We start from the raw sequence: 224948 nt of genomic DNA on the forward strand, positions 1-224948 counted from the left end.
ATAGCTGCCTGCAGGCTGTCGGCCTCGGCAGCGCTGAGTTGAGGGATCTCGACCTCGGCACGCAAGGGCTCGCCCAGAGCCGACTGCACCGTGATGCGACCCAGCGCCAATGCCCATGCATCGGTGGCCGGGAGGCTTGACAGTGCGAGGGTGGCTGCGGCGAGCGCAGATAGTTTCCAGCGTTGCATAGGGCTCAGACTTGATTCGTGCAGCCTACAGCCCTCTTGTTCTTGATCGGGTTTGTGGCTGCGGTGCACATAAAAATTGGAAATTCCAGCAGGCGGCAAAGGTCTCTCGGCCCGGCGGACACAGTTTGCATTGTCAACGACGCTATTGCAATGTGAGCAAAAGCATGGCTGGCAAGGCTCTCAATTGTTGTCGATTGGCAACGAGATGAAACCTAATGTAGGTTTGCTGACGGTTTGCATTCGCCCGAATAAGCGGGCAATTGTCGCCCAAGCCTGGAGCTTGGACATGAAAAAAGCGCCGGCCATCACGAGGATGACTGGCGCTTTGCTGTGCTGGATCAAGCCATTCGCAGGCTTGATGGTGGACGGGATCAGGCTGCCAGCAGGATGCGCAGCATGCGACGCAGCGGCTCGGCAGCACCCCACAGCAACTGGTCGCCGATCACGAAGGCCGAAACGTACTCGGGGCCCATGTTGAGCTTGCGCACACGACCGACGGCCACTTCCAGACCGCCGGTGGTGGCAGCAGGAGTCAGCTCCTTGACGGTCAGTGCGCGGTCGTTGGCCACGAACTTGACCCAGGGATTGCCGCCCTTGATCAGGGCCTCGATCTCTTCCAGGGGCAGGTCCTTCTTGAGCTTCAGGGTCAGGGCCAGAGAGTGGCAGCGCATGGCGCCGATGCGCACGCACAGGCCGTCGACGGGGATCGTGGCTTCGGTGCCGAGAATCTTGTTGACCTCGGCCTGGCCCTTCCATTCTTCCTTAGACTGGCCGTTGGGCAGCTGCACATCGATCCAGGGGATCAGGCCGCCAGCCAGAGGCGCGCCGAAGAATTCGGTGGGCACATCTTCGCGGATGGTCTGGGCCACCTTGCGGTCGATTTCGAGAATCGCCGAAGCAGGAGTCGCCAGCTCGTCGGCGACGGCGGCGTGCACCACGCCCATGCCCTTGAGCAGCTCGCGCATGTGGTTGGCGCCACCGCCCGATGCGGCCTGGTAGGTCATGGAAGAGACCCATTCCACCAGACCGGCCTTGAACAGACCGCCCAGACCCATCAGCAGGATGGAGTTGGTGCAGTTGCCGCCAATCCAGTTCTTGCCGCCGGCGGCCAGCTTTTGCTGGATCAGGTCGTCGTTGACGGGGTCGAGCACGATGACGGCGTCGTTCTCCATGCGCAGCGAGGAGGCGGCGTCAATCCAGTGGCCGTTCCAGCCGGCGGCGCGGATCTTGGGGAAGACTTCCTTGGTGTAGTCGCCGCCCTGGCAGGTGATGATGATGTCGCACTTGGACAGCTCGGCGATGTCGTTGGCGTCCTTCAGCTCGGTGTGCACCGTGGCCATGGCCGGGGCCTTGCCACCTGCATTGGAGGTGGAGAAGAACACGGGCTCGATCAGCGCGAAGTCGCCTTCGGCCTGCATACGATCCATCAGCACGGAGCCGACCATGCCGCGCCAGCCCACCAAACCTACCAATTGCTTGCTCATTTGAAACGCCCTTTCAGTTTTGAAAACAGTAGCTTGAGACTGATTCGTCCGGCTCGTCAGGGCCGGAAGGGGCGCGCGACGAACCGGGCTGGGTCAGCCTGTAATCGTCTTAATGGTGATTGCGCGCGCATTCACACCGGCAAGCTTTGCGGGTGTGAGGGTCTCGGGAGCGAAGGTGCGTGCGGCAAACATAAGAGTTGTCATTCTAGCGACTAGAGCCCAAGCTTGAAGAATTAAAAGTGCTTGAAACTCTAGTCATAACGTCGAAATAAATGATTTATTTTTGACGTTTTGTTTTGTTTGATGCCGAAAATTGCGTCAAACCCAAAGCCACCGCTTTGCGGCGGTGGCCTGGCATCAGCGGTTTCCGGACCTCAGACTCCTGCCAGTGCCTTGACCACGGCATCACCCATTTCACGGGTGCTGACCTTGGTCGTGCCTTCGCTGTAGATGTCGGCGGTGCGCAGGCCGTCGGCCAGCACTTTTTGCACGGCAGCTTCGATCTTCTGGGCGGCGGCTTCCTGGCCCAGGCTGAAGCGCAGCATCATGGCGGCCGAGAGAATGGTGGCCAGGGGGTTGGCAATGCCCTTGCCGGCGATGTCGGGAGCCGAGCCGTGGCTGGGTTCGTACAGGCCTTGTTTCTTGTCGTTAAGGCTGGCGCTGGGCAGCATGCCGATGGAGCCGGTCAGCATCGAGGCTTCGTCGGAGAGGATGTCGCCGAACATATTGCCGGTCACCACCACGTCGAAGCGCTTGGGTTCCTTGACCAGTTGCATGGCGGCGTTGTCCACATACATATGGTCCAGGGCCACGTCGGGGTACTGCTTGGCGACTTCGCTGACCACATCCTTCCAGAGCTGGAAGGTTTCCAGCACATTGGCCTTGTCCACGCTGGTCACGCGCTTGCTGCGCTTTTGCGCGGCCTGGAAGGCGACATGGGCGATGCGCTCGATCTCGGGGCGCGAATAACGCATGGTGTCGAAGGCTTCCTCGGCACCGGGGAAGTGGCCGTCGGGTGCCACACGGCGGCCGCGCGGCTGGCCGAAGTAGATATCGCCGGTCAGCTCGCGGATGATGAGGATGTCCAGGCCGGCGACCAGCTCGGGCTTGAGGCTGGAGGCGTGGGTCAGCTCCTTGTAGCAGATGGCGGGGCGGAAGTTGGCGAACAGGCCCAGGGCCTTGCGCAGGCCGAGGATGGCCTGCTCGGGACGCAGGGGGCGGTCCAGCGTGTCGTACTTCCAGTCGCCCACGGCACCGAACAGGATCGCATCGGCTTCCTGCGCCAGCTTCAGCGTGGCAGGAGGCAGGGGGTGGCCGGCAGCTTCATAGCCGGCGCCGCCCACGGGAGCGGTTTCCATCTCCAGACCCAGATTCAGGGCCTCGAGCACCTTGACGGCTTCCGCGACGATTTCGGGACCGATGCCATCACCGGGCAAAACTGCAATCTTCATGATGTTCCTTTGATTAATTTGATAGCTGCTAGCGCTTGATATTCATAGATTTCAGATTGAATTAATGCTGATGTTCATGAATAGAAGGCGCAAGCAGCTCATTTATGGGTAGCAACCTAAAAACAAGCACGCCCCAAACAAGGGGCATCAAGCAAGGGCCGCCCCGCAGCGAAGATGCCGTCCCCCTTCCGATGCAACGCATCGAGAAAGGGGGAAGCCGCGCAGCGGCTCCGGGGGTTACTTCTGAATCAATGTATGCGCCAGCCAGGGCTTTTGCGCCAGACGCTCGGCTTCGAAGGCCTTGATCTTGTCGGCATGGCGCATGGTCAGGCCGATATCGTCGAAGCCGTTGAGCAGGCAGTACTTGCGAAAGGCGATGACGTCGAAGGCGATCTCTTCGCCTTGGGGCCTCAGGATCACCTGGCGCTCCAGGTCAATGGTCAGCTCGTAGCCGGGGAAGGCTGCCACGTCGTTGAACAGCTGGTCGATCGTGGCCTCGGGCAGCACGATGGGCAGCAGGCCGTTCTTGAAGCTGTTGTTGAAGAAGATGTCGGCAAAGCTGGGGGCCAGGATGGCGCGGAAACCGTACTGGTCCAGGGCCCAGGGCGCGTGCTCGCGGCTGGAGCCGCAGCCGAAGTTCTTGCGGGCGATCAGGATGCTGGCGCCCTTGAAGCGGGGCTGGTTGAGCACGAAGTCGGGATTGGGCTTGCGGTCGGCTTCGGGCACGCCGGGCTGGCCGGGCTGGTCCAGATAGCGCCACTCGTCGAACAGATTGGGGCCGAAGCCGGTCTTCTTGATGGACTTGAGGAACTGCTTGGGGATGATGGCGTCGGTGTCGACGTTCTCGCGGTCCATGGGGGCGACGAGGCCCTTGTGCACGGTGAATTTTTGCATGGTGTGATTCCAGAATCTTTAGTCTTGGCGACGTTCGCGTCTTGCATCAGAGACGGCCAGCAAGGGCCGCCCCGCAGCAAAGGCCGTCGTCCCCCTTGGGGGAAGACGCGCAGCGACTCAGGGGGGTTACGCAAATTTACGGATATCGACGAAGTGGCCGTGGATGGCTGCCGCAGCGGCCATGGCGGGGCTGACGAGGTGGGTGCGGCCACCGGCGCCCTGACGGCCTTCGAAGTTGCGGTTCGAGGTCGATGCGCAGCGCTCGCCGGGCTCCAGGCGGTCGGCGTTCATGGCCAGGCACATGGAGCAGCCGGGTTCGCGCCATTCAAAGCCGGCGGCCTTGAAGATCTGGTCCAGGCCTTCGCGCTCGGCCTGTTCCTTGACCAGGCCGGAGCCGGGCACGACCATTGCCAGCTTGATGTTCTTGGCGACCTTCTGGCCCAGCTTCTTGACCACGGCGGCGGCTTCGCGCATGTCCTCGATGCGGCTGTTGGTGCAGGAGCCGATGAACACCTTGTCGACAAAGATGTCGTTGATGGGCTTGCCGGGTTCCAGTGCCATATAGGTCAGCGCACGTTCGATGGCGCCGCGCTTGTTCGAGTCCTTTTCCTTGTCGGGATCGGGGACGGCGGCATCGATGCCCAGCACCATCTCTGGGCTGGTGCCCCAGGTCACCTGCGGCACGATGTCGGCGGCGTTCAGCTCCACCACACGGTCGAACTTCGCGTCGGCGTCGGAATGCAGTGTCTTCCAGTAAGTGACGGCAGCATCCCATTCGCCACCCGTGGGCGCCAGGGGGCGGCCCTTGATGTAGTTGATGGTCTTGTCGTCCACGGCGACGAGACCTGCGCGGGCGCCGCCTTCGATGGCCATGTTGCAGACCGTCATGCGGCCTTCCACGCTGAGGTCGCGGATGGCTTCGCCGGCAAACTCTATGGTGTAGCCCGTGCCGCCGGCGGTGCCGATCTTGCCGATGATGGCCAGCACGATGTCCTTGGCGGTGATGCCGGGCGCGACCTTGCCGTTGACCTGCACCAGCATGTTCTTGGCCTTCTTGGCCAGCAGAGTCTGGGTGGCCATCACATGCTCGACCTCGGAGGTGCCGATGCCGTGGGCCAGCGCGCCGAAAGCGCCGTGGGTGGAGGTGTGGCTGTCGCCGCAGACCACGGTCATGCCGGGCAAGGTCGCGCCTTGCTCGGGGCCCATGACGTGAACAATGCCCTGGCCCTTGTCCATGAAGGGGAAGAAGGCGGCCGAGCCGAACTCGGCGATATTGCTGTTCAGCGTGGTGATCTGTTCCTTGCTGATGGGGTCGGCAATGCCGTCATAGCCGCGCTCCCAGCCGTCGGTGGGGGTGTTGTGGTCGGCCGTGGCCACGACCGAGCTGACGCGCCACAGCTTGCGGCCGGCCATGCGCAGGCCTTCGAAGGCCTGGGGGCTGGTGACTTCGTGCACCAGATGGCGGTCGATATAGAGGACGGAGGTGCCGTCTTCCTCGGTGTGAACGACGTGCTCGTCAAAAATCTTGTCGTAGAGGGTGCGTCCCATGGTGGTCTCGTGAGGTTGGTTTGTTGGGAGGATTCTGTGTTCTGTGGCGGACCTGAGCAGTGCTTCAAGCCTTGGCGCTGGCGGGGCAGAGGTGATCGACCAGCAGGCGGGTGGTCACCGGCAGCGCTTCGAAGTCGCGCGCCACCACGCAGAGTTCGCGGTGCGCCCAGTCGTCGGTGAGCTGCACGGCGCGCAGATGGCCCACGCCATGCATCAGCTCGAATGCGCGGTCGGGCAGCAGGCCCAGTCCCAGGCCGTTGTCGATCATGCGGCACATGGCGTCCAGGCTGGTGACCTGAATGCGCTGGTGCAGCGGGTGGCCAGCCTGGGCTGCAGCAGCGCGCATGGCTAGGCTGATCGAGGAGCCCGCATGCAGGCTGACGATGTCCCATTCCAGCACTTCCGTGAAGGCGACGCTTTCGCGGTCGGCCAGGGCGTGGCGCTCGGGCACGACGACGACCAATCGGTCTTTGCGATAGCTGCGGTACTGCAGCGGCACATTGCCCTGGGTCAGTTGCACGGTGGCCTGATTGCCTTCGCTGCTCCTGATATTGCCCAGCGTGCAGATGCCGATATCGGCCGTGCCCTCGGCCACGGCGCTCAGCACGTCGGGGCTCAGGTGCTCCTGCAGATCGATCTTGATCTGGCTGTGTTCGCGCGCAAAGGCTCCCAGGTCTTCGGGCAGAAACTGCACAATGGCCGACATATTGGCGTGCATGCGCACATGGCCGCGCACGCCGTCGGCGTATTCGGAGAGCTCGCCCTGCATGCGCTCCAGCCCGTAGAGCACATTGCGCGCATGGTGCAGCAGGCTCTCGCCGGCCGGCGTCAGCGTCACGCCGCGGCTGTGGCGATAGAGCAGGGCGGTGTCCACCGTCGCTTCCAGGTCGGACAGCCGCTTGCTGACGGCCGAGGCTGCAATGAACTCGCGTTCAGCGGCGCGGCCAATGCTGCCCAGTTCGCACACGGCGACGAACAGCTGAAGCGAGGTGAGATCGATGCGGCGCGCAAAACTGCGCTCTGAATTCTTCATGGGGTAGGCTCAAGTCTTCTCGTTTCGAGAAGTTTTCAGCATTTTTACCGATTAATCTAGCGGTATCCATCTTTGAATGAGATGTCTGGCTTGGCGATGGGTAAATTTTGGAGATGGGTGATTTCTTGCTTTGCGATGACTGGGCAAGACCTGGGAAAGCGATGTTGCATTTGTCAGTCTTGTGTACTTGCATTTTCATAGCGAAGACTCTAGATGCCAGAATCGTTCAAGCATGATCCGGCCTGAGGTGCGGAAGTCTTCCAGCTGCCTGAGTTCCGGTATTTTTTTACAAAGTAAATCGTCAGTAAAGCAGCCTGGAATCGACGCTATTCGCTGCAAAAATGTGAGTCATGAGAGTTCCCAACCATCCGATGTCCGACAGTGAGCCTTCCGAGTTGCCAGCTATGGCTTCGGGGTCGCCCCACTTGCGCCGCAGCCGTTGCTGGGGTCAGCTCTGCCTGCTGACAGCTGCGCTGGCGCTGGGAGGCACTGCCTTGCCAGCTGTGGCCAAAGGCAAGACCCCGGCCAAATCCAGTGCGGCCGCGCCAGCCAAATCGTCCAAGTCCACCAAGAGCACGACTGCAGGTGCTGCCAAATCTTCATCGGCCAAGTCCGCCGGCAAGGCCGGTAAAAAAGGGCGCACCGGCCGCAATGCAGCGATCGCTGGTGCTGCGGCAGCAGGTGCGGCAGCGGCAGCTCCGCTGGGTCGTGAGCATTGGACGCCGGAGGCCAGGAACAATCAGGCCGAAGATGCCAAGGAGCTGGCCGCCATGCGTGCAGCAGCACAGACGGGCGACGCCAAGGCCCAGTATCTGCTGGGCTCGCGCTACCGCTTTGGCAAGGGTGTGAATCAGGACCTGGCACAGGCCGTGCACTGGTATCGCCAGTCGGCCGACCAAGGCTATGCGCCTGCGCAATCCGACCTGGGAGTGCTCTACGCCAACGGGCGGGGTGTGACTCTGGACGAAGTGCAGGCCGTGAACTGGTACCGCAAGGCGGCAGAGCAGGGCGACGGCATTGCGCAGAACAATCTGGGTCTGATGTATGCCGAGGGGCGCGGCGTGGCGGCCGATGATGCGCAGGCCGTGCAATGGTTCGAGCGTTCGGCCAAAAGTGGCGAGGCTGCAGGCCAGTACAGCCTGGGAGTGATGCTCTCCAGCGGCCGGGGCGTCAAGGAGGATGGCCGGGCCGCCCTGCAGTGGTTTGAACAGGCGGCCGAGAAAGGCCATGCCGACGCCCAGTACAACACCGGCATGATCTATGCCGTAGGCGCGCTGGTGCCGCAGGATCTGACGCGCGCGGCGCGGTGGCTGGAGAAGTCCGCCGGTCAGGGCAATGCGGCGGCTCAGTCGTCTCTGGGTTTTCTCTATGCCAACGGCCAGGGCGTGCCGCAGGATGCAGGCCAGGCGGCGCGCTGGTTCGATCGTGCCGCCAAGCAGGGCTACACCCTGGCACAGTCGAATCTGGCAGCCATGTATGTCAGCGGTCAGGGCGTGCAGAAAGACATGGGCAAGGCCTATTTCTGGCTGGCTATCGCTCATGCCAAGGATCCCTCGCTGCAAAGCCGCATGCAGACGGCCGAGCAGGCATTGGGCCCCGCAGAACGGCTGAAGGTGCAGCGCGAGGTGCGCAACTGGAAGCCCGCCAAGGAGTGATTGGCGCGCCATGAAAAAAGCCCATCAGGCATTGCCGATGGGCTTTTTGTGGGGTGCAGGGGCCTAGCTGAAGAAACTCTTCAGGCGGTCCGTCCAGCTTTCGCCGCTGGGCGAATGCTTGGAGCCACCCTTCTTGAGCGATTCGTCCAGGTCCTTGAGCAGCTTGCGCTGGTACTCGGTGAGCTTGACCGGAGTCTCCACCACGATGTGGCAGTACAGATCACCGGGGTAGCTGGAGCGAATGCCCTTGATGCCCTTGCCGCGCAGGCGGAACTGCTTGCCGGCTTGCGTGCCTTCAGGGATGTCGATCGCCGCCTTGCCTTGCAGCGTGGGCACTTCGATCTCGCCGCCCAGAGCGGCGGTGATGAAGCTCACGGGCACATTGCAGTGCAGATCGTCACCGTCGCGCTCGAAGATGTCGTGGTCCTTGACGCGAATCTCGATATAGAGGTCGCCTGCCGGGCCGCCATTGGTGCCGGGCTCTCCGTTGCCGGCCGAGCGGATGCGCATGCCGTCGTCGATGCCGGCGGGAATCTTCACTTCCAGCGTCTTCTGGCGCTTGACCTTGCCCTGGCCGCCGCAGGACGTGCAGGGCTCGGGGATGATCTTGCCTGTGCCGCGGCAGTGCGGGCAGGTCTGCTGCACGCTGAAAAAGCCCTGGCGCATCTGTACCGTGCCCATGCCGTTGCAGGTGGTGCAGGTCTTGGTGCTGGTGCCGGGCTTGGCGCCGCTGCCGCTGCAGGTGTCGCAGCTGTCCCAGCTTGGAATGCGGATCTGGGCATCCTTGCCCTTGGCAGCCTCTTCCAGGGTAATTTCCATGGAATAGCTGAGGTCGTTGCCGCGGTAGACCTGACGGCCGCCGCGACCGCCGCGGCCGCCACCGTTGAACATATCGCCAAAGATGTCGCCAAAGGCCTCGGCAAAGCCGCCAAAGCCCTCGCCGCCGCCCATGCCGCGATTGGGATCCACGCCGGCATGGCCGTACTGGTCGTAGGCCGCGCGCTTCTGGCTGTCGGAAAGCATCTCGTAGGCCTCTTTGACCTCCTTGAACTTTTCCTCGGCTTCCTTGGCCTTCTCGCCCTGATTGCGGTCAGGGTGGAACTTCATCGCCAGCTTGCGATAGGCCTTCTTGATGTCATCGTCCGAGGCGCTTTTGGCAACGCCCAGAACTTCATAGTAGTCACGTTTGGACATGTGAGTTTTCGGTCGGATGGAACAGGAACGCCGCGCCAGCTCCAGGGAGCTCGGCGCGGCGGCAAGCGGTCAATGGTTTGAGGCCAGGACCTGCCCGCGCTTAGTCCTTCTTGACTTCCTTGACTTCGGCGTCAACCACGTTGTCGTCAGCGGCAGCCGAGGCGCCGGCACCGGCGGAGGCACCTGCTGCGGCAGCAGCGGCTTCGGCACCGCCAGCGGCCTGTGCGTCGGCGTACATCTTCTCGCCCAGCTTCTGGCTGGCCGTCATCAGGGCCGTTGTCTTGGCGTCGATGGCGTCCTTGTCCTCGCCCTTGAGCGCTTCTTCCAGCTCCTTGACGGCAGTTTCGATGGCGCTCTTTTCGGCGGCATCCAGCTTGTCGCCATGCTCGGCCAGGCTCTTGTTGACGCTGTGAACAGCGGCTTCGCCCTGGTTCTTTGCAGTCACCAGCTCCAGCTTCTTCTTGTCGTCGGCTGCGTTCAGCTCAGCATCCTTGACCATGTTCTGGATTTCTTCTTCCGACAGGCCAGAGTTCGCCTTGATGGTGATCTTGTTTTCCTTGCCGGAAGCCTTGTCCTTGGCGGACACGTTCAGGATGCCGTTGGCGTCGATGTCGAAGGTCACTTCGATCTGGGGCACGCCACGACCTGCGGGCGGAATGCCTTCCAGGTTGAACTCGCCCAGCATCTTGTTGGCGCTGGCAATCTCGCGCTCGCCCTGGAACACCTTGATGGTCACGGCAGGCTGGTTGTCTTCAGCCGTGGAGAAGGTCTGCGCGAACTTGGTGGGAATGGTCGTGTTCTTGCTGATCATCTTGGTCATGACGCCGCCCAGGGTTTCGATACCCAGAGACAGGGGAGTCACGTCCAGCAGCAGCACGTCGGAGCGCTCGCCACCCAGCACCTGGCCCTGCACGGCAGCGCCCACGGCCACGGCTTCGTCGGGGTTCACATCCTTGCGGGGATCCTTGCCGAAGAATTCCTTGACCTTTTCCTGCACTTTGGGCATGCGGCTCATGCCGCCGACCAGGATCACGTCGTGGATGTCGGAGACCGAGATGCCTGCATCCTTGATGGCGGTGCGGCAAGGTGCAATCGTGCGCTCGATCAGATCGTCCACCAGCGACTCCAGCTTGGCGCGGGTCAGCTTGATGTTCAGGTGCTTGGGGCCTGTGGCATCGGCGGTGATGTAGGGCAGGTTGATGTCGGTCTGTGCGGAGTTCGACAGCTCGATCTTGGCCTTTTCGGCAGCTTCCTTCAGGCGCTGCAGGGCCAGCACGTCCTTGGACAGGTCGACGCCTTGTTCCTTCTTGAACTCGTCGATGATGTAGTTGATGATGCGCTGGTCGAAATCTTCGCCGCCCAGGAAGGTGTCGCCATTGGTAGACAGCACTTCGAACTGCTTTTCGCCGTCCACGTCGGCGATTTCGATGATGGAGACGTCGAACGTGCCGCCGCCCAGGTCATACACGGCCACCTTGCGGTCGCCCTTGCCCACCTTGTCCAGGCCGAAGGCCAGGGCAGCAGCGGTAGGTTCGTTGATGATGCGCTTGACTTCCAGACCCGCGATGCGGCCGGCGTCCTTGGTGGCCTGGCGCTGTGCGTCGTTGAAGTAGGCGGGCACAGTGATGACGGCCTCGGTCACGGCTTCGCCCAGGAAGTCCTCGGCGGTCTTCTTCATCTTGCGCAGCACTTCGGCGCTGATCTGGGGAGGAGCCAGCTTCTGGTCGCGCACTTGCACCCAGGCGTCGCCGTTGTCGGCCTTGACGATCTGGAAGGGCATCAGGTCGATGTCCTTTTGCACCTCGGCTTCGGCGAACTTGCGGCCGATCAGGCGCTTGGCAGCGTAGATGGTGTTCTTGGGGTTGGTGACGGCCTGGCGCTTGGCGGATGCACCGACCAGGATTTCGCCGTCTTCTTGATAGGCAACGATGGAGGGGGTGGTGCGGGCACCTTCGCTGTTCTCGATCACGCGGGTGTTGTTACCCTCCATGATGGCGACGCAGCTGTTGGTGGTACCCAGGTCAATACCGATGATTTTTCCCATAATTCTCTCCGTAATCTGTTGAATGTTTGCTTGATTCGTCACTTGTGGGCGTAGTGGCCGGCTTCAAGAGCCGTCACTTACTATTTTTTGCCCTGACGGTTGTTTTTTTGGGGTACCTAGCCAGCTCAGCCCTGGGCCACGGTCACCAGCGCGGGGCGCAGGATGCGGTCGGCGATCACATAGCCCTTTTGCAGCACGGCAACCACGGTGTTGGCGGGCTGGTCGGCGGGAACCATGGAGATGGCCTGGTGGTGGTGAGGGTCGAACTTCTCGCCCGCAGCGGGATTGATGGCGAGCACCTTGTTGCGCTCCAGGGCCGAATTCAGCTGGCGCAGCGTGGCGTCCGAGCCTTCGCGCAGCTGTTCGGGCGTGGCGTTCTGGATGGCCAGGGCCGCGTCCAGGCTGTCGATCACGGGCAGCAGGCTTTCTGCAAAGCTCTCGATGCCGAACTTGCGTGCCTTGGCAACCTCTTCTTCGGCGCGACGGCGCATGTTTTCGGCGTCGGCCTTGGCACGCAGGTATTGGTCGGCCAGATCGGCACTCTTGGCCTTGAGTTCTTCCAGCTCGGCCTGCAGACGTCCCAGTTCGTCCGACGCATTGGCTGCCAGGGCCGCTTCCAGTTCCTCGGGGCTGGCGTCGTTGATGGTGTTGGGGTTGTGGTTCTCGGTCATAGTTGGTGAAGGTTTCTCAAAACTTAAGACAATCTGTCTGCCAGATGCGCTCCGCCAGGTCTATTTCAAGACCCGTGCCGCCCAACAAAGGGCAGCGGGCGCAGCGGCTGGGGTGAGCCTGCGGGATTTGCGGGGCATTCCAGGAGAGTGAGTACTTGTGATTTCAAGACATCTCGCCTTGATTGACCAATGGTAATCGCAGGTTTATAGGCCCCAGAGTGTACAGATAGTCTGCTACTCGGCTAGAATCTCACGTTTTGCCTTGCCGCACCGCTACAGACGCAGTGGGCGGCGTTTACCCAAAAGGAGTCGTTATGCGTCATTACGAAATCATTTTGTTGATCCATCCGGATCAAAGCGAACAAGTTCCCGCGATGCTGGAGCGCTACAAGGGCATGATTGCCGCTGGTGGCGGCAAGGTGCATCGCGAAGAAGATTGGGGCCGTCGTCAGCTGGCTTACATGATCAACAAGCTCGCTAAGGCTCACTACCTGTGCCTGAACATCGAAGCCGACCAGGCTGTGATGGCTGAACTGGAACACGCCTTCAAGTTCAACGATGCCGTGCTGCGTCACCTGACTGTGCAGAAGAAGAAGGCTGAAACAGCTGCTTCCGCCATGATGAAGAGCGTTGAGCGCGAAGAAGCCCGCAAGGCCAACCAGGCTGAGCACGCTTAATAGCATCAGACACTGAAGGAGTGGAAAACCGCGTTGTATTGACGGGCCTTCTCGTAGAGCAAGCTGCTTTGCGCTACACGCCCGCCGGATTGCCGGCCCTGGATTTGCGAATTGAACACAGTTCGCAGCAACAAGAGCTGGGCAGTGCGCGCAACGTGAATGCATCTGTCAAGGCTGTTGCCTTTGGCGCCCTGGCTGAAAAGCTGGCCCGCCAAGCACCCGGTAGCCAATGGACCTTTCAAGGTTTTCTGGCCACGCCGCGTAATAGCAAGATGCTGGTTTTGCACATTCAGGATATTCAACAAAATTAATTTTCAAGAGGTCCAGCAATGGCCACGTTCAAGAAATTCAACAAGGACAAGCGTCCTAAGCGCAACACCCAGTCGCTGCTGTTCAAGCGCAAGCGTTTCTGCCGCTTCACAGTCGCCGGCGTCGAAGAAATCGACTACAAGGATGTCGACACCCTGCGTGACTTCATCGCCGAAAACGGCAAGATTGTGCCCGCACGCCTGACCGGCACGCGCGCCATCTACCAGCGTCAGCTGAACACAGCCATCAAGCGCGCTCGCTTCCTGGCTATGCTGCCCTACTCTGACCAGCACAAGATCTAAGGAGCACGACTATGCAAATCATTCTGCTCGAAAAGGTTGTGAACCTGGGTAACCTGGGCGATATCGTCAAGGTCAAGGACGGTTACGCTCGTAACTTCCTGATCCCCTCCGGCGCTGCACGTCGTGCAACAGCTGCTGCCAAGGCTGAATTCGAAGCCAAGCGCGCTGAGCTGGAAAAGGCTGCCGCCGAGAAGCTGGCTGCCGCTCAAGAACTGAGCGAAAAGCTCAACGGCGTGAACGTGAAGATCACTCAGAAGGCTGGCGTTGACGGTCGTCTGTTTGGTTCCATCACCAACGCCGACATCGCTGAAGAACTGGTCAAGGCCGGTTTCGCAGTGAACAAGTCGCAAGTGCGCATGCCCAACGGCCCCATCAAGACCGTTGGCGACGCCACTGTGGTGGTGGCTCTGCACACCGACGTGGCTGCAGAAGTGGCCGTCTCCGTGTACGGCGACCACTCCTAATTCAGGCTCTGTTCTGAATTGGCAAAAAGCCGCCTTCGGGCGGTTTTTTGTTTTCTGGTAATTGTTTGTCTCGCCAGCGTTTTTATCGTCACCCGCCGTGACGTCGCCACCGCCTCCCGCTACGATGGAGGACTTGTCTCTAGGAGTCTCATGTCGTCAGTAATGCCCCCGCTTGATCTGCAAGATGATGCATTCGCCCCGGTTCCCACTGCCGATCAGCAGGTGGCGCAACTGCGTGTGCCGCCGCACTCCATGGAGTCGGAATCTTCGGTGCTCGGCGGTCTGCTGCTGGACAACAATGCCTGGGAGCGCGTTGGTGATCTGCTTGGCGACGGCGACTTCTACCGACACGAGCACAAGCTGATCTACGAAGCCATCGGCAAGCTGATCAACGCCAGCAAGCCGGCCGACGTGATCACGGTTTATGAGCATCTGCAGGGCATGGGCAAAGCCGAGGAAATCGGCGGCCTGATGTACCTGAACCAGCTGGCGCAGTATGTGCCCAGTGCCAGCAATATCCGCCGCTATGCGGAAATCGTGCGCGAGCGCGCCATCTTGCGCAAACTGGTCACGGCCAGCGACGACATCGCGACCAATGCCTTCAATCCGCAGGGCAAGACCGTGGAGCGCATTCTCGACGAAGCCGAGCAGAAGATCATGGCGATCGGCGAGGAGGGGGCGCGCAACAAGCAGGGTTTCCAGTCGCTGGATTCGCTGGTGGTGGATCTGCTGGACCGGGTCCAGGAGATGGCCGACAACCCCATGGATGTGACCGGCGTGCCCACGGGCTTTGTCGATCTGGATCGCATGACATCGGGCCTGCAGGCCGGCGACATGGTGGTACTGGCGGCGCGTCCCTCCATGGGCAAGACCTCGTTTGCCGTGAATATTGCCGAGCATGTGGCGCTCAATGAGGGCTTGCCGGTCGCCATCTTCTCTATGGAAATGGGCGCGGCCCAGCTGGCGGTCCGTATCGTCGGCTCCATCGGCCGCGTCAACCAGGGCAATCTGCGTACCGGCAAGCTCAGCGACGACGAGTGGCCGCGTCTGACCGAGGCCATCGAGCGCCTGCGCACCGTGTCGCTGCATATCGACGAAACCCCGGGCTTGTCCCCGACCGAGCTGCGTGCCAATGCGCGTCGTCTGGCGCGCCAGTGCGGCAAGCTGGGCCTGATCGTGGTCGACTACCTGCAGCTGATGAGCGGATCGGGATCGGCCGCCAGTTCCGACAACCGAGCCACCGAACTGGGCGAAATCTCGCGGGGCTTGAAGATGCTGGCCAAGGAGCTGCAATGCCCGGTGATTGCGCTGTCCCAGCTCAACCGCTCGGTGGAGCAGCGTACCGACAAGCGCCCCATGATGTCCGACCTGCGTGAATCGGGCGCCATCGAGCAGGACGCGGACATCATCATGTTCATCTACCGTGACGACTACTACAACAAAGAGAGCAAGGAGCCCAATATTGCCGAGGTCATCATCGGCAAGCAGCGTAACGGGCCGACGGGGACGGTGAAGCTCTTCTTCCAGAAGAACCAGACGCGTTTCGAGAATCTGGCGCAGGGTTACGGCACGGACGAATACTAAAAATCATAGCTGTTAGCGCTTGTTGGGTATGGATTTCATAACTCTATGAATATGAAAGCTATGAATATCAAGCGCTACCAGCTATCAAATTGAAGGACATAAGAAAAGCCCGCAAGGCACAGACCTTGCGGGCTTTGTTTTTTGAGCAGCTGCGGGGTTAGCGGCTGAACAGGTAGACGCCAAGACCGATCACGCACAGTCCCAGCACTCCGCAGGCCCAGGCCAGGCGCTGTGCGCCTATGCGCAGCGCGCCCACGGTTGCGACGATCTGGGCATTTTGCTGGGCCAGCTTCTCGATGATCTCCAGCGACTGGCGCTGCGATTGCTCGAGCTGGGCGATGCGCTCCTCCTGCTGCTGGATCAGCAGCAGCGCCTGCTCGCCGGCGGAGGCCGGTGGCGAGATGCGCTGCGCAGCGCTTTGCGCGCTGGCGTCCTGCTCGCGCGCCTCGGCCTGGGCTTCTTTCTTCTTGAGCATGCCCTGGGCGGCCTTCACCACCTGAGGCGTGGCCTTGATGACCTCGCCCCAGGGCACGAGCTTGAGTGCCGCGATCCAGCTCGCCACTTACAGCACCTCGCTGGCGAAGTCCGCCAGGCGCGAGCGTTCTCCGCGCGCCAGGGTGATGTGGCCGCTATGGGGCCAACCCTTGAAGCGGTCCACCACATAGGTCAGGCCCGAGCTGCCTTCTGTCAGGTAGGGCGTGTCGATCTGGGCCAGATTGCCCATGCAGATGATCTTGGTGCCGGGGCCGGCACGGGTGATCAGGGTCTTCATCTGCTTGGGCGTCAGGTTCTGGGCCTCGTCGATGATGACGTATTTGTTCAGAAAGGTGCGACCGCGCATGAAGTTCATGCTCTTGATCTTGATGCGGCTGCGGATCAGCTCGTTGGTGGCGGCGCGCCCCCACTCGCCGGCATTGCCGCCGTCGCCCTTGGCCAGGAACTCCAGGTTGTCATCCAGGGCGCCCATCCAGGGGCCCATTTTTTCCTCTTCCGTGCCGGGCAGGAAGCCGATGTCCTCGCCCACGCTCACCGTGGCGCGGGTCATGATGATCTCGGTGTAGCGGCGCTCGTCCAGCACCTGGGCCAGGCCGGCGGCCAGGGCCAGCAGGGTCTTGCCGGTACCTGCCGTGCCCGTCAGCGTGACAAAGTCGACTTCGGGGTTGACCAGCAGGTTCATGGCGAAGTTCTGCTCGCGATTGCGTGTGGACACGCCCCAGACAGCATTCTTGGGGTTGCCGAAGTCGCGCAGCGTCTTGAGCACGGCCGTCTTGTCGCGGATCTCGGTCACGCGCATATAGAGGCTGGGCTCGCCCGGTGCTTCGTAGTAGACGAACTGGTTGATCATCAACTGGTCGACGATGGCGCCGCTGACGCGGTAGTAGGTGATGGCGCCTTCCTGCCAGCTCTCCACATTCTTGCCGGCCTTGGCCCAGAAGTCGTGGGGCAGGGCCAGGGCGCCCGAGTACAGCAGATCGCCGTCTTCCAGCACCTTGTCGTTCTGGTAGTCCTCGGCGGCCAGGCCCAGGGCGCGCGCCTTGACGCGCATATTGATGTCCTTGGACACCAGCACCACTTCACGGTCCTTGTGCTGCTCGCGCAAGGCTGCGACCACACCCAGAATCTGGTTGTCGGCCTTGCCCTGGGGCAGGCTTTCGGGCAGGGAGGCATCCAGAGGGTTGGTCTGGAAGTACAGCGTGCCGGTGGCGCTGCGCTGGCCTGTGGCATTGAGCGGCAGACCTTTTTCCAGACCGTCGGCGGGCTGGGAGGCAACCAGGGAGTCCAGCGTGCGGCTGACCTGGCGGCCGTTGCGCGCCACTTCGGTCATGCCCTTTTTGTGGTTGTCCAGTTCTTCCAGTACCACCATGGGCAGGAAGATGTCGTGCTCTTCAAAGCGGAACAGGCTGCTGGGGTCGTGCAGCAGCACATTGGTGTCCAGCACGAACAGCGTGGTCGGGCCGGTGCGCGTATTGCGGGCGCGGCGGGCAGGCTTGGCAGCTGCGTCCGCGGGTTTTGCAGGTACTGCAGCAGTGGATGCTGCTGTCGTCGGCGCTGCGCCAGCCGTTGTGGCGGTCTTGCGCGGCTTGGCGGTTGCGTTGGGCTTGCTGGTGCTGCGGCGCGGCTTGGTGACCGCGGGCGCGGTCTCTGGAGCCGCATTCAGGGCGGCGCCGTTGGGGGGGTTCAGATCCTCGTCAAGTTCTGCAGTCTGCTTGGCAGTCTTGCGGATGGACGAAAAGGCTTCTGCGGAAAGCTTTGCGGCGCGGTGGCCGGGTGCGGGGGGCAGGGGCATAGTGGACGAACCGTTCTCAACAAGATTCAAAAAGCACAAAGCCGCCTGGAAACCGAGGCGGCTTTGGTGGGGTGAACAGAGAATACTGCGTAGCACTGAGGCATGCCCCATTATGCATAGGCTCCGAGGGCCTGAAGCAGTATTTCCTGTTTTGCCTTGTTTAAAGACTTTGAAATACTTTGCGTGTAGATGATTGCAAGGTTTTCAGTCCCGGGCGGGGCTCAGGCCACCTTCTTGTCTTGAGTCTTCAGGCTTTTGACGGCCTTGAGAACTTCGTCCACATGGCCGGGAACCTTCAGGCCGCGCCATTCCTGCATCAGGATGCCGTCGGCGCCGATCAGGAAGGTGGAGCGCTCGATGCCCTTGACCTTCTTGCCGTACATGATCTTGTTCTTGACCACGCCAAACATGTGGCACATCTTTTCTTCGGTGTCGGCAATCAGCTCGAACGGCAGTTCCAGCTTTTCCTTGAAGTCGTTGTGCGAGTTCATGTTGTCGCGCGACACACCGAACACGGTGGCGCCAGCCTTCACGAAATCCTTGTACTTATCGCGGAATTGCATTGCTTCCGTGGTACAACCCGGCGTGTTGTCCTTGGGGTAGAAATACAGGATCAGAATCTGGCCGTTGTGCGAGGTGTTGGACACCTTGACGCCGCCGGTGGCGTTGGCTTCAAATTCTGGGAGTGGTTTGTTGACAACGATCGCCATGCGCTTGTATCTCTCGGGTGTGTTCGTTGAAATGCCGAGGGCGTCGGTGGTATTTTTGTTTTTATCAATCGATCGCCCCCAACCGCAACCTGCGATTTTACCCTGAAATACGTATTTCTCTCAATGTAAGCTCAGAAGTCTATGCTAGCAGCAGGGCTGCGACCACGTTGCGGCCTTCGCTGGCCAGAACGTTATAGGTACGGCAGGCCGAGGCGGTGTCCATGCTCTCCAGGCCAATGCGTTTGGCGATCAGCGGCTTGAGCCAAGCCACGGGTGGAAAGCGGTTCTTGCTGCCGCTGCCAAAGAGGACGACTTCCGCATCCAGCTTGGCGAGCTCCTCGAAATGCTCGGCCGTCAGGTCTTCGAAACGGGCGCAGTTCCACTCGGTCAGCAGGCCGCGGGCTCCGACCAGCAGACTGGTTTCGTGGTTTTGCTTGTCAACCGCGATCCAGCCCGGGCCATAGCCGGTGATGGTTTGCGCATCGGATTTGTCTGCCTGAAATTTCATGATGGAGAGTGTGCGCAATCGGCGCGCTGGACGGAGGCGATGGCTGCTGTCTCCATACAGAGAGGGTGGGGACATTGCTGCAGCGCGGAACTGTGCTTAAATTATAGGTTTCACCATGGCGTTTAATGCGCCCTGGCGTGCCTGAAATCCTTTTGCATTGATTCGCATGAAAACCGTTCAAAAATCCGCCAAATTAGCAAACGTCTGTTACGACATCCGCGGGCCGATCATGGACGCGGCGAAGAAGATGGAGGACGACGGCCAGAAGATCATCAAGCTCAATATCGGCAATCTGGCCGTGTTCGGCTTCGATGCTCCCGAGGAAGTGCAGCAGGACATGATCCGCAATCTGCCCAACTCGGCCGGCTATTCCGACAGCAAGGGCATCTTCGCGGCGCGCAAGGCCGTGATGCACGAAACCCAGCGCCAGGGCATCAAGGGCGTGACGCTGGACGACATCTATCTGGGCAACGGTGCTTCGGAGCTGATCAGCTTGGCCACCAACGCGCTGCTGGACAACGGCGACGAGATGCTGCTGCCTGCGCCCGACTACCCGCTGTGGACGGCAGCCACCAGCCTGTCCGGCGGCACGCCCGTGCATTACATGTGCGACGAGTCCAATGGCTGGATGCCCAATATGGACGACATCCGCGCCAAGATCACGCCGCGCACCAAGGGCATCGTCGTCATCAACCCCAACAACCCAACGGGTGCGCTGTACTCCAGGGAGCTGCTGCTGCAGATCGTGGAGCTGGCGCGCGAGCATGGCCTGGTCATCTTCGCGGACGAGGTCTACGACAAGGTGCTGTACGAGGATGCCAAGCACACGCCGCTGGGCAGCCTGTCCATCGATGTGCTGACCATCACCTTCAATTCCCTCTCCAAGGCCTACCGCTCCTGCGGCTACCGTGCTGGCTGGATGGTGATTTCGGGCGACAAAAAGCCCGCCAAGGATTACATCGAGGGCCTGAACATGCTCTCCAACATGCGCTTGTGCGCCAATGTGCCCGGCCAGTGGGCCGTGCAGACGGCGCTTGGCGGCCACCAGAGCATCGACGCCCTGGTGCAGGAGGGCGGTCGCCTGCGTGTGCAGCGCGATCTGGCCTGGGAGCTGATCAACGCCATTCCCGGCGTGAGCTGCGTCAAGCCCCAAGGCGCGCTGTACATGTTTCCGCGCCTCGATCCCGCCGTCTACCCCATCCAGGACGACCAGGAATTCTTCCTCGAAGTGCTGCAGGAAACCAAGGTCATGCTGGTGCAGGGCACGGGCTTCAACTGGCCCGAGCCTGATCACTTCCGCATCGTGTTCCTGCCGCATGAGGCAGATCTGCGCGAGGCCATCAACCGCTTGGCAGCCTTCCTCGAGAAGTATCGCAAGCGCCATGGCACGGACAAGCCCAAGGCAGTGCCGGCAGAAAAGGCACTCAAGCCTGCCAAGGCTGAGAAAGCCGCGTAACTCATCTTTTTGATAGCTGGTGGCGCTTGATTTTCAAGCGCTTCAGCGCTTTTTTGACCTTAGAACTTATGAAACCCATCCAAGTAGGCCTGTTGGGCATTGGCACCGTAGGCAGCGGTACTTTCAATGTGCTGGAACGCAACCAAGACGAGATTCGCCGTCGTGCGGGTCGTGGCATTGAAATTACCATGGTCGCCGACTTGGATACCGAACGCGCCAAGAGCGTGGTGGGTGACAAGGTCAAGGTGGTCGGCGATGCACGTGAAGTCATCGCCAACCCCGATATCGATGTGGTGGTCGAGCTGATCGGCGGCTACGGCATTGCCAAGGCCCTGGTGCTGGAAGCCATCGCGGCCGGCAAGCATGTGGTGACCGCCAACAAAGCCCTGCTGGCCGTGCACGGCACGGAAATCTTCAAGGCCGCAGCCGAGAAGGGCGTGATGGTGGCCTATGAAGCTGCCGTGGCCGGTGGCATTCCCATCATCAAGGCCTTGCGCGAAGGCCTGACCGCCAACTCCATCCAGTGGGTGGCCGGCATTATCAATGGCACGACCAACTTCATCCTGTCCGAAATGCGCGACAAGGGCCTGGACTTCGACGTGGTGCTCAAGGAAGCGCAGCGTCTGGGCTATGCCGAAGCCGATCCCACCTTCGACATCGAGGGTGTGGATGCGGCCCACAAGGCCACGCTGATGAGCGCGATTGCCTTCGGCATTCCCGTGCAGTTCGACAAGGCCTATGTGGAAGGCATCACCAAGCTGGCCGGTGCCGATATCCGCTACGCCGAGCAACTGGGCTATCGCATCAAGCTGCTGGGCATCACCAAGCGCACGGACAAGGGCATCGAGCTGCGCGTGCACCCCTCGCTGGTGCCTTCCAAGCGTCTGATCGCCAATGTGGAAGGCGCGATGAACGCCGTGGTGGTGAACGGCGATGCCGTGGGCACCACGCTGTACTACGGCAAGGGTGCCGGGTCCGAGCCCACCGCTTCCGCCGTGGTGGCCGACCTGGTGGATATCGCCCGCATGGACGGCTCCGATCCTGCCCACCGCGTGCCAGCCCTGGCCTTCCAGAGCAGCAGCCTGGCTGCCGCTGGCAGCGAGCTGCCCGTGCTGCCCATGGCCGAGGTCGTGACCAGCTACTACCTGCGCATCCGCGTGGCTGACGAAGCCGGAGTGCTGGCCAAGATCACCGGCCTGCTGGCGGGTGCCGGCATCAGCATCGACGCCGTGCTGCAGCGCGAAGCCGATGAAGTGGGCGGCGAAGGCTCGACTCAGACCGACCTGATCATTCTCACGCACGATACCCGCGAAGGGGATATGGACAAGGCCCTGGCCGAAATCCAGGGGCTGCCCACGGTGCTGGCTCCCATCACCCGCATCCGCAAGGAAGAGCTGAACTAAGGACTTGAGCATGTACCGTCGCACTCAAACCGGTTTATTCCCTGTTCAGTGCGGTGTCGGTATTGCAAACTCCTTCAAAGGCTGGCGCCCTATGGCGTCAGCCTTTTTGCTTTGGGTGGCGGCGGGTGCGCAAGCGGCGCCCGTCGATGTCTATCGTGGCACGCTGGGCGGCTCGGCGGTGGTGATGGAGCTGGGCAAGCCGGGTGAGGATGGTGAACGCCAGGGGCGCTATTTCTATCTGCGGCATGGAGTGGATATTCCACTCCGGGGCTCGCTGAATGCGCTGTCTGAGGCACGTCCTTTGAATAACGACTGGGCGCGTGAAAGCGGTGGCGAGCCTCCCGTGTTGACCGACTCCCAACAGCGCCGCATCGTTTGGCAACTGCGCCAGCAAGGCAGTGCTTTGGCAGGTGAATGGGTGGATGATATTCACGGCAAAAAACTGCCGCTAGCCCTTACCCATATTGCGCAGTATGACCCTGAAAAGATAGCGCCACTCGGTGTGGAGGCCGTGACGTTGGCGATTGTGCAAGGTGCGGGCAGCGGTATTGCATCGGGCGTTGCCATCTCGGCACAGGCCACGCCCTACGACTACCTGAAAGTGGCCGAGCAAAAGCTGGAGCAGGGCAAGGAAGTGGTGGTCAGCCCCACGCTGGCCTGGAGGCCGGTGCGCGATGCGCGTACCCAGTTCTGGTATCCGCGCCTCACGCGTCACCCGGATAGCAAAATTCTGGCGCAGACCAATACCGTTCTGGAGCAGCGCCACTGGGGCATGAGTCTGGAGGCGCTGGCCTGTGTGGGCTCGATCTACCAGAACGCTGGCCCGGCGGCAGGCTCACTGGGGGACTTCAATAACGAATCGATCAAGGTGACCTACCTCTCAAGTGCCTTGATGAGTGTGGTGGAGTCCGGTTCAACCGGTTGCGGTGGCGCGCACCCCAACAATCATTACGACCCCTTTGTGCTGGATTTGCTGCGGGGCGGTTATATGGACTTCACCCGCCTGCTCAAGGACGTGAAATATGGCGAGTACAAGCTGGAGTTTGGTGATCGGCTGTCGCGTTTTCTGAGCAAGGCCGTGAACCGGCATTCCGAGGATGACAAGGAGTGCACCGAGCTGCTGCCCCAGTACATGGCGCTGATGCTCGACAAGCCCGACAAGATGAGCTTTGTGATTTCAGGCATAGGCCATGCCATGGGGGTGTGCCTTGGCAGCGGCGTCAGTGTTCCGTTCCAGGAGCTGAAGCCCTATATCAAGCCGGGGGCGCAACGCTATTTCCAGCCCTGAGCCCCGTCCGGCGCGATATGAGGCAATGGCGTTGGCCGGTCTCTGCATTCGCGCACAGTCAAATCGGGCTTGCTGACCGATAATGGTCGGCTTGGCGGCATGACTTCTGTCCGTTTGGCTGTCCGTTCCGAATTTTAGTTTTTGGCGAGTTTGAGATGCTGTATCTGTCCACCCGCGGCCATGCTGACCGCAAGCGTTTTTGCGACATTTTGCTCGAAGGCCTGGCTCCCGATGGCGGCCTGTACCTGCCCGTCGAGTATCCCCGGATCGACGATGCCAAGCTGAGCCAGCTGCGCGAGACGCTGGCCAACAAGGGCTATGCGGCCCTGGCCTTCGAGATTCTGTCGCTCTATATCGACGACATTCCTGCCGAGGATCTGCGCGCCCTGTGTGCCAAGACCTATACCAGGGAAGTCTTTGGCAGCGACGCCATCGTGCCCGTGCGTCAACTCGACGGCGTGCTGCACATCGAAGCCCTGTCCAACGGCCCCACGTTGGCCTTCAAGGACATGGCCATGCAGCTGCTGGGCAATCTGTTCGAGTACGAACTGGCCCGCCGCAACGAGGAACTGAATATCCTTGGCGCCACTAGCGGGGACACCGGCAGCGCGGCCGAATACGCCATGCGCGGCAAAAAGGGCGTGCGCGTCTTCATGACCAGCCCACACGGCCGCATGAGCCCTTTCCAGCAGGCGCAGATGTTCAGCCTGCAGGACGAGAACATCCACAACATCGCCATCGAAGGCGTGTTCGACGACTGCCAGGACATCGTCAAGGCCGTCTCTAACGACCACGCCTTCAAGGCCCAGTACAAGATCGGCACCGTCAACTCCATCAACTGGGCACGTCTGCTGGCCCAGGTGGTCTATTACTTTGCCGGCTATCTGCAGGCCACCCGCTCCAATGAGCAGAAGGTGAGCTTCACCGTGCCTTCCGGCAACTTCGGCAATATCTGCGCAGGCCATGTGGCGCGCCAGATGGGTCTGCCCATTGCCAAGCTGGTGGTGGCCACCAACGAAAACGATGTGCTGGACGAGTTCTTCCGCACCGGCGTCTACCAGGTGCGAGGCTCGGCCAATACCTACGAGACATCGAGCCCCTCGATGGACATCTCCAAGGCCAGCAATTTCGAGCGCTTTGTGTTCGACCTGGTGGGGCGCGACGGCGTGCGCACCAGGCAGCTGTTCGCCGAAGGCGTGGCCAAGGCCGGCAAGTTCGATCTGAGCACAGATCCCGCCTTCAAGGATGCGGCCGGCAAGTACGGTTTTGTGAGCGGCAAGAGCACGCACGCCGACCGTCTGGCCACCATCAAGGACACTTTCGAGCGCTTTGATCAGATGATCGACACCCATACCGCCGACGGCGTGAAGGTGGCGCGAGAGCATCTGGGCGCCGAGCCCATGCTGGTGCTGGAAACCGCTCTGCCCATCAAGTTTGCCGCGACGATCGAAGAAGCGTTGGGCCGCCAGCCCGACCGTCCCGCCAAGTTCAACGGCATTGAAGACCTGCCCAAGCGTGTGGTCGTCATGGCCTCCGACGTGGACCAGGTCAAGGCCTTTATCGCCGAAAACTGCAGATAAAGTCCTGCGGCGTTAAGCTTGAAAAGCATCTGTGGCTTGGCGACAGGTGCTTTTTTTCTTTGGATGAAATTGGTATTTTGCGCTTGCCCATAGAGCGCTGGTAGCTATCAAAAACATATTGAAATCAAGATGAAGGTCATAGGCTTTGCCGGATATTCGGGCGCGGGCAAGACCGCCTTGGTCGAGGCGCTGGTGATGCTGATGAAGCAGCGCGGACTCAGGGTCTCGGTCATCAAGCATGCCCACCATGACTTTGATGTGGATCGCGAGGGCAAGGATAGCTGGCGTCACCGCAAGGCTGGCGCTTATGAAGTGCTGCTCGCATCCGATAGACGCATGGCGCTGATGCGCGAATACGAGCAGCCTGCTCAGCTGAGCGTGCACCATATGCTGGCGCAGCTGGACCCCAGCGTGGACTGGGTGCTGGTCGAAGGCTTCAAGCATGGCGAGCTGCCCAAGATAGAGGTCTGGCGGCAGCAGCAGGACAGGCTGGACAAGGGCAAGAGCCTGGAGCCGCTGTTTGCGCATGACCCTAGGGTGCTGGCAGTTGCCACCGACGCTGCCCATGACCTGCCTCAAGTGCCTGTCCAGCCCGTGCTGGATCTCAACCAGCCCCAGCTTGTGCTGCAATGGCTGCTGGCTCATTCGGACTCTCTGCAATACAAGAACTAAGGAAAGACACAGCAATGCAAGCACCACAGACGCCTCGCAAGCCGCTCAAGCCTCTGGATGAAGCCCTGCAGGAGCTGCTGGCCCATGCCCAGCCCCAGGCCGGCGCACAGATGGTGGACACCTTTGATGCCGATGGCCGCGTGCTGCTGCAGGCCGCCGTTTCGCCGCTACAGGTGCCGCCTCAGGACAACTCGGCCATGGATGGCTATGCGGTGCGCATCGCCGAATGTGCCGACGGCGCTGCAGTGCTGCCGGTGTCGCAGCGCATCCCTGCCGGCACCTCGCCCGATGCGCTGGCTGCCGGCTCCGTCGCCCGCATCTTCACGGGGGCGCCCGTGCCGGCCGGGGCCGATGCCATCGTCATGCAGGAGGACTGCGAATTGCTCGAGGACGGCCGCGTGCGCATCAAGGCCCAGCCCAGGGCTGGGCAGTGGATTCGCCGCGCGGGCGAAGACATCACGCAAGGAGCGACCGTGATCGAGGCAGGTACCCGCCTCACGCCGGCCCATCTGGGCCTTGCAGCCAGCATGGGCTTTGCCAGCCTGCAGGTGGCACGCAAGCCGCGTGTGGCCCTGTTCTCCACCGGCGACGAACTGGTCATGCCCGGTACCGTGGCACCGCAGGACATGCCAGCGGGCAGCATCTACAACAGCAACCGCTTCTTCCTGCGTGCATTGCTGCTGCGCATGGGCTGCGAGGTGACGGATCTGGGCATTGTTCCCGATGACCGCGAGGCCACGATCGCCGCGCTGGCCGATGCCGCCATGGACCACGACGTGATCGTCACCAGCGGCGGCGTCTCCGTGGGCGAGGAAGACCATATCAAGCCCGCAGTGCAGGAGCTGGGTCAGCTGGACCTCTGGCAGATCAACATCAAGCCTGGCAAGCCTTTTGCCTATGGCCGCGTCAATCGCGAGTCCGGCACGGGCTTTGCGCATTTCATCGGTCTGCCGGGCAACCCGGTCTCCAGCTTTGTCACCTTCCAGGTGCTGGTGCGCCCGTTCCTGCTGCGTCTGCAGGGCGTGCAGCATGTGCTGCCGCGAGCCATCGAAGCGCGCGCCGATTTCGTTTGGCCAAAGGGCGACAAGCGCAGAGAGTTTTTGCGGGTGCGCTACAACGAGCGTGGCGGGCTGGAGTTGTTCAGAAACCAGAGCTCGGGCGTGCTGACTTCCACGGCTTGGGGCGACGGCGTGGTGGACAACCCTGCCGGCACCACGGTTGCCATGGGCGACAGTGTGCGCTTTATCCCGTTTACCGAGCTCATGGCCTGATGGAGTTGGAGATGAAGACCGTTACGATTCGATATTTCGCCTCGATTCGGGAGGCTCTGGGCACGGGCAGCGAAAGCCTGCAGACTCCGGCAGCCACAGTGGGAGCATTGCGCGAGCAACTGATGAGCCGCAGCGATGCGGCTGCCCAGGCGCTGGCTGCCGGCAAGGCTGTGCGCATGGCGCTGAACCAGGATATCTGCGATGCCGATGCCGTGCTCAGCAATGGCGACGAAGTGGCATTTTTTCCGCCAGTGACGGGGGGCTGATGAGTCTCTGAGTGCTTGTGAGCCTCTAAAAACGGTTTCTGAAGAAGCCTGAAGTCCACAGAAGGCCTGTGCAAACCGATTGCACAGGCCTTTTTGCTGTTTGTCGGTTTCCAGGTGCCAGCCTTGATCGTGAGATTGCTTACTAGGGTTTTCCTGGGCGTATTTTCGTGAATCTGACGAGATTCATTTTGGAGAATCCGCGCTTTCTACAAGAAAGACAGAAAGCACTTACTCATGACAACTCACGTCAATATGGAGGAGACCCGCTCTGCGCGCTTTGCCATGCGCTGCGCCAGCTGGGCGGAGAAGTGGTTCCCAGATTCCTGGGTGTTTGCCGTGGTCGGCATCTTCATCGTGGTGCTGGCAGCGTTTGCCATTGGTGCGCCGGTGCAGGAAACCAGCAAGGCCTTCGGCAAGGGCTTCTGGAGTCTGATCCCCTTCACCATGCAAATGGCTTTTGTGGTGATTGGCGGTTATGTGGTGGCCAGCTCCAAGCCCGCATCTGCACTCATCAAGGCGCTGGCCCGCGTGCCCAAGACCGGTCGTGGCGCCGTGGCCTGGGTGGCGTTTGTGGCGCTGAGCGCCTCGCTGCTGAACTGGGGGCTGAGCCTGGTGTTCGGCGGTCTGCTGGTCAAGGAACTGGCACGCCGCACCGACATCAAGATGGACTACCGCGCCGCCGGTGCCGCCGTCTATCTGGGTCTGGGTGCCGTGTGGGCGCTGGGCATTTCGTCTTCGGCAGCGCAGCTGCAGGCCAACCCTGCCAGCCTGCCTCCCGGCATTCTGGCCATTACCGGCGTGATTCCGTTCACGCAGACTATTTTCCTCTGGCAGTCCGGCGTGATGCTGGGCGTGCTGATGGTGATCTCCATCGTCGTGGCTTACATGACTGCACCCGGTGAGAAGACCGCGCGTGATGCGGCCCAATGCCAGGTCGACCTGGGCACAGAAGTCGTGCAGGAAGTCAAAAAGCCCAGCCGCCCCGGTGAATGGCTGGAATACAGCCCCATTCTCATCATCTTGCTGGTGGCGCTGACCGTGGGCTGGATGGTGGAGGAGTTCTCGAGCAAGCCTTTCATTCAGGCAATCTCTGGGCTGAACACCTACAACCTGCTGTTTCTCATGGCCGGTGCGCTGTTGCACTGGCGCCCCCGCAGCTTTCTCGATGCCGTGGCACGTGCCGTGCCCACTACGACCGGCGTGCTGATCCAGTTCCCTCTGTACGGCGCGATTGCGGCCATCATGACGGACGTCAAGGGTGACGGCGGTGCCAGCATTGCCCACCATATCTCCACCTTCTTCACCAGCTTTGCCACGCATGACACCTATGCACTGCTGATGGGCACCTACTCGGCCGTGCTGGGCTTCTTCCTGCCCTCGGGCGGTGGCAAGTGGATTGTGGAGGCCCCCTATGTGATGCAGGTGGCCAATGATCTGCGGTACCACCTGGGCTGGGCCGTGCAGATCTACAACGCTGCTGAGGCTCTACCTAATCTGATCAACCCCTTCTACATGCTGCCGCTGTTGGGTGTGCTGGGCCTCAAGGCGCGTGATCTGATCGGCTTCAACTTTGTGCAGTTGCTGGTTCATGCGCCCGTGGTGCTGTTCCTGTTATGGTTCCTGGGTCAGACCCTGAGCTATATCCCCCCTGTAATGCCATGACCGAAACCGCCGATTTGCCATCTACCGAAGTGAACCCAGAGATCAGCGCCCGTACCCGCAAGGCTCTGGCTGAAGCGCGTGAGCGCGGAGTCAAGCTGGGCACGGCCGGCGCGGCCAATATCCGCGCCACGGTGGAAAAACGTAAATCGGCGGCCGATGCCTTTGCCAGGCAGCACGAAGCGCTGTTCGCCGAATTGCTGCAACAAGGTCTGACCCACCGCGCCATGGCGGCTGAACTCAATGCACGGGGCATTGCGGCCGCCAAGGGCGGTGAGTGGACCCATGGGCAAGTGCAGCGCATACTGAACCGCTACGCGGACTGGAAGGCTGCCGAGTCGATCCAGGCCTGAGGCCGTCATGCCGATCAAAAAGCCGTGCTGCGTTTGCTGCACGGCTTTTTTGATGGAGGTCGGGGACGAATGAGTCAGGCAATGTAGAGCAAGACCGCAACGCACAGCTTATGCACCATGCCGGGTGACCGCTTTCTGCCTTGTGGCAGCCAGTGCCAGCAAGCCCAGTACTATCAGCGTCAGACCATAGCCATAGGTGGTGGGCACCAGCCCCAGGCTCTGGGTCAGCAGGCCTGCGGCGATGGCAGGCAGGCTGAAGGCCAGATAGCTCAGCACATAGATGGTGGACAGCAGGCCGCCGCGTTCATGTGGCTCGGCCAGCGGCAGCACGCTGCGCAGCGCCCCTTGGAAGCTCACGCCAAAGCCCGCACCGGCAATGATGGAGGCGGCCACCATCAGCATCAGGCTGTGGCTGGCCACGCCCAGCAGCAGTATCACGATGCCCAGCGGCAGAACCGAGCCACCGAAGCGCAGCATGCGCTGGGCCGTCCAGTGGCGCAGCAGCCAGATGGCCGCCGCGGCACTCAGGGTGTTGATGCACACGGCCAGGCCTGCCATCAGGGTGGAGCCGGTGATCACACGCAGCAGGGTGGGGCCTAGCGACAGATAAAAGCCCGCCAGCGCCCAGGCGGCGATATCCAGCGGTGCCATGCGCAGGAAGGCCGGGCGGATATGCGCGGGAAGGCGGATGCGAGGGCGCATGGAGGCCAGGGCTCCGCTGCGGCGGCTGACGGTTTCAGGCATCACGGCAATGGCCCAGGCCGATGCCGCAAAGACCAGCAGCAGCCACCAGTAGATCTGGTGCAAGCCGTCATGGCCGTGGCTGGCCAGCTGGTTGGCGCCGAACACGCCGGCTGCCATACCCAGCATGGGAGACAGCGTATTGATCAACGCACCGCGTTCACGGTCCAGATCGAGCAGGGCCGCGCCCAGGGCTGCGCTCGCCATGCCGGTGGCAAAACCCTGCACCACACGCGACCAGAGCAGAGCCTGCGCATCCTGTGCATGGGCGAACATCAGCATGGAGACCGCCTCCAGTCCCAGGGCGGCAAGAATGACGGGGCGCCGGCCCAAGTAATCGGACAGTGCGCCCATGGTGAGCAGGGCGACGAGCAGACTGAAAGCATAGACCGCGAAGATCAGGGTCAGCATGCCCGAGGAAAAGCCCCAGGCCTGCTGGTAGAGCCTATACAAGGGCGTGGGAGCGCTGGATGCCGCCAGAAAGCTGGCCAGGGTCAGGGCGACAGCAGCCATATTGCGGGTGCTGGATACCGCAGTCAGGGATACAGAGGATGTGGACATGGAAAAGCTGGCTCCGCTACCATAAAAGCAAATTTTTTGCGTTTGCGTATTCTGCGTTAATTCATCATTAACGCAAATATTTAGCTTTAATGACCATGATTGCAAAAGACCCAGTCCAATCCCGGCCGGGCGGGCGCAGCTCCCGTGTACAGGCCAGCGTGCATCAGGCGGTGAGGAAACTGCTGGAGCACATGCCGCGCGAGGAGCTGACCTTTCCCCTGATAGCCACCGAGGCCGGCGTGACGCCTTCCACGCTGTATCGCCGCTGGGGCGATCTGCCGCAGTTGCTGGCCGATGTGGCGCTGGAGCGCATCCGTCCCATTGCCGAACCTGCGGACACGGGCAGTCTGCATGGCGATCTGCAGGCCTGGACCGAGCAATACATCGAGGAAATGGGCTCGCCTCTGGGGCGCACCTTGCTGCGCGATACCTTGGTGGCAACCCAGGAAGACCAGGTGACCTGCGCCTGCGTGGACATCATTCGCGACCAGCTTGGCATCGTGCTGGGCCGGGCCCGCGCGCGTGGCGAAGAGGCTCCCGATGTGGAAGCTATGCTGGATCAGCTGGTGGCACCCATCGTCTATCGCATTCTTTATGGTCTGCAGCCCGATGTGGCGTTTGGACGCAAGCTGGTCGAACAACTGGTGCCTGAGCAGGTCTGAGGCGCTTGCCCTAGAATCGCGGCTCACAGGTGCCAAGGGGCGCCTGCCCGCACAAGAGGCTCTCACCCTTGCTTTCGACAGCGTGTTCACGCTCGATTTCGATGTTCTGTCAGACCATGGTTGTTCTAGGGGCCCAGCGCGGGAGGCTCCGATGCAACCTGGAGCACTGTCATGACTTCATCTCTCCATCCCCAGGCGCGGCGCGCGCTGACGCGGGACTACAAACAGGCTTTTCCCGCCATGGGCATCTACGCGGTGCGCTGCGATGCCGCTGACTTGTTGCGCCTGGGGGCCAGCCGTAACGTGGACGCAATACTCAACCGCCTGAGGTTCGAGCTGAGCAATGGCTCCCGGCGCGATGCGGCACTGGCCCAGGCCTGGGCTTGCCATGGCGCACAGGCATTTCGTTTTGAGGTACTGGACCGCGTGAAGGAGCGCGACGACCCCTTGTTCGACTATGACGCCGAACTTCAGGCCCTGCTTTCCCTGTGGCAGCAAGAGCTGCAAGGGGTACAGCCATGAGCAGTGAAACCGTGAATGCCATGTGTTCAGGCCAAGCGCTGCACGGTGGTGCTGCAGCCATTGATCCGTCGGTTTCGGCCATGGGGGCCGGTTCTGTTTCCGGATTCGTTTCGCCGCAGGCCCTGGTCGACGAACTCAAGGTGCGCGCCCGCGTGCGCCTGAACCGCGCGCGGCGCGAGGGTGCTGCGGGCTCGGCCTCATTGCGCGACCATTTGCATCAGGCGGCGCGCGAGGTCGGCTTTGCCGGCTGGGAGCAGGCGCGTCGGGTGCTGGGAGTGCTGGCAGCACCGGGTGATGACATGGGCAGCTTCTGGCATGTGCCGCGTAGCGGCATTCTTCTGCACATCTGGTTCAGCGAGTACGCACAGGCGCGCAGTGTGCTCGCACAGCAGGCGGATGGCTTTTTGCTGCCTTATCGGCGCCAGTGCTTCATCGTGCAAGCGCCATTCATCGAGGCTTTGGGCTTGAACCCGGCCGATCCGGCCTGGGTCGCCATCGGGCGAGATCTGGTCGCTGCCTATGGAACGCCTGCCTGGCGGGCCTTGGCCTGGCAGCGTCTGCATGCGCCTGTCGGAGCCTTCTGATCTAGCTCCGGAGTTTGAAGCGAAAAATGCGGGTCTGAAAGTGCTGAGAACCGGTTCCGTCCGGGATTTCAGGCAGGGTCTTCGGGAGTGGAGAACTGCGGTGTACGCCATTCCAGCAGCTCGGCCAGGCGCTGCACGATCCAGCCCGCCTCAGGCGCAGTGACGACCGAGCCCTCCGCGGCCAAGCCCGCATGCATGCCCAGCAGCACCTGTTCTTCGGAGGAGTTGCCCGAGTGATAGAGCGTCTGTGCCTGCTCGGTCAGATGGCTTGCCAGGTCTTCGCATAGCTCATAGCGTGCGACGACCTCGGCAATCGGTGCGGACAGCTTGCCGCTGCGCGTGCGAAACAGCTCTGCAAAGCTGGTCGGCGGCTGAATTTGGCTGGTGTCGTCCATGGCTTAGCTTGGTTCGAACAGGCGCTCGAAACGCTCTATGTCCACGGCCAGCTCGCAGGTAATGAGCTGGCCCGATTTGTTGTCGCGCTTGCGGTGGGCAGCAAACAGCGTGGCCTTGCCCTTGAAGTTGTAGTCGGGCAGGTGGATCAGCTCATAGGGATAGGGCACAAAGAGCTGGAACTCGAAAATCATCCGGTGCTCGTTGCGCGGAGAGGGGTACAGCGTGTACTCCGGCAGATTGATGGTTTGTGTGGCCATGGCCCAATGCTAATGCGCCAGACATGCCCATGCTGGCCTGCGACAATGCAGGCATGACCGAAGCACGTGTATCCATTCAGACCCGGGACTTTGACCTCTCTGCCGAGATTGCCGCCCTGCGCACCGGCGATGCGCGCGTGGGCGCGGTCTGCAGCTTTGTCGGCACGGTGCGCGACCGCAACGAGGGCGATGCCGTCTCCAGCATGGAGCTCGAGCATTACCCCGGCATGACCGAGAAGTCGATCGAGGCCATCATCGACAAGGCTGTGGCGCGCTTTGGCATCTATGGCGCGCGCGTGATTCACCGCATCGGCCTGCTGCAGCCCATGGACCAGATTGTGCTGGTGGCGGTGAGCAGCGCCCACCGCAGCAAATCCTTCGAGGCCTGCGAGTACATCATGGACTATCTGAAGTCCGAAGCGCCGTTCTGGAAGAAAGAGCAGACCGAGCAAGGCGCACGCTGGGTGGATGCGCGTGTCAGTGATGAACAGGCTCTGGCGAGATGGGCTACACCCTGAGTCGCTGACGCGCCTTCCCCCAAGGGAGACGACACCTGCGCGGCGGGTCGGTCCTTGCTTGGTGTCTCTGGCTCGTAGCCTGCTTGTTCCGGGTGCAAGGGTCTTGTCGCGCTGTAGAGTCAAAAAGCGCTATTGCGCTGATCTGTCAAGCGCAAACCGCTATGTCTTTTGTAGCTTCACGCCTTGCAGCCAGCGTGGCGGCCTGAAGACCAGCACATTGCCGGCCATCACCAGGGCCAAGCCCAGCAGTCCCACACCAGTCCATTCATAGCCTTCCACCACAGCCGAGATATTGAGCGCCACTATGGGAAACAGCACCGTGGCATAGGCGGCTTTCTCGGGGCCCAGTCGACCCACCAGTGTGAGGTAGGCAGTAAAGGCAATCACCGAGCCGGGAATGGCCAGATACAGCAGCGCGCCTGTGTATTGCGGGCTGGTGTCAAAGTGCCAGGGCAGACCGGCGATCAGCGCATACGCCACCAGCAGCAGCGTGCCGGCCAGCATGCCCCAGGCATTGGTGTGCAGCGGCTTGTAGCCCAGGCCCTGCAGCGATGCAGAAAGCATGTTCCCGCAGGAAAAACACAGCGTTCCACCCAGCGCCCACAACAGACCTTGCCAGCTGGCGTGCTGACCTTGTTGCAGCTCCGGCCAGAACAGAATCACCAGACCCGTCAGGCCCAGAGCACTGCCTGCGAGCACATTGGGCGCAAGCCTGCGGCCATAGATGACTCGCGCCAGAAATGCATTCCAGATGCTGGCACTGGAAAACACCACGGCAGCCAGACCGCTGGTCAGGGTCTCGCTGGCGTGCATGAAGCAGACAAAGTTCATGCTGAAAAGGCATAGCCCCTGGCCCAGCACGCGTGGAATGGCTGCGCCGCGGGGGACGCGCCACTGGCGGGTCAGCAGCAGCCAGGCAAAAAGCACCAGGGCGGCAAGACCAAAGCGATAGGCGATGGACAGCTCTACGGGTACGCTGCCCAGCTGCATCTTGAGAGCGATCCAGGTGGAGCCCCAGATCAGCACGACCAGGGCATAAAGAGGTAAAAGCATGGCAAGTCTTGGTGCTTGGAAGAACCAGATCTTGCGCGCCTGGATTGGCTCTGCATTGCACATTCCTGCGGTTTTGTGGCGCTGCAGCAAGCGCGGCCAGATGACTGGCGCCACAATGCAGGCATGCCCGCCAGCGTTGTATCCGCCCCTTCGCATCTGAGTCATGTACTGGCTCGGTCACGTGCCCAGATCAGGCGCAGAGCGGGTTTGAGCCAGTCGCTGGAATTGGCAATCTGGGCCAATCACGATGATGAGGTGCACTACCGCCAGCAAGGCCATCACACGCTGTCTGTCTATCTGACCGGAGGTCAGGGATCGCAACTCAAGGACGATGCACTGGCCCGAGGCGAAGCAGGGCGCTTTTGCGTTCTCCCGGCCGAGCATGAATCGCGCTGGCTGGTGCGTGAGCCTGTGCAGTTTCTGCACCTGTATGTTTCGGATATTGCCTGGGCCGGCCGTGTGGTGCGCCTGCTGGATGCCGAGCCGCGAAGCATTACGCTGACACCGCAGATTTATTCCCTAGACCCAATCTATGCGCAATGGGCCCAGTCGCTGTGGCGACTGGACTGGAGTGGGGCTCATGACATATGGCAGGCGGACTGCCTGAGCCAGCAAGTGCTGGACCGGCTGGTACTGCAGTCGGCGGCGCCCTGGCAGCGGCACAAGCTGCTGAAGCCGTTGGGTGGCCTGTCATCCACGGCCCGGCGCAAGGTGCTTGACTATGTGGAGGCTCATCTGGCCGACAGCAGAGCCCTGAGCTTGCCCGCGCTGGCGCAGGTCGTTGCCTTGTCCGAATATCACTTTGCCCGCATGTTCCATCAAAGCATGGGTTGCACCGTGCATGACTGGGTCATGCAGCGACGTCTGCAGCAGGTCTGCGCCCGCCTGCAGGGCAGCGCAGGCAGTGCAAGAAGACGCACGCCGCAGCTTGCATGGCTGGCCGCCGAAACGGGGTTTGCCAATGCCAGTCATTTGCTGCGCAGCTTTCGCAAGCACTATGGGCTTACTCCTACGCAACTGGCTCGGTGCTGGCGCGATGCTTGAACTTGATATACCGCAAGCAGGGCGGTTGCGGATCTGCTTTTTGCTGTTTTTTGCGCATTCGGGTCTTGAAACCCCCTGTTTGACTATCAGATAAATGGCAATGAATCTGATTGGAGCGAAAGCGACAAACCATGCGAATTGACAAACTGACGACCAAATTCCAAGAAGCCTTGGCCGACGCGCAGTCCCTGGCGCTCGGTGCTGATCAATCCACCATCGACCCTCTGCACCTGTTGGTGGCCATGCTGCGCCAGGACGACGGCCCGCGTGCGCTGCTGCAGCGCGCCGGCGGCAATGTGCAACAACTCAAAAACCTGGCAGAACAGGCCATGGCTGATCTGCCGCGCGTGCAGCAGCAAGGCGATGTGCAGGTCGGCTCCGAGCTGGCTCGGCTGCTGCAGGCCAGCGAAAAAGAAGCCCTCAAGCGCGGTGACCAGTTCATCGCCAGCGAGCTGTTTCTGCTGGCGCTGGCCGATGCCGCAGGCTCGGCCACGCGTGCCGGAGCCTTGCTCAAGCAAAGCGGCGTGAGCAAATCCAGCCTGGAAGCGGCCATCAATGCCGTGCGAGGAGGTCAGAACGTGGACAGTGCAGAAGCCGAAGGCCAGCGCGAAGCGCTCAAGAAATACACGCTGGATCTGACCGAGCGCGCCCGCAGCGGCAAGCTCGATCCCGTGATCGGCCGCGACGATGAAATCCGCCGCGCTATCCAGGTGCTGCAGCGCCGCAGTAAGAACAACCCCGTGCTCATCGGCGAGCCCGGCGTGGGCAAGACCGCCATTGTCGAAGGCCTGGCCCAGCGCATCGTGGCCGGCGAAGTGCCCGAGAGCCTGCAGAACAAGCGAGTTCTGTCGCTGGACATGGCGGGCCTGCTGGCCGGTGCCAAGTACCGCGGCGACTTCGAGGAGCGCCTCAAATCCGTGCTCAAGGAAATCGCACAGGACGAAGGCCGCATCATTCTTTTCATCGACGAAATCCACACCATGGTGGGCGCCGGCAAGGCCGATGGCGCCATGGACGCCGGCAATATGCTCAAGCCCGCGCTGGCGCGTGGCGAGCTGCATTGCGTGGGCGCGACCACGCTCGATGAGTACCGCAAGTACATCGAAAAGGATGCCGCTCTGGAGCGCCGCTTCCAGAAGGTCATCGTGGACGAGCCTTCGGTGGAGGACACGATTGCCATTCTGCGCGGTTTGCAGGTGAAGTACGAGGCGCATCACAACGTCGATATCACCGACCCCGCCATCGTTGCCGCTGCGGAGCTGAGCCATCGCTACATCACCGACCGCTTCCTGCCCGACAAGGCCATTGACCTGATCGACGAGGCCGCGGCCAAGATCAAGATCGAGATGGACTCCAAGCCCGAGGTGATGGACAAGCTCGAGCGCCGCATGATCCAGCTCAAGATCGAGCGCGAGGCCATGAAGCGCGAGAAGGACGAGGCTTCACAAAAGCGTCTGCAGCTGATCGAGGAAGAGCTCGAAAGCCTGGAGCGCGAGTACGCCGACCTTGAGGAAATCTGGAAGGCCGAGAAGGCCAGCGCCCTGGGGTCGGAGCAGATCCGCAAGGAAGTGGACCAGCTGCGCATACAGATCGAGGAGTTCAAGCGCAAGGGCGACTTCAACAAGGTGGCCGAGCTGCAGTACGGTAAGCTGCCGGCACTCGAAAAGCAGCTGCACGAAGCCCAGGCCAAGGAAGAGGGTCAGGACGGCGCGACGGCCAACAAGCTGCTGCGCACCCAGGTCGGAGCCGAGGAGATCGCCGAGGTGGTGAGTCGTGCCACTGGCATCCCCGTGGCCAAGATGATGCAGGGCGAAAAAGACAAGCTGCTGCACATGGAGGACAAGCTGCACGAGCGCGTGGTGGGCCAGGAGGAGGCGATCAGCGCCGTGGCCAATGCCATTCGCCGCTCGCGCTCGGGTCTGTCCGATCCCAATCGCCCCACTGGCTCCTTCCTGTTCCTGGGCCCTACGGGCGTGGGCAAGACCGAGCTGTGCAAGGCGCTGGCAGGCTTCCTGTTCGACAGCGAGGACCATCTGGTGCGTATTGACATGAGTGAGTTCATGGAAAAGCACTCTGTGGCACGCTTGATCGGTGCGCCTCCCGGCTATGTGGGTTACGAAGAGGGCGGCTACCTGACGGAAGCCGTGCGCCGCAAGCCCTATAGCGTGCTGCTGCTGGACGAGGTGGAAAAAGCTCACCCTGATGTCTTCAATGTATTGCTGCAGGTTCTGGACGATGGCCGGTTGACCGATGGCCAGGGCCGCACGGTGGACTTCAAGAACACCGTGATCGTGATGACCAGCAATATCGGCTCGCATCTGATACAGGCCATGGTTGGCGAGGATGCCGATGATGTGAAGGAAGCGGTCTGGGGGGAACTTAAAAACCATTTCCGACCCGAATTCTTGAACCGTATCGATGAAACCGTGGTCTTCCATGCACTGGATGCCAAGAACATCGAGGCGATTGCCAGGATTCAGCTGAAGTTGCTGGAAAGCCGTCTGCAGAAGATGGAACTGAGCATGCAGGTGTCCGAGCAGGCCCTGGCCGAACTGGCCAAGGTGGGCTTCGATCCCGTGTTCGGTGCCCGTCCGCTCAAGCGCGCAATCCAGCAGCGTATTGAAAACCCGCTGTCCAAGTTGTTACTTGAGGGGAAATTCCCGCCCAAGAGTACGATAGCTGTGACAGTCGACCCGGTGAATGATCCCGGGGTGTTCCGGTTCGAGTCCGCAGGCGCTGCCTGAGGACCTGAACCCTAGAAAGAGGTATTGCTTTGAACGATTTCGCCGCCACTGCAACCCGCTGGGCCGTCCGCATCATGCTGATGCTGGTGGGCCTGGTGTTTTTCCTGTGCCTGATGGCCGTGGCCTGCCTCATCGCCCTGGCCTGGGGTGCGCGCGCCCTGTGGGCCAGGCTCACGGGCCAGCCCGTGGTGCCCATGAGCATGGGTGCCATGAGCCCCTTTGCCGGCTGGCAGACGGTGTACCGCTCGGGGGCCGAGTGGATGGCGCAATCGTCGGGCAATGCTGATGCCAAGAAGGATGAGCGTGAAGCCCGCGGACGCCGCGGCGTTCTGCCCGGTGCCGGCGATGTGACCGATGTGCAGCCGCGCGAGGTGCACGAGTCGTAATGACAAGCGCTTACACAGGCTTCATACTTTGGAGCAGGTGAGGCAATAAAGGGCCGCAGGCTTGTTTCGCGGTCAACACACAAGAGCCTGTGCAGTGTTGCATCAGGCTCTTTTTTTACGCTGTGTTTACGCAGTCTCGCGGTATGGTCGGGACTGTGATCTTGGGATTTTCAGACAGGCATGAACTACATGGACTTGCACCGCATTTTTGACTTGCAGTACCAAGCCAGCCGTACGCAGGTCGATGTACCTTTGCTGGTGCGCCGGGAGAGACTGCTGCGTCTGCAGAAGATGCTGGACGAGAACGGCCCGGCTTTGTGCGCGGCGGTGGAGCAGGACTTTGGCGTGCGCTCCGAGCGCTGGACCGAGATGCTGGATCTGATGCTGGTGCGCAATATGCTCAGGCACACGCTCAAGCATCTGCCCAAGTGGAGCAAGCGTCAGCGCGTGCGCACGCCGCTGATGCTGCAGCCAGGCAAGGCTTGGGTGGAGCGCCAGCCTTTGGGCGTGGTGGGCATCATCTCGCCCTGGAACTATCCGCTGCAACTATCGCTGGCGCCGGCCATCACGGCTCTGGCGGCGGGCAATCGCGTGATGCTCAAGCCCAGCGAGCTGACGCCGCATACCTCGGCAAAAATGGGCGAGCTGGTCGCCCAGTTCTTTGCACCCGAAGAGTTCTGCGTGATCGAGGGGGACGTGGCCGTGGCCACGCAGTTCTCGGGTCTGCAATTCGATCATCTGCTGTTCACCGGCTCCACGGCCGTGGGGCGGCGTGTGGCGCAGGCGGCAGCCGTGCACCTGACGCCCACCACACTGGAGCTCGGGGGCAAATCGCCCTGCATCATTGCGCAGGACTGCGATATGCAGGCCGCTGCGCTCAAGGTGGCCTATGGCAAGCTGGTCAATGCCGGGCAGACCTGCATCGCTCCCGACTATGTGCTGCTGCCGCGCGGCAAGGAGCAGGAGTTTGCCGAGGCCTATCAGGCGGCGGTGCAGCAGCTGTACCCGCGCATCTCGGGCAACCCGGACTACACGGCCATCATCAGCAAGCGCCATCTGGCACGACTCAAGCAGATGCTGCGCCAGGCGCAAAGCCTGGGAGCGCAGGTGCACTGGATGCATGAAGCGGCTGCCCCGGCTGCGGACGGTGACACCACGGCCTGGGGCGAGGCCGTGGAGAGGCAGTTCGCTCCGGCGCTGGTGTTCGGCGCCACCGGCGAGATGCAGCTGATGCAGGAAGAGATCTTCGGCCCCATCCTGCCTGTGATCTCCTACGAGCATATCGAAGACGTGATCAATGCCATCAACGCCAGCCCGCGCCCGCTGGCGCTGTACTGGTTTGGCAACGACGAGGCCGAGCGCAATGCGGTGTTGATGCGCACCGTCAGCGGAGGCGTCTGTGTGAACGACACCTTGCTGCATGTGGCGCATGAGAACTTGCCATTCGGCGGTGTCGGCGACAGCGGCTGGGGGGCCTATCACGCAGAGCAGGGCTTTTTGCGCTTTGTGCACCAGAAGGCGGTTTTCGTGCAGTCGCGCTGGGCGGCGACTTCCCTGCTGTACCCGCCGTTCGGGGAAAAATTCGACCGGGTGATGGACTTCATGCGACGCTGGCTCTGAAGTTTCTTGGCCGTCGAACAGGGATTGAGCGCTTCGATGCTGTCGTGAGCGCTTGCCAGATTGTCATCAAATGTGACGCAAACCATTGATGGTTGCGGGCTTGCTGCTCTGCTTAGTGGAGCGCATAGCACATAGATTGCGCCATAGCAAGAAATTGCGAACAGCCGCAGTTGAGCAAATGGCTAACCACTGCACCGCGTGCCAAAACTCTGAATCTGTAGACAATTACGCCCTTCTATTCTTACATGTTTCCGCCCCGGTTTTTCCATGTCTAGTATCCAGGTCCGTCCCGCTACTCTTCGCGATGCAAAAGCGATTGCCCAGATCCATACTGCTTCCGCACTGGAGGCTTATCGAGGTCTGGTTCCCGATGATCAACTGAAGGCCATGTCCTCGGTTGAAAAGCGCCAGGCTTACTGGCGCGAAGCTATTGAATACTGTGAGCCACAGGTCCAGGTCGCCATTGACGGCGACAAGATCGTTGGCTTTGTCGGCTTTGACCGTTCCCGTGATGAAAAGTCCCGCCAGACCACCGGCGAGATCTGGGCTATCTATGCAGCTCCCTCGCACTGGAATCAAGGTGTTGGCGTTGCCCTGTGGGATGCCGCCCGAGATGGTTTGCTGGAAGAAGGCTGCACCAATGTGACAGCCTGGATTCCGCTGCGCAACGAGCGTGCCTTGCGTTTCCATGAAATGGCAGGCTTCAAGCGTGAAATGTCCACGGCCAAGACGGCTGTGATTGGCAGCATCAAGATTGAAGAAGTGCGCGTCAAGCGTCCTCTGAACGGCTGATCACAGCGTTCAGCACTCACTGAAAGACAGGCCGTGACGTCTCCCAACAGCAAGCTCGCGGCCTCAGTCTGCGCTCCCGCATCTGCTTTCGACCTGCTGCAATGGCAGGAGCAAGCCCAGGCCCATACGGCTTTGTGGCGCAGCGAAAGCAGCCTGCCCAAGCCCCGCCGCATCGAAGTTGCCGATGACACCATGCCCGCTGATACGGCGTTTCGCCATATCAGCGAAGGTGCGTCGCTGCTGTGGCGCGGTGATTTTCAGAATGCGCGTCAGTTGTTGCTGGCACTGGGCCGCCGGCTGGACAAGAAGTCGCGACGCAAGAGCCCGGCAAAGAGCCCTGCTGCAGCAGGCTTTCCCCATGCTTTTCATCTGTACCGCCAGTCCCAGGCCCAGCGTGCACGCATGTTGGCCAGCATTCTGATCGAGCTGGATTTGCAATGGCATTGCGCCTTGCGCCGGGCTCCTGACTGGAGTCAGGCCTGCTCCGAGGCCTGGGGCACAGTTCCGGCCGAAGTGCAAGCGCAGTCCGTGCTGGTGCCGCTGCGCGATCTGCTGGGGGTGGTCGGCGCCCATGAGTGGCGCAAGAAGGGGGTGGAGATTCCTGCCCTGGATGGCGCCCGCATTCATGCGCACTACGGTGTTTTCTCGCCCGTGCGCGGCGAGTATCTCGATCTGGTGGCGCGTGCGAGCATTCCCGCAGCCGGTATTCAACAGGCCTGGGATATTGGTGTCGGCACGGGCGTGCTCTCGGCATTGCTGCTCAAGCGCGGCGTGAAGTCGGTGGTCGCCACCGATACCAGCGAGCGTGCGCTGGCCTGCGCCTGCGAGAATCTGCAGCGCCTGGGTCATGCTTCCCGGGTGGAGCTGCAGCATGCCGATCTGTTTGCGCAAGGGCAGGCCGGTCTGATTGTCTGCAACCCGCCCTGGCTGCCGGGCAAGGCAGCATCGGTGCTCGATCAGGCCATTTATGACGAAGACAGCCGCATGCTGCGCGGCTTTCTGCAAGGGCTGGCGGCACACCTGCTGCCAGGTGGCGAAGGCTGGCTCATCATCTCCGACCTGGCCGAGCATCTGAAGCTGCGCACGCGTGACGAGCTGCTGGGCTGGATTGAAGCCGCCGGACTCAAGGTGCTGGGGCGTGAAGATGTTCGCCCGCATCATGGCAAGGTACAGGACCGAGAGGACCCTCTGCACATTGCGCGCTCTGCCGAAGTGACCTCGCTCTGGCGTCTGGCCAAGGCGGGCTGACAGCCAGGCTGCTAGGCCGCTGCGCCTTGCAGTTCCTGGCAGGATGGATCAGCGGCTTCCCCGTGCGCCAGCAGGGCGGCCAGCCTCTCGCGCAGCGAATGTGCGCGCTCTTCGCCTGCATATTCCTCTACCGCAGTCAGCAGGCTGATACCGGCGCTGCGCAAGCTGGTCAGGTCTCTGGCCTCGCGCAGCTGGGTGCGCAATGTCTGGGCCAGGGCCTCATGGCGGTTGGCAAACAGGCGCTCGCACATATCGAATAAATACATGCGCGTGCCCGCCATATTGATGGCTGGTGTCGAATCAGTGGCTTCTTCGGCTGGCGCCAGGGCTGGTGTGGCCGGGCTGTCTCCAACTTTGGCGAGAGGCGGTGCTCGATGAGTGGCCAGGCTGCGCTCTTTGGAGGCGCTGGTTGGCATCAGTTGAAGATATCCCTGTTCCACCAATTGCTGGGCCAGTGCGGCATGATCGCTGCCCAGCATGGCAGCAAGTTCTTCCATGCTCTTGCCGCCGGCCAGCAACAGCAGGGAGCGCGCGCGCTGCGGCAGCTGGCGCGATCCGGGCTGAAGTTCCTCCTGGGCCTTGGCGGTTTTCTGCAAAATCATGGCTGCTTCTGTCTGGCGCATTACAAGTGCGGATGCGCTATTGCATGGGCTGACGATGACACTGGTGTGAATCTGCGCCAATTCGCAGTGGATCGGCCAGTCATTACTGCCCAAGCTTGCCAATTGCTTCTGAATTAATAGCTGCTGGCGTTTTCTGAATAAGCGCCACAGGTCAATCTGATTTGAATCTGAAATGAGACTGCTGCTCGCGCCCATGGAAGGGCTGCTGGATTTTGTGCTGCGCGATGTGCTGACCCGGGTGGGCGGCGCGGATCGCTGCGTGTCCGAGTTCATTCGCATCAGCGGCTCGCTGCTGCCGGACAAGGTCTATCTGCGCACGATGCCCGAGCTGCGCAACGGCAGCCGGACGCTGGCCGGCGTGCCGGTGCGGGCGCAACTGCTGGGCTCAGACCCCGTCAGCATGGCCGAGAACGCTGCCAATCTGGCGCGCCTGGGGCCAGAGGGCATCGATCTGAATTTCGGCTGCCCGGCCAAGGTGGTCAACCGCCATGGTGGCGGTGCATCGCTGCTGCAGGATCCCGAGCAGATCGTGCGCGTGGTGGACGCCGTGCGCCGTGCCGTGCCCGCGCAGATGCCGGTGTCGGCCAAGATGCGGTTGGGTTTCAACGACCGTGCGCTGATGACCGAATGCGCCCAGGCCATGGAGCAGGGCGGTGCCTGTGAGATCGTCGTCCATGCGCGTACCAAGCTGGACGGCTATCGTCCGCCGGCCTATTGGGAAGAGATTCCACGCATCCGCGAGGCGGTGGGCGTGAATGTGGTGGCTAATGGCGAGATCTGGACTGTGGAAGATGCCTTGCGCTGCCGCGAAGTTTCGGGCTGTGACGATCTGATGCTGGGGCGCGGCATTGTGGCCGACCCGGGTCTGGCCCTGGCCGTGCGCCGCGCCGTGGAGCACGGCAGCGTCAGTGCGGTCGCTGGCATTGACTGGCTGGCGCTGGTACCCCAGGTGCAGCGTTTTTGGCATATGGTCTGCGAGGATCTGGAGCCGCGCCAGCGTGCGGGTCGCCTCAAACAGTGGCTCAACCTCATGCGCAGACGTTTTCCCGAGGCCGAGCTGGCTTATCAGGAAGTGCGCACCCAGACCGACCAACGCGCCATCAGCGACTGGGTGCAGGCGCTGCCGCAGCGTGATCTGCAGCAGGAATGGGCCTGGCCGCAAACCATGCCTAAAGCAGACTGTCTGGAGCCAGAGGCCCGAGCAGCTGCAGCATAAGGCGCAGACCCAGGCTGGCATCGGGTTCGGAATACGAATCACTGAGCCCGCTGTCCTGCGGCGCACGCCAGACCAGTTGCCCCTTGGTGTTCAGATCCACACGCCAGCTGTTTTCGGGCAGACTTTCATCGATGCTGTCGCCGGCCAGCTGGCTGAAGCGGCGGCTGGCGATCAGTACGGCGATCTCGGTGTTCTGCAGGCGTGAGCGCATGTCCAGATTCATGGAGCCCACTGCGACCAGCCGCCCGTCTATGACCAGCAGCTTGGTGTGCAGCATGGCCCGCGAAGCACCGGAACTGCCCCCGCTGGAGCCCGTGCCGCCTGCGCGCAGGGCGGAGCTGACATTGGCCGCTTCGCTGCGCATTTCGTGCAATTCGATGCCCATCTCCAGTAATGCCTTGCGGTGGCGGGCATAGCCGGCATGTGCCAGTGGAGCATCGTTGGAGGCCAGGGAGTTGGTCAGTACCCGGATGCGTACGCCTTTGCTGCGTGCGGTTCGAAAGGCATCCATGATCTCCGGCCCCGGTACAAAGTAGGGCGAAACGACCAGCAAGTCCCGCCTGGCAGAGCGAATCAGAGCCAGCAGACCATCGACCACCGACTCGGCATTCAGCGCCGGCGCGGCCAAGGGGGGGAGGCTGTTGGCGTCGTCGGCCTTGAGCACCGCTGCTTCGAATGACTCATCGGCGGCAGTCCGCTCCGCTCCTTCAGCAGGAATCTTGGTGGGGCTGTCGGCCAATACCATGGCCTGGGCCCAGATCCATGGGATCTGGTTCAGATTCAAAGGGCTGTCTTCGGGTTCCGGTTTGGGGACGGTGGTGTTACGGGCATGCTCGGCTTCGCTCCTGGCGTCTTCCTGGTCAAACTGCTTTTTGAGTTTGAGCAAGTCAGGCTCGCTGATCAGCGACTGCACGGGGTAGGCGCGAACATTGTTCCAGTAGCGGTCGAAGCTGCGCGACAAATCCTTGACGACCGGGCCGCCGGTCAAGACATCGAGATCGACAAAATTGCCTTCATTGGAGGCGTCAAAGTAGGCATCGCCCAGATTGCGCCCGCCAATCACGGCCAGGGTGTTGTCGGCCACAAACAGCTTGTTGTGCATGCGCTGCTGCGCGCGCTGAAAGTCGGTCAGCAGGGTCCAGGCTCGGCCGATGGTGGAGGCGCGCGAGCCGGCCAGCGGGTTGAACATGCGCATCTCCACATTGGGCACAAAAGCCAGGCGCATGACCTGCGCGTCCGGCCCCGTGCTGTGGAAGTCGTCCAGTAGCACGCGTACGCGCACGCCGCGCTTGGCCGCCTGCAAGACGGCGCGCAGCAGTCGCCCGGTACTTTGGTCTGCATGGATGGCGTAGTACTGCAGATCCAGCGTTTTCTGTGCGTTTTCCACCAGTGCCATGCGGCTGCTGAGGGCATGCTTGGGGCCGGAGAGCAAGGCAAAAGCCGAGGCGTCTGGCTTTGCCTTGGCCGGGCGAGCCTGAGAGATGAACAGGCCCAGCTCGGTGCCTTGGGGCTGGCTCAATGCGGTGCTGACGGGGCGCTCCACATCCTTGGGCAGCGATGCCGCGCAGCCTGTGAGCAGCATCGCGGCTATGACGCCGGCAAGCAGCGCCAGATGCTTTTGCTGCCTCGATGGTTGCAGCCGTGACGATGTGGAGATAGAAGCCGTCATTGCTGCTTTGTAACCCATGATGACCGAGTTCACATGTCGGACACAGACTGCGCTAGAACTGCTCTCGGCCCTGGACTCTGGCAACAATGCGCAGGTCCGGTCCCAGGCGGGCGACATCATGGAACACCAGTGGCAGACCTTGGTCCAGGCTGTCGAGCGGGCCGAAGTTGGCAATACCCATGGCACCCGTGCCCAGCAGTTTCGGGGCTTGATAGAAGAGAAGCTCATCGACCAGACCTTCGCGAATCAGTGAGCCGTTGAGCTTGAAGCCAGCTTCCACATGCAGCTCATTCGTGCCGCGCTGGGCCAGATCCCGCAGCATGGCCGCAAGATCCACCTTGCCTGCAGCATTGGGCATATCAATAACCGTAGCGCCTAGCGCTTGCAGTTCTTCAATTCTGGATTGCTTTGTGCTGCAGGTATAGATGAGGCAACCGCTAGATGCTTTCAAAACATGAGCGTCCAGCGGGATGTCCAGCTTGCTGTCCACCACGGCAATGCGTGGCTGGCGTGGCGTGTCTACGTCCCGCACATTCATGCGCGGATTGTCTTCAAGCACCGTGCCTATGCCGGTCAAAATCGTGCAGGCACGGGCACGCCAGGCATGTCCGTCGGCCCGGGCGGCCGCCGAGGTAATCCACTGGCTTTGGCCGTTGTGCAAGGCCGTGACGCCGTCCAGCGAGCTGGCTGCCTTCATGCGCACCCAGGGTGTGCCGCGAATCATGCGGCTGAAAAAGCCGATATTGAGCTCGCGTGATTCAGCTCCGCCGGGGCCGATCTCCACATCAACACCCGCAGCGCGCAGCCGCTCGAAACCCTGGCCGGCCACTTGCGGATTGGGATCCGTCAGGGCTCCCACCACCTTGCCGATGCCGGCTGCGATCAAGGCGTCGCAGCAGGGGCCGGTGCGGCCATGGTGCGAGCAGGGCTCCAGCGTCACATAGGCCGTGGCGCCATGCACATCGTTGCCCTTGGCCGCCGCATCGCGCAGCGCCATGATCTCGGCGTGGGGGCCGCCTGCCTGTTGGGTGGCACCTTGCCCCAATAGTGCGCCGCTGGCTGAGACGATGACACAGCCGACACGAGGATTGGGCGATGTGCGGAACATGGAAGTGGCGGCTTGCTCCAGCGCAAAGTCCATCAAGGACGATTGAGAGGGTTGGGCTGGGAGGGAGTTCGGATGAGTGCTCATAAGACGCGGGGAGGAGTCGGTAGCATTATCAGGATTCCGACGAGCGGAGGGCATACGCGGATGGGTGGACTTGCCAGGAAGGAGGTGAGCGGCGAAGCTACGCCTATTCTGGAAGGCAATGTATCTCTTGAAACAAATCAATTCTCCTCGCCAAAGGCGCGTGAGTGGTCTGACACTCATCGAGTTGATGGTCACTATCGCCATTTTGGCTGTTCTGATGGGTTTGGCTGCGCCATCCATGACTCGCTTTGTCGGACAGTGGCGTGTATCCAATGCCGTCAACGCTTTGACAGGGTCGCTGCGCATGGCACGTACCGAGGCCATTGCCAGGGGAGGGGTCGTTGTCATATGCAGCGTTCCTTCGAATTCATCGACAAGCTGCAAGAGCAGTACGGGAACAGATGCTTATGCCAGCGGCTGGATTGTGTTCGCCAACAACGACGGCAACAGCGGGCTGACTTTTTCGGAGAACGATGGCGACGAATTGCTGCTTCGCCAGGAGACGCTTGCAGGCATCGCCGACATCACGCTCAAGAATGGGGGGAAGTTCGTCTTCTATCCCAACGGCTTGACGAATCTGTCATCGGCCAATGGAGTCAATGTTGATGCCTCTGGCTATGTCTCCACCAGCAAGACCCCTTGGGCACGCAAGGCTCTATGTATTTCCAAAGCCGGTCGCATTCGCTACGTGGCGGACAACAGCGATTGCGACTAACGGCCACTTCTCATGCATATTCGACGTTCTCATCGCGGCGCCACCCTTATTGAGGTGCTCATCTCCATGGTCGTGCTAGCTGTTGCCTTGTTGGGCATGGCGGGGCTGACTTCATCTGCCATCAAGTACAACCAGTTTTCCCGCATGCGCGCCACGGGCCTGAGCCTTGTCAATGACTATGCGGAGCGTGCGCGCTCCAATCTGGCGGGATTTGCCGACTACGCATATACCTCGGGGTACGACCCCAGCACGCGTTCCGTAGCCACTTCCGACCCCACTTCGGCTCCTGCCACCTGTACTGTGGACACGTCTGTGCCTGAAACGCCTATCAATTCCTGCGGCAGCGCCATTGCGGCCTACGACCAATCGCAGTGGTTGACGAATGTGGCCAATCGCCTGCCTGGTGGGACCGCCTATGTGACCACCGAACTGACCGATGTGCCTGCAGGAGTCAGCGGCGTGTCGGCCGGTCGTGTTCTCAACATCTGGCTCATGTGGACGGGGATCCTAGAAAGCGCGGGTTTTGCGCTGGCACAGACTTGTCCCAGCGGTGCCAACATTCCTGCAGATGCATCCGTCAACTGCATGTATTTTCGGATCACGTTATGAAACGGATGAAGTTTTCTCGCAGATTGGCCTCCGTTCAATTGAACCGAGGCTTTACGCTGATCGAGTTGATGATCGCGCTGGTATTGGGCTTGGTCATCCTCGCTGCAGGTATGGCGGTATATGTCAGCTCCAGCCGGGGCAGCCAGGTTTCCCAGATGGAGACGCAGCTGAATGAGGATGGGATCCTTGCGTTGAACCTGATTCAGCAGCAGATCAAGCAGGCCGGTTACTCCAGTCAGGTCATCCCAAGCAATGGGGCGACCGTGATGGGAAATTATGCAGGCTTGGCTGTGCGCGGTTGCGACAATGGCTTTGCCGATGCAAGCCTTGCCTTTGACAGCCTGAGCTGCAACAGCAGTGGTGGCAATGGTTCGGCAATTGCCATCCGCTACCAGGCAACAGCCGATAACACCGTTCCTACCAGCGCCGGTTTGCCCACCAACTGCATAGGCAATGGCATCAATGCTGTTACAGCTTCACAGGCGGCTCCGGCTCCCACGCCACCTCCTGGCAATTACGCACTGGCTGATAACCGATATCTGGTGTCGATTTCCAGTAATCAGCCAACGCTTTCCTGCCGAGGAGCAGAGAGTGACGGTGCTGTAGGTGGCCTGGAGCCCCTGTTGGCGAACGTGGAGCGCATGCAGATTCTCTATGGTGTTGCCAGCAGACCCAGCCGCGAACTGGCTGCTACCTACGATGCAATGCGCCATCAGATCATCAGCTATCTGGATGCTGCATCCATTGATGCATTGACCGCGACTGGAACCTTCCCCGATGAAACCCAGGATCGCTGGGGTCGGGTACTCAGCGTACGAGTGTGCCTGGTGATGCGTAGTGAACAGCCTGTGCGCGATGCCCCCGATGGAGGCTTTACCTACAAGGACTGCAACAATGCCGATGCCACTGCCGCCGACGGTTATTTGCGCAAAACCTACACCACAACGGTGCTTCTGAGAAATCGGTTGATTGTTCAATGACTTCCAATCTCCTCATTATTTCCATATGGCGAAACGGCCGAGTCCGGGGTGAGCGTGGCGTGGTGCTGGTTGTCAGTCTGATATTAATTGTCATCCTGTCTCTGCTGGGGACTTTTGCCATTCGCAATGCCACACAGAGCGAGCGCAGCATCAACGGAGTGCGATCCGCCGAGGCGGCTCGAGAGGCGGCCGAGACCGCCTTGCGCTTTTGTGAGCAGATAGCCATGTTCGATGGGGATGGCAAAGACTACAGCGAGTTCGGCACCAGTGGCTTGCGAACCAAGATCATTGCTACGCCGACCGTTGCCTCCGAGCTCGATGCCAGTGCCGCCTGGCGTTCGGCCGATAGTTGGACGGGCGACAGCGCGATTGCCGTTCCAGCCGCTTATTCCACCAAAAATTCAGGTGGGACCGTCGATGACGATGCGGCGGCATTGACAACAGCACCTCTGTGTCTGATTCAGAAGATAGACAACACATCGACCAAGCTGCAGGGCTATTTGATTACTGCGCGCGGATTTGCGAACAACGCCAGCTTCAGCACCAGCACGGGCAAGACCAGCCGGGGGGCGGAAGCCTGGCTGCAATCCGTATTGACGCGCTGAACCCGCCATCCATTTGAGAACCCCCATGAAACTCCGACCCGCCATCCGTCCAAATCTTATTTCGGGCTTCACCCTGATTGAACTCATGATCGTGGTGGCCATCATCGGCATTCTTGCAGCCGTGGCTTTGCCAAGCTATCAGGAGCATGTCCGCCGCTCCAAGAGGGCCGAAGCCGAAGCGCTGATGATGCAGGCTGTTCAATACATGCAGCGCTATTACTCGGCCAACGACAGGTATACCCTGACCGCCGGAAGCGTAAGCACTGAAGCCGAACAGAAGGATGGCAACAACGGCATGCTGCCTGCCGGATTGAGCCAATCCCCGACCTCCGGGACGCAGAACTACACTCTCGCCGTCTTCGCCCGCGATAACCCCCCGACCTACACCATCAAGGCAACGCGTACCGGCTCCATGGCGGGGGATAAATGCGGGACCCTGGTGGTCAACAGCATTGGAGAGAAGAAGGTGGAAAGCGCCGCATCCGGGGTGAGTGCCGCGGATTGCTGGAAATAAGAAGAGAAGGCATAAGCATGAAAATATCGCACATCTTATTCGCCGCTATTCTGGTTCAGGGTGGTGTCAATATGGGGTCAGCTTGGGCTGCTACGGAACCCAGTCAAGCGCCTTTATATAGCGCCGTGCCGGGAGCCAAGCCCAATTTGATGCTGGTTTTGGATAATTCTGGATCCATGGCTTATGAATATCCAGATGGATATGGCCTTACCGATAGTTGTAAAGGTAATAGTGGTGAGGTTTTGGTTCGTGTGGGGAGAAATGATGTTTTCCGGGATTGCAAAGACTACAATAGTAGTAATCAATACTACGGCTGGTATGCGATGCGATCCAGTGATTTTAACCCACAGTACTATAATCCAAGTATTACGTATTTGCCAAGATTGAATGCGAATGGAGTGGCGCAATCTAATCCGTTGGTCTTTGTTGATAATCAGTCTTCTGGGCAATTTAAATATTCTGTATCAAGCGCTAATTACAATATAAACTCCGGCAATAATCGTGTTCCGCTTTATAATGAGTATACGAGTGCTGCCAGTTCAAAGGGTATCTTCACATATGTCCAATGTAAAAATGGGGACTGCTCGATAGCGGCAAATAGAGTGCAATATGATATTGCATACCCTGTTAGTGGATCAGTGAGTTTGCCGCTAGGACATGGGCGAACTGATTGTGGGAAAAATGCGACTACATGCGCAAAAAATGTAGAGCTTCAAAATATTCTCAATTGGTATCTTTGGTACCGAAATCGCTCCATAGCCGTTAGTACTGCCATTGGTCAAGCGCTGCAGAGCTATGAGAATAAATTTCGTGTGGGCTACCTGCAATACAATATTATTGCTAATGGCAAATACTTAACTGCATCTTCTATACAGCGTGGTGTGCGATATTTAAGAGATGACGCTGGGAGTGGTAAGGACTGGAAAACTCAGTTATATACTTGGCTCTATGGTGTGATTCCTGCTGGTGGCACTCCTTCGCATCAGGCGCTTTCACTGGCTGCGGATTATTATTCGGGCACCAATAGTTATGCGAATAGTTCAAATGTTCGGTCAAATTACGGAAATCCGTGGAAGAATGATCCAGCTAATACGAGTGCTGAAAGCAGTGCGCAGGATTTGACCTGTCGACGTTCTTTTGCGATTGTTTTGTCGGATGGTGCATGGAATGCTGGCACCAGCATTAATGCGAATTCACAGTACGCGAGCACTGATGGTACTCAATCTTTTAGTGGCAAGCCGGGAGGAAATTCGGCGACGCTGAAATACAGTCCCAATGGTGCATTTGGCTATAACAGCAGCGTCCTGGCTACAAAGCTTAAAGCACGGAATCTGTATATTCCTTATGGTGATGGAAATATCAGCTCCAAGGGGTTTGCTGATTTGACGGCGGATTTTTTCTGGAATAGAGATTTTTCCAAGCTGGATAACAATGTGCTGCCATTGGATGGGCAGTATAATCCGACATTTTGGCAAAATCTAACCACTTATACTATTGGCTGGGGGCTGACGCCCTCGGGTGATGATGGGGTGGTAGGTGGGTTGACTTGGGCTCAAATCAATAAATACAACAGCGATTGGCTTTCTGGGGTGGCTTCGCCTGTCAAGCCGGCATGGGCCAATGGGAAATCCAGTGTTGATCTGAATAGTTCGAATACGGATGATTCTTTGCGCGTGAATGATTTTATCCGCGCGGGCTATACGGGGGGAGGGCGAGCCTATAGCGTGTATTCAGGCGAAGATGTGCGCAAGGCTATCTCCAGTGCGCTGAGCAGCATGGTGGGATCGGGCAACGATGCCGGTGTGGCTGTGTCGGGTAACAGTAGTGAATTTCAGACGCTGCAGAATCAATACAAATACACCACCGAATACCAGACTGCCGACAATAGCGGTGATGTCAAGGCGTTTGCACTGAAAGCCGATGGTAGCTACGCTTCGGTGGATCCGTCGGGCAAGCCGGTGCCCGCATGGTCGGCGAATGCCCGTATGCCCGTGGTGGCAAATCGTAAGATTTTTGCGCTTTCCAATTACGACCCGAATCTGGTGAGTTCAGGTACACGTTTGGCAATGACCTCCAGCACGGCGCTGAGTAGCTTGCCAGCCGACCTCGTGGCCTTGCTGAATGCCAACAGCCTGCAAAAGACCGACGCCAGCTTTGTTCGCTATATGCTGGGCGAGGATCCGCAGATGGATGTGAACAACACCATCTACCGCTCTCGTGTGGCGCAGATCGGAGCTTCGGTGAATTCGCCTCCGGTATTTGTGGGGGGGCGCACTGACATGGGCTACGACACTTATGGCACGGTTGACGGCAAGAGCATTTATGCGAGCTACCGGGGCAGCAAAAAGGCGTTGCCTCCCACCATTTTCACGGCCACGAACGATGGCAAGGTGCATGTGCTGAATGCCGCAAAGGATGACACGACGCTTGCAGGGATTCCTGCGGGCACCGAACTGGCGGCATTCATGCCCAAGGGCTCCATGGCAGCGCAGATCGACTTGGCGAGTTCGGCATTCCGCTTCCGTTACGTGCTGGATGGCCCTTTGGCTGAGCATGATATTTATGACAAGGTACAGACGAATAAATGGCGCCAGTTGGTGTTTGGCTCTGGCGGGCGTGCCGGCAGCTTTCTGTATGGTCTGGAGTCTCCTCTGAATGCCGGCAATCGCACTCCGACGAAGGACAGCTTTCTGTGGGAGGTGAATGCGCAGACAACGGGCTATGGCGATTTGACGAGTGTGACTAATAACCCGACTGCAGGTCAGCTGGATGACGGCACATGGGTGGTGGTCACGGGCAGCGGCCAGTATCCGGCAGCCGGCAAGAAGGTGGGGCTGTATGTGGTGAATGCGCTGACAGGCAAGCTGGTGAAATTCATTCCTTTGCCGGCAGGATGGGGAAGCGATGCTTCAGGGGGGAATCGTGGTCTGGGCGGCGTGGTCGCCGTGCGCGATACCAGCCGCAAGATCGTGGCGGCTTTTGCTGGTGATGCCAACGGCAATCTATGGCGTTTCGATCTGCGTACTTCCCGGTTCGCTGTGTCTTACGGGCGGCCATTGTTCACCACGCCTGGCGGCAAGAGCCAGCCCATCTATGCTGCGCCGGCTTGGCAGGCGCATCCTGGAGATGGCGGTACATGCGCCCGCAGCGAGACCGTGCAGTGCGGGGCCATGGTGACGATTGGTACGGGCATCCTGTTGGATGAAGATGATCTTGCTCAGCCGGCAGCGCGCCAGGCGATCTACGGTATCTGGGACAAGACGCCGATTGGCGGGGACGATGCTGCGGGTACGGCCAATGTTGCCGTTGCCGACCTGGTGGAGCAGACCATCGACCTGGCTTCGGCCAAGGCTGGCTCGGCAACTGAATCTGGCAAGACCTTCTACCAGGTCAGTTCGCACAAGGTGGACTGGAAGAACCAGCGTGGCTGGATGCTAAAGCTAGGAGTCATTCCCTACAGCGGCGTCATGCCCAATGGTGAGCGTGTGGTCGGTGATCCCTCGAATCTGGGTAGTAGCGTGGTTGTGGCCTCGTTTATGCCCGAAGATAAAAATCTCACCATTGAGTCGTGCACGGCAACGGGTAGCCTGCCTAATGTCATTTATGTGGTGGATGCCTTGACCGGAGGGAATAAATACTCGTATGACATCGACTCCAACGGTGTCTTCGATGCCTACTCGACCGTATTCAATCCCGATGGTGGTTATACGCGTGGCAATATGAATTCGCGCAACTGGCTTGGGCTGCCAAATGAAGGCACGGTGGATCTGAAACCGCAGACGGACTGCACCAATGACACGGGCTTTCTGACTGGCGTGGGCGGCACCCAGAAAATAGGCGACGGCTGCCCTGCTCCCAAGGTGTGGAGGCGCAGCTGGCGTCCCTTGGTCAAGGCGCCGTTTTGATGGTTGACTAAGGCTTGGCGTATCCGAGGCAGGCTCCGCCATTGGGTCTGCCCCGGCATTCCCGGGACAGGCGTTTGTCGCGCTCTGCTGACGTTTCCTCGGAGTTGCTGCGTGTGTTCTGGATTTTGATGCGGTTGCTCTGGCGTTTGGACGTGCTCTTGCCTTCGCCATTTTTTGCGGCCAGTACTGGAGAGGATGCGAAAGCGCAGGTTAGCACCAGTAGCGCTGCTCCAAGCAGAGTTCGGGATGTGACTGACAAGAGGGCGAGCTGCGGCATAGCTGGCTCCTGAGCATATTGGTGCTGATGGAGTTGCCATTGTTCATCTCTGTCTGATCTCTTGCCCTAGGGTTTGCCTGGGCGAAGATTCACTTTTTGCGGGAAAGCTGGCGCTATGGCAGGGGTGGATGGCTGCTTGCTATAATCGGTAGGTTTTGCATGGTGCAAGACGCACGCTGAGGCCTTTCCAGCCTTGGCGCAAGTAACCAAGGTGCTCCCCGCTGAGTGCCAAATCCTAAGGAAAACAAAATGATCGCTGCCGATAAGAAGGCTGAAGTTGTCAAAGCCAATGCTCGTTCCGAAAACGACACTGGTAGCCCCGAAGTGCAAGTGGCTCTGCTGACAGCTCGCATCAACGAACTGACTCCCCACTTCAAGGCTAACGCCAAGGACCACCACGGTCGTCGCGGTCTGCTGCGCATGGTGAGCCGTCGCCGCAAGCTGCTGGACTACCTGAAGTCCAAGGACGCTGACCGCTACACAGCACTGATCGCCAAGCTGGGCCTGCGCAAGTAAGCACGGTGAAAGATCGAAACGCCTGAGTTAGATTGCCTAGCTCAGGCGTTTTTTACTTCGGAGTTCGCAAAACAGAGCGAAGCTGTGTCATTCCAATGCTGTACTATTGATAGCGCTCAGCGCAGCACTGGAATGGCATCGTGTTCTGTTTGCACTCCAAATCAAGACTGGATAAGTGCATCCAGCTATTCATAAAGGAGTCAATATGACCATGTTCAACAAAGTTACCAAGACCTTCCAGTGGGGCCAGCATACGGTCACCATGGAAACCGGCGAAATCGCGCGCCAGGCCTCCGGCGCCGTGCTGGTCAACATCGACGACACCGTGGTGCTGGCCACTGTCGTGGGTTCCAAGATCGCCAAGGCCGGCCAGGACTTCTTCCCCCTGACCGTCGACTACATCGAGAAGACTTATGCCGCCGGCAAGATCCCCGGCAGCTTCTTCAAGCGCGAAGCCAAGCCTTCCGAGCTGGAGACTCTGACCTCGCGTCTGATCGACCGTCCCATCCGTCCCCTGTTCCCCGAAGGCTTCTACAACGACGTGCATGTGGTCATCCACACCATTTCGCTGAACCCCGAAGTCGACGCCGACATCGCTGCCATGATCGCCACTTCGGCGGCCCTGGCTGTGTCCGGCATTCCCTTCAGCGGCCCCATCGGTGCTGCTCGCGTGGGCTACATCAACGGCGAATATGTGCTGAACCCCGGTCAGACCCAGCGCAAGGATTCTCAGATGGATCTGGTCGTTGCCGGCACCGAATCCGCCGTGCTGATGGTGGAATCCGAAGCCCTGCAACTGCCTGAAGAAGTGATGCTGGGCGCCGTGGTGTTCGGTCACGAGCAAGGCAAGATCGCCATCGACGCCATCCATGACCTGGTGCGTGAAGGCGGCAAGCCCGCATGGGACTGGACTGCTCCCGCCAAGGACGAGGCGCTGATCGCCAAGGTGGCCGAGCTGGGCGAAGCCAAGCTGCGCGCCGCTTACCAGGAGCGCAACAAGCAGGTGCGTACCCTGGCTTGCCGCACTGCATACGCCGATGTCAAGGCCGCCTTGACCGAGCAAGGCGTGGCGTTCGACGGCGTCAAGGTTGAAGGCATGTTGTTCGACATCGAAGCCGGCATCGTGCGTTCGCAGATCCTGGCGGGCGAGCCCCGTATCGACGGCCGCGACACCCGTACCGTGCGCCCCATCGAGATCCGTTCCTCCGTGCTGCCCCGCACTCACGGCTCCGCGCTGTTCACGCGTGGTGAGACCCAGGCCTTGGTAATCTCCACGCTGGGTACCGAGCGCGATGCTCAGAAGATCGACGCGCTGGCTGGCGAGTTCGAAGACCGCTTCCTGTTTCACTACAACATGCCTCCCTTTGCCACCGGCGAAGTGGGCCGCATGGGCTCGACCAAGCGCCGTGAAATCGGCCACGGCCGTCTGGCCAAGCGCGCTCTGGCCGCTTGCCTGCCGACCAAGGAAGAGTTCCCCTACACCATCCGCGTGGTGTCGGAAATCACCGAGTCCAACGGTTCCTCGTCCATGGCTTCGGTCTGCGGCGGCTGCCTGTCCATGATGGACGCCGGCGTGCCCATGAAGGCGCATGTGGCCGGTATCGCCATGGGTCTGATCAAGGAAGACAACAAGTTTGCCGTGCTGACCGACATCCTGGGTGACGAAGATCACCTGGGTGACATGGACTTCAAGGTGGCCGGTACCACCAACGGCATCACTGCCCTGCAGATGGACATCAAGATCCAGGGCATCACCAAGGAAATCATGCAGGTCGCCCTGGCTCAGGCCAAGGAAGCGCGCATGCACATTCTGGGCAAGATGCAGGAAGCCATGGGTGAAGCCAAGACCGAAGTCTCCAGCTTCGCGCCCAAGCTCTACACCATGAAGATCAACCCCGAGAAGATCCGTGACGTGATCGGCAAGGGCGGCGCCACCATCCGTGCGCTGACCGAAGAGACCGGCACCCAGATCAACATCGAGGAAGACGGCACCATCACCATTGCCGCCACTGACGGCGCCAAGGCTGAAGCTGCCAAGCTGCGCATCGAGCAGATCACGGCCGAAGTCGAGATCGGCAAGATCTACGAAGGCCCCATCGTCAAGATCCTGGAATTCGGTGCCCTGGTCAACCTGCTGCCCGGCAAGGACGGTCTGCTGCACATCAGCCAGATCGCCCACGAGCGCGTGGAAAAGGTCACCGACTACCTGCAAGAAGGTCAAGTGGTCAAGGTCAAGGTTCTGGAAACCGACGACAAGGGTCGCGTCAAGCTGTCCATGAAGGCACTGACCGAGCGTCCTGCCGGCATGCCCGAGCGCGAGCCGCGTGAACCCCGTGGCGATCGCGAGTACCGCGAACGTGCTCCTCGCCAGAATCGCGAACCCCGCGAGAATCGCGAGCCACGTGAAAACCGCGCAGCCGCTGACGAGCAGCAGCAACAGCAGCAGTAATGGCTGAGCAGGAGTCCGCCGCGAGGCGGTCTCCTGTTTTGTCGTTTGCTGGTTGATTCTGATTTTGTAGCTGCTGGCGCTTTCTGCATAAGCGTTTGAGCCTGATTTCTTTGATAAAGCAAAGCCTGACTATGGAAGCCAACACAATGCGAGCGGTGGAGATCACCAGCTATGGTGCGCCAGACGTGCTGCGCATGGGTGTACGTCCCATGCCGGTGGCGGCTGAGGGGGAGGTGCTGATTCGCGTTGCCGCGAGCGGCATCAATCGCCCCGATGTGCTGCAGCGCAAAGGTCATTACGCGCCACCTCCCGGTGCCTCCGATCTTCCGGGGCTTGAGGTGGCGGGTGTGATCGTGGCGGGCGACGAGGCAGCCATGCGCAAGGCGGGCTTCAAGCTTGGCGACCGTGTCTGTGCGCTGGTGGCCGGTGGTGGCTATGCAAGTTTCTGCGCTGCGCCCGTGGACCAGTGTCTGCCGGTGCCAGAGGGCTTCAGCGACGTGCAGGCGGCGGCCTTGCCCGAGACCTTTTTCACGGTCTGGAGCAATGTGTTTGACCGGGGGGCTCTGCAACCCGGCGAAACCTTGCTGGTGCAGGGCGGCAGCAGCGGCATTGGCGTGACGGCGATTCAGCTGGCCAAGGCCTGGGGCGCGACGGTCATTGTTACGGCTGGCAGTGATGCCAAGTGCGATGACTGTCTCAAGCTCGGTGCCGACCACGCCATCAACTACAAGACACAGGATTTTGCGGCAGAGGTGCAGCGCATCACGTCGGGCGAAGGCGTTAACGTCATCCTCGACATGGTCGCCGGCAGCTATGTGGCGCGCGAAGTCCAATGCCTGGCTCCCGATGGTCGCCTGGTAATCATTGCGGTGCAGGGTGGCGTCAAGGCTGAGTTCGATGCCGGCCTGGTGCTGCGCAAGCGGCTGACCGTGACCGGCTCCACGTTGCGCCCGCGCTCCGTGGCCTTCAAGGCGGCGATCGCCGAGGCGCTCAAGCGCAATGTCTGGCCCCTGCTGGAGTCCGGCAAGGTGCGCCCAGCCATCTATCGTGAATTCGATGCTGCTGATGCGGCGCAGGCTCATGCGCTGATGGAATCCAGCCAGCACACCGGAAAAATCGTTTTGACTTGGGAAACATGAAGCAAAAACTCATTGTTGGCAACTGGAAGATGAACGGCAGTCTGGCTGCCAATGCTGCTTTGCTGCAGGCCATCAAGCAGGGCTTGCCTGCTGGCAACAAGGCGGGCGTGGCCGTGGCTGCTCCTGGGCCCTATCTGGCTCAAGTCCAGGCGGAACTTGCGGGTACTTCCATTGGTGTGGGCGCACAGGATGTGTCCCAGCACGAGCAGGGCGCATTTACGGGCGAAACTTCTGCTGTCATGCTCAAGGAGTTCGGCGTGCGCTATGCGCTGGTCGGTCACTCCGAGCGTCGTCAGTATCATGGCGAGACCGATGCCGTGGTTGCTGCCAAGGCCCAGGCCGCGCTGGCCAAGGGCATCACGCCCATCGTCTGCGTGGGCGAGACCCTGGCGGAGCGTGAAGCGGGTCAGACCGAGGCCGTGGTCAAGCGTCAGCTGGCAGCCGTGATTCATCAGGTCGGCCACTGCGTGAGCGAGCTGGTTGTGGCCTATGAGCCTGTCTGGGCCATAGGCACCGGCAAGACTGCCACTCCCGAGCAGGCCCAACAGGTGCATGCCGTGCTGCGGGCGCAACTGGCGGCGGCCAGCGACAAGGCTGACCGCGTGCCCCTGCTTTATGGCGGCAGCATGAATGCAGGCAATGCGGCGCAGTTGCTGGCTCAGGCCGATATTGACGGTGGCCTGATCGGTGGTGCGGCGCTCAAGGCCCCGGATTTCCTCACCATTATTGCGGCAGCGCAATAATTCGTCTGCGCCGCACTCCGGTGTGGTGCGCAATGATTCAGACTTTTAGGTTTTGATATGAACGTCTTTTCCAGCGTCATTCTCGCGGTCCAGATGCTGGCCGCTCTGGGCATGATCGGCCTCATCCTCATGCAGCACGGCAAGGGTGCCGATATGGGGGCTTCCTTTGGCAGTGGTTCGTCGGGCAGCCTGTTTGGCGCCTCGGGCAGTGCCAACTTCCTGTCGCGCTCCACGGCGGCTCTGGCCACCGTGTTCTTCGTGGCTACATTGGCACTGGCTTATCTGGGCAACGCTCGCCCAGTGAGCTCGGGCAGTGTGCTGGAAGGCGCTGCTCCTGTTTCGGCTCCTGCGCCTGCTGCCAATGTGCCGCCCGCAACTGCCGGCGATGCAGCCGTGCCTCCTGCTGCTCCAGCGGCTGGTGCCGAAGGTGCAGCCCAGATCCCAACGAAATAATTTGGAGAAAATCCTGAAGAACCCCAAAGAGTGGGGTTTTTCAGGCTAGAATCTAGGGATTGTCTGGGGATCAGAATCTTTGCAACGAAGGTTCCAGAGATTGCCGGACTTTGAGACGAAGCCGTCGTGGTGGAATTGGTAGACACGCTATCTTGAGGGGGTAGTGGCGAAAGCTGTGCGAGTTCGAGTCTCGCCGACGGCACCAACACATAACTAAAAACCTGCCCTGCTGATCAGGCAGTGATCGGTGAGGCATGTTTTCATAACAAGGCCCACTCGATGAACATCGATCAGTACCTTCCCGTTCTTCTGTTCATTCTTATTGGCATGGCTGTGGGTGTTGTACCCCTGGTGCTCGGCTACGTGCTGGGTCCCAACCGCCCTGATGCTGCCAAGAACTCCCCCTACGAATGCGGTTTCGAGGCGTTTGAAGACGCTCGAATGAAGTTTGATGTGCGCTACTACCTGGTCGCCATCCTGTTCATTCTGTTCGACTTGGAAATCGCATTTCTGCTGCCCTGGGCTGTCGCACTCAAAGATGTCGGCGGCGTGGGTTTTGTTGCTGTCCTGATTTTCCTGGCCATTCTGGTCGTGGGCTTTGCCTACGAGTGGAAAAAAGGCGCCCTGGATTGGGAATAAGCAGCTTTTCTGAGGAAACACGATGATCGAAGGCGTGATGAAGGAAGGCTTCGTCACCACCAGTTATGACACGGTGGTGAACTGGGCCAAGACAGGGTCGATCTGGCCCATGACATTTGGCCTGGCCTGCTGTGCGGTGGAGATGATGCACGCAGCAGCTGCTCGCTATGACATCGGTCGCTTCGGCTCCGAAGTGTTCCGTGCCAGCCCCCGCCACTCTGACCTGATGATTGTTGCCGGTACGCTGTGCAACAAGATGGCTCCCGCGATGCGCAAGGTGTACGACCAGATGTCCGAGCCGCGCTGGGTAATTTCCATGGGCTCCTGCGCCAATGGTGGCGGTTACTACCACTACAGCTACTCGGTGGTGCGTGGTTGCGACCGCATTGTTCCCGTCGACGTCTATGTGCCTGGTTGCCCCCCGACAGCGGAAGCGCTGATCTACGGCATCATCCAGCTGCAGCAGAAGATTCGTCGTACCCACACCATCGCTCGCGTTTAAAGGGCTGAGATGACTGCAATTGCAATTCACCCCGAGAAGCTTCGGGATGTGGTTACTGCTGCCTTGGGTGACAGGGTGCGCTCCGTCACTCTGGCCTATGGCGAAGTGACGGTGGAAGTATCCGCTGACAAGTATCTGGACGTGATGCAGATTCTGCGCAATGCCCCGGACTGCCAGTTCGAGATGCTGCTGGATCTGTGCGGCGTGGACTATTCCACTTATGCGGAAGTCGGCAAGGACGGTCCGCGTTTTGCCGTTGTATCCCACCTGATGTCTCTGACGTTGAACCAGCGCCTGCGTGTGCGTGTGTACTGCGCCGACGACGACTTCCCCGTGGTGGCCTCGATCAACCCCATCTGGAACTCGGCCAACTGGTTCGAGCGCGAAGCCTTCGATCTGTTCGGCATCGTGTTCGAAGGTCACGAAGACCTGCGTCGTATCCTGACAGACTATGGCTTCATCGGCCATCCATTCCGCAAGGATTTCCCCCTGTCCGGTCACGTGGAAATGCGCTACGACGCCGAACAGCAACGTGTGGTGTACCAGCCCGTCACGATCGAGCCTCGCGAAATCACGCCGCGCATCATTCGTGAAGAAAACTACGGCGGAGGCCTGCACTAAAGGCGCACGTCGCCTTTTGACGGAAGACCATGGCTGAAATCAAGAACTATTCCCTGAACTTTGGTCCGCAGCACCCGGCAGCGCACGGTGTGCTGCGTCTGGTGTTGGAGCTCGATGGCGAAGTGGTGCAGCGCGCCGACCCGCACATCGGTCTGCTGCACCGCGCGACCGAAAAGCTGGCCGAAAGCAAGACCTATATCCAGTCGCTGCCCTATATGGACCGCCTGGATTACTGCTCGATGATGAGCAACGAGCACGCTTACTGCCTGGCCATTGAAAAACTGATGGGCATCGAAGTGCCCATCCGTGCCCAGTACATCCGTGTGATGTTCTCGGAAATCACCCGCATCATGAATCACCTGATGTGGCTGGGTTCCTCGGGCAACGATGCCGGCAGCTCGACCATCCTGATCTACAGCTTCCGCGAGCGCGAAGCGCTGATGGACATGTACGAAGCAGTGTCGGGTGCGCGTATGCACGCGGCTTACTTCCGTCCCGGTGGCGTGTATCGCGACCTGCCGGACAGCATGCCCCAGTACAAGGCCAGCAAGGTGCGCAATGTGCGCTCCATGGAGGCCATGAACGAAGACCGCAAGGGCTCGCTGCTGGACTTCATCGATGCTTTCACGCAGCGCTTCCCCAAGTGTGCGGACGAGTACGAAACCCTGCTCACCGACAACCGCATCTGGAAGCAGCGTAACGTCGGCATCGGTGTGGTGTCTGCTGAGCGCGCCATCAATCTGGGTCTGACCGGTCCCATGCTGCGTGCCTCGGGCCTGCCCTGGGACATGCGCAAGACCCAGCCCTACGAGGTCTACGACAAGCTGGACTTCGATATTCCTGTGGGTGCCACGGGCGACTGCTACGACCGCTACCTGGTTCGCATGGCCGAGATGCGCGAGTCCAACAAGATCATCAAGCAATGCGTGGACTGGCTGCGTGTCAATCCCGGCCCGGTGATCACGGACAATCACAAGGTTGCGCCCGCAAGCCGTGAAGCCATGAAGTCCAACATGGAAGAGCTGATTCACCACTTCAAGCTCTTTACCGAAGGCTTCAAGGTTCCCGAAGGCGAGGCTTACGCTTCCGTCGAGCATCCCAAGGGTGAGTTCGGCATTTATTTGATCAGCGATGGTGCCAACAAGCCCTATCGACTGAAGATTCGTCCACCAGGATTTGCGCACATGGCTGCTCTCGATGAACTGAGCCGTGGCCATATGCTGGCTGACGCCGTGATGGTGCTCAGTACCCTGGACATCGTGTTTGGAGACGTTGACCGATGATTACCGAAGCGACCAGAGAACGCTTTGCGCGTGAGGTGGCAAAGTATCCGGCTGACCAGAAACAGTCTGCCGTCATGGCTTGCCTGTCTATCGTGCAGCAGGAGCAGGGCTGGGTCAGCCAGGAAAGCGAGGCAGTGATTGCCGAAGTCCTGGGCATGGCCGAGATTGCGGTGCACGAAGTCACCACTTTCTACAATATGTACAACCAGCAACCCGTTGGCAAGTACAAGCTCAATGTCTGCACCAATCTGCCATGCCAGCTGCGTGACGGCTACAAGGCCTTGCACCACCTGGAGCACAAGCTGGGCATCAAGATGGGCGAGACCACCAAGGATGGCCTGTTCACGCTGCAGCAGTCCGAGTGCCTGGGCGCCTGCGCCGATTCGCCCGTGATGCTGGTCAACGACCGTTGCATGTGCAGCTTCATGAGCAATGAAAAGCTCGACGAGCTGGTCGACGGCCTGCGCGCAGCGGAGGGCAAGGCATGAGCACGATTCTGAACAATCCTGCCGCCAATGCCGTGCTGGCCAAGTTCGCATCGACCGGCAATGAAACCTGCTTCCACGACCGTCACATCAACCCCCAGATCTATGCGGATCTGAACGGCAGCAACTGGTCCATCAAGGACTACGAAGCACGCGGCGGCTATCAGGCCCTGCGCAAGCTGCTGGGCAAGGATGGCGGCGAAGGCCTGACGCAAGATCAGGTTATCGCGACGCTCAAGGAATCCGGTCTGCGCGGCCGTGGCGGTGCGGGCTTTCCCACGGGTCTGAAGTGGAGCTTCATGCCCCGCCAGTTCCCCGGTCAGAAGCATCTGGTCTGCAACTCGGATGAGGGCGAACCCGGTACCTGCAAGGACCGCGACATTCTGATGTTCAACCCGCACATCGTGATCGAAGGCATGATCATTGCCGCTTTCGCGATGGGTATCAGCATCGGCTACAACTACATCCACGGCGAAATCTTCGAAGTCTATGAGCGCTTCGAGGCGGCCCTGGAAGAAGCCCGTGCGGCCGGCTACTTGGGTGACAACATCCTGGGCAGCAGCTTCAGCTTCCAGCTGCATGCCCACCATGGCTTTGGCGCCTACATCTGCGGCGAAGAAACCGCGCTGCTGGAATCGCTGGAAGGCAAGAAGGGTCAGCCCCGCTTCAAGCCGCCATTCCCCGCCAGCTTCGGTCTCTACGGCAAGCCCACGACCATCAACAACACCGAGACCTTTGCGGCCGTTCCCTGGATCATCCGCAACGGTGGCCAGGCCTATCTGGAATGTGGCAAGCCCAACAACGGCGGCACCAAGATCTTCTCGGTCAGCGGCGACGTGAACCTGCCCGGCAACTACGAAGTTCCCATGGGCACGCCTTTCAGCAAGCTGCTGGAGCTGGCCGGCGGTGTGCGCACCGGACGCAAGCTCAAGGCCGTGATCCCCGGCGGCTCTTCGTCGCCCGTGCTGCCTGCCGACATCATCATGGACTGCACGATGGACTATGACTCCATCTCCAAGGCCGGCTCCATGCTGGGTTCGGGCGCCGTGATCGTGATGGATGATTCGCGCGACATGGTCGAGTGCCTGCTGCGTCTGTCGTACTTCTATTCGCACGAGTCCTGCGGCCAGTGCACGCCCTGCCGTGAAGGTACGGGCTGGCTGTGGCGCGTGGTGAACCGTATTCAGCACGGCGAAGGCCGTCCGGAAGATATCGAGCTGTTGGACTCGGTATCCGTGAACATCATGGGTCGCACCATCTGTGCGCTCGGCGACGCGGCAGCCATGCCGGTTCGCGCCATGATCAAGCACTTCCGCCACGAGTTCGAAGCGAAGATCCAGAACGCTTCCAAACAGGCTGCATGAGCGCCTGATCGCGAGACAAGCATATGGTTGAAATTGAACTGGACGGAAAAAAGGTCGAGGTGACGGAAGGCAGCATGGTCATGCATGCAGCCGAGAAGGCCGGCACCTACATTCCTCACTTCTGCTACCACAAGAAGCTATCCATTGCGGCCAACTGCCGCATGTGCCTTGTGGATGTGGAAAAGGCTCCCAAGCCCATGCCCGCCTGCGCCACGCCAGTGACGCAGGGCATGATCGTGCGCACCAAGAGCGAGAAGGCCATCAAGGCACAACAGTCGGTGATGGAGTTCCTGCTCATCAATCACCCGCTGGACTGCCCCATCTGCGACCAGGGCGGCGAATGCCAGCTCCAGGATCTGGCAGTGGGTTATGGCAGCAGCTCTTCGCGTTACGAAGAAGAAAAGCGCGTGGTGTTCCACAAGAACGTGGGGCCGCTGATTTCCATGGAGGAAATGAGCCGCTGCATTCACTGCACACGTTGCGTGCGCTTTGGCCAGGAAGTGGCCGGCGTCATGGAACTGGGCATGATTCACCGCGGCGAGCACTCCGAGATCACCACCGTGGTGGGCGATAGCGTGGACTCCGAGCTGTCGGGCAATATGATCGACATCTGCCCCGTGGGCGCGTTGACCAGCAAGCCCTTCCGCTACAGCGCCCGTACCTGGGAACTGTCGCGCCGCAAGTCGGTGGCTCCGCACGACTCCACAGGCTCCAACCTGATCGTTCAGGTCAAGAACCACAAAGTCATGCGCGTTGTGCCCTTCGAGAACGAAGAAGTCAACGAATGCTGGATTGCCGACCGCGACCGCTTCTCCTATGAAGCGCTGAACAGCGACGAACGCCTCACCAAGCCCATGCTCAAGCAGGGCGGCGAGTGGAAGGAAGTCGACTGGCAGACCGCCCTCGAATATGTGGCCAACGGTCTGCAGCAGATCAAGAGCAACCATGGCGCCAGCGCCATCGGCGCTCTGGTCAGCCCTCACAGCACAGTGGAAGAGCTGTTCCTGGCCGGCAAGCTGGTGCGCGGCATCGGTAGCGAGAACATCGACTACCGTCTGCGCAATGCCGAGTTCGCTGCCACGCAAGGCGTGCAGTGGCTGGGTCTGCCCATCGCTGCATTGAGCAATCTGCAGTCGGCTCTGATCGTGGGCTCCAACCTGCGCAAGGACCATCCGCTGTTCGCGCAGCGCATTCGCCAGGCTGCCAAGAAGGGCTGCAAGGTCTTCGCCATCAACGATCGCATCCATGACTGGGCCTTGCCCGTCAACGCCTGGGTGGTTGCTGCCGGCGACTGGGCTCAGGCTCTGGCCGATGTGGCCGCTGCCGTGGCTGAAGCCAAGGGTGTCTCGGCACCCGTGGCCGGTCAGGCCCATGACGAAGCCAAGGCGATTGCCGCTGCATTGCTGGCCGGCGAGCAAAAGGCCGTGCTGCTGGGCAATGCCGCAGCGCACCATGCTCAGGCTTCTGCACTGCTGGCTCTGGCCAGCTGGGTTGCCGAACAGACCGGTGCTGCCGTGGGCTATCTGACCGAAGCCGCCAACACCGTGGGCGCGCAATGGGTCAAGGCCATGCCTGCTGGCAACGGTCTGAATGCGGCTCAGATGATTGACGGTGGCCTGAAGGCTGCCATCTTGCTGAACAACGAGCCCGAGTTCGACAGCGCTGCCGGCAAGGCCGCCATTGCTGGTCTGAACAAGGCCGAGATGGTGGTGACTCTGAGCCCCTTCAAGGCCAATCTGGAATTCAGCGATGTGCTGCTGCCCATTGCTCCGTTCACGGAAACCTCGGGCAGCTTTGTCAACGCCGAAGGCCGTCTGCAGAGCTTCCACGCCGTGGTCAAGCCTCTGGCCGACACGCGTCCCGCATGGAAGGTGCTGCGCGTGCTGGCCAACCTGATGGGTGTGCCGGGCGTTGACTATGAGACGTCGCAGGACGTGCTGGCTGAGGCCACCGGCGGCGCTGCACAAGTGCCTGCCAATGTGCTGAGCAACGCGGCCCAGGCCGTGAGCGCAGTGCCTGCCGGCACAGTGACTGCGCCTGCAGTCGCCAGCATTTACCAGCTCGACAGCATCGTGCGCCGCGCTACGTCGCTGCAATTGACGGCTGACGCTCGTCAGGTTCGTGAGGGAGGCGCCGCATGATCGACGCATTGAAAGCCTGGGGCGCGGGCCTGTCCGCCGCTCCTTTCTGGACCGATGTGGCCTGGCCCGTCATCTGGATTCTGCTCGGCATCGTGGCCATCGTGGCTCCCCTGATGGGTGCCGTGGCCTACCTCACATTGTGGGAACGCAAGCTGCTGGGTTTCATGCAAATCCGTCTGGGCCCCAACCGCGTTGGTCCCTCGGGTCTGCTGCAGCCTCTGGCTGACGGCCTGAAGCTGCTGACCAAGGAACTGATTCAGCCCACGGCAGCTGCCAAGGGCCTGTTCTATGTGGGCCCCGTCATGGCCATCATGCCGGCCCTGGCGGCCTGGGTGGTGATTCCCTTTGCCCCCGATGTGGCCCTGGCCAACGTGAATGCAGGTCTGCTGCTGCTCATGGCCATCACTTCCATCGAAGTCTATGGCGTGATCATTGCGGGCTGGGCTTCCAACTCCAAGTACGCCTTCCTGGGCGCGCTGCGTGCCTCGGCCCAGATGGTGAGCTACGAAATCGCGCTGGGCTTCTGTTTCCTGGTGGTCATCATGGTCACGGGCAGCATGAACCTCTCGGCCATCGTGATGAGCCAGGGTCAAGGTCAGTTCGCATCCATGGGCATGAGCATCCTGTCCTGGAACTGGCTGCCCCTGCTGCCCATCTTCATCGTCTACCTGATCTCGGTCGTTGCCGAAACCAACCGTCACCCGTTTGACGTGGTCGAAGGCGAAGCCGAAATCGTGGCTGGTCACATGGTCGAGTACTCGGGCATGGGCTTTGCGGTCTTCTTCCTGGCCGAATACGCGAGCATGTGGCTGGTCTCCATCCTGGCCGTGATCATGTTCCTGGGCGGCTGGCTGCCTCCGTTCGACTTCCTGGGCTTCATCCCCGGTTGGATCTGGCTGGCGATCAAGACCTTCCTGGTGGTGTCGTGCTTCATCTGGATTCGCGCTACCTTCCCGCGCTTCCGTTATGACCAGATCATGCGTCTGGGTTGGAAGATCTTCATTCCCGTCACCCTGGTGTGGCTGGTGGTTGTGGGTGCTTGGCTGTACTCGCCCTGGAACATCTGGAAATAAGCGGAGTACGTATGTCTGCAGTAGCTGCAACACCTTTCTCCTTCAAGGATTTCCTCAAGAGCTTCATGCTCTGGGAACTGGCCAAGGGCATGGCCCTGACTGGCCGCTACACCTTCCGTCGCAAGATCACGGTGCAGTTCCCTGAGGAAAAAACACCTCAGTCGCCACGCTTCCGTGGTCTGCACGCCCTGCGCCGTTACGAAAACGGCGAAGAGCGCTGCATTGCCTGCAAGCTTTGCGAAGCCGTGTGCCCTGCCATGGCCATCACCATCGAGTCCGATGTGCGTGACGACGGCTCGCGCCGTACCACGCGCTACGACATCGATTTGACCAAGTGCATCTTCTGTGGCTTCTGCGAAGAAAGCTGCCCGGTGGACTCCATCGTGGAGACGCACATCTTCGAATACCACGGCGAAAAGCGCGGTGATCTCTACTTCACCAAGGACATGCTCCTGGCAGTGGGTGACCGTTATGAAGCCGAGATCGCTGCCAACAAGGCGGCAGATGCCAAGTACCGCTGAAGCGGCTCCTTGATCACTTGAAAAGATTCGATCCATGGACGCCAAAACTGGTTTTTTCTATCTGTTCTCGGTCGTGCTGCTGTTTGCAGCCTTCCGGGTTGTCACGGCTCGCAACCCTGTGCACGCCGTGCTCAATCTGATTCTGGCCTTCTCGCAAGCTGCCGCCATCTGGCTGCTGCTCAAGGCTGAATTCCTCGGCATCGCTCTGGTGCTGGTCTATCTGGGCGCTGTGATGGTGCTGTTCCTGTTCGTGGTGATGATGCTCGATATCCGTATCGACTCCATGCGCCGCGGCTTCTGGAAGCATTTCCCGTTCGCCGCCCTGATCGGTGTGCTGATCGCCTTTGAAATGGGCATGGTGCTGATGGGCGGTTTCGGTGATGTCGAAGACGCCAAGGCTGTTGGTGCGACCATGGTCAATGCCGCCGGCCAGACCGTTCCTTACTCGAACACACAGGCTCTGGGCAAGCTGCTGTACACGGAATACCTGTATCCCGTGGAAATTGCGGCCGTGATCCTGCTGGTGGCCATGATTGCCGCAATTGCCCTGACGCTGCGCAAGCGCAAGGACAGCAAGGCCATGAACCCTGCAGATCAAATTCGTGTACGCGCCTCTGACCGCATCAAGCTGGTCAAGGTCGACAGCACCAAGCCTGCACAAAAACCTGACGCTGAAGCCGCGGCTGCAGCGCCTGCTGTGGAGACAAAAGCATGACGCTGACTTTGGGCCACTTCCTGACGCTGGGTGCCATGCTGTTTGCACTCTCCGTGGTTGGCATCTTTCTGAACCGCAAGAACCTGATCGTCTTGCTCATGGCCATCGAGCTGATGCTGCTGGCCGTGAACATGAACTTTGTCGCGTTTTCCAGCTATCTGGGCGACATGCACGGCCAGGTGTTCGTGTTTTTCATCCTGACAGTGGCTGCTGCTGAATCGGCCATCGGTCTGGCGATCTTGGTGCTGCTGTTCCGTAACAAGACAAGCATCGATGCGGAAGATCTCAACGCCCTCAAGGGTTGAGTCCGCCGTAACTTGCAAGGTTCTCAAGAAATGAGTCAAACCCTTTCTGCATCCATGCTGCTTGCGGTGCCGTTGGCACCGCTGGTCGGCTCCGCACTCGCGGGTATCTGGGGCACGGCCTTTGGCGGCAACAAGATTGGTCGCACCGGCAGCAGTTCCCTGACGATTCTGAGCGTGCTCCTGGCCTTCGTTCTGTCGGCCCTCACGTTCAAGGCTGTCGTGTTCGACGGCGCAAAGTTCAACGAAACCATCTACACCTGGATGGTTGTCGGTGGCCTGAAGATGGAAGTCGGTTTCCTGATCGACTCCATCACGGCCATGATGATGTGCGTGGTGACCTTTGTGTCGCTGATGGTTCACATCTACACCATGGGCTACATGGAAGAGGATGACGGCTACAACCGTTTCTTCTCCTATATCTCGTTGTTCACCTTCTCCATGTTGATGCTCGTGATGAGCAACAACCTGCTGCAGCTGTTCTTCGGTTGGGAAGCCGTGGGTCTGGTGTCCTATCTGCTGATCGGCTTCTACTACAAGAAGCCTACGGCCATCTTCGCGAACCTGAAGGCCTTCCTGGTCAACCGCGTGGGTGACTTCGGCTTCATTCTGGGTATCGGCCTGATTGCGGCCTACACCGGCACGCTGAACTACTCTGAAATCTTTGCCAAGCTGCCAGAGATCCAGAACACCCAGCTGCCCGGTACGGGCTGGCTGCTGGTGACCGTGACTGCCATCTGCCTGTTCATCGGCGCGATGGGCAAGTCGGCCCAGTTTCCGCTGCACGCCTGGCTGCCGGACTCCATGGAAGGCCCCACGCCTATCTCCGCGCTGATTCACGCGGCGACCATGGTGACGGCTGGCATCTTCATGGTGTCGCGCATGTCTCCTCTGTATGAGCTGTCGGATGTTGCGCTGAACTTCATCCTGGTGATCGGCTCCATCACAGCGCTGTTCATGGGTATCCTGGGCATCATCCAGAACGACATCAAGCGCGTGATTGCGTACTCCACGCTGTCCCAGCTGGGCTATATGACCATCGCTCTGGGTGTGTCGGCCTACTCGGTGTCCGTGTTCCACCTGATGACCCACGCCTTCTTCAAGGCGCTGCTGTTCCTCGGTGCCGGCTCCGTCATCATGGGCATGCACCACAATCAGGACATCCGCTGGATGGGCGGCGTGCGCAAGTACATGCCCATCACCTGGATCACCTTCCTGCTGGGTAACCTCGCGCTGATCGGCACGCCGTTCTTCTCGGGCTTCTACTCCAAGGATGCCATCATCGAGGCGGTTCACGCTTCCAACCTGCCTGCTGCCGGCTTTGCCAATTTTGCAGTGCTGGCCGGTGTGTTCATCACGGCTTTCTACTCCTTCCGTCTGTACTTCATCGTCTTCCACGGCAAGGAGCGCTACGACCAGAACCCCGATGCCCACCATGATGACCACCACGGTCATGACGACCACGGCCATGGCCATGATGCCAAGCCCCACGAGTCGCCTCTGGTGGTGACCGGTCCTCTGGTGCTGCTGGCCATTCCTTCGGTGGTGATCGGTGCGATTGCGCTGATGCCCATGCTGTTTGGCGACTTCTTCAAGGGCGTGATCCACGTCGATGGCTCCAAGCATGGCGCCATGGCCGAACTGGCCGAGAAGATCCACGGCTGGGTGCCCATGGCACTGCACGGCTTCACGGCTGCACCGTTCTGGCTGGCTCTGGCCGGTGTGGTGATGTCCTATGTGTTCTACATGGTCAAGCCCGAGATTCCTGCCGCCATCATGGCTTTCTCCAAGAAGATTGGTCTCTACCAGGTTCTGGAAGGCAAGTACGGTGTGGACTGGGTGTACGAGAACATCTTCGCCCGCGGCTCCCGTGCCTTCGGTACCTTCTTCTGGAAGGCCGGCGATCAGGCCATCATCGATGGCGCCATCGTGAACGGCTCCTGGAAGCTCATGGCCAAGTTCGGTCAGTGGGTGCGCGGCCTGCAAACAGGCTATCTCTATCACTACGCGTTGGTCATGCTGCTGGGTATCGTTGCCCTCATGACGTACTTCGTGTGGCTCAACAAGTAGTAGGGGAAGAACAAAAATGGGTTTGTTGAGTCTTTCTATCTGGGTGCCGATTGCTTTTGGCGCCCTCCTGCTGGCCTTCAGCAAAGAAGGGCAGGCCAACGCGGTGCGCTGGCTGGCACTGATCGGTGCGCTGATCGGTTTTGCGGTGACCATTCCTCTGGTCACCGGCTTCGACACCACGACTGCCAATATGCAGTTTGTGGAGAACGCGCTCTGGATCGAGCGCTTCAACATCCACTACCACCTGGGCGTGGATGGCATCTCCATGTGGTTTGTGCCGCTGACGGCCTTCATCACCGTCATCGTGGTGATCGCCTCCTGGACCAACATCACCGAGCGCGTCAACCAGTACATGGCCGCTTTCCTGATCCTGTCGGGTCTGATGATCGGTGTGTTCGCGTCTCTGGATGGCATGCTGTTCTATGTGTTCTTCGAAGCGACTCTGATCCCGATGTATCTGATCATCGGTATCTGGGGTGGTCCGAACAAGATCTACGCAGCCTTCAAGTTCTTCCTGTACACCTTGATGGGCTCGCTGCTCACGCTGGTCGCTCTGATCTATCTGTACACCCAGTCGGGCGGCAGCTTCGAGATCCTGGACTGGCACAAGCTGCCCCTGTCCGGTACCGCACAGACGCTGATCTTCTTCGCCTTCTTCGCCGCTTTTGCGGTGAAGGTGCCCATGTTCCCGGTCCACACCTGGCTGCCCGACGTTCACGTTGAAGCCCCTACCGGCGGCTCCGCCGTGCTGGCCGCCATCATGCTGAAGCTGGGTGCCTATGGTTTCCTGCGCTTCTCTCTGCCCATTGCTCCCGATGCGGCGCATGAGTGGTCGGGCCTGATGATCACGCTGTCGCTGATTGCCGTGATCTATGTGGGTGTGGTGGCTCTGGTGCAAAAGGACATGAAGAAGCTGGTGGCTTATTCGTCCGTGGCTCACATGGGCTTTGTGACCCTGGGCTTCTTCATGTTCAACAACCTGGGCATCTCCGGTGGCCTGGTGCAGATGATTGCCCACGGTTTCGTGTCCGGCGCCATGTTCCTGTGCATCGGCGTGCTGTACGACCGCGTTCACTCGCGTGAAATCGCCGCTTACGGCGGTGTGGTCAACACCATGCCCAAGTTCGCTGCCTTTGCCCTGCTGTTTGCCATGGCCAACTGTGGTCTGCCTGCAACCGCCGGTTTTGTCGGCGAGTGGATGGTGATCCTGGGTGCCGTGCAATACAACTTCTGGATTGGTCTGGGCGCTGCAACCGCTCTGATCTTCGGCGCTGCCTACACCCTGTGGATGTACAAGCGCGTGTACCTGGGTGCCGTGGCCAACGACCATGTGGCTGAACTCAAGGACATCAACTGCCGCGAATTCCTGGTGCTGGGCCTGCTGGCCGCGGCCGTGCTGGTCATGGGTCTGTATCCCAAGCCCTTCACCGATGTGATGGATGTGTCTGTGGCAGAGCTCATCAAGCATGTGGCTGTGAGCAAGCTCAACTGACCAGACTGAAACGAGAGACACGAGATGATTGACAACATCAGCTGGCTGGCGATCTACCCGGAGATCACTCTCCTGGTCATGGCCTGCGTCATTGCCTTGGTGGACCTGGGCGTTAAGAGCGCCCGTCGCACCGGCACCTATGTTCTGACCATGCTCACCCTGCTTGTCGTGGCGGTGATGCAAGGCATGTACGCCGCGAGCGGCAATACCTTCTACGGCTGGGGCAACATGGTTGTCTCGGACGCCATGGGCAACTGGCTCAAGTGCTTTGCCACTATCGCCGTGATGATCACCATGGTCTACGGCCGCCCTTATGCGGCCGAGCGCGACATGCTGCGCGGCGGTGAGTTCTTCACACTGTCCATGCTGGCCCTGCTGGGCATGTTCATCATGATCAGCGGCAACAACTTCCTGGTCCTGTATCTGGGCCTGGAGCTGCTGACACTGTCCAGCTATGCGCTGGTGGCTCTGCGCCGTGATCACACCGTGTCCGTCGAAGCCGCCATGAAGTACTTCGTTCTGGGTGCCATGGCTTCCGGTTTCCTGCTGTACGGCATGTCCATGCTCTACGGCGCCACCGGTTCGCTGGATATCGGACAGGTCTTCAAGGCCATCAATTCCGGTGAAATCAAGCACCAGGTGCTGGTCTTCGGTCTGGTCTTCGTGGTCGCCGGTCTGGCCTTCAAGCTGGGTGTGGTTCCCTTCCACATGTGGGTGCCCGACGTTTACCAGGGTGCGCCTACCGCCATCACCGCCTTGATCGGCGGCGCGCCCAAGCTGGCTGCCTTTGCCATGACCATCCGCCTGCTGGTGGACGGCCTGCTGCCGCTGGCCATCGATTGGCAGCAGATGCTGATGGTGCTGGCCGTCTGCTCGCTGCTCATCGGCAACCTGGCCGGTCTGCAGCAGACCAGCCTCAAGCGCATGCTGGCTTACTCGACGATTTCCCAGATGGGCTTCGTGCTGCTGGGTCTGATGTCGGGTGTGGTGGACGGCAAGGTCGATCCTGCCACCGTCGAAAACGCCTACAGCTCGGCGATGTTCTACATCGTGACCTATGTGCTGACCGCCCTGGCTTCCTTCGGCGTGATCCTGCTGCTGGCCCGCGAAGGCTTTGAAAGCGAAGAGATCGCCGATCTGGCCGGCCTGAACCAGCGCAGCCCGCTGTACGCCGGCGTGATGGCGATCTGCCTGTTCTCCATGGCCGGTATTCCTCCGCTGGTCGGCTTCTACGCCAAGCTGTCCGTGCTGCAGGCACTGGTCGCTTCGGGCAGCAGCCTGTACATCGGTCTGGCCGTGTTCGCCGTGATCATGTCGCTGATCGGCGCCTTCTATTACCTGCGCGTGGTCAAGGTCATGTACTTTGATGCTCCAATCACTGCTACCAGCGTGTCTGCCCCTCTGGATGTGCGCGTTGTGCTGACTATCAACGGTGCGCTGGTTCTGCTGCTGGGTATCCTGCCCGGCGGTCTGATGGCCTTGTGCGCTGACGCCGTTGTGCGTGCCCTGGCTTCCTGATAAGACGAATGTGATGAGGGCTTGATGCCCTCATCGCTTTTTCTAGGAATGGCTTTGTGTCTATAACCGCCTCTATCTGGCTCATCATCTTGGCTGCCCTTGTGGCAGCCAATTTGCCTTTTATCAACCAGCGTCTGGGCATCATCGGCCCCGTCATGGCCGGTCGCAAGCCGCTGTGGGTGCGCCTGCTGGAAATGATTGCCCTGTACCTGCTGGTGGGCGGCCTGGGCTTGCTGCTGGAACGTCGTGCCGGTCAGATATCTCCCCAAGGCTGGGAGTTCTATGCCATTACTGCTACGCTGTTTTTGACGCTGGCATTTCCCGGCTTCGTTTATCGCTATCTGGTTCACCGCAAGGGTTGAGTGGCGCCATGAAAGTGCTTGATCTTCACTGCCCTGCAGGCCATGTCTTTGAAGGCTGGTTTGCTTCGGAAGATGATTTTCAGAATCAGCTGCAGCGCAAGCTGGTGGAATGTCCTGTTTGCGGCGACAGTGATGTGACCAAGCGCTTGAGTGCTCCCCGTCTCAATCTCGGTGCACAGCCGCCCAAAGCTGCCCAGACTGCAAAACCGGCTCCTGCCGCAGCGCCGGAGCTTTCCGTCGCCGTACCCGAGATCAGCGCCGAGGCGCGGGCACATCTGCAGTCCATGCAGGCGGCCTGGATGCAGTGGTCGCGCCAGGTCGCGCAGAATACCGAGGACGTCGGCAAAAAATTCGCCGAAGAGGCGCGTCGCATTCACTACGGTGAAACCGAGGAACGCGCCATTCGCGGCCAGACCAGCGCCCAGGAGGCCATGGAGCTGCTGGAAGAGGGCATTGGCGTTCTGCCTCTGGCCTTACCCGAGTCGGCCAGTGGCGAAGGCGGCAGCGGCAGCCTGCAATAAGACAACCCCGCTTCCGGTCAGCGCCCTGCGGCTTCAGCTCAGTTGCTGATAGATCGCGTCGGCCAGAGTCTGCAGGCGCTCGCGTGGCAGGGAGGCACTCAAGGCATAGCCTTGCCGGCCATCGATCCAGTAAAAGCCATGGCTTGCACCGTCGCTGCTCCATTGAAAGGAGGCAGGGGCGGAGGTGGCTGCCGTCCCGGGCTTGAGCACCGAGACATACAAGGTGACGCGCTGGCCGGCCTGATCCTCGTACATGAACTGGGCTCGGGCCTGGCCGGTCTCCCCGGGCAGCAGCCGCCCGCCCATGAGATGAAAGCCCTGGGCTTCCAGCACCGGCGGCTTGAGCGCAACTCCCAGCCGCTTGGACAGCCACTGCACCAGATGCGCCTGCTGCTGTGCCGCGACCTCGACGGGGTGGCGCTGCTCGGGCACATAGACGGCATGGGCAGCAGCTGCCTCGCGGACAAAGCCTGGCAACTGCACGGCCGTGTCGGTCGGCGGCGAGCCGAATTTTTGCTGGCCTGCACCATAGCCAAGTCCCAGGCCCACGCTGAGCATGATGCCTGCGGCCAGCGCATGTTGCCAGCGCCACTGCAGCGCCGGCTTTTGCAGGGATAGTATGAACTGGGGCGGGACCGGCTCTTCGAGCAATTGCGCATGCAGAGCCTGAAGGCCCGCGTTCTGGGCCTGAATGGCGGCCATGCGCGCTGCTTCTTCGGGGTGTTCGGCCAGCCATTGCGCCACGGTCGCAGCGGCATCGGGCTGCAACTCTCCATCCACCCAGGCATGCAGCGTGGTTTCATCGGGGCGCTGGGGTGTCATTGCACTTTCCTTCATTTGACAGCCCTCAACACGGTCGTCGCGGGTCTTTCTCCTTCCATGAGGCGCCTGAGCTGCTCGCGGGCGCGCGAGAGACGCGACATCACCGTTCCCACGGGAACGCCCAGCATCTGCGCGGCTTCGCCATAGCTGAACTGCTCCATGCCGATCAGCAGCAGCACCTCGCGTGCCTGCGGCGTGAGATGGGACAGGGCCCGCTCCAGATCCAGCTGCAGCGTCAGTCTGGGCATGGGGTCGTGAGGCGTGTCCTGCGCCTCGTCAAGTGCCACCATGCGATGCCGCGACGACTGCTGCCACTGATTGGCATAGAGGTTGTGCATCAAGGTCAGCAGCCAGCTGAGCAAGGCTTTTTGCACCTGCTCGGCCGAGGCGGCTGCCGGCGGCTGCCACAGGGCCCACTTCTGGCAGGCGCGCTCCAGGGTGTCCTGCACCAGATCGTCTGCCAGCGCGGCATCGCCCGCCAGCGCACGCGCATAGCGGCGCAGGCGGGGAATATGGACCAGGGCGGCGTCGACCTTCACTCAGGGCTTGGCGACATGCCAGCTATTGTTGAGGAACCCGTCACCCGTCATGTCGCCGGGCTTGGCATCCTTGACCCAGTGATAGAGGGGGCGGCCCTTGTAAGCCCATTGCTTGCTGCCGTCGTCGCGCATCACCACGCTCCAGTCGCCGATCGGCGCCGCACTCGCGGGGGCCATCAGAGGCGGCCAGTTGGTGGCGCAGCCGCCGTTGCAGACGCTTTTGCCGGAGCCTGCGGCATCCTTGTCAAAGACGTAGAGCGTCATCTGGGTCGGTCCGACCAGCACGCCGTTGAGGGTGGTGGCAGGGGATTTTGCCGAAGTGACCGAGCCGGTCGAGCAGGCCGCCAGCAGGGCGGCGGAAGCTAGCGTCAGAGAAGCGATGCGAAACATGAGGTCTCTCCTTGTGGTTGACCTGCAGTAAACAGTTCTGCAAGGGGTTTTATTCCATGCGTTTTCACGCAGGAACTCAAGAGCAGCGCGACAGGTCTTGCAGACATGGCCTCAGACGTCGATTGCTGAATAATTTGATAGCTGCTATCGCCGATTGAGTATTTATTTCATGGATAAAAGAACATGAAATTCATATGAGGCAATCGGAAGCAGCTTTTAGATTTATAGCGATATGGCTGTTCTTTGTCGCCCTTGGTTTTTGAGGGCGACAAATGGCAAGCATATTTGCGAGCATTGGGCTAGTAACCTGGTTACTCCAGTGGGAATTGAGCGACTCAGGGTTTACGGCATCAGGGCCAATCTGGGGAGTGCTGTGCTATGAGGGCACATTTCGCCCAGTCTTATTAATATTGATAGCGCAATATGTATAAGGCATAAGCTTTTTTAGAGATTCCGAAGTGGATGCTGATATTCCTGGGGATGCCGCTGTCTCTGGCGTGACTTGCAGTTGCGATGAGTTTGAAGTTTGCAGTTACTTCTGTTGTTGCTATTTGTTTTATGGAGGGTTAGGGAAAGCATAAGTCCGATGGCTCTTCATTCCTAGGAGTTTCCCGCTGCGGCACTGCAGCATGAAAGACCAAGATGCCGCTCAGGCAGAGGAAGTACATCAAGTTGCTCCCCTCTTTGTTTTGCAGCATTCAGGACTGACGGCCAGCGCATGAGCGACCTTATTCTCGAAACCAGGCAACTCACCAAAGAGTTCAAAGGCTTTACCGCCGTCAGCAAGGTGGATCTGGCCGTGCAGCGTGGCTCCATTCACGCGCTGATCGGGCCCAATGGAGCGGGCAAGACTACTTGCTTCAATCTGCTGACCAAGTTTCTGGAGCCCACTTCCGGGAGCATCCAGTTCAACGGGCTGGACATTACCCGCGAGGCGCCGGCACAGATTGCGCGACGTGGCGTGATTCGCTCGTTTCAGATTTCCGCCGTGTTTCCGCACTGCACCTTGCTGGAGAACGTGCGCATCGGCCTGCAGCGCAAGCTGGGCACGGCCTATCAGTTCTGGACCAGCGAGAAGACGCTCAATCAGCTCAATGACCGCGCCATGGAGCTGCTGACCGAAGTCGGGCTGCAGGACCTGGCCGATGAAGTGACCGTGAACCTGCCCTATGGGCGCAAGCGCGCCCTGGAAATTGCGACCACGCTGGCCATGGAGCCCGAGCTGATGCTGCTGGACGAACCCACACAGGGCATGGGCCATGAAGACGTGGACCGCGTGACCCAGCTCATCAAGAAGGTTTCTGCCGGCCGCACCATCCTGATGGTGGAGCACAACATGAAGGTGATTGCCACCATCGCCGATCGCATCACCGTGCTGCAGCGCGGCGCCGTTCTGGCCGAAGGGCGCTACGAAGAGGTTTCGCGCAATCCGCAGGTGATGGAAGCCTATATGGGGACTACGGACGGACAGCTTCAGGGAGGGCATTGAATGCTCCCCCTGTGCCGCTCACGCGGCTTCCCCCTGAGGGGGACGGCAGCCTCGGTGCGGGGCGGCCCTTCCTCGCTGGCTCTTTGATGGTTTCGTGCGTGATTTGAGTGAGACGAATGAATAAGACAAGTACTCCGGCGCTGGAAATTTCGGGACTCAATGCCTGGTATGGCGAGTCCCATGTGCTGCATGGCATGGATCTGGTAGTCAATCCCGGCGAGGTGGTGACCCTGCTGGGCCGCAATGGCGCAGGGCGCACTTCCACGCTGCGCGCCATCATGGGGTTGACCGGCTCGCGCAAGGGCTCGATCAGGATCAACGGCGTGGAAACCATTCACATGCCCACGCACAAGATCGCCCACCTGGGCGTGGGCTACTGCCCCGAGGAGCGCGGCATTTTCTCCAGCCTGTCCTGCGAAGAGAACCTGATGCTGCCGCCGCCGCTCAAGACCGGCCAGCCGGGGATGAGCATCGACGAGATCTACCAGATGTTCCCCAACCTCTATGAGCGCAGGAACAGCCAGGGCACGCGTCTGTCGGGCGGCGAGCAGCAGATGCTGGCCGTGGCGCGGATCCTGCGAACGGGCGCGCGCCTGCTGCTGCTTGATGAAATTTCCGAAGGCCTGGCCCCCGTCATCGTCCAGACCCTGGCTCGCATGATCACCACGCTGCGCGAAAAGGGCTACACCGTGGTGATGGTGGAGCAGAACTTCCGCTTTGCCGCGCCGCTGGCCGACCGCTTCTATGTGGTCGAGCACGGTCATGTCGCCTTGCGCTTCGGAGCCAGCGAACTGGACGAGAAGATGTCCGTACTCAACGAGCTGCTGGGTGTCTGAGCCTGCAAGCAATTCCCATTCGTTCATAACAAAGAACCAACCCGTGGAGATAAAGATGAAAGCAAAACTGAGCGTTCTCTCGTGCATGCTGGCCGTGGCCGGTCTGTCCAGCCCCCTGGCCCAGGCCCAGGCCCAGGAAAAGGTGAAGATCGGTTTCGTCACCGATATGTCCAGCCTGTACGCCGACGTGGAGGGCAAGAACGGTGCGGTCGCCATGCAGATGGCGATTGACGACTTCGGCGGCAAGGCCCTGGGCCAGCCTATCGAGCTGGTCAGTGCAGACCATCAGAACAAGGCTGACATCGCTGCCTCCAAGGTGCGCGAATGGATTGATACGCAGGGCATCTCCATGGTCTTCAGCGGCACCAATTCCGGCACGGCACTGGCGGTTTCCCAGATCGCCAACGAGAAAAAGCGCGTTCACTTCAACAGCGGCGCGGGTTCCTCCGCGCTGACCAACGAGCAGTGCAACCCCTATACCGTGCACTATGCCTACGACACCGTGGCCCTGGCCAAGGGCACGGGCGGTGCGGTGGTGGATCGCGGCGGCAAGGACTGGTTCTTCCTGACGGCCGACTATGCATTCGGCCAGGCGCTGGAAGCCGACACCACCAAGGTCATCAACGCCAAGGGCGGCAAGGTTCTGGGCTCGGTCAAGCACCCGCTCAATGCCTCGGACTTCTCGTCCTTCCTGCTGCAGGCGCAAAGCTCCAAGGCCCATATCCTGGGTCTGGCCAATGCGGGCGGCGACACCATCAATGCCATCAAGGCCGCCAAGGAGTTCGGCATCAACAAGACCATGAAGACCGCCGGTCTGCTGGTCTTTCTGACCGACATCCACAGCCTGGGTCTGAAGAACACCGAAGGCCTGCTGCACACCACCAGCTGGTACTGGGACATGAACGACGAATCGCGCAAGTTCGCCAACAAGTTCTTTGCCAAGACCAAGCGCATGCCTACCGATGTGCAGGCCGCCGACTACTCGGCCGTGATGAACTATCTGAAGGCTGTCGAAGCGGTGAAGACCACCAATGCCGACAAGGTGATGGCCCACCTCAAGAGCACGCCCATCAACGACTTCTACGGCAAGGGCGTGATCCGTCCCGACGGCACTTTCGCCCACGATATGTATCTGGTCGAAGCCAAGAAGCCCAGCGAATCCACCAAGCCCTGGGACTACCTCAAGGTGCTGACCAAGTTGCCTGCCGATACGGTCTGGACCACCAAGGCCGAAACCAAGTGCGCGCTCTGGAAGTAATGGCGCTACCGGTTTGATGCACACCTCACCCTCACCAGCGTATCTCTCATGGAAATCTTCGGCGTTTCATTGCCCGGCCTGATGAGCCAGCTCCTTCTGGGGCTGGTCAACGGTTCGTTCTACGCAATTCTGAGTCTGGGCCTGGCCGTGATCTTCGGCCTGCTCAATGTCATCAACTTTGCGCATGGCGCCCTGTTCATGCTGGGGGCCATGTGCACCTGGATGGCCATGAGCTATTTCGGCATCAACTACTGGGTGATGCTGATCCTGTCGCCGGTGCTGGTGGGGATTCTGGGAGTGTTGATCGAGCGCTTCTTGCTGCGCTGGATCTACAAGCTCGATCATCTCTACGGCCTGCTGCTGACGCTGGGGCTGTCGCTGCTGATCGAGGGGGTGTTCCGCTCCGTCTATGGCGTCTCGGGCCTGGGCTATGACACGCCCGAGCTGCTCGAAGGTGCGACCAATCTGGGCTTCATGATCCTGCCCAATTACCGTGCCTGGGTGGTCGCGGCCTCCATCGTGGTGTGTGTGGCCACCTGGTTTGTGATCGAGAAGACGCGCATCGGCGCCTATCTGCGTGCCGGTACGGAAAATCCGCGCCTGGTCGAGGCTTTCGGCGTCAACGTGCCCGTGATGATCACGCTGACCTATGCCTTCGGTGCCGCGCTGGCGGCTTTTGCCGGCGTGCTGGCCGCTCCCGTCTACCAGGTCACGCCGCTGATGGGGCAGAACCTCATCATCGTGGTGTTTGCCGTGGTGGTGATCGGCGGCATGGGCTCCATCATGGGATCGATTCTCACAGGTCTGGCGCTGGGCGTCATCGAAGGTCTGACCAAGGTTTTCTGGCCTGAAGCATCGTCCACCGTCGTGTTTTTCATCATGGTCATTGTTTTGCTGATTCGCCCCGCTGGCTTGTTCGGTAAAGAAAAATAAGAGGGGCACGACATGAAATCCAAGACGCTTGTTCAACGCATTGCCCCCGTGGGCTACGGCCTGCTGCTGCTGGGCCTGATCGTCGCGCCCTTCCTCGGTGCCTATCCGGTTTTTGTCATGAAGCTGATGTGCTTTGCACTGTTTGCTTCGGCCTTCAATCTCTTGCTGGGCTATACGGGTCTGCTGTCCTTCGGCCACGCCGCGTTTCTGGGCGGTGCGGCCTATGTGGCGGGCTACACCATCAAGGCCTGGGGCTTTACGCCCGAAGTCGGCATGTTGCTGGGTACGGCGGTCGGCGGTCTGCTGGGCCTGATCTTTGGCTGGCTGGCCATCCGTCGCCAGGGCATTTATTTCTCCATGATCACGCTGGCGCTGGCGCAGATGCTGTTCTTTGTCGCGCTGCAGGCCAAGTTCACAGGCGGCGAAGACGGCCTGCAGGGCGTGCCGCGCGGCAAGCTGTTCGGTGTGATCGATCTGAGCAGCGATATGGTCATGTACTACGTGGCGCTGATCATTGTGGCAGCGGCTTTTCTACTCATCGTGCGCACCATCCACTCGCCGTTTGGGCAGGTGCTCAAGGCCATCAAGGAGAACGAGCCGCGTGCCATCTCGCTGGGCTATGACGTCAACCGCTTCAAGCTGCTGGCCTTTGTCATCTCTGCGGCCCTGACGGGTCTGGCCGGTTCCCTCAAGACCCTGGTGCTGGGCTTTGCCACCTTGTCCGATGTGCACTGGACCACCTCCGGTCATGTGATTCTGATGACGCTGATGGGGGGGCTGGGCACGCTGTCGGGTCCGCTGCTGGGTTCGGCGGTCGTCGTGGCGCTGGAAAACAAGATTGGTGAGTTCGGCAGCTTCCTGGCCCATGCAACCGGCGTGGAATGGTTCAGCACGCTGGGCGAGTCGGTCACCATCGTCACCGGCCTGATCTTTGTGCTCTGTGTGCTGCTGTTCCGCAAGGGCATCATGGGCGAGCTGATCGCCTGGCTGCAACGTCGCAAATAGGGCGCTTCACTCTCGCTACCAAGGCCGCATCTGCGGCCTTTTTTATTTCACCATGACTCCAGCACCGAAATTCGCTGGACTACGCTACAGCCCGATACAGCAGGTTTATCAATGACTTAAGCGAGTTCAACATATGCCGGTGCTTTCCGAAACCTGACCTGACTTCCGACCGCCTGACTCCTATCCGGCCCTTGGAATCCAGGTCTTTCCAAGGAGTCATCATGGCTAAGATCAAACTCACTAAGTCCGCTGTCGATGCGGCGCAACCCCAGGCAGAGGCCGTCGAACTCCGGGACACGCTGGTCCCCGGCTTCCTGTGCAAGATTACCCCGGCGGGTCGCAAGGTGTTCATGCTCCAGTACCGGACGAACGCTGGCGAGCGCCGCAAGCCCTCGCTAGGACTGTACGGGGAGCTGACCGTCGAACAGGCGCGGTCGCTGGCGCAGGAATGGCTGGCCCAAGTCCGCCGAGGCGGAGATCCCGCCGCAGAGAAGGCGGAGGCGCGCCAGGCACCTACGGTCAAGGAGCTATGCACGAAGTTCATGGAGGACTACTCCAAGAAGCGCAACAAGCTCAGCACCCAAGCCGGCTATCAGGCTGTCATCAATCGCAACATTATTCCGCTGCTGGGACGCAAGAAAGTTCAGGACGTGAAGCGTCCTGAAATCGCCGGACTGATGGAAAAGCTTTCGTACAAGCAGACCGAGGCGAACAAGGTATTCAGCGTCTTGCGCAAGATGTTCAACATGGCCGAGGTATGGGGCTATCGGCCCGACGGTACCAACCCTTGCCGTCACGTCCCGATGTTCCCTGCCGGCAAATCGACTCACCTCATCAGCGACGAAGAAATGGGCAACCTGTTCCGACAGCTCGACAAGATCGAGTCGGAGGGGCTGGAGAACTACGTCATCCCTTTGGGAATCCGCCTGCAGTTCGAGTTCGCCGGCCGCCGCTCGGAAATCATCGCGCTGGAATGGAACTGGGTTGACTTGCAGAACCGGCGCGTCGTCTGGCCTGACAGCAAGACAGGCGGCATGTCTAAGCCCATGAGCGAGGAAGCCTATCGGCTACTCTCGACGGCACCCCGGCAGGAGGGTAGCCGCTATGTGCTGCCTTCTCCTAGCCACGCTGGCAAGCATCTAACCACGGGCGAGTATTACGGTGGCTGGAGCCGTGCGCTCAAGGCGGCTGGCGCTACGCACGTGGGCACGCACGGCATCCGCCACCGTTCGGCGACCGACATTGCCAATTCGGGCATCCCGGTCAAGGTCGGCATGGCGCTAACGGCGCACAAGACCGTCGTCATGTTCATGCGCTACGTCCACACCGAGGATAAGCCGGTGCGAGAGGCGGCCGAACTGGTGGCGAATCGGCGTAAGACGATCACCGGGATGCAGGGAGCCAAGGAGGTGGCCGCATGACCCGGCGCAAGGCATCCGTCTCAGCGCCAGCAGCGCCGCCCGCGCTGCTGGGCGACATCCGGGCACTGATCGAAGCGTCGCGCCAGCGCGTCGCCTCGGCGGTCAATGCCGAGCTGACATTGCTGTTCTGGCGCATTGGCCAGCGCATCCATACGGAAGTGCTTGCCGGGCAGCGGGCCGGGTACGGCGACGAAATCCTGCCGACCCTGGCGGCGCAGCTTGTCCGCGACTACGGACGTAGCTTCGCGGACAAGAACCTGCGCCGGATGGTGCAGTTCGCCGCCACCTTCTCGGACGAGCCAATTGTCGTGACGCTGTCACGACAATTGAGCTGGTCGCATTTCGTGGCGCTGCTGCCGCTAAAAGACCCGCTCCAGCGGGACTACTACGTGCAAATGGCCAGCGCCGAACGCTGGAGCGTGCGGACGCTACGCGAGCGCATCGACTCGATGCTATACGAGCGCACGGCGCTGTCCAAGAAGCCGGACGAGACGATCACGCAAGAGCTGGCGGCGATGCGCGATGCGCAGCGCATGTCGCCGGCGCTGGTCATGCGCGACCCGTACATCCTCGACTTCCTGGGCCTGCGCGATACCTGGCAGGAAGGCGACCTGGAAGCCGCGATCATCCGCGAAATGGAGTCTTTTTTGCTGGAGTTGGGCGCGGGCTTCTCTTTCCTAGCCCGGCAGAAACGCATCCAGATCGACGACGAGGATTTCCACCTGGACCTGCTGTTCTATAACCGCAAGCTGCGGCGGCTGGTGGCGGTGGAGTTGAAGATCGGCGAGTTCAAGGCAGCATACAAGGGGCAGATGGAGCTTTATTTGCGTTGGCTCGACAAGCACGAACGCGAACCGGAGGAAGCCTCGCCGCTGGGCATCATTCTTTGTACCGGCAAGAAGTCAGAGCAGATCGAGTTGCTGGAGCTGGACAAGTCGGGCATCCACGTAGCCGAATACCTGACGACCCTGCCGCCGCGTGCGGTGCTGGGGGAGCGGTTGCAGCAGGCGACCGAACGGGCGCGGTTGCAGATCGAGCAGCGGCAGCCTGGCGAGAAGTCCTGACAGCAGCATCTGTCCAACCGTACACCCAAACCACAGCACGAGCATGTGGCAACGGATCTCTTGCTCTATCGAGGCTCCATGCTAGTGTGGAATCGCCATAGGCCGATAAGGAACTGGCCTGCGGCTCAAGGATGCGCTGGGGCTAGTGGGCGCGAGCGCCCAATCACATGATTATCGCGGGCAGCAGCGCCATGTTCTATGCCGATCGCTGTTTTAATTAAATATCTCAAACTATAAAGTCAGTTAATTTTTTCAAAATATTCACGAATCAAGTCATCATTTTTTAAATACGAATCGAGAACCTGAAACAGAAAAAGATCCCCGCTAATATTTATATCAAACGGGATCATTGAGTTATCTATTTTGAATGTCTTTATTTTTCTATGCCCCTTGATGTTGGCATTGCTCAATCTTTCTTGATAGCTATCCAACGTATATACGATAAATTCGTGATCCAAGTGAGTTATAAAAAAATCATCGCCTTTTGAACTGTATTCAAGATGGATGACTTGCGTTACGACGTCGTCGCCTGCCACCTCAAAGTCCTCCATCAATTCTTCAAAAGTCAAACTTAGCTTCTCTGCGTCATGGTGAATCCATAGATTGTTCTCATATTTATCGGTGGAGTAGAACTTTGACAATCTAGGAAGGGAAGATATTTTCAATCGCAACGGAGCGCCAAACTCCATCTCCTCCATTGCAGGGACATAATCGGAGACGTAATCAATCCTGAATGCTATTTCGGACAGCATTCCTTTTTCAATGAGTTCCTCGATAGAGGTAAGCAGCTTCCTCGGAACTTTTATCCAGAAGTGTCGCCCTATGCGTTCATCGCGTATTGTCTGACTATCCTTGTCGTTGAATATCTGAATATTCTCGTTCAGGCTGACAAGACTATATTTAGAGAACTGAGCATCTTCCTTTCTTATGTCAATTCCAATTTTCTCGTACTCACGTTCAACTACCTTGGAATATTTTAGCTCCAGCATCTCAGCCCTCCCCATGATTGATTGGTGCTTGGAATAAAAAATGCAGCCAATGCGATAATTTGCGTAATTTTCTTTTATGTACGAAACACCATCTTCGTCATGGATATGCTTGTAGGAATTGTTGAGAATTTCTAGCGATCCCGGATACTCGTTGAGATAATTATTTAAGTAGTCCATTAAATGCTGGATTGTCTTTATAGCCAATCGCTTGTCCACTAGATCAAGCTGTGGCCCATAAAACTTGGCTGCGTTTGGATGGTCGCGTTTGGCTTCAAATTCTTTCAGAATGGCCGCCTTTTCATTCATGCAGCCCTCCGTATAAGCACGCATTACGTCTGCCTGAAAGCTCTCATTTGCCAGAGAGGTTTGGATGAGGGGAAGCAATTTCTTGACAAAGATCGGGTCTTTATTAAGAAAGACGTAGCAAAATTTCCCAAAGCTGAATAACGCGATTTTTTCCGAAGAAAATTCATTGATTTCTTCAAAGATATTTTTCATATTTTTTACTCAACTCGCCGTAGTCCAAATAGTAAGCGACGGAACCTTGAGCGTCTCCACTTTGTGGATCGCGCTGCTCCACGTTCGCTATTCGCTCATCCCTGACGGGACTGGCATTCGCCAGCCCTCCACGGCCCGACACTGTGATCCGGGCCTGCGCGCTCCGCTTGCATGTTGAGCTGGCGACAGCAGGGCATGCAGAGCGAGCCGCGCGCAGATGATTCAGCCAAACGCTAAACAAAGCTGTAGGGCATCCCATAGAGAGCGCGGTTGCGCTACTCGTGATTTCTATGGAATTTGATCGTATCCAAAACTGCATGAGGCAAGCTTGCGAGTTACTTGATACTCTTCGCCAGAATACTGGCGAACTCGACCTCGTTCCGAAACAAGGTGCAGGTTCTTCCTTGCCCGCGAACCAATGACATACAGCAATTTCATCGCGCTTTCTTGACCGTTCGGATCATTGAAATGCGGCACCATATCTTCTAATAATGCATAAGCGATCACTGCATCGAACTCGGCTCCCTTGACGCCGTGTATCGTCGAGATGGTGATTCCAGTCCTATGCTGAAATACCTTCCTGAATGTCTCAATATCGCCTATAAATTCGCTACCTTCACTCTTCAATCGATTTACCCGGGCTTGCGAACTATCGAAGAAGGCAACGTGATGCTCTTGAAGCAGCGTGAAAAGGCGAAAGTCGATTGCTAAGTTTGCAAACAGACGCTCGAAAAATGCGCTCAAGTAGGTAAGACCATCTGTTTCATCGATCTTAATTGCATTGCACTCCCTCAACAAGGACCTCCGCGTGAGCTTCGACACGCTAGCCCCGGCCGCCTCTAGGTCATTCAGAATCTCCCCGGCCCACCGCAGTCTGCGCACATACATTCCCGGCGATGCCTGAGTAAGTGCAATCTTAGAAAGCCTGTACCAGAAATTCTCTGTGTCCCGTGCAAAGGGAACCATACCGGGGCCATCGAATGAGTACTCCGGCATGCTGGCGACCAAACGACGTGTCATGCTTGCAAGATGCGTCCACTGTGGCGCGAGAATGCACACCTCGTGAGGTGAGATGCCCATAGTCTCAATGTTGAAACGGATGAGCCGGATGAGCTCAGCGTCCAGATCATTTTTGCTCACTGTGTCGTCGAATGAAATAAGGCTTGGGTACGCCTTGTCCTCGGATGCGGCTTCGATGCGTGTGTTGTGAACGTTGTAGTTTCCGAAGTACTCAATGATGCGCTCAGAAGAACGGTAGTTCCGCGACAGTTCGAGTTCGTCCAAATCGATATTGGCCATCGCCTTGAAATCCTCGAAGGCAATCGGATATCCGCCAAGCGATTGATAAATCGCCTGGTTAGGATCTCCGACAATAAAGGCCTTGGTCGCACCTTGACCAGCTTTCAGAATGGCGGTGATGATCGAATACTGAATTCGTTTGGTGTCCTGATACTCGTCGATCAGCACGAAAGAGAACAACTGTGCCAGAAGAGTGCTGATCGCAGGATGACGTGCGATCAGTTGGTACGCATAGTAAAGAATGAGCTCAAAGTCTAGCTGCCGACTTTCGTGCAGAATCTCAAAATACTTGCCCAATATGACGTGAAGACCCGAATGCTTCCAATCTTGTGGGCAGGAGAGCACATATCCAGTTTCGGTGTAATAAAACTCACAATCCCAGAATGTTATTTTTGGCTTCTGGTAAGGCTTGCACAATGCCTCCAGGATTTTCTCGCGCTCATGCTGATCGATCACACGGAAGCCTCGATCCAACGCTTCGTGATAGATGCCGTACGGTTTCAATATCCATTCAAGACAGAACGAATGTATCGTTCCTATCCATAATCGGGATGTATCCACCCCAAGGCTCTCAATGCGCTCGTGGATTTCGTCGGCGGCACGGTGCGTATAAGTGATGGCAACGACAAACTGCTTGTTCGATTTCAGCCTGGACAACTCATAGGCGATTTTGTAGGTGAGCGTGCGCGTTTTCCCGCTGCCCGGGCAAGCGATGAGAAAGACGCTCCCTGGCTTCAGAATGGCTGCTTCCTGCTCGGGATTCAGATCATCTTTGTTCCACATGAACATGATCAGAACACCGCGAGTACATCGTTGATGCGATCATCTGGGAACGTGGCAAGCATCTCGTTTCGGATGCCGACGAAGTCGATGTCTCCATTTCGGAAGGCCAGCAGCTTGGCCCTAAAGTCGTCGAATACGGCAGACGCAGTGAAGATATCTTCTGCATCGATGTAGTTCACGCGGTAGCTCAGCACGTTAAACCAGACTTCCTTAGTGACCACCGGATGCGCAAAAGCGATGGCGTCCAAGATGTACTTCGGAATGGCGGTCTGCGGATCGATCTTCTTTCCCAGCAAGATGGCAAACCATCCCTTGCCGTAGTTGTCCGCCATGGTCAATGCGCGCTGACCGAACAACGCGATGTCCGCTGATTCGAGCTCCGCCTTGGCCGTCGCGATGGTTGGTGCATCCTTGTAGACATCAGGAAGGATGCCGACCACCTTACGCGCATTGCCGGCGGCAATGAAGTCGACCTCGAAGGTATGGGGGGCAAAGAATGGAGAAACCCACCCGTTATCTTTGAAGGTGTCTTCCAATAACGCTTTCCTGGCGACCCCTTTTTCCTGGGATGCCTGATACTTGCCCTTGCGCCGGAGCAGCCCTTCGGAGTCTCCCGCCGCCGGCGTTGTGTCAATGATGGACTTGTCAAGGTCGGTGACGATGCTGCACCGCTTCCGGATTCGGGCATCATCGAAAAGAACCGCGACGTTCTGAAATCCAGTGCTGCGGATATTAATTAAACTGATGCCGAGTTCATCAAGGCTGACGCCTAGCACGTTCTTGATCAGGATCGGAACGAGAATTTCTTCTGCATCGCCCTCCACTAAGAGGACGCTCTTGGCAAACAACAAGTTGCTACGGACAGCATCCAGGTAGCGTTGAATGTTGCCGATCTCTTCTGGGTTTAGGCCAATTGCAGGCTGGTATGCCTCGCAACGATCACCTTCTCTGCCGAGGATGTTCACGTTCTGAACATTGCTGACCTCAGAGATGTGCGTCGAATGGGTCGAATAAATGATCTGTGTGTCGTCGTATTTGAGCTTGTCGAACAGTGTTTTCTGGATATGTGTGTGAATGTGAGCTTCCGGCTCTTCGATAAGCAGAAAGTTGGCGATCGACTGTTTAGCCTTTTGATACTTGAATTCAAGCAGTTTCAACGTGAGGAATATCAGGTTTGCTCCACCAAGGCTCAGCTCGTGGATCGGTCCTTCGTGGCTCTCCCCCGATTCGCCAACGAACAGCTTGAGCGACTGGAACAACTTGTCAGCTTCGTCTGGCAGATCCGACTTGATAGAAAGAGAAGACGGCGAATACGCCTCACCCGCCGCATCCTTGATGGTGTCTCTGATATCCGTCCGGACGACCTGCACGTCTGGCAACGCTTCGATGGAGTCATTCAATGCCTTTACCCCGTCGGTGATAGCCTGGAACGCCACGGGGTCGATATCGCCGCTCTTGCCCTTCAGAAGCGAAAAGAGCGGATTTGTCCGGTTGTTGTGAAATTCGGAGACGACGTCCCGTAGCGCCTGGACGAAAGTGAACGAAATTTCTTTGGAGACGGACAGCACGTTCGGAATCTTCGCGCCGATAACACGAAATTCAACCTCTTCATTGAATCGAACATTCGCGAAGTCGCCGACCACATCCTTATAGAAGGCCTCGTCGTTGAAGTCGGCTTCACTCCGACCTGTGAAAATCGTTTCATAGTCGTCGATGGTGACCGGGTTCAGGATAGCGTCGAGGCCTGCCTGATCACCATCGTTCAATTGAGAAAGTCGCAGCCTGATTTCCTTCTTCGGACGAAAGATCAGGTTGTAAGTGGCCTTGCCGTTCGCCTCTTCCTCAATTACGCCCGTCCCATGTCGGAAGAGCGCCTGCACTGATTCATCCGCAGAGATTTCCTCAAACTCAAGACTGATGATGATCCAATGTCCCTGCCAGCGCCCTAGGCCGCGATGAAAGTCGGTATGCTCCAGCCGGTAGGCAGAGCGAATCATGTTGTCATCAAGCAGCAATCTGATTGCGCGAAAGAGATTGGTTTTGCCAGATCCATTTTCGCCGATGACAGTGTTGATACCCTTCTGGAACAGCAGCTTCGTGTTGGGAAAGTTCCGGTAGTTGACCAGGCTGAGCTTGGATATATGCATTTGATTCAATCTTGTTGTTGAAATCCACATGCCGATCGGCCGATGGATTGGTTGAACACTGCAGCCATTGATCCCAACTACGGAATGGCCAACTGTCAGTTGGTTTTAGAACGGCACCGTGTCTAAGGTAGGAATCGGTTGGAGCGCATTTTTAATCTCGGTTAGCCTTGCAAGTAGTTCATCGAAAGTCACGATCACGATCTCTGCGAACGCATTTCGAACGAGCTCGAATGACTTTCTTTGCTGATGCTCTTGTGGCGTCATGCCAGCGACAACTATGCAGCGAACCGCATAGCTGTGGAGGTCGTATCGGTTCATGTTATTTTTTATGACGGGTAGTTCACTCTGCAATTTGAAACGCTGATCTAGAATTTGAGCAATCGCTCCACCCAATTCTGTCGATGGGCCAAAAACATCATCTCCACGATAGGGAGATTTTCCTAGCAGTTCGGTTTGCGGCTTTTTTATCTCAATGAGGCCAAGATTGCCCGTGGAAGCGGATGCGTATAGAAAATCTGAAAATTTTCCGCCGGACCCGTTAAGTCGCTTGCCACCTGCATAAGCTTGCCCCTGAACCAGCATGGCTGGAACGGCAAATGCAAGACTAAGTATGAAAGGATTTTCCAGAAAGAAGCTTTGCCACTTGCTTTCCGTCAGTCCTTTTCCAAGCATTTCCTGGTATCGCTCAATCAGTTGATTCAGTGTGATGAGCTCAATATCATTCTTTAATGCCAGCAGCGAGCGCGGCTCAGATTCCGCCAGTGCTTCTATATTGTCTTGAACCATGCGAACAGCGGCGCGCCGATCACGCTTGGAAAGCGTCACATGCTGCCGCCCACCATCGGTCATTTCCGTTAGTGCATCAGGTCTTACGCTCTTCTTTAGAGCGGGAAATTGTGCTGAATCGGCAGCATGTAATAAGGTCTGGTAGACATGAAATTGCTTGTCCTTGCGCGCGTCTCTCTGGTGGCGAGAGGCTATGCGATTTAATTCTTTTCTTAATTCATGAAATCTTCTTATTCCGAGAATAAAGAATGGCGAATCAATTTTCGCGTCATTTCCTTTGTGGACAATGAGTATGCTTACGTTTTCTAAGCTGGCGGCTGTTTCGCAAATTTGCCGATATTCCCACAGAAGCCCCAAACCGAATCGAAAATCTTTGGCAAACCCATCCGGCAACTGCTCAAGAAGCCCAACGACATCGTCAGTAGTCTCTGGCAGTATGTAGGGCTCGATAACAGGCCGAGCGACGACGATGCGTTCAAGGGTGCCGTATTTAGGTTGCAGGTAATCGTCGCGATCTTCTCGAATATTAAGAGGCCAAATGGTCAATCTGTCTGGACACACATTGAGCAGTCTCGCTATTGGCGAATCCGGCTTGCGCTCCGCTGCGGGAATATCAGTGAAGAAAACGTTAATGCCTTCCTCTTCCGGTTCGGCTGCTTCAATGACAAGGAAGGGGCCGCCGTCCAAACGCTCACGTTGATTGAATGCTGAAGGTCTGATAGATGCCATGAACTATTCTTGATCCCTACTGTTCAGAGAAACGATTTGCGGGCCTTGCCTCAGCGCAACCTTATGGTGCCTTCCGATCAGAATCGGACGACACACGATTGATGTCAAAGGGGAGTGCCTTATCTGCCGCGATTCGGGTCAGCAGCATCCGAATCGCATCCGAAATTGATAACCCCATTTCAGCCAGAACAACAGTTGCGGCTTCTTTAATCTGCCCGTCAATCCGGGCACGAACGACGTCGTTACTTGCCATTGTTGCGCTCACAATAGATGTAGCTACATTGTGGCTCATAAGTACTATTGCGTCACTTACATTTTGTTGTGAACAGTAGAGCATCCCGGCGTGCCGCCGTCGGGCTCGCGGGCGTTGCCCCGCGCCTCGTGCCGAGTCGCGGCCATGCGGCTTTGATCCCTGATGCCTCCGGCCGTCTCTTCGCTCCTGGCCTGCGCGCGGCGCTTGCCCTCCAGGGGATCGGCTGGACAGCCCATCCCCGCCGCGCCTTGCTTGGCGCCCCTCGCATGCACCGAACAGGTTGCACCTGATCGACCAACAGCCATCCAGCTAGGCGTGCCGCTGGCACGCAGGGGCGCTCGCCGCGCGGCGTTGGTTTCAGCGCACCCCCTGGCCCATTGGCCGCTGTTCGTCTTTCCCCAAGTTCATCGCTTTTTCCCGCGACCGTAGCCCGCGGTGCCTGGCCGTCAAGGCGCGCAGGGCCGAGTCCTCGCTGCGCTGCGGGCCGCACCAACCCTGCGCTTCTCCCTTGACGGCCAGTCCCTCGCTGGCCCGGTTTTTCGCGGGCGATGAACTCAGGAAAGACGGCGGCAAACAGGACCGGCCCAGGTCTCTGCGCCGAACCAACCGAAGCCACAACGGGCTCCGAATCTTGGAATCCGGTCAGCTTTGAAACCACAGCAACTCATTGGAGAAAACCATGCAACTCGCATCTCGATTCGCTTCCCATTCCCCGACGCTGCGCAGTGACTACCCGCTGTCCGACGACCAAATCCGCCGCGTAGCCCCGTCCATCTTCGCGGAGGCCCCGCACGATAGCCGCTCCGAACGGTACGCCTACATTCCCACCGCCGCCGTGCTGGCGGAACTGCGCAAGGAAGGGTTTGAACCCTTCATGGCAGCGCAAACCCGCGTGCGGCACGACGACCGCCGCGACTACACCAAACACATGATTCGCCTGCGCCATGCCAGTCAGATCAACGGCGCGGAAGCCAATGAAATCGTGCTGCTGAACTCGCACGACGGCACCAGCAGCTATCAGATGCTGGCCGGAATGTTCCGGTTCGTTTGCAGCAATGGCCTTGTGTGCGGCGATACCGTGGCCGATGTGCGCGTGCCGCACAAGGGCGACGTGGCCGGTTCTGTCATCGAAGGCGCTTTCGAGGTGTTGAGCGGCTTCGAACGCGTGAAGGAATCCCGCGACCTGATGCGCGCTATCACGCTGGACGAAGGCGAAGCCGAAGTGTTCGCCCGTTCCGCGCTGGCCCTCAAGTACGACCCCACCGATAACAAGCCCGCGCCCATCACGGAAAGCCAAATCCTGATGCCGCGCCGGTTCGACGACCGCCGCCCGGACTTGTGGAGCGTGTTCAACCGCACCCAAGAAAACCTGACCAAAGGCGGATTGCATGGCCGCAGCGCCAACGGACGCCGCCAGCAGACCCGCCCCGTGCAGGGCATTGATTCCGATGTGCGCCTCAATCGCGCCCTCTGGATGTTGGCCGATGGCCTGCGCCAGTTGAAGGCCTGATTCCCCACGCGGCAGGGGCAGGCAGCAGCCCTTGCCGCTTTCTTCGCTGCTGCATCCCTGAACCGATAGGAGTTATCACCATGAACGCCATTACCCAAACCGAAGCCCGCGCCCTCAACACCGCCGCCGCTATCCCGCTGGAAGCCGCCGACCCGACCAAGAACCTGATTTTGGTTCCGCTGTCGCGGCTGGTGTCGCGTCCTGCTGGCCGCAACGTGCGCAAGACCCCGCGCATGTCCATTCCCGAACTCGCCGCGAGCATTCAGCGTGTCGGCCTGCTGCAAAACCTCATCGTCATTGCCGCCGCCGATGGCGAGCATTACGAAGTCGTGGCCGGTGGCCGCAGGCTGGCCGCGTTGAAGCTGCTGGCGAAGAAGCGCCGCATCAGCAAGGAATGGGAAGTGCCTTGCCTGTTGGTGGCCGATGGCACCGCCCGCACGGCCAGCCTCACCGAGAACGTGCAGCGCGAAGCCATGCACCCCGCCGACCAGTTCGAGGCATTCGCCGCGCTGGTGGCCGAAGGCCGACCCATCGAGGACATAGCCGCCGATTTCAGCGTCACGCCGCTGGTGGTGCAGCGCCGCTTGAAGCTGGCGAACGTCTCGCCCCGGCTGCTGGCCGACTACCGCGCCGAAGCCGTGACGCTCGATCAGTTGATGGCCCTTGCCATCACCGACGACCACGCCGCGCAGGAAACCGCGTTCTACGACGCGCCGACGTGGCAGCGCAACCCTTCCCAATTGCGCGACCGCCTCACCGAGCGCGAGATTGACGCATACCGGCATCCGCTGGTGCGTTTCGTGGGGCTGGATACCTACGGAGCCGCAGGCGGTGGTGTGCGCCGTGACCTGTTCGCGGAAGGTGACGCGGGCGTGTATCTGACCGATGCCGCGCTGCTGGAACGGCTGGCGCAAGACAAGCTGGCAGGTATCGCCGCCGAGGTGAAGGACGAAGGCTGGGCGTGGGTGGATGCCACCCCCGCCGTGACCCATGCCGACCTGCACGCCTTCCAGCGTGCGCCGAGGGAGCGCCGCGAACCGAACAAGCGCGAAGCGCAGCGCATCGAGAAGCTGCAAACCAAGATGCACGAACTGGCCGCCGCCGTGGATGACGCGCTTGATACCGAGGACGAGGAAAAGGCCGATGCCTTGCAGGAAGAAGGCGAAGCCGTGGGCGAGCAGTTGCAGGCGCTGGAAGATGGCTTGCAGGACTACGGCACGACCGTGAAGGCCGCAGCCGGTGCCATCGTCACCATCGACCGCAACGGGCAGGCAGTGATTCATCGCGGGTTGATGCGCGAGGCCGAGGCCAAGGCGCTGCGCACACTGGAACGCCTGCGCCAAGGTTTCGGCAGCGAAAGCGAAGCCGGGAACGACGACGAAGGCGAGGACGACGAGCAGCCCAAGACCGCCGCCATGTCCGACAAGCTGGCGCAGCGGTTGAGCGCCCACCGCACCGCCGCGCTGCAAATCGAAGTCGCCCGGCATCCGCAAGTGGCGCTGGCCGCGCTGGTGCATGGCATGGTGCAGACCGTCTTGCAGGGCAGCCACTACGGCCACGACTTGCCGCTGGGCGTGAGCCTGAAAGCGCAAGACCGGCTGGAAGGCATCGCCCCGGATATACCGGATTCGCCCGCCGCCGTGGCGCTGCGCGAGTTGCAGCAGGTAGCAGGCGAAGGCTTGCCGGAGGACAGCGCCGAACTGTTCGCCGTGCTGCTAGCGAAGTCGCAAGATGAACTGGTGCGGCTGCTGGCGATATCCGTGGCCGTCACGGTGGACGTGGTGACACCCCGCGCCACGCCGCAGCAACCGGGCGCGGAACTGGCGCAGGCTGTCGGCTTGGACATGGCCGCATGGTGGAAGCCCACCAATGAGGGTTATTTCCGGCATGTGCCGAAGGCCGCGATTCTGGAAGCCGTGGAGCAGTACGCCCCGGCGCACGTCACCCGGCTGGCGAAGTTGAAGAAGGCCGACATTGCCAGCGAAGCCGAGCGGCTGGCCGATGGCACCGGCTGGATGCCTGCCATCTTCAAGGCCGAAGGCACCGACGACACCACGGCGCAGGATGCGCCGCAGGCGGTGACGAACGACGAGCCGGAAGCCATCGACAACGACGACGAGCAGCAGGCCCACGCACTCGCCGCCTGACCTTCACCACCACCGAGCGCCCCGGTTTCGGCCGGGGCGCTTCGCTGTTCCATCAGCATCGGCCCCAGGCCGTTCCGCCCTGGTGCCGATGGTCAAAAATCCGGGCGCGGCGGTGGCCGCGCCCGGTTTCCAAGCCCAAAGCCAGAACGCCCCTTCGCCGCCTTCGGGCGGACGGCGAAGGGGCGGCGCACAAGTGACCTTGTGCGCGGGAAACCCTCGAAGCCCATAAGTGCGTCGGCGCACAGCGCCGACGACATTCCGAACGCGCCCCACCGCAATGGACGGGCGTGTGGGGCTACGCCCCGGCTTGCTGCCGCAGGTTGCACGAAAGCGTGCCGTCCTCGACGCTGGCGGTTCGTCGCCTGTACGTCACGAAGGACGGTTCACCGACACGCCGCCCGGCCTTGCAATGGAGCTTCCACGCCACGCCTCACGCAAAGGGCCGCAAGCAGCGGTAGGAACGCTTTCACCTTGTCGCTGGGCATTGTCCTTGCCCGTGTCAGGGCGCAGGCCGGTGAAGCCGTCGCGCGGGGATGCCGAGTCGGCCATGCCTCCATTCGGGAGCGGGCGGCCAGTACGTCCTTGTGTTGTTGTGAATCCTGGCGGTGGCTGGGCTTCATGGCCGCAACCTTCCAGCGAAAACAATTCCCCCTGCGCTGCGCGCATTCCTCGCGGGACAAATTCTTTTCGCTTCCAGGTTCTCCACGGTGTTGCGACCGCTGCGCGGTGCGGCCAGCCCATCCCCCGCCGGACGGATCACAACAAGGACGCACTGGCGCGACCTTGTTCAACCCGAAAGGAGAAATCATCATGGCTAACATCGGCACCTTCACCGCAGAGAAAGACGGCTTCACCGGCCAGCTCCGCACCCTGACCCTCAACTTCAAGGTCAAGCTGGTTCCCAACGACAAGGGCGAGAACGAAAGCGCCCCGGACTTCCGCCTGCAAGCGGCCGGCCACGACTTCGGCGCGGCGTGGAAGAAAACCAGCGAGGCCGGGCGGGATTACCTGTCGGTGGCCATCGACGATCCTTCATTCCCGGCGACGGTCTATGCCCGCCTGATCGAAGGCGAGAATGACACGCACGACCTCATCTGGTCGCGCAGCAAGCCCAAGGCGGCCTGACGGCCGCCCACCGCGCCCCGCCCATTGCGGCGGGGCGCGGTGCTGCTGATCGCAGCATCGCACGCACAGGGTTTCGGCAGTTGCCCCATGTCCCGCATGTCCAAGGCCAGCATTGCATTGGTGATGGTCGAATGGCTCGAAGCCCGTGGCAGTAGGAACAGCATGGCGTGTCGGCGCATTGCGCCGCCGGGCTTTCGGGCTGCGCCCCATGCCGCCAATGGCGTCATGTCCATTCGGCTTCAATCCCTCACGCCTTCGCGCCTGGCGGCGCTGCGCGCTCCGCTTGCGGGCATTCAGACGCGCTAGGGCGCGTCGCGCTCTTTCAGCACGGCCTCGAACTCCTGGCGCACCCGCGCCAGCAGTTCGTCGGCCTTGTGCGTGTCGTCGCCGGCGTAGGCCAGCGTCAACAGCGTCAGCGGATGCACTTCCATGACCTCGCACAGCTCGGTCAGCTTGTGCAGGGTCGGACTTTTCAAGTCGCGCTCCAGCGTACTCATATAGGTGCGGCTGGACACGTCGGAGAACGCTTCCTGGCTCAAGCCTCGCGCCTTCCTGACTGTCCGTATTGCCGTTGCCAATGAGTGTTTCGCTGTCACTAACTTGGTTTCCCCATAAAAACCAAGATGACAGCCCATTGCGCCCTATAGGGCTACAATCTATAGTGTTCATTCATGGCTGAAAGGCCCGCTTTCGTGCTTTTACGGAAATCCGCAGATGCGGATTCCGACAGAACCGGGGAATCGCATCCGTGTCTTTCCGGCTTCCGACAATTCCGCTTCGGCGCTTCTGTTCTTCTACGGATGCGATGGCTTGCACATCGGTGCTTCCACACGAATGCACGGATGCGTTTCGGCAGTTCTGCGCTTCGGCACCAAAGCGCATTCGCGCATCGTCGGTTTCGTGGAGAAGCTGCCCATGACCCTGCCGCTTGTCACCGCTGATGAACGCGCCCGGCTGCTGGCCCACGGCGCGGCGCTCGCCGCTGGTCAGCGGCTCGACCCGCTGCCCGTGGTGCGCTTGTTCACCCCGGACGCGCATGTGACCTGGCTGCTGGTGTCGCTCGACCCGGCGGATGGCGACACGGCCTACGGCCTGATCGACCTCGGTATCGGTATGCCTGAGCTCGGGATGGTCAAGCTGTCCGACCTGGCGGGCATCGTCGGGCCGCGCAAGCTGCCGGTGCGGCGGGATCGGTATTTCCAGGCGGTGCGCCCGTTATCGGAGTACGTCCGGCTGGCGCAGGAGAACGGCGCGATCACGGACTGATGAAAACCAGCGCGGCCTAGCCAGCCGGGGCGCATCGTGACTATTTCAATCTTGATCAAGACCGTGCAGGTCTGAATCCGCATTCTTGCACCGAAGTGGTGCGATCCTGTTGAAAACAGTCCTGATCTTGGGCGCGGGCTGCGGCACGGTGTTCGGTGCTGCGCGTCATTTTCCTGAAGGCGTAGCCGTCGCATTCAGACGATTTCCGCAACACGCAGAGCCAAATGGTCTTGACACCGACAGTTACAGCCTAACCAATTTTGATGACGACCTGATGGCATTTCGATAGTTCCCGCATCGCGGAAATCGTGGCGACGCATCCCAAACAGAGGGAGGTTTCGCCATGACTGATCGCAGCGCCGAACACTGGTATCCGACAGCGGCCTATCTCTACGTTCTGCACCTTGACGGCCCTGCGCTGGCGTGGGAATACCTGCGCCGAAATCCCGACTACCGCCGCGACTGGCTGCGCCGCCGCCGCCGGCCGGACACGGCGCAGGCGTGGGGCCTGCGCCTGCTGGAAGACCCAGCCCTGGATGCGCGCGACGCGCATCCGGCCTGGTTTCCCGATCACGATGCCGTCGTGCAGGTTTACCCGGACGATGACCCGCCACCCGAAGCCCATGCCTTCGAGTTCTGGCGCGTCCCTGGCCGCAAGCAACTGATCCACGACGGCAAGCGCCTGGTGCTGGTGTCGCATTGGCCCGGCTGCTGCCTGCGGCTCGCGCTCGCGCCGGGCCTGGAAGACGGCATGGCCTACCTCTACGCCACCCGCGCCTGCGCCACGCCCTGCGCGCGCTATCGCACGCTCGCGTCCGAGCTGGACGCATTGGCCGTGGCCACGGTTGCCACGCCTGCGGCGGCGGCCCGTTCCAGGCCCACGACGGCCGCGGTGCTGGAACTGCACACCTTGCAGACGCTCGACGCGACCCTGGCGGGCGCGTCATTGCGCGAAGTGGCCGAAGGGCTGTTCGGCGCCGATGCCGTCGCCGCCGACTGGCACAAGGACAGCGCCTTACGTGCCCGCGTGCGGCGGCTGGTACGTCGTGGCGATGCGCTGATGCGTGGCGGCTATCGCCGCCTGGCACAGCTTCCGCCGCCGTTGCAGTAGGGGGGGACGTTTCGCGTCCCCCGTAGATCGTCCCTTAGCAAGCAGCCTCGCTTTCTTGAAAGTGCCTCTAACCGGCCGCGTGGTGTGGCCGGGCTTGATGGAGGTACATCCCATGCGACCCGCTCCCTTGCGGCCTGCCGCCGCTGCTGTCGCTGCGCCTGCGCAGCCCCAACGCTACCTGACCAACGACGAAGCCGCCGAGTACCTGCGCCTGTCGCCACGCACGCTGGAGAAACAGCGCGTGATCGGCGGCGGCCCGAAGTTCCGCAAGTTCGGCCGCCGCGTCATGTACGCGGTGTCCGACCTCGATGCCTGGGCCGACCAGCGCAGCTACGAGGCGACTTCCGACCCGGAATATGCCGAACGCCACGCGGGCGATTACCGTGATGGCCGCTGATCGCTGGCGCGTGGGTGGCCGTCGCCATGTCCAGCCCGCCAGGGCAAGCCTTGCAGCGCGAACAGCTCGACCTGTTCCGCGCGCTGCCGGGCGACATGGCACCCCGCGACAGCCAGGACTTGATGGCCTTTCCGTTCTTCTCGCTGGCGAAGTCGCGGCGTACCGCGCCGATCGACTTCCGCGCCGGCGGCATCACCATCCGCGTGGAGGGTACGCAGGAGCACGGCATCGCAACGATATGGGATGCCGACCTGCTGATTTGGGCCGCCTCGCAGATCGTGGAGGCGCGCGACGCGGGCTTGCGCCCGTCGCGCTGGATACGCGCCACTCCCTACGAGATCCTGCGCTTCATCGGGCGCGGCACGTCTCTCAACGACTACCTGCGCCTGAAAGCCGCGCTCGACCGGCTGCAATCGACCACGGTGGCCACGTCCATCCGCGAAACCACGGGAAGGCGATTGCATCGCTTCTCGTGGATCAACGAGTGGAAGGAACTGGCCGATGCCAGCGGCGTGCCGCTGGGCATCGAACTGATCCTGCCGGACTGGTTCTATGCGGGCGTGCTCGATGCCGCCTTGGTGCTGACCATCGACCCAGCCTATTTCCGCTTGAAGGGCGGGATCGAGCGCTGGCTGTACCGCCTGGTGCGCAAGCACGGCGGCAAGCAGCCGGGCGGCTGGCAATTCGACTTCCGGCACCTGCACCGCAAGTCGGGCAGCGCTGCGCGCTTCTCCGACTTCGCTTACGACCTGCGCGTCCTGGTGGCGCGGCAGTCGCTGCCCGGCTACGTCCTGGGCATCGAGCGAATGCCGGACGACGGACAAGAACTGCTGACCTTCCGGCCCGTGCTGCACACGGCACGGGGATAACTCGTGGAAAAGGTGTGGACGGCCTCGTGCTATCAGGAGTACCGGGTATCGTGCTATCGGGAGTACGCCTATCGTGCTATCAGGAGTACGAAAACGCCGGAAAGCCAATAACGGCGCGGGTTTGCGGCCCCTCTAACTTCCCTAACAAGAAATACATAACTTTTAGTAGAAGCGCGCCGTTTCGGTGGACAACCGAGAAACGGCACGGCGAACAGCGTTTTGCACGGCAGGTAAAGCCCGGCTTTCCAGCAGGGAGGGCCGCGCCATGATCCTCGCTCTGCTCAACCAGAAAGGCGGTGTCGGCAAGACCACGCTCGCCACGCACATCGCGGGCGAACTGGCGATGCGCGGCCAGCATGTCGTCCTGCTCGATGCCGACCCGCAGGGTTCATCCCTGGACTGGACGCAGCGCAGAAGCCAGCAAGGCTTGCCACGGCTGTTCAGCGCCGTGGGCCTCGCACGCGAAACGCTGCATCAGGAAGCGCCAGAACTCGCCAGGCGGGCCGATCACGTCATCATCGACGGGCCGCCGCGCATCGCCGCCTTGGCGCGCTCCGCGCTGCTGGCGGCCGAGCGCGTGCTGATCCCGGTGCAGCCCAGCCCCTACGACCTCTGGGCCAGCTCGGAAATGGTTTCGCTGATCCGCGAGGCGCAGGTGTTCCGGCCGCTGCTCCGCGCGGCCTTCGTCATCAACCGGCGCGTCAGCACCACCATCATCGGGCGCGAGGCGCGGCAATCGCTCGCCGAACAGCCGCTGCCCGCGCTGCGCTCGGAGGTGCATCAGCGCATCGTCTTCGCCGACAGCGTGGCCGCTGGCCGGCTCGCACGCGAGACAGCGCCCGACAGTGCCGCCGCCCGCGAAATCACCGCCCTGGTGGACGAACTGCTGCGGTGGCCGACATGACAGCGCAGCAGCCACCCAACAGCAAACGCACGGGCAAGCGCGTCGGCATCGGCGCACGTCCGCCCGCGAATCCGCACGCCGAGGCGTGGATTCGTCAGGGCGATGCCGACGCGCTGGGCAAAGGCGACCTCTACACGGCCCGCCTCACGCTCGACATCACGCCCGCCATGCGGGCGCGCATCAAGGTGTCGGCCTTCACGCAAGGCGTGACCGTGGCCGACCTGCTGCGCGGCCTGCTGGAGCGGGAGTTTCCGCCGGAGAACACACCATGAACGCATTCGCTTGGCCTGCCGCGAACGCGGCACCGGCTGCGCCGCTGCCTGCGCTTTCGGCACTCGCCGGACAGGCCGGCAATGTGCCGCTGACGCGCGTTTCGCTGGCCTACCTCGAACATCGCTTCAAGCTCTACCTGCGCTTCGGCGAACCGGCGCGCACGCTTCAGCTCGACCGCTGGCGGCGCTGCGCGGTGTTCCTGCCGGGCGCGATGCTCTGCCGCATCCGCTGGCAGGCCAACGACTACGGCACGATCCGCTGGCAACTCATGGTGATGCAGGCTTGCACACCGCTGGACGCGGCGCAGCGCATCCCCGGTGTTCAGCCGGGCGCGCGCTTGCTCCTACACACCGAAGGCGATGCCAACGTGCGCGCCGTGCTGGAGCGCATCGACGGCATCGAGGCGCTGGGCATCGCTGCCATCGACGTGTCGCCGGCGTACTGGCGCACGCTGGGCAACCGTCTTGCGGCTCGCCTTGCGCTGCCCGAATACACCACCGAGCGGCATACCGCCTGGCTGGCCGGGAAGGTGCTGCCATGACCGCCCCGACCACCACACCCAACGCGCCCGACGTGGCGCCGCGTCCTCGCTCACGCCTGCGCGCTCGCATCGTGCTGGCGACACTGGCCGCCATCGGCTTCGCTGCGCTGGCCTGGGCGGCTTTCGTGTCGCCGCTGCCGCGTCTGACCTACAACCCGTCCGACAGCGTGGCGGTCGGCTGGTATCGCATTGACCCGTTCGACCCGCGCACCGCCTCGCTGCCACGTCCGTTGTCCGTGGACAGCATCGTGCTGGTGCCGCTTCCGGCCACGGCTGCCGCGCTCGCTGCGCAGCGCGGCTACCTGCCGACGCGCGTTCCGCTGCTCAAACGTGTGGGCGCGGTCGCGCCGCAACACGTCTGCATCGTCGCCGGTCAGGTACGCATCGACGGCGTGCCTTCGGCCGCCGTACTGCCCGCCGACCGGCTGGGCCGGGCGCTGCCGTCCTTGCAGCTTTGCCGCCGCCTTGAACCGGGCGAACTGCTCCTGTTGAGCGTGACGAATCCAGCATCGTTCGACAGCCGCTATTTCGGCCCGGTCAGCGCATCCGCCGTGATCGGCGTTGCGCATCCGGTGTGGCCGGAGATACGCCCATGATGGCCGCCGATTCGCTGCGCTCTGACGTGCCATCGGGCATGTCGTTCTGCTGGCTGCTTCAGTGTCGCTGCGCCTGTCGTGCCGGTGCATTCGCACCGCACGTCGCGCAGCATCCGGCGCAGCCGTCCAACGTTCAGGCGTCTTGCCTCGAACGCGCCCGGCCTGCGGCCATTGGCGCTTTCGCCGGCGCGCTGTCTGTTCACGCAGCAGCGCCGCCGGGCCGCCGTTGCCTGGAGCGACAGCGAAGGGCAAAGGCGGAAGGCAAGACAAAAGGACGCGGCACCTGGCCGCGTCGAAAGCCAGTCAGCACATGGGGGGAACGCGGCACGGAGCGGCTTCGCCACCGTGCCGCGTTTGGCGCGAGGGTCGCGCCAATGCTGGCATGTCCGCGTGCTTCGCACGACAGGACACGCCCAAGCTTGCGGGGAGCGCAGCCATGACCGACAGCCGCGACGACGACTTTCGCGTGCGCCCCAGCGCCCCGAAGAACCGGGGCAAGGGCCAGGGGCAGAGCTTCGTTTCCAAGGTGCTCAAGCAGGCCGGCAAAGCCAGCAGCGGCAAGTCGGCAGTACGCCGTCCTGGCGCGGCTGGCACCGGCCAGCGGCCCGGCTCTCGGCTCGGACGTGGCCACACGGCGGCGCGCTTCGCCGGGGCGAAGCTAATGCCCATGTCGCGGCGCGTGACCATCAAGACCTTGCTGGTCAATCACCAGCGGGCCAGCCCGCAATCGCTCGCCAAGCACCTGCGCTACATCGAGCGCGACGGCGCGGGTCGCGATGGCGAACCGGGCCGGGGCTACGGGCCACAGGCCGACGAAGCCGATCTGGACGCCTTCAAGGAACGCTGCGCCGACGACCGGCACCATTTCCGCTTCATCGTCTCGCCCGAGGACGGGGCCGAGCTGGACGACCTGCGCACCTACACCCGGCATCTGGTGAGCCGCATGGAAGCCGACCTGGGCACGCGGCTGGATTGGGTGGCGGTGGATCACTGGAACACCGACAACCCGCACACCCACCTGATCGTGCGCGGGCGCGACGACACCGGCAAAGACCTCATCATCGCGGGTGACTACATCGCCCACGGCTTCCGCCATCGCGCCGCCGAGCTGGCGACCGAGTGGCTGGGGCCGCGCACCGAACTGGAGATTCAGCAGACCTTGAGGCGCGAGGTGGAACAGGAGCGGTGGACGAGCCTGGATCGCACCTTGCAGCGCGAGACCGGCGAGGATGGCCGGGTGCATGTCGAACGGCTCAACGAGCCGAGGTTGCAACGCCAGCGCCTGCTGCTGATCGGCCGCCTGCAACGCTTGCAGCGCCTGGGCCTAGCCGACGAGGTGCAGCCCGGCACCTGGGCCATTCATGCCGATGCCGAGAAGACCTTGCGTGCCCTGGGTGAGCGTGGCGACATCATCCGAACGATGCAGCGGGCCATGAGCGGCCAGCCGCGTGAGCTGGCGGTGTTCGAGCCGGGCGACGATGGTCGCAGCCTCATCGGCCGCGTGGCCGCGAAGGGGCTTGCCGATGAGTTGCACGACCGAGGCTATCTGATCATCGACGGCACGGACGGTAAGGCCCACTACGTTGCACTGAACGCCCGCGACGAACTGGCGAACTATCCCACGGGCGCTGTGGTAGAGGTGAAGGGTTCGACTGAGGTGCGCACGGCCGACAAGAACATCGCCTCGCTGGCGAGCGATGGCCTGTACCGCACCGATCATCACCTGGTAATCGAGCAGGGCCGGGCTACGCCCGGACGCGACCCGCAGGAAGTCGTCGCCGCTCATGTCCGGCGGCTGGAAGCCCTGCGCCGGGCTTGCATCGTGGAGCGCGTGGCCGAAGGGCTATGGAAGGTACCGGACGACCTGGCCGAGCGTGGCCGCCAATACGACGCGCAACGGCTGGGCGATGTAGCCGTAGAGCTGAAATCACACCTTCCTATTGAACGGCAGGCCCGCGTCATCGGCGCGACTTGGCTTGACCAGCAACTGATCGGCGGTGGCCGTGGGCTGGGCAACTTGGGCTTTGGCGGTGATACCAAGCAGGCCATACAGCAGCGAGCCGATTTCCTCGAAGAACAGGGGCTGGCACAGCGCCGCGGGCAGCGCGTCATCCTCGCGCGCAACCTGCTGGGCACGCTACGCAATCGGGAACTAGTGCAGGCCGCGAAAGACATTGCGGCGGAAACCGGCCTAGAGCATCGCCCGGTGGCCGACGGGCAGCGCGTAGCCGGTATCTACCGGCGTTCCATTATGCTCGCCAGCGGGCGCTACGCGATGCTCGATGACGGCATGGGGTTCAGCCTTGTGCCGTGGCGGCCGGTAATTGAGCCGCGACTGGGACAACAGCTTGCCGCAAAGGTTATCGGCGGAAGTGCCTCTTGGGAACTTGGACGAAAGCCCAGTATCGGTATCAGTTAGATATCAAGGGAAGCTGAGTACCAGGCGCAGTCTGCTTGGCTGCTGTGATTCTTCTTAGAGATTCAATCAATGCCATAAACTCCTTGGATTGCCTCAGTGCTTCGCCTCCCGCAGTTTGCAGGTCCAAGACATCCGTAGCCTCGATCGTGAAGGCTGTGGGCACGCGCAGCAGCGAATGCCGGATCTTGTCGTCCGGCACGTCGTTCAGACTTACGCTTACTACGTAGATTTCTGCGTCGGCCGCAAAGGGGCTGTCCGCTTGGCCACGGGTGCGGACAATCTCGGAACGCCAGTGTTGCAGGTCGTCGTTAAGCATGGCCAGCGTCACCTGGGTCTCGCGAGCGCCGGCACCGAAGATCAGCGACTCAAGTACTTGCGTCGTGCTGGGAACTCGGTCGCTACTGTCCACTCTCTCGCTCAGTCCTCGTTCGGAGTTCACCGTCACCAACACGAGTCGGCGCAAGCTTCCGGGCTTGACCTCCGAGAAATTGGCGCTCATTGAGCCCGAAGCTACTAGCCGGTCTAGCATCAGACGTACGCCGAGGTTGTCGGAGACACCACCGTCCACGAGGTGGATATAGGGCCGATCGTGCGCATTGAGGTAGCTGTCTATGCCGCTTTGCAGGATGCGTGATCTGTAATTTTGCCCTCTGACAGGCAAAGATCGGAGAGGCGGCGGACAGGTATTGGCGTTGTTTCGCACCGTTACGGGCGACAGCACCAGCGGTACTGCCGACGAGGCCGCCACCGCGAAAGACAGCGGCGTTGCATCGAGGTCGGAACAGATTAGCCGGAATTGCTCGGTGGTGAAATCGAAAGGGGCACCGGTCGTGAGGTCGGTTGCCGTGATCATCAGTTCGGGCGCGCCCGGTCGTCGGCGCACGTCACCAAAGGTGCGGCCTTCAAAAAGTTCGTCCAAGCGTTGAGCCAGGATCTGGCTGCGCCCAAACCAAGGTGAAGTTAGTCTATAAAGACGCTCAGGCCACAGAGCTTCACGTATGAGTCGCCCCTCAAAAGGCACAAGCAGAAAATCCGGCTCGAAACGAGTCAGCGTGGCATCGCCGAAGGCCGCGAAGTGCGCGGCAAGGATGCTGCCCCCCGACACTCCGCTGACCAGGAACACCTGATCCAACAGAGTGGTCTCCTGGCCCTCTAGCGCGAAGCGTGTGGCCTTGAGTTCGCGCAGCACGCCCAGGCCGAAGGCCGCCGCCCGAGCGCCCCCGCCTGACAGTGTCACCGCTACAACCACCGGTTGGTTGACCTCCGACGGCCTGATGCGTTGGTCGTTCTCGGCGAGAGACATTAAGGCGGCGTCGGAAAGTGTCGGGTTGATCCAAGGACGGTAAGTGGAACACCCTGTCAGAACTACCGTTGCCAGCACACCGGCCAAACTCCATCGTGTGAATTTACACACCTCCAGGCGCTTTACCTCTGCAAGCAGCACCACGCAGCGTTTCGAATAGACAAGAACGAGAAACGCCGGCAATTTTGCGACGAAGCAGAGCCACTCCAGAATGCTGCAGACGTTACAAGAACGGCACCCTACGAATCCCCTTGATGAGGCTCCTCGCGATCCGCGCGAAGTTATGGAATAGCAGCTATTCACGAGCCAGCACTTCTCCAAGCGCTATTGATCCGTTCAAGGCAGGTGGTGATTGCAGACTTTGCATGCCCGAGCAGTGTGTAGGAGCCTTTGAAATCCGCGAGAGCGTTGCCGTGCTCGAAGCAGCTAGCAGCAGCCACCCGACGATCTGTTTGTTCATCTACTGCCTCAAACTCCAAACTAGCTCCCCCAGTTGTCACTGGTCCAACAAGCAACGTCGTTAGGGTGTTGACTGCTCTATTGGGCGTCTCAATGGTCGTAATTGCCACACGCACACGTATGCGGCCTGACGATGCGGGAGCTTCGGACTTAGTTTGGAGATGTCGCAGTTCACTGTTGACGTGATCGAGAAGCTCTCGCACTTGCTCAGCTTCAAGCCCACCTATGCGTCCAGTTGCCGTCACTACCTGAGCATCCTCGACTAATATTTCCCGGTAACGACTGGGTTCAAAGCCTGGCGCCTTGAAGAGCAGAACATTTTCGTACTTCGTTTTTCCCAATACATCGTAATCACCAAGAAACCCTGATCGAGTCATTCCGTTTGAAGCACAGCCAGATAAGGTTGCCGTGAGGCCTGCCAGCAGCACAAAATGGATTAATGAAATAGGGCGTTTCATATATATTTTCATTTATCCCATTTTCAGACAGACGATGCCAGCAACAACCAGCGCAATTCCAACCCAACGTATCAAGGAGGCGGTATCGCCGAACACATACACGCCCACGAAAAACGCGCCCAGCGAACCGATGCCGGTCCAGACCGCATAAGCTGTTCCTATGGGGATCTGTTTAAGAGATAACCATAGGAAAAAGCCGCTGGCTGCCATACAGGCAACTGCAATCGCCGGCCCCACGTAGCGCATCGCTGCATTGGCCGCACCCATCTTGAGGCCTAGTGGCCAACCGATTTCGAACAGGCCGGCAATCAGTAGAACCAACCATGGATTCCATGACAACGGGTTCATATATTTCTCCAAATCTATTCAGTGAAAATTGATTATCAAAGCATCAAAGCATCAAAGAATAGGCAGTAGGCGGTCAATTCGCTCTGCTTCTGATTTCTTCTTAAACTCTCTGATGGCGAGAATCTGTCTCCCCGATCTCTCCGGCCACGAGAGAGATCGGGGGAAGCGTGTGGACAGTTACGCTGAGGGATCAGACCGGTTGCACTGGTTGTTGTACCGCCTCGTGACTCCGTTTGCTGCCCGGCCACTTCATTCCGAACAGCACCTCGTAGAGCAACGGAATCAGGCCAAGCGTCACGAGCGTGCCAAGTGCGAGACCACCGATCATGCCGATGGCCATGCCCTTCCACAGCGGCCCCGCAAACAACATCAGGGGCACGAGACCCGCGATACAGGTCACCTTGGTCATCACGATTGGACGCAGCCGCTGCATCGCAGCTCCCACCAGGGCTTCATGTCGGGCGAGACCTTCCGAGAGGCCGTGTTCAATTTGTTCGAGCAGAAGAACGGCGTTGTTGACGATGATTCCGAACAGCGCAAGCACCCCGAATGTCGCCATGAAGCTGAAAGGAGTGCCTGTTGCCTTCAGTGCAATCACGACCCCAATCAACGTGAAGGGAATCGTTGCGAGAATCACGATCAGCTTGCGGAAGGAGTTGAACTGCCAGATGAATAGCAGCAACATCGCCAGAAGAGCGAACGGCATGTAGTGCGTGAGCGATGCATTCGATTCAGCCGATTCCTCAATTTCTCCACCAAGCTCTATGGCATAGCCTGCAGGTAGTTCAATTGCGGCGATCCGAGGTGCGAGGTGATCCACGATCTCTTGCGCGGTGTATGCGGTGTTCTGCCCCTGAACTGTGACTGTACGAATGAGATTGCGGCGCTGGATCACAGACGGCTCGCTAGCGAGCGTGACATCGGCCACTTGCGCCAGGGAAACCGGCTGGCCACCCGACGCTGGATAGATGGTCGTCGAACCAACGTCCGCAGTGCTGCGCCGATCATTGGACGTCCCGCGCATCACGATTGGCACGCTGGTATCGCCATCTCGGATCACAGAGATCGACTGGCCGATGTAGCGGGTGCCAAGCCAGGCAGCTATGTCGTCGGTGGTGACGCCAGCACGTCGCGCACGATCTTGATCGACCCGAACATCGAGACGGCCGACACGGGTATCCCAGTTGTTCTTGATGTTGGCCGTACCTGGCAGCTCCCGTAGCGCGGACTCAATTTTCGCCGCCGCATTCATCAGCACCTCATGATCCGGCCCACTGACCCGGTAGACGGCTGTGCCGGCTTCGGTAGTGCCTAGCGAGAACCGCTGAGGCTCTGCGCGTACATCTCCATGATGCTGCGCGAAGTAAGCCCGAGTTCGGGCAATCACGACGTCAATGTTGGTGCCTGCCTTGACCGTCACGACAAAGTACGCGATGTTCGATGCTGGCAATGGGGGATTGAGCCCAAGGATGAAGCGCGGCCCACCGTCAGCGACGTAGCCAATGTGATCCGTGATTTCGGGGTTGATTTCTTGATCACCGAGCCAGCCGCTCACTTCCTTCACTTTGGCAAGAGTGAGCCGTGAATCCGTTCCAGGGGCGAGCTGCACCGGTATTTGGAATTGAACTCGGTCGGACTTCGGCAAGAAGTCGTATGGCAGTGTCGTGAATCCGTACAGAGCTACGGCCAATGCACCCGTCATCACACCAACGTAGATCGCCTTGTGGTCAAGCACCCACTCAAGCAACTTGCGATAGCCGCGATAGAAGCGTGTGTTGTAGGTTTGCGCGTCATTCGCCGGTTGATGATGCACTTTGGTGAAGTGGTAGCACAGCAGTGGAGTGACGGTCAGACACAACAGCCAAGATCCGAGTAACGTGAGCGCGAGGACAATGACGAGAGAGCGCAGATACTCACTCGTCGCACTCTGGCCGAAGAAGAACGGGGAGAAGGCGATGACGATAACCAATGAGGACGTCAGCAGCGGCAGTGCGAGGGTACGACCCGCTTCGAGACAAGCCTGTTTGCGGTCTTCACCGGCTGCCAAGCGCCGTTCAATGTCTTCGGCAATCACGATGCCGTTGTCTACCAAGAGCCCCAAAGCGATGATGATGGCTGCCATCGAAACACTTTGCAGCTCGATGTTCAGCGCGCGCATCACGATCAGTGCCCCCAGAATGGTAAGCGGCACGATCATCCCGACGATGAATCCTGTGCGCCATCCCAGGAAAAGGACGACGACGCCGAGCACGATGACAATCGTTTCGATCATCACCTGGTTCATCTTGCCCATTTCACGTTTGACGACGTCTGCCTGGAATGTCACATAGGAGAGCTCGAAACCTGCGGGCAGAAGTTTCTCAAGCTCGGCCACACGGGATTTGAGGGCTACGCCGAATTGCTCCACGTTCTGGCCCGAGGTCATGGACACTGCCATCACTACGGCAGGCTGGCCCTTATAGACTGCAGCAGACTCGGGAGGATCTGCAGGTTGTACCTGCACGCGCGCAAGCTCTCCCAGTGAGATTGAAGGAGCAGGCGAAGCACCGCGCGCACCCTGAGCTTGCGCCATCATGATCGGCAACGCGCGCAGCGAGGCGGCGTCGCGAACCTCTCCACTAACAGCCAGCGAAGCGTTGATGCCACCGATGGCGATTTGCCCGCCTGAAAGCACGACGTTTTGTTTAACGAGTTGATCGATCACCCCTTGTGGGGTCAATCCAAGCTGGGCTAGTTTTGGTCGATCAAATTCGAGATAGACGCGCTCTTCCTGCAAGCCGTAGAAGCTGATGCGATCAACGCCGGGAAGCGCGTATAGGCGATCGCGCATCTCTTTCAACGACACACGCATTTCGCCCATGGAGTAGCCCGGCGCGGTCACCGCAATGGAGGCCACGGCAACACGGCCGAAGTCGTCGTTGACAAATGGCCCCAACGTACCCTGTGGAAGCAGAGGCTGAGCATCGGCAACCTTCGCGCGAACGCGCTGCCATATGGGGGCTAGGTCGGTGTACCGCTCCCAGATCGTGACCTGTATGACGGCCCCGCCCGCGCGAACGGTTGTGGTTACACGCTTGACCTCGGCCAGCTCCCGCAAACGCTCCTCGATCGGACGCGCGATCAACTGCTCAACACGTTCGGCTGGCATGCCAGGGTTCAGAACGGCAACAACCGCATCTCGAATCGTGACCGATGGCTCTTCCTGCGAAGGGAAATTGAGAAACGTGGCAATGCCGGCAACAAGAATGATGACCGCGGCAAGGTAGGTGAGTCTGCTGGCGCGCAGCGCCATTTCTGTGATCTTCATAGCGAAGTCTTCCTGTAGCGGGTCAGCGTCCGGCCAATTGGGTCGTGGCCTTGAGTGGGGTGACTTGTTGCTCGTTCGTCAGCCAACTCGCGCCAGCCGCGACTACCATCTCGCCGCGCTTCAGGCCGCCCACAACGCGAACGTTGTCGCCGCCTGGCTCGCTCTGGAATTGCACTTCCCGGCGGTGCACCTTCTTTCCGGTCACGTCATATACAAACACTGCGGCTTGTCCTGCTTTCTCACTGAGCACCAGTGCCGAATAGGGAAGCATCAGACGATCTGGTGAGGCATCCTTCGCTTCCGGTGCCTTCAGCAATACTTGAACGGCAGACCCGGGTCGAAGACTGCGCGCAAGAGTAGCATCTTGAGGAACGAGCACGACAGGTAAAAGTGAGCCATTTTCAGCACGCAAGCCGATGCGTTGTACCGAAGCACGAACGGGACTTGCTGACTCGCTCAGGCGCAGTTCGGCGACCTGCCCAATTTTGATATTTGCCGCCTGGGTCGTCGATGCAGTCGCAAGGACTTCTACGCCGCTGCGTAGTCCATCCACTTGAAGCACCGGCGCTCCGGCTGCAATATCTGTGAACGGCAGAGCGAGTTTCTCCGCGACGACGCCGTCGAATGGCGCATGAATGGCGGCCCCCCTTCGCGCACGCTCGGCAAGGCCGAATGCGGCCTTTGCATTGCGCACCTGGCCTTCAGCTGCAACCAACTGTGCTTTCACACTCTCGAATGCAGCCGGGGAGATTACGTTGCCCTCAAGCAGCCCCCTTTGCTGCGTTGTCTGCACGATTCTGTCTGCCAATGCGGCTTCCGCAGCAGCGAGTGTCGCCCGAGCCTGTTCTAGGCGGAGTTGCTCGGGCTGAACATCCAACTCAGCCAGAAGCTGTCCGCGAGAGAAGCGATCTCCCACGTCCACATGAAGCTTGCTGATACGCCCGCCAGTCTCGAACCCCAAGGTACTCCGCTCACTGGAGCGAGCTAGACCACTCAATTCAATGCGATTGGCCACAGAACCTACATCCCCCACCGTGAGCAGCTTGACCGCTCGCGGTGGATCGGAAGCAGGCTCCTTCTGACTACCACAGCCGGCAAGCGATGCGAGCAGAACAAACGCGAGGCCGACTTTCTGCATTTGCCAGGACTGGGATTTAAAGGGAGTGCAAGACACGGGAAGGCCTTTCATCAGCGTTTATCAATAGGGGTGAGTTCCAGTTCGCCGCGGGCGAGCGCCTGGAGGGTGTGCATGAGTCGAGAAAGGTCTTCGGCAGCAAACGTCGGAAAACCCATCATTTCGGCGAGGAAGACTCCGTCCAAGGCAAATAGAACGATTCCGGCGATATCGGTGCCGCGTGGAGATTTGCTCGCGTTCTCGTACTGCCTGCGGTACCAGCCGCGCACAGGCTCAAGCAGCGTGGGGTCTTCAGCCACGGCCGCCAGCAATGCAGCGCTCATCTTTTGCATCCCGCCGTCAGGCATAGCCGAGACCTGGCTGGATAGCCAAGGGTCTGGATCGCCGACGAATGGCAGCTCTCGCTCTTCCTGCCCGCCATCAAACGCCGAGACCTGGTCATCAATCATCGTGAGGAGCAGATCGCGCTTGGTCTCGAAGTGGTACAGGAACGCACCTTTGCTCATTCCTGCCCGTGCAACGACCGCGTCAAGCGTTAGGTGCCCGGCACCTCCCTCCATGACTACGTCACGCGCAGCTTGAAGGATGCGCTCCCGTGTTTGTTGCGCTTTCTTAGAGATGGAGGGGGCTTCAGCGCCGTTGTCCGCCGAATGCGACTCCTCTGGGCTTGATTTCATACGAGTTGCCATGGTGAAACTCCAAAGATGCTTGATTTTTGAACCGTCTGGACGGTATAGTACACGCCATGAACTATGCCCGTCAAGACGGCCTCCTCAATTCACAACCTAGTGGCTCAACATGTCCGATCCCTACGCCCGCCGCGGCCTTACTGCTGTTGCATTCCTATCGATCACGCTTCTCGCCGCGTGCAGCCACTCGCCTCACAGGGTGGAGACATCACGCGTTGAGGTTCCGGCCAAATTCATGAACGAAGCGGGTCTGGCTGTGCAGCAGGTGCCAGCACAAGCACTCCCGGCCGAGTGGTGGACGGCGTACGGTGATCCGCTGATTGACGCGCTGGTGCGCAACGCGCTGGAGCACAACACCGATCTCGCTATTGCAAGAGCGCGGATTGATGAAGCTGTGGCGATCACCCGACGTACACGCGCTTCAATGTTCCCTAGCTTGGCGCTCACGCCCCAAGCAACGCGCGCGCGCGACTTTTCTTTGGCACCGACCATCAGCAGCGATGCCAGGCTTCCGCTGTCGGCTTCATGGGAAGTTGATCTAGCGGGCCGCCTCTCGCATGCCGCTGATGGCGCACGGATGGACGCAGTTGCTGTCGAACAGAACTGGTTCGCGACACGTTGGCAGATCGCCTTTGAGACAGTGTCCGCTGCACTGCAGCAGCGGCAGGCGGCAGAGCTGGAAGATCTGGCAAAAGAGCGACTTCAAGTCGCCGAGCGCCTTGAGCGTCTGACAGAGCAGAAGTTCAAGGCAGGTCAAGCTACGGGCTTTGACATTGAACGCACGCGTTCCGAGGTCATCGCCCTCCGGGTGGAGCAAGAGCAGTTGCGACGCGTACGCGGCGAAGCAACGCATGCCTTGGATGTGCTCGTTGGCCGGATTCCGGGGGCGCTTGGCAGCGGTCCTGCGCTTGCCTCTCTCACCATGCCCGATTGGACTCCCAGAAGCGTGCCAGGCGAATTGCTGCAGCAGCGCCCCGACGTCAGAGCCGCGCAGGCGCGTCTTGCAGCGGCGACGGCGCGATGGAACGCAGCAGAAGGCGAGCGGTTCCCCAAACTTGTGCTCGATTTGAGTGGTGGGCGCCAACGCTTCGAGAACAACGGAACACGTGTGGCAGGGAACATTTTCTCTCTGGGCTTGGGTGTGACGCTTCCGATCTTTGACGGTGGAGCAATACAAGCGGGAATCGACGAGGGCTCAGCACGCAGTCGCGGCGCACAGGCTGACCTGGAACGCACGGTTTTGCTTGCGCTTCAGGATGTGGAGAACGCTTATCTGGGCTGGCAGACCCAGCGGACTTCTCTGCAGCATCAGGTCGATGGTCTTGTCGTCGCTGATCGACTCCTTGACCGCAGTCGACGCCTCTTTGAGGCGGGACAGGTGGATGCGACCGTTGTTGCAGAAGCGGAGCGTGGCACCTTGTCCCAGCGAGCGGCTCTGGTCCGTGCTCGCGCCGACGCAGCCGTGCAATGGGGTGTTCTCGCTAAAGCGCTTTCTGGTTCGCCAGAGCATGTGAATCTGCAATCTTCACCCTGAGTCCTTGAGTTGGAAGAACGCAGCATGGCAGCGAGTTTTAAATACTGAATAGATCGACGATTAGTAGGGGACGCATGGAAATTCGACATCTACGTTGTTTTATGGCGCTCGCCGAGGAACTTCACTTCGCTCGCGCCGCTGCGAAACTGCATATTGAGCAGTCCCCACTGTCTCGCACGATCAAAGAACTCGAAGAGGAGTTAGGAGCACAGCTCTTTATTCGGAACACGAGAAGCACGCGTTTGACACGAGCTGGGTTGATGCTCATGGAGCACGCACCTCGGGTGTTCGCATCCTTGCAACAGGCGCGGGACTGCGTGAAGGCAGCAAAAAATGGCTTTCATGGACAACTCCGCGTCGCCTTGTCAGACGGCGCAACACTACTGTGCTTACCAGCCCTATTGGCGTTGTGTCGCGAGGAGGAGCCCGAGGTTGAGATTCGCTTTTTTGAGGTGCCACTATCCCAACAAATCAAAGGATTGCACGACGACCTGTATGACGTCGGCTTTGCACAGTCCGACGACGTAGGTGATGGAATCGTCGCACTTCCCGCGTGGACTGACACGCTTATGGTGGCGCTGCCAGCTCGGCATCCGTTGCTGGCTCTTAAGCGAATTCCATTGGATGAACTGCTGCGCTACCCGCTAGTGCTATCTGATCCTCAAGTGTGCGAGGGCCACGCCAAGCACATTGAGCGAGTACTTAGCCGGGCTGAAATGCAGCCTCTAGTTGCCGAGCGGGTTACCACTTTCGACCTGATGATGGCGTTGGTATCTGCCGGTTTTGCACTCGGACTTACAGGGGCTGCACACATTGCAGCCTCCCGAGAGCCAGGAGTCGTGGCGAGGCCGCTTTCGACACGCGTACCACCTTTGACGACCTATCTACTCAGACTTGAAGGCGATCCGTTTGACGAGCTTGCGCGCTTCATTCAGCGAGTACAGGCCATCGAATTGCCAGAGTTTCTCAGGTCAACAAAAAGCCGAAATCCCGATCTTCCGGAGGAATTGATGCCATGAGACTCGCCATCACGCTCGTCGCTGCAATGCTAGTCGCATGCGGTCAATCTGATAAACCGCACAAAGCCACTAGTGCAGAAAAGAAAACCCCGACAGTAGAAGAGCTGGTGGCAGACCCGGAACAGCTCAAGAAGTTGCGCCAGCAATGCAAGACGGATCGGCCTACTTTGGGCGAACTGCTTTGCAACCGGGTAGCGGAGGCAACACGTAAGCGGTTCTACGGTGACGGAAAAACGCCATACACACCGCCCAAAGAATCCCCCAAATTCTGAAATTCAGCAATTCAGCAATTCAGCAATTCAGCAATTCAGCAATTCAGCAATTCGCTAGTCTGCCTGAATCTTCTGTTCGGCACGCTGATATTCGCCGGCGCTTACGGAGTCACTCCCTGGCTAGACACAGCGCGAATTCATTCTTTCTTATCGACCTTTCTGCCCCAAACGGTCTTTGACCGGCACTAAGCCAGCACCGATCCTGACGCCTGCGGCACATTTCTAAGCCGCGTTTCCCAAGGGAATCAGCGTAGGAGAGATTGGAGGCGGGGCTATGCAAGGTACGAATGTGCTGTTCGGTCAGATAGCCGTGGTATTCGGCATCGTGATCGCGGGTGTGTGGGGCGCCACACAATGGACGGCAGCAGCCCTTGGCTATCAGGTACGCCTTGGCTCCCCCTGGTTTGATTTCCTCGGCACACCGATCTACCTCCCGTGGAAGCTGTTTGAGTGGTGGTTCTTCTTCGATGCCTACGCGCCACGCGTTTTCGACACGGGCGGTGCCATAGCGGGTGGCAGTGGCTTGCTGGCGGTGGTGGTCGCAGTCTGCATGTCGATCTGGCGCTCTCGTCAATCACGCCTAGTCACGACCTATGGCTCGGCACGCTGGGCAAGTACGGAGGACATTCGCAAAGCCGGCCTTACGCAGCCGATCGGCGTGTTCCTCGGTCAGCACGATGGCAAGTACCTTCGGCATGAAGGCCCGGAACACATCCTCACTTTCGCGCCCACGCGCTCAGGCAAAGGCGTCGGCCTTGTGGTGCCGACGCTGCTTTCTTGGCCTGCATCCGCCGTAGTCCACGACATCAAGGGCGAGAATTGGCAGATCACCGCAGGTTGGCGCTCACGCTACTCACACTGCCTGCTGTTCAATCCGACCGATGCGAAGTCGGCGGCCTACAACCCGCTGCTAGAAGTTCGGCGCGGCGCACATGAAGTGCGTGACGTACAGAACATAGCCGACATTCTGGTCGATCCAGAAGGCGCGCTTGAGAAGCGCAACCATTGGGAGAAGACTTCGCACGCGCTGCTGGTCGGGGCCATCCTGCATGTGCTCTACGCGGGCGAGGACAAGACGCTGCGCGGCGTCGCCAATTTCCTCTCCGATCCGGCCAGCCCCTTCGAGCTGACCTTGCACCGGATGATGACCACACAGCACCTCGTGAACGTGGAAGGTGGTGGCCCGCATCCAGTCGTCGCTTCGGCGGCGCGCGAAGTGCTCAACAAGTCGGACAACGAGCGTTCCGGCGTGTTGAGCACCGCCATGTCGTTCCTGGGCCTCTACCGCGACCCCACGGTGGCCGAAGTCACCTCGCGCTGCGACTGGCGTATCGCCGACCTGATCGCGTCCGAGCATCCGGTGTCGCTTTATCTGGTAGTGCCACCTTCGGATATTTCGCGGACGAAACCGCTCATTCGCCTGATCCTCAACCAGATCGGCCGACGGCTCACCGAATCGCTCGACGGCAGCGACGGCATCGAACGCCGCCACAAGCTGCTGCTGATGCTCGATGAGTTCCCGGCGCTGGGCCGCCTGGACTTCTTCGAGACGGCGCTTGCCTTCATGGCGGGCTACGGAATCCGCAGTTTTCTTATCGCCCAATCGCTCAACCAGATCGACAAAGCCTACGGCCAGAACCATTCGATTCTGGATAACTGCCATGTCCGCGTGACGTTCGCCACCAACGATGAACGCACTGCGAAACGGATCTCCGAAACGCTTGGCACCGCTACCGAACTGCGCGCGCAGCGCAACTATGCCGGGCACAGATTGGCACCGTGGCTGGGGCACCTCATGGTGTCGCGGCAGGAGACGGCCCGCCCGCTACTGACGCCCGGTGAAGTGATGCAGCTTCCGACTGAGGAAGCTGTGGTGATGGTGTCCAGCGTGGCACCGATCAAGGCCAAGAAGCTGCGCTACTACGCCGACGCGAATTTCAAGAACCGCGTTTTACCGCCGCCTGTGCTCGCGGCCGGGCAATACGCGGACGCGCCACCGGCCCGGCCCGACGACTGGAGCGGCCTATCGATCCCAGCCGTGTCAACGGTCCGGGCTGCGGGCCTGTCCGGCGATGGCACAGGCACCGCCGATGACGGCGGCCCACGCCGACAGCCGGAGCTATCCGAAGTCAGCGAATACAGCCCCGAACCGCTGCTCGCCGGCCATGACCTGACTCTGCTCGATGACGACGACGACCTGCCGCTGCCGCTTCCCGGCCAGCTCGACCCGGCCATGCAGCGCACGGCCCGGCTGGCTTCCCTCGACCCCAACGACGGAATCGACTTATGAGCCAATACCGCCTCAATCTGTTCATTCAGCCCGAGCACGCCAAGCGTCTCGAAGAACTGGCCGCCAAGAAAGGCGTGTCCAAGTCGTCCATTGTCGCGGCGGCGCTCGCGTCGTGGCTATCGCCCGATGCTGGCGACCAGCGCGAGGCGGCCATCGCCAAGCGGCTCGATCGCCTGTCGCGGCAGGCCGAGCGCATGGAGCGCGACCAGAACATCCAGATCGAAACACTGGCGCTGTTCATCCGCTACTTCCTGACCGTCAGCACCCCGATTCCCGAAGCCCATCAGGACGCAGCTCGCGCCCAAGGCAAAGCGCGTTTCGAGCAATTCGTGGAGCGGCTCGGCCGCCACCTGCTGCGTGGCCGCAGCCTGGTGCGCGACGTTGTGGAAGAACTGCACCCAGACCCGGCGCGAATGGATGACGCGGAGGCACTGGCTGAAGCGCAGGAGCGTGCCTCATGAGCGCCATTCCGCAAACCCCGCCCGAACTCTCATCCGCCGCAACCTCTCTGGATCGCCGTATCCAGATGCTGCGCACGGCAATGGGGCCAGTCATCGCCGCTGCGCTGGCCGACCCCGACGTGGTGGAAATCATGCTCAACCCCGACCGCACCCTATGGGTGGATCGGTTGTCATCGGGCCGCATGCCGCTGGGCGTGGAGCTGTCCCAAGACGATGGCGAACGCATCATCCGGCTGGTGGCTGCGCACGTCGGCGCAGAGGTGCATCGCGGGCGGCCGCTGCTGACCGCCGAGCTGCCCGAAACCGGCGAGCGGTTCGAGGGCATCTTGCCGCCCGCAGCGCCCGGCCCAGCCTTCGCGCTGCGCAAGCGCGCCGTGAGCATCATCGGGCTGGATCGCTATGTGGCCGACGGCATCTTGACCACAGGCCAGGCCGAGTTCCTGCGCCGCGCCGTGCGTGAGCGCCAGAACATCCTGATCGCCGGGGCGACGAGCAGCGGCAAAACCACACTCGCCAATGCCTTGCTTGCGGAGATCGCCGCCACGGGCGACCGCGTGCTTGTGCTCGAAGACACCATCGAGCTGCAATGCGCAGCCCGCGACCATGTGCCGCTGCGCACCCGCGCTGGCGTCGTGTCTATGACCGAGCTGGTGCGGGCCACGATGCGCCTGCGCCCCGACCGCGTGATCGTCGGCGAGGTACGCGGCGGCGAAGCCCTGGACTTGGTTAAGGTGTGGGGCACCGGCCACCCCGGCGGCATCGCCACCATCCACGCCGGTTCCGCGCTGGGCGCGCTGCTGCGCCTCGAACAGTTGATTCTTGAAGTGGCGGTGAACCCACCGCGTGCGCTGATCGCCGAGGCGGTCAACGTCGTGATCCACATCGCCGGGCGTGGCCGCAAGCGCCGCGTCGAAAGCATCGCCCGTGTCGTCGGTTTCGACGGCACCGGCTATCGCCTGGCGGACGCGCTGGAAACACCGTTTCCCGAGCTGATGCCGGTTCCTCTCGCAGCCGATGCCGCTGCGCCTTCCTCGTCCCTTGACCTACCTGGAGAACTGCCATGACGCAGATGCACGTTCACGCTTTCCGTAATTCCGTAAATCCGGTTTCAACCATCGCACGCCTGCGGCGGCTGGCCGGCCCCGCGCACCACGGCCTGCTGCTGGCCGCAGTCATGCTGATGACGGCGGGCACGGCGAAGGCATCCGGCTCCTCGATGCCATGGGAAGGCCCGCTGCAATCCATTCTGGAGTCGATTCAGGGGCCGGTGGCACGCATCGTCGCGGTCATCATCATCATCGCCACGGGCCTCGCGCTCGCCTTCGGCGACACGTCGGGCGGCTTTCGCAAGCTGATCCAGATCGTGTTCGGTTTGAGCATCGCGTTCGCCGCGTCCTCGTTCTTCCTGTCGTTCTTCAGCTTCTCCGGCGGGGCTGTCGTATGAGTGGCCCGGATAGCTTCGCGGCCGGCTTCGAGGTGCCGCTACATCGCTCGCTGACCGAGCCGCTCTTGATGGGCGGCGCACCGCGCACGGTGGCGATTGCCAACGGCACGCTAGCCGCTGCCGTCGGGCTGGGCCTGCAACTCTGGATTCCTGGCGTAGTGCTCTGGATCGTCGGTCACTCGCTGGCCGTGTGGGGCGCGAGGGTCGATCCGCAGTTCATGCAGGTCTTCGCCCGGCACATCAAGCACAAGCCGCTGCTGGACGTGTAGGAGACGCCGCCATGCTTAACCTTGCCGAATACCGCCAGCGGCCCGCCTTGCTGGCCGACTGGCTTCCCTGGGCTGGGCTGATCGCGCCGGGCGTGGTGCTGAACAAGGATGGCTCGTTTCAGCGCACGGCGCGCTTTCGCGGGCCTGATCTGGACAGCGCCACGCAGGGCGAATTGATCGCCACGACGGCACGGCTAAACAACGCGTTGCGCCGGCTGGGTTCGGGCTGGGCGCTGTTCGTGGAAGCCGAGCGCCAGTCGGCCGCGGACTATCCGCATTCCGACTTTCCCGAACCGCTGTCCTGGCTGGTGGACGAAGAACGCCGCGCTGCCTTTGAGGAATCGGGGAACCACTACGAAAGCAGCTATCACCTGACGCTAGCCTATCTGCCGCCGGAGGAATCCCGCGCTCGTGCAGCCAAGCTGCTCTACGAGCACGCGCCGGGCGATGGTGTGGACTGGCGCGGTCGGCTTGACGCCTTCCTGGCAGAAACGGATCGGGTTTTCGACCTGCTCGATGGCGTGATGCCAGAAATCGTCTGGTTGGACGATGCCGCGACGCTGACTTATCTTCACGCCACGGTGTCCACGCGGCGCTACCGGCTGGCCGTGCCCGAGGTGCCTTTCCACCTCGACGCACTGCTGGCCGATTCCGCCCTAGTCGGCGGCCTTGCGCCCATGCTGGGTGACCAGCATCTGCGCGTGGTGTCGGTGCGGGGCTTTCCGACCTCGACCTGGCCGGGCCTGCTGGACGACCTCAATCGCCTGGGCTTTGCCTATCGCTGGAGTACCCGGTTTCTCTGCCTCGATAAAGCCGAGGCGGAAAAGGAGCTGGGCCGCCTGCGTCGCCAGTGGTTTGCGAAACGGAAGAATGTCATTGCGCTACTGCGCGAAACCATCTTCCAGCAGGAATCGCCGCTGGTGGACACGGATGCCAGCAACAAGGCGGCCGACGCGGATGCCGCCTTGCAAGAGCTTGGCAGCGATCAAGTCGCCTTCGGCTACCTCACCGCCACGGTGACGGTGTTCGATGACGACCCTGCCGTAGCCGACGAAAAGCTGCGCATGGTGGAACGTGTCATCCAAGGACGTGGCTTCGTCACCATCCCCGAAACCTTAAATGCAGTCGATGCGTGGCTGTCGTCCATACCAGGCAATGCCTATGCCAACGTGCGCCAGCCCATCGTCTCGACGCTGAATCTGGCGCACATGATGCCGGTGTCCGCCGTGTGGGCTGGGCCGGAGAAAAACGCCCATCTCGACGGCCCGCCGCTGATCGTCACGCGCACGGATGGCGCGACGCCGTTCCGGCTGGTGACGCACATCGGCGACGTGGGGCATACGCTGGTCGCGGGGCCGACGGGCATGGGAAAATCTGTCCTGCTGGCGATGCTCGCCTTGCAGTTCCGCCGCTATGGCGGCTCGCGCATCTTCGCCTTCGACATGGGGCGATCCATGCGGGCGACGGTGCTGGGCCTGGGCGGCGAACACTACGACCTCGGCGCGGACGGCGCCATTGCCTTTCAGCCCTTGGCCCGTATCGACAGCGAAGGCTATCGCACCTGGGCCGCCGAGTGGATCGAAGGCCGCCTGCTGCATGAAGGCGTGACCGTCGGCCCCGACGAGAAAGCCGCCATTTGGTCGGCGCTCGGCAGCCTCGCTGGTGCGCCGGTGGAGCAGCGCACGATGACCGGGCTTTCGGTGCTGCTGCAATCGAACGCGCTGCGGCAGGCATTGTCGCCGTATGTGCTGGGCGGCGCGCACGGCAAGCTACTGGATGCCGACCGCGACCGGCTCGGCAGCGGCGACGTGCAGGGCTTTGAGATGGAAGAGCTAATGCACAGCCCCGCCGCCGTGCAAGCGGTGCTGCGCTACTTGTTCGCCCGCTTCGATGCACGTTTCGACGGTGCTCCCACGCTGCTGATTCTCGATGAAGCCTGGCTATTCCTTGATGAACCGTCCTTCGCGGCACGCATCCGGCAATGGTTGAAAACTCTGCGCAAGAAAAACGTGTCGGTGATCTTCGCCACGCAGTCGCTTGCCGACATCAAGGATTCGACCATCGCGCCCGCGATCATCGAAAGCTGCGCGAGCCGGATTTTCTTGCCCAACCCGCAGGCGACCGAGCCGCAGATTCGCACGGTCTACGAGGGCTTTGGCCTCAACAGTCGGCAAATCGAAATCGTCGCCACCGCGCAGCCCAAGCGCGACTACTACTACCAATCGCGCCTGGGCAATCGTCTGTTCGACCTCGACCTGGGGCCAGCCGCGCTCGCCTTCTCGGGCGCATCCACACCGCAAGACCAACGCGACATTGACCGAGTGCTGACGCAGGCCGGCGCTCCCGGCTTCGCCGGTGCGTGGCTACGCCATCGCGGCCTCGATTGGGCCGCCGACCTGCTGCCGTCCTCGCCGTCGGCGGCTTCTTTCCTCGCTACTCAACCCCTGGAGATTTCGCCATGAAGACCCGTGTACTTTCCGTTTCGCTCGCCGCCGCGCTGGCCGGCTCGCTGATGCTCGCTCAGCCAGCGGCGGCGCTCACTTTCGTTGATCCCGTCAACTTGGTGCAGAACACGCTGACTGCCATCCGCACGCTGGAGCAGATCAACAACCAGATCAACCAGCTCCAGAACGAAGCGCAGATGTTGATGAACCAGGCGCGCAACCTGGCGAATCTCGACTTCAACATCGTCAACCGGCTGCGCTCGACGCTCGCCACGACTGAACGCCTGATTGCCGAGGCGCAAGGGCTGGCCTACGACGTGCAGAGCATGGATGCCACGTTCTCGCGCCTGTACCCGGAGCAGTACGCCGCCACCATCAGCGGCGACCGCATGGCACAGGACGCACGCGAACGCTGGAAGAACACGCTCGACGGCCTGCACACCGCGATGCGGATGCAGGCGCAGGTGTCGCAGAACCTGACGCAAGACGAAAGCGCGCTGGCCGACCTCGTGAGCCAAAGCCAATCGGCCACGGGTGCGCTGCAAGCGATGCAGGCAACGAACCAGCTTCTCGCCTTGCAGGCCAAGCAGTCCATCCAGGCCCAGCAGCTCCAGATCACACAAGACAGGGCGGCCTCGCTGGAGCTGGCGCGGCAGGCAGCGGCCACCGAGCGCGCCCGCGAAGTGCGGCGGCGCTTCCTGGGCACCGGCACGCCGTACACACCGCAGTCCGTCAACTTCTACAACAACTGACGGGAGGCGGCCATGCGATGCGTTCCTGTCCTGCTGGCCGTGCTGCTGACCGCATGCGGCCAGCAGCCGGCTGAAGACCTGACCGCCACCTTGGCCGCCGATCCCGTGCGGCTCAAGGCGCTGCGCGCCCAATGCGCAGCCGACCGGCAAACCGCAGGCGAAGACACCTGTCGCGCCGCTGCCGAAGCCTTCCGGCGGCGCTTCTTCACCGGCCAGACTGGGCCGGACGAATACCGGACGCTGGCAGAACTGCCGCCGATTCCGGCGAGTTTCGACACGCCAACCGACGACGCGCCGGAAGGTGATGCGTCGCTCGCCGCTGCGGAGGACACGCCATGAACGACGTAACGATCATCGACAGATTCCTCGATACCTTCTCGCGCTACATCGACTCCGGTTTCGGTCTGCTGCAAGGCGAAGTCGCGTTCCTGACGGCCACTCTCATTGTCATCGACATGACCATTGCCGGTCTGTATTGGGCCATGAGCCATGCGACCGGCCAGGGCGAGGACGTGATCGCCAAGCTGCTGCGCAAGGTGCTTTACGTCGGTGCCTTCGCCTACATCATCGGTAACTTCAATTGGCTGTCGAGCATCGTGTTCCGCTCGTTCGCCGGGCTAGGCATCACCGCCACTGGCTCGGCCATAACGATGGAGAACTTCTTGCAGCCGGGTCGGCTTGCCAAGACCGGCATCGACGCCGCTGCGCCGATCCTCGACCAGATCGGTGACATGGCCGGCTTCCCCGAAGTGTTCGTGAACCTCGACCCCATCGTGGTGCTGTTCATCGCTTGGCTGGTGGTGATCCTCTGTTTCTTCGTGCTCGCGGTTCAGCTTTTCATCACGTTGATCGAGTTCAAGCTGACCACGCTTGCCGGCTTCGTCTTGATCCCGTTTGCGCTCTGGAACAAAACCTCGTTCCTCGCGGAAAAGGTGCTCGGCAATGTGGTTTCGTCAGGCATCAAGGTCTTGGTGCTGGCGGTAATCGTCGGCATCGGCTCGGGCCTGTTCGCGGAGTTCCAGGTTCATCCCGACGAGCCTTCCATCGACCATGCGCTTGTCGTGATGCTGGCTTCGCTTGCCTTGCTGGCGCTGGGCATCTTCGGCCCCGGCATCGCCACGGGCCTTGTGTCCGGTGCGCCGCAGCTCGGCGCGGGTGCGATGGCGGGCGCTGCCGTCGGCGCGGTAGGCACGGGTGTTGCCATCGGTGCCGCCGCGACCGGCGTGGGCGGTGCCGTCATGGCGGGCGCACGCATGGCCCCGGCCGCCGCAAAGCTGGCCGGGAGCGGCGCACGCGCCGCCACGTCGGCGGCCAGCAGCGCCAAGTCCGCATTCCAGGCCGGTTCCGCCGCTGCGGGCGGCGGGGCTAAAGGCGCGGCTGCGGGCCTCGGCAATGTCGCCAAGACCGGCGCGCAAGCGGCAGGCCGCCGAGCTGCATCGGGCGCTTCCGCTGCCGGTCAGAAGGTGGCCGACTCCTTCCGGGCAGGATGGAACGGTGCGGATGTCGGCGCTGCCGGTTCCGGCCAGGCCGCCGCAGGCGAAGGCGCAGCCAGCGCGCCGAAGCAAGAGCAACCCGCCTGGGCAAAGCGGATGCACCGCCGCCAGCAGATCACCCATGCCGCAACCACCGCAGCCCACACGCTGCGCAGTGGCGACGGCGGCGGCTCAGGGCAAGGCCCAAGCCTGCGCCCCGATGCGTGACCCGATACCTGACCACCAAGGAGAACCCTATGCGATTCAAACGCCCGCAGGTGCGCTATGCCGACACGCCGCAGCCTGCCACCCCGTACCAATCCGCCGCGCAGGTGTGGGACGAGCGCATCGGCTCGGCCCGCGTCCAGGCCAAGAACTGGCGTTTTATGGCCTTCGGCTGCCTCACGCTTGCGCTGCTGATGGCCGGTGGCCTGGTGTGGCGCTCGGCGCAGTCCATCGTCACCCCTTACGTCATCGAGGTCGATCAGTCGGGGCAGGTGCGCGCCGTCGGCGAAGCCGCCACGCCGTACCGGCCCGCCGATGCGCAGATCGCGCACCACCTGGCGCGCTTCGTGACGCTGGTGCGCTCGCTGTCTATCGATCCCATCGTGGTGCGGCAAAACTGGCTGGACGCCTACGACTACACCACCGACAAAGGCGCGGCGGTGCTCAACGACTACGCCAGCAAGAACGATCCTTTCGCCCGTGTTGGCCGCGAGTCGGTGACGGTGCAGATCACCAGCGTGGTACGCGCCAGCGATGCCTCGTTCAACGTCCGTTGGACGGAGCAACGGTTCATCAACGGTGCCCCCGCCGGGACCGAGCGATGGAACGCGGTGCTTTCCACCGTCCTGCAAACCCCGCGCACCGAACAGCGCCTGCGCAAGAACCCGCTGGGTATCTACGTCAACGGCCTGTCGTGGAGCCGCGAACTGGATTCTTCTGAAGGAGCCAAGCCATGAACCTGTCTTTCCGCTTATACGCTTTCGCGCTGACCGTGGTGGCCCTGTCGGGCTGCGCTTCGCAGGGCAAGCCGCCTCCGTCCATTTCGCTCGATGAGCCGGTGCAGGCACAGCCGCTGCCGGAGCCGCCTGCTCCAGTGGAAGTCGTCGCCATGCCCGAGCCGCTGGCGCTGCCAGCGCAGTTGAAGCCGCTGCACGAGTTGGACGCGGCCCCGGCTAAGCCGGAGCCGGCCGATGAGAAGGTGCGCGTTTCCCGTGCCAATGCCGAGGCGCGCATCGCGCCCACGCGCGAGGGCTACGTCAATGCGATTCAGGTGTGGCCCTTCACCGATGGTGCGCTCTACCAAGTCTATGCCGCGCCGGGACGCGTGACCGTGGTTTCCTTGCAGCCGGGCGAGGAACTAGTGACGGTCGCAGCCGGCGATACCGTGCGCTGGATCGTCGGTGACACGTCCAGCGGCAGCGGCGACGCGATGCGCATCAATGTGCTGGTCAAGCCCATCCGCTCAGGCCTCAAGACGAATTTGGTCATCACCACCAGTCGCAGAACATACCTGCTGGAACTGACCTCGACGGAAAAGGCATGGATGGCGTCGGTGTCCTGGGACTACCCAAAAGACCGGATGTTGGCCTTGCAGCGCCAGTCGCAGGCGGCTAGCGCCGCCGCACCGGTCGATACCGGACTGTCGCTGGAGAAGATCCGCTTCCGATATTCCGTCTCAGGCAGCAATCCGCCGTGGAAGCCGCTGCGCGCCTTCGACGATGGCGAGAAGGTCTATATCCAGTTCCCGCCGGGAATCGCCCAAGGCGAGCTGCCACCGCTGTTCGTCATCGGCGCGCAGGGCGACGGACAACTGGTGAATTACCGTTTTCGCTCGCCTTACTACATCGTGGATCGGCTGTTCGGCGCGGCCGAACTGCGCCTGGGCGGCGACAAGGGTGACGTGGTGCGTATCGAACGCACGGATGGCTTGGCGCGGAGGAACTGACCATGAGCCAGGACGACACTCCCGACCTCGCCACGCCGCATGCGGGCAAGGTGGCACCCGAGGCAGTTGCGCTGCGCGCCCAACCGCGCCCGGTCACGCGCCTGAACCGGCGCACGCTGGCCATCCTCGTCGGCGGTCTCTCGGTCGCTGTGCTCGGCGCGCTGATGTGGTCGCTGCAACCGCAGCGGCGCGGTGCAGGCGAGCAGACCGAGCTTTACAACGTCGATCGCGTCTCGAAGTCCGAAGGGTTGGACGCGCTGCCGGCGGACTACTCGAAGCTGCCGCCCCCCTTGGCGGCATCCGTGCCGGAGTTGGGGCCGCCGCTGCCAGGCGATCTTGGCCCGGCCATTGTGAAGTCGCAGCAGCCGGTGACGGCCGCCTACGCGGCCCCCGGCAACGACCCCAACGACGCGTTGCGCAAGGAAGCCGAAGCAGCAGCGGCATCGGCGGTGTTCTTCCGCTCTGGTTCGCAGAAGGCCGCGCCGGTGGCGCAGACACAGGTAGCCGCTGCGCCGGGCTTCACCGCCAATGCGGCCTTCGACCCGCTGGCGGCCGGGCCTGCGTCGACGGCGGCCCAGCCCGCCGACCCGACCGCCGTGCAGAACCGGCAAGACCAGAAAGAGGCATTCCAGAAAGCCGGAACCACGGAAGCCCGTGATTCCGGCAACCTGACGCTGCCGGCGTCGCCGTATCAGGTCATGGCCGGAACGGTGGTCGCCGGGGCGCTGGTGACGGGCATCAAGTCGGACTTGCCGGGCGATGTGATCGCCACAGTGACGGAGCCGGTCTATGACACGGCTACCGGCAAGTTCCTGCTGATCCCGCAGGGGTCACGCATCCTGGGCAAATACAACAGCCAGGTCAGCTACGGGCAGAGCCGCGTGCAAGTGGTGTGGAACCGGATCATCCTGCCCGACACGTCTTCGCTCAAGCTCGACAACTTGGCCGGCACCGATCCGGCCGGCTACGCCGGCTTGGAAGATGATGTGGATTGGCATTGGGATCGCGTCTTTGCCGGTGCGGCACTGACGACGCTACTGGGCATCGGTGCCGAACTGGCTGCGCCGGAGAACCGGCAGGACGGTGATCGCGTCATCATCGCCGGCCGCGATAGCGCCCAGGACAGCATCAATCAGGTCGGTCAGGAGATGACCCGGCGCAACCTCAACATCCAGCCCACCTTGACGGAGCGCCCCGGCTTGCCGGTTCGCATCATCGTCAACCGCGATCTGGTGCTGCGGCCGTACCAGCCACTTTTCTTCAACAGGGGGACTTCGCGATGACGACGCGCAAGCTACGGCTCGGGCCGCTGCCGAAAACGGAATCCACGAAGCTGACTTTTGCTTGCCCGGCCAGCCTGAAAGCCGACCTCGACCGCTACGCTACGCTGCACGCGCAGACCTACGGCGAGGCGGTCGATGCCACGGTGCTAATTCCGCACATGCTAGAAGCCTTCATGGTCGGAGATCGGGGATTCAGGAAGGGAGGCGCGGGCAAGGCCGCGCCGCCGAAGCCAAGCTGATGATGCCGGTTTCCGCTGGCGGCCATCCCTCAAACGCGCAGCCCAAGGCTGCGCGTTCTTCATTCTGGAGGACGGCGACCGATTGGGCTATGAAGACCAAACGCGGCTACCGCCTGCAGGCAACCGCCCCCGATGCAGCACGCTCGGGCTTTCTACCGCGAAGCTCCTATGTGGCTCCCAGCCCACAACGCCACAGCCCCGCAAGGCGGCCCGAAGTAGAGCCAAACCCGCACCCCATATAGACTTCCGGCCATCAGGCTGATTTCAACAATCGCTTGACTGCGGACATTTTTTATTGCCATGACTCAGATCAGGAGAGGGTAATTTTCAGAGATTTCTGAAATTGCTGGTACACGTTTGCAAGCGATGGACTTTATTTCTCACAACAATGGACTTTTTTTCTCATTTCAAAAATGCCTGAGTGCAGCCGGATGCCGGTGCGCGTGCAGGCGCATACAGTTCGAGGTTCGATATGACACATCGGGAGCAGGCGCAGCCCTTGGCCGCGCGCATCTGGCTCTGGGTTCTGGGGGCGGCGCTGGCGCTTGCCGGCCTGTTCTTCTTGATAGGCGGTGGCAAGCTCATCAGCCTGGGCGGCAGCTGGTACTTTTTGCTCGCTGGCCTGGGGCTGCTGCTGTCCGGCGTGCAATTGGTTCGCCGCCGCGTGAGCGGTGCATGGTTCTACCTGGGCACTTTCGGCGCGACCGTGTTGTGGGCGCTGGCCGAAGTGGGTCTGGATTACTGGAGCCTGATTTCGCGTCTGCTGGCCTTGACCTTTGCTGCCGTGGTGGTGCTGGCCAGCATGCCCCTGCTGCGTAAGGCTGGTGAGCCGGGCAAGGCGTCGTCCAGCAAGCTGCCATTTGCTGCAGCGGCGGTCATGCTGGTGGCTGGCATGGCGGCCTTTGTGTCCATGTTCCAGATTCACCCCGAGGTGCAGACCCAGTCTGCCGTGGCACGCAAGCCCGTGGATGCTGCCGGCGAGCAGAAGGACTGGAGCCATTACGGCAACAGCAGCAACAACGACCGCTTTGCCGCGCTGGATCAGATCAACGTGGACAACGTGAGCCAGTTGCAGGTGGCCTGGACTTTTCGCACCGGCGACATACCCAAGTCCACAGGCGCCGGCGCTGAAGACCAGACCACACCGCTGCAGGTGGGCGACAAGGTGTTTGTCTGCACGCCCAGCAACAACGTGATTGCGCTCGACGCCGACACCGGCAAGCAGCTGTGGCGTCATGACACCAACTCCCATGTGGGCGGTGTGTGGGAGCGCTGCCGCGGACTGGCCTACTTCGATGCGGATGCCGCACTGGCTCAGCCCAGCGTGCCGGGATCGACTCCCGTGCAGGCGGTGAGCCTGCCTGCTGGCGCCGCCTGCAAGCGCCGCATTCTGATGAACACCATCGATGCACGTCTGTTTGCCATCAACGCAGACAACGGCGAGTTGTGCGGCGAGTTCGGCGATCACGGCGTGGTCGACCTCAAGCAGGGCGTCGGCACTATTTCAAATCCCGCCTTCTACACCCTGACATCGGCGCCCACGGTGGCCGGCACCACGGTGGTGATCGGCGGCCGCGTGGCCGACAACGTACAGGTGGACATGCCTGGTGGCGTGATTCGCGGCTTCGATGTAATGACCGGCGCACAGCGCTGGGCGTTCGACTCCGGCTCGGCCACGCCTAATGAAGTGCTCAAGCCCGGCGAGACCTACACCCGCTCATCGGCCAATGTCTGGGCGGGAACGACCTACGACCCGAGCTCCAATACCGTGTACCTGCCCATGGGATCGGCTTCGGTGGACCTGTATGGCGCCACGCGCTCTGCAGCGGACCTGAAGTACGGTGCGTCCATCCTCGCGCTGGATGCTGCCACGGGCAAGGAAAAATGGGTGTACCAAACCGTGCACAACGACTTGTGGGACTTCGACCTTCCCATGGCTCCCACATTGATCGATTTTCCTCAGCAGGACGGCAAGACGACGCCAGCGCTGGTGGTCGGTACCAAGGCCGGTCAGATCTTTGTGCTGGACCGCCACAGCGGCAAGCCGCTGACCAAGGTGGAAGACATTGCCGTCAAGCCCGGCCATATTCCCGGCGAAAAGTATGCCCCGACCCAGCCTCTGTCCGTGGGCATGCCGCAGATCGGCACCAAGACCCTGACCGAAGCCGATATGTGGGGCGCGACGCCGGTGGATCAGCTGATCTGCCGGATCAAGTTCAAGTCCATGCGCTATGAAGGCCTGTTCACCGCGCCTGGCACCGATGTGTCGCTGAGCTTCCCGGGTTCGCTGGGCGGCATGAACTGGGGCGGCCTGTCTGCGGATCCCGGCAACAATCTGATCTTTGTGAACGACATGCGTCTGGGCCTGTGGGTGCAGATGATGCCCCAGCAGAAAAAGGACAAGCTGTCCGACGGCGGCGAGGCGCCCAACACCGGCATGAGCCAGGTGCCGCTGGGAGGCACTCCCTATGCGGTGATCAAGGACCGCTTCATGTCGCCTCTGGGCATTCCTTGCCAGAAGCCTCCGTTCGGCACGCTGACCGCCATCGATATGAAGACCCAGCAAGTGGTCTGGCAGGTGCCCGTGGGCACGGTGCAGGATCAGGGTCCCATGGGCATCAAGATGCGCATGCCCATGCCTGTGGGCCTGCCAACACTGGGCGGCACGCTGGCGACCCAGGGCGGTCTGGTGTTCTTTGCCGGCACGCAGGATTACTACCTGCGCGCCTGGGATAGCGCCACCGGCAAGGAAATCTGGAAGGGCCGACTGCCAGTTGGCAGCCAGGGCGGCCCCATGACTTACAAGTCGCCCAGAACCGGCAAGCAATATGTGGTCATCTCGGCCGGCGGCGCCCGCCAGTCGCCCGACCGCGGTGACTACGTGATTGCCTACGCATTGCCCGATAGCGGCAAATAAGCGACGCAGGCATTGAACCGAACAGCCATGGCTCGTTAGAGCCATGGCTTTTTTCATCGCCGGGCAACGCCCCTCCCGGAGGGGCAGCGACCACACGCAGTGGGAAGCGTGGGGGGGCTTTTTTCATGCCTGAGCTGCGTGTTACGCTCGCGCGCTTGAGTCAATGGAGATGTGGTCGTGAGCGAGCAGCAAGGTCCTGAAAATTCACTGAGCCAGCAGCCTTCGGCAGACGAGGCATCGGCCGATATGCGCCGAGCCCTGCTGGACGCGGGCAAGACCGAGTTTGCCAATTACGGCTATGACGGAGCGCGGCTGGAACGCATTGCCGCCAAGGCGGGCTGCGCCAAGCGCATGCTCTACTACTACTTCGGCAATAAGAAAGACGTGTACCTCGCGGTCATCGAGCAGAGCTACTCGGATATTCGCGAGTCGGAGGAGCAGCTCAATCTCGATGCGCTGGAGCCCTTGCAGGCGTTGCATGCGCTGGCACAAAGGAGCTTCGAGTATCACGAGCAGAACCAGGAGTTCACGCGTCTGGTGCTGCAGGAGAATTTCCAGGGCGGCGAGATGCTGGGCCAGATCTCCAAGACCGAGCTGTTGCGCAAGGCGGCGCTGGAGCCGATCGAGCGCATTCTGCAGCGCGGCGTGGCGCAGGGCCTGTTCAAGGATCAACTGAGCGCGGTCGATGTCCACTATCTGATTTCGGCCCTGTCCGGCTTCCGCGTGGATCATGCCGCGACCTGGCAGAGCCTGCTGCAGGTCGATCTCTTGGGCGAGAGCTTGCGCGAGCGCCATCTGCAGCTTCTGCTCGATCAGCTCCGCGCTTTGGTGTGCAAGCCCCAGGCCCTAAAGCCTTAGTGCATTCGCATAGCCGGTCATTTCCAGGTAACCGCTGCCTACGCGGACGCTTTTGCCATCGGCGCCGATGCTGCGCAGCTCGCACAGACCCTCCCAGTAAATGGCGCCGGTGCTGGCGCGACTGTCGAGTTCCTGGTCGTCCACCAGGGCGTGAACCTCGAAACGGCCCGCGGGCGTCTGCACGCTCCAGGCTACGGGATAGCTGGCCTTGCTGTGCGGGCTGCTCCAGTGGCGCAGCGGTTTGAACCGCACCTGATCGGCGGCAAAGATTTGCGCGCTCTGGTTCGGCGCGCGGAATGAGCCACCGGCCCAGAGCGCCGATCCATTGCGTCGGCGCAGATGAAAGGCCGTGAGGGCGCTGCCGTCATCGAGATTCATGCCTATCCAGTCCCAGCCCTGGGCTTCCGGGTCCATGATGGCCGCGCTGCATTCATGGTCCAGCCAGGCGCGGTTGTGTGCGCTGGCTTGCACAGGCAGTTGCTGCCCGCCCACGGTGATGGAGCCGCCGACCTTGAGCTGAGGCTGGCTGTAGTAGTAGCTGGCCTGTTCCTCACGCGGGCCTTTGCGTGACAGACCGTCCCGGCCCTGCAGCAGCAGTGGCTGCGTGGTATCAAATTCAAGATCCAGCGTGAAGTCCTGGCTGCTCAGCAGAGCTCTGTAGCGACTGGCTTCGCTGGCGCTTCGTCCCGGTACGGGTCGACGCTGAAGATACCAGTCGTTGATATGCACATCGGTATCGTTTTCGCTGGCTCCGGCCAGACCCAGGCCCGCGCGCGCCATACGCTGATCGTGGCGCAGCTTTTGGCCTTCGACATCGCACAGGGCCGCATGGGCGAAGATCAGCTGCTTGGCCGCGAGCGCCGATTGCAGGCTTTGCGCGGCTTCGATGCGCGAGCGAAAGAAAGTCAGCTGAAAGCCCCAGGGCTTGCCGCCGGCCTGCAAGTGCCCGGTGATGTACCACCACTCGGTCTGCAGATCCGGGTGGCTGCCAAAGTCGCGCGGAAACTGCAGGGTCTTGAGCGGCAAAGCCGAGGCTGGCAGAGGCAGGCCCAGAGCCGCCCAGCCCAGGCCGGCAGCAGCCAGCCTCTGCAGGGACTGCCTGCGTGACAGGGCCAGCGGTGCCGGTTGTTGAGGCAGGGAGGGCGTGGGCTGATAAGGCATGACCCATTGTCGCCGAGCCGATCAGCGCAATGCCGTCACCCCGAGGTGCTGCTTTGCGCTGCCTCAGCCTATATCGACCAGGGGAACGATCACCATCCAGCTGACCCCGAAGCGGTCGGTAACCACGCCAAAACGACGCGCAAAAAACGTGGTGTCCAGCGCCATCTGTACCTTGCCGCCCTGACCGATGGCGGCAAAGATGCGGTCGGCCTCATTCTCGCTGGGCGCGGTGATGGACAGAGAAAAGCCTTTGAAGTCGGGCTTGCCGCCGTTCATGCCGTCGGATGCCATGATCTGCGTCTCGCCAATCTGGACATTGGCGTGCATGATTTTTTCGGGATCCATCTGGCCCGGGCCGCAGCCTTGCTGGCTCGATGACTCGGGCTGCGGCGGAGCATCCTTGTAGCGCATCAGCATGGTGATCTCGGCCCCCAGAGCGGCCTGGTAGAAATCCAGGGCCTCTTCGCAGCGGCCATCGAAAAACAGATAGGGCTGGATTTGCATACGAACTCCTCGCAGCGATTAAGGTTTCATTGTGCGCCGCGCCATGGCGCAATCGTGTGAAAAACGCTGACAGGGGTGCAGGTATAGCTACCAGTCCTCCTTAACGGCCAGCACCGCGTCGGCACTGGCGGCCCGGCGCCCGGCCAGCCACGCGGTGATGACGCCTGCCAGCACCACGGCGGTGCCCAGCATCAGCAGGCGCAGCAGGGGCAGGCGTAACTCCATGGTCCAGTGAAAGCTCTGCGGGTTGACCACATGCACCAGAATCACGGCCACGCCCAGCCCCAGCAGCGTGCCCGCGATGGTGCCCAGCATGGTCCAGGCCAGACCCTCGGCGGCGACCACGCTCAGCACATTGCGGCGCGTCAGGCCCAGATGGGCCAGCAGCCCGAACTCCTTGCGCCTGGCCAGCACCTGGGCGCTGAAGCTGGCGGCAATGCCGAACAGGCCTATGCCTATGGCCACGGCCTGCAGCCAGTAAGTGACGGCAAAGCTTCGATCGAAAATGCGCAAGGAACGCTCGCGCAGAGCCTGGCTGCTGACAAATTCCAGCGCCGCAGGGGGCGATTGCCCCGGCGTGCCGAGGGCCTGCTCTATCGCCGCTTGCAGATCGGTGCCAGACAGCTGGCTTTGGGACTCCGGCCAGACGGCGATCTCGCTGATCTGCGCGGCATTGCCTGCCTGACCCACCAGTGCCAGGTAGTCCTTCCAGTCCAGGGCCACGGCACCGAACTGACGCACATAGTCGCGCCACACGGATGCAATGTAAAAAGAAGCTTTCGGCGCTTGGTGGTCCTGGGTTTGAAGGCTGAAAGCCTTGGAAAGCAGCGGCCACGCATCACCGGGCTTCAGGCCATAGAGCTGGGCCACGGCTTCGCTGATGTGCACGGCAATGCCTGGGCGTGTCTCATGAATTGGACCCTCCACCCAGGGAAGCTGCATGGCCTGCTGCCCTTGAAGAGGTCGAATCAGCAGACTGATGGCCGGGCGTTCGGGGCTCAGTACCAGCTGGCTGCTGCGCATGGCCTGGGCTCGTTCTATGCCAGGTAGCTGTTCCAGGCGCTGCGCCGCATCGGCCGGCAGCAGGGCTGCATCGACACGGCTGGAGCCGCCGGCGGCGCGCACATACATGGGGGCGGGCAATACGGCGTCCAGCCACTCCATCATGCTGCCGCGAAAGCTGGTGACCATCACCGTCAGGGCCACGGCCAGGCTCAGGCTGGCCACCACACCACCCACGGCCACGGTGGTGGCGTGGCGCATGCGCCGCGCGCGCTCCAGCGCCAGCATGGCCAGCGGCTGGCGCGAGAAGGCCTTGGGTACCAGTCCCAGCACCGAACCCAGCAGCCAGGGCAGAGCTGACATGCCGCCCAGCAACAGCAGGCCCACTGCCATATAGGCCGCCAGCGGGATACCTGCCACCGGTGGCATAAAGGCCAGCACCAGGCTGGCTGCAAGCAGCGTCACTGCGGGCCACAGGCGCGGGGCTCTCTCATGCGTGCTGCCCAGTCCCTTGAGTGTGGCCGCAGGCGGCAGATCCATGGCGGCGCGTGCCGGCCACCAGGCCCCGGCCAGCGTGGCGGCAATGCCCAGCAGACCAAAGACCAGCGCCGCAGCAGGACTCCAGTGCAGGGCTGGCTGCACGCCGGCAAAGAATCCGCCGCCCAGATCGCCACCCAGCACCTGCAGTGCCAGCCAGGCCAGCGCCGTACCCAGCGCAATGCCAGCCAGGCTGCCCAGAGTCCCCAGAGCCAGTGCTTCCAGCAGCACCAGCGCCATGCGCTGGCGTGGCGTGGCCCCAAGCACGGCCAGCAGCGCAAACTGCGGCGCGCGCTGGGCCACGCTGAGCGCCAGCACCGAGAACACCAGAAACGCTCCCGTGAACAAGGCCACCAGCGCCAGCACCGTGAGGTTGACGCGGTAGGCGCGCGACATCTCGCCCACGCGCTGCTGATCGTCGCTGGGCTGCTGGATCAATACCTGGTCTTGCCAGGCCGGCAGGGCGTGCAGGGCGGTGGCCACCTGGCTGCGGCTGGCGCTGTCGGTCAGCAAAAGGTCCAGCCTGTCGATACGGTCAAACAGGCCGAGCTTCTGCTGCAGTGCGCCAATGTCCATGACTGCGACCGGTGCGCCGCTGGCGGCGACCGTGCCCGCAATGCGAAGTTGCTGGGCCTGGCCGTTGAGCAGCCATTGCATGGGGGCGTTGGCGGCTTGCTCAGGACTCAGACGCAGGGCCTGCAAGGCGGCGGCATTGAGAAATACGGCGTCGGGTGCAAACAGATCGAGCCGGTTGCCGCCTTCAAACAGGCGCGGCATCAGGGCCGGGGCGACAGGTGCCAGTTTGAGGGCATCGCTGCCGAGCACGCGCAAGCTCACGCCTTGCGCTGCTCCTAGCGTGCTGCGCGTCTGCAAATCTGCAGTGCTGTCCGGCAGCAACACCGTGGTCTCGACCCAGGGAACGGCGGTGGCGACGCCCCGGGTCTGCGCCACTTGCGGATAGAGTGCCAGCGGCAGACCGCCCTGCATGGCGTGCAGTTGCAGGTCGGGCTGGCCGTTGACGCTGCGTACAGCCCTGGAAAATTCGTCCAGTGCCGACTGGTTGATCACATGGACGGCAAAGCCCAGCGCCACGCCAAGCATGATGGCAATCAGCGCCGTGGCCGTGCGCCAGGGATGCTGGCGCAGCTCCTGCCAGGAGAAGCTGCTCAGCAGCATAAGAAGCGGAGGGCGTGAAGTCACAGGCCTAGCGATGTTTGCTGCGACATCGAGAGTTCGGCCTGCATGCCATCGGCCGTCAGCCGCAGCACGCGGTCGGCGCGTCTGGCCGCTTCTGCGGAATGGGTGACCAGTACCAGCGCCGTGCCGTTGTCGCGGGTTTGCTGCAGCAGCAAATCCATGATCTGCTGGGCTGTGGATGGGTCCAGATTGCCCGTGGGCTCATCGGCCAGCAGCAGAGGCGGTGAATGCACCAGGGCTCGCGCTATGGCCACGCGCTGCAGCTGGCCGCCGCTGAGCTGCTGGGGCAGGCGCTGGCCCAGACCCGCGAGTCCCACGGCTTGCAGCACCTGCTGCACGCGCTGCTGACCCCGCACGTCCATGCGGCCCAGCAGCATCAGCGGCAGGGCAACGTTCTGCGCCACATCGAGATGGGGCAGGACATGAAAGGCCTGGAACACAAAGCCCAGATGCGCGCGCCGCCAGATGGCACGCCGGGCTTCATCGAGCGAGGAAAGATCCGTGCCGTGATGCAGAACCCGGCCTTGCTGCCAGCTGTCCAGCCCGGCCAGGCAGTTGAGAAAGGTGGACTTGCCCACGCCGGAGTTGCCGACGATGGCGACAAACTCGCCGGCGGCGATCTCGCAGCTCACCTGTGCGAAGACCGTGGTCTGGGCCTCGCCCTCGCCATAGCGTTTGGCAAGGTTGCTGACCTGCAGCAGCGGAAGGGCGTGGGGTGAGTCGGTGGCAGCCATGCAGCGATCTTAACGATGGGCGGCTGCGGTCGTGGTTCTTAGCTGGCGTCTTGCTGCGCCGCGTCAATGGCAGCCATGGCGGCATCCAGCAATTGCTGCTGGGCGCCGGGTGCATCGCAGGCAATGGCATGGCGCTGGGGCATGGAGCGCAGCCAGGTGATCTGGCGCTTGGCCAGCTGGCGTGTGGCGGCGATGCCGCGCTCGCGCAGGCCTGCCATGTCCAGCGGCTTGCCGGGATCGGCCTCCAGCGCTTCCCAGGCCTGGCGATAGCCCACGCAGCGCATCGAGGGCAGATCCAGATGCAGGTCTTCGCGCGCGCGCAGGCTGCGCACTTCGTCGAGGAAGCCCTGCTCCAGCATGAGATCAAAGCGCAGCGCAATGCGCTGGTGCAGCCAGGCTCGCTCTGCAGGCTCCAGCGAGAAAAGCGTTGCAAGTCCCATCTGTTCTGCAGGGCCCGTTTTGTTCCTGGTTGTGTGAAAGCTCGAAAGCGGTTTGCCCGAGACCTGCCAGACCTCAAGCGCGCGCTGGATGCGCTGGCTGTCGCCGGGGGCCAGGCGTGCTGCGGTGACGGGGTCCACCTGGGCCAGTCTGGCATGCATGGCGGGCCAGCCCAGTTCGGCGGCCTGAGCGTCCAGCATGGCGCGCACTTCGGGGTTGGCTGCGGGCATATCGTCCAGCCCGTCCATCAGCGCCTTGAAGTACAGCATGGTGCCGCCCACCAGCAGAGGTATGGCCTGGCGGGCGCGGATTTCGGCAACCAGGGTCTGCGTGTCGCGCACGAACTCGGCCGCGCTATAAGCCTGCAGCGGATCGATGATGTCGATGAGGTGATGCGGCACGGCAGCCAGCTCGTCCCTTGTGGGCTTGGCTGTGCCTATGTCCATGCCTTTGTAGACCAGGGCCGAATCCACGCTGATGATCTCGGCCTTCTGCCCGCGTTGTGCCAGGCGCTCGGCCAGTGCCAGCGCTGCCGCAGTCTTGCCCGAGGCAGTGGGGCCGGCAATGGCGATACAGGGCAGGGTGTGGGCAGCAGTCATGGGCGAAATCCGTACAGGTCAAAGCACAAGAACCAATGACCGCCGGTCATTGGTTCTTGCTGGTTGTGAAGGATAACGCAGCCTGCCGCCTGGCGGCAGCGGTGGGGCTTAGTGCCCTGCCTAGCCCCGGCTCAGGCGTGCCGGCACATAGCGATCGGCCTGAATGTCGGGCGAGAGGCCGTGGCTGTAGATTTCGGCCGTGATGGGCAGCAATTGCTCGTTCCATTCCTCCCACTGCCTGCGCAGCCCGGCAAAGATTGCTGGCTGATGCTCCTTGAGATTGGCGCGTTCGCGGGCGTCCTCCTCCACATTGAACAAAAACTCGTTGTCGTTGATCTTGAGGTATTTCCAGGGTCCCTGGCGCACGGCACGCTGGGTCTGTGATTTGTAGCGCCAGAACAGGCTGCGCTCGGTATTGGCTGCATGGCCCTCCAGAATGGGCAGGATGTTCTGGCCGTCGCTGGGGAAGTCCGGGTGAGGTCTGGCACCTGCGGCGGCCAGCAGCGTGGGCAGCCAGTCGAAGCTGACTGTGACCTGCTCCTGGACCTGTGGCTGGATGCGGGCGCTCCAGCGCAGCAGTGTGGGTACGCGGATGCCGCCTTCGAGCAGCTCGGTTTTCTGACCGGTGAAAGGCCAGGTCTTGGAAAAGCGTTCGCCGCCGTTGTCGCTGGTGAAGATGACGATGGTGTTGTCGGCCTGGCCGGTGTCATCGAGCGCCTGCAGCACCTGGCCCACGGCCTTGTCCAGCGCCTCGACGATTTCGCCATATTTCTTGAGACTGCCGCCGTCGTAGTGGAACAGGTCCTTGATGCTGTGCGCGACATGCTCGTCGTCAGGCCCTTCCCAGGGCCAGTGCGGTGCCGTGAAGTGCAGCGACAGGAAAAAAGGCTTGTCCTGGCCCTTGCGCTCATGGACATAGCGTGTGGCTTCATCACCCAGGATATAGGTGTAGTAGCCCGTGCGCTCCACGGGCTCGCTGCCTTGCCACAGGTCGGGGCTGAACTGCTCGCCGACGCCGGGCTTGTGCGTGAAGTAATCGATGGCACCGCTGTGGTTGCCGAAGAAATAGTCGTAGCCGCTGCGCTGCGGGCCGTAGGAGGGCGGCTTGCCCAGATGCCATTTGCCTATCAGCGCCGTGTCGTAGCCCGCTTGCTTGAGCAGCGATGGCAGCGTGGGGTGATCGGCAGGCAGGCCGAGTTGCGCGCCATGGCGTGCCAGCGGCTCTTCAAGCCCGGCCTGGAACCGATACTGATAGCGCCCGGTGATCAGCGCAATGCGGGTGGCCGAGCAGACGGCCGAGTTGGCATAGGCCTGATTGAAGCGCACGCCCTGGGCGGCGAGGCGGTCCAGATGCGGGGTCTTGAAATCGGTGGCGCCATAGACGCCCAGGTCGGCCCAGCCCAGATCGTCGGCCAGGATGAAAACGATATTCGGTGCGGTCATGAGTAGGTCGTTCTGCTTATTCGATGGCAAAGCCGGAATTGGAAATCACGGGACGCCATTTGGCGACTTCGGCCACGCGCAACTGCTCCAGCGCCTGCGGCGTGCGCGGGTCAGGCTGCAGGGACAGCTCGGCCCATCTGGGCTGCAGCTTGGGGTCCAGCAACGCGTGGTTGACGGCGCGGTTGACGGCGGCAATGGCTTCGGGCGAAGTTCCTTTGCGTGCCCACAGGCTGTACCAGCCGCTGCCTGTGGCCTTGGGGTAGCCAGCTTCGGCAAAGGTCGGCACATCGGGCAGCTCGCGGCTGCGCTGGTTGCCGAAAGTGCCCAGAATGCGCACCTTGCCTTCCTTGTGCAGCGGAGCGAGCTCGCTGGTGGTCTGGATGGCGGAGGCCAGCTGGCCGCTGATCAGATCCGTCATCATGGCCGGACCGCCCTTGTAAGGCACATGCACGATGTTGACGCCGGCTGCTTCGCCCAGCAGCAGGCCGAAGAAATGCGGCAGGCTGCCCACGGCGGGACTGCCGAAGTTGGCTCTCTCGGGATTGGCCTTGAGCCAGGCCACATATTCCTGAATATTGCGCGCCGGGTGCCTGGCGGGGACGGCCAGGCCGAACTGGAAATGCGCGAGCAGACCCACCGGAGAGAAGTCGCGAGCAGGATCGTAGCCGGGCTTTTTGTAGACGATCTGCGAGAGCACCGGGGTGATCAGCGGTGCGATCAGATAGGTGCTGCCGTCGCTGGGGGCGTTGAGCAGAGTCTGTGCGGCAATCTGGCCGTTGGCGCCGGGCTTGTTGTCCACCACCACATAGTGGCTCCTGCCCAGCTGTGCGGCGATGTTTTCGGCCAGCACGCGTGCCAGCAGATCGATGCCGCCGCCTGCGCCAAAGCCCACCAGAATGCGGCTGGATTGAGGAACGGCGGAGATCTCGGCGGCCTTGGCCAGAGAGTTCAAGGAGAAGCCGGCGGAGCTGGCGGCGAGCAGCGATTGCTGAAGAAAGAGGCGGCGGGAATGCATGGCTGGAGATCACAAAAGTGCGGCGCGTTGGCCAGTCCAGTCATTCTCAAAAAATCTCTATAAAAAGAAAAATAATAAAAATTGGTTTTTAAATAACCAATACATCTTATTTCAAATCATGATTTGCTGATGCCGAAACGTTGTACCAGCGTCCATGCCGTGACCGCCGTGCAAGCCGACCAGAACCAGATGCCGAAAGCCAGCGGCATGGTGGAATCCGCATCCAGATTCAGTCCCAGCCAATGTCCCATGGCAAACGCCATCAGCATCATCACCAGACCGTTGATGGCCGAGGCCGTGCCCGCTGCCTGGGGGAAGGGTGCGATGGCATTGCTTTGTCCGCAGGGCATGTGAATGCCGTGGGCGATCTGGTAGAGACAGAAGGGCAGGGCATAGGCCCAGATGCTGCGCAGATCGGCCAGGGCCGCCAGGCCCATGAGGGAGCCTGCCGTCAGCGACAACACCCCCGCCACGGCCACGGTGCGCTGCACGCTCATGCTGCGCAGCAGACGGCGGCAGGCGAAGGTGCCGGCGATATAGCACAGCGCGTTGCCGCCCAGCATCAGCCCGTATTGCGTGCGCTCCATATGCAGCACGTTGATGTAGGTGAACGAAGAGGCCGCCAGATTGGTGAACAGGCCTGCATAGCTGAAGCAGGTCAGCAGGTTGTAGGCCTGGAACATGGGGTTGCGCACAATGCGCGACCAGGTGCGCAGCAGATTGCCCGCTTGCAGCGCCTGCGGGTTGCGCTGGGGAATCGACTCCCTGAAGCGCAGCACCACCAGCAGCCAGGCCAGGCAGCCCATGAAGGCCTGGGCCAGCATGGTGGAACGCCAGCCCAGCCAGCCCACGAGCAAGCTGCCACTGATGGGGGCCAGAAAGGCCAGCACGCCCAGGCCTGTCAGCGCCTTGGACATGACTTGCGCGCCCATATGCGGTGCGTAGAGATCGCGGACCACGGCACGCGCGCACATCACGCCGGCGCCCAGGGCGGCGCCTTGCAGGCTGCGCCAGGCAATCAAGGCCTCCATGCTCTGGGCACTGGCGCAGCCCAGAGCGGCGATCACATAGCCGCTGATGCCCAGCAGCAAGACCGGGCGGCGGCCCAGCCGGTCCGACAGAGGGCCCCAGAAAATCTGCGAGCAGCCAAAGGCCAGCAAAAAGCCGGTCAGTGTCAGCTGGGCCTGCGAGACATGGGCGCCGAAACCTTGCTGCAGCTGAGGCAGGGCGGGCAGATAGAGATCGGTTGCCAGCGGTTGCAGACCCAGCAGCAGCCCCAGTGTGAGAATCACAAAGACTGCAGATTCAGGAGCACTCTTCGCTTTCTCATCAAGGGATTGAGCGGGATTTGGCTTTGATTTCAGGGCAGGCGGCGCAGACATAGCCAGACAGACTATCAGAACCTGTCCATTGGTACGTATGCTGACGAGACAGTATGTGGCGATGTCGCTCAGCGCGGACTCAGGCCGAACAGCTCATGCAGCGCCTGGCGGTATTGCGCCAGCGCCTTGGACTGGGTGTTGTGGTGGCTGGCGCCCTCGACCAGGATCAGCCGTTTGGGCTCGCGCGCCGCGTCGAACAGTTGCTGGCCCAGCCGGGCCGGAATCAGCGGGTCGGCCGTGCCATGCACGACCAGCAGCGGCGAGCCGATGTCCGCCACGGTGTCGACCGAGTTGAAGCGCTGCGTGATCAACCAGTTCACGGGCAGCCAGCCCCAGCGCATGGAGTCGAACACATCGGGAATGCTGGTGAAGGTGGACTCGACCAGCACCCCGCTTTCATCCTTGACGGAGCTGGCCAGATCAATAGCAACGGCGCCGCCCAGCGAGTGGCCGAAGATATAGCGCGGCCTGCCTGCGGCCTGTCGGCCCAGCCAGTCCCAGGCGGCACGGGCATCCTCGGCGGCCGAGGCCTGCGAGGGCAGGGCCGGGCTGCTCTTGCCAAAGCCGCGGTAGTCCACGGCCAGCACCGAAAAGCCCATGGCCTGCAGGCGCCGTATGCGTGGCGAGGAGCCCGTCACATTCCAGCGCGCTCCATGCAGAAACAGCAGCAGGGGAGCGCGTGCATCGCTGGATGGCATCCAGAGGGCATGCAGCCTGGCGGCGCTGCCGTCGCGGCTGCGAAAGTCTATCCATCGCTCCTGCATGCTGGCCGTGTTGGCTCCGGGCCAGCTGCGGTCGCTGGGCTGAAAAATCCAGACCCGCTGCCTGGCATCGAGCTCGCGCATGCCCCAGCTCGCGAGCACCAGCAGCAAGGCCAGACCGAGTGCTGCCGCGATGCGGCGCGGGCTCCAGAAGCGTGAGGTCTTGGGCATGGAAGAAGAGCGACGGAAGAGGGCGGCTGTCAAGTGCTGTGCAAGTATGGCTGTCTGACCTGCCCCCAGTCATCTGGAGTGCATGAATTGGCGATATTCTTGCGGGTGTTTCAAGCCGCAAATGCATAGCTGGTTACGCAGAGTTTGCGAGCGTTTGAAGCCTGTTTGAAGGATTAGTTCACTATGTCGATCTGCCTGGGCCTTGCCGCCAACAAACTCCACCACCAAACCGAGGATGCCGCGCTGTTTGCCCTGCTGCGCGCCTGCGAGGCCGGAATTCGCGAGCTCAAGCTGGGCTTCCATACCGTGGGCCGCACCTATGACGCCATCACGGCGGCCAGCATGCTCCAGGGCTACAAAGGCCTGGTGCGCTATCCCTATGGCCGCGAGGGCGGGCTCATGAGGCTGGTGGCCGAGGTGGTGGGCATGGAGGGTGACGAGCGCACTCTCGACGGCGCCATCTATCTGATGGACCCGGTGGACCCTTCGTCCATCTTTCCCGAAGCCCTGGCCTTGAAGCGCCAGTGCGTGATCCACGGCAAGCCTTTTCTTTCCACGGTTGCCTCCACGCGCGACTGGATCGAGATGGAGCGCATTCACGCCGGCCTGGCGCGCGACCGCAATGCCGACCGCTTTCACGACTATGAGAACCAGACGCTGGCGCTGATTGCCCACGATGCCATGAAGCCCACCATGCTGGACTTTGCAGCACACAACTTCGAGTTGCTCAGCCGCTATCGCCGCCGCGTGGGTACGGGCACCACGGGTCAGAAACTCAACGAAATGGCCTGGAGCAAGGGCTGGCCAGCTGACAAGCCCTGGGTGGACCGCTACAACAGCGGCCCGCTGGGCGGTGATGCGCAGATTGCCGATCTGGTTCTGGAAAAGCGCTGCCACCGCGCCATCTTCTTTGAAGACCCGCATGTGGCACGTCAGCACGAAGCCGATATCCAGCTGCTGGAGCGCGCCGTGACCACGGTTACGCACGATGCGGTCTGCAGCACCTCGCCCCAGGTGGCGCAGCGCTGGTGCGATGCGGCCGTCAAGCGCGCAGGCTGAGGCGGGGTGCTGAGCGCTACTGGCGGTTGCGGTAGCGCTTGAGCTCGGCCTGCAGCCAGCTGGCGCTGGCTTCGGCCTCCTTGCCGCTGCAGCGCACCTGGTAGGGCTTGTGGCTGATGCTGCTCTCCGTGCCTGCGCGGGCAATGAAGTCCTCGGCCGTCGCCACCCAGCCCTTTTTGAGCAGATAGTCGTATTTGCCGCGCAGATGTTCGGCGGCCTTGGTGCTGTCATGCCAGCTGCCATTGCGCTGGAACTCGCAACCCGAGGCTTTGAGGTGGCCGATCAGGTACTCGATCTCCTGAGTCGCGGCTGCCGTGGGCGATGCGGCAAGACTCAAGCTGCAGGCTGCACCCAGCAGCAGGGCGGTAACGGTGTGCTTCATGTGGGTTGATCCTACAGAAGAAGATCCGAGTAAAGAACAAAGGCCGCAGCGATGGACTGCGGCCTGGTCTTGGTCGGTCGAAGCCGTGTGCTGCTCAAGGGGCTGGCGTGGCCAGAGGCTTGCCCTTCTCCACGACATACACGCCAATCAGCTTGACCGTGCCATTGCTGGCATTGTGTGCATCATGAATCACACCTGCGGGAACGACAAAGGTTTCGCCGGCCTTGAGCGTGCGCGGCGGCTGGCCGTCGATCAGTAGATCGACCTCGCCCTCGCTGATATAGCTGATCTCGTCGCCAGGGTGGGTGTGGCGGCCCGCGCGTGAGCCTGGGGCGACCTCCACCTTGGCTACCACGGCTTCGCGGCCTGGTACCGAAACATCGGCCTTGCCGACCATGGTCCGGGACAGGCCTCCGGTCTGGGCCGCACCCGGCTGGGGCATACCCGCCTGGGGCCCCCCCGCCTGGGGCGCAGCAGCCTGGGCCAGGGCATTCTGGCTGAACAGCATGAAGGCGCTGCCGCAAAGCAGGGTCGAAAAGCTGGCGCGGTGAATCAAGGACATGAAATTACCCTCCACGGTTTTTACAGAAACAAGTTGTGAAACCTGTCACTTGTACCGGGAAGGAGCGCGGCCATGCCATGGGGGCAGCCCTAGTCGCAGGGGCGCCGAAAACAAACCCGGGCGCGGTGATGCAAGGCCCTGCGGGCAGGAAACCATATGGCGCTGCAGGCCGCCGCTTTAGTTGTCGCCCGTGATCCTCGCGAACTTTACCAGCTCGGCGTATTTATCCATGTCGGTGCGCATCACCTGGGCAAGGCTTTCATTGCCCTTGGCGGGCGGGGTTCCCGCTGCTTCCAGCTTCTGGCGGATGGCCGGATCGGCAAGACCTGTCTGTATCGCTTTTTGCAGCTTGGCCAGCACTTCCGGAGGCAGGCCCTTGGGGGCAGCCAAAGCAAACCAGCCGCTCAGGGCATAGCCCTTGAGCGCGGGGTGTTCTGCCAGCGACGGCACCTCCTTGAGCGTGGCGATGCGGGTGGCTGTGGTTGCGCCAAGAATTTTGATTTTTCCGGACTGCGCCAGCGGGGCGGCAGCGGTTGGCGAGAGGATGGCGAAGTCCAGGTTGCCGCCGCCCAGATCGCTGGTCATGGCGGGAGAGCCCTTGTAGGGGATGTGAACCAGGTAGACACCCGCAGTCTTCTTGATCAGCTCTCCCGAAAAATGCGGCGTCGAGCCAATGCCGGGGCTGCCGTAGCTGTATTTGCCGGGGTTGGCCTTGGCCAGTTTGACGAAGTCATCCACGGTTTTGACAGGAACATGCGCACCGGCCACCCACAGATTGGGGGCCTGGGCGGTCAGGCTCACCGGGGTCAGATCCACAGCCGGATCGTACTTCTGCGCGGCATTCACAAACTTGGTGCCCGCCATTTCGTTGCTGGAGCCGGCCAGCAAGGTGTAGCCGTCGGGCTTGGCCGAGACCACGCGCTGCGCACCCACCACGCCTGCGGCACCTGGCACGTTCTCCACCACGACGGTGGCGTTCAACTGCCTGGCCAGTATGTCCCCGACCACGCGGCCGACCATGTCGACAGAGCCGCCCGGGGCATAGCCAATCACGATGCGGATGGGCTTGCTGGGATAGACATCCTGTGCCTGCACCGCGCCTGCGAACAGGCTGGTCATGGCACAGGCAATGCAAAGTCGGCGGGAAAGAGTGGCGCGGTCTGGATTCATAAGTTCCACAATTATTTGTGGTGAAGGTTGATTCAGTGATTTGTGTTGAATTGCTCAACAAAATTTAATCGATTGTCATGAGATTCAATGTGAATAGGAATCCATGAAAACCAGTGCTTCATATGATTTTTAGCCGGTGCCTCGCGCCGGTAGGGCTGGCTGAACCAGCTGCAGGGCGCACTGCCGAGCTTGAAAGTCCGATTTCGCTGCAGTGTTGGCTGGCGGGGGCAATCAGCCCGTTGCAGTCAATCAATGATCGATATTCCTGCTTATAGTCAGTGGCAAGGCCTGCCCAGCGCATACCATGCAACGGCGCGTTCTCCGCGGCAGCCAGCCAACCGGGCACAGATCCGGCTCACAAGCGTTTCAGTTGAATCGTCAGGGAGTCTCAGATGCAGGAACAGAACCGCGTTGCCGCCTGGCACGCGTTGGCTACCGATACCGTACTCGCTCAATTGCAATCGACTGCCGCCGGGCTGAGCTCTGGAGAGGCCCGCGAGCGCTTGCAGCAGCAAGGGCCCAATGCCCTGCCTGCTGCCGCTTCGCGCAGCATGCTGGCGCGCTTTCTGTCGCAGTTCAACAATTTGCTGATCTATGTGCTGCTGGGCTCGGCCGTGGTCACCGCCTTGCTGCAGCATTGGGTCGATACGGGGGTCATCCTCGCGGTGGTGCTGATCAATGCGGTCTTCGGATTCGTGCAGGAAGGTCGTGCCGAGAAGGCACTGGACGCCGTGAAGGCCATGGTTTCCAGTCGCGCCAATGTGCTGCGCGATGGCTTGCGCATGGCGGTGCCGGCCGAGGAACTTGTCGCCGGCGACTGCGTGCTGCTTGAGGCTGGCGATCGCGTCCCGGCCGATCTGCGCCTGCTGCGCGCCAGCAGCCTGAAGCTGGACGAGGCCATGCTGACGGGGGAATCGGTGGCCGTCGACAAGTCGGCCGATCCGGTGGCTGTCGATGCCGCTCTCGGCGACCGCTTTTCCATGGCCTACTCCGGCACCCTGGTTGCCGCGGGGCAAGGCCTGGGCGTGGTGGTGGCCACGGGCCCGCGTACCGAGCTGGGCCTGATCAGCACCATGCTGGGTTCGGTGCAGACGCTGGCCACCCCGCTGACGCGGCTGATGGACCGTTTCGCGCGCCAGCTCACCATCACCATACTGAGCCTGTCCGCGCTGATGTTCTGCTTTGCGCTGTGGGTGCGCGACTACGACACCGCCGATGCCTTTATCGCTGTGGTGGGCATTGCCGTATCGGCCATCCCCGAAGGCCTGCCCGTGGTCATGACCATAGCGCTGGCCATTGGCGTGCAGCGCATGGCCGCACGCTATGCCATCGTGCGCAGTCTGCCGGCGGTTGAAACACTGGGCGCCGTCTCGGTCATCTGCTCCGACAAGACCGGCACATTGACACGCAACGAAATGAGCGTGCGCGCCGTGGTGCTGCCCGGTTCCCGCTTCGACATAGAAGGCGAGGGCTATGCGCCCCAGGGGCGTTTCACCCTGGCGGGCGAGGAGATCGAGTCTGCGCTGCATCCGCAACTGCTGCACTTCGCCACGGGCGCGGCACTTTGCAACGACGCCCATGTAAGACATGCCGAAGGTACGGCCTGGACAGTCGAAGGCGATCCCATGGAAGGCGCGCTGGTGACGCTGGCCACGCGCGCCGGTCTGGATGTGGAGCGCCTGCGTCAGGACTGGCGCCGACTCGACGAAGTTCCCTTTGATGCCGTCCACCGCTACATGGCCACTCTGCACCGCCCCGTTGATGCTCCAGCCGTGGTTTTCGTCAAAGGGGCTCCGGAGCAGGTTCTTGCCATGTGCCGCGACCAGCAGGGCGCTGAAGGCGTGCAGGCGCTGGATGCAGCCTATTGGCTGGAGCAGGTCGATGCCCTGGCGGCCAAAGGCTATCGCGTGCTGGGTCTGGCCAGCTTCGCGCCCGAGGATGCCAAGGACAGGGTGGACATGGCCGACGTCAGGGATCTGACCCTGCTTGGCGTGCTGGGCATGATAGATCCGCCGCGAGAATCGGCAAAGGAGGCCGTGCGCGAATGCCGCAGCGCCGGAATTGCCGTGAAGATGATCACCGGCGACCATGCGGCCACCGCTGCCGCCATCGCCAGGGAACTGGCGCTGGCCGACACCATCCGAGTTACTTCAGGCCATGAGCTGGACGGGCTCAACGATGCCCAACTGATCGACGTGGCCAGAGCCTCCACGGTATTCGCCCGTACCAGTCCGGAACACAAGCTGCGCCTGGTGCAGGCCCTGCAGGCAGATCGCAGCGTCATCGCCATGACTGGTGACGGCGTCAACGACGCACCGGCACTCAAGCGCGCCGACATCGGTGTGGCCATGGGCATCACCGGCACGGCTGCCGCCAAGGAGGCCGCAGGCATGGTGCTGGCCGACGACAACTTCGCCACCATCGTCGCCGCCGTCAAGGAAGGGCGCACCGTCTACGAAAACCTGCGCAAGGTCATTGCCTGGACCTTGCCGACCAACGGCGGTCAGGCGATTGTCATCGTCGCGGCGATTCTGCTGGGCCTGTCCCTGCCCGTCACTCCGGTGCAGATTCTCTGGGTCAATCTGGTCACCGCCGTGGCCCTGGGCCTGACGCTGGCCTTCGAGCCGCCCGAGCCCACGCTGATGCAGCGCAAGCCGCGCTCGCCGGACGAGCAACTGCTGCAGCCCTATCTGCTGTGGCGCGTCGCCCTGGTCTCGCTGCTGTTCGCGCTGGGCTGCTTCGGCATGTTCGAGTGGTCGCTGCGCCGCGGTGACTCGGTCGAACTGGCTCGCACCATCGTGGTCAATGCGCTGGTGATCATGGAGATCTTCTATCTGTTCAGCGTGCGCTACACGCAGGGAACCTCGCTGAGCCTGCGCGGCGTCCTGGGCACCCCGGCGGTGCTGCTGGGCGTGGCCGGCGTCACCCTGGTGCAACTGCTGTTCACCTACACCCCGCCCATGCAGGCACTGTTCGACAGCCGTCCTGTCGACCTGGCGGCCGGACTGCTGGCAATAGGGCTGGGTGTTGCCCTGCTGCTGTTGCTGGAGGTCGAGAAGTTATTGATACGCTGGATGAGACTGGGCGTGCGGGCCTAGAGCGCTGTGCGCGCAGGTATTCAAGCAGCCGTTTCATCACCTGGCCGAGGGCATGAAAAAAGGCCCCGAAGGGCCTTTCCTGCGAGTGACGAGCGCCTGACGCTCAGATCACGCCTTGTGCCAGCATGGCGTCGGCCACCTTCACAAAGCCGGCGATGTTGGCGCCGTCGATGTAGCTGATGGTGCCGTCTTCGCGCTTGCCGTGCTTCACGCAAGCAGCGTGGATGCTTTGCATGATTTGCAGCAGACGGGCGTCCACTTCCTCAGCGGGCCAGGACAGGCGGGCCGAGTTTTGCGACATTTCCAGACCCGAAGTGGCCACGCCACCGGCGTTGGATGCCTTGCCGGGGGCGTACAGCACGCCGGCAGCTTCGAAGGCGCGGGCGGCTTCGTTGGTGGAGGGCATGTTGGCGCCTTCAGCCACGCACAGCACGCCGTTGACGATCAGGGTCTTGGCATCGGCTTCGTTCAGTTCATTCTGAGTGGCGCAAGGCAGGGCCACGTCCACCTTGATGGACCAGGGGCTCTTGCCGGCCAGGAATTCCACGCCGGAAACCAGCTTGGCGTAGTCGCTGACGCGGCCGTACTTGTGGTTCTTCACGTCCATCAGGATGGCCAGCTTTTCGGTGGTGAAACCTGCAGCGTCGTACACGGTGCCCGAGGAGTCGGACACGGTCACGACCTTGGCGCCCAGCTCCATGGCCTTTTCCACGGCGTACTGAGCCACATTGCCCGAACCGGACACGGACACGGTCTTGCCTTCAAAGGACTGGCCGCGAGTGGCCAGCATTTCACGGGCGAAGTAGACGGTGCCGTAGCCGGTGGCTTCGGGGCGGATCAGCGAGCCGCCGAAGGACAGGCCCTTGCCCGTGAACACGGAAGCCGCAGTGTTCGACAGCTTCTTGTACATGCCGGCCATGTAGCCCACTTCACGGCCGCCCACGCCGATGTCGCCTGCGGGCACATCGGTGTCGGGACCCACGTGGCGGAACAGCTCGGACACGAAAGCCTGGCAAAAGCGCATGACTTCGGCAGGGCTCTTGCCCTTGGGGTCGAAGTCGGAGCCGCCCTTGCCGCCGCCCATGGGCAGCGTGGTCAGTGCGTTCTTGAAGGTCTGCTCGAAAGCCAGGAACTTCAGCACGGACTGGTTGACCGAGGGGTGGAAGCGCAGACCGCCCTTGAAGGGGCCGATGGCCATGCTGTGCTGGATGCGGAAGCCGCGGTTCACCTGCACCTGGCCCTTGTCGTCAGTCCAGCTCACGCGGAACTGGATGATGCGCTCGGGCTCGACCAGGCGCTCCAGCAGGGCGTGCTCGGCGTACTTGGGATTCTTCTCGATGAAGGGCCACAGGCTTTCCATCACTTCGGTGACGGCTTGCAGGAATTCGGGCTGACCGGGGTTGCGTTGTGCCACTTCTTCCAGGAATTGGCCTACGGACTCGTACTTCATAGAGAACTTTCTGACAGGGACAGAGGAATGCGCTGAAACTCGCGAAACCAAAATTATGCCAAAAAGTTATGCCGTCATGCATGGATTCGGTGCATGAGAGCGCAATTCTGGTGCGCTCATGCCCGAATTTGGAACATTGCTGCCGTATTTATTCTTAGTTTTCAGGCACTTGGATGGTGCATTTGAAGTAAAGGATTTTTCATTCCGGTGTCGTAAAAACATTTTTGCGGCCTGTCGCACAAGTGTTTTCGTTGCGTGATGGCCGGCCTCATGCGTTCGCCCTGTCTTATCTGTGTTAGCACCACTGTGGTGCATGTGATTTCAGGCACGGAATCTGCGGTTGTGAAATTTTTTTTTCATCACGGCAGTCACATGAGTCTGGGGATGGCCTCTTTCACCAAGCATCGGGGCTGGGTAAACATGGATTTGAAAAAATGTTTTCATAACTTTAAATATGAAAAATTAATTTCAAACCCGGCTTACCGGCCCAGCGCCTGGGCGGTCATCAGCACACAGGAGATGGATATGGCAGGTGAGATCCCCGTGACGCCCTCGGCGTCAGGCAAAGCCAGTGCGGCGCAGATGCAGCAACTGGAAAATGCGCTCAACCAGATCGGCGTGACGCGCTCGCACAAAAGCATCATCTTTCTGGTGGTCTGCGGCGTGCTCTTCGATGTGTTCGAACAGAACGCGGTCGGCCTGGTCGGCCCCCTGCTGCGCCAGCAATGGGGGCTGGATGCGACGGACATTGCCTTTCTCAACACCATCACTTTCTTTGCCGCCGCCATGGGGCGTCTGCTGTCGGGCTACCTGGCCGATCGCATGGGACGGCGCTTCATGCTCAATGTGAACCTGGCGCTGTTCACGCTGGGAGCCGTCGGCTGCGCACTGGCGCCCGATTACGCTTTCCTGGCCGTGGCGCGTGCCATCGTGGGCTTTGGTCTGGGCGGAGAAATCACCACGGCCGTGACCATGCTGGCGGAGTTCTGCTCGGCCCGCTTTCGCGGCACGGCAGTCGGTCTCATCAATGTGGGCGGCGGCGGTCTGGGCAATATGCTGGCGCCGGCATTTGCGCTGGGCGTGTTCACGCTGTTCCCGGGCGATGATTCCTGGCGCTGGCTGTTCGGTTGCCTGGTCATGCCGGCCATCTTCATCGTGTTCTACCGCCGCTTCGTGCCGGAGACGCCGCGCTTTCTGCTCTCCAAGGGACGGGTCGAGGAAGCCAATCAGGTGCTGAGCATGCTGGCGGCCGGCAAGCTGGCCAATGCGCAGTACGAGTTGCGCGAGTTCATCACCCCAGGCAGCGCACAAGAGCAGACGGCTGCCGCTCAGACCGTGCAGCGCAGCTCCTTCACCGACATCTTCAGGGGCGGCTATGCGCGGCGCACGCTTGCCGTGGGCGTGGCTTCGTGGATGACGTTTGGCGCGCAGCTCTCGGTGCTCACGCTGATGCCGACGATTCTGGTCGCCCAGGGCTATTCCATCACCAAGAGCTTCAGCTTCACCATCGTCATGCAGATGGGCAGTCTGCTTGGGGCGATCGCGGCATCGACCATGGGCTATTACTTTCCGCGCAAGCGGGTGCTGACGGTAGGGGCGATTGCTGCCTGTCTGGCGGGGCTGGCGTTCGGCAACTTCACCGATAGCGTGGCCATGATCCTGGTCTGCGGTGCGCTGTTCCAGTTCTGCGTGCTGACGCTCAACACCTCCATCTGGATCTTTGCGCCCGAGCTCTACCCCACGCGCATCCGGGCGCTGGGAACCTCTTTCCTGCTGGCGCTGGGCACGATTGGCGGCGCTATGTCCCAGGTGCTGGCGGGCAAGATGTTCGACCTGCACGGCGTCTCCGGAATGTTCGGCATGATCGCGGCCATGTATTTCATCTTTGCGATTGCCGTGCAGTTTGCCCCCGAGACCTTTGGCCGCTCCATCGAGGAAGGCGCGGGCGGAGAATCCCATGCCGAGCAGGAGTCTGCCGCTGCAGGCGTGGTCGCTGCTGGCCAGGAGCGCACGGCATGAAGGCTGGCATGCATATTCTGCTGATCAACCCCAATACCTCGCAGCAGACCACGGCGCTGATGCTCAGACAGGCGCGGGCCTGTCTGCCGCCCGGCGTGCTGCTGCACGGCGCGACGGCCGGGCGGGGTGCGGCCATGATTACCGACGAGGCGGGACTGAAGATCGCCGAGCAGGAGGTGCTGCGGCTGGGCCTGGGCTTTGCCCAGGGCGATGACAGCCAGGCCGGTCGGGCCATCATCGTGGCCGCCTTCGGCAATCCGGGGCTGGAGTTGTTGAGAGCGGCACTGCCGCAGCAGGTTGCCGCCTTTGGCATAGGCGAAGCCGCCATGCGGCAGGCAGCGCGGGATGAGCTGGGCCTGCCGCGCCGCTTTGGCATTGCGACGACCACGCCGGGGCTGGAGGCTTCGATTGCCGCCTCGGTCGCGGCGCTGGGCCTGACGCCTTGGTTCTGCGGCACCCGCATTGCCCAGGGCGAGCCGCTGGTGCTGGCCGCGGACCCGGCCTTGCAGTGCGAGCGCCTGGGCGATGCCGTGGCCCAATGCGTGCAGCGCGATGGCGCGCAGGCCGTGGTGATCGGCGGTGGCCCGTTGTCCGAAGCCGCGCTGTGGCTGGCGCCGCGCTTTGAGGTGCCGGTGCTGTCGCCCGTGGTGGCCGCGATGCAGGCGGCGCTGGCCGGCCTGTCGTTCGCCGTCGCTAGCTGATTGCTATTGATTCAAGAGCTTATTCCGCCAGTCATTCATGTGTTTCAGATTGAAAGGTATCTGAAATCTATGAATAACAAGCGCAACAAGCTTTTGATTTCATAGCATCTCGTCCAGCGCATCGTGGCTGGTCTCGATGGCCGCCATATGTCTGCGCCCCGGCTGGCCGCTTTGCTGCAAGGTGGCCGTGGCAATCAGGTGGCAGAGCATGAAAAGCGCCGTGTGATTGTCCAGCGGTCCCGGGGCCGAGGTCTGCACGCGCAGCAGCCAGTCCGCCTCGGGGGCCGGGCTGGCATGGTCGGTGATGCAGATCAGGTGGGCACCCAACAGCCTGGCCTGGCGCGCGAACTCGCTGACCACGCGCACGCTGCGGCGCAGGGCAAAGATCACCACAACATCGTTTTCGCCGATCTGGGCCGCGTATTCGCCCAGGGTCTCGCCGGCGCCGGGAATGACCTGGCTGGGCATCTCGAGTGCCTGCAGCAACTGCCAGCGCAGATAGGCGGCAAAGTTGCGGTTCTGGCGATAGCCGACAAAGAACAGCTGGCGCGCGCCGATCAGGGCCAGGGCGATGTCCTCCAACTGCTGTGCCGAGATCTGTCCTATGGTGACAGCCAGATTCTCCGAGGCCTGGCGCAGATGGGTGGCAATCACATCCGCCGTGGGCCGGCCCTGGGCCGATGCGGCAGCCAGAAACAGTGGTGAGCCGTTATCGCCCTGGGCGCGGGCATGGCGGCGTGCATCCTCGTAGCCCTCATAGCCCAGCCGCTGTATGAAGCGTGTGACCGTGGCATTCGAGACCCCCGTGAGCTTGGCCATCTCGGCCGCCGCATAGCTCGACAGATTGCCGGGAAAATCCAGCAGGAATTCAGCCAGCCGCCGCTCCGAGGGCGGCAGCTGCGGCAGGGCCGCACGCACGCGGGCGATGAAGGAATGGGCTTCGGCGGGTTCCGGGGTGGAGGAGCTGGGGTTCATGACGGCGGATGGCAGGCGGGCCCGCTGATCTGCCGGCCCGCTGTTTTGGTCGATATTTGCAATGTAGCGGCTATTTGGCGGCCATTGCCGAGCTGCCGTCAGCGCCCGCGCAGAAACAGCGCATCCAGCTCCTTCATGCTGAGCTGACGCCAGGTGGGGCGGCCATGGTTGCACTGGTCGGAGCGCTCGGTCACCTCCATCTGGCGCAGCAGCGCATTCATCTCGTCCAGCGTGAGCTTGCGGTTGGCGCGCACCGCGCCGTGGCAGGCCATGGTGGCCAGAATCTCGTTGCGCGCGCGCTGCACCACGGTGCTTGCGTCATGCTGGGCCAGTTCGGCCAGCACGCTGCGCGCCAGCTCCACGGCATCGCCCTGGGCCAGCGTGGCCGGCACGGCGCGCACGGCCAGGGTCTTGGGCGAGAAGGGCGAGACTTCCATGCCCAGGGTCAGCAAGGTCTCTGCATGGGCCTCGGCCGTGGCGACTTCCTCGGGCGTGGCGGCAAAAGTGGCGGGAATCAGCAGCGGCTGGCTGGGAATCTGCTGGTCGCCATTTTCCGTATTCACGGCATTCTTGAGCTGCTCGTAGACGATGCGCTCATGGGCGGCATGCATGTCCACGATGACCATGCCCTGGCTGTTCTCGGCCAGGATATAGACGCCATGCAGCTGGGCCACGGCCCGGCCCAGCGGCCAGACGGGGGTGTTGTCTGCCGCAGCCGTCACGGGTGGTTGCGTTGCTGGCGCTGCGGCATGTTCGGCAGTGTGCGTGGCAGCAGCAGGTTCGACCGGGGCTGCAGCTGCAGCATTGACAACGATCTCCGTAGCGGCTGGCGCTTCCTGCATCTGGGGGGCAGGCGCTTTTCGCTGAAAGTAGCTGGACTGGCCCGAAGGGCGCAGCCTGATGCCTTCGTCCTCGGGCTGAGGCACGGGGCTTGGCATGGCCGTGGTGTTGGTGATCGTGGTCGCGCCGGTGGCCGATTCGGGCGTCGCGGGCGTGGTGTTCGCTGGGGCTGGTGCCGCAGTCGCCATCTGGGGCGCGGGTGCGGCTTCCGCAGTGGCTTCACGCATGGGCTCCCAGAGCTTGGCCAGATCGCGCACGGGGTTGCCGATGGCAGGTTCGCCAAAGCTCATGCGGGTTTGCGGCCAGGCCGGGGCTGCGGCGGGCTTGTTCGCCGATTTGGCAGCCACAGGCGTGGCAGTGCTCTCGTCGATCAGGCCGGGCTGGCGTGCGGCTTCCTGGGCCGCCGCCTCGACCACGGCTGCGGCGCGCGGCGTGGCCAGCGCGTTCTCGATCGCGTGGCGCACCGCCTGGTGGACTTCGCGGCTGTCGCGAAAACGCACCTCGATCTTGGTGGGGTGCACGTTCACATCCACACGCGCGGGGTCGATCTCTATGTAGAGCGCGTAGACCGGCTGTTTGTTGCCATGCAGCACGTCCTCGTAGGCAGAGCGGGCCGCATGTGTCAATACCTTGTCGCGCACAAAGCGGCCATTGACATAGCAGAACTGCTGGTCGGGACGCGAGCGCGCTGCGTCCGGGATGCCGGCGCGGCCTGTGACGTGGACGGGGCCGGCCCAGTGATCGACGGCGACCGAGTTGTCGACAAACTTGTCGTTCAGCACATCGGCCAGGCGGCGCGACAAGGCTTCGTCGGGCGTGCTGCCGGCAGCGCGCCATTGCTCGACGAGCTTGCCTTCATGCCAGATGGCAAAGCCCACATCGGGGCGAGCCAGCGCATGGCGACGCACGGACTCTATGCAATGAGCGAGCTCGGTGGCATCGGTCTTGAGGAATTTGCGGCGCGCGGGCGTGGAGAAGAACAACTCCTTGACCTCTACGGTCGTGCCCTGGTTGCGTGCGGCGGGGCGCAGCTCGCCGCTGCGTGCATCCAGCAGATAGGCCGAGTCCTGACCTGCGGGGCGCGAGAAGATGGAGGTTTCCGATACCGAGGCAATAGCGGCCAGTGCCTCGCCGCGAAAGCCCATGGTGGCCACGGTTTCCAGATCGTGCAGATCGCTGATCTTGCTGGTGGCATGGCGGCGCAGGGCCACGGGCAGCTCGTCGCGCGGGATGCCGCAGCCGTCGTCTTCGACCGCGATCAGGCGCACACCACCGGCCAGCAGGCGCACGGTGATCTGGGCTGCGCCCGAGTCCAGAGCGTTGTCCACCAGTTCGCGCACCACGGAGGCGGGGCGCTCGACCACCTCGCCGGCAGCGATCTGGCTGATCAGCTCGTCGGGCAGGTCGCGAATCGGCCGGCGCACGGGGGCAGCCTGGTCGGCGGTTTCGGTAGGGGAGGGGGAGAGTTCGGGGCTGGTTGCGTTCACGACAACCATTCTAGGCGGCTGTACAAACCGGCCGGGAAGTGAGTTTTTTGAAGGGCGAAAACACAAAGAGCCGCCGGAATATTTCTGGCAGCTCTTTGTTCAGTCCGTGGGCGCAGGGCTTAGTGGCGGTGGCGGTAGCCGCCCTTGGTCAGTTCGTTACCGATCAGCGCACCGGCGGCAGCACCGCCGATGGTGCCCACGGGGCCGCCAAACAGCACGTTGCCCACTGCACCGCCGGCCACGGCACCTGCGCCGATACCGACTTGCTGACGGCTGGGGCCATGGGCGCAGCCGCCCAGTGCCAGGGCGCCGGTCAGTGCGGCTGCCAGAGTCAGGGCCTTGCCATAGCGCATTGTGAATGTCTTCATGTTCGTATTCCTCTCGTCGTGCTAGTTATGGAAAGCGGTCTGGTCTCTGTGCCCACTCCTGCACATGCGGGAGGCTGGAGATGCCGGACTTTGTTGGCCAGGGGCCGATGTCGTGATTTGCAATGCACGGCTTGCGGCGACACATCTCTACTGTGCCAGCAGAAATGGCAAGCTGACGTATTGTTGACGTTTAGTTTTATCAAAACTTGTAACAAACCAGCATTAAAAGGCCGGCCTTGTTGCAGTCTGCAAGCAGCTGTGAGTTTGCTCTCAAAAACATGGCACTACAGCAAAGGGTGGAGCGTCTGCGGGCTTTGGGGGCGCAGTACATTACTGGCCGGCATACGCCGGTATGCCAATCCATTTTTGAGGACCGTGTTTTGGAAATCATTCAGTTTCTGATCGACTTCATCCTGCATATCGACAAGCATCTGGAAGCCTTTGTCGTGGCCTATGGGCCCTGGGTGTATGCCCTGCTGTTCATCATCGTGTTTGTCGAAACCGGTGTGGTGGTCATGCCTTTCCTGCCCGGTGACTCGCTGATGTTCATCGTCGGCGCGCTGTGCGGAGCAGGCTACATGAGCTACCCGTTGGCGGTGGTGGTGCTGCTGGCAGCAGCCATCCTGGGCGACCAGAGCAATTACACGATAGGCCGCTACCTGGGCCCCAAGGTGTTTCAGTGGGAGGACTCGCGCTGGTTCAACCGCAAGGCTTTTGACCAGGCCCACAACTTCTATGAGCGCTATGGCGGCGTGACCATCATTCTTGCGCGCTTCATGCCTTTCATCCGCACCTTTGCACCTTTCGTGGCCGGTGTGGCTCATATGAGCCGCGCCAAGTTCAGCCTGTTCAATGTCGTGGGTGCCGTGCTCTGGGTGGTGGGCATCAGCGCCGCAGGCTACTTCTTCGGCAATATGGAATGGGTGAAGAACAATCTTGAAAAAATCATCTGGGGTCTGATCCTGGTGCCGGGTCTGATCGCCATCTTCGGTGCCTGGCGCGCCGGCAAGGCCGAAAAGGCCAGGACCGCCTGATCCGCGCTCTTGCCAGCGCTTTGCCCCGACCGGAAAAGCGCTGACCCATGAAAAAGCCCCGGCATGCCGGGGCTTCTTTTTTGGCATTCAGATCGCATCGAGGCGTTTATTTGCGCTTGCCTACCTCGTTGCCGATCAGCGCGCCTGCCGCGGCACCGCCTACGGTGCCCAAAGTGGAACCAAACAGTGCATCACCGACCACGCCGCCAGCGACGGCGCCGACACCGGTGCCGATCTGGGCATTGGTGGGCGAGGTGGAGCAGCCTGCCATGGCAAGCGTGAAGGCTGCAGACACGGTGATGGCAAGAGTTCGCAGTTTCATGAGGTCTCTCCTGTACAGCTGCCCTAGAGGCCAGCTTTCATAAGAACATGCCCTGATCTTGAACCTTTTGCCCTGGCTTTCAGGTAGGAGAGAGGGCCAAGCCTGTGTCATTCAGGCTTGGCGACTGTCATCAAGCCGGCTTGTCGGCTGACAGCCAGCACGGTGGTTTTGTGTAAGCACACACTTAAACCGATCGGCTACGCGCCAGGGGCGGGTTGTGGGCGAAGTACTTGCGTATGCCCGTCATCAGCGCATCGGCCAGTTGCTCGCGGTAGGCGGCAGAGGCCAGCTTGGCTTCCTCCTCGGGGTTGCTGATGAAGGCCGTTTCCACCAGCACGCTGGGAATGTCGGGGGCCTTCAGCACGGCAAAGCCGGCCTGCTCCACGCGGGCCTTGTGCAGCTTGGCCATGCTGCCGATCTCGCCCAGCAGCGAAGTGCCCAGCTTGAGGCTGTCCTTGATCTGAGCCGTGGTGCTCATGTCCAGCAGCATGCGCTGCACATGCTGGTCCTGCAGTCCGCCGACGTTCAGGCCGCCCACGAGGTCGGCCTGATTTTCCTTGTTGGCCAGCCAGCGGGCGGCCGTGCTCGATGCGCCGCGTTCGCTGAGCGCAAACACGCTGGCACCGCGCGCTGCCGGGGTGGTGAAGGCATCGGCATGGATGCTGATGAACAGATCGGCCTGGACACGGCGGGCTTTTTCCACGCGTGTGGCCAGGGGCACGAAGAAGTCGGCATCGCGCGTCATGAAGGCGCGCATGGGGCTGCCGCCGATGCGCGAGTTGTTGATGCGCTCGCGCAGCAGATGGGCGACCTTGAGCACCACGTCTTTTTCACGCAGGCCGCTGGGACCGGTGGCGCCGGGGTCTTCGCCGCCATGGCCGGGGTCCAGTGCCACGATGATGATGCGGTCCGTGCTTTGCGAGGTGGCAATATTGGGTGCAGGCCTGGGGGCCGGTGCCGGGCGTGGCGCGGGAGCCGGTGGTGGCGGCACGGGAGCCGGTGCCGGAGCCTGTGCAATTACCGCGGGAGCCGGTGCTGGAGTGCTGGGGCGCTGGTTGTGCTGGGCAATGAGGTCACCCAGGGGGTCGGCCTGGGGCGCTGTGGCAATCGCCGCCGGGGGCGGCGTCGTAATGGCGGGATGGTTCGCAGCCGGCGCGGCGGCCGTGCTGCCGGCATCGCGCAGGCGCTCGCTGATCAGGGCTTCCAGCGGATCCACGGCCTTGGCGGGATAGAGGTCCAGTACCAGCCGGTGCTTGTAGGGAGCAATCGGGGCCAGCGTGAAGACCTGGGGCCTGGCTTCCTGCTTGAGGTCGATCACCAGACGCACCACGCCGGGTGCAAACTGGCCGACGCGGATGCTGGCGATATTGGGGTCGTCGGAGCGGACCTTGGCCACCAGCTCCTTGAGCGCCGGGTTCAGATCCAGGCCCTCGATATCAACGGCCAGGCGCGGCGGGCTGGGCACGAAGACCGGTTTGGCCGTTAGCGGAATATCGGATTCCAGCGTGACGCGCGAGTAGTCGGGTGCGGGCCAGACGCGTACGGCCACGATGCTCGCGCCCTGCGCAATATGTTGGCGACCCAGCAGCAGAACCACGCCGCCTGCCTGCAGCAGATTGCGGCGGGAGAGGCCCGGTCGGGAAGGGCCTGGCGGGGAGAGATCCAGTCGGGGCTGATCGGGAAAAGCCGTGGAGGAAGTTGTTTTGCTCATGCCGTCAATGCTTCAAGCACGGTGCAGCCTGCGGGGGTGCCGGCCTTGAGCGTCACCTGTCGCTGCACATCGTCAATTGCTTCGATATGGATAGCTATATCCGCAACAGGTGTAACCGCTGCAGCCTTTTCAGGCCATTCTGCCAGCTTGAGTCCGGCGCTGGCAAAAATGTCACGAAAACCTGCATCTTCCCATTCGCGCGGATCGTCGAAGCGGTAGAAGTCAAAGTGCCAGATCGAGAGATCGCCGGCCTCATGCGGCTCCACCACGGCATAGGTCGGGCTCTTGATGCGGCCCTGCACGCCCAGGGCGCGCAACCAGTGGCGCACCAGCGTGGTCTTGCCCGCACCCAGGTCGCCATGCAGGGTCACATAGGCGTTGCGCAGCTGAGGCAGGGCGGCCAGTTGCCGGGCGAAGCGCTCGGTTTCCTGTTCGCTTTGCCAGAGTATCTGGCGCTGCGCCAGCGCCGGTGTGGGCTCGCTTCCTACAATTCGGGGTGTATGTTGAGCAGCAGTCAATTGGTTCCTTTGATGCAAGCCTGGGCTCGCGAGCTGGGATTTTCCCAAATCGGCGTGGCGGGTGTGGATTTGTCCTCGGCAGAACCCGGTTTGCTGCAATGGTTGGCGCAAGGGTTTCATGGCGAGATGCATTACATGCAGGCCCATGGTTTGAAACGAGCCCGGCCAGCGGAATTAGTTCCCGGCACGGTGAGCGTGATTACCGCGCGCATGGATTATCTGCCGCGCGAGACCGGGGACGGCTGGCAGGCCGTGGAATGGGATCGGCTCAAGCGTCCCGAAGAAGGCATTGTCTCCATCTACGCCAGAGGCCGTGACTATCACAAGGTGCTGCGCAACCGCCTGCAGAAGCTGGCCGAGCGCATCGCACAGGAAATAGGCCCGTTCGGCCACCGTGCCTTTACCGACTCCGCCCCGGTGCTGGAGGCCGAGCTGGCAAGCCGCAGCGGCCAGGGCTGGCGCGGCAAGCACACCCTGGTGCTGAGCCGCGAGGCCGGATCGATGTTCTTTCTGGGCGAAATCTATGTGGACTTTGCGCTCGAGCCTACGGCCCCGGTCACGGCGCACTGCGGCAGCTGCTCGTCCTGCATCGACGCCTGTCCCACGGGCGCCATCATCGCGCCGCACAAGGTCGATGCGCGGCGCTGCATCTCCTATCTGACCATCGAACATGCGGGAAGCATTCCCGAGGAACTGCGGCCCTTGATGGCCAACCGCATCTATGGCTGCGATGACTGCCAGCTGGCCTGCCCCTGGAACAAGTTTGCCCAGCCCAGCGTCTTGCCTGACTTCGACGCCCGCGCCGCACTGGCCGGCACGCAGCTGGTGCATTTCCTGGCCTGGGATGAAGCCACATTCTTGCGAGTGACCGAGGGCAGTCCCATTCGCCGCATTGGCCATGCGCGCTGGCTGCGCAATGTGGCCGTGGCTCTGGGCAATGCCTGGCGCGAAACCGGCAGGCCCGAACTCAGGGCCGCGCTGCAGAGCCGGGCCGATCATCCCGACCCCATGGTGGCCGAACATGTGGCCTGGGCGCTGGCGCAGCGCGCCTGATTTGTAGTGAAATTGGCCTCTATCACTTATCCAGTAAGCACAAGAAGCTATCAAACTCAAATACCGATCAGCCAGAGCCCGAAGGGCAGGCTGAGCACGCCCAGCATCGTGGACAGCGACACCAGACTGGCCACAAACGAGCCTTCATAGCCCATGCGCACAGCCAGCACATAGCAGGACGAGGCAGTAGGCAGGCTGGAGAACGCCATCAGCGCAATCGCCTGCGGCTGGTTGAGGTGGAACAGCTGAACCATGGCAAAGGCGATCAACGGCTGTATGGCATGGCGTATCAGCAGCAACTCGCTGGCCAGCAGTTTGTTGCTGGCCAGTGCACTGAGCTTGAGGCCGGCGCCGGCGGCCATCAGGCCCAGTGCGATCGAGGCCGCACCGATGCGTGCCACGGGGGCTTCCAGCAAGGCCGGAATTTTCAGTCCGGCGGCATTGAACAGCAGGGCGCTGACGGTGGCGATGATCAGCGGATTGCGCAGCAGATGACCGACAAAATGCTGGTCGCTGCCACGCGTCATGGGCCAGACGGCGGCCACATTGAACAGCGGCACGGATACGCCGATCAGCACCGAGACATAGAGAAGTCCGTCAGGACCCGCCAGGCGCGAAACCAGTGCCAGCGCGATAAAGGAGTTGAAGCGAAACGCCACTTGCGCTGCTCCCGCATAGCCTCGTGCATCGATGCGCCGGCCCAGAAACGGCAGGTGCGGCAGGCTGTAGGTCAGCGCAATGCCCAGCAGGCCTCCCAGCACACCGGCGGCCAGCAATTGGCTGGCGTCGCCCCACTGGATCGGGTTGCGCGTGATGGAGTGAAACAGCAGCACCGGAAACAGCAGATAGTAGACGAGCTGCTCCACGGCTTGCCAGACGCTGCGGTTGATGGGCGTGAAACGGCACAGCACATAGCCCAGCACGATGAGCGCGAAATCGGGAAAAAGCAGTTCGAGGTAGTTCACGGCCTGTAAGCATAGGGCCGGTCATAGGTTTGCTGAGAGAAAGCTGTCGCCAAGTTTCTATGTAGTAGTACTTACTGTTGTCGCTCGGCTCATTCGAGCTGAACTTTGATGCGCTTCAAGGAAATGGTGCGAATCTAGGGTAATTACTGAGAAATCAGGGCTAACAAGAATGTGTCGGGTTTTTTGCGGCACGTACCATCAGCCGTTAATTTCAGAACTCATAAGGAGACCCCTTCATGAATCGTCGTATGTGCGTGGGCCTGACAATGGCTCTGGCAACTGTAGGTTTCTCGACTGGTGTGTTGGCTGAGGCCAACTACCCCACCAAGCCCATCAAGCTGCTGGTGCCCTTTGCCGCAGGCGGCACGACCGACATCATTGCGCGTGTGATCGCCGAGCCGCTGAGCAAGGAACTGGGTCAGTCCGTGGTGGTGGACAACAAGGGCGGTGGCGGCGGCGTCATCGGTGCGCAGGAAACCGCGCGCCAGAAGCCCGACGGCTACAACCTGGGCATTTCCACGCTGTCGACCATGGCCACCAATCCGGCCATCAACCCCAAGACTCCCTACAACCCGCTGACGGACTTCACGCCCATCATCAATATTGCGGCCACGCCCAATGTGATCGCCGTGAACCCCAAGTTCCCCGGCGCGGCTAACTACAAGGCTTTCGAGGCCGAACTCAAGGCCAATCCCGGCAAGTACTCCTATGGCTCGTCCGGTACGGGCGGCATCCAGCACATGCTGATGGAGCTGTACAAGTCGCTGACCGGCATCCAGATGACCCATGTGCCTTATCGCGGCGCGGGCCCGGCCCTGAACGACGCGGTTGCCGGCCAGATCCCCATGATTCTGGACAACCTGCCTTCGGCGCTGCCCTTCATCAAGGACAACCGCCTCAAGGCCATCGCCGTGGCAGCTCCCCAGCGTCTGGCTGTTCTGCCTGACGTGCCTACCTTCAAGGAAGTGGGTCTGCCCCAGGTCAATCGCATGGCTTCCTACGGCATTCTGGGCCCCAAGGGCATGGACAAGGCCACTGTCGACAAGATCAATGCCGCCGTGAAGAAGGTATTGCAGGACCCCGCGGTCAAGAAGCGCATCGAAGACACCGGTTCGCTGGTGGTGGGCAACTCTCCTCAGGAATTCGCCAAGGAACTGAAGGAAGAGTTCGAAACCTACAAGCAGGTCGTGGCCAAGCAGAAGCTGACACTGGACTAAGCAGCTGATCTGCTGCCGATGCAGTAGCGGATACCGCAAGCCCGAATGGCCTTTGAGGCCATTCGGGCTTTGTTTTTATATGCGAGGGCCGAGACAGGGCGATGAGGTGGGCTGATTTCGGCCCTGAGCAGCCAATCGATACACAAAAACAAGGCCAGGTGAGGGTGAATAAGCCAAAGAAGCATCAATGTGCTCATTGTCCAAGGCGTTGAGCACGATTTGTCGGGTGCTTCGCGTCAGATCCTTTATCCAGTCATCGGAGGTGTGCATGACAAGTGAACAAAAGATCAAAGGACCCGCGTCCTACTTTCCTTCCATCGAGAAGACCTATGGAAAGCCGGTCACGCACTGGCTCAAGATTCTCGATGAGCTGCGCGATAAAAAACATATGGAGCAGGTCGCACATCTCAAACTCGAGCACGGCATCGGTCATGGACATGCGAACGCGCTTGTTGCATACCATAGGGCACAGCCCGGCGCTTATTAGATGATTCAGGCCGATGCCGCTTCACTTGCGTGTCGTATGGCCATGCAGTGCATATGCCGAAAAACCGGGCTTCCATCCCTGCCTACCGTTCCGTTGAGTGCCAATCCAATATGGACTGCAAGCGCCTGATGCGGACTGAGTACCGCTGCCGTCTGCATGGCATGAGGTTTCCATATCCATCCGAGCCATGAAATCCAAGAGGGTGCTGCGTGAAGCGTTACGGTTCTGGCCATCGCGGATGGCGATTTCAGATGGGAAGCTAGTGGCTGGCGATGGCGGTCTGTTTCCGCAGCTGTCCGGGCTGCTGGAGCTTGCACAAGCTCATGCCAAGGCGTGGAGCGAGGCGCATCAGCTGATGGTCTGGGGGGGGCTCTGTGCCCTGCACAAAGATGCGGTCACGAGCGTCAAAGCGGGCCAAGGCGGGATTACAAAATCGGATCTCGATATGAGGTATCTGCGCCAGAAGTACCAGCAGAGCCTGTTCGCCAGCGGCAGTCACTACCCGCGCCAGATGCTGCGTGCATATCGGCACGAGCTGGAGAGCCGGTCGGGATCCAGGCAGTCTCTCAAGCCGGCTCAGATCGGCAAGCTGTCGCTTGTGGCTCGGCTTCAACATTGAGTGCCCGTTTCTGGTCGGCCCAAGCGGCGGCTCATGGCCGTTTGCGCCACGGCAGGCGAAGTGGATGGGCTAAAGCTGGGTGAGCTCGATAGTGTCGTTGAGCCCGAGCGCCTCATCGAGGAGGCTTTGCAACGCTAAGGCCGCGACAGTGCGATCCGCCAGGTGGTCGATGAAATAGAAACCGTCCGGCTCTATCGCGTAGCTGTAAGCCTCGCCCATCACTTCTGGATTGTTCGGGTTTGGCAACCTTCCAAGCAGCGCAGTGGGGTCGTAATTGCTGGGCACGACGAATTTGATTTTGTACTCTCGTCCCATGTCTCCCAATCCGTCTTCAGTCTGAGTTTGTCCTCCCTGAGCTTACTCCACGGCCAACTTCGAGCATGGATTGCCTCTGGCCCGCGATCTGACCAGTAGCGCCATATCGCATTGGCCTGCCGTCAAACCTGCACGGCCTTCACCAGCGTGTACGCTAGCCCCATGTCCGACGCCCCCAAAAAAGCCCGCAAACCGCAGATTCCCGATGACTGGCCGCAGCCCTTGCCGCAGAGCCAGCATGCGCTCGATCAGTTCATCGATGCCCTGTTGCTGGAGGACGGGCTTTCGCGCAATACCTTGTCCGCTTACCGGCGTGACCTGACGGCGACTGCGCGCTGGCTGGCGCGGCTGCAGCCGCCCAAGGCGCTGGATGCTGCGCTGGAAGGCGATCTGCAGGGCTATTTCACGGCCCGTGTGGAGGGCACCAAGGCCACCTCCTCGAACCGTAGGCTGACGGTGTTGCGTCGCTATTTTCACTGGGCGCTGCGTGAAAAGCGCATCGCTGCCGACCCCACGGTGCGCATGCTGGCGGCCAAACAGCCGCCGCGCATGCCCAAGACCCTGACCCAGGAGCAGGTGGAGGCCCTGCTCGATGCGCCCGATGTGGACAGCCCGCTGGGCTTGCGCGATCGCGCCATGCTGGAGCTGATGTATGCCAGCGGTCTGCGCGTCAGCGAACTGGTGGGCGTGTGCATGCATGAGCTGGACCTGCGCTCGGGCGTGCTGCGCGTGACGGGCAAGGGGCGCAAGGAGCGGCTGGTGCCGTTCGGCCAGGAGGCGCAGCACTGGCTGGAGCGCTATCTGCAGCAGGCGCGTGCCGTGATTTTGGGGGGGCAGCAGACCGAGGAGGTGTTTGTGACCCAGCGCGGTGCGGGCATGAGCCGCGTGATGTTCTGGGTCATCGTCAAGAAATGCGCGCAGATTGCAGGTGTGAACTCGCCGCTGTCGCCACATACGCTGCGCCATGCGTTTGCCACCCATTTGCTCAACCATGGCGCCGACCTTCGCGTGGTGCAGATGCTGCTGGGGCATGCCGATATCTCCACCACCACCATCTACACCCATGTGGCGCGTGAGCGGCTCAAGGCCCTGCATGCCGAGCATCACCCGCGCGGCTGAGCCGCTGCCTAGGCTGTCGCGCTGCCGAGCTGCAGGTGGTAGAGCCCCCAGACGGCGGCAGGAAAGCGCTGCTTGACGGGCAACTGGCCGAGCTCCGGAATCTGATGGGCTGCAAAAATGGCCCAGAGCGGGCCCACGCCGCCCATGGCCAACGGCACGCCGTCCAGCTGGGTGGCGATCAGCATGCGCCAGCGCACGGCCTGGGCCAGCGGCATCTGGCTGCGATAGCCGTCTATGCCCTGCAAAGTCAGTTGCAGGCCGCGCGCCATGGCCTGGCCTACATCCACGCCGGCGGCTTGCAGCACCTGCTCCAGCAGCGGGCCTTGCAGGTTGTGTTCGGCTTCGTCGTATTCAAGCGTGGTCCTGAGCGTCTGCTGCTCCAGGCTGTTGAGCGCATCCATGCCGCAGGACCAGGCTGCATCGAACAGATAGCCATGGATGATCAGCATGCGGTCCGCCACGGCCTGCGGCTTGCCGCGATTGGCCTGCACACCGGGGCCGCTGATGGTGAGCACTGCGGGTTGCAGGCCATCGAGCACACAGGTGCGGGAGGCCTTGCGTGTGGCCGCAGCGGGCAGAGCCATGGCGCCCAGTGCAGCGCCCGCAGCACCGCTTCGCAGCAAGATGGAGCGACGTGATAGAGGTTGTTTTTCTGCCATGGGGCGCTTTCTTTGTGGAGATTGCTGCAGTCTAGCGGCAAGCCTTGCGGGCGTCATTGCGACACGTCGATGAAGATGTTGGCCGGTTGGAGTGTTGGTCTATTTGAATGTTTGAAGTTTTATTTTGATGTTTTCTGTCAAATGAATTGACGAATCGTCGTCCAAATCAACCGGGGAATTCACTTTGGTCAAAAATGCAGGTCTTGATTTTTGGATTTCGAGTGATGACTAACTTTCTGCGTCGCAGCATGCTGACCTGTGCCCTGGCAGCCGTGCTGCCTGCCACCTTGTCCCTGAATGTCCAGGCGGCCGACAAAGCCGACGCGGCTGGCTGGCCCAGCCGTCCCATTCGTCTGGTGGTGTCCTACCCTGCCGGTGGTGTCAGCGATGTGGTGGCCCGTGCACTGGGTGAAAAGCTGTCGCAGTCGCTGGGTCAGTCGGTGGTGATCGACAACAAGGCCGGTGCGGGTGGCGCGATTGGCCTGGATCAGGTCGCCAAGTCCAACCCCGATGGCTATACGCTGGGCTTTTCGTCCATCAGCCCGCTGACACTGAGCCCTCATCTGGGCAAGCCGCTGTTCGATCCGCACAAGGATATTGTTCCCGTGGTCAGCGTGATGTACTCGCCCGTGCTGCTGCTGGGAACGACCCGTCTGGCAGCCAAGAGCTTTCCCGAGCTGATGACCCAGGCCAAGGCCCACCCCGGCGATGTGCGCTGGGCCACGGCCGGTCTGGCGTCGCTGGGCCACATCATGCTCGAGCAGATTGCCGACCAGGGCAAGGTGCAGATCACCCATGTGCCTTACAAGGGCGGCGGCCAGCAGCTCAATGACGGCCTGAGTGCACAGTTCGAGGTGTTGTCCACGAATGCCGGCCCGGCCGTGATGCAGCACATCAAGGCCGGCAAGTTCAAGGCCCTGGCCGTGGGTGCTCCGGCGCGTCTGGACTCGCTGCCCCAGGTGCCCACGCTGGCCGAGCTGGGTTACAAGAACGCCAACACCACATCGGTCTTCGGCATCTTCGCTCCCGCCGGTGTGCCTGCCCCCGTGCTGGCTCGCCTGAATGCTGAGGTGAACAAGGCGCTGGCGCTGCCCGAGATCCGTCAGCGCCTGGAAGCCACGGACAATGTGCCTACCGGAGGCAAGGCAGCGGACTTTGCCAAGCAGATCGAGGCAGAGTCCAGGTCCAACGCCCAGATCATCAAGGCTGCAGGTATCCAGACCAACTGATCGGGACTTTCTTGAATGAAAAAGGGCTTGCGGTCACATCGGCCGCAAGCCCTTTTTCGTTGTGCGCAGCAAGCGCACTGACTGGTCGCGAAGCGGATTGGCTCAGATCACTTCGCTGGCCAGGTTGTCGGCCCAGCTCAGTGCCTGCAGATGGGCCCAGTTGACCTGGTGGTTGGACAGCTGCAGCGCATTGGCGGCGCGGGCAAAAGCCACTTCGTCGCCCGACTCGCAGGCGCGCGTCAGATCCAGGAAGGGCGCAAAAACGCCTTGGTTATGTACCAGTGCGTCAACCACGGACTGGGGCAGGGCCACGGATTCAAGGGCCTTGGCCATGGGCTGGCTCAGCATCACATCGAGCAGCGAGAAAACGCCCACGACGAAGGCGTGGTCGCATTCCTCGGGCGGCAGCAGCTCGGCGGTCAGCAGCTCCATCAGGCGGCCGCGCACCACGGCCGTCTGGCCCACAGCCGGCGGTGTGCCGCCGGCGCGTGAGGTGGTCAGCAGCAGGGCCGCCCAGCGGAACAGCTTCTTGAGGCCCAGAATCATCACCGCATGGCGGAAGGAGGTGATCTCGCAGGACAGGCCGAAGCCCGAGCTGTTGATGAAGCGCAACAGATTGAAGGACAGCGTGGGGTCCTTCTTGAGCAGCTCTTCGATCTCCTCGGTGCTGGCCTGCTGGCGCACCAGGTTGATGAGCTGGATGATGGTGGTCTGCGTGGGGCGGATGGTACGCGCCTGCACGAGCTGGGGCTGGGCGAACCAGTAGCCCTGGAACAGCTTCACCCCAAGGCTCCGCATATGCTCGAACTGCTCGGCTGTTTCGACCTTCTCGGCCACGATCTGGGCGCGTGTGTAGGTCTGGGCAAACTTCACCAGCTTTTCGGCATGCTCGATTCCGAAGCTCTGCATGTCCAGCTTGACGAAGGAGGCCATGGGCAGCCATGACGCATAGTTGCGGCGCAGCAGGTTCTGGTCGAAAGCCAGGCGAAAGCCACGCTGGCGCAGGGCCGCAAATGTGGGCAGGCAGGCTTCGATGTTTTCCTGCGTGGCATCGGCAGGCAGGGCCGGCACTTCCAGTACCACACGGTCGGGGTGAATCAGCTCCAGGTGGCCGCCGCTCAGGCTGTCATGGGTGCAGTTGATGAAAACCGTCTTTTTGCCCACCAGCGCTTCGGCACCGGCGTAGGACAGTGCATTGAACAGCAGCGCCGCATCGGAGGCCGCTGTGTGTGCGTTATGTGCAACCGAGCGGTCAAACAGCTCGTAGCCATACACATCCCGTTTTTCATCGACGATTGCCTGACGCGCAATGCTGGCCATATTGGCCTCGTCCCTGTCTGCAACGGGGCTGGCGGTCGGTGAAGAGGAGTTGGTGTCAGAGGTATCCATGTCGGTTATCGCTTGGGTGTGGGGCAGAAGCGCTGTCAGTCGGACAGACACTCCGTCCATCTCAAAGCCTGCAGATGAGCGTGATTGATGTCCCCGTGCTCCAGCTCCAGGCTGCAGGCACTGCGGTCGAATTGTTCCTGGTCATGACTCTCGCAGGCCTTGGTGAGCATCAGCAGCTCGCCCAGAATGCCTTCATGATGCAGCAGCGCGGCGGAGACCGACTCGGACACCGGAATCAGCGCCAGCGCTGCAGGCAAAGGCATGCCCAGCATGCGGTCCAGCATGGAGAACATGCCGCAGATAAAGGCCAGATCTGCGTCGGTGTCCGTCAGCGAGTGCTTGGCCAGCAGCTCCATCAGACGGCCGCGAATCACGGCGGTCTGGCCTACGGCCGGTGGGGGGCCGCCTTCACGGGCGGCCGTCAGCAGCATGGCAGCCCAGCGAAACAGCTTGTTCAGGCCGAGCAGCATCACGGCCTGCTTGAAAGAGGTGATCTTGCGATGGGCGCCAAAGCTGGCCGAGTTGATGAGGCGCAGCAGGTTGAAGGCCAGGGCGGCGTCCTTTTTGAGAACTTCCTCGATCGCATCGGTGCTGGCCTGCTCGCGTACCAGCGTCAGCAACTGGATGATGCTTTGCTGCGTCGGGGTCAGAAGGCGGGTCTGCATCACCGTGGGGCGGGCAAACCAGAAACCCTGGAAAAGCTCTATGCCCAGGCGCTGGCCCAGCTCATGCTGGTGGGCACTTTCGACTTTTTCGGCGATCAACTCGGCGCGGGTGTGGCGGCTGGCGAACTTGACCAGCACCGTAAGCTGGTCCGGTGCCAGCGTGGAGAGGTCTAGCTTGATGTAGTCGGCCAGCGGCAGCCAGGCCGAATACACGGACTCCAGTACCGTGTGGTTGAAGGCCAGATGAAAGCCCTGGTCCTTGAGTGCCAGCAAGGTGGGCAGGCGGGCTGCCACCTCATGCACGGCGGCATGGCCCAGAGGGGGGATCTCCAGCACCACCTTGTCGGCCGGCAGCAGCTCCAGGTGCTCGCCGGTCAGGCCTTCGTGAGTGCAGTTCACGAACATGAGCTTGGTGCCGACCAGATCTTCCTCTCCAGCATGCGTGAGGGCCGCAAAGATCAGCGTCGCGTCTGAGGCCATGGTGTGACCATAAGGCGAGCGCGAGCGGTTGAACAGCTCGTAACCAATGATTTGCTGCAACCCGTTGACGATGGGCTGGCGTGCAATCATGCCTTTGGACAGGTTGCGCGGCGAGGCGAATGCCTGGTCCTCTATGGTTTGTTCACTCATTGCTGCATGACGTCTGTGTGGGAAATGGTTGGCTGGGCCGGTTATTGTAAGAACGAGCCGATCATAGTGTCAGCTTCGTGCGTTCAGGCCGTTTGTGCCAACAACTTCGGCTCGCGGGCCTTGCTTGCCGGTGGTTCTTGATTCGAGTCAAGAAAAAATACCTAAATCTGTTGCAGCCAGGCGATCTCGGTCGCGGTGAAGCCTGCGGCGCGGCGTGCCTTCTCATTGAAGGGCGGGCGCAGGCGCGGCGCTTCATGGCGCTGTGTCAGCTCCAGGTACAACGACTCGGGGTCCAGGCCGTTTTTCTCGCACAGCCAGCGATACCAGTGGTTGCCTATGGCCACATGACCCACTTCCTCGCGCAGGATGATGTCCAGAATGTCGCAGGCCGCCAGCGCATCGGTCGCGTGGGTGTTGCGCAGCTTGTTCTGGATCTGCGGCGTGGCGTCCAGGCCGCGCGCCTCCAGCGTTCTGGGTACCAGGGCCATGCGGGCCACGATGTCGCCTGCCGTTTTCTCGCACATGGTCCACAGGCCCTGGTGGGCCGGATGGTCGCCATAGTCCTGACCATGATGCTGGCGCAGATGATCGCGTAGCAGGCGGAAATGCTTGGCTTCCTCTGCAGCCACCTGAAGCCAGTCGTGGTAGTACTGCCCGGGCATGCCGTCAAAGCGCCAGATGGCGTCCAGTGCGAGGTTGATGGCATTGAACTCTATATGTGCAATGGCATGGATGAGCACGGCCCTGCCTTCGAGGGTGGCCGGCGAGCGGCGCGCCACGGCGGTGTGGTGCTTGAGCTCGGGCCGGGCCGGGCGACCGGGCAGCTCGGATTCGGGGATGCGCAGTGTCGGTGCTGTTTCTGCTATCGAATAGAGAGCTTTTTGTGTATGCAGATCAATGGCTGCAGCAGCTTTTTTCTCTGGGTCTGCAAGACACAAGACCTCTAGCGCGCGATGACGTAACTCCATCCCTACAATTCTAGGTTCTATAAAGAAGCAACCCACAGGGGAGACAAGCAGATGGCAATTTACGAACTCGACGGCGTTGCGCCGCAGATCGACGAAAGCGCCTGGGTGGCCGACAGCGCCGAGGTCATGGGCCGCGTCAAGCTGGACAAGGACGCCAGCGTCTGGTTTGGAACGGTCATCCGCGGGGATACCGAAAACATCAGCATCGGCGCGGGCTCCAACATCCAGGATGCCAGCGTGCTGCATGCCGATTTCGGCAAACCGCTTACGGTGGGTTGCAATGTGACGGTTGGCCACCAAGTAATGCTGCATGGCTGCACGATTGGCGATGGCTCGCTCATCGGCATCGGTGCAGTGGTGCTCAACGGCGCCAGGATAGGCAGGAACTGCCTGGTGGGCGCAGGCTCGCTGGTGACCGAGGGCAAGGAATTTCCCGACGGCTCCATGATCCTCGGCAGCCCCGCCAAGGTCGTGCGCGAGCTATCGCCCGAGCAGATCGAAGGTCTGCGCCAGAGCGCCAGGAACTATGTTGAAAATGCTCGCCGCTTCAAGCGCGGCTTGCGCAAGCTGGGCTGAGGGCCCAGCTCTTTACCGGAATCGATTAGCGTGTCTGAACTGCATAAATTCATTTTTGACGGCCTGCCCGTGCGTGGTGCCATTGTTCGCCTGACTGACTCCTGGCAGGAAATCCTGCAGCGCCGTGCCGGCAACAAGGATACCGGCGCCTATCCCGAGGCCGTCAGCACCTTGCTCGGCGAGATGACGGCGGCTGGCGTGCTCATGCAGTCCAATATCAAGTTCAATGGCGCGCTGGTATTCCAGGTCATGGGCGACGGCCCCGTCAAACTGGCTGTGGCCGAAGTGCAGTCGGACCTGAGCCTGCGTGCCACGGCATCGTTGGTGGGAGAGGCCAGTCTGCCCCTGCGCGGCCAGTTGGCCCCGCTGGCAGAATTGGTCAACGCCCATGGCGCGGGCCGCTGCGCCGTCACGCTGGACCCCAAGGACCGCCAGCCCGGCCAGAACCCCTATCAGGGCGTGGTGCCGCTCAACGATGGCGCTGGCGGTCGCTTCGAGCGTCTGTCGGATGCGCTGCAGTTCTACATGATGCAGTCCGAGCAACTCGACACCGTGATGGTGCTGGCTGCCAATGACCAGATCGCTGCCGGTCTGATGCTGCAGCGCATGCCTGTGAAGGGCGAGGCGAATCTGGCCGCGGCCACCGAAAGCGGGGAGGCCGAGCATGACGCCCAGGGCCTGAACGAGGAGTACAACCGCATTGCCACGCTGGCCTCCAGCCTGACGCAGCAAGAGCTGTTGACGCTGGATGTGGAGACCATTTTGCGGCGCCTGTTCTGGGAAGAGAAGCTGCTGCGCTTCGCTCCGCAGGCCGACGAGCAGGCCCCGCGTTTCGCCTGCACCTGCAGCCGTGACCGTGTGGCCGCCATGCTGACCTCGCTGGGCGAGGAAGAGGTGGATTCCATCGTGGCCGAGCGTGGCAAGATCGAGGTGGGCTGCGACTTCTGCGGCCAGCAATACCAGTTCGACGCCATCGATGCGGCGCGTCTGTTCACCGAAGTGCAAAAGCAGCCGCCCAGCTCCAGCTCGGTGCAGTAACTGAACAGTCTGCTCGCGGCTATGGAGCTCTGATGGCGGTGGAGACACCCTGCAAGAGCCCAGGCCGGGCAGCGCAGGTGTCTTCCAGCCCGGAAAAGACAGGGAGAAGGCACGAGGCGCCTCAGGGGGCGCTTTTCAAGGCCTCGAACAGTGCCAGCTCGCACTCGGGATCGCCGCATTGCTCGCAGGCTTTGCGGCGTATTTTCTGACTGGAACTCCATGGATTTTTGCTTGAAATCCAATCCCAGTCTGCGGCCGGTTCCATGAATTTCAGAGAGGCAGCCAGTTGCTGCCATTGGGCAGACGGTCTGCCGTACAGCATCACATAGTTCTGCGAGCGTGCTTCCAGCAGTGCGCGCCATTGGCCGATCTGCTGCGCGATGGCGGGGTCCGGGTCGGCATCGCGCCAGTCCTGGCCCAGCACATAGACCAGGGCATCGGCCGGCCATTCATCGCCGCTCGCGGGGGCCAGGCATTGCCAGGGCGTGGCATGGCCCGCATCCAGACGGGCCCGCAGCAAGCCATGCGCCATGCCGCGAGCCAGTGCATGAGGCGCACCCAGCAGCACCAGCGTGGGCGCAGGAACAGCAAAGCCAGCGCGGGGCTGGCTTTGATGCAGAGCGGGTGCCGGGTCAGCGCTTGGAAACCTGAATATAGATTTCATTGGGTTTGACCATGCCCAGCTCGTAACGGGCCTTTTCTTCCACGGTGGACAGGCCGTCCTTGAGGTCATTGACCTCGGATTGCAGCCTGTCGTTTTCCGATTTTTCTAGGGCATTGGCCGCGTATTGATCCTTGATTTGCTGCTGCAGCTCGTGCACATAGGCCATGCTGCCATTGCCCAGCCAGAGCTGGGCATGAATGGCGGTCAGCAAGACCAGCAAAGTGACGCAGACGACGCGGTTGACCATAGAAAAGGTGGCTTAAAAGTAGCTTGTTAGCAAGAGACACCGGACAAGGGCCGCCCCGCAAAGGGTGTCGTCCCCCTCAGGGGGAAGGCGCGAAGCGGCTCAGGGGGTGCTCTTGTTTAGCGCAGGTTGTAGAAGGCAGCACGACCGGGGTACTCGGCCACATCGCCCAGGTCTTCCTCGATGCGCAGCAGCTGGTTGTACTTGGCGATACGGTCGGAGCGGCTCATGGAGCCAGTCTTGATTTGACCAGCATTCAGGCCCACGGCGATGTCGGCAATGGTGCTGTCTTCGGTTTCGCCCGAACGGTGCGAGATCACGGCGGTGTAGCCGGCGCGCTTGGCCATTTCGATGGCGGCGAAGGTCTCGGTCAGGGTGCCGATCTGGTTGATCTTGATCAGGATCGAGTTGGCGATGCGCTTTTCGATGCCTTCCTTGAGGATCTTGGTGTTGGTCACGAACAGGTCGTCACCCACCAGCTGAACCTTGGAGCCCAGGCGCTCGGTCAGGATCTTCCAGCCATCCCAGTCGCCTTCGTGCATGCCGTCTTCGATGGAGATGATGGGGTACTTGTCGCACCAGCCGGCCAGCATGTCGGTCCACTGCGTCGAAGTCAGTGTCATATTGCCTTCGCCGGCCAGCACATACATGCCGTCCTTGTAGAACTCGGAAGCTGCGCAGTCCAGGCCCAGGGCGATCTGCTCGCCGGGCTTGTAGCCGGCCTTTTCGATGGCTTCGATGATCAGCTGGATCGCGGCTTCGTGGTTTTCCACGGAAGGTGCGAAACCGCCTTCGTCGCCCACGGCGGTGGACATGCCCTTGTGGTGGATGATGGCCTTCAGCGCGTGGAAGACTTCGGCGCCCCAGCGCACGGCTTCACGGAAGGTGGGGGCACCCACGGGGATGATCATGAACTCTTGCAGGTCCAGCGAGTTGTTCGCGTGGGCGCCGCCGTTGATCACGTTCATCATGGGCACGGGCAGCTGCACGCCGCCCATGCCGCCGAAGTAGCGGTACAGGGGCAGGCCGGCTTCTTCGGCAGCGGCGCGGGCCACGGCCATGGAGACGGCCAGCATGGCGTTGGCGCCCAGGCGGCTCTTGTTGTCGGTGCCGTCCAGGTCGATCAGGGTCTTGTCCAGGAAGGCCTGCTCGGAAGCGTCCAGGCCCAGCACGGCCTCGGAGATTTCGGTGTTGATGTGCTCAACAGCCTTCAGGACACCCTTGCCCAGGTAGCGGCTCTTGTCGCCATCACGCAGTTCAATGGCTTCGCGCGAGCCGGTGGACGCGCCCGAGGGCACGGCGGCACGGCCCATCACGCCGGATTCCAGCAGCACGTCGCACTCAACGGTGGGGTTGCCGCGGCTGTCCAGCACTTCGCGGCCTACGATGTCAACAATGGCACTCATTGCATTTCCTTTGGGTTTCTGAAATCGGTACGTGCAGGCTGACTTCTTTCATGAAATCACGCCCAAGCGCTTGTGCATAAAGCGCAAGCTGCTATCAAAATTGTGAAGCCGACTCTTCTCCACATGCTGCGCGCGCGCCATGCACGCGACGAGTATGGAAGAGGCTGCGGCGGCTATTGTGCACAAATTTGGTGGGCCGCTTTTGCCTTGACGTGTTGCAGCAGTCGAATTTCTTGCGCAAGACGTTTCTGTGCAAGCATTCGGACACAAAAGCGGATACAAAAAAGGCATGACGCCACGCTTCATCGTGTCGGTCATGCCGGGGTGCATCATCTGCTCAGACGCCGCTGCCCACCTTGGGGCGGCCGGGGCGTATGGACATGCAGGCCTGCAGCAAGGCCGTCATGTCGCTGCTGATGCGCTGTGTATGCATGCTCAGGCCTGGAAATGGTCTTCCAGGAAGCCGTTGCGCTTGGTCACATCGTCCAGCGCCACCAGTGTCTCCAGCAGTGCCTTCATGTGCTTGAGCGGCACGGCATTGGGGCCGTCCGACAGGGCATTGCAGGGATCGGGATGGGTTTCCATGAACAGACCTGCCACGCCCACGGCCACGGCCGCACGCGAGAGCACGGGCACCATCTCGCGCATGCCGCCGCTGGATGTGCCGTTGCCGCCGGGCAGCTGCACGCTGTGGGTGGCGTCGAACACGACAGGGGCGCCGGTCTCGCGCATGATGGCCAGCGAGCGCATGTCGCTGACCAGGTTGTTGTAGCCAAAGCTGGCGCCGCGTTCGCAGGCCGTGAAGCTGTCCGCGGGCAGGCCCGCTTCCACCGCCGCAGCACGGGCCTTGTCGATGACATTCTTCATGTCATGCGGGGCCAGGAACTGGCCCTTCTTGATGTTCACGGGCTTGCCCGACTGGGCCACGGCGCGGATGAAGTCCGTCTGGCGGCACAGGAAGGCGGGGGTCTGCAGCATGTCGACGACAGACGCCACATAAGGTACTTCGGCCTCGGTGTGCACATCGGTGAGGATGGGCACGTTCAATTCCTTCTTCACCTTGGCAAGGATCTCCAGACCTTTTTCCATGCCGGGGCCGCGAAAGCTGGTGCCCGAGGAACGGTTGGCCTTGTCGAAGCTGCTCTTGAAGATGAAGTGAATGCCCAGCGAGGCAGTGATTTCCTTGAGTTGCCCGGCCACGTCCATCTGCAGCTGTTCGGATTCGACCACGCAAGGGCCGGCGATCAGAAAGAAGCGCTTGTCCAGACCAATATCAAAGCCGCAGAGTTTCATGGTGGGTTCCTTTTTGCACGCCGCGCATGCTTCAAAAACTGAAGCGGCCAGCGCTCTACATTGAATGGTTTCAACATCATTTGATGCTGAGGTCATTGCATTTCAAGCGCTGGCAGCTCCTATTTGAGGATTGATTCCGAAGGAAGGGAATCAGGCCTTCTTGCCCGGCTGGGCCTTGTTGTCCATGGCCGCCTTGATGAAGGCGTTGAACAGCGGGTGACCATCCCAGGGGGTGGACTTGAACTCGGGGTGGAATTGCACACCGATGTACCAGGGGTGAGCCTTGGCGGGCAGCTCGACGATTTCGGTCAGCTGTTCGCGCTGGGTCAGGGCCGAGATCACCAGGCCGGCTTCGCGCAACTGGTCCAGATACTGGGTGTTGGCTTCATAACGGTGGCGGTGACGCTCGGTCACCACGTCGCCGTAGATGCTGTGCGCCAGCGTGCCCTTTTGCACGTCGGAAGACTGTGCGCCCAGGCGCATGGTGCCGCCCAGGTCGGAGTTCTCGTCACGGGTCTTGATCGTGCCGTCCGCATCCTTCCACTCGGTGATCAGGGCGATCACGGGGTTGGGGGTGGCGGGGTCGAACTCGGTGGAGTTGGCGCCAGCGAGGCCTGCCACATGACGGGCGTACTCGATGGTGGCGACTTGCATGCCCAGGCAGATGCCCAGGTAGGGCACCTTGTTCTCACGGGCAAACTTGGCCGTAGAGATCTTGCCTTCCACACCGCGCGAGCCGAAGCCGCCGGGCACCAGAATGCCGTCGTAATCCTTGAGCAGCTTGGTGGCATCCGCGTCGTGGATGGTTTCCGAGTCCACATGGGTGATCTTCACGCGCACATGGTTGCGCATGCCGGCGTGCTTGAGCGCTTCGTTGACCGACTTGTAGGCGTCGGACAGCTCCACGTACTTGCCCACCATGGCAATCTTGACTTCGCCCTGGGGATGCTCGGTCTCATAGACCAGATCGTCCCAGCGCTTGAGATTGGTGGGAGGCGTGTTCAGGCGCAGCTTGTCGCAGATCAGGCCGTCCAGACCCTGCTCGTGCAGCATGCGCGGCACCTTGTAGATGGTGTCCACGTCCCACATGGAGATCACACCCCACTCGGGCACATTGGTGAAGAGGGAGATCTTGCTCTTTTCCTCTTCGGGCACCTGGTGCTTGGCGCGGCACAGCAGCGCATCGGGCTGGATGCCGATTTCGCGCAGCTTCTGCACGGTGTGCTGGGTGGGCTTGGTCTTGAGCTCGCCGGCCGTCTCGATGAACGGCAAGTAGGTCAGGTGCACAAAGGCGGAGTTGTTGGGGCCGAGCTTGAGCGCCAGCTGACGCGCAGCTTCCAGGAAGGGCAGGGACTCGATGTCGCCCACGGTGCCGCCGACTTCGCAGATGGCCACATCCACTTCGTGGTCGGTGCCAAGGCCCGCGCCGCGCTTGATGTATTCCTGGATCTCGTTGGTGACATGGGGAATGACCTGCACGGTCTTGCCCAGATAGTCGCCACGGCGTTCCTTTTCCAGCACGGACTGATAGATGCGGCCCGTGGTGAAGTTGTTGCTCTGACGCATGCGCGTTTCGATGAAACGCTCATAGTGGCCCAGGTCCAGATCGGTCTCAGCTCCGTCATCGGTCACGAACACTTCGCCGTGCTGGAAGGGCGACATGGTGCCCGGGTCCACGTTGATATAGGGATCGAGCTTGATGAGGGTGACTTTGAGACCGCGCGATTCCAAAATCGCAGCAAGGGAGGCTGAGGCGATTCCCTTACCTAGGGAAGACACCACACCGCCGGTGACGAAGACGAACTTGGTCATGTCTTTTTTTGGTGGTGGTAAAACAGGATTATAGGTTCGCCACGAATTTCGGCGTGGCGTACAGGGATGCTTGTGCGGCAGCAAAGCCGCTCAGGTCTGATAAATTGCGCAGCATGAATGACGTGTTCGCAGGCAAACATCTGGTGCTGGGTCTCTCCGGAGGCGTGGCTTGTTACAAATCGGCCATGCTGTGCCGCTTGCTGGTCCAGGCCGGTGCCACGGTGCAAGTGGTCATGACGGAGGCGGCCGAGCAGTTCATGACGGCCGTCACCATGCAGGCGCTTTCTGGGCGCGCAGTCTACACCTCCCAGTGGGATGTGCGCGAACCCAACAACATGCCCCACATCAATCTGAGCCGTGAGGCCGATGCCATCCTCATCGCACCCTGCAGCGCGGACTTCATTGCGCGCCTGGTGCAGGGCCGCTCGGACGAGCTGCTCAGCCTGATGTGCCTGGCCCGCCCCATGGAGAGCGTCCCCCTGCTGCTGGCCCCGGCCATGAACCGCGAGATGTGGGCCCACCCCGCGACCCAGCGCAATCTGGCCCAGGTGCAGGCCGACGGTGCCCAGGTGCTGGGCGTGGGCAACGGCAGCCAGGCCTGCGGCGAGACCGGCGACGGCCGCATGCTCGAGCCCGAGGAAATCATGGAGGAGCTGGCGGCGCACTTCACGGCCAAGAGCCTGCAGGGCCAGCATCTGCTGGTGACGGCCGGCCCGACCTTCGAGGCGATCGATCCGGTACGCGGCATCACCAATCTTTCGAGCGGCAAGATGGGCTTCGCGATTGCCCGTGCGGCGCACGAGGCCGGCGCCCAGGTCACGCTGGTGGCAGGCCCCGTGCATCTGCCAACGCCGCGCGGAGTGACCCGCGTCGACGTGCAGTCGGCGCGCCAGATGCAGACTGCCGTGCAGTCCCTGGTGGCGGGGGCCTCGATCTTCATTGCCACGGCCGCCGTTGCCGACTGGCGTCCGGCCGAGTTTTCCGATCAGAAGATCAAGAAGGATGGCTCTGGCGATGTGCCGGCCATGGACTTTGTCGAGAACCCCGACATTCTTGCCGGTGTGGCCCAGTCCGACCAGGCACGGTCCGGCAAGCTGTATTGCGTGGGCTTTGCGGCCGAAAGCCATGATCTGCTCAAACACGCCAGCGCCAAGCGGCTGCGCAAGAGTGTGCCGCTGCTGGTCGGCAATATCGGTCCCGCCACCTTTGGCAAGGACGACAATGCACTGCTGCTGATCGACGATCAAGGCTCCAAGGAGCTGCCCCATGCCAGCAAGGACGTGCTGGCGCGCCAGCTGGTCGATGAAATTGCGCAGCGCCTGAGCGCCAAGCGTCCCTGACCCGTGATCCCAGGAGCCCGAACATGAATCCCTCCAGCTATGAAGGCCCGCGCAATGGCGACTATGTGGCTTATGTGGATCAGCTGATGCGAGCCAGTCCCGAGTACCGCCGCACGCTGCGCAGCATCGACGGAGCGATTCAGACCGCGGTCGTCACGCCCGGCTCCCAGGCCGCCTCGCCCATGTCCCAGCTGCGCAACACCTTGCAGAAGGCGCGCGACATGGCCGAGCAGGCCCAGCAGGTGCCGGGAGCGCGAACCACGGTGGCTGCTCAACCGGCCCAGCGCACGGCTGCTGCACGGCGCCCCAATACGGCCGTGACCAAGCAGGAGGCGCAGCAGCGCTTCAGGGCCATGGAGCGCGAGATCGAGGGGCAGAAGGCTCAGAACGGTCGTAAGCCCTGGGTGTCTCCGGGCTCGCTGGCGCTGATCGTGGGCGGGGTGATCCTCTCCCAGTTCATCCAGGGCTTTGGCGTGCTGCTCGCACTCATGGGCCTGATGTCGCTGGTGGGCGGCGTGCTCAAGCGCCTGCAAGGCCGCTGACAGGCGTCAAGTGCCGACGCCTGCCCGGCAGCGGGCACAATGGCGCCCTTCAGGAAAACTGCTGGCCGCTGCCATGCAGCTGCCGCAATGGATGCAAGGCCCGGTTCACGGGCCTTGTTCAAGACAGACAAGACTAGCCAGATCCTTATGAATGTTGATGTAAAGATTCTCGATGCGCGCCTGCGCGACAACCTGCCCGCCTACGCCACCCCCGGCAGCGCCGGACTGGACCTGCGCGCCTGCATCGACGCGCCCGTGACCCTGGAGCCCGGCCAGTGGCAGCTGATTCCCACCGGCATGGCCATGCACCTCAAGGATCCCCATTACGCGGCGCTCATCCTGCCGCGCTCGGGCATGGGCCACAAGCACGGCATCGTGCTGGGCAACCTGGTCGGCCTGATCGACTCCGACTACCAGGGCCAGCTCATGGTCAGTGCCTGGAACCGTTCGCAGACCGCCTTCACGCTGCAGCCCATGGACCGTCTGGCCCAGCTGGTCATCGTGCCCGTGGTGCAGGCACAGTTCAATCTGGTGGATGACTTTGCCGACGCCAGCGAGCGCGGCGAAGGCGGCTACGGCTCTACCGGCAAGCACTGAGTCTCTGGACTCGCCCGCATCTCGCGCAACATGAGCCGCCAGACCCGCAGCCGCTCTGCCTCCTGGACCAAGGTGCAGCTGGGGCGCGACCAGCACATGCGGCGACGGCTGCAAAAACGCCACTGGCTGCGTCTGCATGCCGCTCTGACCGGCGGCCTGAGTCTGGCTGCCATGTCCCTGATCAGCCTGTGTCTGCTGCATGCCGGTGTGCACAGCATGGGGCTGCGCTATGGGCTGGCGCTGGCCTGCGGCTATCTGCTTTATCTGCTGCTGGTGCGTCTGTGGGCGGGCTGCATGCTGCGCCGCGACTGGGACGGGGGCGAGCTGCCCTCCGATGGTCCCGGCTTGGGCGGCAAGTCGGGCAGTGCCGACGCTGCGGGCTTTGAAAGCGGGCAGGGAGGCTCCTACGGCGGCGGCGGTGCCGGCGGCCACTGGGACGATGGCACCGCCGTGCCTGATATCGCGCCTGCGTCATCGGGCCTGGAGCTGCCCGATGTGGATGTGTCGGGGCTGGACGGACTCGATGAAGGCGCCGTGGTGCTCGTGCCGGTGCTGCTGGTTTTTGCGGCCCTGCTGATCGCGGTCACGGGAATGGGCTCGCTGGTGTGGCTGGTGTTCGGTGCCGATCTGTTCCTGACCGTGGCGGTAGAGGTGGCGTTTGCGCTGCTGATGACCCGAACCCTGTATGTGGTGGAGCGCGAAGGCTGGCTGCTGGCGGCGCTGCGCATCAGCTGGAAGCCCGTGCTGGGCGCCCTGGTCGCGGCCGTGGCGCTGGGGCTGCTCGCCGACTGGCTGTTTCCCCAGGCCGATACCCTCGCACAGGTGCTGCGCAGTCTTTGATCGCCCTCAGTCCTGGTGCCTGGCGCCGGGCAGTTGCAGCTGCATGCGCAGCCCGCCCAGCGGCGACGGCAGAGCCTGGATGCTGCCGCCATAGGTCTGAACCAGATCACGCACGATATCCAGGCCCAGGCCGGCGCCGGGACGCTGTTCGTCCAGCCGCTCGCCGCGCGCAAAGATGCGCTCGCGCAACTCGGGGGCAATGCCCGGGCCGTCGTCGTCTATGCACAGCGTCAGTTGCTGGCTGTCATCGGCTATAGGCTGCACCTTCAGCACGACCTTCGACCTGGCCCATTTGCCGGCGTTGTCCAGCAGATTGCCCAGCATCTCCATCAGGTCCTGGGAGTCGCCCTTGAAGTCCCATTGGGTGGCATCCCCCTGCAGCTCGAAGCGTATGCAGCGCGCCGCATGCAGCTTGTCCATGGTGTGGACCAGGGAGTGCAGCGGTCCGGCCAGCGCGGTGCGCAGGCCATGGCCTTGCTGCGCCGCTGCTGCGGCGGCGCGGGCGCGGGCCAGGTGATATTCGACCTGGCGGCTGGCACTGGCGACCTGCTCGCGCACCAGGGTCGCGAGCGGGCTGTCCTGCTGCGCGGCCGCGTTGCCCATGATGCTCAGCGGAGTGTTGACTGCGTGAGCCAGATTGCCGGCCTGGGTGCGGGCTCGCTCCACCATCTCGGCATTCATGCGCAGCACATGGTTGAACTCCTGAACCAGGGGCATGATTTCGGCCGGGTGCTCGCCCCTGATTTCAGAAGCTTCGCCCTGGCTCACGGCGGCCAGCTGACGGCGCAGGGCGGCCAGCGGAGCCAGTGCCAGTTGCAGCTGCACGACCACGGCGGCGATCAGCCCCGCAGCCAGCATGCACAGCGCGGCCACCAGCATCTTGGTAAAGCGCTGCAGCGGCGTGGCCAGCATGGCCGCGTCGGCGGCAATCATCAGGCGCAGCGGCGGGGCATCGGCCTCGGGCAGCTGTACGGTACGCGTCACGATCACCAGGGTGTTGCCATTGCCGTCCGACATATGGCCGTAGCTGGCGGGAGCGTGCAGGGGCAGGGTGGGCTCCCAGACCTTGTCGGCCTTGAAGAAAGGCCAGTCCAGGGTCTGGTCCCAGAGCGAACGGGAACGCTGGATGCCGGCCTGAACCGTCTGCTTGCCGGCCGCATCGAGCTGGTCTACCTGCCAGTACATGCCCGACAGCGGCTGCTGCAGCAAGGGGTCGCCGGAGAAGGGCGAGACCGTGACCGGGACGGCCTGATCCGGCTGGTAGTTGACGGCGCCGCTGAGCCGGTCGAGCTTGGCCACCAGCTGGCTGCGCAGTTGCTGGGTCAGGTGCTCGGCAAACAGCGTGCGCAGGCCCCAGCCCGTGAGCAGCAGTGCTGCCAGCACCCAGATCAGGGCACCCGCCAGCAGTCGCAGGCGCAGCGAGTTCTTCCAGGAGCCCGCGCTCAGCGGTGGCGGCTGTTGAGCCATGGGGGAGGTCAGAGTGTGCTCGGACATAGGCTTTATTCTTGGTTGGATGGCGCGGCCAGGCGATAGCCCAGGCCGCGCACGGTTTCGATCGAGCCGGGGGGTAGCTTTTTTCTCAGGCGCCCGACAAAGACTTCGATGGTGTTGGAGTCGCGGTCGCTGTCCTGCGGATAGATATGCTCGGACAGCTCGGTGCGTGAGACCACGGCGCCCATGCGCTGCATCAGCAGGGCCAGCACCTTGAATTCATGGCTGGTCAGCGTCAGCGCCTGACCTTCGACGGTGACGCGCGCCTGGCGCGAATCCAGGGTGATGGAGCCGCATTGCCACAGTGCGCTGGCATGCGGGCTCAGACGCCGCAGCAGGGCGCGCAGACGCGCCAGCAGCTCTTCCATGTGGAAGGGTTTGGCCAGATAGTCGTCGGCTCCGGCATCCATGCCTGCGACTTTTTCATGCCAGGCGGCTCTGGCGGTGAGGATCAGCACCGGCATGGAGCGGCCCTGCGCACGCCAGGCGCGCAGCACGCTGAGCCCGTCGCGCACGGGCAGGCCCAGGTCCAGCACCGCAGCGTCAAAGCTCTCGACCTCGCCCAGGTATTGCGCCGTCTCGCCATCGGCGGCCGTTTCCACGGTGTGGCCGGCCTGCAGCAGGGCCTGATGCAGCTGCTCGCGCAGCGTGGGTTCGTCTTCAATCAGCAAAATTCGCATGCTCTGCAGCCTTCCTGAGTGCCGGGGTTCACTTCTTGCGCTTCATGCTGATCAGCTTGCCGTTGCTGGCATCGATCTCCAGCTTGACCACCTTGCCGTCGTTTTGCAGCAGCCGGATCTCGTAGACAAAGCGGCCGTCCTCGCGGTCGAACTCCACCTTGATGACCTGGCCCTGGTATTGCTGCTCGACCTGATCCAGAACCGTGCGCAGCGGCAGCACCTGACCCTGGCGCAAGGCCTGACGGGCGAGTTCGTGATCGTTGTCGCCGGCATCCGAGGTGGCGGGCCACAGGCTCAGTGCGGCAAAGCCTGCCGTTGCCAGCAGCATGGCCAGCACGGCATGAAGGGCGCGCCGACGTGGGCGGTACGCAGATTGCGGGTCATTCGAGGCGTTGAGAAAAGACATGGCGAGAGGGCTGGAGTTGGAGGTGATGAGGGCTGGTAGCGGTCAGCTGCCAAGGTTATAGGCCTGCATCGATGAACGGAAGCTGAATGGCGGCTTCAGAAACGGTTCAGCCTGACTTGCGAACAATCGGCACCAACCCGCTGCGCAGTGCTTGTGCACTGGCGGGCCGTGTTTTGTCCCTTTCTTTGACCCAGCGACTGCAGGAGTTTTCATGTCCCATCTTCCCGGCCCGGCTTTTTCCATGTCCTCAGGCCCCCTATCCGTATTCCGCTCCCTGCGGCGTCGCAGCGGCACGGTCTTGCTCGCAGGCGCGGCCCTGCTGTCGGTCGGCACTTGCCTGGCCGCAGAAAACTCCCTGGCGGATCGTGCCTCGGCCTCGGTGGCCGCCGTGCGCGGCATGGCGCTCGGGCCGGCCCTGTCCATTCGCGATGTCTGCGATCGGCTGGAGAAGGCCGGCTATCGCGAATTCCAGGAAGTGGAATGGGACGACGGCCTCTACAAGGTCAAGGCCACGGCCAGCGATGGACGCTTTGTGAAGCTCTATGTCGACGGCCGTAGCGGCGAAGTGCTGCGCGTACGCACCAAGGGCTAGGATTTGCTCTTTATTTGATAGCTGTCAGCGCCCTGCCGTTGTGGATTTCATGACGGTTTGCAGAGCAAAGAAGCCAGGTATTGGGCAAGGCGCTATGGTTTGAAGAGTTGTAAACGGCTGCGCTTTACTCGAAGTATTGTGAGCAAATGTGAAAGCTGTCGTCCTGGCGAGCCTGTGCCGCGTTGCAATGGAAAGGCAGACCGTGCAAGGTTTGCAGAGCAACTCATAACAGGGACTGCGGCGCATGGAATGTGCATGCGCCAATCAGGAGATTTCCATGCAAATCAATCAACGCTGGGGCCGCTTGGCCATGGTGAGCGCAATCGTTGCGGCTCTGTCGGCCTGCGCGGCCTATCCCCAGGGTGGCTACCAGAGCGGCGGCTACCAGGGAGGTTACTCCCAGGGTGCTTATTCGGGTACTGGCTACCCTGGCAGCACACAGGCCTACCCCGTGGGCAACAACCAGGTCCAGACCTATCCCGCCAATAACTGCGGCTACAACAACCCCAACTGCTATTCGCAGCAGCCTCAGCAATACGCCCAGCAGGGCCGTGTGATGAATATCGAGACCGTGCGCGTACAGGACGGCAGCGGCATTGGCGCGGGCGGCGCGATTGCCGGTGGCGTGATCGGCGGTGTGCTGGGCAACCAGGTGGGCAAGGGCTCGGGCCGTACACTGGCGACCATCGCCGGTGTGGCTGCAGGCGCTTTTGCCGGCAACGCCGTGCAAAACAACATGGGCGGCGGCAGCGTGCGCGATATTTACCGCGTCACCGTGCAACTGCAGGACGGCAGCGTGCGCGCTCTGGACTACCAGCAGCCTCCGCAGCTGAGCATCGGCGAATATGTGCGCGTGGAAGGCAACCAGATCTTCCGCCGCTGAGCAGACAGGCGCACATAACAAAAGGGACTCCGAGGAGTCCCTTTTTACTTCACCAGTCAAGAGCAGTACAGCCTTAAAAACTGGCGTGTTCTCAAGCCAGAGATAGCAAGCAAGAGCCTAGGCTGCCCCGCAGCAAAGCTGTCGTCCCCCTGAGGGGGAAGGCGCAAAGCGCCTCAGGGGGTTAGTGAAGTGTTTCGTTGCCCGGAGCCATGGGCTCGATACGGAAAAATCCCGTACCGGCCGTGCCGCGACCGATCTCTTCCTCGGTGGCCTCGCGCACGGCTTCGATCTTGAGGTGCAGGCGGATGGCGATTCCGGCCAGTGGGTGGTTGCCGTCCAGCACCACATGCTCGGGATAGATTTCGGTGACCGTGTAGAGCAGATCGGGAGGCACGGGGTTGGTGCCCTTGGGCATGGCCGTGCTCTCGAAACTCATGCCTTCCTCGATCTCCTCGGGGAACAGCTCGCGCTTTTCCAGGAAGATCAGGCTCTCGTCATAGTCGCCGAATGCCTCTTCGGGCTCCAGGTGCAGGTCCAGTGTGGTGCCTACGCCGTGGCCTTGCAGAGCCTCTTCGATGCGCTTGAACAGGTCATCGCCGCCGACAAGGAACTCCACGGGCTCGTCCAGCACATCCAGCTCCTCGCCCAGGGTGTCTTTCAGTGTCCAGGTCAGGGCGACCACGCATTGTTGGGTAACTTCCATGGTGTGTGTATGCAGTTGGTGGGCCGCGGGCCAGTCCCGCAGCCGAAATTGAAACGCCGCCACGACCGTGGCGCAATGGCAGGCATTGTCCCATGCGCTGCCCGCAACTGCAGCACAGGCCTTTTGTTACACCCTGCAAAAAGCACTTGCACAGCCTTCACATTGGCGCTCTTGCAGGCCTGCATACTGACCCCATCTCTGCTGCAAGTAATTTGCGGGCTTTAAGGAAGGCACCATGACCTCTCAGGAACAACAACTGCTGCAAGACCTGTGCGCCAGGCTGACGCTGACCCAGGGTCAGCCCAAGGACGCGCAGGCCGATGCCGAGCTGCGCCGTGGATTGAGCAACGCGCCCGATGCGGTCTACTGGCTGGCCCAGCGCACCTTGATGCTGGAGCAAGCCATTCAGCAGGCCCAGCAGCAGATCGGCGAGTTGCAGCAGCAGGTGAAGCTGGCCCAGCAAAGCCAGAGCCAGGGCGCAGGCAGCTTTCTCTCGGGCGGCCTGGGCACGCACTTCGGCCGCGCTCCCGAGCGCTATGCCGAGGATGCTGGCTACGCTGCCAATGCCCAGCCTCCCTATCAACCCCAGTACCAGCCGCAGAACCAGCCGCAGAACCAGCCGCAAGCGGCGCCTCAACCTTCCAGCTGGCGCGACCGTTTCTTTGGCGGCGGCTCGGCGCCCCGTGCTGCAGCGCCGCAGGCCTACGGCCAGCCTGCAACCTCTGCCGGCAGCAGCTTCCTGGGCAATGCCGCAGCGGCCGCAGCCGGCGTGGCTGGCGGCATGTTTCTGTTCAACGGGCTGGAGAATCTGATGGGCGGCCATCACGCCGGCTCGGGCAGCCAGAGTGGCGGCGAAAGCAAGTCGCTGGCGCAGGACAGCAGCAACCAGGGCTTGCATGGCGATAGCGGCAATACCTCGAGCCTGGCCAACGATGCGGGCCTTGGCAGCATAGACAACTCAGCCAGCTTTGACAGCGGCAGTTGGGACGATGGCGGCGGCTTCTTTGACGATGACTTTGCCTGATTACATGCTTTGAGATTTTTGAGGCTCAAGCCCTTTTCCATCAAACGCTAGCAGCTATGGATTAGATAGTGAGAAGGAAAAAAGAAAGCCACCTGGCGTTTTCAAATCAGGTGGCTTTTTTAATTTCAGTAGCGATGGGCGCGAGCTTTAATTAGGGCGCGACCTAAGTGTGAGACAGCAAGCAAGCGCCGCCGCGCAGCAAAGCTGTCGTCCCCCCCCCCCGCGAAGCAGAGAGGGGGAAGCGGCGGGGCCGCCCAGGCAAAGCCGCTCAGGGGGTCTTTAGAACGGATAGTGGCGTTCTGCGGTCTGCATGGTCACCCAGCGGGTTTCGGTAAAGGCATTGATGCCCTGCTGGCCGCCGAAATGGCCATAGCCCGAGGCCTTGACGCCGCCAAACGGCATCTGGGCTTCGTCATGCACCGTGGGGCCGTTGATATGGCAGATGCCGGCCTCGATGCGCGCCGCCACACGCCAGCCGCGGGCCGTGTCCCGGGTGAAGACTGCGGAGGACAGACCGAACTCGTTGTCATTGGCCGTGGCGATGGCTTCTTCCTCGCCGTTTACGCGCACGATGCCCTTGACCGGGCCGAAGCTCTCCTCGTGGAAGATGCGCATCGCCGGCGTCACATGGTCGATCAGTGTGGCGGGCATCAGGGTGCTCTCGGCCTTGCCGCCGCAGACCAGTTTTCCGCCCTTGGCCAGCGCGTCGTCGATCATGGCATTGCAGCGCTCCACCGTGGCCAGATCGACCACCGAGCCCAGCACCACGGGCCCCTTGCGCGGGTCGCCCAGAGGCAGGCTGCGGGCCTTGGCGGCAAACTTGGCGATGAACTCGTCGGCCACCTTGTTATCCACCACAAAGCGCTCGGTGGACATGCAGATCTGGCCCGAGTTGGCAAACGCGCCAAAGGTGGCGGCGTTCACGGCCGCATCGATATCGGCATCGTCCAGCACCAGAAACGGGGCTTTGCCGCCGAGCTCCAGCAGTGCGGGCTTGAGATGCTTGGCGCAGGTCTGGCCGATGATGCGGCCCACGCGCGTGGAGCCGGTAAAGCTCACGCGGCGCACGGCCGGATGGGCCACGATGGTCTCGACCACGCTGCCCGCATCGGCGGGCGCATTGGTCACAAAGTTCACCACGCCGGCGGGCAGGCCTGCGTCCTGCAGCGCTTCGATGATCAGGCCGTGGGTGGCGGGGCAGAGCTCCGACCCCTTGAGAATCACGGTATTGCCGCAGGCCAGGGCCGTGGAGATGCTGCGCACGGCCAGAATCACGGGGGCATTCCAGGGCGCGATACCGAGCACCACGCCGGCGGGCTGGCGCACGGCCATGGCCAGGCTGCCGGGCACGTCGGAGGGGATGATCTCGCCATTGATTTGCGTGGTCAGCGAAGCCGCTTCCAGCAGCATGCTGGCGGCCAGATGCACGTTGAAGCCGGCCCAGATGCCCGAGGCGCCGGTCTCGGCAGCCATGGCCGCGGCAATCGCTTCGCCCTTGGCTTCCAGCGCCTGCGAGGCCTTCATCAGCATGGCGCGGCGGGCGTTCGGCCCCAGTTGCGACCAGGCGGGGAAGGCTGCTGCCGCAGCTTCGCAGGCGCGGATGGCGTCTTCGGTGGTGGCGGCGGGCGCACGCGTGGCAACCGAGCCATCCAGCGGGTTCCTGCGTTCAAAGGTCGCGCCATTGCCGGCTGCACATTCCTGGCCGGCTATCAGCATTTTTTGTTTGATCATGTGTGTCTCCTTTTGAGTGTTCAGTGTTCGCCGCCCAAGTAGGCGCGTCTGACAGCAGCACTGCTGCTAAGTTCTTGTGCCGAGCCTTCGCCCACAATGCGCCCGGTCTCCAGCAGATAGCCCCGGTCGGCTATAGCCAGACTCTGGCGCGCGTTCTGTTCCACCAGCAGCACGCCCATGCCCAGTGTCTTGATGCGCGCCAGGGCTGCGAACAGCTCTTTGCACATCAGCGGCGACAGGCCCAGCGAAGGCTCGTCCAGCAGCAGGATATCGGGCTGGCTCATGAGAGCGCGGCCCACGGCCACCATCTGCTGCTCGCCGCCGCTCATGGTGCGCACGGTTTGGGCCAGACGATCGTGCAGCTTGGGAAAGAGGGCGAAGACCTGCTCCAGATTGCTGGCCTCGTTGGCGCGTGCGCGCCGGGGCTGGGCTCCCAGCAGCAGGTTTTCCTTGACGCTGAGATCGCCGAACACGCCGCGCCCCTCGGGCACCAGGGCCAAGCCGGCTTGCACGATGGCATGCTGGGGCAACTGCATCAGCTCCTGGCCCGCCAGCTGGGCGCTGGCGCCGGCCTGCGGCGTGACCATGCCGCCCAGCGCCTTGAGCAGGCTGGACTTGCCCGCTCCGTTGGCGCCCAGCATGACGACCAGCTCGCCGGGCTGAACCTGGAGGCTGACCTGGTGCAGCGCCTCATGCTTGCCGTAGCTCACCGAGATATTGCGCACTTCAAGCATGGCTGGCCTCCGCTGACCGGTCTTCATCTGCACTCACTTCTTCCCCCAGATAGGCACGCACCACCTCGGGCTCTTTGAGCACCTGGGCCGTGGGGCCGTCGGCTATTTTCGTGCCCGCGTTCATCACCACGCAGCGGCTGCACAGCGCGTGTACGGCGTCCATCACATGTTCGACCATGAGAATCGTCAGCCCCGTGGCCTGCAACTGCCGGATCAGTGCAATGCCCTGCTGCAGCTCCGTGGGGTTCAGGCCTGCCAGCCATTCGTCGAGCAGCAGGATCTGCGGCTCCAGCGCCAGCGCGCGGGCCAGCTCCAGGCGCTTCTGGTTGATATAGGTGAGCTCGCCTGCGGGAGTATTCGCCAATTCGGCCAGACCCACTTGATTGAGCAGTTGCAGGGCACGCGCAGCGGCAGGTTTGCCAAACAGCGGCCGGGGCTTGAAGGCCATGCCGGCAATGACGTTGTCGCTGCAGCTCATGGAGCCCAGCACCTTGACCAGCTGGAAGGTGCGCGCCACGCCCAGGCGGGCGATCTGGTGGCTTTTGAGCGGGTGGATGGGCTTGCCGTTGAATACGATCTCGCCGCCGTTGACGGGCAGGGCGCCCGAGATCAGATTCATGGCCGTGGTCTTGCCCGAGCCATTGGGGCCGAGCAGGCCCACGACCTCGCCCGGATAGACGTCAAAGCTCAGTGCGTTGACGGCCACCAGGCCGCCGAAGCGTTTGGTGGCGCCGCGCACGGAAAGCAGGGTGGCGGTCTTCATGGCTGGTCTCCCTTGCTGGCCGCATTCTTGCCCAGCAGCCTGGCCAGCACGCCAGACAGACCCTGGGGAATGAAGTAGACGATCACGATGAATACCAGGCCCAGCAGAATCGAGAAATGGTTGGGGAAGTTGGCACCCAGGTACTCGAACAGCAGCACCAGCGGGACAGCCCCCAGAATCGGGCCGAACAGCGCGCCGGCACCGCCGAGCAAGGCCATGATCAGGGTCTGGAACGAGACGGCAGGAGCAAAGGCAATGCTGGGGTCGATATAGGTCCAGCGCGGAGCCATGATGGCGCCCGTGACGGTGATGAACACGGCGCTGACGGCGAACAGCAGCAGTTTGGCCGTGGTGGTGTTGATGCCCACATGGGTGGCCACGGTCTCGTCCTCGCCGATCACGCGCAGCGCCAGGCCCAGACGCGAGCGGTTGATGAGGGCGCGCAGCGCCAGCACCAGGGCCAGCATGGCCAGCAGCTGCCAGTAGATATCGAGCTGGGTGATCTCCACGAATACATAGCGGCCCAGATCCTTGGTGATGTTGACTTCCCACCAGGTGACGAGCTGCTTGACCAGCTCGGCCAGGCCGAAGCTGAAGATCACAAAGTACACGCCCGACAGCCGCAGCGTGGACAGGCCCACGATCAAGGCCATGATCAGGCCCACGCCGGCCGCAATGCCCAGCACGGCAGCCCAGGGCAGGGATTCGCCGAACACGGCGGTGACATAGGCGCCCATGCCGAAGAAGGCGACGGTGGCCAGCGAGATATAGCGCGTCGGTCCCGAGAACAGCGCCCAGGCCGTGGCCAGCACGCAGTACATCAGGATGCTGATCATGAGCGAGAGGTAGTACTCGTCCGTCAGCCAGCGCGGCAGCAGGGCCAGACCGGTGATGGCGATGGCGCTGACGGCCCAGATCAGGATTTCCTTGCGATGGTTCGGATTCATCGTGCGGCCCTCCCGAACAAGCCCGTGGGCTTGAACAGCAGCACCAGCAGGAACACCGCGTAGTTGACGGCCAGCGTCAGGCCGGGGTCGACAAATGAGGCCACCAATGTTTCGGCAAAGCCCAGCAGCATGCCGGCGACCAGGCAACCCATGAGATTGCCCACGCCGCCCATGATGACGACGATCAGCGCCTTCATGGCAAACATGGTGCCCATGCCTGCCGAGAAGGGCAGAAACATGCTGACCAGCACGCCGCAGACCGCCACCAGCGCGCCGCCCAGACCGTAGGCCAAGGCCGCCGTGCTGCGCACATTGATGCCGACCAGATGTGCGAACTGAGGTGCCACAGAGACGGCGCGCACCACGGCGCCGGTACGGGTGCGCGTCAGCAGCAGGTACAGGCCGCCGCCCAGCACGATGGCAAAGCCCAGCACCAGCAGACGGTTGGCCGCGACCTTGCTGCCCAGGATCTCCACGGGTTCGGACAGATAGCTGTAGCTGTGATAGTCGCCGCCGAACATCACCAGCATGACGCCCTGGACGACGAACAGCATGCCGAAGGTGGCCAAAATTGAATCCACCTCCAGCGCCGGTCCGCCCTTGGCGCGGCGCACCAGCGGAGTCAGCAGCAACTGATAGATCAGCCACTGGATGGCAAAGCCCAGCGGCAGCACCAGCAGCACCAGAAGCAGCGGTGAAATACCCCAGCTGCTCACCGCAAAAAAGGCCAGAAAGGCTGGCGCAATCAGAAACTCACCGTAAGAGAGATTCATGATGCGCGCCACGCCATACTGCAGCGTCAGCCCCATGGCCACCAGGCCGTAGAGCCCGCCCAGCATGGCGCCAGCGAGAAGGATGTCTATTAAATTCATAGCGTATACCGCTGGTGATTCATTGTTCTTTTTATGAAATCAATGCAAAGTGAAGGCGAGGCATGCGCAACCAGCTCTTGTTTTGATAGTTCTTGCCTAGCAGGATACAGATGGTGGCCATGGGGTATCAGAGATGCCGAGCAAGAGCCGCCTCGCGGCGATGGCATCGTCCCCCTCCCATAGCGCAAAGCGCGCATAGAGAGGGGGAAGGCGCGTAGCGCCTCAGGGGGTGTTTACTGATTCACGCGGGGGATAACCGCAGGCTTGACACCCGCCCGGTTGGTCGGCGCAATCGCATTGAACTCGCCGTTCTGCCACTGGCCCACATGCCAGAGCTTGGTCAGCATCTGGCCTTCGAGCTTGACGGGACCGAGCACGGTCTCGAAGCTGCCGCTCTTGAGCTCCTGGGTCACGGCGGCACGATCGATCTTGCCCACGCGCTCGATGGCCTGCTGCAGCATCTGCAGCGAGGTGTAAACGATGGGGCTGGCAAAGCGGTCCGATTCCTGGCCGGTCACTTCCTTGAAGCGCTTGAGGTAAGCCTGCATCTGCGGGTGGCCGGCATCGATGCCGCCCGGTGCCATCACGCCTTCGGCCGCTGCGCCGAACTTGCCCTTGAACATGGGGAATTGCGTGCCCACGCCGGTGAACAGCACCTTGGGAGCCAGGCCCAGCGTCCTGGCCTGCTCGTTGATCAGCATGGTGTCGGGCGGGTAGGAGTAGGCCACGAAGGTGTCGGCACCCTTGCCCTTGGCCTCGTTGATGACGGGCGTCATGTCCTGCGTGCCGATCGGATAGCTCTTGTCGTAGACCAGCTCGAAGCCATGCTGCTTGGCGGCCTTGCGCGTGGCATTGGCCAGTTCCACGCCAAAGCCGTCGGCGATGTTGATCATGGCGATCTTGTTGTTGATCTTGCCGTCCTTCTTGGCCTTTTCCAGCATGGCGACCAGGCCCTCGGCATATTCGCCGCCCGTGCCCAGGAAGAAGAAGGCATGCTTCCAGCGCTTGGCCAGATCGGGGGCCTTGTCGGTCACCGAGGTGGCGGCCAGCAGCGGATATTTGTGCTTTTCGTAGGTCGGCCCCACGGCCAGGTTGGAGCCCGTGCCCCAGGGCGGCAGCACGAAGTCGACCTTGTCCTGGGTGATCAGGCGCTCGGTGGCGCGCACGGCCTCCTCGGTGCTGGAGCGATCGTCGTATTCGATGACCTCGATGGGCACGCGCTTGTTGTAGGCCTTGAGCATGATGCCGCCGGCGTCGTTGATCTCCTTGACCCAGAGCTTGTAGTTGGGTGCCGTGGTCACGGAGGTACCGCCCGCGTTGACGCCGGTCTTGGCAATTGCCCAGCCGATACGGATGGACTTGGGCGCTTCCTGGGCCAGGGCCTGGCCGCACAGACCCGCCAGGGCCGTGGCCGCGACCAGGCTTTTGAGAACAAAACGCTTGTCGGCGAATGTCATGCTTGTCTCCTTTTTATGGACGGGTGTCCGGGTTTTCGGCCATCGTAGGAAATCGCGGCGCAAGGGGCTTGTCTGTGCGTGCACTGCGTCTTGTCTGTGCATGCAAGTGTCTGTGGGTAAACACTGATTTCCCTGCGAGGTGCCGGTTTTGCCCGGACCCGGGTCCGGGTCGCTATGGATAATGAAGCATCCTGTTACTTCTTCAGGAGCCCAGATGCGGCCAGACATTCCTGCCTACCAAGTGACCGAGAAGATGACCGAGATGCAAGGTGCCCAAGCCGTGGGCGCCTGGCAGCACTGGATGTCAACGCTCTATGGACTGGAGAGCGATGTCTATGGCGATCAGCATTTCTCGGCGCGGCTGGGAACCCTGGAGCTGGGGCCGGTGGGCATGACCCGGATCGAGGCCAGCCGCCATCGCGTGCGGCGCACATCGGCCAGCATGGCGCGCCGCAGCACGGACTTTCTCAAGATCGTGGCTCCCTGGCATGGCGAGGCCCGCGTCTGCCAGAACGGGCGCGAAGCCGTGGCGCGCAGCGGCCAGTGGCTGATCTATGACACCACGCAGGAGTACGAGGTGCTCAACCCCGAGTGGTGCGAGCATCTGATCATCACCCTGCCCAAAAGCCGCTTCGAAGACCATGGTCGCCCCATCGACGCGCTCATGGGGCGCTATGTGGGTGGCAGCGAAGGCGTGTCCCGCATTGCGCTGGACATGATGCGCGGCACTTTTGCCGAATGTCGGGCCATGGGCCAGGGACTGGCCCAGCATGTGACGGATTCGCTGCTGCAGCTGATCCAGCTGTCCCTGCTCGATGCCTGCGGCCGTGCGGCCTCGCTGAGCGCCAGCGAGCTGCTGCTGGGCCGCATCAAGGCCTATGTGCGCCAGCATCTGCGCGATCCGGCCCTGAGCGTGGATGCCGTGGCCGCAGCGCTCAACTGCAGCAAGCGTCATCTCTACAACGCCTTTGCCGATGAGAGCCTGTCCATCAGCCAGCATATCTGGGCCGAGCGCGTGGCCCTGTTCCAGCGCGAACTGCTCAGTCCTGCCAATCGCCACTGCACCCTGACCGAGCTGGCGCTGGCCAGCGGCTTTGCCAGCGGCGCGCATCTGAGCCGCCTGTTCAAGCAGCACACGGGGCAGACGCCGGCGCAGTTCAGGGCAGGCATGTTTGGCTCCAAATTGCTCAATTAAGAGTTAAACAAGCCTCAGGTCCAGATACTAAATACGCTGTAAGCTATCAATAAGGTAGCAATCCAAAAACAAAAAAGCCACCCGGCGTTTTCAAATCGGGTGGCTTTTTTGCGTGCTTGGCTGCGACCAAGAGCGTTGGATTGAGCATGCTCTGACTCAGTAATACCGAGCAAGGGCCGCCCCGCAGCGAAGGTATTGTCCCCCTCCCGCGCAGCGAGAGAGGGGGAAGCGGCAAAGCCGCTCAGGGGGAGCTTAAATATCTATCCCGCACTTGCCCGGAGCCAGAATCCCATTGGGGTCCAGAGCACGCTTGATCTTGCGCTCGATATCGCGCTTGACCGGACCGTAGCTCTGCGCCACGCGCTCCTGGAAGGCCGTGTTCACGCGGTACACGGCATAGCCTTCCTTTTCGAACTCGTCCAGCAGCTCGGCAAAGCAGGCGTTGGCACGCTTGGTTTCCTCTTCGTTGCTGCGGTCGTAGAGCACATCGATGACATGGTGCATATCGCGCCAGCCGACGATGAACTCGCCCACATAGTCCAGGCCATGCTTGTTGAGGATCTTCTTGGCCAGCGACTTCTGCTTGTCGCACTCGCTGCCGCGCGCCTGCGACACAGGGGCAAACCACATCGAGCCGCCACCCCCGCGCCAGTTGTAGAGGCCGAATTCCTGCAGGTTGGGCACGCCCGACATGAGCTGGGCACGGTACTTGAAGGGCTGGGTGTCGCCAGCCATCTCTTCGGTGATCAAGCGGCCCTTGCCCAGCTTCTTGAGCGCGTCCTGCACGATCTTGAAGTTGACGTCGACCTGCTCCCTGGTGCCGTACAGCGCAGCGTAGACATTCCAGGCGCCCAGATGCTTGTCTTTCTGGATCTGCTTGAGGATGGCGTCGGGCGTATGGCCGGGCTCGGTGGTGTAGTCCGAGCGGCGGGTGTTGCAGGTGGATGCCTCCCACAGCACGCCGGCAATCACCACCGAATTGGGGATGACCTGGGCGATGCGCAGGGGGCGGATGAATTCCACGATCTCGGAGATATCGCTGTCTTCGTCGAACTGGATTTCCAGCGGCTTGAAGACCGGGGGCTTGGGCATCAGCCAGAAACCCATCTTGGTGCAGATGCCGTAGTTGGACTGGGTGAACATGCCGTCCAGCGTCGGGCCGTAACCCCATTTGAACACCTGCCAGGCCTTGTCGCCCTTGACGCCTCCCATGCCGGTGCGCAGCACATCGCCGTTGGCCATCACCACTTCCATGCCGCACTGCATCATGAAGTGTTCGCCATAAGGTGTGTAGCCCACGCCGCGGTCCATGGTGTTGCCCAGAGGACCGGCAATGGCCGAAGGTGCCGAGAACGACAGCATCAAGGGAATCTTGTTCTCTTCGAGGTAGTCGTAGAGCATCTGGTAGGTCACGCCAGGCTCGACCAGGGCCGTGCACAGTTCGGGGTCCACGTGGATGATCTTGTTCATCTTGCGCAGATCCAGCACCACCTGGCCGCGCTGGCCCGGTGCGGCCGAGCCGTAGCCGAAGTTGCGGCCGGTAGAGATGGTCCACACGGGCACCTTGTGCGCGTTGCAGATCTTGACGACCTCTTGCACCTGCTCCACGGTGGTGGCAGTCACCACGGCGGAAGGTGTGTGCTCTTCGGTAGGCACAGCCATCATCACCTTGGTGTAGGGACGAACCAGTTCGTCCTTGATCATCACATTATCTTCGCCCAGGGCCTTCTTGAATTGGGCGATGGCCGCATCGAAGCTGCTCTCGCTCATGCCCTTGGGCAGGGCCATGTATTTGCTTGTCATGCTCTGCTTTCCTTGTTTCTTAGATTACGCAGCTAAAGGACACGCGGGCTTCCTTGCCTGCTGCCGCCGTGGTGGTGTTCATGACTTGACCGGACGCCAGCGACCGACCCAGCGCCTGGGCCCAGTCGGCGGCGGCGCCGTCCACGCGATGGTGTTCCACAGCCAGCACGCGGCCACCGCTGGAGCGAACCAGGTCCAGCACCAACGTGGCCGAGGCGTCATCAAGCAGACCCACCAGCAGGGTTTCCTGGCTGTCGGTCAGCAGCTCGCCCAATTGGTTGAATGCGGCGCTGTCCAGACCTTGAAGGCCGGTGTGCACCACGTTGCGGGAGGTGCTCTGAACACCGGCCGCAAAGGCCTTGTCCAGCGCGCTGGCGTGCATGGAGGAGGTCACGGCCAGCACCTCGGCAGAGCGTGTGGCTGCGCTGGCGGTGCGGCCTGCAGCGGAGGTGGCAGCCTGTGCCCAGCCTATGCCGGAGACAGCCAGACCTGCAGCGGTCAGACCTTTGAGAAGGGAGCGACGATCGGTTTGCATTGCATCGTCCTCCTTATTTCCTGGCTGGCTCGGCTGCCTTGGGGGCCTCTGTCCTGGACAGGTAGTTTGCCAAGTCTTCCAGCGTGGCGTCGTCGATATCGGTCACGCGAAAGGATGGCATGGCGTTCATGCCGTTGCGCGCAATGATCACGTAGGTCGCGGGCGGAAAGCCTCGCCCCTTGATGACGGGGCCTATGCCGGCTTCATGGCATTTGGCGCAGGTCTTTTCGTAGAAGCGCTGGCCGGGGCCAATGTTGTGAGAGTCCGCAGCCGAGGCGGCGAGGCTGAGGCCAGACAGCAGGGCTGCCATGGCCAGTTGGGAGGCATGTTTCAACGTGGGTCTCCGGTGGTTCTGTGGGTCGGCAGACACAAGGCGCGGGTTGGGGCCCGCGCCTTGCCCATGCGGGCGCTGCACCTGAGGTCTTTGCCTCATGGCCCAGTGCCCGCGATGGAGGTTTCAAGCGAGGACAGGAGTCATGCCTGCCGGCTACGACTGCTGTCCTGGACGCTTTAGAAGGGGTAGTGACGTGCGGTGGTCTGCATGGTGATCCAGCGGGTGTCGGTAAAGGCATCGATACCGGCCTGGCCGCCAAAGTGGCCGTAGCCCGAGTTCTTCACGCCGCCGAAAGGCATCTGTGCCTCGTCGTGCACGGTGGGGCCGTTGACATGACAGATGCCCGCTTCGATGCGACCGGCCACGCGCCAGCCGCGCGCTGTGTCCCTGGTGTAGACGGCGGAAGACAGGCCGAACTCGTTGTCGTTGGCCATGGCGATGGCCTGCTCTTCGCCACGCACGCGCACGATGGCTTTTACCGGGGCAAAGGTCTCTTCACGGAAGATTCGCATCTCGGGAGTCACGCCGTCTATCAGCGTGGCGGCCATCAAGGTGTCGCTGGCCTTGCCGCCGCAAAGAATCCTGGCACCCTTGCTCACGGCGTCGTCGATGAGCTCGTTGACGCGGTTCACGGTGTTCATGTCCACGACTGAGCCCAGCACCACAGGGCCTTTGCGGGGGTCGCCCAGAGGCAGGGTTGTGGCGCGGCCCACCAGCTTGGCGATGAATTCCTCGGCCACGGCCTCGTCCACGATGATGCGCTCGGTGGACATGCATATCTGGCCCGAGTTGGCGAAGGCGCCAAAGGTGCAGCCGGCCACCGCGGAGTCGATGTCGGCATCGTCGAGCACCAGAAACGGGGCCTTGCCGCCCAGCTCCAGGATGACGGGCTTGAGGTATTTGGCGCAGGTCTGGCCGATGATGCGGCCCACGCGCGTGGAGCCCGTGAAGTTCACGCGGCGTACGGCGGGGTGGGCCACCATGGCCTCGACCACTGTGCCGGCGTCTTCGGGCGCATTGGTCACGAAGTTCACCACACCAGGCGGCAGGCCGCCTTCCTGCAGCGCTTCGATGATCAGGCCGTGCGTGGCGGGACACAGCTCCGAGCCCTTGAGGATCACGGTGTTGCCGCAGGCCAGGGGCGTGGCAATGGCGCGCACGGCCAAGATGATGGGGGCATTCCAGGGGGCGATGCCCAGCACCACGCCGGCGGGCTGGCGCACGGCCATGGCCATGCTGCCGGGGATATCCGAAGGAATCAGCTGGCCGTTGATCTGGGTGGTCAGCGACGCGGCTTCGAGAAACATATTGGCGGCCAGATGCACATTGAAGCCGGCCCAGATGCCGGAGGCGCCGGTTTCTGCCGCCATGGCTGCGGCAAAGGCTTCGGCCTTGGCCTCCAGGGCCTGCGAGGCCTTCATCAGCATCAGCCTGCGTTCTGTGGGGCCCAGGGCCGCCCAGGCAGGGAAGGCCGCCTGAGCGGCTTCCACGGCACGCACGGCGTCGGCTGTTGTGGCGGCCGGGGCACGCGTGGCGACCGATCCGTCCAGAGGGTTTCTGCGCTCGAAAGTGGCGCCATTGCTGGCCTGTGCGGTCTGACCGCCGATGAGCATGCTTTGTTCAATCATCTTCGCTTCCTTCGCTACCAAGGTCGCGTGACCGCGGTCACTGCTTGTTGCTGCAAGTTGAAAAAAGTGGGAGCTGGTGCCGTTGCACAAGGCTTGTGTCACCGGGCTTGTCTCCCCCCTTTTGTGGTGTTTCGCCTGACACTGGCGTGTGAGTGATCGTAGGAAAAGCCTTGGCAAGATGCTGTGCGCAATGTGCACAAACCGTTTGACGAATCGTGCACGCAACCTAGGGTTTGCACTAGTTTGAATGCAGTGTGGGAGATTCCTTCCGGCCTGAGCACGAAAGTGCTCACTTACCGATAATTGCTGTACTTTGTCGGTACAGGCAGAGATAGATACAACGAGGAGTCAAGGCCCATGACCGCGCCCGTGGTACTGAGTACCGATGGTCTTCCCGAGAAGGAAACTGCACCAGCCTGGCAGGGCTGGATGGCGCAGTTGTTCTCGGGTCTGGATACGGATCTGTATGGCGACACCTGTTTTGACGGACATCTGAGCGTGGCATACGCAGGCGATGTGATGCTCACCAAGCTGGATGCCGGGCGCCACCGCGTCATACGCGACAGCCACCGTCTGCGCGACAGCGAAGCGGCCTATCTCAAGATCGTGGCGCCCTGGAGCGGCCATGCCGAGGTGGAGCAGTACGGCAGCAAGGCCTGCGTGAGCAATGGCAACTGGGCCATCTATGACACCTCGCAGCCCTATGTGGTGGCCAATCCCCGGCACACGGAGCACCTGATCATGATGGTGCCCAAACAGAGCATTGCCGAGCGAGGCCTGCGTCTGGAAAACCTCATGGGTCGATCGGTGGGGGGCAGCGCCGGCATTGCGCGCATTGCTCTGCAGACCATGCGCAGCACTTACCAGGAACTGGACAATATGACGGCACCGCTGGCGCGCCGCGCCGGGGAGTTGCTGGTGGATATGGTGCACCTGTCCCTGCAGGCCCTTGGCGGGCAGGCCACGGCGGTGACGCAGAAGCAGGCCCTGTACGACCGCATCTGCGAGCATGTGGCCAGCCATGTGCGCGACCCCGGGTTGTCGGTCGATCAGGTGGCCGAAGCACTCAATTGCAGCCGTCGGCATCTGCACAACGCCTTTGCGGGGCGAGACCAGTCGCTGGGCGGCTTCATCCAGCAGAGCCGGTTGGAGCTTTGCATGCGGGAGCTGCATTCCCCGGCGCTCGCGCACCGCACCATTACAGACATTGCCATGGGCTGTGGTTTTGGCAACAGCGCGCACTTCAGCCGTGCCTTCAAGGCCTATGCCGGCATGTCGCCGTCCGAGTTCAGAGCGCTCGGTCATTGATCTGTGCCGACCAGCGTTTTCGAGGCCTATAGGACAATGCAGGCCGTTGCTTAGAAAGCAGGACTGTATTCATGGACATCAATACGCCGCTCACCCTGCTGGGTGGGCTCACCGCCTCTCAATTCATGCGCAAGCATTGGCATAAAAAGCCTTTGCTGGTGCGCCAGGCCATCCCCGGCTTCAAGGCCCCGATTCCGCGTGCTCGCCTGCTGGCCATGGCGGGCGAGGATGGCGTGGAGTCGCGCCTGATCCAGCAGCTCGAAGGCGACAACTGGAAGCTCAGCCACGGCCCGCTGTCCCGTCGCAGCCTGCCTGCATTGACCAAGCCGGGCTGGACCGTGCTGGTGCAGGGCGTGGACATGCATGACGCCAAGGCGCATGAGTTGCTGCAGCAATTCCGCTTTGTGCCCGAGGCGCGCCTCGATGATCTGATGATCAGCTTTGCCACCGATCAAGGGGGCGTAGGCCCGCATTTCGACAGCTATGACGTGTTTTTGCTGCAGGCCCAGGGCAGGCGCCGCTGGCGCATCGGTCGTCAAAAAGACCTGTCTCTGCAGCAGGGCAAGCCGCTGAAGATTCTCTCCAATTTCGAGCCCGAGGAAGAGTTTGTTCTGGAGCCCGGCGACATGCTGTATCTGCCGCCCAAATGGGCGCATGACGGAGTGGCAGAAGGTGAATGCATGACGTATTCGATAGGCTTTCGCTCGCCCGATCGCAGCGAGCTGGGTCGCGAGTTGCTGCTGCGCATGTCGGACGAGCCCGACGAGCCCGAAACTCCGGTCATTTATCGCGACCCCAAACAGGAGGCCGTGAGCAACCCGGCGCTGATTCCTGAAGGCATGTATGACTTTGCCCGCGAGGCACTGAAGAAGGCCATGGCCGAGCCGCTGGCGCTGGAGCGTGCGCTGGGCGAGTACCTGAGCGACCCCAAGCCCAATGTCTGGTTCGAGCATGGCGATGAAAACGGCATGTTCGAGAGCGTGGTGCTGGATCGCCGCACACGCATGATGTATGACGCCAAGCACATCTTCATCAATGGCGAAAGCTATCTGGCTGGCGGCCGCGATGCCACCTTGATGCGCAAGCTGGCAGACAGCCGAGCCCTGTCGCGCAAGGATCTGGCAACTGCCAGCGATGACGCGCTGGAGTTGCTGTCGTCGTGGTTTGATGCTGGCTGGGTTCGCTCCGGCGACTGAAACAGGGTGGACTTGTAACAGCGATCGTGCTAACTTACGGGTTTGTCCTCTGTGGCTCCTGTTGATTTCGCAGGCTTTGTGTAGGTTATGTAAATCTTTATCAAAGCTTTGTCAGGGATTTGACAGGAATAAATTTATGCTCCACAGTGTGGCTCAAGGCAAGCGTGGGCTTGCCCGGTAAATGAGAACGCACCGATTTGTGCAGAATTGTTTGGTTGCTGTCAGTGTTAGTCAGCAATGGGCAAAACTACCTATAATGCGGGCTGAGTCGAATTTATCGTTTGACCTGATCTGCCAGAGCGATCAATAGCTGCAAAAGGCTGACCGTAATGGCAATCTGCATACCGTCTGCTGAACCTACCATTTAGGAAACTGTCATGAAGAACTCTCTGATTCTGGCTACCGTGATCGCTGCTGCTGCTCTGGCTGCTTGCGGCAAGAAGGAAGAAGCTCCTGCTGCTCCCGCACCTGCTGTGGAAGCTCCTGCTGCTCCCGCACCTGCTGCTGAAGCTCCTGCTGCTCCCGCCGCTGACGCTGCTGCTCCTGCCGCTGACGCTCCTGCTGCCCCCGCCGCTGACGCTCCTGCTGCTCCTGCCGCTGACGCTCCTGCTGCTCCCGCCGCTGAAGCTCCTGCTGCCAAGTAATTCGCTGCATCAGCCAGCTTGAGGCCCAGGCCTCGAGCATGAAAAAACCGCACTCAGGTGCGGTTTTTTTACGTCTGGATTTCGCAGCGGATTTTCGAGCTGCGGATGCTTGCCGGCATACAAGGTCTGCACCTGTAATCTGCACTTGGGCGGATTTTGGCGGGCAAGCGCACGCCATGAGCGGCAGCCCCCAAGCCGAAGTTCGATTCGTTAGGACATGAAAAAAGCCACCAGAGCTGAGTCCGGTGGCTTTTGTATGGGGTGCAGCGCTCTTTACTTCAGATCATCGGTGATGATGCGCACGATACGCTGGCCGTTGGCGGAGCTGTCCGGCTGGCCTTGCTCATTGAGCACGCTGACTTGGGACTTGTTGCCGTCACCCTTGACCTGGATCTGATACTTCTGAGGCGCGGCAGCTTCCTTGCCCTGGCTGAAGATCTTGCTGAAGAAGCCCTTGGACTCAGGCTTGGCGTTCGGGTCCACGTAGCGCACGTAGTAGAGGCCGCGGCTGCGGTCGCGGTCTTCCACGGTGAAGCCGGTGCGGTCCAGCGCCACGCCAACGCGGCGCCATGCGCGCTCAAAGCCTTCTTCCAGCTGCAGCGTGGGCACGCCGTTGATGGTGTCCATGCGTGCGCCGGTCGAGGTGGTGGCTGCAGACTTGTCCGCCTTGGCGACGGCAGAGGCCTGCTCTTCGCTCACGCCCAGCTTGACCATGATGCGGCGCAGGAATTCGGTTTCCAGTTCGGGGTCGCGAGGACGTGGTTGCCAGATGGTGTTGTCCTTGCGCTCGCTGGTGTAGACCTCCTGCATGCCACGGTGGGTGACATAGATGCGGGTCTTGCCATCGGGTTCGCGCTCCAGGCGGGTGCGGAATTTGTCGCGCTCGCTGGTGGAATAGAGCGAATCAAACACCTTGCCCAGGCTTTTGCGGATGATGTCCTGAGGCAGCTTGGCGCGGTTTTCGGCCCAGTCGGTCTCGAGAATGCCCAGTTGGCGGTCTTCCATCGAGTAGATGAAGCCGTTTTCCAGCCAGAAGTCGCGAGTGGGCTCCCAGAGCTTGTCGGCTGCACGATCAACCACGAGCCAATGCTCGGCACCGTCGCGCTCGATGCGGACGTCGCCAATCTTGTTGGCCGCGGTGTTGTTGTCGGCAGGCTTGGCGGCCTTGGCATTGGCCTGCATGGCAGCAGCGGATACCACGCCACCAGGGACGGTATAGCGCGAGTCTTGCGACAGCTGCGTCAGATCCGGAGGGACTTCAAGAGAGGGAGCTTGATTCTTGCCCGCGCTCTTGTAGTCGATCTTGGTCTCTTGGAACGTGGTCGTGCAGGCAGACAGGCCCAGCGCGATGCTGAGCAGGCTCAAACGTGCTGTTTGTTGTTTCACGCGGATTGTCCTTGGGTAGCGTTCAAGCTATGTGCGAAAAACCGCTAGCTTAGCGCAACTCGATCAGAGTACGCCAACTTTACGCAGAGCATCCTCAACAACTGCTTCGCATTGCTCGCTCAGCGGCGTCATGGGCAGGCGCATGGCGGGGCCGCACAAACCCATGCGGGCTGCTGCCCACTTCACGGGAATGGGATTGGCTTCCACAAACAGGCTCTTGTGCAGGGGCATGAGCTTGAACTGGATTTCCATGGCGCGCTTGGTATCGCCGGCCATGGCGGCCTTGCACAGCTCGCTCATCAGGCGAGGAGCGACGTTGGCCGTCACGCTGATATTGCCGTGGCCGCCGCACAGCATCAGTGCCACGGCGGTGGGGTCGTCACCGGAGTAGACGCCGAAGCCGGCAGGCACGTCGCGGATCAGCCATTGGGCACGCTCGATGTTGCCGGTGGCTTCCTTGATGCCGATGATGCCGGGGATCTGGGCCAGGCGCAGCACGGTGTCATGCTGCATGTCCGCAACCGAGCGGCCGGGCACGTTGTACAGGACCACGGGCAGGTCGCCAGTGGCTTCGGCGATGGCCTTGAAGTGCTGGTACTGGCCTTCCTGTGTGGGCTTGTTGTAGTAGGGAACGACCTGCAGCTGGCTGTCGGCGCCCACCTTCTTGGCGTACTTGGCCAGCTCGATGGCTTCGTGCGTGCTGTTGGCACCGCAGCCGGCCATGATGGAGACGCGGCCGGCGGCCTGTTCCACGGCGACACGAATGATTTCGCAATGCTCTTCGACATTCACGGTGGGCGATTCACCGGTGGTGCCGACCACACCGATGCAGTTGGTGCCTTCGGCCACATGCCAGTCGATGAGTTTGCGCAGCGACGGGTAGTCGACGCTACCGTCTTCGAGCATGGGCGTAATGAGGGCAACAATGCTGCCAGTGAGAGCAACGGAGGGTGATGTCATATCCGCAATCAGAAAACGGTAAAAATGAATTCTACAAACAGGGACAGGGTGCAGGCAGTGGTTTGCGATCAACAGTGTCTAGCAAAACTCTGTTTTTGTCGAAGTGTTGTTGATAAATGACGAAATGACGAAATATTTAATTTCTGTGCGTCATATTGTTCGTTGATTGTGGCTTTGTTTCGGACGGCATGGCTGCAATCTGGCGGCTTTGCAAGTCTTGCTCAATGCGGTCCGGCCGTTTTCCTCAAAGCCTGCAGGCAGGCCCGGCGACCGTGGTTCCTGCCACGCCGGCATCGCTTCAGTTCGCGCTGTAGTTCCAGGCGCTGATATGGGCCTGCGCCAGCCGTTCCATGAGGTCCTCGGCATCTGCCGAGCGCACCACGGTCACGCGCAGGCTGTCGTCATCGGTGGCTAGCTTGATCAGGGCCAGCTGGCGGCCGGCCAGATGCTCGGCCATATGCTCCAGGCCCGATTCAACACCGTCAGCGGGCGTGTCCCACTGCCAGTCATCGGTGCCGGGCAGCCAGTGCGTGTTCGCAATGCCGTCGGCATCCTTCCAGTCAAAGCGGGCGAACTGACCGGCAACGGCAAGCAGATGCACCCAGTACAGGGTCAGCGCGTTTTCACCAGCGGGCAGATGCATGACATCGGGGTCGGTCTCGTCATCTTCGTCCCAGCCCATGTCGTCAGGATCAGGTGCCGCCACGCAGTCGCGCCATTGCTGCAGCAGTTCTGCGGTCCGGCTTTCGTCATTCAGGCAGAGGATGCGCGATATATCCTGCATCCAGGCCCCATCCTCTGCCTCTATCAGTTCCGCGCGGGTCATGGTCGTGGTTTCGGGGGTGTCGCCACCTAAGCCCTTGAACATGCCGCGCAGTGCGTTACGGTAGTCCTCCCAGGTTTCTCCGGTGCGGGTGATGCTGAAATCCTGGATGGAGAACATGACCAGTTCGGCCTCCGGCCCTTCGCCCACAAAGGTGAGCAGTTCATTTTTCTTCGGACTGCAGTTCAGCGGCGGGCACCAGATATCAGGGGCGGCCAGCAGCTTGCCTTTGGTGTTGAAGATGCGCGGCTCGCCTTTTTCGGTGATGGCCAGAAGCTTGCGACCGGGAAATACCTTGGGGGGCGAGCTGCTGAAGCCGCGCTCTATGGTCTTGAACTGACAGGGGATGATTTCCTGGCCGCGGATGTCAATCACGCCTTCGAGGATGCGGTGCTCCTGTTCGCCCTGCTCGTTGACAAAGGGTTCCCGGACGCAGGCGACGGCCAGTTCTGTCTTGGCGCTGAAGTCGTTGATGTGCTCATAGCGGCCCGCATCAAACACAGGGTGGCCGTCGGGCTTGAGCAGCAGCTGGCGCGAGTCGCCATAAGAGCCTTGTTCGGCGCGGATGAATTCGTCGTGCTCCTCGTTGTAGTCGATGCTGCTGAGCCCTTCGTGCAGCAACGCGAGGCCGGGCAGGTTGCGCAGGTCCTGCATGTTTTCCTGCCTCGGTGATCTGCAGGCCATCACATGGGGCGTGACGGCATAGGCGTCGCGATAGCCCTCGGAGGGCGATACCAGCCAGATGCCGTTCAAATCCTTGATGCCGGACCTCGCGCCTTCGCCCGGCGTGGTCTCGGGATAGTGCACGCTCAGGTGCTCGCCAGAGACAAAGGTCATGCTCGCGCCTTCCAGGGGGCGCTGAAGCCAGCGGCCATAGGGCGTGACCATGCCCACAGGCCAGTGGTCGCGCTCGGCTTCGTTCTGTGGCTTCAGGCCCGTGCGCGGGTGCAGCTTGGGCATGACGTAATAGCTTTCGGTCGCTTCGTCCCAGGCGCCATGGCGGCGCGGCTCGTAGTGATCGGCCAGCCAGGCGGGCCAGTCTTCTTCGCTTTGCTGCTCGATCACCTCGGTGCGTGCAATGACCGAATCGCTCCACCATCCCAGATGGGATTGCGGCGCCCGCTTCAAGGCCTGCAGGGATTCGGGCAGCTCGCCGCCGCTGCAGCTCCATTGCCGGCATAGCTCGCGCTGGGCCTGCAAAAAGGTCGTGAACTCCGCTTCGTCAAAGTCATGCGGACATAGCGTGGCGCAGTCCAGCAGCAGCCACTGGCGCGTGCTGGTGCTGATGGTGTGATCGATGTGCTGCCATTGCTTCTTGACGGAGTCGGGCCAATGCATAGGGCATTTTGCGGGCAGTGGCTCAATCACGCTCCTCAGCCATTGCCAGCGGGCCCGGACCTGCTCCATGGGGGCGGCCAGGGCCGAGAGGCTTTGCTTGTCCTGGTAGGCGCTGCAGGGAACCAGTTCGGGCAGATGCCGCGCATCGCCCAGCAGCACGCTGAACAACAGCGGTGTGCTGCTGAACCATTCGGCCCAGCCGTCACAACTGCCGCCGGGCTCTGCGGGCCACTCTGTCGAGGCACTGGGGTGTTCGTCGTGGGCAAGCAGCAGGGCGTAGGCGGGCATGGCGGTCGGGCAGATGTGGATGCAGAAGAGGGGCGTCAGGCTTGAAGCAATGCGGCAGGCGCGGCCGGGCCATCGGGCCGGATGGCGGCAATGCGCTGCACCACGCGCTCGGGCTGGTGCAGCAGGCCGTGCTCGTAGGCGACGATGCTCCAGCCGGCGCAGACTTGCAGCAGCTCGCCAGGAGCGAGCAGGAAGTCCGGGCGCGAGGGCTTGCCATAGGCCTCGTTGCCCTGGGCGAAGGTTTCGTAGAGCAGCACGCCGCCGGGCCTGACGCTGTTCAGAATCTGCGGCCACAGCGGACGCCACAGATAGTTGGTGACGACCACGCCATCAAAGCTGCGGCCCGTCAGCGGCCAGGCGTCGTTCTCGATGTCGGCGGTAATCGTCTCGGCGATATCCGCCACGGACTGGGTCGCTTCCGGCGCCCTGTCCACGCTGGTCAACACGTGATTCAAGGCCGAGAGGAAACGGGTATGGCGGCCCATGCCGCAGGCCAGATCCAGTACAGAGCCCTGCGGGCGTAGCAGATGGGCAAAGCGGGCAATCCAGGCGGAGGGCGCCGGCGCGCAGTGGCTGGCGGCAATCGCAGGAATGGCGGCGGGTGGGGGAGGCTGGGTGTTGCTGGTCATCTTGCGAAAACTATAGCAGTGCCCGCAGCCAAATCCTCGCATGGCCCGTGCGTCGCTGCATCGGCAGCAGCTCGCGCCGGCTCAGTGCGGCTTCACATCGTCCTTGAGCGCGGCCAGGGCCATGTCTTCCACCATGCCAGGGGCGATCAGCTTGATGAGGCGGCCCAGCTTGCCCTTGCCCGTCATCACCACCTCGCGCTGGCGGCGCCTCATGCCGTCGAGTATGAGGCGCGCGCATTCGGCCACCGTCATCGCGCCGTCTTCCTTGAGGCCGCTGACGCCTGCGGCCTCGCCTCTGGCGTTGTAGCCGTGGTAGCGGATGCGCGTATCCACCACGCCGGGGTAGGCCGTGGTCACGCTCACGCCGGCGGGTTTGAGCTCGATGCGCAGGGCTTCGAAGAAGCCGGCCATGGCGAACTTGCTGGCGCTGTAGGCCGTGCGACCCGGCACGCCGATCAGACCGGCCAGCGAAGACACGGCGACGATGGAGCCCTGGCTGGCCTTGAGGTGCGGCAGCGCCGCATGGGTGCACCAGATGCTGCCCCAGAGGTTGATGCGCATCAGCCTCTCATACCAGCCCAGGTCTTGTGCGCTGACCTGTTCGAACAGCGCATGGGCCGAGATGCCGGCATTGTTGATCAGGGCGTCCAGCCCGCCGAACTGCTGCACGGCTGCGTCGATCAGCGCGCGGCACTGGGCCTCTTCGCTCACATCGGTGGGAACTGTCAGCACCTGCGCCCCCAGGGCCCGGCATTGCTCTGCCACGGCTTGCAGATTGCCGGCATTGCGCGCGGCCAGCGTCAGCTGCAGCCAGCTGCCATGGGTTTGTGCCAGCTGTCGGGCCATTTCGGCGCCTATGCCGTCCGAAGCTCCGGTGATGATGATGCGGGCCATGCTCTCTCCCGGCCATGCCGCCCGGGCAGCTTGCCCAAGAGCTCAGAAGCAGGCCCAGACCTGGTCTGCCAGTGTGAGCATGAATTCCGGTTGCAGATACAGGGCAAACACCGCCAGCAGCAGCACGAGCACGGCACACCAGATGGAGATGCGTTGCCAGAGTTTGAGCTGCATGGTGGTGTCTCCGGTATCAGGCGGCGCTGGGCGCGCGGCGCACAATGGCTGCCTCGCGCACGGGCAGGTTGACGATGGCGGCAAAAATGCCCAGGGCAATCGAGATGTACCAGACCATATCGTAGTTGCCGTTGATATCGTAGAGATAGCCGCCCAGCCATACGCCCAGGAAGCTGCCGATCTGGTGGCTGAAGAAGACAAAGCCGCCCAGCATGGACAGATGCTGCACGCCGAAGATCTGGGCGATGGTGGCATTGGTCAGCGGCACGGTGGACAGCCACAGAAAGCCCATGGCGGCGCAGAAGGCATAGACCGACCAGGGCGACAGCGGTGCCAGCAAAAAGGCCACGGTGGCCACCGAGCGCAGACCGTAGATGCCCGACAGCAGGTAGCGCTTGGGCAGCTTCTGGCCCAGATTGCCGGCCAGATAGGTGCCGAAGATATTGAACAGGCCGACCAGGGCCAGCGAATAGCTGGCCACATGGGGCGCCATGCCGAAGTCCTTCAGATAGCTGGGCATGTGCACGCCGATGAACATGACCTGGAAGCCGCAGACAAAGTAGCCTGCCATCAGCAGCAGAAAGCTGGGGTAGGTCCAGGCTTCCCTGAGCGCCTGGCCCACGGTCTGCTCGCGCTTGATGGGCGTGCTGCCGCCAAAGCCCGGCTCGCGCAGGCCGAAGGCCAGGGCGGCAATCAGCAGCGCGAACAGCGCCAGTATCAGCAAGGCGTTGGACCAGCCGAACTGCGCGATCAGTTTGCCTTCCACGGGCACCATGAAGAACTGACCAAACGATCCCGCTGCCGCGGCCACGCCCATGGCCCAACTGCGCCGCGCCACGGGAATCTGCCGGCCCAGCACGCCGTAGATCACGGCATAGGTGGTGCCGGCCTGGGCTGCGCCGATCAGCACGCCGGCGGTCAGCAGGAACACTGTGGAACTGGGGGACAGCGCCATGCCGACCAGACCCAGCGCATAGAGGATGGAGCCGCCGATCAGCACCTTGAAGGCGCCGATGCGATCGGCCAGCATGCCGACAAAGATGCCCAAGATGCCCCAGGACAGGTTCTGCACGGCAATGGCCAGGGAAAAGTTCTCGCGCGTCCAGCCCATCTCCTGGGTGATAGGTTGCAGCCACAGGCCGAAGCCGTGGCGTATGCCCATGGAGAGCGTGACGATGGCGCCACCGCACAGAAGAATCTGCGCCATGGACATGGGGGCTTGAGTTGTCTTTGTAGTCATGCCGTGTGTGCGAAAAAAGGCTTGGGGTGCGGTCAACTTGTCACTTTAACGAAACAAGCTGTTTTGCGCCTGCACAGGCCGTCACATGCGTGGCAGGCTGCCCTGCCAGAATGCGTGACCGGCAAGCTGCGGCGCGGGAGCCGCAGCCTGGCAGAAAAAAATAAAAAGTGAGCGCTTTGCGCAATCCGTGTAATGGATATGGATTTGAAACTATCCATAACGCATGAATGGCAAGCGGTAAATGCTATTGTTTTCAGAGTATCCGCAGCGATGAAGACCCGGTAAAAACACGTTGCCAAGACAGATGTTCGGGCTTTGTGCAAGAGTATTGGGAGTAAACAACTGTGAATTTATCCAGCTCTCGCTCGGAGAGGCTACTACAATCCGCCCCCATGGCAGTCAAACCGTCCAACGAATATTCCGAAGGCTCGATCCGCGTTCTCAAGGGTCTGGAGCCTGTCAAACAGCGTCCCGGCATGTATACGCGCACCGACAACCCCCTGCACATCCTGCAGGAGGTGATCGACAACGCGGCCGACGAGGCGCTTGCCGGCTATGGCAAGAAAATCAAGTTCACCATGCACGCCGACGGCTCCTACAGCGTGGAGGACGACGGACGCGGCATTCCCTTCGGTCTGCACCCCGAGGAGAAGGCGCCCGTGGTGGAGCTGGTCTTCACGCGTTTGCACGCGGGCGGCAAGTTCGACAAGGGCAATGGCGGCGCCTACAGCTTCTCGGGCGGCCTGCACGGCGTGGGCGTGTCGGTGACGAATGCGCTGGCCACACGTCTGGAGGTGCAGGTGCACCGCGACGGCCAGGTGGCCACGCTGGTGTTCTCGGGCGGCGATGTGATCGAGCCGCTCAAGGTGCGCCCTCTGCAGGCCGGCGAGCGCAAGCAGGGCACGACGGTACGTGCCTGGCCCGATGCCAAATACTTCGAATCCTCGGCCCTGCCCATGGGCGAGCTGGTGCATCTGCTGCGCAGCAAGGCCGTGCTCATGCCCGGCGTGGCCGTCTCGCTGATCAATGAAAAGTCGCGTGATACCCAGAGCTGGCAGTTCAAGGGCGGTCTGCGTGACTATCTGGCGCAGAGCTTGCATGGCGAGCCCGTCATCCCCCTGTTCGAAGGCGAGGGCTTTGCCGACAAGAACAACGACAGCTTTGCCGAAGGCGAGGGCGCGGCCTGGTGCGTGGCCTTTACCGAAGATGGCGCGCCGCTGCGCGAAAGCTATGTCAACCTGATTCCGACCACGGCGGGCGGCACGCATGACAGCGGCCTGCGCGACGGCCTGTTCCAGGCCGTCAAGGCCTTCATCGACATGCACTCGCTGCTACCCAAGGGCGTCAAGCTGATGCCCGACGACGTGTTCGCGCGCGCCAGCTATGTGCTCAACGCCAAGGTGCTGGACCCGCAGTTCCAGGGCCAGATCAAGGAGCGCCTGAATTCGCGCGATGCCGTGCGTCTGGTCTCGGGCTTTGTGCGCCCGGCGCTGGAGCTGTGGCTCAACGAGCACGTGGACTGGGGCAAGAAGCTGGCCGAGATCGCCATCAAGGCGGCCCAGACCCGCCAGAAGGCGGGCCAGAAGGTGGAAAAGCGCAAGGGCAGCGGCGTGGCCGTGCTGCCCGGCAAGCTGACCGATTGCGAGAGCAAGGACATCGCCGTCAACGAGGTGTTCCTGGTCGAGGGCGACTCTGCGGGCGGCAGCGCCAAGATGGGCCGCGACAAGGAAACCCAGGCGATCCTGCCGCTGCGCGGCAAGGTGCTCAACACCTGGGAGGTGGACCGCGACCGGCTGTTCGCCAACAACGAAATCCACGATATCTCGGTGGCGATCGGCGTGGACCCGCATGGCCCCAATGACGAGCCCGACCTGTCCGGCCTGCGCTACGGCAAGATCTGCATTCTCTCGGATGCGGACGTGGACGGCTCGCACATCCAGGTGCTGCTGCTGACGCTGTTCTTCAAGCATTTCCCCAAGCTCATCGAGGCCGGCCACATCCATGTGGCGCTGCCGCCGCTGTTCCGGGTGGACGTGCCGGCGCGCGGCAAAAAGCCCGCCATCAAGGTCTATGCGCTCGATGCGGGCGAGCTCGATGCCATCATCGAAAAATGCGCCAAGGACGGCGTGCCGCGCGAGAAATGCCAGGTCAGCCGTTTCAAGGGCCTGGGCGAGATGAATGCCGAACAGCTGTGGGAAACCACGCTGAACCCCGATACGCGTCGTCTGCTGCCGGTGCAGTTCATGAATCTGGACTTTGCACAGTCGGAGGCCGTGGTCACCAAGCTCATGGGCAAGGGCGAAGCCGCCGCCCGCCGCGAGCTGATGGAGCTGCATGGCGATGCCGTGGAGGTCGATATCTAGGCGGGCGTTGCAACGCCTGCACTAGCGCTCACCAGCGGTCGATGGAGCCAGCCATGCACAAGCCCATGTTCGATGCCTCACCCAGCCAGCCGCCCGCGCGCGGCGGGTTCGCGTCCGTGCGCTTGCGACGTGCGGTGGTGGCGGCCCTGCTGGCGGGCTCGGGCTGGCTGGCCCTGGCGCCGGCGGCGCATGCCGACCTCTGGGCCTATGTCGACGAATTCGGCGTCACGCACTTTGCGGCCGAGGCGCTGGACGAGCGCTACAAGCTGTTCTTCAAGGGCGAGCTCTACGACAGCAGCCAGCCGGGTCTGCAGCTCAAGCAGGATTCGGCAGCCGAGGGGCTCAACGCCCGCACGCGCATGCAGAGCTTTTTCGAGGTCTCGCCACGCTACAAGAGCGTGAGGCCGCATCTGCAGAAGGCGGCCGAGAGAACCGGCGTGGACTACGACCTGATCAAGGCCGTGATCGCCGTGGAGTCCGGCTTTGATGCCCAGGCCGTCTCGCCCAAGGGCGCCGTCGGTCTGATGCAGCTGATGCCGGCCACGGCAGAGCGCTTTGGCGTGTCGGCCAGCAAAAAGCGCAGCATGCAGCAGCAGCTGGCCGACCCGGCCGTGAACGTGCCTGCCGGCGCGCGCTATCTGAGCTATCTGATGGACTTGTTCCCGGGCCGGCTCGATCTGGTGCTGGCCGCCTATAACGCAGGCGAAGGTGCGGTGCAGAAGTTTGGCAAGGCGATCCCGCCCTATAAAGAAACAATGAATTACGTCAAGGCCGTCACGGGCATTTACGAGCAACTGCAGGCAGCCAGGCCCCTGAGCGGCCGGCTGGCTGCGGCCGGCTCGGCTGGCCGCGGCGGCTCCCGCATACGCATGACTCTGCCGGGCGCGGCCTCTGCGGCCGCGGACGCGCAAATACCTTGAGTCGCCGGATCGGCGCAATTTGGAAAATCACAAAGAATTCATGAGCGATCAAACCACACTGGATTTGTCTCAACAAGCCGCTGGCGATGCACTGGACCTGGGTCAATACGCACAGCGCGCCTATCTCGAATACGCTTTGTCGGTGGTCAAGGGCCGTGCCCTGCCCGATGTCAGCGATGGCCTCAAGCCCGTGCAGCGCCGCATCCTCTATGCCATGGACCGCATGGGTCTGGGCTATAGCGGCCCGAATGGCAATACGGCGGCCAAGCCGGTCAAGAGCGCCCGTGTCGTCGGCGACGTGCTGGGCCGCTTTCACCCGCACGGCGACCAGTCGGCCTACGACGCACTGGTGCGCATGGCCCAGGACTTCAATCAGCGCTATCCGCTGGTCGACGGCCAGGGCAACTTCGGCAGCCGCGACGGCGATGGCGCAGCGGCCATGCGTTACACCGAGGCGCGCCTGTCCAAGATCACCGGCCTGCTGCTCGACGAAATCGATATGGGCACGGTGGACTTTGTGCCCAACTACGACGGCAGCACCCAGGAGCCCAAGCAGCTTCCGGCCCGTCTGCCGTTCTCGCTGCTCAATGGCGCAAGCGGCATCGCCGTGGGTCTGGCAACGGAAATCCCGAGCCACAATCTGCCCGAGGTGGCGGCGGCCTGCGTGGCCCTGATCAAGAAGCCGCAGCTGCCCGAGGAAGAGCTGCTGGCGCTGATTCCCGGCCCCGACTATCCGGGCGGCGGCCAGATCATTTCATCAAGCAGCGATATTGCCGATGCCTACCGCACGGGCCGTGGCAGTCTCAAGGTGCGTGCGCGCTGGAAGATCGAAGAGCTGGCACGCGGCCAGTGGCAACTGGTGGTGACCGAGCTGCCGCCCGGCGTGTCGGCCCAGAAGGTGCTCGAAGAGATCGAGGACATCACCAATCCCAAGGTCAAGACCGGCAAGAAGGCGCTGAGCCAGGAGCAGACCCAGCTCAAGGCCAGCATGCTGGCCGTGCTGGACTGCGTGCGCGACGAGTCGAGCAAGGATGCGCCGGTACGCATCGTGTTCGAGCCCAAGACCGGCAAGATTCCGCAGTCGGAGCTGATCACGGCGCTGCTGGCCCACACCAGCCTGGAGTCTTCGAGCTCGATCAACCTGACCAGCATCGGCCTCGATGGCCGCCCGGTGCAGAAGTCGCTGCGCCAGATGCTGGAGGAGTGGATTGCCTTCCGCTTCCAGACCGTGACGCGACGCAGCCAGCACCGGCTGGAGAAGGTGCTCGATCGCATCCACATCCTCGAAGGCCGTCAGGCCGTGCTGCTCAATATCGACAAGGTCATTGCCATCATCCGCGCCAGCGATGAACCCAAGCAGGCCCTGATCGACGCCTTCAATCTCTCCGAGCGTCAGGCCGAGGACATTCTTGAAATCCGTCTGCGTCAATTGGCGCGTCTGGAGGCCATCAAGATCGAGCAGGAGCTCAAGGAGCTGCGCAGCGAGCAGGGCAGGCTGGAGGACATCCTGGGCAGCGAAGCGACCATGCGCCGCCTGATCTGCAAGGAAATCGAGGCCGATGCCAAGACCTTCGGCGATGCCCGTCGCACGCTGATCCACGAGGAGAAAAAGGTGGTGGCCGAGGTCAAGGTGGTGGATGAACCCACGACCGTGATCATTTCCGAAAAGGGCTGGGTGCGCACGCGTCAAGGCCATGGCGTGGATGCGGGCACGCTGAGCTTCAAGGCCGGCGACAGCCTCTACGGCACCTTCGAGTGCCGCACCGTCGATCAGTTGCTGGCCTTTGGCAGCAACGGCCGGGTCTACTCGGTGCCGGTGTCGGCCCTGCCGGGCGGACGCGGCGACGGCCAGCCCGTGACGACGATGATCGAACTCGAAGCCGGTACCCAACTGCTGTACTACTTTGCCGGCAGCGAAAGCACACAGCTGCTGCTCTCGGGCTCGGGAGCCTATGGCTTCACGGCGAATGTGGGCGATATGGTCTCGCGCCAGAAGGCCGGCAAGGCCTTTGTCACGCTGGGCGAGGGCGAGACCCTGTGCGCACCTTCGGTGGTGCATGGCGTGCCCATGAATGCGCGTGCCGAGCATGTGGAAGGCGGCGAGCAGGGGGCCGGTCTGCTCAACCCCGCCAGCCATGTGATCTGCGCCTCGGTGGGCGGTCGCATTCTGACCTTCGAGATCGCAGAGCTCAAGGCCATGCCCAAGGGCGGGCGCGGCCTGATGCTGATCAGCCTGGAAGACAAGGATCAGCTGGCCGGCGCGGCCGCCTATACGCGCAGCATCCGCCTGGATGGCGTGGGGCGCGGCGGCAAGGCGCGTACCGAGACGTTGGAGATCCGCAGCCTCAACAACGCCCGCGGCAACCGCGGCCGCAAGGGCAAGGCTGCCGACCTGGGCTTCAAGCCCCAGGCGGTGACGCGCGTGGAATAAGTGATCGATACGCCCATGAAAAAACCGCGTCAGTTTTGCTGGAGCGGTTTTTTTTGATCGGGCTTGAAGAAGGAGTGGCAGAGAACGATCCGTGGCGGACGTTTGTGTCGAAGCCGTCAACGGTATCGCTTCGATCTTTCTCGGAAATTGTCACGTATAGATCTTCGTTGCCGCAAACCTCTCGCGCAGCCATGTGGCCGCGGGCCCGCTGGGCCGCTGCTTGTGCCAAACCAGCTCCAAGGCCACTGGGTGCGCCCCTTCGTCGAATCGTAGCGCTGGCATGACGAGGTCCTTGGCGATAGGCGAGCGCGCGATGATGTGATCAGGGATCAGTGCCCAGCCAATTCCTTGCTTGAGGATTTGCAGGATGACCCAATGGCTTTCGACCCACCAGACCTCGGCAGCGACGCGAAGGCGGTGCTTTTCGGTTCCCTCGGACCTCAGGGTCACCATGATTTGGCGGTGACGCTTGAGCTCCTCCCAGTCGACAACGGTGTGCGCAAGCGGATGGTTGCTTCCGCAAACCAGTTTGAGCGGTACCCAGCCAATAGTGTGAAAGCCAAGTTCTGCGGGCAGCGATTCCTGGCGCCACATCACTCCGATATCCGCTTTTCCATCAAGAATCATATTGCTGACATCCTCCATCATGGGGAACAGCAACTCCAGTTCGACATGGGGAAAGAGGCTCGCGAACTCGGCGAATAGCTCTCCCTGCACATGCTCCGGGTAGAGCTCGTCGATGGCTACGACAAGGCGCTTTTCAACATGTGCCTCGAAGCTCGCCGCAACCCCAATGAGGTGTTCGCGGCGATCGAGGATCAGCCTGGCCTCAGCCAGCAGGCGCTCGCCCGCAGCCGTCAACGAGGGGTTGCGCCCGGAACGGTTGAACAGCATCACCCCAAGATCCGTTTCCAGGTTTGAAACCTGGGTGCTGACGGCTGATTGCGCCTTGCGCAAAGCTCGTCCGGCGGCAGAAAACGATCCTTTTTCTGCCGCCGAGACGAATGCTTCCAGTTGATCCATGGATATGCTCATCTATCTGATTTTAAGATGGAAGATAACTTTTCATTATTTGATATCAAGATACATTGCACACCAATCAATGTGATTGGAGAAAAATGATGAAAACGCGCAGTCTTTCTGATCGGGTGCGGCACGCTTTGATGTTCGAGGCTATCGGGTTGATGATCATCATCCCGGCCTCGGCAGCCTTGTTCAACAAGCCCATGACGCACATGGGTGTGGTGGGTATCGGCTCTGCCACGATCGCGACGGTTTGGAATTTCACGTTCAACATCGGATTTGATCGCTGCATGCGGGAGATGTACGGCCATATTCGCAAGAGCTTCAAAGCACGCCTGCTGCACACTGTCTTGTTTGAGGCGGGTCTGTTGCTGATTCTGCTGCCGTTGATAGCCTGGTATCTGAATATGACGCTACTCGATACGCTGGTGCTCGATCTGGCTATCGTCGTGTTCTATCTTGTTTACAACTTTGTGTTCAACGTCGCCTATGACCGTTTTTTCCCGGTCAGGGAAAATAGCCGTCCTCAGGTAGTTTCCAACTTGGGCGAGGCTTCATAGTTCACAGCCCGGCTTGGGTGCCAAGTCTCATGGAGGGGCTGGCTTCATGACGTGGTGCAGGTTTGAGCTGCAGTTACGGATTCCCCGCGCAGTCCAGTGTCGGACTGAAGACTGAATTGGAGCGCCCATCATGTCGCTTGGCTTGAGGGGTAGCCAGTCGCGCTATCCATCGAATGCCACAAGGCCTGCATCTGCAAGGCACCGAAGTCAATGTTCGAAGGTTCTCTATGAAATTCCAGAGCCGCTGGCTCACGCTTGGCGTGGTTTCAACGGCGTTGCTGCTCATCGTCATCGATATGACGGTGCTCTACACGGCGTTGCCGAGTCTGGCGCAGGCCCTGCAAACCACGGCTTCGGAGAAGCTGTGGATTCTCAATGCCTACTCTTTGGTGATGGCCGGATTGATGCCGGCCATGGGGGCCTTAGGCGATCGTCTGGGCCACCGGATGGTCTTTATCAGTGGCATGGCTCTGTTTGGACTGGCCTCCGTGATTGCAGCATTTGCTCCCAGCGCCGCCGTACTGATCGCTGCTCGTGCATTGCTTGCCATTGGCGGCGCAGCCATGATGCCGGCCACGATTGCCATTGTTCGTACCACCTTCCATGACCCCAAGGAACTGGCTTTTGCCATTGGTATCTGGGCGTCTGTGGCCTCTGGGGGCGCTGCGGTGGGCCCGGTCTTGGGTGGAGTCTTGCTGGAGCATTTTTGGTGGGGTTCGGTTTTTCTGATCAACGTCCCCATCATTGCTGTGGCTGCAGTGCTGGCCTGGTGGCTGGTTCCCAAGAGCGCGGGGAATGCGAGCGTCACCATCGACTTGCATAGCTGCTGGCAAAGCACGCTTGGCATCATTGCACTGGCTTATGGCATCAAGGAATTGGCCAAGCTCGATAGTCATGTGCTCTTGGCCTGGGGGGCTTTGCTTGCGGGAGCTGTGACATTGACAGTCTTTGTGCGACGTCAACTCCGGCTGCCTCAACCATTGATTGATTTCAGCTTGCTTTCAGTCACCCCCATAGCCATGGGTATTTTTATCGCCCTCGTGGCGTCAATGATGCTGATCGGCTTTGAGTTGGTGCTCAGTCAGAGGCTGCAGTTGGTTCTGGGAAAAAGTCCCCTTGAGGCAGGAGCATTTGTTCTGCCTATCTCCTTGGGGTCTTTCTTCGCAGGACCATTGGCGGGGGTATTGATTGGACGCATTGGCGGTCCGCGTGTCATTGTTGCCGGCCTGGTCATGTGTGCCTCAGGCATCTGGGGATATCTTGGCTTGAACGAGGCAGGCGCATTGTGGCAAGTGGGGGTCCTGGCCTTGTGCGGTGTGGGAATAGGCTTCAGCCTGACCGCCTCCAGCGCGCTGGTAATGACGAATGTGTCAGAAGACCGCGCAGGCATGGCGGGGTCTGTAGAAGGCGTGGCCTATGAGTTTGGAGGAGGGTTGGGGGTGACTATTTTTGGCTCCCTGATGACTGCGGTCTACGTCGCGCATGTACGACACGGCGGTATAGAGGCCATGGCTGGCAGCGGCCTGGACGAAGCGTACCGAAATACCCAACAAGGCATCCAATCTCCAGCCGTTTTACAAAGCGCAATGCAAGCGTTTGAAGCGTCTTTTGCCGCGGTTAGCGGTGTTGTCATCGCGTTGCTTTTTTCTCTCGCGCTAGTCGTTTTGGTGATGGCTCGTCATTTACCCAAGCAGCAGACGGGCAGCTGACTCCAGGCAAGAGGCAGGATTTTGAGGTTGCTCTGCTTTTGCAACAGCGCGCCGCAGCTTTGGTCCAAAGCTGTCGTTTCATAAAGTACGCGTGCGGCGGCTTTGGGCTGCCGAACGGCGACAGTCAAAATCTATTCCAAAGCAGCCCGCCTCGCTGACTCCGTTTCGGCCGCCAGGGATTAATGCTCACAGCAGGAAATTCGATTTCGACCTGGGTTGAGGCCTAGCTCGCTCCAGTCCTCGGAGGCCTGTTGATGCAAAGAGCTTTGGCAAAGCTCTTGCGCCCATTCACTGCGCTGGCACAGGCAGTGCCGTGAAGGTTTGCGCGGGAGCTATTATCTGGTCGCGGCAGGCGACCAGGGGCAGGTCGCGCTGCCCCGATTCGGTGCGAGAGACCAGGGCATACAAGGTGCTCACGGCCCTGGACACGGCATCGGGCACGGCGCGCCCTTGAATCAGATGGCCCAGCAGCACGGCCGAGAACACATCGCCCATGCCGTTGGGCAGGGGGTGCAGGTCGATATAGGGCGTCTGTACCAGCCAGGACTTGTCGGCAGTCACGGCCAGCGTGGCCAGTTGGTCGGCAGGCAGATCGTCGGTGCGCAGGCTGGTGATGACGATCAGGGCCGACGGGCTGTGATGCAGTTGCGTCAGCATGGCTCGGGCCGCCTGGGTGGCCGCTTCCACGGTGCTCAGCGGCTGGCCGCCGCACAGCAGCTCGAACTCGTAATGGTTGGGCGTGATGACGCTGGCCTGGGACAGCGCGCGCTTGCGCAGAAAGTCCGGGATGCCGGGGCGCACAAACACGCCGCGCCCCACATCGCCCATGACCGGGTCGCACAGATAGTGTGCCTTGGGCTGGGCGGCGCGCACCTCCTGCACGGCGGCCAGAATGGCTTCGCCCACACCGGCATCGCCCAGATAGCCAGAGAGCACGGCCGTGCAGCGCGCCAGCACGCCGCGGGCGCGCAGGCCGTCCAGCACATCCTGTACATGGGCGGGCGTGAAGACCTGGCCCTTGAACTCGCCGTAGCCCGTGTGGTTGGAGAACTGCACCGTATGCACGGCCACGGGCTCTATGCCCAGCAGCTGCAGCGGCAGCATGGCGGCGTCGTTGCCCACATGGCCGTAGGCGACATGGGATTGAATGCTGAGAACCAGCGGGGGTGCCTGCGTGCTGGGCATGAGGGCTCTTTCGTGAGTGATCGAGATGCTTGCGGCAAGCATCGCGTTGCAAAGATAAAGTGAGCTGCTTGCGCTTGCCAATCAATCAATTCAGATAGTTTTGTATCTGAACTCTATGAATGGCAAGCGGTATTGGCTCACTTTATCTGAGTGAGCAGAAGTCTTAGCCCAGCTCTGCCATCAGCTCGATTTCCACGCAGCAGCCCAGGGGAATCTGGGCCACGCCGAAGGCGCTGCGGGCGTGCTTGCCGGCTTCGCCGAAGACTTCGCCCAGCAGTTCGCTGCAGCCGTTGGTGACCAGATGCTGCTCGGTATAGCTGGTGCTGGAGTTGACCAGGCTCATGACCTTGACGATGCGCTTGACACGATTCAGATCGCCGCCGCAGGCATGCTGCAGCGTGCCCATCAGATCCACGGCCACGGCTCGGGCTGCCTGCTTGCCTTCTTCGGTCGTCATGTTCTCGCCCAGCTTGCCGACCCAGGGCTGGCCGTTCTGCTTGGCGATATGGCCGCTGAGGAACACCAGATTGCCGGTCTGCATATAGGGCAGGTAGGCGGCTGCAGGCATGGCCACTTCGGGCAGGGTGATGTTCAGGGCTTTGAGTTTTTCATAGACGCTCATGACGGCTCCAAAAAGTGCGAGGCTAAGGATCGACAAGTTTGACACAGCAGCGGGCCCGGGCATGGATCGCCTTGGCACAGCGGCCATAGCTTTTGAATTGATAGCTGCTCGCACAATGAGAGCAAGTGTTTGATGCCGTTTTGGTGTGCGAGACAGGGCAGGGATAGTCGCAATGCTAGGCGCGGGCGCTCGCTCCTAGCATGACAGCATGCCGCTCCATCAGACTCCAAGCTCTCAGCGTCACCGCCTGTCGTGGCTGGCGCCGCTCTGGGGTTGTGTGCTGGGCGCCGCATGGCAGGTGACCCAGGCCAGGCTGTGGCATCTGTCGCTCTACCAGATCTTGCTGGCCTGGGGTTTGCTGACACTGCTGTTTGCATGCAGATGGCGTGGCAGACCCTGGCAGAGCTGGTGGCTGATGCTGTTGGGTGCTGCCTGCTGTGTGGCGGGGGGGACGGGTTGGCGTGCACATGTTTATCTGACGCAGACCCTGCCACAGGCGCTGGAGGCGGTGGACTTGCAGGTGGAAGGCCGGATTGCCTCCATGCTGCAGAACCAGGCCAACGGCCAGCGCTGGCGTTTTGTGGTCGATAGTTCGGATGCCGGCGTGCCAAGGCTGCTGGAGCTGTCCTGGTATGGCCCGTTCGGGCAGGTGCCGGACGCCAGCCAGCCTCTCGTCCCTGACTGGGCCCAGGGCATGGCGCTGAGTCCCGGCCAGCGTTGGCGCTTCACGGTGCGCATCAAGCGCCCGCATGGCTCGCGCAATCCTCACGGCTTTGACTATGAGCTGCTGGCCTGGGAGCAAGGAGTGCAGGCCACGGGCTATGTGCGCAAGCAGCCCGCGCCCGAACTGCTGGGCGTGACAAGCCAATATCCGCTGCAGCGCTGGCGACAGGGCTTGCGCGATCGCATTCAGGGCGAGGCATTGCGTTTGCAGCGCTGGTTGCCAGGTGGCGGTGCAGAGCATGCTCAGACCGCTCTGGGCGTGGTGGCTGCGCTGGCCGTGGGCGATCAGCAGGCGATCGAGCGCAAGGACTGGACCCTGTTCCGTCAGACAGGTGTGGCGCATCTGATGAGCATATCGGGCCTGCATATCACCATGTTTGCCTGGCTGGCAGTCTTGATAGTGGGCCGTATATGGAGGCTGAGTGCGCGCGCTTGTCGTTGGATGCCTGCCCCGCGCGCGGCCCTGGTCATGGGCGTGTTACTGGCGGCGGCCTATGCCTTGTTCAGCGGTTGGGGCCTGCCTGCGCAGCGCACGATCTGCATGCTGGCCGTAGTGGCGCTGCTTCAATGGCTGGGCGTGCGCTGGCCCTGGGCCTGTGTATGGCTGCTGGCACTGGCGGTGATTGTTGTGGCCGATCCCTGGGCGTTGTGGCAGGCTGGGTTCTGGCTCAGTTTTGTCGCCGTCGGCGTATTGCTTGCTTCCAATTCAGGGGCCGTTAGCGCTGAAGCTGCAAGCGCAAAAAGACGATTTCTCGCAAGATTGAAGGAGTTGTGGCGCGAGCAGTGGCTGATCTCCCTGGCCTTGGCACCACTGGGTCTGCTGCTGTTTGGTCAGGTGTCCGTCGTGGGCCTGCTGGCCAATCTGCTGGCCATTCCCTGGGTGACATTGGTGGTCACGCCGCTGGCCTTGCTGGCTGCCGTGCTGCCCATGGCGGCAAGCGCTGCCGCCGTCGCCATGCTGCCCTTGATGAGCCTGCTGCAGTGGCTGGCTGCGCTGCCCGGAGCCGTATGGGCCTTGCCGCAGCCTGCCTGGTGGGCCAGTGTGCTGGCGATAGCCGCCGGACTGCTGGTGATTGCGCCTTTGCCACTCAGGTTGCGGCTGGTGGCGGCCATATTTGTTTTGCCAGCCCTGTTTTGGCCTCGATCATGGCCGCGTGCGGGCGAGTTTGAACTGCTGGCGGCGGATATCGGCCAGGGCAATGCCGTCATCATCAGCACAGCCAGCCACCGTCTGCTCTATGACGCAGGGCCGCAGTACAGCCGCCAGAGCGATGCCGGCGAGCGTGTGCTCCTGCCGCTGATGGCCGCGAATGGCATGCAGATTGATGCCATGATGCTCAGTCACAGCGACAAGGATCACACCGGCGGAGCTCTGGCCGTCAAGGAGGCTCAGCCTCGCGCGAAAGTCTGGGGCTCGGACTCGGTGATTCAAGCCCCGCAACTGGCGGGCCTGGCTCCGGTTCTGCGCTGTACACAGGGGCAGCACTGGCAATGGGATGGTGTGACGTTTGAAGTGCTGCACCCGCCTGCAGGAGAGGCCTGGCTCAATGGTCGCAAGGCCAAGCCGAACTTTGGCAGTTGCGTGTTGCGCCTGCGTTCGGCCAGCGGGCGCGTGGCCCTGTTGGCCGGAGATATCGAGGCAGCGCAGGAGCAGCAACTCTTGCAAACCAGTCTGGACGAGCCTGTGGACTGGCTGCTGGTGCCTCACCATGGCAGCAAGACTTCATCGACCGAGTCCTGGGTCAACACGCTGCGGCCGCGCTGGGCGGTGGTGCAGGCGGGCTATCTGAATCGCTTCGGGCATCCGGTGGCAGCTGTGGTGCAGCGCTATCAGGCGGTGGGCAGCCAGCT

Annotated in this window: 211 protein-coding genes and 1 tRNA gene (2 of these 212 cut by a window edge); 123 read left to right on the forward strand and 89 right to left on the reverse strand. The window is 61.6% G+C overall.

The window, feature by feature from the left end; translation table 11 throughout:
- The 6 genes from JAO85_RS04500 to JAO85_RS04525 all read right to left on the reverse strand — a co-directional run.
- Positions 1–188, reverse strand: partial view of a FimV/HubP family polar landmark protein gene (locus tag JAO85_RS04500; protein WP_202787590.1) — the 5' portion only. 2722 nt of this gene lie to the left of the window's left edge; only the first 188 of its 2910 coding nucleotides appear in the window; the start codon lies at positions 186–188; the stop codon falls past the left edge of the window.
- 371 nt (positions 189–559) lie between these two features.
- On the reverse strand, positions 560–1672 hold the full coding sequence (gene asd, locus JAO85_RS04505) for an aspartate-semialdehyde dehydrogenase (RefSeq protein WP_003064263.1): 1113 nt from the start codon (positions 1670–1672) through the stop codon (positions 560–562).
- A 374-nt stretch (positions 1673–2046) separates the two neighbouring features.
- Positions 2047–3123: a 3-isopropylmalate dehydrogenase gene (gene leuB / locus JAO85_RS04510; RefSeq protein ID WP_003064266.1), complete on the reverse strand. Its 1077-nt coding sequence runs from the start codon at positions 3121–3123 to the stop codon at positions 2047–2049.
- A 237-nt stretch (positions 3124–3360) separates the two neighbouring features.
- Positions 3361–4017 carry a 3-isopropylmalate dehydratase small subunit gene (leuD, locus tag JAO85_RS04515; RefSeq protein WP_003057935.1) on the reverse strand — a complete coding sequence of 219 codons (657 nt, stop codon included), beginning with the start codon at positions 4015–4017 and terminating at the stop codon, positions 3361–3363.
- 126 nt (positions 4018–4143) lie between these two features.
- Complete coding sequence (leuC, locus tag JAO85_RS04520) at positions 4144–5565, reverse strand: 3-isopropylmalate dehydratase large subunit (protein ID WP_003064269.1); 1422 nt, start codon at positions 5563–5565, stop codon at positions 4144–4146.
- Between the two features lie 64 nt (positions 5566–5629).
- Positions 5630–6598, reverse strand: a complete 969-nt coding sequence (locus JAO85_RS04525; protein WP_003064272.1) for a LysR family transcriptional regulator — start codon at positions 6596–6598, stop codon at positions 5630–5632.
- Positions 6599–6948: 350 nt separating this feature from the next.
- Between JAO85_RS04525 and JAO85_RS04530 the strand changes: the two genes are divergently transcribed.
- Positions 6949–8253, forward strand: coding sequence for a tetratricopeptide repeat protein (locus JAO85_RS04530; protein ID WP_237734718.1), 1305 nt, complete (start codon positions 6949–6951; stop codon positions 8251–8253).
- A 63-nt stretch (positions 8254–8316) separates the two neighbouring features.
- On the opposite strand, the gene dnaJ is transcribed toward JAO85_RS04530, so the two are convergent.
- The 3 genes from dnaJ to grpE form a co-directional block, all read right to left on the reverse strand.
- A complete protein-coding gene (dnaJ, locus tag JAO85_RS04535; RefSeq protein WP_003064279.1) occupies positions 8317–9447 on the reverse strand; it encodes a molecular chaperone DnaJ in 1131 nt (376 codons plus the stop codon).
- Positions 9448–9547: 100 nt separating this feature from the next.
- A complete protein-coding gene (gene dnaK, locus JAO85_RS04540; RefSeq protein ID WP_003064285.1) occupies positions 9548–11491 on the reverse strand; it encodes a molecular chaperone DnaK in 1944 nt (647 codons plus the stop codon).
- Between the two features lie 125 nt (positions 11492–11616).
- Positions 11617–12162 (reverse strand): nucleotide exchange factor GrpE, encoded by a 546-nt coding sequence (grpE, locus tag JAO85_RS04545; protein ID WP_012837282.1) that lies wholly within the window; start codon positions 12160–12162, stop codon positions 11617–11619.
- A 314-nt stretch (positions 12163–12476) separates the two neighbouring features.
- On the opposite strand from grpE, the gene rpsF reads away from it, so the two are divergent.
- From rpsF to dnaB, 5 genes are all read left to right on the forward strand, one after another.
- Entirely contained in the window at positions 12477–12839 is a 363-nt protein-coding gene (gene rpsF, locus JAO85_RS04550) for a 30S ribosomal protein S6 (RefSeq protein ID WP_003064289.1), read from the forward strand.
- A 20-nt stretch (positions 12840–12859) separates the two neighbouring features.
- Positions 12860–13150 carry a primosomal replication protein N gene (gene priB, locus JAO85_RS04555; RefSeq protein ID WP_003064293.1) on the forward strand — a complete coding sequence of 97 codons (291 nt, stop codon included), beginning with the start codon at positions 12860–12862 and terminating at the stop codon, positions 13148–13150.
- Between the two features lie 18 nt (positions 13151–13168).
- On the forward strand, positions 13169–13450 hold the full coding sequence (rpsR, locus tag JAO85_RS04560) for a 30S ribosomal protein S18 (protein WP_003057920.1): 282 nt from the start codon (positions 13169–13171) through the stop codon (positions 13448–13450).
- A gap of 11 nt (positions 13451–13461) precedes the next feature.
- Complete coding sequence (gene rplI / locus JAO85_RS04565) at positions 13462–13914, forward strand: 50S ribosomal protein L9 (protein ID WP_003064296.1); 453 nt, start codon at positions 13462–13464, stop codon at positions 13912–13914.
- Positions 13915–14064: 150 nt separating this feature from the next.
- The gene (gene dnaB / locus JAO85_RS04570) at positions 14065–15498 is read left to right on the forward strand and encodes a replicative DNA helicase (RefSeq protein ID WP_034359740.1); all 1434 of its coding nucleotides are present in this window, start codon (positions 14065–14067) and stop codon (positions 15496–15498) included.
- Positions 15499–15655: 157 nt separating this feature from the next.
- Here the strand turns inward: dnaB and JAO85_RS04575 are convergent, their stop codons facing one another.
- The 4 genes from JAO85_RS04575 to JAO85_RS04590 all read right to left on the reverse strand — a co-directional run bounded on the left by JAO85_RS04575 (position 15656) and on the right by JAO85_RS04590 (position 19003).
- Positions 15656–16060 (reverse strand): hypothetical protein, encoded by a 405-nt coding sequence (locus JAO85_RS04575; protein ID WP_003064300.1) that lies wholly within the window; start codon positions 16058–16060, stop codon positions 15656–15658.
- A complete protein-coding gene (locus JAO85_RS04580; RefSeq protein WP_202787591.1) occupies positions 16061–17785 on the reverse strand; it encodes a PhoH family protein in 1725 nt (574 codons plus the stop codon).
- A 221-nt stretch (positions 17786–18006) separates the two neighbouring features.
- Positions 18007–18495, reverse strand: a complete 489-nt coding sequence (locus JAO85_RS04585) for a peroxiredoxin (RefSeq protein ID WP_003057908.1) — start codon at positions 18493–18495, stop codon at positions 18007–18009.
- Between the two features lie 139 nt (positions 18496–18634).
- Positions 18635–19003, reverse strand: coding sequence for an Mth938-like domain-containing protein (locus JAO85_RS04590; protein WP_003064306.1), 369 nt, complete (start codon positions 19001–19003; stop codon positions 18635–18637).
- A 166-nt stretch (positions 19004–19169) separates the two neighbouring features.
- On the opposite strand from JAO85_RS04590, the gene JAO85_RS04595 reads away from it, so the two are divergent.
- From JAO85_RS04595 to JAO85_RS04635, 9 genes are all read left to right on the forward strand, one after another.
- Positions 19170–20459, forward strand: coding sequence for a pyridoxal phosphate-dependent aminotransferase (locus JAO85_RS04595; RefSeq protein ID WP_003057902.1), 1290 nt, complete (start codon positions 19170–19172; stop codon positions 20457–20459).
- A gap of 68 nt (positions 20460–20527) precedes the next feature.
- The gene (locus JAO85_RS04600) at positions 20528–21862 is read left to right on the forward strand and encodes a homoserine dehydrogenase (protein ID WP_003064309.1); all 1335 of its coding nucleotides are present in this window, start codon (positions 20528–20530) and stop codon (positions 21860–21862) included.
- Positions 21863–21953: 91 nt separating this feature from the next.
- On the forward strand, positions 21954–23150 hold the full coding sequence (locus JAO85_RS04605; protein ID WP_202787592.1) for a hypothetical protein: 1197 nt from the start codon (positions 21954–21956) through the stop codon (positions 23148–23150).
- Between the two features lie 155 nt (positions 23151–23305).
- On the forward strand, positions 23306–24730 hold the full coding sequence (gene thrC / locus JAO85_RS04610) for a threonine synthase (protein WP_054073580.1): 1425 nt from the start codon (positions 23306–23308) through the stop codon (positions 24728–24730).
- Between the two features lie 129 nt (positions 24731–24859).
- Positions 24860–25402: a molybdopterin-guanine dinucleotide biosynthesis protein B gene (mobB, locus tag JAO85_RS04615; protein ID WP_034359749.1), complete on the forward strand. Its 543-nt coding sequence runs from the start codon at positions 24860–24862 to the stop codon at positions 25400–25402.
- 14 nt (positions 25403–25416) lie between these two features.
- Complete coding sequence (gene glp / locus JAO85_RS04620) at positions 25417–26673, forward strand: gephyrin-like molybdotransferase Glp (protein WP_012837289.1); 1257 nt, start codon at positions 25417–25419, stop codon at positions 26671–26673.
- A gap of 11 nt (positions 26674–26684) precedes the next feature.
- Positions 26685–26939: a molybdopterin converting factor subunit 1 gene (moaD, locus tag JAO85_RS04625; protein WP_039049984.1), complete on the forward strand. Its 255-nt coding sequence runs from the start codon at positions 26685–26687 to the stop codon at positions 26937–26939.
- Positions 26940–27173: 234 nt separating this feature from the next.
- The gene (locus JAO85_RS04630; RefSeq protein ID WP_202787593.1) at positions 27174–28601 is read left to right on the forward strand and encodes a short-chain fatty acid transporter; all 1428 of its coding nucleotides are present in this window, start codon (positions 27174–27176) and stop codon (positions 28599–28601) included.
- Positions 28598–28951 (forward strand): recombinase family protein, encoded by a 354-nt coding sequence (locus tag JAO85_RS04635; protein WP_003064321.1) that lies wholly within the window; start codon positions 28598–28600, stop codon positions 28949–28951. The genes JAO85_RS04630 and JAO85_RS04635 overlap by 4 nt, the downstream gene beginning before the upstream one ends.
- Before the next feature lie 108 nt (positions 28952–29059).
- Here the strand turns inward: JAO85_RS04635 and JAO85_RS04640 are convergent, their stop codons facing one another.
- Positions 29060–30253 (reverse strand): MFS transporter, encoded by a 1194-nt coding sequence (locus tag JAO85_RS04640; RefSeq protein ID WP_052263683.1) that lies wholly within the window; start codon positions 30251–30253, stop codon positions 29060–29062.
- Between the two features lie 95 nt (positions 30254–30348).
- On the opposite strand from JAO85_RS04640, the gene JAO85_RS04645 reads away from it, so the two are divergent.
- From JAO85_RS04645 to JAO85_RS04655, 3 genes are all read left to right on the forward strand, one after another.
- A complete protein-coding gene (locus tag JAO85_RS04645; protein ID WP_039049982.1) occupies positions 30349–30915 on the forward strand; it encodes a TetR/AcrR family transcriptional regulator in 567 nt (188 codons plus the stop codon).
- A 171-nt stretch (positions 30916–31086) separates the two neighbouring features.
- On the forward strand, positions 31087–31437 hold the full coding sequence (locus JAO85_RS04650) for a GIY-YIG nuclease family protein (protein WP_012837293.1): 351 nt from the start codon (positions 31087–31089) through the stop codon (positions 31435–31437).
- Positions 31434–32021, forward strand: a complete 588-nt coding sequence (locus JAO85_RS04655) for a hypothetical protein (protein WP_039049946.1) — start codon at positions 31434–31436, stop codon at positions 32019–32021. Before JAO85_RS04650 ends, JAO85_RS04655 begins: the two co-directional genes overlap by 4 nt.
- A gap of 68 nt (positions 32022–32089) precedes the next feature.
- Here JAO85_RS04655 and JAO85_RS04660 read toward each other — a convergent pair whose 3' ends face one another.
- Complete coding sequence (locus JAO85_RS04660) at positions 32090–32416, reverse strand: hypothetical protein (RefSeq protein ID WP_039049945.1); 327 nt, start codon at positions 32414–32416, stop codon at positions 32090–32092.
- A 3-nt stretch (positions 32417–32419) separates the two neighbouring features.
- Positions 32420–32674, reverse strand: a complete 255-nt coding sequence (locus JAO85_RS04665) for a hypothetical protein (protein WP_003057869.1) — start codon at positions 32672–32674, stop codon at positions 32420–32422.
- Between the two features lie 53 nt (positions 32675–32727).
- On the opposite strand from JAO85_RS04665, the gene moaE reads away from it, so the two are divergent.
- The gene (moaE, locus tag JAO85_RS04670) at positions 32728–33192 is read left to right on the forward strand and encodes a molybdopterin synthase catalytic subunit MoaE (RefSeq protein WP_202787656.1); all 465 of its coding nucleotides are present in this window, start codon (positions 32728–32730) and stop codon (positions 33190–33192) included.
- Between the two features lie 159 nt (positions 33193–33351).
- Here moaE and JAO85_RS04675 read toward each other — a convergent pair whose 3' ends face one another.
- Positions 33352–34245 (reverse strand): DMT family transporter, encoded by an 894-nt coding sequence (locus JAO85_RS04675; RefSeq protein WP_202787594.1) that lies wholly within the window; start codon positions 34243–34245, stop codon positions 33352–33354.
- Positions 34246–34368: 123 nt separating this feature from the next.
- Between JAO85_RS04675 and JAO85_RS04680 the strand changes: the two genes are divergently transcribed.
- The 6 genes from JAO85_RS04680 (at position 34369) to JAO85_RS04705 (ending at position 42079) form a co-directional block, all read left to right on the forward strand.
- Positions 34369–35289 carry a helix-turn-helix domain-containing protein gene (locus JAO85_RS04680; RefSeq protein ID WP_237734719.1) on the forward strand — a complete coding sequence of 307 codons (921 nt, stop codon included), beginning with the start codon at positions 34369–34371 and terminating at the stop codon, positions 35287–35289.
- A gap of 131 nt (positions 35290–35420) precedes the next feature.
- Complete coding sequence (clpB, locus tag JAO85_RS04685; protein ID WP_034359764.1) at positions 35421–38033, forward strand: ATP-dependent chaperone ClpB; 2613 nt, start codon at positions 35421–35423, stop codon at positions 38031–38033.
- A 29-nt stretch (positions 38034–38062) separates the two neighbouring features.
- Positions 38063–38419, forward strand: coding sequence for a hypothetical protein (locus tag JAO85_RS04690; protein ID WP_012837300.1), 357 nt, complete (start codon positions 38063–38065; stop codon positions 38417–38419).
- Positions 38420–38599: 180 nt separating this feature from the next.
- On the forward strand, positions 38600–40039 hold the full coding sequence (locus JAO85_RS04695) for a coniferyl aldehyde dehydrogenase (protein ID WP_003064341.1): 1440 nt from the start codon (positions 38600–38602) through the stop codon (positions 40037–40039).
- Positions 40040–40306: 267 nt separating this feature from the next.
- Positions 40307–40831, forward strand: coding sequence for a GNAT family N-acetyltransferase (locus tag JAO85_RS04700; protein ID WP_034348967.1), 525 nt, complete (start codon positions 40307–40309; stop codon positions 40829–40831).
- Positions 40832–40864: 33 nt separating this feature from the next.
- Positions 40865–42079, forward strand: coding sequence for a class I SAM-dependent methyltransferase (locus tag JAO85_RS04705; protein ID WP_202787595.1), 1215 nt, complete (start codon positions 40865–40867; stop codon positions 42077–42079).
- Positions 42080–42090: 11 nt separating this feature from the next.
- Here the strand turns inward: JAO85_RS04705 and JAO85_RS04710 are convergent, their stop codons facing one another.
- Positions 42091–42702, reverse strand: coding sequence for a hypothetical protein (locus JAO85_RS04710; protein WP_202787596.1), 612 nt, complete (start codon positions 42700–42702; stop codon positions 42091–42093).
- 172 nt (positions 42703–42874) lie between these two features.
- Between JAO85_RS04710 and JAO85_RS04715 the strand changes: the two genes are divergently transcribed.
- Positions 42875–43918 (forward strand): tRNA-dihydrouridine synthase, encoded by a 1044-nt coding sequence (locus JAO85_RS04715; protein ID WP_202787597.1) that lies wholly within the window; start codon positions 42875–42877, stop codon positions 43916–43918.
- Here the strand turns inward: JAO85_RS04715 and JAO85_RS04720 are convergent.
- Positions 43872–45587, reverse strand: a complete 1716-nt coding sequence (locus tag JAO85_RS04720; RefSeq protein ID WP_202787598.1) for a phosphatidylserine/phosphatidylglycerophosphate/cardiolipin synthase family protein — start codon at positions 45585–45587, stop codon at positions 43872–43874. The genes JAO85_RS04715 and JAO85_RS04720 overlap by 47 nt on opposite strands.
- 52 nt (positions 45588–45639) lie before the next feature.
- Positions 45640–46728, reverse strand: a complete 1089-nt coding sequence (gene ribD / locus JAO85_RS04725; protein WP_202787657.1) for a bifunctional diaminohydroxyphosphoribosylaminopyrimidine deaminase/5-amino-6-(5-phosphoribosylamino)uracil reductase RibD — start codon at positions 46726–46728, stop codon at positions 45640–45642.
- Between the two features lie 178 nt (positions 46729–46906).
- Between ribD and JAO85_RS04730 the strand changes: the two genes are divergently transcribed.
- The 28 genes from JAO85_RS04730 to JAO85_RS04865 all read left to right on the forward strand — a co-directional run bounded on the left by JAO85_RS04730 (position 46907) and on the right by JAO85_RS04865 (position 75293).
- Entirely contained in the window at positions 46907–47494 is a 588-nt protein-coding gene (locus JAO85_RS04730; protein WP_237734720.1) for a GspH/FimT family pseudopilin, read from the forward strand.
- A gap of 12 nt (positions 47495–47506) precedes the next feature.
- Entirely contained in the window at positions 47507–48103 is a 597-nt protein-coding gene (gene pilV, locus JAO85_RS04735; RefSeq protein ID WP_202787600.1) for a type IV pilus modification protein PilV, read from the forward strand.
- Entirely contained in the window at positions 48100–49083 is a 984-nt protein-coding gene (locus JAO85_RS04740) for a PilW family protein (protein WP_237734721.1), read from the forward strand. Before pilV ends, JAO85_RS04740 begins: the two co-directional genes overlap by 4 nt.
- On the forward strand, positions 49080–49688 hold the full coding sequence (locus tag JAO85_RS04745; RefSeq protein WP_237734722.1) for a PilX N-terminal domain-containing pilus assembly protein: 609 nt from the start codon (positions 49080–49082) through the stop codon (positions 49686–49688). Before JAO85_RS04740 ends, JAO85_RS04745 begins: the two co-directional genes overlap by 4 nt.
- A 25-nt stretch (positions 49689–49713) precedes the next feature.
- Complete coding sequence (locus JAO85_RS04750; protein WP_202787601.1) at positions 49714–50202, forward strand: type IV pilin protein; 489 nt, start codon at positions 49714–49716, stop codon at positions 50200–50202.
- A 17-nt stretch (positions 50203–50219) separates the two neighbouring features.
- Positions 50220–54107, forward strand: coding sequence for a pilus assembly protein (locus tag JAO85_RS04755; RefSeq protein WP_237734723.1), 3888 nt, complete (start codon positions 50220–50222; stop codon positions 54105–54107).
- Between the two features lie 526 nt (positions 54108–54633).
- Entirely contained in the window at positions 54634–54900 is a 267-nt protein-coding gene (rpsO, locus tag JAO85_RS04760) for a 30S ribosomal protein S15 (RefSeq protein ID WP_003057844.1), read from the forward strand.
- Positions 54901–55105: 205 nt separating this feature from the next.
- The gene (gene pnp, locus JAO85_RS04765) at positions 55106–57349 is read left to right on the forward strand and encodes a polyribonucleotide nucleotidyltransferase (RefSeq protein WP_003064373.1); all 2244 of its coding nucleotides are present in this window, start codon (positions 55106–55108) and stop codon (positions 57347–57349) included.
- A gap of 131 nt (positions 57350–57480) precedes the next feature.
- Complete coding sequence (locus JAO85_RS04770; protein ID WP_237734724.1) at positions 57481–58488, forward strand: NAD(P)H-quinone oxidoreductase; 1008 nt, start codon at positions 57481–57483, stop codon at positions 58486–58488.
- The gene (tpiA, locus tag JAO85_RS04775) at positions 58485–59231 is read left to right on the forward strand and encodes a triose-phosphate isomerase (RefSeq protein WP_039049935.1); all 747 of its coding nucleotides are present in this window, start codon (positions 58485–58487) and stop codon (positions 59229–59231) included. Before JAO85_RS04770 ends, tpiA begins: the two co-directional genes overlap by 4 nt.
- A gap of 57 nt (positions 59232–59288) precedes the next feature.
- Entirely contained in the window at positions 59289–59684 is a 396-nt protein-coding gene (secG, locus tag JAO85_RS04780) for a preprotein translocase subunit SecG (RefSeq protein WP_034378756.1), read from the forward strand.
- Between the two features lie 120 nt (positions 59685–59804).
- Positions 59805–59889 (forward strand) — tRNA-Leu (locus JAO85_RS04785).
- A gap of 74 nt (positions 59890–59963) precedes the next feature.
- Positions 59964–60323, forward strand: a complete 360-nt coding sequence (locus JAO85_RS04790) for an NADH-quinone oxidoreductase subunit A (RefSeq protein WP_003064381.1) — start codon at positions 59964–59966, stop codon at positions 60321–60323.
- A 22-nt stretch (positions 60324–60345) separates the two neighbouring features.
- On the forward strand, positions 60346–60825 hold the full coding sequence (locus JAO85_RS04795) for an NADH-quinone oxidoreductase subunit B family protein (protein ID WP_003057832.1): 480 nt from the start codon (positions 60346–60348) through the stop codon (positions 60823–60825).
- Positions 60826–60834: 9 nt separating this feature from the next.
- Positions 60835–61446, forward strand: coding sequence for an NADH-quinone oxidoreductase subunit C (locus tag JAO85_RS04800; protein ID WP_012837316.1), 612 nt, complete (start codon positions 60835–60837; stop codon positions 61444–61446).
- A 29-nt stretch (positions 61447–61475) separates the two neighbouring features.
- Entirely contained in the window at positions 61476–62729 is a 1254-nt protein-coding gene (locus JAO85_RS04805) for an NADH-quinone oxidoreductase subunit D (protein ID WP_003076498.1), read from the forward strand.
- Positions 62726–63217, forward strand: a complete 492-nt coding sequence (gene nuoE, locus JAO85_RS04810) for an NADH-quinone oxidoreductase subunit NuoE (RefSeq protein WP_003057829.1) — start codon at positions 62726–62728, stop codon at positions 63215–63217. Before JAO85_RS04805 ends, nuoE begins: the two co-directional genes overlap by 4 nt.
- Positions 63214–64578 carry an NADH-quinone oxidoreductase subunit NuoF gene (gene nuoF / locus JAO85_RS04815; RefSeq protein WP_003064388.1) on the forward strand — a complete coding sequence of 455 codons (1365 nt, stop codon included), beginning with the start codon at positions 63214–63216 and terminating at the stop codon, positions 64576–64578. Before nuoE ends, nuoF begins: the two co-directional genes overlap by 4 nt.
- A gap of 23 nt (positions 64579–64601) precedes the next feature.
- Complete coding sequence (nuoG, locus tag JAO85_RS04820; protein WP_202787602.1) at positions 64602–66719, forward strand: NADH-quinone oxidoreductase subunit NuoG; 2118 nt, start codon at positions 64602–64604, stop codon at positions 66717–66719.
- Positions 66716–67792, forward strand: coding sequence for an NADH-quinone oxidoreductase subunit NuoH (gene nuoH / locus JAO85_RS04825; RefSeq protein ID WP_003057825.1), 1077 nt, complete (start codon positions 66716–66718; stop codon positions 67790–67792). Before nuoG ends, nuoH begins: the two co-directional genes overlap by 4 nt.
- An 11-nt stretch (positions 67793–67803) precedes the next feature.
- The gene (gene nuoI / locus JAO85_RS04830; RefSeq protein ID WP_003057824.1) at positions 67804–68313 is read left to right on the forward strand and encodes an NADH-quinone oxidoreductase subunit NuoI; all 510 of its coding nucleotides are present in this window, start codon (positions 67804–67806) and stop codon (positions 68311–68313) included.
- Positions 68314–68347: 34 nt separating this feature from the next.
- Positions 68348–69028, forward strand: coding sequence for an NADH-quinone oxidoreductase subunit J (locus JAO85_RS04835; protein ID WP_003076492.1), 681 nt, complete (start codon positions 68348–68350; stop codon positions 69026–69028).
- A complete protein-coding gene (nuoK, locus tag JAO85_RS04840) occupies positions 69025–69333 on the forward strand; it encodes an NADH-quinone oxidoreductase subunit NuoK (protein WP_003057821.1) in 309 nt (102 codons plus the stop codon). Before JAO85_RS04835 ends, nuoK begins: the two co-directional genes overlap by 4 nt.
- A gap of 30 nt (positions 69334–69363) precedes the next feature.
- The gene (nuoL, locus tag JAO85_RS04845) at positions 69364–71400 is read left to right on the forward strand and encodes an NADH-quinone oxidoreductase subunit L (RefSeq protein ID WP_172415390.1); all 2037 of its coding nucleotides are present in this window, start codon (positions 69364–69366) and stop codon (positions 71398–71400) included.
- Between the two features lie 16 nt (positions 71401–71416).
- Positions 71417–72892 (forward strand): NADH-quinone oxidoreductase subunit M, encoded by a 1476-nt coding sequence (locus tag JAO85_RS04850; protein ID WP_003064396.1) that lies wholly within the window; start codon positions 71417–71419, stop codon positions 72890–72892.
- A 24-nt stretch (positions 72893–72916) separates the two neighbouring features.
- On the forward strand, positions 72917–74410 hold the full coding sequence (gene nuoN / locus JAO85_RS04855; protein ID WP_003064398.1) for an NADH-quinone oxidoreductase subunit NuoN: 1494 nt from the start codon (positions 72917–72919) through the stop codon (positions 74408–74410).
- A 56-nt stretch (positions 74411–74466) separates the two neighbouring features.
- Positions 74467–74772 (forward strand): DUF2818 family protein, encoded by a 306-nt coding sequence (locus JAO85_RS04860; protein WP_003076486.1) that lies wholly within the window; start codon positions 74467–74469, stop codon positions 74770–74772.
- A gap of 8 nt (positions 74773–74780) precedes the next feature.
- Positions 74781–75293 (forward strand): DUF1178 family protein, encoded by a 513-nt coding sequence (locus JAO85_RS04865; RefSeq protein ID WP_202787603.1) that lies wholly within the window; start codon positions 74781–74783, stop codon positions 75291–75293.
- A 33-nt stretch (positions 75294–75326) separates the two neighbouring features.
- Here JAO85_RS04865 and JAO85_RS04870 read toward each other — a convergent pair whose 3' ends face one another.
- From JAO85_RS04870 to JAO85_RS04880, 3 genes are read right to left on the reverse strand one after another with little or no spacing between them, the layout of a single operon-like run.
- Positions 75327–76115 carry an anti-sigma factor gene (locus JAO85_RS04870; protein ID WP_202787604.1) on the reverse strand — a complete coding sequence of 263 codons (789 nt, stop codon included), beginning with the start codon at positions 76113–76115 and terminating at the stop codon, positions 75327–75329.
- Positions 76116–76126: 11 nt separating this feature from the next.
- Positions 76127–76654 carry an RNA polymerase sigma factor gene (locus JAO85_RS04875; protein ID WP_003064403.1) on the reverse strand — a complete coding sequence of 176 codons (528 nt, stop codon included), beginning with the start codon at positions 76652–76654 and terminating at the stop codon, positions 76127–76129.
- A complete protein-coding gene (locus JAO85_RS04880; RefSeq protein ID WP_012837322.1) occupies positions 76655–77044 on the reverse strand; it encodes a hypothetical protein in 390 nt (129 codons plus the stop codon).
- A 718-nt stretch (positions 77045–77762) separates the two neighbouring features.
- Between JAO85_RS04880 and JAO85_RS04885 the strand changes: the two genes are divergently transcribed.
- The 7 genes from JAO85_RS04885 (at position 77763) to JAO85_RS04915 (ending at position 85050) form a co-directional block, all read left to right on the forward strand.
- A complete protein-coding gene (locus tag JAO85_RS04885; protein WP_039049932.1) occupies positions 77763–78533 on the forward strand; it encodes an ABC transporter ATP-binding protein in 771 nt (256 codons plus the stop codon).
- 116 nt (positions 78534–78649) lie between these two features.
- Positions 78650–79369, forward strand: coding sequence for an ABC transporter ATP-binding protein (locus JAO85_RS04890; RefSeq protein ID WP_003057808.1), 720 nt, complete (start codon positions 78650–78652; stop codon positions 79367–79369).
- Between the two features lie 55 nt (positions 79370–79424).
- On the forward strand, positions 79425–80627 hold the full coding sequence (locus JAO85_RS04895; RefSeq protein WP_039049931.1) for an ABC transporter substrate-binding protein: 1203 nt from the start codon (positions 79425–79427) through the stop codon (positions 80625–80627).
- A gap of 48 nt (positions 80628–80675) precedes the next feature.
- Positions 80676–81560: a branched-chain amino acid ABC transporter permease gene (locus tag JAO85_RS04900; RefSeq protein WP_202787605.1), complete on the forward strand. Its 885-nt coding sequence runs from the start codon at positions 80676–80678 to the stop codon at positions 81558–81560.
- Positions 81561–81572: 12 nt separating this feature from the next.
- Positions 81573–82565, forward strand: a complete 993-nt coding sequence (locus tag JAO85_RS04905) for a branched-chain amino acid ABC transporter permease (protein ID WP_039049930.1) — start codon at positions 81573–81575, stop codon at positions 82563–82565.
- A 221-nt stretch (positions 82566–82786) separates the two neighbouring features.
- Positions 82787–83986, forward strand: a complete 1200-nt coding sequence (locus JAO85_RS04910; RefSeq protein ID WP_004883034.1) for a site-specific integrase — start codon at positions 82787–82789, stop codon at positions 83984–83986.
- Positions 83983–85050, forward strand: a complete 1068-nt coding sequence (locus JAO85_RS04915) for a YhcG family protein (RefSeq protein ID WP_004883035.1) — start codon at positions 83983–83985, stop codon at positions 85048–85050. Before JAO85_RS04910 ends, JAO85_RS04915 begins: the two co-directional genes overlap by 4 nt.
- A gap of 239 nt (positions 85051–85289) precedes the next feature.
- Here JAO85_RS04915 and JAO85_RS04920 read toward each other — a convergent pair whose 3' ends face one another.
- The 5 genes from JAO85_RS04920 to JAO85_RS04940 all read right to left on the reverse strand — a co-directional run bounded on the left by JAO85_RS04920 (position 85290) and on the right by JAO85_RS04940 (position 92534).
- On the reverse strand, positions 85290–86537 hold the full coding sequence (locus JAO85_RS04920; protein ID WP_004883036.1) for a hypothetical protein: 1248 nt from the start codon (positions 86535–86537) through the stop codon (positions 85290–85292).
- A gap of 288 nt (positions 86538–86825) precedes the next feature.
- Positions 86826–88625 (reverse strand): UvrD-helicase domain-containing protein, encoded by a 1800-nt coding sequence (locus JAO85_RS04925; RefSeq protein WP_004883039.1) that lies wholly within the window; start codon positions 88623–88625, stop codon positions 86826–86828.
- 2 nt (positions 88626–88627) lie between these two features.
- Positions 88628–90766 carry an AAA family ATPase gene (locus JAO85_RS04930; protein ID WP_004883041.1) on the reverse strand — a complete coding sequence of 713 codons (2139 nt, stop codon included), beginning with the start codon at positions 90764–90766 and terminating at the stop codon, positions 88628–88630.
- 105 nt (positions 90767–90871) lie between these two features.
- Complete coding sequence (locus tag JAO85_RS04935) at positions 90872–92281, reverse strand: Shedu immune nuclease family protein (RefSeq protein ID WP_004883043.1); 1410 nt, start codon at positions 92279–92281, stop codon at positions 90872–90874.
- Between the two features lie 61 nt (positions 92282–92342).
- Positions 92343–92534: a type II toxin-antitoxin system RelB/DinJ family antitoxin gene (locus tag JAO85_RS04940; protein ID WP_004883046.1), complete on the reverse strand. Its 192-nt coding sequence runs from the start codon at positions 92532–92534 to the stop codon at positions 92343–92345.
- A 679-nt stretch (positions 92535–93213) separates the two neighbouring features.
- Between JAO85_RS04940 and JAO85_RS04945 the strand changes: the two genes are divergently transcribed.
- The 4 genes from JAO85_RS04945 to JAO85_RS04960 all read left to right on the forward strand — a co-directional run bounded on the left by JAO85_RS04945 (position 93214) and on the right by JAO85_RS04960 (position 97622).
- Positions 93214–94044, forward strand: coding sequence for a DUF932 domain-containing protein (locus tag JAO85_RS04945; RefSeq protein WP_004883049.1), 831 nt, complete (start codon positions 93214–93216; stop codon positions 94042–94044).
- An 80-nt stretch (positions 94045–94124) separates the two neighbouring features.
- Positions 94125–96191, forward strand: coding sequence for a ParB/RepB/Spo0J family partition protein (locus tag JAO85_RS04950; protein WP_004883050.1), 2067 nt, complete (start codon positions 94125–94127; stop codon positions 96189–96191).
- Between the two features lie 810 nt (positions 96192–97001).
- Entirely contained in the window at positions 97002–97316 is a 315-nt protein-coding gene (locus tag JAO85_RS04955) for a DUF736 domain-containing protein (RefSeq protein ID WP_004883051.1), read from the forward strand.
- 87 nt (positions 97317–97403) lie between these two features.
- On the forward strand, positions 97404–97622 hold the full coding sequence (locus JAO85_RS04960) for a hypothetical protein (protein ID WP_103790875.1): 219 nt from the start codon (positions 97404–97406) through the stop codon (positions 97620–97622).
- Here JAO85_RS04960 and JAO85_RS04965 read toward each other — a convergent pair.
- A complete protein-coding gene (locus JAO85_RS04965; protein ID WP_064717570.1) occupies positions 97619–97912 on the reverse strand; it encodes a helix-turn-helix domain-containing protein in 294 nt (97 codons plus the stop codon). The two genes, JAO85_RS04960 and JAO85_RS04965, sit on opposite strands and share 4 nt — an antisense overlap.
- Positions 97913–98030: 118 nt before the next feature.
- Between JAO85_RS04965 and JAO85_RS25600 the strand changes: the two genes are divergently transcribed.
- From JAO85_RS25600 to JAO85_RS05010, 9 genes are all read left to right on the forward strand, one after another.
- Positions 98031–98582, forward strand: coding sequence for a DUF2958 domain-containing protein (locus JAO85_RS25600; RefSeq protein WP_004883053.1), 552 nt, complete (start codon positions 98031–98033; stop codon positions 98580–98582).
- A gap of 343 nt (positions 98583–98925) precedes the next feature.
- On the forward strand, positions 98926–99693 hold the full coding sequence (locus JAO85_RS04975; RefSeq protein WP_004883055.1) for a DUF2285 domain-containing protein: 768 nt from the start codon (positions 98926–98928) through the stop codon (positions 99691–99693).
- Positions 99694–99805: 112 nt separating this feature from the next.
- The gene (locus tag JAO85_RS04980) at positions 99806–100090 is read left to right on the forward strand and encodes an AlpA family transcriptional regulator (RefSeq protein ID WP_004883058.1); all 285 of its coding nucleotides are present in this window, start codon (positions 99806–99808) and stop codon (positions 100088–100090) included.
- Between the two features lie 14 nt (positions 100091–100104).
- On the forward strand, positions 100105–100959 hold the full coding sequence (locus JAO85_RS04985; protein ID WP_028699137.1) for a replication initiator protein A: 855 nt from the start codon (positions 100105–100107) through the stop codon (positions 100957–100959).
- Positions 100960–101224: 265 nt separating this feature from the next.
- Positions 101225–101863 carry a ParA family partition ATPase gene (gene parA / locus JAO85_RS04990; RefSeq protein ID WP_004883061.1) on the forward strand — a complete coding sequence of 213 codons (639 nt, stop codon included), beginning with the start codon at positions 101225–101227 and terminating at the stop codon, positions 101861–101863.
- The gene (locus JAO85_RS04995) at positions 101860–102135 is read left to right on the forward strand and encodes a hypothetical protein (RefSeq protein WP_004883063.1); all 276 of its coding nucleotides are present in this window, start codon (positions 101860–101862) and stop codon (positions 102133–102135) included. Before parA ends, JAO85_RS04995 begins: the two co-directional genes overlap by 4 nt.
- Complete coding sequence (locus JAO85_RS05000) at positions 102132–102677, forward strand: DUF2840 domain-containing protein (RefSeq protein WP_004883064.1); 546 nt, start codon at positions 102132–102134, stop codon at positions 102675–102677. The genes JAO85_RS04995 and JAO85_RS05000 overlap by 4 nt, the downstream gene beginning before the upstream one ends.
- A complete protein-coding gene (locus tag JAO85_RS05005; protein ID WP_004883067.1) occupies positions 102674–103273 on the forward strand; it encodes a S26 family signal peptidase in 600 nt (199 codons plus the stop codon). The genes JAO85_RS05000 and JAO85_RS05005 overlap by 4 nt, the downstream gene beginning before the upstream one ends.
- A gap of 436 nt (positions 103274–103709) precedes the next feature.
- Complete coding sequence (locus tag JAO85_RS05010) at positions 103710–105692, forward strand: relaxase/mobilization nuclease and DUF3363 domain-containing protein (RefSeq protein WP_004883068.1); 1983 nt, start codon at positions 103710–103712, stop codon at positions 105690–105692.
- Here JAO85_RS05010 and JAO85_RS05015 read toward each other — a convergent pair.
- From JAO85_RS05015 to JAO85_RS05040, 6 genes are all read right to left on the reverse strand, one after another.
- Positions 105685–107139, reverse strand: coding sequence for a patatin-like phospholipase family protein (locus JAO85_RS05015; RefSeq protein ID WP_196636953.1), 1455 nt, complete (start codon positions 107137–107139; stop codon positions 105685–105687). The genes JAO85_RS05010 and JAO85_RS05015 overlap by 8 nt on opposite strands.
- Before the next feature lie 155 nt (positions 107140–107294).
- Entirely contained in the window at positions 107295–107912 is a 618-nt protein-coding gene (locus JAO85_RS05020) for a DUF3313 family protein (RefSeq protein ID WP_004883071.1), read from the reverse strand.
- Between the two features lie 12 nt (positions 107913–107924).
- Positions 107925–108260, reverse strand: a complete 336-nt coding sequence (locus tag JAO85_RS05025; RefSeq protein ID WP_004883073.1) for a multidrug efflux SMR transporter — start codon at positions 108258–108260, stop codon at positions 107925–107927.
- A 190-nt stretch (positions 108261–108450) separates the two neighbouring features.
- On the reverse strand, positions 108451–111567 hold the full coding sequence (locus JAO85_RS05030) for an efflux RND transporter permease subunit (RefSeq protein WP_004883075.1): 3117 nt from the start codon (positions 111565–111567) through the stop codon (positions 108451–108453).
- A gap of 22 nt (positions 111568–111589) precedes the next feature.
- On the reverse strand, positions 111590–112756 hold the full coding sequence (locus JAO85_RS05035; protein WP_023123862.1) for an efflux RND transporter periplasmic adaptor subunit: 1167 nt from the start codon (positions 112754–112756) through the stop codon (positions 111590–111592).
- Positions 112756–113391 carry a TetR/AcrR family transcriptional regulator gene (locus tag JAO85_RS05040; protein ID WP_028699136.1) on the reverse strand — a complete coding sequence of 212 codons (636 nt, stop codon included), beginning with the start codon at positions 113389–113391 and terminating at the stop codon, positions 112756–112758. Before JAO85_RS05040 ends, JAO85_RS05035 begins: the two co-directional genes overlap by 1 nt.
- A gap of 109 nt (positions 113392–113500) precedes the next feature.
- Between JAO85_RS05040 and JAO85_RS05045 the strand changes: the two genes are divergently transcribed.
- The 19 genes from JAO85_RS05045 to JAO85_RS05135 all read left to right on the forward strand — a co-directional run bounded on the left by JAO85_RS05045 (position 113501) and on the right by JAO85_RS05135 (position 132596).
- A complete protein-coding gene (locus JAO85_RS05045) occupies positions 113501–114925 on the forward strand; it encodes an efflux transporter outer membrane subunit (RefSeq protein WP_028699135.1) in 1425 nt (474 codons plus the stop codon).
- Between the two features lie 74 nt (positions 114926–114999).
- Positions 115000–115944, forward strand: a complete 945-nt coding sequence (locus tag JAO85_RS05050) for a LysR family transcriptional regulator (RefSeq protein ID WP_004883081.1) — start codon at positions 115000–115002, stop codon at positions 115942–115944.
- On the forward strand, positions 115941–116216 hold the full coding sequence (locus tag JAO85_RS05055) for an EexN family lipoprotein (protein ID WP_004883082.1): 276 nt from the start codon (positions 115941–115943) through the stop codon (positions 116214–116216). The genes JAO85_RS05050 and JAO85_RS05055 overlap by 4 nt, the downstream gene beginning before the upstream one ends.
- Before the next feature lie 274 nt (positions 116217–116490).
- A complete protein-coding gene (locus tag JAO85_RS05060; RefSeq protein ID WP_004883083.1) occupies positions 116491–118506 on the forward strand; it encodes a conjugal transfer protein TraG in 2016 nt (671 codons plus the stop codon).
- Entirely contained in the window at positions 118503–118967 is a 465-nt protein-coding gene (locus JAO85_RS05065; RefSeq protein ID WP_004883086.1) for a ribbon-helix-helix protein, CopG family, read from the forward strand. Before JAO85_RS05060 ends, JAO85_RS05065 begins: the two co-directional genes overlap by 4 nt.
- Positions 118964–120031: a P-type conjugative transfer ATPase TrbB gene (gene trbB, locus JAO85_RS05070; protein ID WP_004883088.1), complete on the forward strand. Its 1068-nt coding sequence runs from the start codon at positions 118964–118966 to the stop codon at positions 120029–120031. Before JAO85_RS05065 ends, trbB begins: the two co-directional genes overlap by 4 nt.
- Positions 120028–120411: a TrbC/VirB2 family protein gene (locus JAO85_RS05075; RefSeq protein WP_004883090.1), complete on the forward strand. Its 384-nt coding sequence runs from the start codon at positions 120028–120030 to the stop codon at positions 120409–120411. Before trbB ends, JAO85_RS05075 begins: the two co-directional genes overlap by 4 nt.
- Positions 120408–120680, forward strand: coding sequence for a VirB3 family type IV secretion system protein (locus tag JAO85_RS05080; RefSeq protein WP_004883097.1), 273 nt, complete (start codon positions 120408–120410; stop codon positions 120678–120680). Before JAO85_RS05075 ends, JAO85_RS05080 begins: the two co-directional genes overlap by 4 nt.
- A gap of 11 nt (positions 120681–120691) precedes the next feature.
- Positions 120692–123142 carry a conjugal transfer protein TrbE gene (gene trbE / locus JAO85_RS05085; protein ID WP_004883099.1) on the forward strand — a complete coding sequence of 817 codons (2451 nt, stop codon included), beginning with the start codon at positions 120692–120694 and terminating at the stop codon, positions 123140–123142.
- Complete coding sequence (gene trbJ, locus JAO85_RS05090; protein ID WP_004883101.1) at positions 123139–123876, forward strand: P-type conjugative transfer protein TrbJ; 738 nt, start codon at positions 123139–123141, stop codon at positions 123874–123876. Before trbE ends, trbJ begins: the two co-directional genes overlap by 4 nt.
- 12 nt (positions 123877–123888) lie before the next feature.
- Positions 123889–124215: a hypothetical protein gene (locus JAO85_RS05095; protein WP_004883103.1), complete on the forward strand. Its 327-nt coding sequence runs from the start codon at positions 123889–123891 to the stop codon at positions 124213–124215.
- Positions 124212–125576 carry a P-type conjugative transfer protein TrbL gene (gene trbL, locus JAO85_RS05100; RefSeq protein ID WP_004883106.1) on the forward strand — a complete coding sequence of 455 codons (1365 nt, stop codon included), beginning with the start codon at positions 124212–124214 and terminating at the stop codon, positions 125574–125576. The genes JAO85_RS05095 and trbL overlap by 4 nt, the downstream gene beginning before the upstream one ends.
- Before the next feature lie 29 nt (positions 125577–125605).
- Positions 125606–126310 carry a conjugal transfer protein TrbF gene (gene trbF / locus JAO85_RS05105; RefSeq protein ID WP_004883108.1) on the forward strand — a complete coding sequence of 235 codons (705 nt, stop codon included), beginning with the start codon at positions 125606–125608 and terminating at the stop codon, positions 126308–126310.
- Positions 126307–127299, forward strand: coding sequence for a P-type conjugative transfer protein TrbG (trbG, locus tag JAO85_RS05110; protein WP_004883112.1), 993 nt, complete (start codon positions 126307–126309; stop codon positions 127297–127299). The genes trbF and trbG overlap by 4 nt, the downstream gene beginning before the upstream one ends.
- A gap of 2 nt (positions 127300–127301) precedes the next feature.
- Complete coding sequence (locus JAO85_RS05115; protein WP_004883119.1) at positions 127302–128582, forward strand: TrbI/VirB10 family protein; 1281 nt, start codon at positions 127302–127304, stop codon at positions 128580–128582.
- Positions 128579–128821: a DUF2274 domain-containing protein gene (locus JAO85_RS05120; protein ID WP_004883121.1), complete on the forward strand. Its 243-nt coding sequence runs from the start codon at positions 128579–128581 to the stop codon at positions 128819–128821. Before JAO85_RS05115 ends, JAO85_RS05120 begins: the two co-directional genes overlap by 4 nt.
- Positions 128822–128910: 89 nt before the next feature.
- The gene (locus JAO85_RS05125; RefSeq protein WP_202787607.1) at positions 128911–129063 is read left to right on the forward strand and encodes a hypothetical protein; all 153 of its coding nucleotides are present in this window, start codon (positions 128911–128913) and stop codon (positions 129061–129063) included.
- Between the two features lie 230 nt (positions 129064–129293).
- Complete coding sequence (locus tag JAO85_RS05130; RefSeq protein ID WP_202787608.1) at positions 129294–131738, forward strand: membrane-bound PQQ-dependent dehydrogenase, glucose/quinate/shikimate family; 2445 nt, start codon at positions 129294–129296, stop codon at positions 131736–131738.
- A 177-nt stretch (positions 131739–131915) separates the two neighbouring features.
- A complete protein-coding gene (locus tag JAO85_RS05135; protein ID WP_012837325.1) occupies positions 131916–132596 on the forward strand; it encodes a TetR/AcrR family transcriptional regulator in 681 nt (226 codons plus the stop codon).
- Here JAO85_RS05135 and JAO85_RS05140 read toward each other — a convergent pair.
- The 9 genes from JAO85_RS05140 to JAO85_RS05180 all read right to left on the reverse strand — a co-directional run bounded on the left by JAO85_RS05140 (position 132585) and on the right by JAO85_RS05180 (position 143540).
- Entirely contained in the window at positions 132585–133757 is a 1173-nt protein-coding gene (locus JAO85_RS05140; protein ID WP_202787609.1) for a lipocalin-like domain-containing protein, read from the reverse strand. The two genes, JAO85_RS05135 and JAO85_RS05140, sit on opposite strands and share 12 nt — an antisense overlap.
- A gap of 63 nt (positions 133758–133820) precedes the next feature.
- Complete coding sequence (locus tag JAO85_RS05145; RefSeq protein WP_012837327.1) at positions 133821–134261, reverse strand: VOC family protein; 441 nt, start codon at positions 134259–134261, stop codon at positions 133821–133823.
- 87 nt (positions 134262–134348) lie between these two features.
- Complete coding sequence (locus JAO85_RS05150) at positions 134349–136976, reverse strand: FtsX-like permease family protein (protein WP_202787610.1); 2628 nt, start codon at positions 136974–136976, stop codon at positions 134349–134351.
- A gap of 20 nt (positions 136977–136996) precedes the next feature.
- Positions 136997–137731: an ABC transporter ATP-binding protein gene (locus tag JAO85_RS05155; protein ID WP_202787611.1), complete on the reverse strand. Its 735-nt coding sequence runs from the start codon at positions 137729–137731 to the stop codon at positions 136997–136999.
- Between the two features lie 38 nt (positions 137732–137769).
- Complete coding sequence (gene miaA, locus JAO85_RS05160; RefSeq protein WP_202787612.1) at positions 137770–138768, reverse strand: tRNA (adenosine(37)-N6)-dimethylallyltransferase MiaA; 999 nt, start codon at positions 138766–138768, stop codon at positions 137770–137772.
- 120 nt (positions 138769–138888) lie between these two features.
- On the reverse strand, positions 138889–140211 hold the full coding sequence (locus JAO85_RS05165; protein WP_202787613.1) for a sulfatase: 1323 nt from the start codon (positions 140209–140211) through the stop codon (positions 138889–138891).
- Positions 140212–140227: 16 nt separating this feature from the next.
- Complete coding sequence (locus JAO85_RS05170; protein WP_202787614.1) at positions 140228–141226, reverse strand: tripartite tricarboxylate transporter substrate-binding protein; 999 nt, start codon at positions 141224–141226, stop codon at positions 140228–140230.
- A 116-nt stretch (positions 141227–141342) separates the two neighbouring features.
- Entirely contained in the window at positions 141343–142518 is a 1176-nt protein-coding gene (locus JAO85_RS05175; protein ID WP_039049924.1) for a multidrug effflux MFS transporter, read from the reverse strand.
- A 158-nt stretch (positions 142519–142676) separates the two neighbouring features.
- Positions 142677–143540 (reverse strand): alpha/beta hydrolase, encoded by an 864-nt coding sequence (locus JAO85_RS05180; protein ID WP_202787662.1) that lies wholly within the window; start codon positions 143538–143540, stop codon positions 142677–142679.
- A 183-nt stretch (positions 143541–143723) separates the two neighbouring features.
- Between JAO85_RS05180 and JAO85_RS05185 the strand changes: the two genes are divergently transcribed.
- Entirely contained in the window at positions 143724–144599 is an 876-nt protein-coding gene (locus tag JAO85_RS05185) for a methylglyoxal synthase (protein WP_012837335.1), read from the forward strand.
- A gap of 16 nt (positions 144600–144615) precedes the next feature.
- On the opposite strand, the gene JAO85_RS05190 is transcribed toward JAO85_RS05185, so the two are convergent.
- From JAO85_RS05190 to JAO85_RS05200, 3 genes are all read right to left on the reverse strand, one after another.
- The gene (locus JAO85_RS05190) at positions 144616–144981 is read right to left on the reverse strand and encodes a DUF5329 domain-containing protein (RefSeq protein ID WP_012837336.1); all 366 of its coding nucleotides are present in this window, start codon (positions 144979–144981) and stop codon (positions 144616–144618) included.
- 94 nt (positions 144982–145075) lie between these two features.
- Complete coding sequence (locus JAO85_RS05195; protein ID WP_202787615.1) at positions 145076–145543, reverse strand: cupin domain-containing protein; 468 nt, start codon at positions 145541–145543, stop codon at positions 145076–145078.
- Positions 145544–145720: 177 nt separating this feature from the next.
- A complete protein-coding gene (locus JAO85_RS05200; RefSeq protein WP_202787616.1) occupies positions 145721–146662 on the reverse strand; it encodes a tripartite tricarboxylate transporter substrate binding protein in 942 nt (313 codons plus the stop codon).
- A gap of 443 nt (positions 146663–147105) precedes the next feature.
- Here JAO85_RS05200 and JAO85_RS05205 point away from each other — a divergent pair, with 443 nt between their 5' ends.
- The gene (locus JAO85_RS05205) at positions 147106–149811 is read left to right on the forward strand and encodes an HAD-IC family P-type ATPase (protein ID WP_202787617.1); all 2706 of its coding nucleotides are present in this window, start codon (positions 147106–147108) and stop codon (positions 149809–149811) included.
- Between the two features lie 103 nt (positions 149812–149914).
- On the opposite strand, the gene gdhA is transcribed toward JAO85_RS05205, so the two are convergent.
- Positions 149915–151261 carry an NADP-specific glutamate dehydrogenase gene (gene gdhA / locus JAO85_RS05210; protein ID WP_202787618.1) on the reverse strand — a complete coding sequence of 449 codons (1347 nt, stop codon included), beginning with the start codon at positions 151259–151261 and terminating at the stop codon, positions 149915–149917.
- Positions 151262–151786: 525 nt separating this feature from the next.
- Here gdhA and JAO85_RS05215 point away from each other — a divergent pair.
- Together JAO85_RS05215 and JAO85_RS05220 are read left to right on the forward strand one after the other, a co-directional pair.
- On the forward strand, positions 151787–153280 hold the full coding sequence (locus tag JAO85_RS05215; RefSeq protein WP_039049918.1) for an MFS transporter: 1494 nt from the start codon (positions 151787–151789) through the stop codon (positions 153278–153280).
- On the forward strand, positions 153277–153981 hold the full coding sequence (locus JAO85_RS05220; protein ID WP_202787619.1) for an aspartate/glutamate racemase family protein: 705 nt from the start codon (positions 153277–153279) through the stop codon (positions 153979–153981). The genes JAO85_RS05215 and JAO85_RS05220 overlap by 4 nt, the downstream gene beginning before the upstream one ends.
- 99 nt (positions 153982–154080) lie before the next feature.
- Here JAO85_RS05220 and JAO85_RS05225 read toward each other — a convergent pair whose 3' ends face one another.
- From JAO85_RS05225 to JAO85_RS05235, 3 genes are all read right to left on the reverse strand, one after another.
- Positions 154081–154956: a MurR/RpiR family transcriptional regulator gene (locus JAO85_RS05225; RefSeq protein ID WP_039049916.1), complete on the reverse strand. Its 876-nt coding sequence runs from the start codon at positions 154954–154956 to the stop codon at positions 154081–154083.
- 98 nt (positions 154957–155054) lie between these two features.
- Entirely contained in the window at positions 155055–157292 is a 2238-nt protein-coding gene (gene mutL / locus JAO85_RS05230; RefSeq protein ID WP_202787620.1) for a DNA mismatch repair endonuclease MutL, read from the reverse strand.
- Between the two features lie 110 nt (positions 157293–157402).
- Entirely contained in the window at positions 157403–157651 is a 249-nt protein-coding gene (locus JAO85_RS05235) for a hypothetical protein (RefSeq protein WP_003064462.1), read from the reverse strand.
- 380 nt (positions 157652–158031) lie between these two features.
- On the opposite strand from JAO85_RS05235, the gene JAO85_RS05240 reads away from it, so the two are divergent.
- Complete coding sequence (locus JAO85_RS05240) at positions 158032–158685, forward strand: DedA family protein (RefSeq protein ID WP_003064464.1); 654 nt, start codon at positions 158032–158034, stop codon at positions 158683–158685.
- Between the two features lie 106 nt (positions 158686–158791).
- Here JAO85_RS05240 and JAO85_RS05245 read toward each other — a convergent pair whose 3' ends face one another.
- The 3 genes from JAO85_RS05245 to tsaE all read right to left on the reverse strand — a co-directional run bounded on the left by JAO85_RS05245 (position 158792) and on the right by tsaE (position 161236).
- A complete protein-coding gene (locus JAO85_RS05245; RefSeq protein ID WP_003064466.1) occupies positions 158792–159007 on the reverse strand; it encodes a glycine zipper 2TM domain-containing protein in 216 nt (71 codons plus the stop codon).
- Between the two features lie 184 nt (positions 159008–159191).
- Entirely contained in the window at positions 159192–160718 is a 1527-nt protein-coding gene (locus JAO85_RS05250; protein ID WP_012837345.1) for an N-acetylmuramoyl-L-alanine amidase, read from the reverse strand.
- On the reverse strand, positions 160715–161236 hold the full coding sequence (gene tsaE, locus JAO85_RS05255; protein WP_003064470.1) for a tRNA (adenosine(37)-N6)-threonylcarbamoyltransferase complex ATPase subunit type 1 TsaE: 522 nt from the start codon (positions 161234–161236) through the stop codon (positions 160715–160717). The genes JAO85_RS05250 and tsaE overlap by 4 nt, the downstream gene beginning before the upstream one ends.
- 12 nt (positions 161237–161248) lie before the next feature.
- Between tsaE and queG the strand changes: the two genes are divergently transcribed.
- Complete coding sequence (queG, locus tag JAO85_RS05260) at positions 161249–162289, forward strand: tRNA epoxyqueuosine(34) reductase QueG (protein WP_202787621.1); 1041 nt, start codon at positions 161249–161251, stop codon at positions 162287–162289.
- Between the two features lie 56 nt (positions 162290–162345).
- Here the strand turns inward: queG and JAO85_RS05265 are convergent, their stop codons facing one another.
- Positions 162346–163254 (reverse strand): AEC family transporter, encoded by a 909-nt coding sequence (locus tag JAO85_RS05265; RefSeq protein WP_063661494.1) that lies wholly within the window; start codon positions 163252–163254, stop codon positions 162346–162348.
- A gap of 236 nt (positions 163255–163490) precedes the next feature.
- On the opposite strand from JAO85_RS05265, the gene JAO85_RS05270 reads away from it, so the two are divergent.
- The 3 genes from JAO85_RS05270 to JAO85_RS05280 all read left to right on the forward strand — a co-directional run bounded on the left by JAO85_RS05270 (position 163491) and on the right by JAO85_RS05280 (position 165577).
- Positions 163491–164471 carry a tripartite tricarboxylate transporter substrate binding protein BugE gene (locus tag JAO85_RS05270; protein WP_202787622.1) on the forward strand — a complete coding sequence of 327 codons (981 nt, stop codon included), beginning with the start codon at positions 163491–163493 and terminating at the stop codon, positions 164469–164471.
- A gap of 268 nt (positions 164472–164739) precedes the next feature.
- Positions 164740–164958 carry a DUF4287 domain-containing protein gene (locus JAO85_RS05275; protein ID WP_080771286.1) on the forward strand — a complete coding sequence of 73 codons (219 nt, stop codon included), beginning with the start codon at positions 164740–164742 and terminating at the stop codon, positions 164956–164958.
- Between the two features lie 187 nt (positions 164959–165145).
- Positions 165146–165577 carry a hypothetical protein gene (locus tag JAO85_RS05280; protein ID WP_237734726.1) on the forward strand — a complete coding sequence of 144 codons (432 nt, stop codon included), beginning with the start codon at positions 165146–165148 and terminating at the stop codon, positions 165575–165577.
- A gap of 69 nt (positions 165578–165646) precedes the next feature.
- Here JAO85_RS05280 and JAO85_RS05285 read toward each other — a convergent pair whose 3' ends face one another.
- Positions 165647–165892 (reverse strand): hypothetical protein, encoded by a 246-nt coding sequence (locus JAO85_RS05285; RefSeq protein ID WP_202787623.1) that lies wholly within the window; start codon positions 165890–165892, stop codon positions 165647–165649.
- Between the two features lie 162 nt (positions 165893–166054).
- On the opposite strand from JAO85_RS05285, the gene xerD reads away from it, so the two are divergent.
- The gene (gene xerD / locus JAO85_RS05290; protein WP_052263687.1) at positions 166055–167011 is read left to right on the forward strand and encodes a site-specific tyrosine recombinase XerD; all 957 of its coding nucleotides are present in this window, start codon (positions 166055–166057) and stop codon (positions 167009–167011) included.
- An 8-nt stretch (positions 167012–167019) separates the two neighbouring features.
- Here the strand turns inward: xerD and JAO85_RS05295 are convergent, their stop codons facing one another.
- Positions 167020–167670 (reverse strand): twin-arginine translocation pathway signal, encoded by a 651-nt coding sequence (locus JAO85_RS05295; RefSeq protein WP_003064486.1) that lies wholly within the window; start codon positions 167668–167670, stop codon positions 167020–167022.
- 224 nt (positions 167671–167894) lie between these two features.
- On the opposite strand from JAO85_RS05295, the gene JAO85_RS05300 reads away from it, so the two are divergent.
- The gene (locus tag JAO85_RS05300) at positions 167895–168899 is read left to right on the forward strand and encodes a tripartite tricarboxylate transporter substrate binding protein (RefSeq protein ID WP_039049971.1); all 1005 of its coding nucleotides are present in this window, start codon (positions 167895–167897) and stop codon (positions 168897–168899) included.
- A 102-nt stretch (positions 168900–169001) separates the two neighbouring features.
- On the opposite strand, the gene JAO85_RS05305 is transcribed toward JAO85_RS05300, so the two are convergent.
- The 3 genes from JAO85_RS05305 to JAO85_RS05315 form a co-directional block, all read right to left on the reverse strand.
- Entirely contained in the window at positions 169002–170288 is a 1287-nt protein-coding gene (locus JAO85_RS05305) for an EAL and HDOD domain-containing protein (RefSeq protein ID WP_202787624.1), read from the reverse strand.
- A gap of 35 nt (positions 170289–170323) precedes the next feature.
- Positions 170324–171583 carry an EAL and HDOD domain-containing protein gene (locus JAO85_RS05310; protein ID WP_202787625.1) on the reverse strand — a complete coding sequence of 420 codons (1260 nt, stop codon included), beginning with the start codon at positions 171581–171583 and terminating at the stop codon, positions 170324–170326.
- 161 nt (positions 171584–171744) lie between these two features.
- Positions 171745–172551 (reverse strand): ferritin-like domain-containing protein, encoded by an 807-nt coding sequence (locus tag JAO85_RS05315; RefSeq protein WP_039049910.1) that lies wholly within the window; start codon positions 172549–172551, stop codon positions 171745–171747.
- Positions 172552–172602: 51 nt separating this feature from the next.
- Between JAO85_RS05315 and JAO85_RS05320 the strand changes: the two genes are divergently transcribed.
- A complete protein-coding gene (locus JAO85_RS05320; RefSeq protein ID WP_003064497.1) occupies positions 172603–173127 on the forward strand; it encodes a gamma carbonic anhydrase family protein in 525 nt (174 codons plus the stop codon).
- A gap of 30 nt (positions 173128–173157) precedes the next feature.
- Positions 173158–174165, forward strand: a complete 1008-nt coding sequence (locus JAO85_RS05325) for an Hsp33 family molecular chaperone HslO (RefSeq protein WP_003064499.1) — start codon at positions 173158–173160, stop codon at positions 174163–174165.
- 121 nt (positions 174166–174286) lie between these two features.
- Here JAO85_RS05325 and JAO85_RS05330 read toward each other — a convergent pair whose 3' ends face one another.
- The 5 genes from JAO85_RS05330 to JAO85_RS05350 form a co-directional block, all read right to left on the reverse strand.
- Entirely contained in the window at positions 174287–174829 is a 543-nt protein-coding gene (locus tag JAO85_RS05330; protein WP_177340988.1) for a hypothetical protein, read from the reverse strand.
- Positions 174798–175076, reverse strand: a complete 279-nt coding sequence (locus JAO85_RS05335) for a septum formation initiator family protein (protein WP_003064503.1) — start codon at positions 175074–175076, stop codon at positions 174798–174800. The genes JAO85_RS05330 and JAO85_RS05335 overlap by 32 nt, the downstream gene beginning before the upstream one ends.
- A gap of 116 nt (positions 175077–175192) precedes the next feature.
- Entirely contained in the window at positions 175193–176479 is a 1287-nt protein-coding gene (gene eno, locus JAO85_RS05340) for a phosphopyruvate hydratase (protein ID WP_012837357.1), read from the reverse strand.
- Positions 176480–176914: 435 nt separating this feature from the next.
- The gene (gene kdsA / locus JAO85_RS05345) at positions 176915–177772 is read right to left on the reverse strand and encodes a 3-deoxy-8-phosphooctulonate synthase (protein ID WP_003076380.1); all 858 of its coding nucleotides are present in this window, start codon (positions 177770–177772) and stop codon (positions 176915–176917) included.
- A 150-nt stretch (positions 177773–177922) separates the two neighbouring features.
- The gene (locus tag JAO85_RS05350; RefSeq protein WP_034389418.1) at positions 177923–179584 is read right to left on the reverse strand and encodes a CTP synthase; all 1662 of its coding nucleotides are present in this window, start codon (positions 179582–179584) and stop codon (positions 177923–177925) included.
- 113 nt (positions 179585–179697) lie between these two features.
- Here JAO85_RS05350 and coaBC point away from each other — a divergent pair, with 113 nt between their 5' ends.
- From coaBC to JAO85_RS05370, 4 genes are all read left to right on the forward strand, one after another.
- The gene (gene coaBC, locus JAO85_RS05355; protein ID WP_034359938.1) at positions 179698–180924 is read left to right on the forward strand and encodes a bifunctional phosphopantothenoylcysteine decarboxylase/phosphopantothenate--cysteine ligase CoaBC; all 1227 of its coding nucleotides are present in this window, start codon (positions 179698–179700) and stop codon (positions 180922–180924) included.
- A 23-nt stretch (positions 180925–180947) separates the two neighbouring features.
- A complete protein-coding gene (locus JAO85_RS05360) occupies positions 180948–181466 on the forward strand; it encodes a hypothetical protein (RefSeq protein WP_054073608.1) in 519 nt (172 codons plus the stop codon).
- Between the two features lie 147 nt (positions 181467–181613).
- The gene (dut, locus tag JAO85_RS05365; RefSeq protein WP_003064513.1) at positions 181614–182063 is read left to right on the forward strand and encodes a dUTP diphosphatase; all 450 of its coding nucleotides are present in this window, start codon (positions 181614–181616) and stop codon (positions 182061–182063) included.
- A 30-nt stretch (positions 182064–182093) separates the two neighbouring features.
- On the forward strand, positions 182094–182903 hold the full coding sequence (locus tag JAO85_RS05370) for a hypothetical protein (RefSeq protein WP_087865949.1): 810 nt from the start codon (positions 182094–182096) through the stop codon (positions 182901–182903).
- Between the two features lie 6 nt (positions 182904–182909).
- Here the strand turns inward: JAO85_RS05370 and JAO85_RS05375 are convergent, their stop codons facing one another.
- The 3 genes from JAO85_RS05375 to JAO85_RS05385 are packed head-to-tail and all read right to left on the reverse strand — an operon-like array spanning position 182910 to position 185411.
- Entirely contained in the window at positions 182910–184397 is a 1488-nt protein-coding gene (locus JAO85_RS05375) for a sensor histidine kinase (RefSeq protein WP_179625668.1), read from the reverse strand.
- A 5-nt stretch (positions 184398–184402) separates the two neighbouring features.
- Positions 184403–185074: a response regulator transcription factor gene (locus JAO85_RS05380; RefSeq protein WP_012837365.1), complete on the reverse strand. Its 672-nt coding sequence runs from the start codon at positions 185072–185074 to the stop codon at positions 184403–184405.
- 28 nt (positions 185075–185102) lie between these two features.
- A complete protein-coding gene (locus tag JAO85_RS05385) occupies positions 185103–185411 on the reverse strand; it encodes a PepSY domain-containing protein (protein ID WP_012837366.1) in 309 nt (102 codons plus the stop codon).
- A gap of 280 nt (positions 185412–185691) precedes the next feature.
- Here JAO85_RS05385 and JAO85_RS05390 point away from each other — a divergent pair, with 280 nt between their 5' ends.
- Positions 185692–186072, forward strand: a complete 381-nt coding sequence (locus JAO85_RS05390) for a PepSY domain-containing protein (protein ID WP_202787626.1) — start codon at positions 185692–185694, stop codon at positions 186070–186072.
- A 277-nt stretch (positions 186073–186349) separates the two neighbouring features.
- The gene (locus tag JAO85_RS05395; protein ID WP_003064528.1) at positions 186350–186955 is read left to right on the forward strand and encodes a glycine zipper 2TM domain-containing protein; all 606 of its coding nucleotides are present in this window, start codon (positions 186350–186352) and stop codon (positions 186953–186955) included.
- A 181-nt stretch (positions 186956–187136) separates the two neighbouring features.
- Here the strand turns inward: JAO85_RS05395 and JAO85_RS05400 are convergent, their stop codons facing one another.
- Positions 187137–187658 carry a peptidylprolyl isomerase gene (locus JAO85_RS05400; protein ID WP_003064531.1) on the reverse strand — a complete coding sequence of 174 codons (522 nt, stop codon included), beginning with the start codon at positions 187656–187658 and terminating at the stop codon, positions 187137–187139.
- Positions 187659–187893: 235 nt separating this feature from the next.
- On the opposite strand from JAO85_RS05400, the gene JAO85_RS05405 reads away from it, so the two are divergent.
- Entirely contained in the window at positions 187894–188682 is a 789-nt protein-coding gene (locus JAO85_RS05405; RefSeq protein ID WP_202787627.1) for a DUF2076 domain-containing protein, read from the forward strand.
- Positions 188683–188961: 279 nt separating this feature from the next.
- Here JAO85_RS05405 and JAO85_RS05410 read toward each other — a convergent pair whose 3' ends face one another.
- From JAO85_RS05410 to JAO85_RS05435, 6 genes are all read right to left on the reverse strand, one after another.
- Positions 188962–190413, reverse strand: a complete 1452-nt coding sequence (locus JAO85_RS05410; protein ID WP_202787628.1) for an aldehyde dehydrogenase — start codon at positions 190411–190413, stop codon at positions 188962–188964.
- Between the two features lie 20 nt (positions 190414–190433).
- A complete protein-coding gene (locus JAO85_RS05415; RefSeq protein ID WP_202787629.1) occupies positions 190434–191147 on the reverse strand; it encodes an ABC transporter ATP-binding protein in 714 nt (237 codons plus the stop codon).
- A complete protein-coding gene (locus tag JAO85_RS05420; protein ID WP_039049904.1) occupies positions 191140–191910 on the reverse strand; it encodes an ABC transporter ATP-binding protein in 771 nt (256 codons plus the stop codon). Before JAO85_RS05420 ends, JAO85_RS05415 begins: the two co-directional genes overlap by 8 nt.
- Positions 191907–192857, reverse strand: a complete 951-nt coding sequence (locus tag JAO85_RS05425) for a branched-chain amino acid ABC transporter permease (RefSeq protein WP_202787630.1) — start codon at positions 192855–192857, stop codon at positions 191907–191909. The genes JAO85_RS05420 and JAO85_RS05425 overlap by 4 nt, the downstream gene beginning before the upstream one ends.
- Positions 192854–193729: a branched-chain amino acid ABC transporter permease gene (locus tag JAO85_RS05430; RefSeq protein WP_202787631.1), complete on the reverse strand. Its 876-nt coding sequence runs from the start codon at positions 193727–193729 to the stop codon at positions 192854–192856. Before JAO85_RS05430 ends, JAO85_RS05425 begins: the two co-directional genes overlap by 4 nt.
- Before the next feature lie 233 nt (positions 193730–193962).
- Entirely contained in the window at positions 193963–195186 is a 1224-nt protein-coding gene (locus JAO85_RS05435) for an amino acid ABC transporter substrate-binding protein (RefSeq protein WP_202787632.1), read from the reverse strand.
- A gap of 214 nt (positions 195187–195400) precedes the next feature.
- Between JAO85_RS05435 and JAO85_RS05440 the strand changes: the two genes are divergently transcribed.
- Positions 195401–196381 (forward strand): AraC family transcriptional regulator, encoded by a 981-nt coding sequence (locus JAO85_RS05440; RefSeq protein ID WP_202787633.1) that lies wholly within the window; start codon positions 195401–195403, stop codon positions 196379–196381.
- A gap of 252 nt (positions 196382–196633) precedes the next feature.
- Here the strand turns inward: JAO85_RS05440 and JAO85_RS05445 are convergent, their stop codons facing one another.
- The 4 genes from JAO85_RS05445 to JAO85_RS05460 all read right to left on the reverse strand — a co-directional run bounded on the left by JAO85_RS05445 (position 196634) and on the right by JAO85_RS05460 (position 200681).
- Complete coding sequence (locus JAO85_RS05445; protein WP_003064558.1) at positions 196634–198184, reverse strand: FAD-binding oxidoreductase; 1551 nt, start codon at positions 198182–198184, stop codon at positions 196634–196636.
- 19 nt (positions 198185–198203) lie between these two features.
- Positions 198204–198719: a hypothetical protein gene (locus JAO85_RS05450; protein WP_054073616.1), complete on the reverse strand. Its 516-nt coding sequence runs from the start codon at positions 198717–198719 to the stop codon at positions 198204–198206.
- Between the two features lie 13 nt (positions 198720–198732).
- Positions 198733–199053 (reverse strand): cytochrome c, encoded by a 321-nt coding sequence (locus tag JAO85_RS05455; RefSeq protein WP_054073617.1) that lies wholly within the window; start codon positions 199051–199053, stop codon positions 198733–198735.
- Positions 199054–199229: 176 nt separating this feature from the next.
- Positions 199230–200681 carry an aldehyde dehydrogenase gene (locus JAO85_RS05460; RefSeq protein ID WP_202787634.1) on the reverse strand — a complete coding sequence of 484 codons (1452 nt, stop codon included), beginning with the start codon at positions 200679–200681 and terminating at the stop codon, positions 199230–199232.
- A gap of 357 nt (positions 200682–201038) precedes the next feature.
- Here JAO85_RS05460 and JAO85_RS05465 point away from each other — a divergent pair, with 357 nt between their 5' ends.
- The 3 genes from JAO85_RS05465 to JAO85_RS05475 all read left to right on the forward strand — a co-directional run bounded on the left by JAO85_RS05465 (position 201039) and on the right by JAO85_RS05475 (position 203829).
- Positions 201039–201989 (forward strand): helix-turn-helix domain-containing protein, encoded by a 951-nt coding sequence (locus JAO85_RS05465; RefSeq protein WP_202787635.1) that lies wholly within the window; start codon positions 201039–201041, stop codon positions 201987–201989.
- A 71-nt stretch (positions 201990–202060) separates the two neighbouring features.
- The gene (locus JAO85_RS05470; protein WP_012837381.1) at positions 202061–203185 is read left to right on the forward strand and encodes a JmjC domain-containing protein; all 1125 of its coding nucleotides are present in this window, start codon (positions 202061–202063) and stop codon (positions 203183–203185) included.
- Positions 203186–203562: 377 nt separating this feature from the next.
- Complete coding sequence (locus tag JAO85_RS05475) at positions 203563–203829, forward strand: hypothetical protein (protein ID WP_034359978.1); 267 nt, start codon at positions 203563–203565, stop codon at positions 203827–203829.
- A 273-nt stretch (positions 203830–204102) separates the two neighbouring features.
- Here the strand turns inward: JAO85_RS05475 and bamC are convergent, their stop codons facing one another.
- The 7 genes from bamC to JAO85_RS05505 all read right to left on the reverse strand — a co-directional run bounded on the left by bamC (position 204103) and on the right by JAO85_RS05505 (position 211534).
- Positions 204103–205215 (reverse strand): outer membrane protein assembly factor BamC, encoded by a 1113-nt coding sequence (bamC, locus tag JAO85_RS05480; protein WP_039049897.1) that lies wholly within the window; start codon positions 205213–205215, stop codon positions 204103–204105.
- A 63-nt stretch (positions 205216–205278) separates the two neighbouring features.
- Positions 205279–206175, reverse strand: a complete 897-nt coding sequence (gene dapA, locus JAO85_RS05485) for a 4-hydroxy-tetrahydrodipicolinate synthase (RefSeq protein WP_003064577.1) — start codon at positions 206173–206175, stop codon at positions 205279–205281.
- A gap of 298 nt (positions 206176–206473) precedes the next feature.
- The gene (locus JAO85_RS05490; RefSeq protein WP_202787636.1) at positions 206474–208624 is read right to left on the reverse strand and encodes a hypothetical protein; all 2151 of its coding nucleotides are present in this window, start codon (positions 208622–208624) and stop codon (positions 206474–206476) included.
- Positions 208625–208659: 35 nt separating this feature from the next.
- Complete coding sequence (locus JAO85_RS05495) at positions 208660–209253, reverse strand: class I SAM-dependent methyltransferase (RefSeq protein WP_370552196.1); 594 nt, start codon at positions 209251–209253, stop codon at positions 208660–208662.
- An 81-nt stretch (positions 209254–209334) separates the two neighbouring features.
- Positions 209335–210147, reverse strand: coding sequence for an SDR family oxidoreductase (locus tag JAO85_RS05500; protein ID WP_202787638.1), 813 nt, complete (start codon positions 210145–210147; stop codon positions 209335–209337).
- A gap of 42 nt (positions 210148–210189) precedes the next feature.
- Complete coding sequence (locus tag JAO85_RS25730) at positions 210190–210321, reverse strand: hypothetical protein (protein WP_003057673.1); 132 nt, start codon at positions 210319–210321, stop codon at positions 210190–210192.
- Positions 210322–210337: 16 nt separating this feature from the next.
- Positions 210338–211534: an MFS transporter gene (locus JAO85_RS05505; protein ID WP_202787664.1), complete on the reverse strand. Its 1197-nt coding sequence runs from the start codon at positions 211532–211534 to the stop codon at positions 210338–210340.
- Between the two features lie 419 nt (positions 211535–211953).
- On the opposite strand from JAO85_RS05505, the gene JAO85_RS05510 reads away from it, so the two are divergent.
- From JAO85_RS05510 to parC, 3 genes are read left to right on the forward strand one after another with little or no spacing between them, the layout of a single operon-like run.
- Entirely contained in the window at positions 211954–213924 is a 1971-nt protein-coding gene (locus JAO85_RS05510) for a DNA topoisomerase IV subunit B (RefSeq protein ID WP_003064589.1), read from the forward strand.
- A gap of 53 nt (positions 213925–213977) precedes the next feature.
- A complete protein-coding gene (locus JAO85_RS05515) occupies positions 213978–214844 on the forward strand; it encodes a lytic transglycosylase domain-containing protein (protein ID WP_202787639.1) in 867 nt (288 codons plus the stop codon).
- A gap of 40 nt (positions 214845–214884) precedes the next feature.
- The gene (gene parC / locus JAO85_RS05520) at positions 214885–217275 is read left to right on the forward strand and encodes a DNA topoisomerase IV subunit A (RefSeq protein ID WP_202787640.1); all 2391 of its coding nucleotides are present in this window, start codon (positions 214885–214887) and stop codon (positions 217273–217275) included.
- Between the two features lie 150 nt (positions 217276–217425).
- Here the strand turns inward: parC and JAO85_RS05525 are convergent, their stop codons facing one another.
- Complete coding sequence (locus JAO85_RS05525) at positions 217426–218310, reverse strand: LysR family transcriptional regulator (RefSeq protein ID WP_039049892.1); 885 nt, start codon at positions 218308–218310, stop codon at positions 217426–217428.
- An 83-nt stretch (positions 218311–218393) separates the two neighbouring features.
- Here JAO85_RS05525 and JAO85_RS05530 point away from each other — a divergent pair, with 83 nt between their 5' ends.
- Together JAO85_RS05530 and JAO85_RS05535 are read left to right on the forward strand one after the other, a co-directional pair.
- Positions 218394–218858, forward strand: a complete 465-nt coding sequence (locus tag JAO85_RS05530) for a PACE efflux transporter (protein ID WP_237734727.1) — start codon at positions 218394–218396, stop codon at positions 218856–218858.
- Between the two features lie 227 nt (positions 218859–219085).
- Entirely contained in the window at positions 219086–220567 is a 1482-nt protein-coding gene (locus tag JAO85_RS05535) for an MFS transporter (RefSeq protein ID WP_202787641.1), read from the forward strand.
- A 288-nt stretch (positions 220568–220855) separates the two neighbouring features.
- Here JAO85_RS05535 and pdxY read toward each other — a convergent pair whose 3' ends face one another.
- Entirely contained in the window at positions 220856–221752 is an 897-nt protein-coding gene (gene pdxY / locus JAO85_RS05540; RefSeq protein WP_012837395.1) for a pyridoxal kinase PdxY, read from the reverse strand.
- A gap of 163 nt (positions 221753–221915) precedes the next feature.
- Entirely contained in the window at positions 221916–222374 is a 459-nt protein-coding gene (locus JAO85_RS05545; RefSeq protein ID WP_003064600.1) for a RidA family protein, read from the reverse strand.
- Positions 222375–222582: 208 nt separating this feature from the next.
- On the opposite strand from JAO85_RS05545, the gene JAO85_RS05550 reads away from it, so the two are divergent.
- On the forward strand, positions 222583–224948 hold the 5' portion of the coding sequence (locus JAO85_RS05550; protein ID WP_202787642.1) for a DNA internalization-related competence protein ComEC/Rec2. 124 nt of this gene lie beyond the right edge of the window; 2366 of the gene's 2490 nt are visible here — the first part of the coding sequence; it begins with the start codon at positions 222583–222585; its stop codon lies beyond the right edge, outside the window.

The sequence above is a fragment of the Comamonas sp. NyZ500 genome (assembly GCF_016772095.1).
Lineage (GTDB): Bacteria > Pseudomonadota > Gammaproteobacteria > Burkholderiales > Burkholderiaceae_C > Comamonas > Comamonas thiooxydans.

What these genes read in the sequence shown, in the direction of transcription:
- asd (WP_003064263.1), bottom strand. Translation starts at nt 1,672, where the DNA reads ATGAGCAAGCAATTGGTAGGTTTGGTGGGCTGGCGCGGCATGGTCGGC.
- leuB (WP_003064266.1), bottom strand. Translation starts at nt 3,123, where the DNA reads ATGAAGATTGCAGTTTTGCCCGGTGATGGCATCGGTCCCGAAATCGTC.
- leuD (WP_003057935.1), bottom strand. Translation starts at nt 4,017, where the DNA reads ATGCAAAAATTCACCGTGCACAAGGGCCTCGTCGCCCCCATGGACCGC.
- leuC (WP_003064269.1), bottom strand. Translation starts at nt 5,565, where the DNA reads ATGGGACGCACCCTCTACGACAAGATTTTTGACGAGCACGTCGTTCAC.
- JAO85_RS04525 (WP_003064272.1), bottom strand. Translation starts at nt 6,598, where the DNA reads ATGAAGAATTCAGAGCGCAGTTTTGCGCGCCGCATCGATCTCACCTCG.
- JAO85_RS04530 (WP_237734718.1), top strand. Translation starts at nt 6,949, where the DNA reads ATGAGAGTTCCCAACCATCCGATGTCCGACAGTGAGCCTTCCGAGTTG.
- dnaJ (WP_003064279.1), bottom strand. Translation starts at nt 9,447, where the DNA reads ATGTCCAAACGTGACTACTATGAAGTTCTGGGCGTTGCCAAAAGCGCC.
- dnaK (WP_003064285.1), bottom strand. Translation starts at nt 11,491, where the DNA reads ATGGGAAAAATCATCGGTATTGACCTGGGTACCACCAACAGCTGCGTC.
- grpE (WP_012837282.1), bottom strand. Translation starts at nt 12,162, where the DNA reads ATGACCGAGAACCACAACCCCAACACCATCAACGACGCCAGCCCCGAG.
- rpsF (WP_003064289.1), top strand. Translation starts at nt 12,477, where the DNA reads ATGCGTCATTACGAAATCATTTTGTTGATCCATCCGGATCAAAGCGAA.
- rpsR (WP_003057920.1), top strand. Translation starts at nt 13,169, where the DNA reads ATGGCCACGTTCAAGAAATTCAACAAGGACAAGCGTCCTAAGCGCAAC.
- rplI (WP_003064296.1), top strand. Translation starts at nt 13,462, where the DNA reads ATGCAAATCATTCTGCTCGAAAAGGTTGTGAACCTGGGTAACCTGGGC.
- dnaB (WP_034359740.1), top strand. Translation starts at nt 14,065, where the DNA reads ATGTCGTCAGTAATGCCCCCGCTTGATCTGCAAGATGATGCATTCGCC.
- JAO85_RS04580 (WP_202787591.1), bottom strand. Translation starts at nt 17,785, where the DNA reads ATGCCCCTGCCCCCCGCACCCGGCCACCGCGCCGCAAAGCTTTCCGCA.
- JAO85_RS04585 (WP_003057908.1), bottom strand. Translation starts at nt 18,495, where the DNA reads ATGGCGATCGTTGTCAACAAACCACTCCCAGAATTTGAAGCCAACGCC.
- JAO85_RS04590 (WP_003064306.1), bottom strand. Translation starts at nt 19,003, where the DNA reads ATGAAATTTCAGGCAGACAAATCCGATGCGCAAACCATCACCGGCTAT.
- JAO85_RS04595 (WP_003057902.1), top strand. Translation starts at nt 19,170, where the DNA reads ATGAAAACCGTTCAAAAATCCGCCAAATTAGCAAACGTCTGTTACGAC.
- JAO85_RS04600 (WP_003064309.1), top strand. Translation starts at nt 20,528, where the DNA reads ATGAAACCCATCCAAGTAGGCCTGTTGGGCATTGGCACCGTAGGCAGC.
- JAO85_RS04605 (WP_202787592.1), top strand. Translation starts at nt 21,954, where the DNA reads ATGGCGTCAGCCTTTTTGCTTTGGGTGGCGGCGGGTGCGCAAGCGGCG.
- thrC (WP_054073580.1), top strand. Translation starts at nt 23,306, where the DNA reads ATGCTGTATCTGTCCACCCGCGGCCATGCTGACCGCAAGCGTTTTTGC.
- mobB (WP_034359749.1), top strand. Translation starts at nt 24,860, where the DNA reads ATGAAGGTCATAGGCTTTGCCGGATATTCGGGCGCGGGCAAGACCGCC.
- glp (WP_012837289.1), top strand. Translation starts at nt 25,417, where the DNA reads ATGCAAGCACCACAGACGCCTCGCAAGCCGCTCAAGCCTCTGGATGAA.
- moaD (WP_039049984.1), top strand. Translation starts at nt 26,685, where the DNA reads ATGAAGACCGTTACGATTCGATATTTCGCCTCGATTCGGGAGGCTCTG.
- JAO85_RS04630 (WP_202787593.1), top strand. Translation starts at nt 27,174, where the DNA reads ATGACAACTCACGTCAATATGGAGGAGACCCGCTCTGCGCGCTTTGCC.
- JAO85_RS04635 (WP_003064321.1), top strand. Translation starts at nt 28,598, where the DNA reads ATGACCGAAACCGCCGATTTGCCATCTACCGAAGTGAACCCAGAGATC.
- JAO85_RS04640 (WP_052263683.1), bottom strand. Translation starts at nt 30,253, where the DNA reads ATGTCCACATCCTCTGTATCCCTGACTGCGGTATCCAGCACCCGCAAT.
- JAO85_RS04645 (WP_039049982.1), top strand. Translation starts at nt 30,349, where the DNA reads ATGATTGCAAAAGACCCAGTCCAATCCCGGCCGGGCGGGCGCAGCTCC.
- JAO85_RS04650 (WP_012837293.1), top strand. Translation starts at nt 31,087, where the DNA reads ATGACTTCATCTCTCCATCCCCAGGCGCGGCGCGCGCTGACGCGGGAC.
- JAO85_RS04655 (WP_039049946.1), top strand. Translation starts at nt 31,434, where the DNA reads ATGAGCAGTGAAACCGTGAATGCCATGTGTTCAGGCCAAGCGCTGCAC.
- JAO85_RS04660 (WP_039049945.1), bottom strand. Translation starts at nt 32,416, where the DNA reads ATGGACGACACCAGCCAAATTCAGCCGCCGACCAGCTTTGCAGAGCTG.
- JAO85_RS04665 (WP_003057869.1), bottom strand. Translation starts at nt 32,674, where the DNA reads ATGGCCACACAAACCATCAATCTGCCGGAGTACACGCTGTACCCCTCT.
- moaE (WP_202787656.1), top strand. Translation starts at nt 32,728, where the DNA reads ATGACCGAAGCACGTGTATCCATTCAGACCCGGGACTTTGACCTCTCT.
- JAO85_RS04675 (WP_202787594.1), bottom strand. Translation starts at nt 34,245, where the DNA reads ATGCTTTTACCTCTTTATGCCCTGGTCGTGCTGATCTGGGGCTCCACC.
- JAO85_RS04680 (WP_237734719.1), top strand. Translation starts at nt 34,369, where the DNA reads ATGCCCGCCAGCGTTGTATCCGCCCCTTCGCATCTGAGTCATGTACTG.
- clpB (WP_034359764.1), top strand. Translation starts at nt 35,421, where the DNA reads ATGCGAATTGACAAACTGACGACCAAATTCCAAGAAGCCTTGGCCGAC.
- JAO85_RS04695 (WP_003064341.1), top strand. Translation starts at nt 38,600, where the DNA reads ATGAACTACATGGACTTGCACCGCATTTTTGACTTGCAGTACCAAGCC.
- JAO85_RS04700 (WP_034348967.1), top strand. Translation starts at nt 40,307, where the DNA reads ATGTCTAGTATCCAGGTCCGTCCCGCTACTCTTCGCGATGCAAAAGCG.
- JAO85_RS04710 (WP_202787596.1), bottom strand. Translation starts at nt 42,702, where the DNA reads ATGCGCCAGACAGAAGCAGCCATGATTTTGCAGAAAACCGCCAAGGCC.
- JAO85_RS04715 (WP_202787597.1), top strand. Translation starts at nt 42,875, where the DNA reads ATGAGACTGCTGCTCGCGCCCATGGAAGGGCTGCTGGATTTTGTGCTG.
- JAO85_RS04720 (WP_202787598.1), bottom strand. Translation starts at nt 45,587, where the DNA reads ATGACGGCTTCTATCTCCACATCGTCACGGCTGCAACCATCGAGGCAG.
- ribD (WP_202787657.1), bottom strand. Translation starts at nt 46,728, where the DNA reads ATGGACTTTGCGCTGGAGCAAGCCGCCACTTCCATGTTCCGCACATCG.
- pilV (WP_202787600.1), top strand. Translation starts at nt 47,507, where the DNA reads ATGCATATTCGACGTTCTCATCGCGGCGCCACCCTTATTGAGGTGCTC.
- JAO85_RS04740 (WP_237734721.1), top strand. Translation starts at nt 48,100, where the DNA reads ATGAAACGGATGAAGTTTTCTCGCAGATTGGCCTCCGTTCAATTGAAC.
- JAO85_RS04745 (WP_237734722.1), top strand. Translation starts at nt 49,080, where the DNA reads ATGACTTCCAATCTCCTCATTATTTCCATATGGCGAAACGGCCGAGTC.
- JAO85_RS04750 (WP_202787601.1), top strand. Translation starts at nt 49,714, where the DNA reads ATGAAACTCCGACCCGCCATCCGTCCAAATCTTATTTCGGGCTTCACC.
- JAO85_RS04755 (WP_237734723.1), top strand. Translation starts at nt 50,220, where the DNA reads ATGAAAATATCGCACATCTTATTCGCCGCTATTCTGGTTCAGGGTGGT.
- rpsO (WP_003057844.1), top strand. Translation starts at nt 54,634, where the DNA reads ATGATCGCTGCCGATAAGAAGGCTGAAGTTGTCAAAGCCAATGCTCGT.
- pnp (WP_003064373.1), top strand. Translation starts at nt 55,106, where the DNA reads ATGACCATGTTCAACAAAGTTACCAAGACCTTCCAGTGGGGCCAGCAT.
- JAO85_RS04770 (WP_237734724.1), top strand. Translation starts at nt 57,481, where the DNA reads ATGGAAGCCAACACAATGCGAGCGGTGGAGATCACCAGCTATGGTGCG.
- tpiA (WP_039049935.1), top strand. Translation starts at nt 58,485, where the DNA reads ATGAAGCAAAAACTCATTGTTGGCAACTGGAAGATGAACGGCAGTCTG.
- secG (WP_034378756.1), top strand. Translation starts at nt 59,289, where the DNA reads ATGAACGTCTTTTCCAGCGTCATTCTCGCGGTCCAGATGCTGGCCGCT.
- JAO85_RS04790 (WP_003064381.1), top strand. Translation starts at nt 59,964, where the DNA reads ATGAACATCGATCAGTACCTTCCCGTTCTTCTGTTCATTCTTATTGGC.
- JAO85_RS04795 (WP_003057832.1), top strand. Translation starts at nt 60,346, where the DNA reads ATGATCGAAGGCGTGATGAAGGAAGGCTTCGTCACCACCAGTTATGAC.
- JAO85_RS04800 (WP_012837316.1), top strand. Translation starts at nt 60,835, where the DNA reads ATGACTGCAATTGCAATTCACCCCGAGAAGCTTCGGGATGTGGTTACT.
- JAO85_RS04805 (WP_003076498.1), top strand. Translation starts at nt 61,476, where the DNA reads ATGGCTGAAATCAAGAACTATTCCCTGAACTTTGGTCCGCAGCACCCG.
- nuoE (WP_003057829.1), top strand. Translation starts at nt 62,726, where the DNA reads ATGATTACCGAAGCGACCAGAGAACGCTTTGCGCGTGAGGTGGCAAAG.
- nuoF (WP_003064388.1), top strand. Translation starts at nt 63,214, where the DNA reads ATGAGCACGATTCTGAACAATCCTGCCGCCAATGCCGTGCTGGCCAAG.
- nuoG (WP_202787602.1), top strand. Translation starts at nt 64,602, where the DNA reads ATGGTTGAAATTGAACTGGACGGAAAAAAGGTCGAGGTGACGGAAGGC.
- nuoH (WP_003057825.1), top strand. Translation starts at nt 66,716, where the DNA reads ATGATCGACGCATTGAAAGCCTGGGGCGCGGGCCTGTCCGCCGCTCCT.
- nuoI (WP_003057824.1), top strand. Translation starts at nt 67,804, where the DNA reads ATGTCTGCAGTAGCTGCAACACCTTTCTCCTTCAAGGATTTCCTCAAG.
- JAO85_RS04835 (WP_003076492.1), top strand. Translation starts at nt 68,348, where the DNA reads ATGGACGCCAAAACTGGTTTTTTCTATCTGTTCTCGGTCGTGCTGCTG.
- nuoK (WP_003057821.1), top strand. Translation starts at nt 69,025, where the DNA reads ATGACGCTGACTTTGGGCCACTTCCTGACGCTGGGTGCCATGCTGTTT.
- nuoL (WP_172415390.1), top strand. Translation starts at nt 69,364, where the DNA reads ATGAGTCAAACCCTTTCTGCATCCATGCTGCTTGCGGTGCCGTTGGCA.
- JAO85_RS04850 (WP_003064396.1), top strand. Translation starts at nt 71,417, where the DNA reads ATGGGTTTGTTGAGTCTTTCTATCTGGGTGCCGATTGCTTTTGGCGCC.
- nuoN (WP_003064398.1), top strand. Translation starts at nt 72,917, where the DNA reads ATGATTGACAACATCAGCTGGCTGGCGATCTACCCGGAGATCACTCTC.
- JAO85_RS04865 (WP_202787603.1), top strand. Translation starts at nt 74,781, where the DNA reads ATGAAAGTGCTTGATCTTCACTGCCCTGCAGGCCATGTCTTTGAAGGC.
- JAO85_RS04870 (WP_202787604.1), bottom strand. Translation starts at nt 76,115, where the DNA reads ATGACACCCCAGCGCCCCGATGAAACCACGCTGCATGCCTGGGTGGAT.
- JAO85_RS04880 (WP_012837322.1), bottom strand. Translation starts at nt 77,044, where the DNA reads ATGTTTCGCATCGCTTCTCTGACGCTAGCTTCCGCCGCCCTGCTGGCG.
- JAO85_RS04885 (WP_039049932.1), top strand. Translation starts at nt 77,763, where the DNA reads ATGAGCGACCTTATTCTCGAAACCAGGCAACTCACCAAAGAGTTCAAA.
- JAO85_RS04890 (WP_003057808.1), top strand. Translation starts at nt 78,650, where the DNA reads ATGAATAAGACAAGTACTCCGGCGCTGGAAATTTCGGGACTCAATGCC.
- JAO85_RS04895 (WP_039049931.1), top strand. Translation starts at nt 79,425, where the DNA reads ATGAAAGCAAAACTGAGCGTTCTCTCGTGCATGCTGGCCGTGGCCGGT.
- JAO85_RS04900 (WP_202787605.1), top strand. Translation starts at nt 80,676, where the DNA reads ATGGAAATCTTCGGCGTTTCATTGCCCGGCCTGATGAGCCAGCTCCTT.
- JAO85_RS04905 (WP_039049930.1), top strand. Translation starts at nt 81,573, where the DNA reads ATGAAATCCAAGACGCTTGTTCAACGCATTGCCCCCGTGGGCTACGGC.
- JAO85_RS04910 (WP_004883034.1), top strand. Translation starts at nt 82,787, where the DNA reads ATGGCTAAGATCAAACTCACTAAGTCCGCTGTCGATGCGGCGCAACCC.
- JAO85_RS04915 (WP_004883035.1), top strand. Translation starts at nt 83,983, where the DNA reads ATGACCCGGCGCAAGGCATCCGTCTCAGCGCCAGCAGCGCCGCCCGCG.
- JAO85_RS04920 (WP_004883036.1), bottom strand. Translation starts at nt 86,537, where the DNA reads ATGAAAAATATCTTTGAAGAAATCAATGAATTTTCTTCGGAAAAAATC.
- JAO85_RS04925 (WP_004883039.1), bottom strand. Translation starts at nt 88,625, where the DNA reads ATGTTCATGTGGAACAAAGATGATCTGAATCCCGAGCAGGAAGCAGCC.
- JAO85_RS04930 (WP_004883041.1), bottom strand. Translation starts at nt 90,766, where the DNA reads ATGCATATATCCAAGCTCAGCCTGGTCAACTACCGGAACTTTCCCAAC.
- JAO85_RS04935 (WP_004883043.1), bottom strand. Translation starts at nt 92,281, where the DNA reads ATGGCATCTATCAGACCTTCAGCATTCAATCAACGTGAGCGTTTGGAC.
- JAO85_RS04940 (WP_004883046.1), bottom strand. Translation starts at nt 92,534, where the DNA reads ATGGCAAGTAACGACGTCGTTCGTGCCCGGATTGACGGGCAGATTAAA.
- JAO85_RS04945 (WP_004883049.1), top strand. Translation starts at nt 93,214, where the DNA reads ATGCAACTCGCATCTCGATTCGCTTCCCATTCCCCGACGCTGCGCAGT.
- JAO85_RS04950 (WP_004883050.1), top strand. Translation starts at nt 94,125, where the DNA reads ATGAACGCCATTACCCAAACCGAAGCCCGCGCCCTCAACACCGCCGCC.
- JAO85_RS04955 (WP_004883051.1), top strand. Translation starts at nt 97,002, where the DNA reads ATGGCTAACATCGGCACCTTCACCGCAGAGAAAGACGGCTTCACCGGC.
- JAO85_RS04960 (WP_103790875.1), top strand. Translation starts at nt 97,404, where the DNA reads ATGTCCCGCATGTCCAAGGCCAGCATTGCATTGGTGATGGTCGAATGG.
- JAO85_RS25600 (WP_004883053.1), top strand. Translation starts at nt 98,031, where the DNA reads ATGCGGATTCCGACAGAACCGGGGAATCGCATCCGTGTCTTTCCGGCT.
- JAO85_RS04975 (WP_004883055.1), top strand. Translation starts at nt 98,926, where the DNA reads ATGACTGATCGCAGCGCCGAACACTGGTATCCGACAGCGGCCTATCTC.
- JAO85_RS04980 (WP_004883058.1), top strand. Translation starts at nt 99,806, where the DNA reads ATGCGACCCGCTCCCTTGCGGCCTGCCGCCGCTGCTGTCGCTGCGCCT.
- parA (WP_004883061.1), top strand. Translation starts at nt 101,225, where the DNA reads ATGATCCTCGCTCTGCTCAACCAGAAAGGCGGTGTCGGCAAGACCACG.
- JAO85_RS04995 (WP_004883063.1), top strand. Translation starts at nt 101,860, where the DNA reads ATGACAGCGCAGCAGCCACCCAACAGCAAACGCACGGGCAAGCGCGTC.
- JAO85_RS05000 (WP_004883064.1), top strand. Translation starts at nt 102,132, where the DNA reads ATGAACGCATTCGCTTGGCCTGCCGCGAACGCGGCACCGGCTGCGCCG.
- JAO85_RS05005 (WP_004883067.1), top strand. Translation starts at nt 102,674, where the DNA reads ATGACCGCCCCGACCACCACACCCAACGCGCCCGACGTGGCGCCGCGT.
- JAO85_RS05010 (WP_004883068.1), top strand. Translation starts at nt 103,710, where the DNA reads ATGACCGACAGCCGCGACGACGACTTTCGCGTGCGCCCCAGCGCCCCG.
- JAO85_RS05020 (WP_004883071.1), bottom strand. Translation starts at nt 107,912, where the DNA reads ATGAAACGCCCTATTTCATTAATCCATTTTGTGCTGCTGGCAGGCCTC.
- JAO85_RS05025 (WP_004883073.1), bottom strand. Translation starts at nt 108,260, where the DNA reads ATGAACCCGTTGTCATGGAATCCATGGTTGGTTCTACTGATTGCCGGC.
- JAO85_RS05030 (WP_004883075.1), bottom strand. Translation starts at nt 111,567, where the DNA reads ATGAAGATCACAGAAATGGCGCTGCGCGCCAGCAGACTCACCTACCTT.
- JAO85_RS05035 (WP_023123862.1), bottom strand. Translation starts at nt 112,756, where the DNA reads ATGAAAGGCCTTCCCGTGTCTTGCACTCCCTTTAAATCCCAGTCCTGG.
- JAO85_RS05040 (WP_028699136.1), bottom strand. Translation starts at nt 113,391, where the DNA reads ATGGCAACTCGTATGAAATCAAGCCCAGAGGAGTCGCATTCGGCGGAC.
- JAO85_RS05045 (WP_028699135.1), top strand. Translation starts at nt 113,501, where the DNA reads ATGTCCGATCCCTACGCCCGCCGCGGCCTTACTGCTGTTGCATTCCTA.
- JAO85_RS05050 (WP_004883081.1), top strand. Translation starts at nt 115,000, where the DNA reads ATGGAAATTCGACATCTACGTTGTTTTATGGCGCTCGCCGAGGAACTT.
- JAO85_RS05055 (WP_004883082.1), top strand. Translation starts at nt 115,941, where the DNA reads ATGAGACTCGCCATCACGCTCGTCGCTGCAATGCTAGTCGCATGCGGT.
- JAO85_RS05060 (WP_004883083.1), top strand. Translation starts at nt 116,491, where the DNA reads ATGCAAGGTACGAATGTGCTGTTCGGTCAGATAGCCGTGGTATTCGGC.
- JAO85_RS05065 (WP_004883086.1), top strand. Translation starts at nt 118,503, where the DNA reads ATGAGCCAATACCGCCTCAATCTGTTCATTCAGCCCGAGCACGCCAAG.
- trbB (WP_004883088.1), top strand. Translation starts at nt 118,964, where the DNA reads ATGAGCGCCATTCCGCAAACCCCGCCCGAACTCTCATCCGCCGCAACC.
- JAO85_RS05075 (WP_004883090.1), top strand. Translation starts at nt 120,028, where the DNA reads ATGACGCAGATGCACGTTCACGCTTTCCGTAATTCCGTAAATCCGGTT.
- JAO85_RS05080 (WP_004883097.1), top strand. Translation starts at nt 120,408, where the DNA reads ATGAGTGGCCCGGATAGCTTCGCGGCCGGCTTCGAGGTGCCGCTACAT.
- trbE (WP_004883099.1), top strand. Translation starts at nt 120,692, where the DNA reads ATGCTTAACCTTGCCGAATACCGCCAGCGGCCCGCCTTGCTGGCCGAC.
- trbJ (WP_004883101.1), top strand. Translation starts at nt 123,139, where the DNA reads ATGAAGACCCGTGTACTTTCCGTTTCGCTCGCCGCCGCGCTGGCCGGC.
- JAO85_RS05095 (WP_004883103.1), top strand. Translation starts at nt 123,889, where the DNA reads ATGCGATGCGTTCCTGTCCTGCTGGCCGTGCTGCTGACCGCATGCGGC.
- trbL (WP_004883106.1), top strand. Translation starts at nt 124,212, where the DNA reads ATGAACGACGTAACGATCATCGACAGATTCCTCGATACCTTCTCGCGC.
- trbF (WP_004883108.1), top strand. Translation starts at nt 125,606, where the DNA reads ATGCGATTCAAACGCCCGCAGGTGCGCTATGCCGACACGCCGCAGCCT.
- trbG (WP_004883112.1), top strand. Translation starts at nt 126,307, where the DNA reads ATGAACCTGTCTTTCCGCTTATACGCTTTCGCGCTGACCGTGGTGGCC.
- JAO85_RS05115 (WP_004883119.1), top strand. Translation starts at nt 127,302, where the DNA reads ATGAGCCAGGACGACACTCCCGACCTCGCCACGCCGCATGCGGGCAAG.
- JAO85_RS05120 (WP_004883121.1), top strand. Translation starts at nt 128,579, where the DNA reads ATGACGACGCGCAAGCTACGGCTCGGGCCGCTGCCGAAAACGGAATCC.
- JAO85_RS05125 (WP_202787607.1), top strand. Translation starts at nt 128,911, where the DNA reads ATGAAGACCAAACGCGGCTACCGCCTGCAGGCAACCGCCCCCGATGCA.
- JAO85_RS05130 (WP_202787608.1), top strand. Translation starts at nt 129,294, where the DNA reads ATGACACATCGGGAGCAGGCGCAGCCCTTGGCCGCGCGCATCTGGCTC.
- JAO85_RS05140 (WP_202787609.1), bottom strand. Translation starts at nt 133,757, where the DNA reads ATGCCTTATCAGCCCACGCCCTCCCTGCCTCAACAACCGGCACCGCTG.
- JAO85_RS05145 (WP_012837327.1), bottom strand. Translation starts at nt 134,261, where the DNA reads ATGCAAATCCAGCCCTATCTGTTTTTCGATGGCCGCTGCGAAGAGGCC.
- JAO85_RS05150 (WP_202787610.1), bottom strand. Translation starts at nt 136,976, where the DNA reads ATGCTGCTGAGCAGCTTCTCCTGGCAGGAGCTGCGCCAGCATCCCTGG.
- JAO85_RS05155 (WP_202787611.1), bottom strand. Translation starts at nt 137,731, where the DNA reads ATGGCTGCCACCGACTCACCCCACGCCCTTCCGCTGCTGCAGGTCAGC.
- miaA (WP_202787612.1), bottom strand. Translation starts at nt 138,768, where the DNA reads ATGACTGCTGCCCACACCCTGCCCTGTATCGCCATTGCCGGCCCCACT.
- JAO85_RS05165 (WP_202787613.1), bottom strand. Translation starts at nt 140,211, where the DNA reads ATGACCGCACCGAATATCGTTTTCATCCTGGCCGACGATCTGGGCTGG.
- JAO85_RS05170 (WP_202787614.1), bottom strand. Translation starts at nt 141,226, where the DNA reads ATGCATTCCCGCCGCCTCTTTCTTCAGCAATCGCTGCTCGCCGCCAGC.
- JAO85_RS05180 (WP_202787662.1), bottom strand. Translation starts at nt 143,540, where the DNA reads ATGCCCAAGACCTCACGCTTCTGGAGCCCGCGCCGCATCGCGGCAGCA.
- JAO85_RS05185 (WP_012837335.1), top strand. Translation starts at nt 143,724, where the DNA reads ATGTCGATCTGCCTGGGCCTTGCCGCCAACAAACTCCACCACCAAACC.
- JAO85_RS05190 (WP_012837336.1), bottom strand. Translation starts at nt 144,981, where the DNA reads ATGAAGCACACCGTTACCGCCCTGCTGCTGGGTGCAGCCTGCAGCTTG.
- JAO85_RS05195 (WP_202787615.1), bottom strand. Translation starts at nt 145,543, where the DNA reads ATGTCCTTGATTCACCGCGCCAGCTTTTCGACCCTGCTTTGCGGCAGC.
- JAO85_RS05200 (WP_202787616.1), bottom strand. Translation starts at nt 146,662, where the DNA reads ATGACCAGCCTGTTCGCAGGCGCGGTGCAGGCACAGGATGTCTATCCC.
- JAO85_RS05205 (WP_202787617.1), top strand. Translation starts at nt 147,106, where the DNA reads ATGCAGGAACAGAACCGCGTTGCCGCCTGGCACGCGTTGGCTACCGAT.
- gdhA (WP_202787618.1), bottom strand. Translation starts at nt 151,261, where the DNA reads ATGAAGTACGAGTCCGTAGGCCAATTCCTGGAAGAAGTGGCACAACGC.
- JAO85_RS05215 (WP_039049918.1), top strand. Translation starts at nt 151,787, where the DNA reads ATGGCAGGTGAGATCCCCGTGACGCCCTCGGCGTCAGGCAAAGCCAGT.
- JAO85_RS05220 (WP_202787619.1), top strand. Translation starts at nt 153,277, where the DNA reads ATGAAGGCTGGCATGCATATTCTGCTGATCAACCCCAATACCTCGCAG.
- JAO85_RS05225 (WP_039049916.1), bottom strand. Translation starts at nt 154,956, where the DNA reads ATGAACCCCAGCTCCTCCACCCCGGAACCCGCCGAAGCCCATTCCTTC.
- mutL (WP_202787620.1), bottom strand. Translation starts at nt 157,292, where the DNA reads ATGGTTGTCGTGAACGCAACCAGCCCCGAACTCTCCCCCTCCCCTACC.
- JAO85_RS05235 (WP_003064462.1), bottom strand. Translation starts at nt 157,651, where the DNA reads ATGAAGACATTCACAATGCGCTATGGCAAGGCCCTGACTCTGGCAGCC.
- JAO85_RS05245 (WP_003064466.1), bottom strand. Translation starts at nt 159,007, where the DNA reads ATGAAACTGCGAACTCTTGCCATCACCGTGTCTGCAGCCTTCACGCTT.
- JAO85_RS05250 (WP_012837345.1), bottom strand. Translation starts at nt 160,718, where the DNA reads ATGAGCAAAACAACTTCCTCCACGGCTTTTCCCGATCAGCCCCGACTG.
- queG (WP_202787621.1), top strand. Translation starts at nt 161,249, where the DNA reads ATGCAAGCCTGGGCTCGCGAGCTGGGATTTTCCCAAATCGGCGTGGCG.
- JAO85_RS05270 (WP_202787622.1), top strand. Translation starts at nt 163,491, where the DNA reads ATGAATCGTCGTATGTGCGTGGGCCTGACAATGGCTCTGGCAACTGTA.
- JAO85_RS05275 (WP_080771286.1), top strand. Translation starts at nt 164,740, where the DNA reads ATGACAAGTGAACAAAAGATCAAAGGACCCGCGTCCTACTTTCCTTCC.
- JAO85_RS05280 (WP_237734726.1), top strand. Translation starts at nt 165,146, where the DNA reads ATGAAATCCAAGAGGGTGCTGCGTGAAGCGTTACGGTTCTGGCCATCG.
- JAO85_RS05285 (WP_202787623.1), bottom strand. Translation starts at nt 165,892, where the DNA reads ATGGGACGAGAGTACAAAATCAAATTCGTCGTGCCCAGCAATTACGAC.
- xerD (WP_052263687.1), top strand. Translation starts at nt 166,055, where the DNA reads ATGTCCGACGCCCCCAAAAAAGCCCGCAAACCGCAGATTCCCGATGAC.
- JAO85_RS05295 (WP_003064486.1), bottom strand. Translation starts at nt 167,670, where the DNA reads ATGGCAGAAAAACAACCTCTATCACGTCGCTCCATCTTGCTGCGAAGC.
- JAO85_RS05300 (WP_039049971.1), top strand. Translation starts at nt 167,895, where the DNA reads ATGACTAACTTTCTGCGTCGCAGCATGCTGACCTGTGCCCTGGCAGCC.
- JAO85_RS05305 (WP_202787624.1), bottom strand. Translation starts at nt 170,288, where the DNA reads ATGGATACCTCTGACACCAACTCCTCTTCACCGACCGCCAGCCCCGTT.
- JAO85_RS05310 (WP_202787625.1), bottom strand. Translation starts at nt 171,583, where the DNA reads ATGAGTGAACAAACCATAGAGGACCAGGCATTCGCCTCGCCGCGCAAC.
- JAO85_RS05315 (WP_039049910.1), bottom strand. Translation starts at nt 172,551, where the DNA reads ATGGAGTTACGTCATCGCGCGCTAGAGGTCTTGTGTCTTGCAGACCCA.
- JAO85_RS05320 (WP_003064497.1), top strand. Translation starts at nt 172,603, where the DNA reads ATGGCAATTTACGAACTCGACGGCGTTGCGCCGCAGATCGACGAAAGC.
- JAO85_RS05330 (WP_177340988.1), bottom strand. Translation starts at nt 174,829, where the DNA reads ATGAAATCTATATTCAGGTTTCCAAGCGCTGACCCGGCACCCGCTCTG.
- JAO85_RS05335 (WP_003064503.1), bottom strand. Translation starts at nt 175,076, where the DNA reads ATGGTCAACCGCGTCGTCTGCGTCACTTTGCTGGTCTTGCTGACCGCC.
- eno (WP_012837357.1), bottom strand. Translation starts at nt 176,479, where the DNA reads ATGAGTGCCATTGTTGACATCGTAGGCCGCGAAGTGCTGGACAGCCGC.
- kdsA (WP_003076380.1), bottom strand. Translation starts at nt 177,772, where the DNA reads ATGAAACTCTGCGGCTTTGATATTGGTCTGGACAAGCGCTTCTTTCTG.
- JAO85_RS05350 (WP_034389418.1), bottom strand. Translation starts at nt 179,584, where the DNA reads ATGACCAAGTTCGTCTTCGTCACCGGCGGTGTGGTGTCTTCCCTAGGT.
- coaBC (WP_034359938.1), top strand. Translation starts at nt 179,698, where the DNA reads ATGAATGACGTGTTCGCAGGCAAACATCTGGTGCTGGGTCTCTCCGGA.
- JAO85_RS05360 (WP_054073608.1), top strand. Translation starts at nt 180,948, where the DNA reads ATGAATCCCTCCAGCTATGAAGGCCCGCGCAATGGCGACTATGTGGCT.
- dut (WP_003064513.1), top strand. Translation starts at nt 181,614, where the DNA reads ATGAATGTTGATGTAAAGATTCTCGATGCGCGCCTGCGCGACAACCTG.
- JAO85_RS05370 (WP_087865949.1), top strand. Translation starts at nt 182,094, where the DNA reads ATGAGCCGCCAGACCCGCAGCCGCTCTGCCTCCTGGACCAAGGTGCAG.
- JAO85_RS05375 (WP_179625668.1), bottom strand. Translation starts at nt 184,397, where the DNA reads ATGTCCGAGCACACTCTGACCTCCCCCATGGCTCAACAGCCGCCACCG.
- JAO85_RS05380 (WP_012837365.1), bottom strand. Translation starts at nt 185,074, where the DNA reads ATGCGAATTTTGCTGATTGAAGACGAACCCACGCTGCGCGAGCAGCTG.
- JAO85_RS05390 (WP_202787626.1), top strand. Translation starts at nt 185,692, where the DNA reads ATGTCCCATCTTCCCGGCCCGGCTTTTTCCATGTCCTCAGGCCCCCTA.
- JAO85_RS05395 (WP_003064528.1), top strand. Translation starts at nt 186,350, where the DNA reads ATGCAAATCAATCAACGCTGGGGCCGCTTGGCCATGGTGAGCGCAATC.
- JAO85_RS05400 (WP_003064531.1), bottom strand. Translation starts at nt 187,658, where the DNA reads ATGGAAGTTACCCAACAATGCGTGGTCGCCCTGACCTGGACACTGAAA.
- JAO85_RS05405 (WP_202787627.1), top strand. Translation starts at nt 187,894, where the DNA reads ATGACCTCTCAGGAACAACAACTGCTGCAAGACCTGTGCGCCAGGCTG.
- JAO85_RS05410 (WP_202787628.1), bottom strand. Translation starts at nt 190,413, where the DNA reads ATGATCAAACAAAAAATGCTGATAGCCGGCCAGGAATGTGCAGCCGGC.
- JAO85_RS05415 (WP_202787629.1), bottom strand. Translation starts at nt 191,147, where the DNA reads ATGCTTGAAGTGCGCAATATCTCGGTGAGCTACGGCAAGCATGAGGCG.
- JAO85_RS05420 (WP_039049904.1), bottom strand. Translation starts at nt 191,910, where the DNA reads ATGAAGACCGCCACCCTGCTTTCCGTGCGCGGCGCCACCAAACGCTTC.
- JAO85_RS05425 (WP_202787630.1), bottom strand. Translation starts at nt 192,857, where the DNA reads ATGAATCCGAACCATCGCAAGGAAATCCTGATCTGGGCCGTCAGCGCC.
- JAO85_RS05430 (WP_202787631.1), bottom strand. Translation starts at nt 193,729, where the DNA reads ATGAATTTAATAGACATCCTTCTCGCTGGCGCCATGCTGGGCGGGCTC.
- JAO85_RS05435 (WP_202787632.1), bottom strand. Translation starts at nt 195,186, where the DNA reads ATGACATTCGCCGACAAGCGTTTTGTTCTCAAAAGCCTGGTCGCGGCC.
- JAO85_RS05440 (WP_202787633.1), top strand. Translation starts at nt 195,401, where the DNA reads ATGCGGCCAGACATTCCTGCCTACCAAGTGACCGAGAAGATGACCGAG.
- JAO85_RS05445 (WP_003064558.1), bottom strand. Translation starts at nt 198,184, where the DNA reads ATGACAAGCAAATACATGGCCCTGCCCAAGGGCATGAGCGAGAGCAGC.
- JAO85_RS05450 (WP_054073616.1), bottom strand. Translation starts at nt 198,719, where the DNA reads ATGCAAACCGATCGTCGCTCCCTTCTCAAAGGTCTGACCGCTGCAGGT.
- JAO85_RS05460 (WP_202787634.1), bottom strand. Translation starts at nt 200,681, where the DNA reads ATGATTGAACAAAGCATGCTCATCGGCGGTCAGACCGCACAGGCCAGC.
- JAO85_RS05465 (WP_202787635.1), top strand. Translation starts at nt 201,039, where the DNA reads ATGACCGCGCCCGTGGTACTGAGTACCGATGGTCTTCCCGAGAAGGAA.
- JAO85_RS05470 (WP_012837381.1), top strand. Translation starts at nt 202,061, where the DNA reads ATGGACATCAATACGCCGCTCACCCTGCTGGGTGGGCTCACCGCCTCT.
- JAO85_RS05475 (WP_034359978.1), top strand. Translation starts at nt 203,563, where the DNA reads ATGAAGAACTCTCTGATTCTGGCTACCGTGATCGCTGCTGCTGCTCTG.
- dapA (WP_003064577.1), bottom strand. Translation starts at nt 206,175, where the DNA reads ATGACATCACCCTCCGTTGCTCTCACTGGCAGCATTGTTGCCCTCATT.
- JAO85_RS05490 (WP_202787636.1), bottom strand. Translation starts at nt 208,624, where the DNA reads ATGCCCGCCTACGCCCTGCTGCTTGCCCACGACGAACACCCCAGTGCC.
- JAO85_RS05495 (WP_370552196.1), bottom strand. Translation starts at nt 209,253, where the DNA reads ATGACCAGCAACACCCAGCCTCCCCCACCCGCCGCCATTCCTGCGATT.
- JAO85_RS05500 (WP_202787638.1), bottom strand. Translation starts at nt 210,147, where the DNA reads ATGGCCCGCATCATCATCACCGGAGCTTCGGACGGCATAGGCGCCGAA.
- JAO85_RS25730 (WP_003057673.1), bottom strand. Translation starts at nt 210,321, where the DNA reads ATGCAGCTCAAACTCTGGCAACGCATCTCCATCTGGTGTGCCGTGCTC.
- JAO85_RS05505 (WP_202787664.1), bottom strand. Translation starts at nt 211,534, where the DNA reads ATGTCCATGGCGCAGATTCTTCTGTGCGGTGGCGCCATCGTCACGCTC.
- JAO85_RS05510 (WP_003064589.1), top strand. Translation starts at nt 211,954, where the DNA reads ATGGCAGTCAAACCGTCCAACGAATATTCCGAAGGCTCGATCCGCGTT.
- JAO85_RS05515 (WP_202787639.1), top strand. Translation starts at nt 213,978, where the DNA reads ATGCACAAGCCCATGTTCGATGCCTCACCCAGCCAGCCGCCCGCGCGC.
- parC (WP_202787640.1), top strand. Translation starts at nt 214,885, where the DNA reads ATGAGCGATCAAACCACACTGGATTTGTCTCAACAAGCCGCTGGCGAT.
- JAO85_RS05525 (WP_039049892.1), bottom strand. Translation starts at nt 218,310, where the DNA reads ATGAGCATATCCATGGATCAACTGGAAGCATTCGTCTCGGCGGCAGAA.
- JAO85_RS05530 (WP_237734727.1), top strand. Translation starts at nt 218,394, where the DNA reads ATGATGAAAACGCGCAGTCTTTCTGATCGGGTGCGGCACGCTTTGATG.
- JAO85_RS05535 (WP_202787641.1), top strand. Translation starts at nt 219,086, where the DNA reads ATGAAATTCCAGAGCCGCTGGCTCACGCTTGGCGTGGTTTCAACGGCG.
- pdxY (WP_012837395.1), bottom strand. Translation starts at nt 221,752, where the DNA reads ATGCCCAGCACGCAGGCACCCCCGCTGGTTCTCAGCATTCAATCCCAT.
- JAO85_RS05545 (WP_003064600.1), bottom strand. Translation starts at nt 222,374, where the DNA reads ATGAGCGTCTATGAAAAACTCAAAGCCCTGAACATCACCCTGCCCGAA.